This window comes from Ferrovibrio sp. (assembly GCF_046297895.1).
GTDB lineage: Bacteria > Pseudomonadota > Alphaproteobacteria > Ferrovibrionales > Ferrovibrionaceae > Ferrovibrio.
Genome location: NZ_JBKBHC010000004.1, coordinates 1 through 223,414, shown reverse-complemented (window position 1 = coordinate 223,414; position 223,414 = coordinate 1). Strand labels below are relative to the sequence as shown.

Genomic DNA, 223,414 nt, shown 5'->3' with positions numbered 1-223,414 from the left:
CCGGCTGCTTGTCGGCAAAGCCATCGGCCTTCACGCCGTGCGGCAGGAAGCTGGCCCGGCCATAGGTCCACAGATCGCCGTTGAGCTGCTGGATGCGCTCCTCCGAGCCGCCCTTCACGACGGCTTTCCAGCCGCGCTGCAGCGTTTTCTCCAGCAGCTCCGGCAGCACCTGTTCCAGGCGCCGCCGGGTCAGATGGTAGAACAGCAGCTCGGCCATCTGGCTTGGATTACTTGTCTTCGTAGTAATCCGCCACCAGGCGGTTCAGCACGCGCACGCCAAAGCCGGTCGCGCCCTTGGGCACAGTCGGCTTGTCCTTCTTGCTCCAGGCGGTGCCGGCGATGTCGAGATGCGCCCAGGGGGTCTTGTCCACCACGAAGCGCTGCAGGAACTGCGCCGCCGTGATCGAGCCGGCGCCGAAGCCGGGGCCGGCGATGTTCTGCATGTCGGCGATGGGCGATTTCAGGCCCTCGTCATAGGCCTCCGACAGCGGCATGCGCCAGAGCAGCTCGTCCTCGGCCTTGCCGGCATTGGTGAGCTGCTCGGAGAGCTTGTCGTTGTTCGAGAACAGGCCGGCATGCTCGTGGCCGAGCGAGATGATGATCGCGCCGGTCAGTGTGGCGAGATCGACCATCAGCTGCGGCTTGAAACGCTGCTGGGTGTACCACATGGCGTCGCACAGGATCAGACGGCCTTCGGCGTCGGTGTTCAGCACCTCGATGGTCTGGCCCGACATCGAGGTGACGATGTCGCCCGGCCGCTGCGCCTTGCCCGAGGGCATGTTTTCCACCAGCGCCACCACGCCGACTACGTTGGCCTTCGCCTTGCGGCCGGCGATGGCGGCCATGGCGCCGATCACCGCGCCGGCGCCGCCCATGTCCCATTTCATCTCTTCCATGCCGGCCGCGGGCTTGAGCGAGATGCCGCCGGTATCAAAACAGACACCCTTGCCCACGAAGGAGACCGGCTTGGCGCCCTTCTTGCCGCCATTCCACTGCATCACGACCAGCTGCGATTCGCGGTCAGAGCCCTGGCCCACGCCCAGCAGCGCGCCCATGCCCAGCTTCTTCATCTCGCGTTCGCCCAGCACCTCGACCTTCACGCCTAGGCGAGCCAATTTGCGGCATTCGGCGGCCAGGCTGGCGGGGTAGATTACATTGGCGGGCTCGGTGACCAGATTGCGGGTCAGGGTCACGCCATCGGCCAGCTTGTCGAGCGGCTGGTAGAGCTTCTTGGCCGCTGGAACCGCGCCGGTCAGCACGCTGACGGCCTTCAGCGACGGCTTCTCTCGATCCTTCATCTTGGTGCGGTATTTGTCGAACCGGTAGCCGCCCAGCCGGGCACCCAGGGCGGCGCGCGCCGCCGCCTCCGCGGCCGGCAGCACCGTGGCCTTCAGCACCTCGGCCGCAATGGCCAGATCGCTCTCGCCGGTGGTGGCCAGCCGGCGCACGGCCTCGCCACCGATGGCCTCGTAGGCGGCAGCCTTGACGTCCGGGGCCTTGCCCAGGCCGGCCAGCAGCACGCGGGACAGGCCACCCCCGGGCGACACGACCTCCAGCCACTGGCCCTTGCCGCCGGTGAACCGCGGCGCGGCCTTCATGGCCCGGGCGAGCGCCCCACCCAACTGCTTGTCGAGGCCAAGGCCGAATGTGCCCAGATGCCCGCCCTCGCCCACGACGATGACCAGGCTGCCGCGCTTGGGGGTTTTGGCTTCGACAATCTCGATTTTCATGGCGCTCCGATCCGGCTGAAAAAGGCTGAAAAAACCATCCCGGCACTATAGCGGCCGGCCCGACCGGGGATCAATCGGCGGCCGCGGCGAATCGCCGATTCTTCGTTGCCGCCCAAGCCTTTCTTTTCGTTTCGCAGCGGTGGCGACCGGGGGCGGAATCGGTATACTGCCCGCCATGCGCGGGGTCACCACCTATATCATGCGCCAGATCGCCTGGCCGCTGGTTTTCGCCACCCTCACCCTCACCGGGGTGATCTGGCTGACCCAGGCGCTTCGTTTCATCGACCGCATCGTCAACAACAATCTCGCCTTCCTTGATTTCCTCTATCTGACCCTGCTGGTGCTGCCGAGCGTGGTCGCGATCATCCTGCCGATCGCCGCCTTCTGCGCCGCGCTCTATGCCTTCAACAGGCTGGCGAGCGATTCCGAGATCGTCGTGCTGTCGTCCACGGGTTTCAGCAGGATCGCGCTGGCCCGCCCGGCCATCTACATTGCCATGATCATCATGGCGATCATGTATGCCATCACGCTCTATCTCATGCCGTTGGGTTCCCGCACGCTGCGAACTACGCAATACGAATTCCGCAATGACCTGGCCGGCATGGTTCTGCTGGAGGGTGTTTTCAACACCCCGACGGATAAACTGACCGTCTATATCCGGGAACGCGATGCCAATGGCGACATGCAGGGCGTTCTGGTGCATGACAACCGCAACGGCGTTCAACCGATCACCATGATGGCCGAGAAAGCCACTCTGCTGCGCACGCCTCAGGGGCCCCGGCTCTACATGGTGAACGGCAATCGCCAGCAAATCGACGCAGAACGCAAATCGTTGTCGCTGCTGTATTTCGACAATTACAGCCTGGACTTGGACTCCTATTCGCAGAAAGAGGGGCAGATCTGGCGCGAACCATCCGAACGCTTTCTGAGTGAGCTCTTCAATCCCGACATGCAGAATCCGGATGACGTCAGGAACTACAACAAGCTGATCGTCGAGGGACATCGTCGCCTGGTTACCCCGCTCTACGCCCCAGCCCTGATCCTGATTGCGATCGCCAGCGTGATCGGCGGAGAATTCAACCGGCGCGGCCAGGGGCAAAGGCTGATCGTTGGCGGCGCGATTGCCATCGTGCTGCAGATCCTCAGCCTGGGCGTTTCCCATCTGGCAGCCAAATCGATCATCCTCATCCCGCTGCTGTATCTGACTCCACTGGCATTCCTGGCCGCTGCGATCTTCATGCTGCGCGAGCCAGCCCTGCGCACCAGGATACAGGCGGCCTGATGCGGACATCCCTGACGCTATCCCTCTATTTCGGCCGTCAGTTTCTGTTCGGAATCCTGACGGTACTGATTGTCCTTGCCGTTCTGGCCTATAGCTTCGACACCGTGGAACTGCTGCGCCGCGCCAGCGGGCGCGCGGATGCCACGCTCGATCTGGTCCTGCAGTTGTCGCTGCTCAAGCTGCCGACGCTGATGACCAAGCTTTTCCCGTTTGCCGTCCTGTTCGGCAGCATGCTGGCGCTCAGCCGCCTGACCCGTTCCCAGGAACTGACGGTCAGTCGCGCGGCCGGCGTGTCGGTATGGCAGTTCCTGTTTCCCGGACTTGCGCTGGCCTTCCTGCTCGGCACCTTCCTGGTGACCGTCTACAACCCTTTGAGCGCGGCCATGCTGGCGCGCTACGAGGCCATCGAAGCGAAAGTCATGCGCGGCCGCAGCAGCATGCTGGCTGTTTCTCCGGGTGGATTGTGGCTGCGCGAAGCCGACGCAACCGGACAGATAGTGGTTCACGCCCTGCGGGTCGCCCAGCAGGGCATAGAACTGCGCGATGCGATCCTTTTCTACTATGAAGGCAAGGATGTTTTTGTAAAACGCATCGATGCTTCGTCTGCCCTGCTGCAGGACGGCCAGTGGCTTCTGGAGAATGCAATTATCAGTCATCCGGACAAACCCGCCGAACGCCACGAACGGCTTGCGGTGCCGACCTCCTTAACATTCGACCGGATTCAGGAAAGCTTTGCCTCACCCAGCACGGTCTCGTTCTGGGAATTGCCGCAGTTCATCGCCACCCTTGAAAACGCCGGCTTCTCCGCCGTCAAACACCGCCTGTATTATTACGGCCTGCTGGCCTCGCCCATCCTGCTCTGCGCGATGTTGCTGATCGCTGCCAGCTTCAGCCTGCGTCTGACCCGCCGTGGCGGAATCGGTCTGATGCTGGCAGGTGGGGTCGGCGCCGGATTTCTGCTTTACCTTAGCATCGAGTTGATTCAGCCATTCGGACTGAATGGCACGCTGCCCGCCTTTCTTGCCGCGTGGGCGCCCACCTCGGTTTTTGTCATGCTTGGCATTTCCCTGCTTTTCCATCTGGAGGATGGTTGACCGTGAAGTCCGGCCGCCTGTCCTATGCCATTATAGCTGGATTGCTGGTGTTTTCCGCTGCCGCTGCCCGCGCGCAAAACAACGATCCACCCGTTCTGGTTACCGCCGACACCCTGAAATACGATCAGTCCCTGGGCATCGTTACTGCCGAAGGCCAGGTCGAACTCGTTCAGGGTGGCCGCACTCTGCTGGCCGACAGCGTCAGCTACAGCGAAAAAGACGACAAGGTCACAGCAAGCGGGAATGTCTCGCTGATGGAGGCCAACGGCACGGTTCTGTTCGCCGATTACATGGAACTGTTTGCCGGCATGAGAAACGGCTTCATCCGCGATGCCGCCATGCTGTTGTCCGACAACTCGCGTGGCGCCGCCGTATCCGGCGAGCGTCGCGACGGCAATCGCACGATCCTGCGGAAAGCGGTTTACACAACCTGCAGCCTATGCGAGCAGGATCCAAGCCGGGCACCGCTCTGGCAACTGAAGGGACAGCGGGTTGAGCACAACGAGGCGGCCCAGGAAATCGTCTATCGCGATGCCGTGTTCGAAATGTTTGGCATTCCGATCTTCTACACACCGTATTTCAGCCACCCTGACCCGACGGTAAACCGTCGCAGCGGCTTTCTTCCGCCCAGCTATACGAATGGAGATTTCTTCGGCCACCTCGCCCGTTTGCCTTATTATTATGTCATCGATGACCAGAGCGACATGACGCTCACGCCCCAATACTCAAGCAAACAAGGGGCTCATATAGCTGGTGAGTATCGCCGCCGAATGACTACCGGCGAAATGGAGTTCGATGGCAGTATCACAGAAGAAGATGAAACTGGCGACCTGCGCGGTCATTTTCGGAGTAATCTTAACTTCCGAGCCAGCGACGATGTCGCCTGGGGTGCAAATATTCTGCGCTCATCTGACGACACCTACTTGAGTCGCTACAGCATACAGAACCAACCCAGCAGCAACACACTGACGAGCCGGGTCTACGCCGAAGCGATCAACAACCGTCACTTCGCATCACTGAACGCCTTCTCCTTCCAGAATCTTCGCAGCAATGTCCGCAATGGAACCGTTCCTACAGTGGCGCCGATCATGGATTATTCTGCCGTCTTCGAGCCTGGTGATTACGGCGGACGCTGGGCGCTGGATGCCAATATGGCTTCCCTGTTCCGCACTGATGGAACTGATACTCGACGTCTGTCTACCACCGCTTCATGGTCGCAGCCATATTTCGCTCCCAGCGGCGAGGTATTCACCGCCACAGCCATGCTGCGGGCTGATGGATACTGGGTGAATGACATAAGCGAATCGCTCGCAAGCGCAACCACCAGCGACGGCGCTGACGTAACCGGCCGCGTCATCCCGGCCATAGCCCTGGATTGGCGGTATCCCCTGGTTCGCGACATGCGCTTCATGCGGCAACTGGTTGAGCCTATCGTCATGGCCGTGGTGACGCCATATGGCGGCAACCCCAGTACCATCCCGAACGAAGATTCCCTTAGTTTCGAATTCGACGAGACCAACCTTTTCAGTCTGAACCGGTTTCCGGGTTACGATCGCTGGGATGGCGGACCGAAGGTCAATTACGGTCTCCGCAGTGCGATATACGCCAATAATAACAGTGGGTATACTGAACTGCTGGTTGGCCAGTCCTTACGGGCGAAGTCGGATGATACCTTCACTCCGGGCTCCGGTTTGTCCGAACGCCTGTCCGATTATGTCGCACGCCTGACCTTTTCTCCGGGCCGGTATATCTCGATTGTGGATCGGGTCCGTCTGGCACAGAACAGCGACTTGACGGTACAACGACATGAACTCACGACCACTCTAGGGACAAATACCAATTACTTTTCTGTATCTTACGCCAAACTTGCAGACACGGATTTCCTTCAGGATATCGGTGACCGCGAAGCCGTATCCGCCAGTTTGCGCGCTCAGATGACCAAATACTGGTCGACAGAAGTTCGTCACACTCGCGATCTGGGTGATGATGGGGGCGCTTTGCTCAACTTCGCTGCGCTGCGCTATACTGACGAGTGTTTTGATATTGTCCTGTTCGCACAGCGGAACTTTACCACCAACAGAGACATCCAGCCGGCAACAACCGTCGGTATCCGCTTCCGGATCGCAACCTTCAACTGAGCCGCCCATGCTTCGCCTGATTACGATCCTTTTCTTCATCACTATAGGCAGCGCGGCCACACTGGCGCAGGATCTGCAGCGCATCGTTGCACTGGTGAACGACGATGTGATTTCCCTGCGCGACATCAACGAGCGCGCCCGCGTGATCATGGCAACCACACGCCTTCCGGACACACCGGAAATCCGCCGTGCCGTACGCGATCAGGCCCTGCGGTCACTCGTCGACGAACGCCTGCAAATGCAGGAAGCCAAGCGCCGTGGTGTGTCCATTAGCCAGCAGGAAATTGATGGTGCCGTGGCGATTGTTGAGCGGCAAATGAACATTCCACCTGGGCGGTTTGAGGAATTCACCGAACGCATGGGCATTGACCCCGCTACCATCATCAACCAGATCCGCACCGAACTGACTTGGGCACGCATGGTTCGCGGCAGGCTGAATGCGACGACAACCATCACCGACCAGGAGATCGACGAAGCGATCGCCAAGCTCAAGAACAATGCCGGACAGACCGAGGATCTGATCGCGGAGATCCTGATCCCGGTTGATAGCCCCGATCAGGAAGAACCGCAGCGGCAGACCGCGATGCGGATTATCGAGCAAATTCGCAACGGCGCTCCCTTCCCGGCCCTGGCCAGGCAATTCAGCCGCGGCACCACTGCCGCCAATGGTGGCGAGGTCGGCTGGGTGCAGCGCGGCACCCTTCCCGAAGAGGTTGAAGCGGTCGTCTCCGGGATGAACAAAGGCGATATTTCCGAACCGATCCGCACCGTTGGCGGCTACCAGATCGTGTTGCTGCGTGACCGGCGCCGCATCGCCATGCCCGGGGCGGAAGATACCAGGGTGTCTCTGAAACAGGTTCTGGTGTCGCTGCCGCAGAATGCCGGTAATGCCGATATCCAGGCCGCCGTGGCCAAGGCCCAGGAGGTGCGCGCCAGCATCCGCACCTGCGAAGACGTGGAAACCGCGGCCGAACAAGCCAAGCTGCAGGGCGCCGGCAGCCTGGGTACGCTGCGCCTGGGCGATATGCCGGAAACCTTCCGCCGCGCCGTCGAACCGCTGGGCGTGAACGAAAGTTCGCAACCGGTAACGACCCCGCGCGCTGTCCATGTCTTCACGCTCTGCGCCCGGGAAGAGGCCAGCGGCATCAACCGCAATCAGGTCCGACAGAGCATCCTTCTGCGTCGCGCCGAGTTGATGGCGCAGCGCTACATCCGCGAACTGCGGCGCGATGCCACGATTGAATTCCGCTGACCATCGCACGCCCCTCGCCGTGACGATGGGCGAACCCGCCGGCATCGGCGGCGAGATTGCCCTTCAATCGTGGTTGCGCCGCAACGATGCCGCCTTGCCGCCTTTCCTGCTGATCGACGATCCGGCGCGATTGCGGGCAATTGCCGACCACCTCGGCTGGAATATCCCGCTACAGACCATTGACGCACCAGAGCAGGCGGCTGATGCATTTGCGCATGCCCTGCCGGTACTCCCCCTGCATCTGCCGGCGCAGACACAACCAGGCATCCCAGATCGGCGCAATGCTCCAGCCGTGCTGCACGCCATAGAACTGGCCACGGCGCTATGCCGCAAGGGCAGGCTCGGCGCAATCGTTACGAATCCGATCCACAAGGCCGCACTCTACGATGCCGGCTTCATCCATCCCGGGCATACCGAGTTTCTCGCCGCGCTGTGCGAAACGCCGCGGCCGGTGATGATGCTGGCTTCCGAACGGCTGCGCGTCGTGCCGGTCACCATCCATGTCTCGCTGCGGCAGGCGATCGAGCAGCTCACGCCCGATCTGGTCGTCGAAACCGGCCGGATCACCGCCGCCGACCTGCGTGAGAAGTTCGGCATCGCGCGTCCCCGCCTGGCCGTGGCCGGCCTCAACCCCCATGCCGGCGAGGCGCGCAGCATGGGCCTTGAGGATGCAGAGATCATCGCCCCTGCCGTGGAACGGCTGCGCAGCGAAGGCATCGATGCGCGCGGGCCGCTGCCGCCCGACACGATGTTCCACACCGAGGCACGCGCCAGCTACGATGCAGCGATCTGCATGTATCACGATCAGGCGCTGATCCCGATCAAGACGCTGGACTTCGACAGCGGCGTGAACGTGACGCTCGGCCTGCCCATCATTCGAACCTCGCCCGACCACGGCACCGCATTTGATATCGCGGGCAAGGGCCTCGCCAAGCCCGACAGCCTGATCGCCGCCCTGCGCATGGCCGGCGCGATGGCCGCCCATCGCCGAAATGTCTGAAGCGATCGACGCACTGCCGCCGCTGCGCGAAGTGATCGCACAGCATGATCTGGCCGCGCGCAAGGCGCTGGGGCAGAATTTCCTGCTCGACCTGAACCTGACACGCAAGATAGCCCGTGCCGCGATGCCCTGGACTGCCGGAACGGTCATCGAGATCGGCCCCGGCCCAGGCGGGCTGACGCGGGCATTGCTGCTTGAAGCCGCGCCGCGCGTGATCGCCGTAGAACGGGACGACCGCTGCATCGCCGCCTTACAGCCGCTGGTCGTCGCATCTGGCGGCCGCCTGGTCGTGCATTCCGGCGATGCGCTGGAAACCGATTTCTCGGCCCTGGCGCCGCCGCCCTGGCAGGTGGTGGCCAACCTGCCATACAATATTGCCACGCCGCTAATTCTGAACTGGGTGGCGCGGGCAGCGGATTTCAGTCGCATGACCGTGCTGGTGCAGAAGGAAGTGGCAGAGCGGCTGGCCGCCAGGCCGGGTAGCAAAAACTATGGCCGGCTCAGCGTCGCGGCCCAGTGGCGCTGCACGGTGCGCATGCTGTTCGATATCGGCCCGAAGGCCTTCGTGCCGCCGCCGAAAGTGACATCCACGCTGGTCGAACTGCAGCCACGCAGCCAGCCGCTGGCCGCAGCCGATCCGCAGAAACTGGAACGCGTAACCGCCGCCGCCTTCAACCAGCGCCGCAAGATGCTGCGAGCGGCGCTGAAGCCGTTATGGGCCGATGCCGATACGAAGCTGCAGGCTGCCGGGATCGACCCGACCCGTCGGGCAGAGACGTTGTCGATCGAGGAATTCTGTGCCCTGGCCAGGCTTCTGTAAGGGCGCCGGTCAGCGCCCTTCGCGAAGCTGCTTGACGAAATCAACCAGTCCAACGCCGCGATGGCGTTTCAGCCTCTCGGCCCGCAGGATGGCATGCACCTGGGCCAGGCAGCGCTCGACATCATCGTTGATCACGATGTAGTCGTATTCGGCCCAGTGGCTGATTTCGTCGGCCGCTTTCGACATGCGTTTGGCCACAACTTCGGCGGAATCCTGCGCGCGGGTCTTCAGGCGCTTTTCCAGATCGCGCGTCGAGGGCGGTAGGATGAACACGCTGACCAGATCATCGCGTGCCCGCTGGCGCAGCTGCTGTGTGCCCTGCCAGTCGATATCGAACAGAATATCCTGCCCCGAGGCCAGGCGCTTCTCAACCTGTTCCTTCGGCGTGCCGTAGTAATAGTCGAACACCTTGGCATGTTCGAGCAGCTCCTGGCGATTCACCATCAGCCCGAAGGTCTCGGTATCGATGAAATGGTAATGCACGCCATCCACCTCACCCGGCCGCCGCGTCCGGGTGGTGACGGAAACCGAAAGATGCAGCTCGGGGTCGGCTTCCAGAAGGCGGCGCGAAATCGTCGTTTTGCCGGCACCCGAAGGCGAAGACAGCACCAGCATCAGTCCGCGGCGCGCGATGGATATGGAAGCTGCAGCGTCAGTCATGGAAGCATCACTCGACATTCTGGGCCTGCTCGCGCAGCCGGTCGATCACCAGTTTCAAATCAAGCCCAATGGCGGTCAGACCGGCATCGAAGGCCTTGGAGCAGAGCGTGTTGGCTTCGCGGTTGAATTCCTGCGCCAGGAAGTCGAGCTTGCGGCCCACGCCGCGCCCGTCGCCGGAACGGATCAGGCCGCGTGTCGTCTCGATATGCGCTTTCAGGCGGTCCAGCTCCTCGCGGATATCCAGTCGCGTGATCTGCAGCGCCAGTTCCTGGGCCAGGCGCTCCTCGCTGACCGGCGGCTGCTGCTCCAACAGGTCGTCGAGCTGCTGGCGCAGGCGTCGGCGCAGGGCCTCGGGTCGCACGGCTTCTGTCTCGGCGGCACGTCCGGTCAGCCCGGCGATCTCGTCCAGCAGGCCGCCGAGCACGACGGCCAGCTTGCCGCCCTCGGCGGACCGGCTCTGCGCCAGACGATCCAGGGCGGTGGCGAAACTGTCGCGAATAGCCTTTTCCAGCTCGACCCGGCTGTCCTCGGTCTCGGCGCTGGCCAGCGGTTCGACCACACCGCGCACGGCCAGAAGGCCGTCCAGTCGCGGCGCGCCGATGCCGCGCGACTCCAGCTTGGCGCCCAGGGCCAGCAGCTGTTCCAGCAGCGCCTCGTTCAGGCGATAGGCTGGCGGCGACGCATCGGCGCTTTCGGTGAACTGCAGGTTCAGCGTGACGTTGCCGCGCACGAGTCTGGCCTGGGCCAGGCCACGCAATTCAGCCTCCAGCCCATCGAAGCCGGGCGGCAGGCGGAAACGCAGCTCCAGGCCGCGGCCGTTCACCGATTTGAGTTCCCATATCCAGCTTTTGCCCGCAGCGCGTCCATCGACACGCGCGAAGCCGGTCATGCTGACGAGCGACACGATTCCCCCGGAAATGCTACGCTGCGCGGCACTATAGTGGGAAACCGTCAGAGGGTCGAGGCTAAGCCATGGATCAGACACCGCTTTCCGGCATCGTCATCACCGGTGCCTCCAGCGGAATCGGTGCCGCCCTGGCCGAGCTTTATGCTGCGCCGGGCATCCTGCTCGCGCTGACAGGCCGCGATGCCGGCCGGCTGGATGAGGTGGCCGAGCGTTGCCGCGGGCGTGGTGCGATGGTGATCGCTGAAACCGTACCCGTCACCGATGCGGACGCGATGCGCGGCTTACTGACCCGCGTGGTCGCCGCAGCACGGCTGGATCTGGTGGTCGCCAATGCCGGCGTATCGGGCGGCTTCAAGAGCTGGGACGATTTCGACGCCTATGTGCGCAGCATCACCAGCGTGAACATCGACGGCGTGCTGAACACGGTGAACCCCGCCATCCCAATCATGGCGCGCCAGCATGCGGGCCAGATCGCCATTGTCGCCTCGATGGCCGGCTTCCTTGCCATGCCCGGAGCGGTGCCGTATTCCGCGACCAAGCATTTCGCCCGCGCCTATGCCGAGGAGCTGCGCGGCCGGCTGGCACCCGTGGGCATCCGCGTTTCGGCCATCTGTCCGGGCTTCGTGGTCTCGCGCATGACCGCGCGCAACAAATTCCCCATGCCTTTCCTGATGGACACCGAAAAGGCGGCCCGCATCATCCGCGATGGACTGGCCAAGGATCGCGGCCGCATCGCCTTTCCCTGGCCGATGGTGGCGATCATGCGCGTGCTGGGCCTGCTGCCTTATCCGCTGCTCGACTGGCTGCTGCGCCGTGCGCCCGGGAAGGACTAGCGCTCAGGCTCGTCGCTCGTACCAGCCTTTGCTGGCATTCACGATATGCACGACCGAGAGCATGACCGGAACCTCGATCAGCACGCCGACCACCGTGGCCAGCGCAGCGCCGGACTGGAAACCGAACAGGCTGATGGCGGCCGCCACGGCCAGTTCGAAGAAGTTGCTGGCGCCGATCAGGGCCGAGGGGCCGGCGACGCAATGGGCAACGCCGAAGCGGCGGTTCAGCCAATAGGCCAGCCCGGCATTGAAATAAACCTGGATCAGGATCGGCACCGCCAGCAGGGCGATCACCAGCGGCTGCGCGAGTATCTGTCCGCCCTGAAAGGCAAACAGCAGGACAAGCGTGCTGAGCAGGGCCACCAGCGACAGTGGTCCCAGGCGACGCAGCAGCCCCTGCAGCGCTGCAGCGCCACCCCTTGCCAGCACATGCCGGCGCCAGGCCTGGGCCAGCACCACCGGCACGACGATATACAATGCGACCGACAGCAGCAGGGTCTGCCACGGTACCACGATGGACGACAGGCCAAGCAGCAGCCCGACGATGGGGGCAAAGGCCACCACCATGATAGCGTCGTTCAGCGCCACCTGGCTTAAGGTGAAATGCGGCTCGCCGCGCGTGAGGTTGCTCCACACGAACACCATCGCCGTGCAGGGTGCGGCCGCCAGCAGGATCAGGCCTGCGATATAGGATTCGACCTGATCGCCGGGCAGCCAGGGCCGGAACAGCCAGCCGACGAACAGCCAGCCCAGCAGGGCCATGGAAAAGGGCTTGACCGCCCAGTTGATGAACAGCGTGACGCCGATGCCGCGCCAGTGCTCCATCACCTGGCCCAGTGCCGCAAAATCGATCTTCAGCAGCATCGGGATGATCATCAGCCAGACCAGCACGGCGACCGGCAGGTTGACCTGCGCGACTTCCATGGCGCCGACAGCCTGCACCGGCCCGGGCAGCCAGTGGCCGATGGCAATACCGACGACAATGCACAGCGCGACCCAGAGCGTCAGATAACGCTCGAAAGTGGTCATTGCTGGTTTCGCGGCAGCGTCCGCCACCTCAGAGACCGACGACATAGCACTCTTACGACGCTTCGGCCATCGAACGGCCGATATCGTCGATCCGCTTTTGCAGGGCCAGTTCGTCCAGCGCCCGGATCGGTAGGTTGACGAAAACGCCGATGCGATTGCGCAGCATGCGATAGGTATCGGCAAAGGCAAGTCGCTGCTCGATCTCGCCCGTCTCCACCGCTGCCGGATCGGGCAGACCCCAATGGGCCGTCATCGGCTGGCCCGGCCAGATCGGGCAGACCTCGTTCGCGGCGTTGTCGCAGACGGTGAAGATGAAATCCATCTTAGGGGCGTCCGGCCCGGCGAATTCGTCCCAGGACTTAGACCGCAGCCTCTCGATGGAATGTCCGGATTTCTGCAGCAGGTCCAGCGCCATGGGATGCACCTGCCCCTTCGGCATGCTGCCGGCGCTATAGGCGCGGAAGCGGCCACCACCCATCTCGTTCATGATGGCTTCACCCAGGATGCTGCGCGCCGAGTTGCCGGTGCACAGGAACAGCACGTTGTAGATGCGGTCGGACATCGTCTTTTCCTTCAGGATCAAACAGGGGGCAGACTTAACCGCGACGTTGACGCGCGGCCGTCTTGTCGGGTGACTCTTGGATGGCAGTCGCGGATGGCTGGCAGACCGGCGCGCAAACCGTGCTGCCGCCACAGCAGTTTTCGGTGAGGAAGGCGACAAGGCTGTTCATCGCTGTGAAATCGGCGGCATAGAACAACTGCCGCCCGACGCGGCGCTGGGTGATCAGTCCAGCATGCAGCAACTGCTGCAGATGGAAGGTGAGCGAGGACGGCACGATGCCGAGCTGTTCGGCCAGCATCCCGGCCGAAAGGCCGTCCGGTCCCTGCTTCACCAGCAGGCGATAGGCTGTCAGGCGGTTTTCATGGGCCAAGGCCCCTAGGGCGGTGGCGGCCGGCTTGGTGTCCATGCTTTCGTTCCGATATTACGAATAATATCGAAATATTAAACCGCGCAGCATCGCTGTCAACGATATTTTGAGGATGTTCGTACTATCGCCAGATCTCAGCGGCGCTGGCTGGCACGGTAGGCGGCCACGTTGCGCAGATGCTGCTCGTAGGTCTGGGCAAAAACATGCCCGCCCTTGCCGTCGGCCACGAAGAACAGGAAATCGTGGCTTTCCGGCTGCAGCGTGGCCGCCAGGCTGGCCCGGCCCGGATGATTGATCGGGGTGGGCGGCAGGCCGTCGCTGGTATAGGTGTTCCAGGGCGACGGCCGCGTCAGGTCGTCGCGGCTCAGCGGCCGATCCAGTTCCTTCTCGCCCCTGGTGATGCCATAGGCCACCGTGGGATCCGCCTGCAGCCGCATGCCGCGTTTCAGGCGATTCAGGTAGACGCCCGCCACCCGCGGCCGCTCGGCGGCCAGCGGCGTTTCCGCCTCGACAATCGAGGCCAGGATGACGGCCTGCGCCGGATCGGCCAGCGGCAGGCCGGACGCCCGCTTGCCCCACAACTCGGCCAGCAGTTCGTCGCGCGCCTTGCGCATACGCGCCACCAGATCGGCGCGGCTGTCGCCATAAACGTAGTGATAGGTCTCGGGCAGCAGGCTGCCCTCCGGGATTGCCTCGGCAGGCCAGGTGCCCGTCATCGCCTCGGCGGCCTCCACCAGCCGCCGGATCTCGGTACTGGTCTGGCCCTCGGGGATGGTCAGGCGGCGCACCAGCACCCGCCCGGCCGCAATCCGCTCCAGCACCGTGCGCGGGCTGTCGCCCGGGGCAAACTGGTATTCGCCCGCCTTCAGCGCGGCAGACAGGCCGCCCTGCCAGACGGCCAGTTCCAGCAGACGGGCATGATCCGCCACGCCGGCCTCGACCAGCCGCTGGGCAATCCCCGACACGCCGGTGCCCCGGGGAATCAGCACGACGGCCTCGCGCTGGCCCGGTCCGGGTGCCTCAAGCCAGGATTGGAACCAGACATAGCCGCCGGCGCAGGCCAGCGCCGCCGCCAGCAAAACTGCCAGCAGCGCGCGCGTGAGCCGCTTCATCGCCGGAATTTAGGAGTCGTAACGCTTCAGCACGAGCGAAGCGTTGGTGCCGCCGAACCCGAAGGAATTCGACAGCGCCGCCCGCACCTCGCGCTGCTTGGCCTTGTGCGGCACCAGATCGAGACCGACGGCGACATCGCTGGGATCGTCCAGGTTCAGCGTCGGCGGCACGATGCCGGTCTTGATGGCCAGCGTCGAGAAGATCGCCTCCACCGCACCGGCGGCGCCGAGCAGGTGGCCGATCGAAGATTTGGTGGACGACATGGAAAGGCTGCCCATGGCATTGCCAAACAGGCGCTTCACCGCGCCCAGCTCGATCTCGTCGCCCAGCGGGGTCGAAGTGCCATGCGCGTTTACGTAGTCGATATCGGTCGGCTGCAGGCCGGCGCGCTTCAGCGCCATCTGCATGCAGCGATACGCGCCATCGCCGCTCTCATGCGGCGCCGTAATGTGATAGGCATCGCCCGAGAGGCCGTAGCCGACCACTTCGGCATAAATCTTGGCACCGCGGCGCTTGGCATGCTCCAGTTCCTCAAGCACGACGACGCCGGCGCCCTCGCCCATCACGAAACCGTCGCGCCCCTTGTCCCAGGGACGCGAAGCCTTGGTCGGCTCGTCGTTGTAGCCGGTGGAGAGCGCACGGGCCGCGGCAAAACCGGCCACGCCAAGCGGACCGATGGTGGCTTCCGCGCCGCCGGCCACCATCACGTCGGCATCGTCCAGCATGATCAGCCGGGCGGCATCGCCGATGGCATGGGCGCCGGTCGAGCAGGCCGTCACCACCGCGTGGTTCGGGCCCTTGAAGCCGTATTCGATGGAAACATGGCCGGAGACCAGGTTGATCAGACGCCCGGGCACGAAAAACGGGCTAATGCGGCGGTGCCCCTTCTCTTTCAGGGTGATCGCTGCCTCTTCGATGCCATTCAGGCCACCAATGCCCGAACCGATCAGCACGCCGGTGCGGCAGCGCTGCTCTTCGTCGGCCGGTACCCAGCCGGAATCTTTGACGGCCTGCTTCGCCGCCGCCATGCCGAAGACGATGAAATCGTCGACGCGCTTGCGCTCCTTGGCTTCCATCCATTCGTCGGGATCGAAGGCATCGGCTCGATCCGGGAAATCCGCCTTGAGCGGCACCTGACCGGCGATACGAGCCGGCATGTCGGAGGCGTCGAAACGGGTGATCTTGCCGAGGCCTGATTCACCGTTGATCAACCGGGTCCAAGTCGCTTCCACGCCGCAGGCGAGCGGCGTGACCAGGCCGAGGCCGGTGACGACGACACGACGCATGGCTGAACCTTTCGAGACGAATAAACGGAAATGCGGAACGTGGCGGCGGCGTCAGCCAGGGCTTACGACGCCGAACGCTCCTTGATGAAGTCGATCGCGTCCTTGACGGTCAGGATCTTCTCGGCGGCATCGTCGGGGATCTCAACGCCGAACTCTTCTTCGAACGCCATCACCAGCTCGACCGTGTCCAAGCTGTCGGCGCCCAGGTCGTCGATGAAGCTCGCGTTCTCGGTGACCTTTTCCTCCTCGACGCCCAGATGCTCGACGACGATCTTCTTCACGCGCTCAGCAATGTCGCTCATTTCCTAAATCCTTGTGGTTGTGGCTGCCCGCGCCGCGCTTGATGCGGCGGCAGCCGGCAGATGGGGGCCTCCCTTAGCATAGAAACCCCGCGCTTCCAAGCTGTTCCAAGGCGGCGGAACAGCCTGATTCGGTGCCGGATTTCCTTAGGAAATCATGGCCATGCCGCCGTTAACATGCAAGGTCTGTCCGGTCACGTAGGCGGCTTCCTCCGAGGCCAGATAAACCACTGCGGCGGCGATTTCCGGGCTCTGGCCGAGTCGACCGGCCGGAATCTTCTGTGAAATCATTTCCTTCTGCTGATCGGTCAGCACGTCGGTCATCGCGGTCTGGATGAACCCGGGGGCAACGCAGTTCGCCGTGATGTTGCGGGAGGCCACTTCCTGGGCCAGGGATTTGGTCATGCCGGTCAGGCCGGCCTTGGCCGCGGCGTAGTTGAGCTGGCCCGGATTGCCCGTGGCCCCCACCACCGAAGTGATGCTGATGATGCGGCCCCAGCGGCGCTTCATCATGCCCTTCAGCGAGGCGCGGGCCAGCCGGAAGGCCGCGGTCAGGTTGACGTCCAGCACGGTCTGCCAGTCCTCGTCCTTCATGCGCATGGCCAAGCCATCGCGGGTGATGCCGGCATTGTTGACCAGGATATCCACCTGGCCCATCGCCGCCTCGGCCTGACCGATCAGGCCATTCACCGCATCGGCATCGGACAGGTTGCAGGGCAGCACATGCGCGCGGCTGCCCAGCTTGGCCGCCACCTCCTGCAGCACGGCTTCACGGGTGCCCGACAGGCCCACGGTGGCGCCTTGGGCATGCAGGGCGGCGGCGATGGCCCCGCCGATACCGCCGGTGGCGCCGGTGACGAGGGCGAATTTGCCGGTCAGGTCGAACATCGCTTCGGTCTCCTAATGAGGAACGTCTGTATCAGAGGGCCTTGGCCCAGGCTTCCAGCTCGGCCGGCGAGCCGACGCTGAGCGGTTCGATGTCCTTGTCGATGCGCTTCACCAGACCGGCCAGCACCTTGCCCGAGCCCAGCTCGACCACCTGCGCCACACCCTGGGATTTCAGCCACAACACACCTTCGCGCCAGCGCACCAGACCGGTCACCTGCTGCACCAGCAGCTTCTTGATGTCGTCGGGATTGGACTCACCCTTTGCCGTCACATTCGACACGATCGGCAGCCTCGGCGCCTTCAGCGCCACCTTGCCCAGGGCTTCCGCCATGGCATCGGCCGCTGGCTGCATCATGGCGCAATGAAATGGCGCGCTGACCGGCAGCAGCATGGCGCGCTTCACGCCCTTGGCCTTGGCCACCTCGATGGCGCGTTCCACCGCGCTTTTCTTGCCCGAGATCACCACCTGGCCACCGCCATTGTCATTGGCACAGCCGACCACCTCGCCCTGCTGCGCTTCCGCCACGATCTGCTGCGCCAGGTCAAGCTCGGCGCCGAGCAGGGCGGCCATCGCACCCTCGCCCACCGGCACCGCCTTCTGCATCGACTGGCCGCGCAGCTTGAGCAGGCGGGCCGTATCGGCCACCGACAATGCGCCCATGGCGCACAGCGCGGAATACTCGCCCAGCGAATGCCCGGCGGCGAAGGCGCCCTTGGCGGCAAGATCGACGCCGAAATCCTTTTCCGCCACGCGCACCACCGCGAGGCTCACGGCCATCAGTGCCGGCTGGGCATTCTCGGTCAGCGTCAGATCGGCTTCCGGGCCCTCGAACATCAGGGCAGAGAGCTTCTGCGACAGCGCATCGTCGACTTCCTGGAACAGGTGGCGGGCGGTGGCGAAAGCCTCGGCCAGCTCCTTGCCCATGCCAACGGCCTGGCTGCCCTGGCCCGGAAAGAGGAACGCACGGCTCATTCTTTGACTCCCGATAGCGATAGGCCGGCAAGCGGCGAAAAATGCCGCGCCAGTCATAAGCCCCGGCCCCGCCCTGTCAAGCGTCCGGGTCAGGCCGCCAGCATCAGAGCTTTACAATAAGCCTTTGAAATATAATCACTTGTCGGCTGATGCCAGCGGGCCGCCACATGCTGGTCCGGCCGCAGCAGATAAGCCGTACCCGGTTTCGCCGCATAGCGCTGTGCCGCCAGCCCTTCGGCTGGCAGGCCGACCACGTTCACCCGGCCCATCAAATCCTGCGACAGCGGCGCGGTTTCCGCACCAAAGGTCAACAAGGAGAAACCGCCGCCGGCACAGCGGCGCAGCAGCCAACTCTCGCCGGCATCATCCAGCGGGGCATCCACCGCCGGTGCGCCGGGCACCGGCCCGGCGGCGAAGGTATCGCGGTCGGGCGTGGAAAGCGGACTGTCGCGGTAGGTGGTGGGCAGCGACAGGCGGCCCGAATTCACCAGGCGGCGCGCGAAGGCATGATCGGCGGCAAGATCCAGTACGGCATCGCGCAGGGCTTTTGCGGTGGCGGATTTCGGCACGATGAAATCGGTGCTGCGCGTGGAGTTGAGAATGTTTTCGTCGGCCGCCGCCACGCGCTCGCTGTCATAGCTGTCGAGCAGCGCATCCGGCGCCGTGCCGTTGAGCACATGTGCCAGCTTCCACACCAGGTTGTCGGCATCCTGCACGCCGGAATTGGCGCCGCGCGCACCGAAGGGCGAGACCTGATGCGCGGAATCGCCGATGAAGATCACGCGACCATGGCGGAAACGATCCAGCCGCCGGCACTGAAAGGTATAGACGCTGACCCAGTCGAGATCGAATTGCACGTCCTTGCCCAGCATCGCCTTCAGGCGCGGAATCACGCGTTCCGGCTGGCGTTCGGCCTCTGGATCGGCCTGCCAGCCAAGCTGCAGGTCGATGCGCCAGACATCGTCGGGCTGCTTGTGCAGCAGCGCCGAACCACCGGCATGGAACGGCGGATCGAACCAGAACCAGCGTTCTGACGGGAAATTGGCCTTCATGTGCACGTCGGCGATCAGGAAGCGGTCCTCGAAAACCTGACCACGGAAATCGAGGCCCAGCTTGCGCCGCATCGTGGACCGCGCGCCATCGGCGGCCAGCACGTAATCTGCCACCAGCGTGTAATCGCCATCGGGCGTCTCCACGCTGAGCCGCACGCCATCGTTGCCGGGAACGGCGTCGGCGACGCGGTGTTTCCAGCGCAGATCGATCAGCGGCTGTTCGCGGGCCGCCTCCACCAAATAAAGCTCGGCATAATATTGCTGCAGGTTGATGAAGGCCGGGAACTTGTGGCCGCTCTCGGGCAGCAGATCGAAGCTGTAGCGCTGGTGCGGACCGTGGAACACCTTGCCGATCTGCCAGGTCACGCCCTTGTCCAGCATGCGCTGGCCCACGCCCAGGCGGTCCCAGATTTCCAGCGTGCGCTTGGCGTAGCATATGGCGCGGCTGCCGACCGAGACGCTGTCTTCCTCGTCCAGCAGGACGCAGCCGATGCCATGGGCGGCCAGGTCGAGGGCGGCGCTCAGGCCGACCGGGCCGCCGCCGACGATGGCAACCCGGCAATGTTCGGTGCTGCCCGGCGGTGCCTGCGGGGGCCGATAGCCGAATTGCGGATAGACGAAACCGGCCATCCGTCTCCTCCCGGTCATTTTTTGGTTACATATGAAACCAATTTAGCCGGGATTTTCACCGCAGCCAAGCATTTAGCTGGCCCAAAGCCAATTAAGGCTTTCGCTCTGCCGTCAGGCAGGGTAAATTCGGGTTAACTTTGCGAAGAGGCAACCATGGCCGAACTGTCCGGCATCAAGCAGGAGCTGTATTTCGTCGGGATGAAGGTCGCCCGCGACCAGCAGCTTGCCGTGCTCAGCGCTGTCTCGGCCAGCCTTGAGAATATCAAGCAGATCACCGCCGCCGCTTCGAGCCCCACCTCGGCTGGCACGGGCAAACAGGTCGACATCAAGGTCTGACCCCGATCACGGTCTGAGCCTGCCGCGAATACAAAAAAAGCCGACCCTTGGGTCGGCTTTTTTGTTGTCCGATGGACCGGGGCTTACTTGTCGAAAGCACCCGAACGGATGGTATCCGGCAGCTTTTCCAGGCCATGCGCGGTCACCGCCTTGCCGAACAGCGCAGTCAGTTCCGCCAGGGCCATGCTCATAGCAATGGCGGCCACGATCTCGCGGCTCACGCCGCCATTCACCAAAGCCTCCCACGTCGCCACGAAGGACTCCCGGGTCACCTTGCTCTGCTCTTCTTCCGTCATCGCCATGGGCTTGCCCCCTTCGTTTTGCGAATCGGTTTCTGTATCCGCCCCTTGTTTCGCATGGTTTGGTTTCGCGAAAGTAAACAGCGCGGATGAATAGAAAGTCCGGTTCAGAATACTAGCATGAAATCATGGCCGCGCGATGCCTTCAGCCCGCGCCCAGCCCGGACCGCATTGCCCGGAACATGCTCAGGGCACGCTCCATCATAGCCCTGACGCCTTCTCCGGGTTGTATCCGGCATATCCGCACCGATGGATACCAGGGCGTGGTTTCCCCTTCTGCCCCCCAGTACCAGAGTTGCCCCCGGGTACCCGGCAGCAGCAGCAGGGTCGGCACCCCGAGGGCGGCTGCCAGATGCGCCGCCGCCGTGCTGACGCTGACAACCATGTCGAGGGCGGCGATCTGCGCTGCCTGGGCATCGATATCCTGCAGCGGATCGACCTGATCATCATGCCGGAAAGCGATATCGCCGCGCTGCTCCAGCGTCGCGGCCTCGGTCGCGGCCGGCCCGTATTGCAGGGAAACGAAATTCGCGTTCGGCTCGCGCAGAAACGGCAGCATATCGGCCAGCGCAACGGATTTCCCCGCACCCGCGCGCCTGTTGTTGCTGTTCCATGAAATGCCAACCAGAAGCCGATCGCCCGATGCATATCGCTGTCGAAAAACAGTGCGGCGCTGCGGGTCCGCCTTCAGATACGCTCTTGGATGCGACGCGAAGCTCTGGACGTCCGGTCGCAGAACGGCGCCCAGATCGCCGAATGGACGCTGGCAGGCGAGGCGCAATGCCGAGACATCCAGGACAGAATCATTGGCCAGCACCTCGAGCCCCGGAAACGACCGGCCGAACAGCGGCACCAGCCGCCGGTCTGTCGCCACCACGACATCCGCGCCCTTTTCCTGCAACCCGGGCAGCAGACTTGAGAACAGGATTTCGTCGCCGATCCCCTGTTCCTGCCAGACCAGCAGGCGGCCTGGCGGCGGAAAGCTTCCATCCCAGGCCGGCAGGCCCCGTCCCGAATCCGGCGTGCTCCAGCCGCTGCTCCTGAAGCGCCAGGCGAAATGCGGCCATGCCTCGGCATAGCGCGCCTGATGCAAACGCATCATGCCCAGGTTGTTATGGGCATCGGCGTCGTCGGGGTATTTGTCCAGCAGACCAAGATATAACCGCTCGGCCTCGTCGAAGCGCTTTTGCAATTCCCGGATGTTGGCCAGGTTCCCGGTGGCGATCCGGCTGTTCGGATCGAGTTCCAGCGCCTTGCGGCAGACTGCTTCCGCCGCGTCGAGATTGCCACGCCGGATTTCAGCCCCGGCCAGATTGCCTTGGATCTGCGCCAGCATTGTCGCATCCGAGGCTAGCGGCAGTGCCTGCCGATAGGCGTCGCAGGCCTCCTCGACCCGATCCAGCCTGAACAGCAACTGGCCATATTCGATCCGCAGGGCGACATTGGTAGGATTCCGCGACAGGATTTTTTCCACCCATTCCACGGCCTGCGGAATCCGGCCCGCTTCCCGGTAGGCCCATGTCAGCAATATGGCTGCCTGCATGTCCTCGGGTTTCAGGGCCAAGGATCGCTCCAGCACCGCAATCGCCGCCGCGCCTTCGCCGCGATCGATGAGAATGCGGCCGATCTGCCGCAGGGCGTCGGTGCAATCGGGTTTCAGCGCCACCACCGCGCGATATTTGCGCTCGGCGGTTTCCAGATCGCCCTGCAAATCCGCCAGGCCGGCCTGCAGGAACTGCCGGTCGGCAATCGGCAGGTCCTTGTCGTCGAGAAAGGCGACCAGCCTTTGCGCGGCGGCCAGATTCTTCTGCTCCAGTTCGCTGCGGGCCAGAAGGAAAAGCTTGCGGCTGTGGCCTGGGCTTCGCGGAAGCAAATCGGCGAAAGCCGTGCAGGCCCGCTCGCGCTCGCCGGCATACCAGTCGGTGAGCGCGAGATTGAAGGCGGCATCGGTGAAACCGGGAGCCGCGGTCAGCGCCGCGGAGAAATGGCTGCGGGCAGCGTCCCAGTCTTTGCGCATATGGGCTAGCAGCCCCAGATTGTTGTGTGCCTCGTGATGACCGGGCTGGATCTGCAGGGCGTGGCGATAGGCTGCCGAGGCCTCGTCCTGCTGCTGCAGGGCCTTGTGAATATTGCCCAGGCTATTCCGGTAATCGGCGATGCCGGGGTTGAGCGCCACTGCCCGCTCGACGAAAGGCAGGCCTTCCTGCGGATGGCCCGATTGCTCCAGCGCAAAGCCCAGCAGATGCAGGGCATCGCCATTCTCTGGCTGCTGCTGCAGCACAAAGCGGTATAGCTGGATCGCTTCGGCGAGCCTTCCCGACTGATGCAGGTGGACGGCGGCGTGGAGGGCTTTTTGCCAATCCATTGCAATAGCCAGTGCCCGTCGCAGGCCGCCTGCCGCAATTCCGGCTTACTTGAGGCCGTCCATGATGTTGCGGTTGATCTCGATCAGGGGTTCGAGGTCCTGCGACTCGCCTGCCGTGATCTTATCGGTGTGCCGGTTGACGAAGATGCAGATGTTGATCAGCGACACCTTCAGATCGCGGCTCATCGGATTGGCATCATCCAGAACCTCGGGCATCAGATGGTTCCAAACATCCCGGTTCCAGCCGATCGCCGAGGCGATCTTGGCCACGTCGGCCGGGTTGCCGCTTTGCATCAGGGGGCGGACATCCATCAACGCCCGAGTGACCGCCGAGAACAGCCGGTATTCAAGCTGCCGGGGCGTCTCAAGGGTGTTTTGCGCCGTCAGGTACGGATTCTTTCCCGCCATCGAGCAGTCTCCTCTCAACTTCAATCAGGCGCCGGGCCAACTTCAGCAGGCGGAAATAGTCGCGCTGCGCCAAGGCGGCGCCAATACTGGCAATCAGGGCATTCGTACTCGGGGCAGCCTTAACGAACTCCAAACAGAGTTCGGCAATCTTGGGATAATATTCGTCAAATTTCTCATCCCAGAGATAGGTCAGCTGACAGAAATAGTAGATTTCCTTGCCAATCGTATCGATGTCTTCCGGCTTCATGATGTGTTTCTCGCGGAGAAACGAAGCCTTGTTCTCGATGATGATACTGGCCGATTTCGACAGGCTGAGGACGGCCCGGTTGAGGATGAATTTCTCGCCGGCCTTGAGTGTGATGATGAGCGGCACGCCTATCGCAGAAGGGGAATGCCCCTCCTCCCTGATTTGATTCGGATTGGAACAGGGCTAGACCTGTTGGGCCGCCGCGTCAAGGAATCTGCGCCCGCGTGTTTTGAAAAGGAATAAGCAAAAAAGAAAGGGGGCCTTGCGGCCCCCTTTCCGGATCGGATGTTCAGACTGCCGATTAACGGAACAGGCTGAGCAGGGTGTTCGGCTGCTGGTTGGCGATCGACAGCGCCTGGATGTTGAGCTGCTGACGGACCTGCAGGGACTGCAGGGTCGCGCTCTCCGCGGCGACGTCGGCGTCGACCAGGGCGCCGAGGCCCTTCTTGGTGGCATCGACCAGATCGTCCACGAAGCCCTTCTGCAGGCTGATCGAACGCGACTGGGCGGCGATCTGCGCGGACAGCGAGTTGACCAGGGACTCCAGGGCGGTCAGACCAACCATCGCCGAACTGTAGTTCGCAGCAGCGGTGTACTGGTTGACCACCGAGGTAAAGGTCACCGACACCTGCGAAGCCAGGCCGGTGTTGCTCTGCAGCGTCAAGGTCGTGCCGGACACGTCGGCCACGAAGGTCACCGTGGTGCCCGTCGCGTCGGTGTTCAGCAGGTTCTTGCCGTTGTAGGTCGCCTGGGTGATGTAGTTGGTGATCTGCGAGACCAGCTGCTTGGTGTCGTTGACATACACGTCGCGCTGGGCGGTGGTCAGCGAGCCGTCGGCCAGGTTGGCGAACTTGGCCTTGATGTCGCCGATCAGGTTCGAGATGCCGGTCAGAGCGGCAGCGGTCACCTGACCAAGGCCTTCACCGGCAGCCAGCGAGGACTGAACCGAGGCATAGGCCTTGATGTTGCCGCGGATGCCCTGGGCAACGGCGAATACGGCGGCGTCGTCCGAAGCGTCGGCCACCTTGAAACCGGTCTGAACTCGCTTGGAGGTCTTATCGAGTTCGCTGTTGATGCCGCGCAGAGACGACAGGGCAACGAGCGCACCAACGTTGGTATTAACGGAATTGGGCATTGGGTAACTCCTTTTCTAGGATTAAGGCATATGCCTGATCAGCCCTCTTTTGAGAACTGTGCGTGATTGATACAGGACTCATCGGCAGCCCGTCAATAGGGATTCTTTCGAATTTCGGGTTAACTAGTTGATAAGCTTAACAGATCGTTAAGGTATCGGAAATTCGCCCTATGCCATTGTCGCGGCAAGGTTTTCCAGCGCACCCAGCCAATCCCCCGGCCGCACCTGCCTGATGATCCGTACACTCTTGTACCAGGCGCAGGCCTCCCCTGCCGCCGGCCAGTACCAAAGCCGCCCCCGGCCGGACGCCAGCAGAAGCCGGGTTGGCACGCCAAGGGCTCCCGCGACATGCACCGTGGTGCTGCTGACCGATACGACCGCATCCAGCGCGGCCACCTGGGTTGCGAAACCGTCCATGTCCTGGAAGCCATCGATGGCGGGATCATGCTGGATAGCGATGCCGGCCTGTCGCAGGTGCGCGATCTCGGCCGTTACGTCGCCATATTGCAGATTGATCCAGAACACGTCCGGCCGGCGCAGCGCGGGCATCAGCATGTCGAGCGGAATGCTCTTGTACGATCCGATATCCGCATTGGCGCTGCGCCAGGCGATGCCGACCAGCCGGCGGCCGCCGGCCATTTCGCGATAGCGGTCGCGCAGATGCTGCCTGCGTTCGGGGTCCGCGAAAAGATACTGCCCGCTGCCGGCGAAATCTTCCGGTCTGCGCCGCAGGATCCGGCCCAGACTGCCGAACGGACACTGCGCAACGGCATCCACGGCCTCGCCGCGCGCAACGACTGTCGCCATGCCAGCGAGCGAGCGTTGGTAAAGACCGACTAGCCGGCGATCGACCGCAACCACGACACGGGCATGGCTGTGCCGCACGGCGTCATGCAGCATGGTGCCGTAGAGGATCTGGTCGCCAACCCCCTGCTCGCCCCACAGCAGCAGCCCCTTGCCGTCGAGCGCCGCGCCGTTCCAGCGCGGCAGGCCCAGGGACCAGTCCCGTTCCCTGAAATCGGGATTGCGCCAGCGCCACTCGTATTCGTCCCAGCCCTCGCCGTATGAGCCGCTGGCAAGCAGGAACAGCCCGCGATTCATATGCGCGACGGGCCAGTCGGGCGCCATCGCGAGCAGCCGGCTGAATTGATGCGCGGCGGCAGTCTCGTCGCCCATATCCTCCCACAGCAGCATCGCCAGGTTGTTGCGGCAAAGAACATGGTCCGGCTGCAGGCCAAGCGCGGCCTCGAAACTCTCTCTCGCGGCTGCAGCTTCACCCTTGCCGCGCAGCACGTTGCCGAGATTGTAGTGCCCTTCGACATAGGCTTGATCTAGCGCGATGGCCTGCCGATAGGCCTGCTCGGCTTCGTCCGGGCGTTTCAATGCCAGCAGCGCGTTGCCCAGATTGCCATGGAATTCGGCCGCGCGCGGCGACTGCACGATGGCACGCCGGATCAGGTCGACCGCAGCCTCGTGTTCACCGCGCTGATCGTGGATGACCCCGAGAAGGTGAAGGGCATCGGCCTGCTGTGGATCGTGGCTGAGAACGGCTTCATACAGTTCGCGCGCAGCGGCTATATCGCCCGCCCGGTGACGGGCGACGGCGCGGTTGAGCAGGGTTGCGATCTCAGGCGTCATGCCCGTCGCCTGCCAGCCATGCGGCAAAGGCTGTTGCCGTGTGCGCGATCACATCCTGCCAGTCATCGCCGCGGCTGCCCGGCTGCTGGCGGAAGAGCCGCGCCTTCGGATACCAGGGACTGTCGCCCCGATCATGAAACCAGTACCAAAGCAGGCCGCCGCTGCCCGGCAGCATCACCCAGGTTGGAAGACCGGTGGCCGCGGCGATATGGATGCCGGAATTGCTGACGCCGATCACCAGATCCATGGCGGCACATTGGGCAGCAAAGCCATCGAGATCGCTCATGGCGTCGATATCATCATCGTGCAGGATGTCGATTCCAAGCGTTTCGCGCACCGCTTTGCGGTCATCACTCGTGTCGCCGTACTGCATGTCCACGAACAGCACGTCAGGCTGCGCCAGGATCGGGGCCCAGGCCTGCAGCGGGATGCTTTTCAACGCCTCGCTGCGCATGCTGCGACTGCGCCAAGTCAGCCCGACGACGGCCCGGTGGCCATGGCCGTGGTATTTCCGGCGCAAGGCATCGGCTCGCCCCGCATCGGGACGAAGAAAGGCCTGTGCCGGCGGAAAATGATCCAGGTCTGGCCGCAACCAGGCACCCAGGCTCCCAAGTCCGATATGCATATCCGCCTGCCGGGCCAGGGCCGGCAATTCGCTTTCGACCGCGGATTCCACGCGGATGCCGGGAAAGGAGCGGCGGAACAGCGATACCAGGCGCGGATCGCATGCGAACAGGAACTCGGCGCCGCGGGCGGCCAGCTCGGGCAGCATCGAGGCGTAGATCACCTGGTCGCCCACGCCCTGCTCGCCCCAGACGAGGATGCGCTGCCCCGGCCGCACCCTGCCATCCCACTCCGGCAGCAGGCGCGAGATCGCGAGGCCGCGCGCATCGGCCTGCGGACCGGCCATGCGTGCCGCATATAGCGGCCAGCCTTCCGCCAGACGGCCACGGGACAGCAGCACCGTTCCCAGATACAGCCGGGCATCGGCCAGGGTTTCGGGCGTGCGGTTCTGCGAGGCCGCAGCAACGGCCCGGAAATCGACTGCCGCGCCATCGAGATCGCCGATGTTCATCCGCAACATGCCGCGCTGGCAGAGGATGGCGCCATCACCCGGCGCCAGCGCTACCGCGCGATCCGCGCAGGCTATCGCCTCTTCCCTGCGGCCGGCATAGGCCAGGGCCAAGCCGTAATTGACGAGTATGTCGGGCCTGGTGTCGTTCTGCTGCATGGCCTGTTGCAGGGGCTGCAGGGCCGCCAGCGGCTGCTGGCTGCGCAGCAGCGCCACGCCGAGGCCCAGCAGGGCGTTCAGCCGGTCGGGCTGGCGCGCCAGGATCGCCCGGTATTCGGCGATCGCATCGCGGTAGGCATCTTCATTCTGAATTCTGGCGAGCGTGGCGGCATAATGCTCCCGATAAGACAGGTCGTCGGGCGCCAGCGCCAATGCCTTGCGATGCTGGGCCAGCGCCTTGTGATATTCGCCCAGGCCCTGCAACGCCAGGGCGGCGAGGTCGCGCAGGTCGGCTGCCAGCGGCTGCTGCTGCAGCGCGATGCCTGCGGCCTGCGCCGCAGCGGCATGATCCTGCCGGGCCAGCAGCGCGGCGATCAGGCCGCGATGGGCGGCAGGATGCATCGGCGCCGCGGCCAAAGCCGCCCGGAAGCAATCAAGTGCGGCTCGATCGCCGCGGGCGGCAAGCAGGATACCCAGATTGGCATGACTGTCGGCATGGGCGGGGTCGAGTGCCAGGGCACGGCGATACGCGGCTTCGGCCCCGGCCATATCGCCCAGGGCATACAGTGCCGTGCCCAGATTCCCGTGGAAGGCCGGCTGGTCCGGCACGGCGGCGATTGCGCGGCGGATCAGGGCGGCGGCATCCTTGTGCCGACCCTGCTGGTCGGCAATGACACCAAGCAGGTGCAGGGCATCGGCCTGCTCGGGATGGTGGGCCAGAACCGCGCGATAGCGACGCTCGGCGCCCGCCAGATCGCCGGCCTGATGGGCAACGACGCCATCCTGCAGCGCCCGCTGCGCCTCGGGATGAAGGGGGTCAGCCTGCGGCATCCAGCGCCTCGCCCAACCGGCCCATTGCGCCGGCCCAGTCTGCCGGCTTGGCCTGATGGATAAGCCTGAGACTGTCATACCATGGCGTGCGCTCGTTCTCGCGCGGCCAGTACCACATGCGGCCGCGCCCGGCGGATAGCAGAACCCAGCAGGGCTTGCCCAGCGCACCGGCAAAGTGGACGGTGGAATTGCTGATGCTGACCACGCCATCCAGCGCCGAGATCTGCGCCGCCAGGCCGTCCAGGTCGTTGGTCGGGTCGATTTCCGGGTCCTGAAACACCTCGATGCCATGGCGCTTGGCGAAAGCGGCGATCTCGGGCGCGACCTGCCCGTATTGAAGCGACACCCAGGCGATGCCCGGCTTGCTCAGCACAGGCCGCAGCGTTTCCAGATCAAGGCTCTTGTAGTCCCCGACATGCCAGTTGGCGCTGCGCCAGGACAGGCCGATCAGCCGGCGCGCCGCCGGCCAGCGTTCGGCATAGCGCCGGCGGATGGCGCCGCTGCGTTCCGCATCGGCCCTCAGGTAGCGCCCGGGGCCGCATTGCTGCGGCGTGGCGCGCAGAAAACCGCCCAAGCCGCCAAACGGGCACTGCACATCTGCCTCGACCGGTTCGCCGCGGCCAATCACCGCGACGCCATGGCCGCCCAGCGAGCGCCGAAAGATCGGCACTAGACGCGCCTCGACCGCCAGGGTGACGTCGCCACCGGCGCGGCGCAGCGCATCCGGCAGCATGGTGCCGTAGAGTATGTGATCGCCGATCCCCTGCTCGCCCCAAAGCAGCAGGCGACGGCCGGCGAGCGACGTGCCATCCCAGCGCGGTAGTCCGCCGCCCCAATCGCGCTCGCTGAACCCCTGGAAGGACCAGCGATGCTCGTATTCCTGCCAGCCGCGCGGATATTCGCCAATCGACAGCAGGAACAATCCGAAATCCATCCGGGCCTCGTGAAAGCCGGGAAACAGGTCGACGATCCGCTCGAAAGCCGCGCGCGCACCCGCGATGTCGTTGGCGAGGCTTAAGGCATAGGCGAGATTCTTGTGCGCCTTGTGCAGCGAAGGACTGGCCTCCACAGCGCGACGGTAGAGTGTGGCCGCCTCGCCGAAATGCTCTTTCTCGAGGGCATCGTTGCCAAGACCGTTGAGAGCATGGCCATCCTTCGGATTCAGTTCCACCGCGGCCCGGAAGGCGACAAGCGCCGCCGCCCTGTCTCCGCTGCGACGCAGCGCCACGCCCAGCAGGCTGTGCGCGTCGGCATCGCCGGGATCGAGTTCGACCGATCGCCGCAACAGGGGTATCGCCGCGCCGACATCGCCCTGGTCGATACAACAGCGCGCCTTCTCCAGAAGCAGGCCGGCATCTTCAGGCAAGGGCGGCATCAGGCTGTCCAGCAATGCCAGGCCGCGCGACGGCTGGCCCGCCTCGCGCCATACCGCAACCAGCAGACGGATGGCGAAGATATTGTCCGGCTGCCTCGAGATCAGGTCCGACAGCAGCCGCTCGGCTTCCTGGGGTTGCCGCTGCTGTCGAGCGATCAGCGCGAGGCGGAGAATGGCGCCCGGGTGCTGCGGTTCGTGTTCCAGTACCAGGGCGCAGGCGCGACGCGCCTCATCGAGGTGTCCCCCGCGCTGAAGCTTCTTTGCCGCGGCCAAGGCCCTAGCGATTTTATCGGCGTACGAATCCGGCTGCATGTTAACCTAAGAGTGTTATGCCATGAGCATTAACGGAGTCGAAAGGCCCGGGGCGTGAACGGTCCCGCCCCTGGGCAACCGAGAAGCCGATCTGTGTCGCACATTCCCACTCAACCGCCGGCCGGCGCAGGTTCGGCCACCGCTCCGCATCGGTCCGCTCCCGCGCCAGAGCACCTGGCCGGAGTCAGGGATTTCAGCATCGCCCTGGGCCGGGATTTTTCAAGCTACCTGTTTTCGCTCGGCCTGCTGCAACTGGGCAGCCTGCTTGTCCTGCCCTTGATCACTGCCCATCTGGCGCCCGCCGAGATCGGTCTTTACAGCCTGGTCGAGACCGCGCTGCTGCAGGGCATAACCTTCAGCCTGCTCGGCCAGAAATTCGCCTATCTTTATTACTATGCCCAGATGCCGGCCGAGAAGCGGCCGCGCCTGCTGGGGACCAGCCTCTCGCTCGCCGCAGGCGGCAGCCTGATCGCCGGCCTGCTGCTGGCCGCCGTCTTCGCCTACCGGCCGGCAATGGCGCTGTTCGACACGGCTCCGCTGCAGCATTCATGGCTGCTGCTGCCGCTGCTGCTGACCGGGGCCGCGCAGACCGTGCTGCTGACCGAGCTGCGTGCGGCGCGGCATATCTGGCTGGCTGGCCTGATCGCCACCATCCAGATGACGCTGCATCTTCTGCTGGCCTGGATCCTGATCGCCCGCTACGACGCCGGATTGACCGGTCTGCTGTCGGCCCAGGCGGTGGCTCAACTCGCCTCCAGCCTGCTTGCGCTGATCCTGCTGCGGCGGCGCGTTGCCCTCGGCTTCGATCCGCCCCAGGGGCTGTTGCTGCTGCGCTACGGCGTGCCGATGATGCTGGGCCTGATGCTGCGTTACAGCCTGGATACGCTGTGCCGCTTCCTACTTGCAGCCCTCGTCTCGATCGAGGCGGCCGGTCATTTCATGATCATCAGCGCGATCTCCACGCTGTTCGAGGCGCTGCTCGCCAACCCATTCTACATGGCCTGGGGCGGGCTGGTGCATCATGCCCTGCGCCGGCCGGAAGCAGGCCGCATCCTCGGCCGCGTCACCAGCATCGCCCTAAGCACCGGCACGATGGTTTTCCTGCTGCTGCTGGCCGCCCAGCCGCTGCTATTCACCCTGCTGGCGCATGACGCGATGCCCGAAATCGCCGGCGCCTTCGCCCTGCTGCTGCTGTCGCGGGTGATCATGCTGGTGCGCTCGCCTCTGACCGGCGGCCTGCTGCGCACCGGACGCACGGGATGGGCGGTCAGCAACACGCTGCTGTCGCTGATCGCATTCGGCGTGCTGATCTATCCCGCTGCGACCTATGCGGGTCTGACCGGGATGGCCGGCGCGTTGCTCGCCGCCAACCTGATCGCGGCGATACCCCTGACGCTTGCGGCCTGGCACCATTGCCCGCAGCGACTCGATCCCGCCGCCCTGCTGGCCGGCCTGCTCGCCGTGGCTGCGACGATTTTAACCCTTGTCCATGGTGGAATCGCGCCTTGGCTCTGGGGCATCCTGCTGGCGGCCGCCCTTGTTCCGCTGGTTCGCATCGGCCGTCATATTCGCGTCAACGATCAGCTATAGTGCTGCAGCATGACCATCCGCAACCTCGACAAGCTTTTCGCGCCCCGCTCGGTTGCCGTGATCGGTGCCTCGGACCGTCCGTCCCGCGTCGGCACCGTGGTGCTGGACAACCTGATCAAGGGCGGCTTCGCCGGCGCGATCTGGCCGGTCAATCCGAAATACCGCCACCTGCATGGCCTGCATTGCTATGCCAGCGTGCGGTTGCTGCCGGCGATTCCCGACCTCGCCATCATCGCCGTGCCGCCCGAGGCCGTGCCGGAACAGATCGAACGGCTGGGCGAGATCGGTTGCCGCGCGGCCGTCGTGCTCACCGCCGGCCTGTCCAGCGAAAAGATGCCCGATGGCCGCACGCTGCAGCAGGCCATGCTCGATGCCGCCAAACCGCACCTGCTGCGCATCCTGGGGCCGAACTGCGTCGGCCTGCTGATCCCCGGCCTGCGGCTGAATGCCAGCTTCGCGCATACCAACGCACAGCCAGGACAACTCGCCTTCGTCAGCCAGTCGGGCGCACTCTGCACCATCGTACTCGACTGGGCCAGGCAGCATGGCATCGGCTTCAGCCATTTCCTGTCGGTGGGCGATTCCGCCGACGTCGATTTCGGCGACATTATCGACTATCTGGCCAGCGACCCACAGACCCGCGCCATCCTGCTCTATATCGAGTCCGTGAAGAACGCGCGGAAGTTCATGTCGGCCGCGCGCGCCGCCGCCCGCAACAAGCCGATCGTCGCCGTGAAATCCGGCCGCAACGCCCGCGCGGCCCAGGCTGCTGCGTCGCATACCGGTGCGCTGGCCGGCGGTGACGACGTCTATACCGCGGCGTTGCGCCGCGCCGGCATTCTGCGCGTGGATGGCGTAGAGGAATTGTTCGACACCGTCGAGACGCTGGCTCGCAGCCGTAAGATGCCGGGCGAGCGCCTGGCGATCGTGACCAATGGCGGCGGCCCGGGCGTGATGGCGGTCGATACGCTGATCGAGCATGGCGGCACGCTGGCCGACCTGAGCCCGCAGACCATGGCCGCGCTCGATGCCGCGCTGCCCGCGACCTGGTCGCATGGCAACCCGATCGACATCATCGGTGACGCGCCCAGCGGCCGCTATGCCGATGCGGTGAAGATCGCCCTGGCCGATCCCGGCGTCGACGCCGTGCTGGTTATGCATGCTCCGACAGCCATCGTGCCGTCGCTGGAACCGGCCAAGGCCGTGATCGAGGCCTGCCGCGGCACGGCCAAGAACGTGATCACCTGCTGGTCCGGTGGCGAGGCCGTACAGGCGGCACGCAAGGCCTTCGCCGAGGCGGGGCTGGCATCCTATGAAACGCCCGATGCCGCCGTGCGCGCCTTTGCGCATATGGTCGACTATCAGCGCAACATGAAGAACCTGATGGAAATCCCGGCCGAACTGCCCGAGGATTTCCAGCCCGACCTCGCGGTGGTGCGCAAGGTGATCGGCACCGCCCTTGCCGAGGGGCGCAGCATGCTGAACGAGATCGAGGGCAAGCGCATCCTCGCCGCCTACGGCATTCCTGCCGTGCCGACCGAAGCAGCGGCAACGCCGGACGAGGCCGCCGCCGCTGCCGCACGCATGGGTCTGCCGGTGGCCCTGAAGATCCTGTCGCCCGATATCACGCACAAATCGGATGTGGGCGGCGTGGCGCTGAACCTGAGCAGCGCTGTGGAAGTGCGCACCGCCGCCGAGGCCATGCTGGCCCGCGTGCGCCAGCATCGCCCGCAGGCCCGCATCGACGGCTTCACCGTGCAGCCGATGATCCGTCGCGTCCGTGCCCATGAACTGATCGTCGGCGCGCTGACCGATCCGATTTTCGGCCCGGCCATCATGTTCGGACAGGGCGGTGTTGGCGTCGAGGTGATCGGCGACCGCGCCATCGCCCTGCCGCCGCTGAACATGCATCTGGCCGACGACCTGATCGACCGCACCAAGGTCAGCCGCCTGCTTTCCGGCTATCGCGACTTTCCGCCGGTTGACCGTCCGGCTCTTGCGGCCCTGCTGATACGGGTTTCCCAACTGATCTCCGATCATGCCGAGATCGCCGAACTCGACATCAATCCGCTCTATGCCGATGATCAGGGCATGGTGGCTCTGGATGCACGTATCGTGGTGCGGCCGAGCACGGTCGTGGGCCACGACCGGCTGGCGATCCGCCCCTATCCCAGTGGCCTGGAGGAAATCGTTGAGTTGCGCGGCGGCGAGAAGGTTCTGCTGCGGCCGATCCGGCCCGAAGACGAACCGGCCCATGTGGATTTCGTCAACAATGTGTCTGCCGAAGATTACCGGCTGCGCTTCTTCTCGCCCATGCGCAGCCTGCCGCACAGCGAAATGGCCCGTTTCACCCAGATCGACTACGAACGCGAAATGGCCTTCATCGCCGTGCGGCTGGGCGAAAACGGCCATCACGAAACCCTGGGCGTGGTGCGTGCCATCACCGACCCCGACAACCAGCGGGCCGAATTCGCCGTGCTGGTGCGCAGCGACATGAAGGGCCAGGGCCTGGGGGAATTTCTGATGCGCAAGATCATCAGCTACTGCCGTCAGCGCGGCACCCGCGAGATCGTGGGCGACATCCTGCGCGAGAACCAGGCCATGCGCATGCTCGCCACCGAACTGGGCTTCCGGCCCAGCGGCCGCAGCGCCTCGGATGTGGTCGAGGTCGTGCTGCCCTTGCAGGGCTGATCAGGGCAGGGCTGATCCGGGCAGACCTGATCCGGATCAAGCCTCGGGCAGGATTTGCAGGCCTCGGCCGGGCCCGGGCTTGTCCGGGCAGCCCCCCCTCTCTATCTTAAGCGCCGGAGGGTGGGCCTTTTGCCCCGGTCGCATCCATGCTCGATCCATTCGGTCGCTCGGTTTCTTACCTGCGCGTTTCGGTCACCGACCGCTGCGACTTCCGCTGTGTCTACTGCATGGCGGAAGACATGACCTTTTTGCCCAAGGCCGACCTGCTCAGCCTGGAGGAACTTGACCGCCTCTGCTCGGCCTTCATCGGCATGGGCGTGCGCAAACTGCGCCTGACCGGCGGCGAGCCGCTGGTGCGCCGCGGCATCATGACCCTGATCGACAATCTGGGACGGCACCTGAAGACCGGCGCCCTCGACGAGCTGACGCTCACCACCAATGGCAGCCAGCTTGAAAAATACGCCGTCGACCTCTACCGGGCCGGCGTGCGGCGCATCAACGTCTCGCTGGATACCCTGGATGCCGCAAAGTTCGCCGAGCTGACGCGTTGGGGCCGGCTGGATCAGGTGATGGCCGGCCTGCAGGCCGCCAAGGCCGCCGGCCTGGCGGTGAAGATCAATGCCGTCGCCCTGCGTGGCGTGAACGACAGCGAATTCGACGACCTGATCGCCTGGTGCGGCCGCGAAGGTTTTGACCTGGTGCTGATCGAGGTGATGCCGATGGGCGAGATCGGCGAGGCCGCCCGGCTGGACCAGTATCTGCCGCTTTCCATGGCCCGCGCCAGCATCCAGCGCAAATGGACCCTGGACGAGACCGACTATCGCACCGGCGGTCCGGCCCGCTATTACACCGTGCGCGAAACCGGCCGCAGACTGGGCTTCATCACGCCGCTGACGCATAATTTCTGCGAGAGCTGCAACCGCGTGCGCCTCACCTGCACCGGCACGCTCTACATGTGCCTGGGCCAGAACGATGCCGCCGACCTGCGCGCGCCGCTGCGGGCCTCTGAAAGCAACGCTCTGCTGGAGGAAGCCATCCGCGAGGCGATTTCGCGCAAGCCCAAGGGCCACGATTTCGTCATCGACCGGCGCAAGGCCCCCACCGCCGTGCCGCGCCACATGAGCGTGACCGGCGGCTGAGGCCTGGCATTCCCATCACTCGGCGGCAACGCCGATGGCCAGCGTGTATTGATCGGCCCGCGCCCTGTAACTGAATCCCTTGCGCAGGGCCCAAGACGTAATCTCGAAATGCAGCGGTACGATGGCCTGGTCTTCCAGTGCCATCTGCGAGGCGCGCTGCAGCAGGGTCTGCCGCGCATCGTTGTTCACCGTGCGCAGGGCTTCCTCGATCAGGGCATCCAGCGTCGGGTTCGAGTAGCGGCTCTTGTTGGCCGTACCGTAGCCCTTTTCGCGATCCACGGTGGCCACCAGCGACCGCAGCGGATTTGACATCTCGCCGGTGCCGGCCGCCCAGCCCACCAGCGCGGCGGAATAGCTGAAGGCGTCGCGGTTCTTGAAGAACACCGTGCTGGGTACCGCTTCCACCTTCGATTTCACGCCCACGCGGGTCCATTGCGAGGCCACGGCCTGCGCCACGTCGGAATCGTTGATGTAGCGATTGTTGGGCGAGCCGATGGTGATGCTGAAGCCATTGGGATACCCCGCCTCGGCCAGCAGCTTCTTCGCCGCATCCGGGTTATAGGGATCGGGCTGCGCCTCGCGGCGGGTGCCGAACATCGGATAGGGCAGCAGGTCGCCGGCCGGCTTGGCCAGGCCCTCGACGATGCGGCTGGTGATCGCCTCGCGGTTGATCGCCAGCGACAACGCCTTGCGCACGCGCAGATCCTTCAGCGGGTTCTTGCCATCGGTATCGGGAATACCGGCCGTGGGTTCACCCACATCCAGCGCCAGATAGATCAGGCGGTTCGACAGCACCTCGCTGATCTTCACACTCGGATTGGCACGCAGTTTCTTGATATCGGCCGGCGGAGGGTTTTCGATCATGTCGACATCGCCGGCCAGCAGCGCGGCCACGCGGGCGGCGTCGTTCGACATCGGGCGATAGATCACCCGCTCCCATTTCGGCTTGCCGCCCCAGTAATCGGGATTGGCGGCCAGCACGAGGCGATTGCCGCGCGTCCATTCGACAAACTTGTACGGACCGGTGCCGATCAGCCCCTCGCCGCGATTCAGCGCTTCGGTGGTGATCCCCTCGGCTATATCGGTCTTGGCCGCTTTCGAAGACATGATCGCCACGCGGCTTATGTCATTGGGCAGCAGCGGTGTGGGCACCTTGGTGATGAAATGCACGGTATGATCGTCAATCACCTTCACCTCGCTGACCGAACGGGTGAACAGCGTAAACGGAGACGGACTGTTCGGCACCTTGGCCGGACGGGCCATCGAGAAAACCACGTCGGCGGCGGTGAACGGGCTGCCGTCATGGAACTTCACGCCCTTGCGCAGCCTGAATTCCCAGATGGTGTCATTCAGCGTCTTCCAGCTCTCGGCCAGGCTGGGGGTCAGCTTCTGGGTCTCGTCCTGCTGGATCAGGGTATTGAAGATAGAATAGGAGATCTGGTTGTTCGGTGTGATGTTGTGATAGTTCGGGTCCATCGAACTCGGCTCTGTCGACAGGCCGATCCTCAGTTCCTGCGCACCCGCCATCAGGGGCAACAGCCCCAGGGAAATCGCCAATACCGCGGCCCGCACCACCGACGCCATGATCATCACCTTTCATGCTGAACAGGTCGGGCAGATTGACGCCTCGGGCGGCGGCTGACAAGTGCGCCCGCCTCTTGTCGGCCGGGGCTGGCGCGTGTCATGGCCGTCGCTATACTGCGCGTATGAATGCCTTCACAAAGATCGCCTTCGTTGCAGCCCGCGGTGATGCCGCCGAAGCCGCGCGCGACCGCCTGGTCGCCCGCTATGGCGATGCCGCGCCCGAACGGGCCGATGTGGTGGTGGCGCTGGGCGGCGATGGCTTCATGCTGCAGACCCTGCATCAGCAGATGTCGACCCATGTGCCCATCTACGGCATGAACCAGGGCACAGTCGGCTTCCTGATGAACGAATACAGCGAGGATGACCTGCCGGCCCGCCTGGCCAGCGCCATCGCGACGGTGGTGCATCCGTTGCGCATGCGGGCAACGGCCGCCGACGGCTCGACCCATGAAGCACTGGCGATCAACGAAGTCGCCCTGCTGCGCCAGACCCGCCAGACCGCTAAGCTGCGCATCGCCATCGACGGCAAGGTGCGGGTGGAAGAACTGGTCTGCGACGGCGCCCTGGTGGCCACCCCGGCCGGCAGCACGGCCTACAACCTTTCCGCCCATGGCCCTGTCCTGCCGCTGGATGCCGGCGTACTGGCGCTGACGCCGATCAGCGCCTTCCGGCCACGGCGCTGGCGCGGCGCTTTGCTCAGCCGCAATGCGACGGTCAAGATCGACGTGCTGGAAAACGCCAAGCGGCCCGTCTCGGCCACGGCGGATTTCAACGAGGTGCGCGACGTGATCGCGGTCGAGATCCGCGAGGCCCCCGATATCAGCCTCAAGCTGCTGTTCGATGCCGGTCACGGCCTGGAAGAGCGCATCCTCAACGAACAATTCTTGAGCTGAAAAAGAAAACGCCGCGGAATTTCTCCCGCGGCGTTTCGCTTTGGCCTTGCGGCCGGTTAGTCGCGGCTGACACCGTTGGCGAAGGTGTACTGGTCGGCCCGCGCCTTGTAGCTGAGACCCTTGCGGGTCGCCCAGGGCGTCACTTCGATATGCAGCGGGATCAGGGCCTGATCGTCCAGCGCCATCTTGGAGGCCTGCTGCAGCAGCGCCTCGCGCTTCGGCGCATCGACGGTGCCCAGGGCCTGTTCCAACACCGCGTCCATCTGCGGATTGGAATACCGGCCCTTGTTGGTGCCGCCGAAACCCTTCTCCTTGATCGGAGTCGCGATCAGCGAACGCAGCGGATCCGACATCTCGCCCGTGCCCGCGCCCCAGCCGGCCAGATAGGCCGAATAGGTGAACGAGTCGCGGTTCTTGAAGAACACGGTGGCGGTCGAAGCCTCCACCTTGGTCTTCACGCCGATGCGGGTCCACTGGGACGCCACCGCCTGCGCCACTTCGGCATCATTGATGTAGCGGTTGTTGGGCGTGCCCAGCGTGATCGAGAAGCCGTTCGGGTAGCCGGCCTCGGCCAGCAGCTTCTTGGCCGCATCCGGGTTATAGGCTTCCGGCTTGGCGTCCTTGCGGGTGCCGAACATCGGATAGGGCAGCAGGTCGCCGGTGGGCTGACCCAGGCCCTCCATGATGCGGCTGGTGATGGCATCGCGGTTGATCGCCATGGAGAGCGCCTTGCGCACGCGCACATCCTTCAGCGGGTTCTTGCCGTCCGCATCGGGGATACCGACCGTGGTCGGCGTGCTGAAGCTGTCGAGATGGATGTAGATCAGACGGTTCGACACCGCCTGGCTGATCTTCACATTCGGATTCTCGCGCAGCTTCTTCAGGTCGGCCGGCGGCGGATTCTCGATCATGTCGACGTCGCCCGCCAGCAGCGCGGCCACGCGCGCGGCATCGTTCGACATCGGACGATAGATCACCCGCTCCCATTTCGGCTTGCCACCCCAGTAATCCGGATTGGCGGCCAGCACGATACGGTTGCCGCGCGTCCATTCCACGAACTTGTAGGGGCCGGTGCCGATCAGGCCCTCGCCCTTGCTCAGCGCCTCGGTGGTCATGCCTTCGGCGACGTCGGCCTTGGCGGCCTTCGACGACATGATCGCCACGCGGCTCACGTCGGTGGGCAGCAGCGGCGCCGGCGCCTTGGTGATGAACTGGATGGTGAAGTCGTCGATCACCTTCACTTCAGAGAAGGAGCGGGTGAACAGCGTGAACGGCGACGGGCTGTTCGGCACCTTGGCCGGGCGCGCCATCGAAAAGACCACGTCGGCCGCGGTGAAGGGCGAGCCGTCATGGAACTTCACGCCCTTGCGCAGCTTGAATTCCCAGGTGGTGTCGTTGAGGGCCTTCCAGCTCTCGGCCAGGCCCGGCACCAGCTTCTGGGTTTCGTCCTGCAGGATCAGGGTGTCGAAGATGGTGAAGGCCATCTGGTTGTTCGGGCCCAGATTGTGGTAGTGCGGATCGAGCGCGCTGGGCTCGGTCGACACCCCGATCTTGAGTTCCTGGGCCTGCACTGCCAGCGGCATGGCCGTCATGGCGCCAACCGACAGCAGCGCCGCCGCAGCCAGCATTTTCCATCGCATCGTCATCACTGTGATCTCCCCTCAGGTGGCGCCGGACAGCGCCGCATGGGGAGGCAGATTGCCGATTCAGGACGGGCCTGACAAGGCTTGCTTCCGGGCCCGCTAGATCACGAGTGCGAGTGCGAAGGCGATCAGCGCCGCGCCGGCGATGCGGTTGATCCAGCGCTTCGATTCGTCGCCGATGTGGTGGCGCAGAGCAGCGACCGCGCCACTGAGGATTGCCCACCAAAGCAGCGATCCGGCGAAAACCCCGGCAACCGCCGCGGCGGCCGCAGCCAGCCCCGGCTCTGCGGCAAGGCCCAGGCCGGCGAACAGCGCGGCGAAGGACAGCACGGTGGCGGGATTGGCGATGGTGAGCGCGAAGGTGATGGCGAAGAGTTTCAGCGGCCGGCCGCTGAGCGGGGCATCGGCGGCGGCGCTGGCGGGCGGGGCCATGACGGTGCGCCAGCCGAGCCAGGCGATGAAGGCCGCGCCGCCCAGCCGCAGGGCCGTTTCGGCAGCGCCAAGATGGCCGGCCAGCGCGGCGAAACCGGCAGCCGCCAGCGCGGCGTAGAGTGCATCCGCCGCCGCCGTGCCGACGCCGCCGCTGAAGCCGGCCCAGAAACCGCCCTGCAGCGACCGCTGGATACACAACACGCCGATCGGGCCGACGGGCGCGGCCACGGCAAGGCCGAGCAGCACGCCGCGCAGCAGCAGCTCGAGATGCCCGCTCATGGCGCCCGGCTCACGCGTCGTCGCCGGCGATGGGCAGCGCAGCGGTTTCCTTGGCGGTGGACAAGGCCACCACCGTCTGGCTGCGCGGGATGCCGGGCAGCGCCTTGATGCGGCGGGCGATCACATCCTCCAGGGCCGCCAGGCTGGCCGCGCGCAGCTTCAAGAGATACGACCAGTCGCCGGTGACGTGATGGCATTCCAGGATGGCAGGCTCGTCGCGCACCAGCGCCAGGAAGGCGGCCTCGTGCTCGGGCCGCTCGATCAGGACATGCACGAAGGCGAGCACCGGGCAGCCGGCCGCACCGGCATCGACCCGTGCGGACCAGCCGGCGATCACGCCCTGCTTCTCCAGCTTCTTCAGGCGCTCGTTGACGGCCGAGACCGACAGGCCGGCAGCAGCCCCGATCTCGGCATAGGAATCGCGCCCCTGCCGCTGGATATGTTGGAGTATTTTCCTGTCTATTGCGTCCATGGCCGCAATATATGCGGCCTTAACTCAGAAATACAGGAAATTATGTGGCGACTTCCAGCCCGACCGGGCACGACACCCCGGTGCCGCCCAGGCCGCAATAGCCATTGGGATTCTTGGCCAGATACTGCTGGTGATACTCCTCGGCGTAATAGAAGTCGGGCGCGGCGAGGATTTCGGTGGTGATTCTGCCCCGGCCGGCCTTTTTCAGCGCAGCCTGATAGGCATCGCGCGAGGCTTCGGCGGTTTTGCGCTGGGCGTCGGAACAGACATAGATGCCAGAGCGGTATTGCGTGCCGACATCGTTGCCCTGGCGCATGCCCTGGGTGGGGTCGTGGCTTTCCCAGAAGATTTTCAGCAGCGCGGCGTAACTGATCACCTTCGGATCGAACACCACCAGCACCACTTCGTTATGGCCGGTCAGACCGCTGCAGACCTCTTCATAGGTCGGATTGGGCGTGTAGCCGGCGGCATAGCCCACGGCGGTGGTGTATATGCCGGCGCCAGCCTGCCAGAATTTGCGTTCCGCGCCCCAGAAACAGCCGAGGCCGAACACGGCCTGCTCCATGCCATCGGGAAACGGCGGTTTCAGCGGATTGCCGTTGACGAAATGCTTCGCCGGCACCGGCATCGTGGCGGCGCGGCCGGGCAAGGCCTTGTCGCGCGGCGGCATTTCCACTTTGTGACGCGGCACGCTGAACCACATGACAGCAATCCTCCGGGGAGATCACACAAGGAAATGGGGCCGCCCTGCGCTGGCGTCAAGCCTGCCCTGCATGGGCCCGGGTTTGCGCCGGCCCGCAATCGGGCTAGTGTGCCGGGTCAAACAACCATAACACAGCGCTGATGTCTCCCCCCGCCTCGCTCGCCGCCCTGCCCGCCCCGCTTTATGCCCGTCTGTTCGGTTATGGAACGCGCCGCGGCGTGGCCTCGATGATTCTGGGCATGGCTGCCTTCATCATCAACGACACGCTGATCAAGCTGGCCAGCGCCTCGGTGCCGACCGGGCAGCTGATCACCATGCGCAACATCATGGCCGCCACTCTGATCGTCATGCTGGTCGTGATGACCGGCCAGGCCGCGCATCTGCGCCGCGCCGCCGACCGCGTGGTGGTGGCGCGCAGCCTGATCGATGTGATCGCCACGCTGTGCTATCTGCTGGCGCTGTTTCACATGCCGATCGGCAACGTCACGGCCATCAACATGGCCACGCCGCTGGCGATGACGGCAGCGGCGGCGGTTTTCATGGGCGTGCCGGTGGGCTGGCGGCGCTGGAGCGCCATCGTGGCCGGCTTCCTCGGCGTGCTGCTGATCGTGCAGCCCGAGGCCGAGGGCTTCAACGCCTATTCCCTGCTGGCGATTGCCGCCGTGGTGTTCATCGTGGCGCGCGACCTGACCACGCGGCGGATCGATACGGGTATTCCCTCGCTGGTGATCACGCTGACCAATGCGGTGTTCGTGCTGCTGGGCGCGCTGGCGCTGAGCGCCTGGGAAGGCTGGGTGGCGGTCAATCTGGTGCAGGTGCTGCTGCTGGCCGGCGCGGGGCTGTTCCTGATCGGTGGTTACCTGCTGATCGTGGATGCCTTCCGCCATGGCGACCTCGCCACGGTGGGGCCGTTCCGCTACACCGGCCTGATCTGGGCTCTGCTGTCGGGCTTCCTGGTCTGGGGCGACATCCCCAACCTGCTGGCCTTTGCCGGCATCGTGATCGTGGTGGCGAGCGGCCTGTATGTGCTGCACCGCGAGCGGGTGAAGGCGCGCGAGGAAGCGGCAGCTAACCCGGGCAACTAACCCTGGCGGGTGAACTCTTCCGCCGTCACGTCGGCGGCGCCGATATGGCGGATCATTGCCTGTTCGGCGGCCGGCGCATCGCCCTGCAGGATCGCCTTCACCACCGCATCGTGTTCGGCAAACGAGCTGGCGAGCCGGCCGACCAGGCGGAACTGCGCACGGCGGAACGGCGACAGGCGGCGCCGCACGGCGGCGGTGTTCTCGACCAGCGCCTGGTTATGCGTGCCCTCGTAGATCACGGTGTGGAAGTCCACGTTGAGCGCGGCATAGGCCTCGGCCTCGCCGTCGCGCACCATCTGGCGCGAGCGCTCGTGCAGGTCTTCCAGGGTCTTGCGTTCGGCCGCCGTCATGCGCTGGGCGGCATACCGCGCGCAGATCGATTCCAGCTCACGCATCACCTCGAACAGGTCGTGCAGGTGCCGGCGCGAGGGGATCGCCACCAGGGCGCCGCGATGGGGCCGGATATCCACCAGCCCGGTTTCCACCAAAGCCTTCAAAGCCTCGCGCACCGGCGTGCGGGAGACGCCGAAGCGGTCGGCCAGATCCTGTTCCTCCAGCCGCGTGCCGGGCGGCAGCGCGCCCGACAGGATCAGGTCGGCGATGCGCTGGCGCAGGGTGATGGCGCGGGTGGGACGCCCGGTTCCCTCGGCGCCGGCCTCGCCATCGGCATGGGGCTTGAGCTGGTTCATCGGCGGCAGTCTAGCAAGCCAATCCCCGCCCTTCCACCGCAGCCTTGCGGCCCGTCTTGCACGGGGCCGCGAAGCCGGGCAGGTTGCCGGCATGAGCGAGCCGCGCCTGAAGACCAAGCTGCTGGTGCAGGCCATCCTGCGCCGCTACGACCAGGAAACCATCCCGGCCTATATCCGCCGCAAGGGCGACCCCGATGCCGGCACGGTGCTGCTGAAGATCAGCACCGGCATCAACGAGGCGATCCTGCTGGGCCAGGCGCGCGACGCCGAGGGCCGGGCCGGCTGGCTGCGGATGGGCGGGGCGGAAAGACTGGAAGATGCCACAGCGGAAGCCCTGATCGAAAAGGCCGTGAAGCGCGACCCCGACCTCTATGTGATCGAGGTGGAGGATGCGAAGGGCCGCCTGCTGGTGGACGGGCTGCTGCTCTAGGTTTTCAGGAGGTTGGGCGGAAGTAGAATCAAACAGCCAGATGAAAGCCTAGATAAATGAATATATTCAATAACTTATGCGCAGCTTCGTCTTTTGTGCGAAACTACTTTTGACGAAATGACTTCGTAATGTGTGCAAAGCCAGTACGAATTGGTACCTGCCATATATTTGAACGAGCCGATTTAACTGCATCCTTTAAATTTTCAGCAGCATCCATAACCAAGTCATGACGCGTAGGATCGGCGGGTCTATCCAGTACTTGAAAATGGTCTCCGGTTGCAGCTTGCCTTAAGGCAACAATGAGTGAATTCCCGGCGAACCGATAAGTCGGATAGGCCTCGACAATTTGCGTATTCAACCGAGCAACGGTTCGTAGCTTTACGCTGAGCTTGGTGGATGATCGCACAAGCCCATCATCGCCAGGAGCCCTGCACCAGTAATCGTCACTCAATTCCACAACGCGATCAATCTCAGTAAGCAATTCTTTAATTGCTGCATCGCGTTCTGTACGGCGGGCGGTAATATGTCCTGCAATCGCGCCGCCCACGATACCGCTGGCAATTTTCAATATTTCGAGCCATGCGTCCGCCACGGTAATTTACTAGTGAGCGGCCCGCTGCTGCGCATCATCGATGTAAGACCAGATTTCATCGATAAGCGAAGGGTCCTCTTGACTTACAAGTTTGAGTTTTGCGCGAAGTTCGTCATTGGCAAAGCCTTCTTTGCGAACTAAGCCGCCGAATGCTTCTTCAAGAAAAGAAGAGCCATAACCTTCTGTCTCGTCCAATACCACAACAACTTCACCGGCCCGCAATGCCGGCACTAAATGTTTATTACGAAATAGCTCGCCGCTATACGGGCCGTCGGATAGATATCGGCCAGCAGGTGCGTCGTGAAAATCACGGGCTATAGATATCCTCATGTCGTCGTCCCAAGCGTCACTAGATGTCCATCTCCCACTGAATCAACGTTCCATCGAGAGGAACGGTCAAAACGCGGAGCTGTTCCGGACCATCACAAGTATATATGTACTCACCTTTACCGCTCAAGATACGTAGTGTCGCACCGGGCCTTTGGGAAGCTAATTTCAGCATATCAGGTAACCCTTTACCCTGATGTGGGTTCCCAGTTCGCGTCCGGCCCAAATTTAAGGCGGCCTTAATCATCTTCGCGTCATCGTCCGGAACTAGGTTGAAAAGATTTAAAACCTGGCGGACTTGTTCGATGCCATGCTCCCGGACAAGCGTTCGGGGAATACCCCAACCTTGGTCGTAAAATAGAATGCGAAGCCGACCCGATACATGCTCATACGACCCCGCCATCCACCAGCGATCTTTTAGAATTGGTGCCGGCCAGCGTGGAACGTGATTCGGATAGGCATGGTGGCGAACATTACTCATAGCCTCTGAAAGCGCTCTATACAAAACTCTCGTGTTTGGCAGACGCCCTGTCAACGCTTCAAGCGATAAGCGCAATTGTTTCGCCTCATCGCCAGCGGCGCCAACGTGTGACCGAAAGCGTATGAAACTGACAGATGGCTCTCCGGCCCCCAAATGCAAGGGCGGATTTGAAACCTGAAGCAAATCAAACAATCCCATTTCATAAAGCAGTCGGCTGATTTCTGCGTCCCACTTCTCGTAATCAAGAACTCGCGGACGGAACTGCCGAATCCGTCGCCAACGATCTAATTCCGCAGCTAGCACCAAAGATGCAGCAGGACTCACTTCCCGCAATGTCGTAAAATCGAGCCGCAATGGGCGGTTTCGGCGCAACGACTGTCGGATTGCAGCGACAATTCCCATTGTCTCGTCATAATTCCTCGCGAGACTGAGAACTGGTGGAAGTGAAACTTCAATCGGTACGCGACGCTTAGCGCGCCATAGATTCCGTGGACGCCTTGTGCGTGGCGCATTCAACCCCGCGACACGAGCCTGCTTTTTCTTGTGACGGCGCAGCACTCCTTTTCGAGCGCTAAAAACCAGCCTTTTCTTATGTCTCGCGCTGATCCGACGCATTTTTCTCACAATTATTTTTGTCAGAGCCGCAACGAGCGACTCCAAATGACTCGGTCAATCAAACTTTTTAATGTGCTTTGTTCTGCAAGGAAGAACCTTCGCAAACGTCGCGCCCGTTAGATACTCTGCAACGTTCAGGCTAAAAATACAAAAAGCTGACAAATTTCTGCTTTAGAAGCAGAGGGTGTGAGAGTGAAATCGCGTCAATAAAAAATCTATTATAATCAATAATATCAATGAGATAAGATGGTGGCTGGAGGCAGATTTGAACTGCCGACCCAGGGCTTATGAGTCCCTTGCTCTACCAACTGAGCTATCCAGCCATACCGTCTTCGGCGGCGCATGGAATACGAGGCATCGCCCGGGATGTCAAGCGCGCCGCAACACCTTGTTTCTACGCCGCGATTTCGGCTTTCGCGGGAGCGGAATCACCCGCCGCCGCCCCGGATGTGCGCGCGATCCAGCCGCCGCCCAGCAGGCGTTCGCCCGCATAGACCACGCCGGCCTGGCCGGGGGCGATGCCGTATTCGGGTTCGAACAGCTCCAGCCGCGCGGCATTGTTCTGATCGGCAAAGATCCTGGCCGCCACGGCAGGCTGGGCGGAGCGCAGCTTCGCGCTGACATCCAACCCCTCGGCGGGGATCGGCTCGCCCAGCCAGTTGAGCTCGCGCAAATACACCACGCTGCGCGCCAGCGATGCCTTGGGCCCCACCACCACCTGGCGTCTGGCGGCATCGAGGCGCAGCACATAGAGCGGCTCGGGCCCCGCGACGCCGATGCCCTTGCGCTGGCCGACGGTGAAATGGATCACGCCGTCATGTCTGCCAAGAACATTGCCTTGCAGATCGACGATCTCGCCCGGCTCGGCCGCCTCGGGCCGCAGCTTGGTCACAACGGACGCATAATCGCCATTGGGCACGAAGCAGATATCCTGAGAATCCGGCTTGTCGGCCACCGCGAGGCCGAATTCCTCGGCCAGTTTGCGCACCTCGGGCTTTTCCATATGGCCCAGCGGGAAGCGCAGGTAATCCAACTGCTCGGCCGTGGTGGCATAGAGGAAATAGCTCTGGTCGCGACGCGGATCGGCGCCGCGCAGAAGCTGCGACCGGCCCGTCGCCTCGTCCACCACACGCTGCACGTAATGCCCGGTGGCGAGGCAGTCGGCGCCCAGGTCGCGCGCGGTCTGCAGCAGGTCGCGGAACTTGACCCGCTGGTTGCAGCGGATGCAGGGGATCGGCGTTTCGCCGCGCACGTAACTATCGGCGAATTCGTCGATCACCGACTGGCGGAAGCGGCTTTCGTAATCCAGCACGTAATGCGGGATGCCGAGGCGCTCGGCCACATTGCGCGCATCGTGGATATCCTGCCCGGCGCAGCAGGCGCCCTTCCGCGAAATGGCCGCGCCGTGATCGTAAAGCTGCAGGGTGATGCCAATGACCTCATAGCCCTGCCGGGCCAGCAGGCCGGCGACCACCGAGGAATCCACGCCGCCCGACATGGCCACCACCACGCGCGTGGACGCGGGGGCCTTCGGGAAACCGAGAGAGTTAAGAGCGGGCGTGGTCATCGCATCTATATAGGTGTGGCCAGCCGGACTGTCTGGCCCAGCATAAACTAAGCGGGCGGACTATAGCCGCGCTTTGCCGCCGGACAAGGAAAGATGGCGGCGGGACTGCGCCCGGCCGCGGGGATTACGCGCCGGTTTGGCGGCGGCCTGAACGTGTTTTGCGTCGTTTTGCACATGTTTTGATGCCTTAACCCATTGATATTGCTGAAGCGGCCTGTTGCGACCAGTTCGCAGGGCTTGCCGGCTGGACAGGCCGGCCGATCCATGAGAACATAACACGAACTTACCATTCCGGCAAGGAGACAGCCATGGCCACCCCCATGCCGTGCCGCCATATCGGCGTGACCATCGACCGGCCCTTTGCCGAGGTCTACGCCTTCCTGGCCGATCCGGCGAACTGGCCATCATGGGCCAGCGGACTGGGTACGTTGCGCCGGCAGATCGACGGCACATGGGTCGCCGACCAGGCCGGCGGCCGGGCAACCATCGTCTTCAGCCCGCGCAACGATTTCGGCGTGCTCGACCATCGCGTGATCACGCCCGAGGGCCAAGTGATCGACGTGCCGCTGCGCGCCATGCCGAACGGACGCGGCTGCGACGTGGTGCTGACGCTCTATCGCCATCCGGCAATGGATGACGCGACATGGGCGCGCGATCAGGACTGGGTGAGAAAGGATTTGGAGAGGTTGGCGACTATCGTATCGCCGGCCTGACCATTCCCCCCGTCGTCATGCCCGGGCTTGATCCGGGCATCCACGCATTCCTGAAAAGCGAAGAATACGGTGTTAGTCAGAGCCTTCTTCTCAGTTATTTGCCTGACGTCAAACTCTCAATTCTTCTGGACCGACGCCCGCATCTAATGCTGCATTATTGAAATAAGTGCAGAAGCCAATGGGGGAGATGGTTATGGCGGTGCCAAAAAAGGTCAGTGAGCGAATTATTACTCAACTAAAGCGTTATCAGCCAATCCTTGCCGCCGCCAGATCGCGCGACATAAGCGAGTCAGATACAGTCGTTATAATTGCAGACATGCTTGCGGATGTTCTCGGGTATAAAAAATATATCGAGATCACTACTGAGTTCGCCATTCGCGGAACTTATGTCGATTTAGCCGTAAAAATCGATAACGACGTCCGCTTCCTTGTAGAAGCAAAAGCCATTGGGATCGAGCTTAAGGATGCGCACGTCAAACAGGCCATAGATTATGGCGCAAATAACGGCATCGAATGGATAATACTCTCAAACGGCATATGCTGGCGCTTCTATAAAATTCATTTTCGCCAGCCAATAGACAAAACATTGTTATTCGAAATCGACATGTTGAACGGGAATATCCGCAGCGAAGAGTGCATAGAATGCTTTGGAAATTTATCTCGCGAATGCTTCGCCCATGATGCGCTAAACGCTTTTTATCAGCAGCAGCAAATCCTGAGCCGATACTCAATAGCGAATTTAATCCTTTCGGATGGAGTACTCTCAGCAATTCGGCGAGAACTCAAAAAAATCGCGCCAAAAGTCAAAATTGAAGAAGAAAAATTGAAATATATTCTCCAGGACGAAGTACTCAAACGAGACGTCGTGGAGGGCGAACAAGCGCAAACAGCAAAAAGCACAATTAATAAGCTGGCGAAGAAAGCCGCGAGGGAAAAAGCCAAAAGCATCGAGGCAAAGGATGCGGCTCCTAGTAATACGGAAAATATGCAAAAAGTCTCACTGCAAAACCCCTCAACGGCGTGAGAGAACTGACAACAAGACGTGGACCCTCGGGCCAAGCCCGAGGGTGACGAATGGTTGGTAATGGCGAGGATTCTGGGGCCGTCAAATAATATTTCAAATATGCTTGCATACGGAAGCATATCGGTATATATCCGGCGACATGAGCAACGCCACCGCCCTCTCCGCCCTGCTGCGCCTGTTCCGCGCCCAGGCCTTCCTCGATGCCCGGCTGAACCCCGAACTCAATTCGGTGCATGGCCTGGGGCTGAATGAACTGCTGCTGCTGATGCAGCTGGCCCATGCGCCCCTGCATCGCCTGCGCCGCGTCGACCTGGCGCAGCGCCTGCACACCAGCCAGTCCACCATCACGCGCATGTGCCTGCCGCTGGAGAAATCCGGCTTCGTGAAGCGCGAGGCCGATCCGCGCGATGCCCGCGTGGGCTATGTGGTGCTGAGCAAAACCGGCCTCACCCGCGTGGAAGAAGCCGAGAAGACGCTGAAGCGCAAGGCGGCCGAAGTGTTCCGCGACCGCTGGGATTCCGACGAGATCGCCACGCTGGCCGAGCTGCTCGGCCGGTTCACGGCGGCGTTGCCGGGCGACATACCCTAAGGCGATGCCGGGCGGCACAGGCCCGGCGACGATGCGGATTGCATCCCTGCAATTCCGCGCTTGCGCCACCCGCCCGCCGCTTTAGTCTGCCGCCATGCTGAAGATTCTGGGCAAGGTTTCCTCGATCAACGTGCGCAAGGTGCTGTGGGCCTGTGCCGAGATGGGCGTGCCATACGCGCGCGAGGACTGGGGCGCGGGCTTCCGGAGCACCGACGATCTGGCCTTCGCCGCGCTCAATCCCAACCGCCTGGTGCCTGTCGTCATCGATGGCGATTTCGTGCTGTGGGAGTCGAACACCATCCTGCGCTGGCTGGCCGCGCGCGAAGAACGCTTCGACCTGCTGCCGCGCGCCGATGCCCAACATGCGCGCGCGCGGGCGCGCGTCGAGCAGTGGATCGACTGGCAGGCCACCGAGTTCAATGCCGCCTGGCGCTATGCCTTCCTGGCGTTGGTGCGGCGCGCGCCGGGTTTCGACGACGCCGGCCAGATCGCCGCCTCGCTGCAAAGCTGGGCCGGCATGCTGGCGATCGTCGAGGCGCAACTGCAGAAGACGGGCGGGCATATCGCGGCGCAGGCCTTCACGCTGGCCGACATCCCCGTCGGCCTCGGCGTGCATCGCTGGATGCTGACGCCCATCGAGCAATTCGGGGAAGCGGCCGGCTTTACGCGCCCCGCCTTCCCCCATGTGCAGGCCTATTACGACAGGCTGCGCGCGCGGCCGGCTTTCCAGTCGCATGGCAGCCTGGGCGTGGCCTAGGCCAGCAGCCAGCGCGCCACGATATAGAGGCCCAGCAGCAGCAGCCCGAGATAGAAGACGCGCTTGAATGCGGCTTCCGACAGGCGGTGCCGCAGGCGGCGGCCCAGCGCCATGCCGGCCAGCGCCGGCACGACGCAGCCGGCAGACATGGCCAGGGTTTCCGGGCCCAGCATGCTGCGGCCGCCTAGGCTGGCGCCGAGGCCAAGCGTGGAAGCCATGAACAGCAGGCCCATCGCCTGCACGAACTGGTCGCGGCTCAGGCCCAGCGCCTGCAGGTAGGGCACGCCGGGCACCACGAAGCTGCCGGTGAGCCCGGTGAGGATGCCGTTGACGATGCCGGTCAGCGGCCCGGCCCAGACTTCATGGCGCGCGGCGAGGCGCAGCGGCGGCCGCAGCAGGCCGAGCAGCGCATAGACCATCAGCAGCAGGCCGAGCAAGGCGGCCAGCGCCCTGCCGTCCACCGCGCCGAGCGCGGCGCTGCCCGGCCAGATGGCGATGGCGGCGCAGAGCAGGAAGGGCCACAGCCGGCGCAGCAGCGCGCGCAGATGCCCGCCATGCAGGGCCTGCCACAGGTTGGTGACCAGGTTGGGCGCCAGCAGCAGGATCATCGCCAGCGTGAGGTCGAGCGTGGCCGCCAGCAGGCCGAGCGAGATGCTGGGCAGGCCAAGGCCGATCACGCCCTTCACCATGCCGGCGAGCAGGAAGACGGCGACAATCCAGGCCAACGTCAGGGGATCAAAAGTCATGGACAGCTCCGGAACCGAATCTCCGGCGATCATGGCAGGACCACGGCGGCGGATGCTTCGGTGCGGGTCGAAGTATGGGCTGGAAACTCAGCCGGCGAACCAGTCGCCGACCGGCTTGAACAGGCCGAGCCCGGCGGCCTCGGCGAGGCGGATCTCGGCCCAGGTGAGGCCGAGCAGCACGCATTCCTGACGCGGGGCGCCATGCTGCCTGAGCAGGCGGCGCAGGCGTTGCGCCCGCTGCGCCTCGGTGTCCATCGGCCGGAAGGGCAGCGTCAGCAGCGCCTCGACCTTGCCGTCATGCGATGCGTTGATCCGCTGCAGCAGCGCGCGGCGCGTTGCCGCATCCAGCGGGCCGGTCATCGCCTCGTCGAGCAGCAGGAACAGCCGTCCATCGAGCCGCGCGATCTTGTCGGTGATCTCCGGTGCGGCAGCCAGATGCAATCCGCCGTCACGGTCGCGCGTCGCCGCGAAGGCATGATGCAGCGGCAGCAGCAGCGTCGAGAGATGGCAGCCGCGATCGAGTAGTGCGAGCGTGACATCGCGATAACTCAGGCCGAGCCGGGCGGCGCGGCGCAGGCGCATCTGCACGATCTCGCGCGGCGGCGCCTGCCAGGCTTTGGCATGGGCGCGGCGCCAGGCCACGGCAACGCCCGACATGTCGAGCGGTGGCCCGCCATTGTGGCCGATGCCGGCCAGGCGCGAGGGAATCAGGCCCGATACGGCCGGCGGGCGACGCAGCAGGGTTTCCAGATTCGGGTGGCGGCTGTGGAAAAATCGGTCGCCCATGGGTCCTCGTTACAATCCCGTAACAGGCTTCAGTCTTCCGCATATGCCGCAGGGCGTCAATCGCACCTGTAATACCCGCGCGGCGTGGCGTAACCGGATTTCTACTGCCCGGCGCAGCGCGGGATCGCTAGCGTCGCCCGGTGCCGCCCGTATGGCCGTCCCTGTATTTCCGTCCGACGAAGAGTCGCCGCATGTCTGTCCTGTCCGTCCAGCCGCCGACCATTCCCCGTTCACCGGCCAGCATCACCGCAGGCCATGGCTGGCCCGACATCCACGACCCGCACATGCACACCTTCCTGCGCTGCTGGGCCCAGTGGCGCCAGCCGGCGCCGCGCTTCGGCCCGGTGGACGCGCCGACCGGCAAGCTGCCGCCGCGGCGGCGCGACATCGATCCGATCGCACTGCGCCACTGCCTGCCGCATCTGTGGATCTTCCGCCTCGATCCCGACCTGCGCAACGCCCGCCTCACGCTCGCCGGCGAGGAGATCCTGTTCTACTGGGGTCGCGGCATCATCGGCCTCGACCTGAAGGAGCTGTGGGGCGATGAAGCCAAGGCCCGCGTCAGCCTCGAAAGCCTGGTGCGCTGTGCCGCGACGCCGGCGATCATCCACGGCCGGCCGCAGAACCATGCGCCGAAAGCCTATGGCCTGAGCATCGAGCGGCTGATGCTGCCGCTGATGAACGACGACGGATCGCCCTTCGGCGTGATCGGCTACAGCCTGTTCAGGCGCGATCCAGAATGGACCGAGTCGGTGCGGCCGCGCCCCAGCGATGCGATGCAGGCCTATCCCCTGGCCGAGCTGCCCGACCTGCCGCCGGACTGACAGCGCAAGGCAGGACTGCTAGGCTCGCGCGGCCATTCCGGAGGGCCGCACCATTCCTGATCTGCCCGGTTTCAATTCGCACGGTTTCGATCCGCTGGTCGTCGGGTTCGCCGCCGCGCTGGGCATCGGCCTGCTGATCGGCGCCGAGCGCGAGCGCCGCAAGGGCGAAGGGCCGCAGCGCGCCGCTGCCGGCATCCGCACCTTCACGCTGGCCGCGCTGGCCGGCGCCACCGCGATCACCATCGGCGGGGCCCTGCTGCTGGCCGTCGCAACCGCCGGCACCGCCCTGCTGACCGCCATCGCCTATCGCCGCCAGATGCAGAGCGAGGCCGGCCGCGACGATCCGGGCCTCACCTCGGAAATCGCCCTGCTGCTGACCCTGCTGCTCGGCGGATTGTGCATGGAACGGCCCGACCTGGCCGCCGGCGTCGGCGTGGCGGTGACGGCGCTGCTGGCGGCGCGCAACGCGATGCATGCCTTCGTGCGCCGGGTGCTGACCGAAGCCGAGGTGCGCGACGGGCTGATCTTCGCCGGCGCCACGCTGGTGATCCTGCCGCTGCTGCCCGATCGCGCGATGGGGCCCTATGCCGCGTTCAACCCGGCCAAGATCTGGATCGTGGTGATCCTGGTGATGGCCATCGGCGGCATCGGCCATATTGCCCGGCGCGCCCTGGGCAGCCGCCACGGCCTGCCGCTGGCCGGCTTTGCCGGCGGCTTCGTGTCCAGCACCGCCACCATCGGCGCGCTGGGCGGCCATGCCCGCAGGACGCCGCACGACCGCAGCGCTGCAGTGGCCGGCGCGGTGCTGTCGACGGTGGCCACCGTTCTGCAGATGGCGGCGGTGCTGGCGGCAGTGAGTCTGACGGTGCTGGCCGAACTTGCCCGGCCGCTCATCTGCGCCGGCCTGGCCGCCATGTTGTATGGCGCTGTTTTCACCCTCGCCGCCCTGCGGCAGGAGCATGGCCATAGCGGCGAGCCCGGCCGCGCCTTCCGGCTCGGCAGCGCGCTGCTTTTCGCCGCCCTGCTGGCGGCGATGCTGTTCGCCGCGGCGGCGCTGCAGGACATCTTCGGCGCGCAGGGCGTGCTGGTGGCGGCCGCTCTGGCCGGCTTCGCCGACACCCATGCGGCGGCGATCTCGGTGGCGGCGCTGGTTCAGGGCGGCAAGATCGATGCGGCGACCGCCGCAATCCCGGTGCTGGCCGCCTTCACCGCCAACACGGCCAGCAAGATGGCCTTCGCCTGGTTCGCCGGCGGCGGCGGCTATGCCCTGCGGGTGATTCCCGGCCTGCTGCTGGTGGCAGGCGCGGCCTGGGCCGGGCTGCTGCTGCTGAGCTGACCGTCAGTCCTCGTCGCGGACGTAGGGATTCTTGCCCTTGCGCAGATGCATGCGGATCGGCACGCCCTGCAGGTCGAAGGTCTCGCGCAGGCCGTTGATCAGATAGCGCAGGTAGGATTCAGGGATGAACTCGGCGCGCGGCGCGAACAGCGCAATCGTCGGCGGCCGCGCCTTCACCTGGGTGGCATAGCGGATGCGCACGCTGCGCCCGCCGGCCAGCGGCGGCGGATTGCGCGCGATCATCTCCTCCAGCCAGCGGTTGAGCTGCGAGGTGGGGATGCGGCGGTTCCAGCGTTCATACTGCTTCATCACCGCCGGCAGCAGGCGATCGAGATGGCGGCCGGTCAGCGCCGAGAAGGTGACGACCGGAATGCCGCGCGCCTGCGGCAGCGATTTCTCCAGCCGATCCTCGATCTCCTTCAGTGCCAGCGCACGGTCTTCCACCGCGTCCCACTTGTTCACCGCGATCACCAGGGCGCGGCCTTCCTGCATCACATGGTCGGCGATGGTGAGATCCTGCTTGTCCATGCCCAGCGCGCCATCCAGCACCAGCACCACAACCTGGGCCAGGCGCACGGTGCGCAGCGTGTCGGCGACCGACAGTTTCTCCAGCTTGTGCTCGACGCGGGCCTTGCGGCGCAGACCGGCCGTGTCGACCAGTTTCACCCGCCGGCCCTCGTATTCCCATTCGATGGCGATAGCATCGCGGGTCAGGCCCGGCTCGGGGCCGGTGAGCAGGCGGTCGCTGCCGATCAGCTTGTTGACCAGCGTCGACTTGCCCGCATTGGGGCGGCCGACCACGGCAAGCTGGATCGGACGGTTCGGATCTTCCGCCGGCGCCTCGGCATCGGGATCGATGTCGATATCGGCCTCGACCATGTCGAGTTCATCCGCATCGTCGCCCGGCACGCCCTCGGCATTGCCGGCGATATGCTCGATGAGGGCCAGCGACAGGTCGTACAGGCCCTCGCCATGTTCGGCCGAAACCGGGATCGGGTCGCCGAAGCCCAGGCCATGCGCCTCGGCCACGCCGAACCCGCCGGCACCGCCCTCGCATTTGTTAGCCAGCAGCAGCACCGGCCGCTTCTGCTTGCGCAGCCAGTTGGCGAAATGCCTGTCCATCGGCGTGACGCCGGCGCGGCCGTCAATGACGAACAGCACGGCGGCCGCCTCGCGCACGGCCGCCTCCGTCTGCTGCCGCATGCGGCCGGCCATGCTCTCGTCGTCGGCCTCTTCCAGGCCGGCAGTATCGACGGCGATGAATTCGAGATCGCCCAGCCGCGCCGCGCCCTCGCGCCGGTCGCGCGTGACGCCCGGCGTGTCGTCGACGATGGCCAGGCGCTTGCCGACCAGGCGATTGAACAGAGTCGACTTGCCGACATTGGGCCGGCCGACGATAGCGACTTTGGCGGGCATGGCGACTGTCTTAGCGATATGCGATCAGCTGCGCGTCGTCGGTGACGACATAGAGCGTGCCGTCGGCCACCACGGGCGCTACCGACGCCTTGTCGGGCAGCGAGACCTGGCCGATCAGGTCGCCGGTATAGGGCGACACGGCGAACAGGCGCTCGTCGGTGGAGGCCAGCAGCAGGCGGTCGCCCGCCAGCACCGGGCCATGCCAGGTGATGATGCCCTTGCGCGTCTTTGCCTTGGGGTCTTCATAGCGGCGCAACTGGCGGATCCATTTCACCTTGCCATCGCGGCGCGACAGGCAGAGCAGTTCGGCGTCGATGGTGACGGCATAGATGAAATCGCCGGCCGCCCATGGCGTCTGGATGCTGGGGATGACGCGCTCCCAGATGCGTTCGCCGCTGCGCATGTCGAGCGCAACGAACCGGCCCGACTGGCTGACGGCATAGACGCGGTCGCGGTCGATCACCGGACGGCCGTTGATGTCGTTCAGCGCGCCGGCCTGGCTGATGCGGCCCGAAGCGCGGATGAGCTGTTCGCTCCACACCACCACGCCGGTATCGGCGCGCAGGGCCAGCAGCTCGCCCGAGGAAAACGGCACCACCACCACATTGCCTTCGACCGCAGGATTGGCCGCGCCGAGGAAGCCGGCCGTTTCGGCCACGCCGGCATAGGTCCACAATTCGGTGCCGCGCTCGATATCCAGCGCATGCACCTGGTTGTCGTAGGTGACGGCGAAGACGCGGTTGCCCTCGGCCGCCGGCGCGCCGCGGATCGGCTGCTTCAGCGAGGTGACCCAATGGGCAAGGCCGGTGGAATCCTGCAGCGCGACCACATCGCCGTAGCCGGTGGTGACGATCACGCGGCCGGCATGCCAGGCGAGGCCGCCGCCGATGGCGCCGCCCTCTTCCCTGCGCGGGGTGAGTTCGACGCGCCACAGGCGCCGACCGGTATTCGCGTCGAAGGCGCTGACGCGGGCCTCGGCATCCATGGCAAAAACGCGGCCGCCCGCCACCACGGGCTGGGACAGGATCTTCTGCTCGTCGTCGGCCGAACTGCCGAGATCGGCGCTCCAGGCGCGGCGCAGGCCGTCGCCCAGGGCCAGGTGATACATCGCATGGCCGGGATAGCCGCCGCCCTGCGGCCATTCCGGATTGCGCCACGGTTTCGGCAGCGAGACCGGCGTTTCGGCCAGTTGCGGATCGGGATCGAGCTGGCTGTCGAAGGCGAGCACGGAAATGCGCTCGCCGGTCACCACCGGCTTGGTCTCGCTGGCGAACCAGTCCGACACCGTGTCGCAGCCAGCAAGACCGAGGGCAGCAACGGCGACGGCAGCGAGGCGGAACATCGGATGACGCATCAGCATGACGGCCTGCCGCTCAGTTCACAGGGCCGCCCAGGGCGGCGAGCAATTCGGCGGCGCGGCCACGCAAGCCGGCGGGCACCAGCGGATCATCGGCCAGCGCGGTGAGCTGCTGACGCGCGGCATCGCGGTTGCCCGCCTTCAGTTCGGCCAGGGCCTGCAGTTCGCGGGCATTGGCATGCCATGCGCTGTCGGCCGGGATCGCGGCGACATGCCGGCGCACGCCATCGGCGCCGAGCGTATCGAAGCCGTGAAAGGCCGCCAGGTAGTTGGCAAGATCGCGGAAGCGCCGGTCCAGGCCGCCATCGGAGGCGATGGCGGCATAGGCGGCCACGGCGCCGGCAACATCCTTGGCCTCGATCAGCATGGCGGCCTGCTGGAAGCGCGCCAGCAGGGCATAGCCGTCCTTGCCGGCGGCAGCCATGTCGGCGAAAGCCTTGGCGGCATCGGCGGGCTTGCCGGCCTGGGCCTGGTTGAGCGCCGCCGAGAACGCGACGCCGGCAGCGGCGGCCTTCTCGGCCTGCCAGTTCTTCCAGACCTGGTGACCGGCGACGCCGGCGAGCAGCAATACGATGAGGCCGATGGCATAGGGGCTCCAGCGCTTCCAGGCTTTTTCCAGCCTGTCGCGGCGCACTTCCTCGTCGACTTCCTCGATGAAATTGGCCACAGAAGACTCCCTGAACTGACGGCCGGTCCGGCGACCGGTTTTGAAGCGGCGCGTACCTTACCCGCATCCCCGCGCGATGGCAAAGCCCGGAAGACTCCCAAATTTTCAGATAACCATTTGATAACACATAGAGTCTTGGCACGACTCGGAAAATCGATTAACCTGCCCGCGCCCATGAAGTCAGGGATGTCGATGCCGGTGGTTCGCCGGCCGGCCCTTCAGAGGGGGGAAAGACGAATGATCGGTTTCCGGAATGCGACAATCGCCGTGGCGATTCTGGCCGCTGCCGCCGGCCTGGCCGCCTCTGGTGTCGTCGCGACCGGCGCCGCCCAGGCTCAGTCCAAGAAGGCCGCCAAGCCGACCGCGCTGGTCCCCTTCGAGGCCGAGCGCGCCAAGGAACGCGGCGACCGCAACCTGATTCGCCTGAACGACGACATCACCCGCATGTCGGCCTCCCGCGTGGTGGAACTGCCCGTGGTGGACGGCCGCATGGGCGATCATGCCCGGCTGGAGGATGTCGAGATATTCTTCCCCTTCGGCAGCATCGTGCTGGCGACCGCCGAATTCCACAAATACCGCCCCGCCCTGGTAGCCAGCGCGGCCGTGACGCCGGTGCCGGATGTGAGCGCCGATCCGCGCTATGACCGGGTGAAGAGCTTCGACCACCAGCTCGGCAAGGTCTGCGCCAGCGAGAAGCTGAACGAGCATCACCGCGTCGAGATGCGCATCAGCCCCGAGCGCGTGCTGTCGCTGGTGCATATCACCCCGGCCAAGCATCAGGGCCCGACCGCCTCCGACAATCCGTCCTACAAGGTGGTGAGTGCGCTGGAGATGCGGTTCCTGTCGTTCAAGGAACCCGATGCCGAGCGGCTGTACCGCCAGTGCCAGCGCCCGGCCGGCACCAAGCTGTCGCAGAAAGACTGACCCCTTCCCCGCATGATGCTGACCGGCCATGACGCAGACTGACTGGCTGCGTCTCGCGGCCCTGATTCTAGCCTTCATGCTGATCATGCCCGCCGTGCTGCGCCTGCCCGGCGCCATCGGCGGCAGGCGCATGCTGCTGTTCGTCGCCGCCTGGCTCGGCATCTTCCTGCTGGTCGGGCTGGCTTACAGCTTCTTTGGCAGCCCCGGCTGAAAAAGATTCGGCCGCGCCGCACTGGTCAGCCGCCGCGGCCGCTCCAGATAAACACTCGGTTTCCGGGGATTTTCCATCACGCGGAATTTATCACCGTGCGGTGTCGCGGCGGCCCACAATCCGTCGCCCATCGACCCCGATCCAGGATCGACCTGCTTCAACCGGAGGAAAAAAATGAACGCCGACCTGCTCAGCCTGATGCCGAAGGTGGATTTCAGCCGCCGCGGCTTCATGGCTACCAGCCTGATCACCGGCTTTACCGTGGCTGCGGGCCCGGTGATGGCCCAGACCGCCATCCGCACCGACGCCAGCGGCCTGAATGCCGGCGAGGTGGACATCCCGGTCCAGGGCGGCATGATGAAGGCCTACCGCGCCCAGCCGGCCGGTGCCGGCCCCTTCCCCACCATCCTGGTGGTGCAGGAGATCTTCGGCGTGCACGAATACATCAAGGATACCTGCCGCCGTTTTGCCAAGCTGGGCTATCAGGCGATCGCCTCTGATCTTTTCGCCCGCCAGGGCGACATGAGCAAGGTGACCGACATCCCCGCCGCGCAGGCGGTCGCCGCCAAGGTGCCCGATGCGCAGGTGATGGCCGATCTGGACGCGACGGCGGCCTGGGCGGCCAAGAATGGCGGCAACCCGAACAGGCTGGGCATCACCGGCTTCTGCTGGGGCGGCCGCATCACCTGGCTGTATTCGGCGCATAACCCGAAGGTGAAGGCCGGCGTGGCCTGGTATGGCCGCCTGATCGGCAATGCCAGCGAACTGACACCGAAGCATCCGGTCGATATCGCCAAGGACCTGAAGGCGCCGGTGCTGGGCCTGTATGGCGGCGCCGACCAGGGCATCCCGAACGCCACCGTCGACCAGATGAAGGCGGCGCTGGACGCGGCGAAGAAGTTCAACGTCTTCTACGTCTATCCCGACACGCCGCATGCCTTCCATGCCGACTACCGGCCGAGCTACCGCAAGGAGCAGGCCGAGGATGCCTGGGGCAAGGCCGTGGCCTTCTTCAAGCTGCATCTCGGGTAAGACAGGGCGCCCGCGCGAACCAGGGGAAGCATGCTAGGCTGACGCCGCCAAGAGACGGAGTCGCCTGCATGCTTCTGGTTCCCACCTATGCCGCCGCCAGCGCCATTCAGGGCGTCGGCCTGTTTGCCGCCGCCCCGATTGCAAAAGGCACGCTGATCTGGCGCTTCGAGCCGGATTTCGACCGCATCATCCCGGAAGCCGAATTCGCCCGCCTGCCCGAAGTGGCACGCGCCTTCGTCGAACGCTACGGCTATGTCACGCCGCAGATTCCCGGCGGCTGGGTGGTCAGCCTCGACAACACGCGTTTCATCAACCATTCCACCACACCGAATACCGACAACGCGACGCCGGCGACCTATGCCGCGCGCGACATCGCACAGGGTGAGGAGATCACCTGCGACTACGGCGAGTTCTGCGAGTTCACGCTGGACTGAAAATGAAAAGGCCCGCCCCGGAAGGCGGGCCCCTGCCCTGGCCCGGGCGAGCGGCTCAGAGGATATCCTTGAGCTGCTTGGATGCCTTGAAGCGCACCGACTTGGAGGCGGCGATCTTGATCGTCTCGCCGGTCTGCGGATTGCGGCCCTTGCGCGCGCCGCGCTTGGACACCTTGAAGGTGCCGAAGCCGACGATGGTGAAGCCACCCTCCTTCTTCAGCGACTTTGCCATCGCCTCGAACACCGCATCGACGGCATCGCCAGCCGAGGCCTTGGTGCAGCCCGCGGTCTCGCGGACGATTTCAATCAGATCAGCCTTGTTCATCACACCCTCCGGAATCCTGCGGATCATCCCCGCCATACAGAATCGGACGATCCGCAGCGGGTGAGTGCAGTTACCACATTCACCGCTTCAGACAAGGCCAACAAAACCGCCCAGGCCCCTTGTGCTGCGCCATGCGGTCCGCAACCGCGATTCGCCGCGGCGCGGAAAGAGCGAGTCGCTATCGGATCCCCTGTCGACCCGACTTGATCGAGATCAAAGCCGCGGCGGAACGCCGCTGGCTAGCCTCCGGTCCGCAAGAAACGTCCATTACCGAATCCGGGAGAGACACGTCATGCCGTTCGGCGAACAGCTCTATCTGATCGGCGCCTGCAGCGCCTTCGTGATCTTCGCGCTGGCGCTCATGGTCTGCCGCGCCACGTCGGCCGACCGGCCGAAGTAACTCAGCCCAGCAGCGGCTTGTGCAGCAGGGCGCGCAAGGCGCCGTCCTGCACCATGCGCTTGGCCGCGGCCAGATCCGGCGCCAGATAACGGTCCTCGGTCATCATCGGCACGGCATCGCGCAGCAATCCTTGCGCCTGCCGCAGATGCGCGCTGGTGCACAGCGGCGCGCGCAGATCCACGCCCTGCGCGGCGCACAGCCATTCCACCGCCACGATGCCGGCGGCGTTCTCGGCCATGGCCAGCAGGCGATAGCCGGCATGGGCGGCCATGGAGACATGGTCTTCCTGGTTCGCCGATGTCGGGATGGTGTCGATGCTGGCCGGATGGGCACGCTGCTTGTTTTCCGAGGCCAGCGCGGCGGCCGTCACCTGCGCGATCATGAAGCCCGAATTGATCCCGGGATTCGGCGCGAGGAAGGCCGGCAGGCCGGACAGCACCGGATCAACCAGCAGCGAGATGCGTCGTTCCGAGAGGTTGCCGATCTCGGCCAGCGCGATGGCGATGATGTCGGCGGCGAAGGCCACCGGTTCGGCATGGAAGTTGCCGCCGGAAAGAATCTCGTCCGGCCCAAACACCAGCGGGTTGTCGGAAACGCCATTGGCCTCAGCAGTCAGCGTGCCGGCCGCCTGGCGCAGCAGGTCAAGCGCCGCGCCCATCACCTGCGGCTGGCAGCGCAGGCAATAGGGATCCTGCACGCGCGGATCGTCGGTGCGATGGGAGGCGCGGATCTCCGAACCGTCGAGCAGTTCGAGCAGCAGGGCCGCCACCGCGATCTGCCCGGGCTGGCGGCGGGCAGCATGGATGCGCGGATCGAACGGCGTGTCGGAACCGGCCGCCGCATCCACGCTGAGCGCCCCGGTGATCAGGGCCGCCGCCGTCACGTCCTCGGCGGCGAACAGGCCGGCGAGCGCCAGCGCGGTGGAAACCTGCGTGCCGTTGAGCAGCGCGAGGCCCTCTTTCGCGCCAAGTTTCAATGACTGCAGACCCGCCTTCGCCAAACCCTCGCCGGCTGGGCATTCGCGGCCGGCGATGCGCACATTGCCCTCGCCCAGCAGTGGCAGCACCAGATGCGCCAGCGGCGCGAGATCGCCCGAGGCGCCGACCGAACCCTGGGCCGGCACGCAGGGCAGCACATCGGCATTCAGCAACGCCTGCAGCGCCGCGATGGTGGCCCATTGCACGCCCGACAGGCCCTGGGCCAGCGAATTGAGTTTCAGCAGCAGGATCAGCCGCACGACGGCATCGGGCAGCAGCGGCCCGGTGCCGACGGCGTGGCTGAGCACCAGGCGGCGCTGCAACTCGGCCACCTGATCGGGCGCGATGCGCACGCGGGCGAGTTTGCCGAAGCCGGTATTGACGCCATAGACCGCGGCATCGCCGGCGGCGGCGCGCGCCACCGCATCGGCCGCAGCCGCGATGCCGGCACGCGCGGCCGGATCGACCTCCACCCGGAACGGCCCGCCGCGATAGAGCCGGGCCAGATCGGTCAGCGTGAGCGTTCCCGGCGTCAGTCGATAGGCCACATGCATCCCCGTCTCCATGGCGGAACCGAGTATAGGCTAAGGCTGGGCCGGTCAGGTTGTCTATACATGATTATTTGACTTGCCGTCTTTCGCGCCACGGTCTTTAATTAGGCATCCGCGCCGAGGCCAATGGCGGCCGCGGCCGCAGCCTTCCGGGGGATCAACCACATGAAAAAGTTGTCGATTTTGGGGGCCGCCGCGGCCCTGACCCTGCTTGCCGGCACACCCGCCACGGCGCAGGACATGCCGAAGATCGTGCTGGGCATGAGCGGCTGGACCGGCTTCGCCCCGTTGACGCTGGCGGCCGAAACCGGCCTGTTCAAGAAGCATGGCGTGGATGTCGAGATCAAGTTCATCCCGCAGAAGGAACGCCACCTGACGGTCGCCGCCGGCGCCACCCAGGCGGTTGCCACCACGGTTGACACCTTCATCTCCTACTCCGCCGCCGGCATCCCGCTGGCCCAGGTGCTGCTGCTCGACAAGTCGAAGGGCGGCGACGGCCTGGCGGTGCGCGCCAACATCAACTCGATCAAGGACCTCAAGGGCAAGACCATCGCCGTCGACGGCGCCGGTACCACGCCGTATTTCACCCTGATGGCGATGCTCAAGCGCAACGGCATGAGCGTGAAGGATGTGCAGTATGCCGTGCTGGCGCCGAACCCCGCGGCCCAGGCCTTCGTCGCCGGTCAGTACGATGCCGCCGTGACCTACGAGCCGTATCTGTCGCAGATCCGCAACGCGCCGAATGCCGGCAAGATCCTGCTCACCACCCTGGACGTGCCGGTGGTGGTTGACATGGTCGCCTTCCAGCCCGACTTCATCAAGAAGAACCCCAAGGTGGTGCAGGGCGTGGTGAACGGCTTCTTCGACGCGCTGGAGATGATCAAGAAGGAACCCGACAAGTCCTACGAGATCATGGGTGCCAAGGTGAAGCAGACCGGCCCGGATTTCGCCAAGTCGGCCAGCTATATCGCCTGGCAGGACAAGGCGGCCAACCAGGCCTATTTCAAGGGCGAACTGCAGGCCTTCATGAAAGAGGCTGCCGACATCCAGCTCGAAGCCGGCGTGATCCGTTCGATCCCCGACCTGAAGGTCATGGTCGACGACAGCTTCATCAAGTAACCGCGCATCTCATCGCATAAGGGCGTTTCGTGTTTGAACCCTTGAAACCCGTTTCCCCGGGGCGCCGCGTCGCCCTGGGGATTCTCTTTTTCGTATTGTTCTTCGCACTGTGGGGCGCGGTGACATACGGCGGACTGGTGCCGCCGCTGTTCCTGGCCGACCCGCTGAAAGCCGCCCGTGCCGGCGTGAGCCTGTTCGTCGAATACGGCTTCATCGGCGATGTGGGCGTCACCATCTGGCGCGTGGTGGGTGGCTTCGTGATCGCAGCGATCTTCGCCGTGCCACTCGGCATCCTGATGGGCGCCTTCAAGGGCGTGGAAGCCTTCTTCGAACCCTTCATCTCCTTCGCCCGCTACCTGCCGGCCTCGGCCTTCATTCCGCTGCTGATCCTGTGGGCCGGCGTGGGCGAGGCACAGAAGCTGGCCGTGATCGTGATCGGCTCGTTCTTCCAGATCGTGCTGATGGTGGCAGTGATCGTGGGCGGCAGCCGCATGGATCTGGTGGAAGCTTCCAAGACCCTGGGCGCACGGCGCTGGGGCATCGTGATGCGGGTGCTGCTGCCGGGCGCCGCGCCGCAGATTGCCGAGACGTTGCGGCTGGTGCTGGGCTGGGCCTGGACCTACGTGATCGTCGCCGAACTGATCGGTGCGCAAAGCGGCATCGGCCACATGATCATGGACAGCCAGCGCCTGCTGGATACCGGGCAGATGATCTTCGGCATCTTCGTGATCGGCCTGATCGGCCTGATCTCCGACTTCCTGTTCAAGCAGGCCAACGCGCGCCTCTATCCCTGGTATTTCCTCAAGTGAGCAAGCTTCAGATCGATAACGTGAGCCGGGTGTTCCCCGGCATGCGCGGCGGCGAGCCGACCCGGGCACTGGAACCCACCAGCATCAGCGTCGCCGACAATGACTTCATCACCATCCTCGGTCCATCCGGCTGCGGCAAGAGCACGCTGCTGCGCATCGTAGCCGGGCTGGACCAGCCCACCACAGGCCAGGTTCTGCTGGATGGCCAGCCGGTGCGCGAGCCGGGGCCGGATCGCGGCATGGTATTCCAGTCCTACACGCTGTTCCCCTGGCTGACCGTGCGGGAGAATATCTGCTTCGGCCTGCGCGAGAAGGGTGTGGCCGAGAAGGAACAGGCCGACATCGCCGCCCGCTTCATCGACCAGGTGGGCCTGAAGGGTTTCGAGAACCACTACCCCAAGCAGCTTTCCGGCGGCATGCAGCAGCGCACGGCCCTGGCCCGCGCGCTGGCCAACGACCCGAAGATCCTGCTGCTCGACGAGCCCTTCGGCGCGCTGGACAACCAGACCCGCGCCCTGATGCAGGAGCTGCTGCTCGGCATCTGGGAGAAGGCGCGCAAGACCGTGCTGTTCGTCACCCACGACATCGACGAAGCCATCTTCATGGCCAATCGCGTGCTGGTGATGACCGCCCGCCCCGGCCGGGTGAAATGCGACATCGGCATCGACCTGCCGCATCCGCGCCATTACACGGTGAAGACCACGCCGGAATTCGCCAGCCTGAAAGCGCGGCTGACCGAGGAAATCCGCGTGGAGTCGATCCGTGCCGCCGAAGCTGAGCATTAGGCCGTTCAAATCCACCGACCGCCCCGCCGTGATCGCGCTGTGGCAGGCCTGCGGCCTGACGCGGCCATGGAACGACCCGGACAGCGATATCGCCTTCTGCATGTCGAAGCCGGAATCCACCATCCTGGTGGGCGAGCAGGATGGGAAGATCGTCGCCAGCGTGATGACCGGTCATGACGGCCATCGCGGCTGGCTGTATTACCTCGCCGTCGAGCCATCGATCCAGAAATCCGGTTTTGGCCGCGCCATGGTGAAGGCGGCCGAGGACTGGCTGCGGGCGCGCGGCGTGCCGAAGGTGATGCTGATGGTGCGGCCGGAAAACGAGCGAGTGCGCGCCTTCTACGATGCGCTGGGCTATACGGAAGAGCCGCGCGTGATCTTCAGCCGAAGACTGGACGGCAAGTAAGTCTGGATCAGGCGGCGGGGCAAAAATCCTGCTGCGCCCTGGTCCTTTGGCCGATGCGTTCGCCGATTTCGCCCAGCAGGTCAACCAAGCCGCGCAACCGCAGGCCTTCTTCGGTCAGGCTGTATTCCGTGCCAGGCGGAATGCCGGGCAGAACCCTGCGCTGCACCACTCCCGCCTCTTCCAGTCCGCGCAGATCGAGCGTGAGCATGCGCTGCGAGATATTGGGCATGGCACGGCGCAGATCGGAAAACCGCATCGGTCCATCCAGCAGGTAATAGACCAGCACGATGCGCCAGCGTCCACCCAGCACGCGCATGGCTTCCTCCAGCGGGCAACCCGACACGCTTTCCTTCATCGCAGCCTCCATTCAGGTATAAAAAATGTGCCTGGGCCACAAAATTGTGCCGTCTTCACAAGGCACGGGCCGTTCTCCATGTTCTGCAACGCTAACGCTCCGGCGTGAAAAGGAAAGGATGCAGATTATGGAACCCGTGCTTTTTTATGGCGTGCCGCAGGGCTGTTCGTTCGGCTCGATCGTCGCGCTGGAATGGCTTGGCCGCCCCTATCGGCTGTGCCGCATCAATATGCCCGACGACATGCAGGACGATCTCTATGCGCGCTTCAATCCGGTGCGCGAGACGCCGGTGCTGCTGCTGGAGAATGGCGCGAGCCTGTGCGAGAGCGCGGCGATCCTGCAGAACCTGGCCGCCCGCGCGCCCGAGCGGATCGGCTATCCCGCCGGCAGTCTGGAGCTTGAGCGGCTCAACCAGATGCTGGCCTTCCTCAACACCACCTTCTTCGCCGCCTTCAGTCCGCTCTGGACGGCCTATGAAATGGAATCCGATCCGCCGGTGCAGGCGGTGCTGCGCGACCTGGGCCGGCGTCAGGTGGCCAAAGCCCATGCGCAGCTTGAAACCTTGCTGGGCGGTCGTGACTGGCTGGTGGGGCCGCGACGCAGCATCGCCGATGCCTATCTGACCGGCATCGCGCGCTGGGCCGAATACCACAAGGCGACGGAGCAGTCGGCCTATCCGAGCCTGCATCGCCTGCTGCAGCGGCTGAACAACGATCCGGCCGTGACCTTCGCCCGTGCCATCGAGGCCGGCGAGGAGCCGCGGGGCAGCGGGGCCTTCCTTGGCCATGTGCGGCTGGCCGACCTGGCGCCGCGACTGGCGGCCTGACGGATCGAACACAGATGCGGCGGCGCGCTACTTCCTCAGCGCTGCCGCATACTGGTCGGGCTTGAAGCCAACCAGCAGCTTAGTCCCGCCCAGCTCCAGCACCGGACGCTTGATCATGGAGGGCTGCGCCAGCATCAGCGCGATGGCCTTCTTCTCGGTGATGCCGTTCCGCTCGGCTTCGGGCAGCTTGCGAAACGTTGTGCCGGCACGATTGAGCAGCGCCTCCCATCCCACGATCTTGCACCAGGCCTCCAGCTTTGCCTTCTCGATGCCGCTGGCCTTGTAGTCGTGGAAATCATGGGCCACGCCATGACTGTGAAGCCAGGCGAAGGCTTTTTTCATCGTGTCGCAGTTCTTGATGCCGTGGATGGTGATGGGCATGGCGGCCGGAGTCCCAGATAATTGTCGTGTCGTTGTCAGGACTGCCACAGGATGCCGCCCAGGGAAAGCCGCCGGCCGATTTTTGATACTTAGGTGTTGACCTAAGTATTTTCCTGCCATATGGTCACGGCCAGCACCAAGCCCGCTTGCCCTGGAGACGCCCTTGCAGACATCCGCCGCCGGCCCATCTGCCGCCACCAACGCCGTTATCGTCGATGGCGTGTTCCGCGCGCTGTCCGATCCCACCCGGCGCCATGTGCTGGAGCGGCTGAGCCGTTCCCCGGCCTCGGTGAGCGAACTGGCGGCACCCTTCGACATGGCCCTGCCCTCCTTCGTTGCACATATGAAGGTGCTGGAGCAGAGCGGCCTGGTGCAGTCGAAAAAAAGCGGCCGGGTGCGGACTTACCAGCTTGTGCCCAAACGCCTGAAGCTGGCGGAAGACTGGCTGGGCAAACAGCGCGCCCTGTGGGAGCGCCGCCTGGATCAGATGGATGCGTATCTTTTGAGCCTGAAGGAGACAGAAACGTGAGTACCTCCCCCGTATGGACCATCGACCCTAAACTCGATCTTGTGCTGGAGCGCGAGATCGACGTGCCGCCCGCCCTGGTGTGGAAGGTCTGGACCCAGCCCGAACACCTGAAGCACTGGTTCGTGCCCAAGCCCTGGAGCGTGACCGACTGCGAGATCGACCTGCGGCCGGGCGGCATCTTCCGCACCACCATGCGCTCGCCCGAGGGCCAGGAGTTTCCGAATGTCGGCTGCTATCTGGAAATCGTGCCGCAGCAGCGGCTGGTCTTCACCGATGCGCTGCTGCCGGGTTTCCGCCCGTCGGAAAAACCATTCTTCACCGCCATCCTCACGCTTGCACCAAACGGCAGCGGCACGCGCTACACGGCGATTGCCATCCACCGCGACGAGGCCGGCCGCAAGGAGCATGAAGACATGGGCTTCGAACATGGCTGGGGCACGGTGGTGACCCAGATGGTGGACTACATCAAGGCGATGTGAGGCCGATTGCCATAACACAACTTCGCCTGATCCGCGGATTTTCTGAAAGAGGAATTGCATGCCCAGTACAATCCGACTTCATCGCGTCATCGCTACCAGGCCAGAGAAGGTGTATCGCGCTTTTATTGAGAGTGATGCCGTGGCCAGTTGGCTGCCGCCATATGGCTTCGTCTGCACGGTGCACGAGCTGAATGCCAAGGAAGGCGGTCGCCAAAGAATGTCGTTCCGGAACTTCACGACAGGCGATAGTCATTCCTTTGGCGGCACCTTCATCGAACTCGTGCCAGGAGAGCGCCTTATCTATACGAACAGGTTTGATGACCCGAACCTGCCAGGCGAGATGCGCGTGACGGTGACCCTGAAGGCTGTTTCGATGGGCACCGAGATCAATATCGAACAGAACGGCGTGCCGGACCTGATCCCACCCGAGGCCTGCTACCTTGGCTGGCAGGAGTCCCTGTACAAACTGGCAAGGCTGGTCGAGCCCGAAATCAAACAATAGCTCAAGGCCTGGAATCGCGGGTCGGCATCGCCTGAATATCCAGAACAGAAATCCAGATATTCAGGCGATGGATTTCAATCCACCGGAAACAGCTCGCGCAGCAGCAGCCCGCGGAAGGCGGCGATGATCGCATCGCCCTGCCGCCGCTCCAGCGCAATGGCCATGCGCACCGTGGCGCAGAGCAGCTGCATGATCATGTAAGCGTGGTTGAGCAGCCGCTCGCGGTCCAGCGTCGGGCGCAGGCGATAAAGCACCGCGGCCAGCATCTCGCTGTGGATGCGGCCGTCTTCCGCGTCCATGGCCTGCAGGGCCTTGTCGGCCTGCGCGCCGGACCAGATGTCGCGCATCACCGGCTCAGACAGGAACATGCCGTAATAGCCATCCAGGATGCGCAGCATGGCAGCTCTCAGGCTGTCATCGTCGCGCACGGTGGCGAGTTCACCGCGCACGCAGGCGCGGCCCTCCTCGTTATAGCGCTCGGCAAGCAGGCGGATGATCGCACCTTTGTCGGGGAAATACTGATACAGCGACCCGATCGACACGGCAGCCGCCTGCGCCACCTCGCTCATGCGCAACGCGTCGCTGCCGCGTTCGGCGATCAGCGCCGAAGCGGCGGCCAGGATGCGCTCCACCCGCTCGCGGCTGCGGCGCTGACTGGGGGCGCGGCGCGGCTGGTGGTCGGCGACCGGCGGACTGGCGGAGGGTGTAACGGCGCTCACAGTTGCGACTGCCCCGGGCTGATTCTGCTTGCCGGTCATAATACGAGGGTTTATCACATTTTCAAATATGAGAAATACTCATATTTTAACCCAACAGGCGAGGACAAACCCATGCAAAACAACATGATGACCCTGATCACCGGCGGCACCGGCAAAACCGGGCGCCGCGTGGCCGAACGTCTGGCCCGCCGGGGCCTGCCGATCCGGATCGCTTCGCGCGCCGGCCAGTCGCCCTTCGACTGGAACCGGCCGGAAAGCTGGGCCTCCGCCCTGCAGGGCATCGACGCCGTCTACATCGCCTATTCGCCCGACCTGGCCACGCCCGGCGCGCAGGAGATAATCCAGGCCTTCACCGAACAGGCGGTGCGCCAGGGCGTGGGCAGATTCGTGCTGCTGTCGGGACGCGGCGAAGCGGCGGCCCAGCGCAGCGAGCAGATCGTGCTGGCGGCGCGCGCATCCTCGACCATCCTGCGCGCCGACTGGTTCAACCAGAATTTCAGCGAGGACTTCCTGGCGGACAGCGTGCGCCGGGGCCAGGTGATGCTGCCGGTGGGCGCGGTGCCCGAGCCCTTCATCGATGCCGATGACATCGCCGATGTGGCGCTGGCTGCCCTGACCGACGCGCGCCATGCCGGGCAGGTCTACGAACTCTCCGGTCCGCGCGCCCTGACCTTCGAGCAGGCGACGCTCGAAATCGCCCGCGCCGCGGGCCGCGATATCGGCTACCAGCAGATTCCGCTCGATACCTTCCTCTCGGCCGTGGCCGGCATGGGCGCGGGTCAGGCATATCTCGACCTGCTGCGCTTCCTGTTCACCGAGGTGCTGGACGGGCGCAATGCTTCACCGACCGATGGCGTGCAGCGCGCCTTGGGCCGTCCACCGCGCGACTTCGCCGATTTCGCGCGCGATGCGGCGGCCTCGGGTTGCTGGGCACCGCTGGCGGCATGATGCGACGGGGCTGACGTTCGTCGGCTCGCCTCAATCCAGCGCGGCGATGGCTTCCACTTCCAGCAGCAGGTCGGGATTCACCAGAGCGGTGACACCGACCAGCGTGCTGGCCGGATAGGGGCCATCGCCGAAGCATTTCGCCCGCGCCGCGCGGATCGGTGGCAGCATCTCGGGCGTGAGGTTCACCACATAGGTGACCAGCTTGAACACCTTGTAAAAATCCGCGCCGCCGGCTGCCAGCGCGATCTTGAGATTGGCAAAAACCTGTTCGGCCTGGGCGCCGATATCGCCCTTGCCCACCACGCTGCCCCCCGCATCCAGCGCCACCTGGCCGGAGATGTGCAATTGCCGGCCTGCCGGCACGATGGCGATATGCGAATAGCCGGTGGGCTTGGAAAGGCCCGGGGGATTCCTGCGTTCAATGGTCATTGGTCTGGCCTCACGTCTTGTAGCTGATCTTCACCTTCGCGGCCGCGGTGCGCGCGGCCGCGCGGGCCTGATCGACATCGCCCTGCTTCGCCAGCATCAATTGATCTGAACTTTAGCAGGCAAATTAGCGCCTAGCCGGCGCCCACCCGATGAATGAAAATAACCTAAACAGCCAATGAGGCTATAATTTGTTAGTTTACGACCTCACTCAACTTCTTAATGAAGAACAACCAAACATCCCTATCCATGTTCCCCTTTTTACTTTTAATAATCTGAATGGAAATGTTAAATCCAAACCACTCTGCAAGAATGTAAGGCATTACACTGGGACGCACGCCAAAAGGATCCATCTCGGATGCCCCCATCGGCCCATGCGCCTCAGTATGCTCAATAACAACACAGCCGCCGACGTGAACCTGATTCAGCCAAACCGCAAGAGCGGCCCGAGGGTTCCACGATTGATCTAAAGAATTCGAATAAACGAAATCGAACTTCCCCACCCAGTCTTCATTGACTTCATGGAAATCCCACTGAACAGAATTCTCGTAATCTGTTGCCGTGGGGGAGATATCTGTTCCAATCGCATAAAATCCTTCAACAGACGAAATAAATTTTTGTTCGAACCCATTTCTAGATCCGTGGCACAACCCTCGCAGCGGACTAGTCGATCCCATCTCTTTCTTCAAAGTCGAGCACATCAGCGAAAGAGTATCCTGATCGGCCCAGACCTTGCTGATTTTACGAATATTGTGCTGAATTTGTATCGCTTTGTATTCCTCGTACGATTTATACTTATGCAAGTAAAAATCGACCAATCGCTTGCTGTTAACAATACGGTATCCAAACCGATCAAGAAAACTATTCAATAGTTGTCCGATATTCTTAAAAAACATCATTTCCTCCATTCTGCAAAATTTACATGAAATTCGTGAAACAAACAATTCGCTGAGAGATAGTACACGGCGATACCTCACGTCTTGTAGCTGATCTTCACCTTCGCGGCCGCGGTGCGCGCGGCCGCGCGGGCCTGATCGACATCGCCCTGCTTCGCCAGCGCCAGCGCCACGCCCATGCGGCGATAGGGCCGCGTGGTGGGCTTGTTGAAAATGCGCAGGTCGAGATCGATGCCTTTTTCTGATGGCGTCAGCGCCTCGGCCAGACCCTCGACGGTGAAATCGGTGGCATCGCGGTCGGCCAGGATCACCGCCGAGGCGCTGGGGCCATGCTGGGTGATGCTGGGGATCGGCAGGCCGAGGATGGCGCGGGCATGCAGGTCGAATTCGGTGAGGTTCTGCGAGATCAGCGTCACCATGCCGGTATCGTGCGGGCGCGGCGACAGCTCGGAGAAGATCACCTCGTCGTTCTTGACGAAGAATTCCACGCCAAACAGGCCATAGCCGCCCAGATTGTCGACCACGGCCCTGGCCTGCCGCTGCGCTTCGGCCACCGCGCGATCCGACATCGGCGTCGGCTGCCAGCTTTCCTGGTAGTCGCCGCGTTCCTGCCGGTGACCGATGGGCGGACAGAAGATCACGCCCTGGCGCGTGCGGATGGTGAGCAGGGTGATCTCGTAGTCGAAGGCGATGAAGGCCTCGACGATCACGCGCTTGCGGTCGCCGCGCATGCCGGCAACGGCATAGTCCCAGGCCTTGTCGACATCGCCCGGCGCCTTCACCGTGCTCTGGCCCTTGCCCGAGGATGACATCACCGGCTTGACCACGCAGGGGATGCCCACCTTGGCCACCGCGTCGCGCATCTCCTCCAGGCTTTCGGCATAGAGGAATTTCGAGGTGGGCAGGCCCAGCTCGTTGGCCGCCACGTCGCGGATGCGGTCGCGGTTCATGGTCATCAGCGTGGCGCGCGCCGACGGCACCACGTTGAACCCGCGACCCTCGTAATCCTTCAGCACTTCGGTGCGGATGGCTTCCACTTCCGGCACGATGAAATCGGGCTTGTGCTTCTCGATGGCGGCGCCCAGGGCCGCGCCATCCAGCATGGAAAACACCTCATGCTGATCGGCCACCTGCATGGCCGGCGCACCGGCGTAAGCATCGCAGGCCACCACATGGGCGCCGAGCCGCTTGGCGGAAATGACGAATTCACGACCCAGCTCGCCCGAGCCGAGCAGGAGGATTTTCTTGGTTGCAGCCATGGTCCTGGAATCTCAGTTGCGTGTTTTGGCCATCATACAATGGCCGAAACTTGCCCGGCCAGCGTCGGGCCCGGCCGAATCCGCCCTGTCGCCCCGCAGGCGCCTTAGCCGCCCCGGCCCACCTCGCGCACCACATCCAGGAAGGCGCGCAGGGCGGGCGGCACGGCGCGGTGGCCGGGATAATAGACGGCCACGTCTTCCGCCGGCGCCATCCAGGCCGACAGCACCGGTCGCAGCCGCCCCGCCTTCAGGGCTGCTGCGGCGGCGATGTCCACCACATAGGCGATGCCCAGCCCTTTGATGGCGGCATCCACCATCAGTTCCTCGTCGTCGAGGATGAGAGCGGCGGGCGCATCGATGGTCATCCCCTGCCCGGCACGCTCGAATTCCCAGCGATAGAGCTTGCCGCCCGGCAGGCGATGGCCGATGCAGCGATGGCGGACCAGCTCGTCGGGCGTTCTCGGTGTGCCGGCGCGTTTGAGATAGGCCGGCGACGCGACGCAGACGAAGCCGACTGGTTGGCCGAATGGCACCGCGATCATGTCGCGTGGAATCGAGTCGACCAAACGCACGCCGGCATCGAAGCCGCCCGAGACGATATCCACCAGCCGGCCTTCCACCACGATATCCACGACGACATCGGGGAAACGCTGCGCCATCACGGGCAGCACATCGCGCACCAGCAGGGCCGCCGGCAGGCGCGGTGTGTTGATGCGCACTGTGCCAGCTATAGCGCCGCTGCCGCGAAAGGCCGCGACGCTGTCTAGCGCATCGTCCAGCGTGGCCAGCGCCGATTGCAGGCGGCCGAGCAGCGCCAGGCCGGCCTCGGTGGGCGCGACGCTGCGCGTGGTGCGGTTCAAGAGCCGCACGCCCAGCCGCTCCTCCAGCGCCCGCATGGCATGGCTGAGCGTGGAGGGCGCGGTGCCGAGTTCGTCGGCGGCGCGGCGGAAACTGCGATGGGTGGCGACCGCCACGAAGGCGGCGAGGTCGTTGAATGATGGGCGGCTGGTCATTACTGGGGATTTTGCAGCAACCCATACGGAATTCAACGGCTAATCCGAACAATCCGCATCGCCTATATCGGGACCAGAGCAACTGACCAGAGCAACCGAAAGGACCCGCCCATGCCCAAACGCGACGCCGTCTTCCCCGCCAACCGCCATGCGCTCTACGACCTGCATCAGTATTCGCCGGCGATCCGCTCCGGCGACCTGCTCTTCGTCTCGGGCCAGGTGGGCAGCCGCGACGACGGCTCACCCGAGCCGGATTTTGCCAGGCAGGTGAAACTTGCCTTCGCCAACCTGAAGGCCGTGCTGCATGCTGCGGGCGCCAGCTTCGACGACGTGATCGATGTCACCAGCTTCCATACCGATCCGGAAAAGCAGCTTGAGACGGTGATGGCCGTGCGCGCGCAGGAAATCGGCGCACCGCCCTACCCGACCTGGACCGCCGTGGGCGTGACCTGGCTCGCCGGCTTCGATTTCGAGATCAAGGTGATCGCGCAGGTGCCGGTGAAGACAAGCTGACGCAGGATGTCAGCCGCCCGGATGCAGCCCGGGCGCTTCCTGGCCGGTGCGCGCCACGTATTCGGTGTAGCCGCCGGTGAACTGGTGCACGCCCTCGGGCGTCAGTTCCAGCACGCGGTTGGAGAGTGCGGCCAGGAAGTGACGGTCATGCGAGACGAACAGCATGGTGCCCTCGAAATTCGCCAGCGCGGTCACCAGCATCTCCTTGGTCGCCATGTCGAGATGGTTGGTCGGTTCGTCGAGCACCAGGAAGTTCGGCGGATCGAACAGCATCATCGCCATCACCAGCCGCGCCTTCTCGCCGCCCGACAGCACGCGGCAGGTCTTTTCGATATCGTCGCCGGAGAAGCCGAAACAGCCGGCCAGCGTGCGGAGCGTGCCCTGCCCCGCCTGCGGGAAAGCCTTGTCGAGCGTTTCGAAAATCGTGTCGTCGCCGTCCAGCAGGTCCATCGAATGCTGGGCGAAATAGCCCATCTTGACGCTGCTGCCCAGCGAAACGGTGCCCTGGTCCGGTCTGGTATCGCCGGCCACCAGTTTCAGCAGCGTGGATTTGCCCGCGCCATTGGCGCCCAGCACGCACCAGCGCTCCATGCGGCGCACCTGGAAATCGAGCCCGGCATAGATGGTGTGATTGCCGTAGCTCTTGTGCACGTTTTTGAACAGCGCCACATCCTCGCCCGAGCGCGGCGGGCTGCGGAATTCGAACTGCACGGCCTGGCGCCGGCGCGGCGGCTCGATCTTTTCGATCTTGTCCAGCTTCTTCACCCGGCTCTGCACCTGGGCGGCGTGCGAGGCGCGCGCCTTGAAGCGTTCGATGAACTTGATCTCCTTGGCCAGCATCGCCTGCTGGCGCTCGAACTGCGCCTGGCGCTGCTTTTCGTTCAGCGCGCGCTGCTGGTCGTAGAAATCGTAATTGCCGGAATAGGTGGTGAGCGTACCGCCGTCGATCTCCACGATCTTGCCGACGATGCGGTTCATGAACTCGCGGTCATGCGAGGTCATCAGCAGCGCGCCGTCGTAGTTCTTCAGGAAACTTTCCAGCCAGATCAGGCTTTCGAGATCCAGATGGTTGCTCGGCTCATCGAGCAGCATGCCGTCCGGGCGCATTAAAAGAATACGGGCCAGCGCGACGCGCATCTTCCAGCCGCCCGAGAGCAGCCCCACATCGCCGTCCATGCGCTCCTGGCTGAAACTCAGGCCCGCCAGCACCTCGCGTGCCTTGGCCTCCAGCGCATAGCCGTCCAGTTCCTGAAACCGCGCCTGCACCTCGCCATAACGCTCGATCAGCGCTTCCATCTCGTCGGCCTGATCCGGGTCGACCATGGCGGCCTCGAGCTGCGCCATCTCGGCGGCCAGCGCGCTGACCGGCCCGACGCCATCCATCACGGCGGCGACAGCAGACTGGCCCGACATCTCGCCGACATCCTGGTTGAAATAGCCGATGGTCATGCCGGTATCGATCGACACCTGGCCATCGTCGGGCTTTTCCTCGCCGACAATCATGCGGAACAACGTGGACTTGCCGGCACCGTTCGGCCCGACCAGCCCCGCCTTCTCCCCCTTCTGGAGGCCCATCGACGCATCGATGAACAGAATCTGGTGGCCGTGCTGCTTACTGACGTTATCGAGACGAATCATGTGATTTGCACTGACTTAGAAAACTGAACACGCTTTACGCCCAAGCGCCCTCACTCCCACTCGATGGTGCCCGGCGGCTTGGAGGTGATATCGTAGACCACGCGGTTCACGCCCTTCACCTCGTTGATGATGCGGGTGGCGACGCGGCCGAGAAAGTCGTGCGGGAACGGGTAGTAATCCGCCGTCATGCCGTCGGTGGAGGTGACGGCGCGCAGGGCGCAGGCCTGATCGTAGGTGCGGCCATCGCCCATCACGCCCACGGTGCGCACCGGCAGCAGCACGGCGAAAGCCTGCCAGATCGCGTCATACAGCCCTGAGCGGCGGATTTCATCCAGATAGACCGCGTCGATCTCGCGCAGCAGGTCGAGCTTCTCCTTGGTGATGTCGCCCGGAATGCGGATGGCCAGGCCCGGGCCCGGGAAGGGATGCCGGCCGACCAGGCTTTCGGGCAGGCCGAGTTCGCGGCCCAGGTCGCGCACCTCGTCCTTGAACAGCTCGCGCAGCGGTTCGACCAGTTTCATGTTCATGCGCTCGGGCAGGCCGCCCACATTGTGGTGCGACTTGATCGTGACGCTGGGGCCGCCATGGAAGCTGATGCTTTCGATCACGTCGGGATAGAGAGTCCCTTGAGCCAGGAATTCGGCGCCGCCGATCTTCTTGGCTTCTTCCTCGAACACGTCGATGAACAGCGCGCCGATGGTCTTGCGCTTGGTTTCGGGGTCGGAAACGCCGGCCAGCTTGCTCAAGAATAGCTGCGAGGCATCCTTGTGGATCAGCGGGATGTTGTAATGCTCGCGGAAGAGCTGCACCACCTGCTCGCCCTCGCCCTTGCGCAGCAGGCCGTGATCGACGAAGACGCAGGTGAGCTGGTCGCCGATGGCCTCGTGGATCAGCACGGCCGCCACGGAGGAATCGACGCCGCCCGAGAGGCCGCAGATCACCCGGCCCTTGCCCACCTGGGCACGGATCTTGGCAATCGCCTCGGCGCGGTAGCCCTTCATGCTCCACTCGCCCGAGCAGCCAGCCACCTTGCGCACGAAGTTGCGCAGCAGCTTGGCGCCGTCCAGGGTATGCATCACCTCGGGGTGGAACTGCACGGCGTAGATCTTGCGCTTGTCGTCGGCGATGGCGGCATAGGGCGAGCCGTCGCTGACACCCACTACGCGGAAGCCATCGGGGATCTTGGTGATCTTGTCGCCGTGGCTCATCCACACCTGGTGCTTTTCGCCCTTGCCCCAGACGCCGTCGAACAGGCCGCAATCGTCCTTGATCTCAAGGAAGGCGCGGCCGAATTCGCGGTGATGGCCGGTTTCGACCTGACCGCCGAGCTGCATGCAGATGGTCTGCTCGCCGTAGCAGATGCCGAAGACCGGCAGGCCGCGTTCGAACACCGCCTGCGGCGCGCGGGGCGAGAATTCTTCCGTGGTGGAAGCCGGGCCGCCGGAGAGGATGATACCTTTCAGCTCGCCATGGGGACTGTCGGCCGTCAGCGCCTCGGCCGCCTTCTGGAACGGAACGATCTCGCAATACACGCCGGCCTCGCGCACGCGGCGGGCAATCAGCTGGGTGACCTGCGATCCGAAATCGACGATGAGAATACGCTCCGCCATCGGGGTACTTCCGCTCCTGTGTTGGGGCCGAAGCGAAGAGGCCCCCGGTCGGGGGCCCCTGCTGCAGCCTAGCCTGATTTAACTTGGTTTGGCCGCCCGGTAGGCGGCGATCTTGTTTTTCAGTTCCGTATACTCGGCGCAGCCGAAGGTGCAAAGGCTGCTAAGTGTCTTGAGATGCTCCTCGGCCTTTTCCGGCCGGTTGGTCTTCAGATACGCCTCGCCGATATATTCATGGGCGCCGCGATGCTTGGGGTCGAGTTCCAGCGCCTTGTTATAGGCGATGAAGGCTTTTTCGTAGTCGCCCTGGTTGCGCAGGGCATAGCCGAGCCAGTTGAAGGCATCGGCATTCTTGTCGTCCTTGGCCACCACCGCCTGGAACTTCGCGGCCGCCGTGGCGAAATCCTTGGCGTCAATGGCCTTGCGGCCCTCGGCGAAATTCGGGTCGGCCGGCCTGGCGGCCGTTGTCGCAGGGTCGCTGCCCATGGCGAAGACGGCAGCAGGCGCCAGGATCAGCAAGGTGGCCAGGAACAGACGCGGCATGATCGGCATGGCTTGCTCTCCCTCAGCTCGGCTTGCCGGCCTTGTAGGCGGCGATCTTGTTCTTCAGCTCGGTATATTCGGCACAACCGAACAGGCAGAGGCTGTCGAGGCGCTTGAGATGCTCCTCGGCCTTCTCAAGCTGGTTGGTCTTCAGATAGGCCTCGCCGATATATTCATGGGCGCCGCGATGGCGCGGATCGATCTGCAGGGCCTTGTTGTAGTTGGCGAAGGACTGCTCGTAATTGCCCAGGTTGCGATAGGCATAACCGAGCCAGTTATAGGCGTCGGCATTCTGGGCATCCTTGGCCACCACCGCCTGGAACAGCGGGATCGCCGCGTTGAAGTCCTTGGCATCGATGGCCTTGCGGCCTTCGGTGAAATTGGGATCGACCGGCTTGGCCGGGGCGGCCGGCTCGCTGCTGCCGGCGGCGTGGGCCGGCGGCAGGGAAAGACCGGGCAGCAGACTGAGAGAGATGGCCAGCAGGGCAACTGGCAGGATACGGGACACGGACATCGCGAAGCTCCTCGATGCGGATGGCACTATATCGGTCCCGGGGCTCATGCGGCCACCCCTCCGCCCGCCCGCCGGAAGGCGGCGGCGAAAAAGCCGTCGGTGCCGTGTCGGTAGGGGGTAAGCGACAGCCGGTTCCCGGAGCGCAGACGGGAATCGGTTACACCCTCTCCCCAGGCTTCGGCCAGCGGCAGGGCCGTAAACTCCCCGTGATGGTTGAGGAACCAGTCAGCCTGCTCGCCATTTTCGGCAGGCAGGATCGAACAGGTGGCATAGACAAGCCGGCCGCCCGGCCGCACCAGACGGGCGCCATCGGCCAGCAGGCCGCGCTGGCGCCGCACCACCTCGTCCAGGCTGGCGGGATCGTAGCGCCAGCGCGCCTCCGGGTTGCGCCGCCAGGTGCCGCTGCCGGAACAGGGCACGTCCAGCAGCACACGGTCGGCCTGGCCTTCCAGCCGGCGCAGCAGGTCGGGCATCGCATCGGCCGGATGCACCGTCACGTTCCGCACGCCGGCGCGCTCCAGCCGGGGGATCAGGCGGTCGATGCGGCGCTGGTCATTGTCGGCGGCATGCAGATCGCCCTGGTTGCGCATGCAGGCGGCCAGCAGCAGGGTCTTGCCGCCCGCGCCCGCGCACAGATCGACCACCACCTCGCCCGGCCGGGCATCCACCAGCAGGCCGGCCAGTTGCGCCGCCTCGTCCTGCGGTTCGATCAGGCCGTCGCGATAGAGGTCGTTCATCTCCAGCCGCACGCGCTCGGGGATGCGGATGCCCAGCGGCGAAAACGGCGTGATGGCCGCCGTGATGCCATCGGCCTGCAGCTGCTCCAGCACGACGGCGCGGTTGGTCTTCAGCGTGTTGACGCGCAGATCGAGCGGCGCGCGACCGTTCAGCGCGGCCAGTTCCATTTCGGCATCGGCGCCGAAAGCCTGCTGCACCATCGCAGCCACTTCCGGCGGCAGGTTGCCGCGCGCCCAGAGCGGCGCATCTTCATCCGATGGCAGGCGCGAGAGGGCAGCGGCCTCGTCCTCGCTGATCGGCGGCGGGGCGTAGCGGCTGCCGTCGCAGAGCTGGCGCCAGACATGCAGCGGCGTGGCGGCATCGGCGAAGACCAGCAGGCGCGGCGTGAGTTCCGCGCCGGCCTGCTGCACGCGCCAGCGCCGCATGCCCTGCTCGCGCAGAACGGCGTAAACCTGTTCCGCCACGGCACGGCGATCCTTCGCCCCGGCAAAGCGGCTGCGCCGCTGCCACTCCGCCACCACGCGGTCGGCCGCGGCGGCGCGCTGCATAATCTCGGCGACGATCTCGATGCTCGCGGCCAGGCGCGCGGCCGGCGTCATCGAGGCTCAGCTCTCCTGCCGGTAATTGGGCGCCTCGCGGGTGATCGCCACGTCATGCACATGGCTCTCGCGCAGGCCGGCCGAGGTGATGCGGATGAACCTGCAGTTCTTGCGCATCGCCTCCAGGGTCGGATTGCCGGTATAGCCCATGGCGGCGCGCAGGCCGCCGACCAGCTGGTGCAGGATGGTGCCGGCCGGGCCCTTGTAGGCGACGCGGCCCTCGATGCCCTCGGGCACCAGCTTCAGCTTGTCGCCCACTTCCTGCTGGAAGTAGCGGTCGGCCGAGCCGCGGCCCATGGCGCCGATCGAGCCCATGCCGCGATAGGATTTGTACGAGCGGCCCTGATACAGGAACACCTCGCCCGGCGCTTCATCCGTGCCGGCCAGCAACGAGCCGATCATGCAGGCGCTGGCGCCGGCGGCAATCGCCTTGGCCACGTCGCCCGAGAACTTGATGCCGCCATCGGCAATGATCGGGATGCCGGCCTTTTCGGCGATGGCCACCGCATCGGCGACTGCCGTGAGCTGCGGCACGCCGACGCCGGCGACAATACGCGTGGTGCAGATCGAGCCCGGACCGATGCCGACCTTCACGGCATCCACGCCAGCATCGATCAGCGCCTTGGTGCCCTCGCCCGTGGCCACGTTGCCGCCGATCACCTGGGTGCGGTTCGATACTTTCTTGATCGCGGCGATGGTTTCCAGCACGCGGCTGGAATGGCCATGGGCGGTATCGACGATCAGCACGTCGACGCCGACATTCATCAGCTCCTGCGCACGCTCCAGGCCATCGGTGCCGGTGGAGACGGCGGCGGCGCAGCGCAGACGGCCCTGCTCGTCCTTGCAGGCATTCGGATGCAGGCGGGCCTTCTCGATGTCCTTCACCGTGATCAGGCCGACGCAGCGATAGGCCTCGTCCACCACCAGCAGCTTCTCGATGCGATGCTGGTGCAGCAGCCGCTTGGCCTCGCCAATGGTTACGCCCTCGCGCACGGTGATCAGCGGATGTTTGGTCATCAGCTCGTGGACCGGCTGGCTCATGTCGGTGGCGAAGCGCACGTCGCGGTTGGTCAGCACGCCGACCAGCTTGCCGCCCTGCGTCTCGGTGACGGGAATGCCATGGATGCCATGGCGCTCCATCAGCGCCAGCGCATCGGCGAGCGTCGCATCGGGCCGGATGGTCAGCGGATTGACCACCATGCCGGATTCGAACTTCTTCACGGCAGCCACTTCGCGGGCCTGCTCCTCGATGGTCAGGTTCTTGTGGATCACGCCGATGCCGCCGGCCTGGGCCATGGCAATCGCCATGCGTGCCTCGGTGACGGTATCCATCGCGGCCGAGATCAGCGGGATGCCCAATTCGATGCTGCGGGTCAGGCGCGTGCGGGTATCCACTTCGGTCGGCAATACGCTGGACGCCGCCGGCTCCAGCAGGACGTCGTCGAAGGTGTAGGCTTCACGGAATTGCATGGGATACTCCTTGGTCACGCGGATCGGGTCTGGGGCGTCTTGTTGTTTTCGGCAGCCGCCTCGGCGGCAAAATCGCCACCGGAACGGTCTTCTTTCATCAGATCGGGGTAATGGGTCAGCATCGCGGCGCGCCACTCCTCGAACGGCAGGTCGGCGAAGCTGCCGCGGTCGGCGACGTATTCCATGTGGCGGCGGTTGTCGGCATCGAAGGGATGAAACACCGAGTCCGTCTCGCCGTCGAAGTCCAGCGGCAGCACGCGGAACTTTTCGCACAGGGCCAGATTGAAGGCCGGCGTGGCCTTCACCCATTTGCCCTCGATGAAGAGTTCGGCGTAGCCGTGATAGTAAAAGATATCGGTGCCCATCTGGGCGCGCAGGCGTTCGGTGGCCAGATGGTTCTTCACATCGGCCAGGCCGAGCCGCGACGGAATGCCCTCGGCGCGCGCCACGGCGGCCAGCAGCAGCGCTTTGTTGACACAGAAGCCCTTGCCGCGCTCGATCACGCCCGAGGCGCGCATGCCGTCATGACTGACTTCGACGCTGTAGGGATCGTAGAGGAAGCGGTCGCGCACCGCGTAGTAAAGCCGGATCGCCTTGGCCTTGGGATCGGTCTCGCCGCCAGCCGCTTCCCGGGCCAGCGCGCGCACGGCCGCATGATCGCTGTCGATGTAAGGGGTGGCGGCAAGGTATGCCGGGTCCACCGCGGGCTCGGAAAGGTCCGACGCGGCCATTGGCAAGGCGGCTCCTGGAGGGAGTGAAGGATGTCCTTGCCGCGGAGGATATAGCCCCTCTTCGCCGCCGGGTCCAGCGCCAAAAGCTGCCTGTTTTAGTGGGGGTTAGCCGCGGAAGCCGGTGGCGATGACGTAGGATTCGGCCGAATCCGCCCGGCTGGCCGGCGGTTTGACATGCCGCACGGTGCGGAAATCCCGCTTCATGGTGTTGAGCAGCTCGTTCTCGGTGCCGCCGCGCAGCACCTTGGCAACGAAGGCGCCGCCCGGATTCAGCACCCGCAGGGCGAAATCCAGCGCCGCCTCGCACAGCATCATGATGCGGATATGGTCGGTCTGGCGGTGGCCGGTGGCCGGCGCCGCCATGTCAGACAGCACAAGGTCGGCCTTGCCGCCCAGGGCTTCGATCACTTTGTGGTCGGCGCCCTCGGCGAGGAAGTCCTGCTGCAGCAGCGTGGCACCCACGATGGGATCGACCGGGTTGATGTCGACGCCCAGCACGAAGCCGCCGGCCTTGTCGCCCGCCTTCACGCGCTTCACCGCCACCTGGGTCCAGCCGCCGGGCGCCGCGCCCAGGTCGACCACGCGCATGCCCGGCTTGAGCAGTTTGTATTTCTCGTCCAGTTCAATCAGCTTATAGGCGGCGCGACTGCGCCAGCCCTCGCTCTTGGCGGCATGCACGTATGGATCGTTGAGCTGGCGCTGGAGCCAGCGCGCCTGTCCGACGGTGCGGCCGCGCGCCGTTTTCACCCGCACCTTCACCCCGGTCTTGCGCGGCGGCGCCGTCATCGCCGCCCCCGGCTATGCCGCGACTGCCGCATCAGTTCCACCAGAACGCCCTCGCGCACGCCGCGATCGGCCACGCGCAGGCGCGTGGCCGGCCAGAAGCGATACAGCGATTCCAGGATGGCGCAGCCGGCCACCACCAGATCGGCGCGCTCCTCGCCAATGCAGGGATGCTGGGCGCGCTCGGGCACACTCTGCTCCGCCAATTTATGCGACTGTTCGATCACGGTGGGGAAATCGAGCCAGCAGCCATCCACATGACGGCGCTCGTAGCGCGGCAGGCCGAGCAAAACGCCGGCCAGGGTGGTGACGGTGCCCGATGTGCCCAGCACCTGAACCGCACCGCTTTTCAGCTTTTCGCTCAAGCGATGTTTTTCCTCAAAGGGGCGCAGCACGGCCGAGACCTCGTCGATCATCCGTTCATAGCTGCCACTGTCGCGGTCGCCGGGACCAAAACGTTCCGTCAGGTTCACCACGCCGTAGGGCAGCGAAATCCAGTCGATCACCTCGGTGCGGCCACCGCCGGGCAGTCTGGCCCACAGGATTTCGGTGGAGCCGCCGCCGATATCGAACACGATGGCCTCGCGATGCGGCGGCTCGAGCAGAGGCGCGCAGCCGGTGAGCGCGAGCCGCGCCTCTTCCGCCGTCGAAATGATGTCGAGCTGAATCCCGGTTGCGACCTTGACCTCGTGCAGGAACTCGGCCCCGTTGCCGGCGCGCCGGCAGGCCTCGGTGGCGACCGCACGGGCCACAGCCACCCCGCGGCGGGCCATCTTCTCGGAACAGATCTTCAAGGCGTCGATGGTGCGGGCCATCGCCGCATCCGACAGCCTGCCCGAGGCGGACAGCCCCTCGCCCAAACGCACGATGCGGGAAAACGCCTCGATCACCCTGAAACCGTCGCGATGCGGCCGGGCAATCAGCAGGCGGCAGTTATTGGTGCCGAGGTCGAGCGCGGCAAAGACCGGCGCAATGCCTTGCGACGGCATCCCGGCAGCCATGCCCGGCCTCGCTTCAGGCGCATCAATTGTCACGCAGCCATCCTTCGACGCGCCCGATCCGGGGCGGTGCCGCCCGGCAGATCGTGGAAATTGGAGTCATGGCGCCAGTGTAGCCTGCCACGGGCCGGCGGTTAAGGCTGCCAGAGGGCCTGCAGTCCGTGCTTGCCGGGGCCCCGTTTGCGGCGCAGGCCTCAGTTCTGGGGCTTGGGGGCGGCCGGCGCGCCGGCGCCGTTCTTGGGCAGGGAGAATATCTGGCCCGGATAGATCAGGTCCGGATCGGTGATCTGGCCCTGATTGGCGCGATAAATCTCGGTGTAGCGCAGCCCCTCGCCATAGACCCGGCGGGCGATGCGCCACAGGCTGTTGCCGGGCTGTACCACCACTCCCGAGCCGTCCTCGCTGAACTTGATGTCTTCCGGCCGGGCCCGGCTGAAAGGCAGTTCCAGGCGCGAGGCGACCTTGCCACCGGCCTGTTCGACCTGATCGACGCGCAGCGAATAAATGCCCGGATCGACCGGCTTATCCGGCCTCATGGTCCAGCGGCCGTTCTTGTCAGCCGTGGCGACACCGATCGGCTCGTTATTCAGGTAGATCTGCACCGTGGCGCCCGGCTGGGCGCGGCCCGAGAGGATCAGGTTTCCGGCCTGGTCGTATTCGATGGCATCCAGCGCCAGCCCTTTGCGGGCGGGGTCGAGGGGCGTTTCGGTCGGACGCTGCAGCAGACGGCTGGCGCCCTTGAGCGGGGTCAGGACGGCGATGGCCTGCTCGCCCCCCTCGCCGGGCTGGCATTCGGGCACCACAGCCACCACGCTGGCCTCGGCCCGGATCGGTTCCTGGCCCTGCAGCTGCGATTCCAGAACGAATTCCTGGTTGCCCTTTTCCAGCGGCAGGTCGGGCACCAGCACCCATTCGCCGCGGCTGTCGGCCGTCACGCGGCCCAGTTCGCGCTGGCCGGTCTTGACGACCACCACCGAACCCGGCATGGCGCGGCCAGCGAAAACGGACGTGCAGTTGCGGCTGATACGCACAACATCAAAACTGGGCGGCACCTTGGCGACGCTGTCTGCCGGCGGCGGGGTCGGCGCGGCGGGCACCGGGGGCGGCGCAGGGATGTTGGCCTGCGGCGTCATTCCGCGCTTGTTGGTATCGGCTCCAAAGAAGATCACCGCCAGGATGCCCAGGACAGCGACGCCGAGAAGGATGAAGAAGAAACGACTGCCCCGCACCGTATTGTTTCCCGGCTAGCCAAATTGTGATCGAGGGGCGAGATTAAGTCCTCGCCAGAAGACCCGCAACACCTCTAACTTGTCCAAGGTTTGCAAATCCTTACCAGCCACGGTTATTCCGCCAGCCCAACATGACGCACGATACACGCACCACCGGCCGCGATCAGGCCGCGATCCGGGTCTGGGATTTGCCGACCCGTCTGTTCCACTGGGGCCTCGTTGCCCTGATCGTCGCCATGGTCGCCACGGCCTGGCGCGGCAAGCTGGACCTGCATATGACGCTGGGCCAGATCGTGCTGGCCCTGGTGCTGTTCCGGCTGGTCTGGGGCTTTGTCGGCAACCGCTACGCGCGCTTTGGCAGCTTCGTCGCCGGCCCGGTGGCCGCCCTGCGCTATCTTGCCAGCCTGTTTTCCGCCCAGAACGAGCGGCATGTCGGCCATAACCCGCTGGGGGGCTATGCGGTGCTGGCAATGCTGGCCCTGCTGCTGCTTCAGGCCGGTACCGGGCTGTTCACGAGTGACGATATCGTCACCGACGGGCCGCTCTATTCCAAGGTATCCGGCAGCACCAGCGCCCTGCTCAGCACCATCCACCGCACCAGCATCTGGGTCCTGCTGAGCGTGATCGCACTGCATGTCTGCGCCAGCCTGTTCTACCTGCTGGTCAAGAAGGACAATCTGATCGGCCCGATGCTGACCGGCCGCAAGCAGGCCGGGCCCGCCGATGACGCGGGCGGCGGCGGCCATCCCCTGCTGGCCGCGATCATTTTCGCGCTCTGCCTGGCCATCGTGTTTGGCGGCATCGCCATGGTGAAATGAAACCACTGACCGGAATGACATAAAAAAAGGGCGCAGCCTCGCGGCTGCGCCCGGTCTGTCAGCCGATGGACGGTCAGTCGTTGCGGAACTGCTTGTGACAGGTGCCGCAGGAACCACCCAGAGCGCCGAACCCGGCCTTCACGGCATCCATGTTGCCGGCCTTGGCGGCAGTGGCCAATGCGGTCGCTTTCGCCTCGGCATCCTTCATGAAGCCCTCGAACTGCGCCCAGTTGGCCCAGATTTCCGGCTTGGCCTTGGTTTCGCCCTTGTCGGAGCCGGCCGGGAAATGCGCGAGCTGCTTGGCGGCCTGAGCGGCGATCGCCTCGGCCGGAGCGACGGCGGCCGAGGCCGGGCCGTTGTCATCCACCACCTTCTTGATGGCACCCATCGAGGTGCGGAACACTTGGAATCCGTCCTTGCGCGCCTTGATCGCATCCGCCTGGGCGTATGCATATCCCCCCGCCGAGGCCACGGCCACGCCGAGGACCGCAGCCATAACCGCCTTATGCCACATTGCCATGTGAGTTTTTCCCTGCGTTAGAGACCCGTCTGCTGTACCGGGCGGAATCTTCTATACCCGGTCTGCGGCAAGGCTACGACAAGCCATTCAATCCTCACGAAGAATTCAACTGTCGTTACTTCGCAGTAACGGCGGCGATCGGGCTGGCGCTGGCGCGGAAGGGCAGAATCGGTTACCCATCGCCCCCCTGAACAAGCCCATCTCCCTGTTTGGACCCGCGATGACCGCCATCCGCTCCGTCTGCGTCTATTGCGGCTCGAGCCTCGGCGAGAGCCAGATCTATACCGCCCAGGCCCAGATCCTGGGACGCCGCCTGGCCGAGAACGGCATCCGCCTGATCTACGGCGGTGGCCGCATCGGACTGATGGGGGTGATCGCCGATGCCGCGATGAAGGCCGGCGGCGAGGTGGTGGGCATCATTCCCAATCACTTGCATGACTGGGAAGTCGGCCATACCGGCCTGACCGAACTGCATGTGGTGGACAGCATGCATACCCGCAAGCGCATGATGGTGGAGATGTCGGATGCCTTCATCGCCATGCCGGGCGGCGTGGGCACGCTGGACGAGTTCTTCGAGGTGGTGACCTGGCGACAGCTAAAGCTGCATGACAAGCCGATCATCGTGCTGAACACGGAAGACTACTGGCATCCGCTGCTGGCCCTGGTTGAGGCCGTGATCGAGCGCGGTTTCGCCCGCCGCACCGCCACGAACCTGTTCACCGTGGTGGACGATGCCGAGGCCGTGGTGGCCACTTTGCTGGCCGAGCCGGCGCCGGAACGGCCGGCCACCACCAGCCGGATCTGACCCACGCCCCGCCGCCGTCGGGAGCCGCCGGAAATGGCGGCACTTTGACCTTTTCTCGCCTAGACTAGAGTTTAAATCCACCCGACTTCCGGGGGCCAAGGCCTTTGCCCGGACGGCCCGCTTTGCTAGGGTCCGGCCACCTGACGAAACGCAACCGACACCGTGGAGGGATCTGTCTTATGGCGAAAATCAAGGTGAAGAATCCGGTCGTCGAGCTCGACGGCGACGAGATGACCCGGATCATCTGGAAGTTCATCAAGGAGAAGCTGATCCTCCCCTATCTCGACGTCGATCTGCTCTATTTCGATCTCGGCGTCGAATACCGCGACAAGACCAACGACCAGGTCACCATCGACTCCGCCCATGCCATCCTCAAGCATGGCGTTGGCGTGAAATGCGCCACCATCACGCCGGACGAAGCCCGCGTGAAGGAATTCAATCTGAAGGAAATGTGGAAGTCGCCGAACGGCACCATCCGCAACATCCTGGGCGGCACGATCTTCCGCGAGCCGATCATCTGCAAGAACGTGCCGCGCCTGGTGCCGCACTGGAACGATCCGATCGTGGTCGGCCGCCATGCCTTCGGCGACCAGTACCGCGCCACCGACTTCCGCTTCCCCGGCAAGGGCACGCTGACCATCAAGTTCGTCGGCGAGGACGGCAAGGTGATCGAGAAGGAGGTCTTCAAGGCCCCCGGCAGCGGCGTCGCCATGGCGATGTACAACCTCGACGACTCGATCCGCGACTTCGCGCGCGCCAGCATGAACTATTCGCTGGTGCGCGGCTGGCCGCTCTACATGTCGACCAAGAACACGATCCTCAAGGCCTATGACGGCCGCTTCAAGGACCTGTTCGAAGAGGTGTTCAACACCGAGTTCGCCGACAAGTTCAAGGCGGCCGGCATCACCTACGAACACCGCCTGATCGACGACATGGTGGCCTGCGCCATCAAGTGGTCGGGCAAGTTCGTCTGGGCCTGCAAGAACTACGACGGCGACGTGCAGTCCGACGTGGTGGCGCAGGGCTTCGGCTCGCTGGGCCTGATGACCAGCGTGCTGATGACGCCGGACGGCAAGACCGTGGAGGCCGAAGCCGCCCACGGCACGGTGACGCGCCACTATCGCGAACACCAGGCCGGCCGCGAGACCTCGACCAACCCGATCGCCTCGATCTTCGCCTGGACGCGCGGCCTGATGCATCGCGCCAAGCTGGACAACAACGCCGATCTGGACAAGTTCGCCAGGACGCTGGAGAAGGTCTGCATCGAGACGGTGGAAGCCGGCTTCATGACCAAGGACCTGGCCATCCTGATCTCGAAGGACCAGCCCTGGCTGACCACCCAGAAGTTCCTCGACAAGATCGACGAGAACCTGAAGAAGGCGCTGGCGTAAGCGATTACACCAGACACAGGCCGATCAGACGGCGGGGGGCAGATCGCCCTCCGCCGTTTTTCTTTGCGCCGTGCGCTGCTCGGCCAGACTGGCGATATGTTCGCGGATCGTGGGATGCACCTGCAGCAGGCGCTGGAAATCCGCCACCTCGAGCGCCAGCAGGCGGCAGGCCGATACCGCGCTGACCGTGGCGGTGCGATCGGTGCGGTTGAGCAGCGCGATTTCGCCGAAATGCTGGCCCGCCCCCAGCACCACGGGCTCGGGCAGGATTTCCACCTCCACCTCGCCGGCCATGATGAAGAACATCGCCTCGGCGCGATCGCCCTTGCGCACGATCACCGCGCCGGCCGGCACCACCTGGGGCTTGAGCAGGCTGGCGATTTCGGCAATCGAACTGGCGTCGAGCTGGCTGAACAGCGGCAACGATGCCACCGCGCGCCAAGTGACCATGAATTCGCGGCGCTTGAATTCCTCGGCGAAACCCGAGGCGAGCAGGCCGGCGGGTATCGCAAAGGTGGCCACGCCCAGCACGATGACGAAGCCATTGAACAGCTTGCCCAGCGGCGTGACCGGAATCATGTCGCCATAACCGACCGAGCCCACCGTCACGATGCCCCACCACAAGGCCTGCGGGATCGAGCCGAATACCTCGGGCTGGGCCTCGTTCTCCAGCACGTACATGATGCAGGAAGCGATCACCAGCAGCACGCCGACAGTCATGAGCGCCGCGCCAAGGGCCGACAATTCACGCCGCAGTACGCCGGCCACAAGCCCCAGGCCCGGCAGGTAACGCGCCAGCTTGAACAGCGTGAACATTTCCAGGGTCAGGAACAGGTCGCGCGGGAACGGCACCACCAGGTTGATCCAGAAGGGCAGGATCACCAGCAGATCGATGACGCCGAGGAATGACGTCATGTAACGCCGACGCATCGACGTCGCGCCGACCCGGCCGGCATGGATGTAGTCCGGCGCGATCCAGATGCGCAGCAGGTATTCGACCGTGAAGAGGATGTCGGTGGCCTCGCGCACGCGGTCGAGCCAGAAACCGCTGCGCGCATCCAGTCCCGGTACGGTGACCAGCACGATGGCGAGCGCGCAGGCCACGATGCCGAGCAGGATCAGGCCCGAGACCAGCCTGTGGCCAAGACCGGCATCGGCCTGGTCATCGGCCAGCAGATCGAAGCAGAAGCGCCGCCAGCCCCCGTCGGCCGTGGCGGCGGCGTGGCGCTTGTAGCGCCCCGAGGTCACGCCGCCTTGCCGATCTCGGCAGCGATGGCATCCAGCGCCTTCTCGGCGCCTGCCGGGTCGGCACCACCGCCCTGGGCGAAATCGGGCCGGCCGCCGCCGCCCTGGCCACCGATCAGCGGCGTGGCGATCTTGACCAGATCGGCGGCATTCAGCTTCGCGGTCAGGTCGGCACTGACACCAACCACCACTGCCACCTTGCCATCTGCCACCGAGGTGAGCGCGACGACGCCGGAGCCGATCTCCTTTTTCAGCGCGTCGACCATGCCGCGCAGGTCCTTTGCCGGCACGCCGTCCAGCCGGCGGGCGGCGTATTTCACGCCGTTGAGATCCTTCACCTGCGGACCGCCGGCACCACCGCCGGTGGCCAGTTGCTTGCGCAGCTCCGACAGCTCGCGTTCCAGCTTGCGGCGCTCCTCGATCAGGGCGGTGATACGCTGCGGCACCTCACGCGGCTGCGCCTTCAGCGCATCGGCCGCGGCCTTCAGCGTCTCTTCCTGCTCCGCGAAATAGGCCCGTGCCGCCTCGCCGGTCAGCGCCTCGATGCGGCGCACGCCGGCCGCCACGGCACCCTCGTTGACGATCTTGAACAGGCCGATATCGCCGGTGCGGCGCACATGGGTGCCGCCGCAGAGTTCGACCGAATAATCCCTGTCGCCAAGCTTGCCCATGGCCAGCACACGCACCTCGTCGCCGTATTTCTCGCCGAACAGGGCCATGGCGCCGGCGGCGATGGCTTCGTCAGGCGTCATCAGACGGGTGGTGACGGCATCATTCTGCCGCACGATCTCGTTCACCTCGGCCTCGACGGCCAGGGTTTCCTCCGTGCTCAGCGGCTTGGGATGGCTGATATCGAAGCGGAAACGGTCGGGCGAAACCAGCGAGCCTTTCTGGGTGACGTGATCGCCCAGCTTGCGGCGCAGCGCGGCATGCAGCAGATGGGTGGCCGAGTGGTTGGCGCGGATTGCGCTGCGGCGCGCATGATCGACGGTCAGCGTCGCCATGTCGCCGATCTTGAGCGTGCCTTCCACAACCTTGCCGACATGCACATGCAGCAGGCCGAGCTTCTTCTGCGTATCCGATACCTGTACCTTCGCGCCCCCGGCGGTGACGATCACGCCGCTGTCGCCGACCTGGCCGCCTGATTCCGCATAGAATGGCGTCTGGTTCAGCACGACCGAGACCTCGGCACCGGCTGCGGCCTCCTGCACCGGCTGTCCCTTCACCACGATGGCATCGATGCGGCCCTCGGCGGCCTCGGTGTCGTAGCCGAGGAATTCGCTGGCGCCCTTCTCTTCCTTGATGTCGAACCACACCTTTTCGGTGGCCGCCTCGCCCGAACCGGCCCAGGCCTTGCGCGCCTCGGCCCGCTGGGCCTCCATCGCCGCCTGGAAGCCGTCGAGATTGACGTTGATACCCCGCGGACGCAGGGCATCCTGCGTCAGGTCGAGCGGGAAGCCGTAGGTATCATAGAGCTTGAAGGCGACGTCGCCCGGCAGCATGTCGCCCTTCGACATGCCGGCGGTGGCCTCGTCGAGCAATTTGAGGCCGCGATCCAGCGTCTGCTTGAAGCGGGTCTCTTCCAGCTTCAGCGTTTCGGCGATCAGACTCTCGGCGCGGCCGAGTTCCGGATAGGCGCGCCCCATGGCCGAGACCAGCGCCGGCACCAGCCGGTACATCAGCGGTTCCTTGCAGCCCATGAGCTGGGCATGGCGCATGGCGCGGCGCATGATGCGGCGCAGGACATAGCCGCGGCCCTCGTTGGAGGGCAGCACGCCATCGGCGATCAGGAAGCAGGATGAGCGCAGATGGTCGGCGATCACGCGATGGCTGACCTTGTGCTCGCCATCGGCGGCGACATGGGCGATGTCGGCCGAGGCTTCGATCAGCGAGCGCATGAGGTCGATATCGTAATTGTCGTGCTTGCCCTGCATCACCGCAGTGATGCGCTCCAGGCCCATGCCGGTGTCGATCGATGGCTTGGGCAGCGAGATGCGCTGCTCCTTCGTCACCTGCTCGAACTGCATGAACACGAGATTCCAGATCTCGATATAGCGGTCGCCGTCGGCTTCCGGGCTGCCCGGCGGACCGCCCCAGATCTTGTCGCCGTGGTCGTAGAAGATTTCCGAGCAGGGGCCGCAGGGGCCGGTATCGCCCATGGCCCAGAAATTGTCGGAGGTGGCTATGCGCACGATGCGCTCGTCGGGCAGGCCGGCCACCTTTTTCCAGATGTTAAAGGCCTGGTCGTCGTCGTGATAGACGGTGACCCACAGCCGGTCCTTGGGCAGGCCGTATTCCTTGGTGATCAGGTTCCAGGCGAGCGGAATCGCCTCTTCCTTGAAGTAATCGCCGAAGGAGAAGTTGCCGAGCATCTCGAAGAAGGTGTGATGCCGGGCGGTGTAGCCCACGTTATCCAGGTCGTTGTGCTTGCCGCCGGCGCGCACGCATTTCTGCGAGGTGGCCGCGCGGGTATAGGGGCGCTTTTCCTGGCCGGTGAAGACGTTCTTGAACTGCACCATACCGGCATTGGTGAACATCAGGGTGGGGTCGTTGCGCGGCACCAGCGGCGACGAATCCACCACCTGGTGCCCGGCTTTGGCGAAATAGTCGAGAAAGGCCTGCCGGATATCGCTGGCGGAGGACATGGACTTCACACCCCTGATCTGGCCGGCGGCGGGGAAGCCGACCGGCGGAATTTCTGCTGTCTGGGCCAGGCCCGGGCCGGAGGATTGCGCCCCCGGGCCACCCGGCAAGAGGACTTAATTAACGCCCCGGGAAACCCCTGTCCAGCCAGCGGAAAGGCGGGTGGAATGCTGTTAACCGCCCGACTTCAGGGCAAAAAAAAACCCGGTACCGAGCTCCGGTACCGGGGTTCCCATGGAGGAGAGAACTCATACGCCGCCAGATAGCGGCGCGAGGGGAAAAATCAATCCGCGTCCTCGGTCTCGGCGGCATCCGCGCCCGCATCGATGGCGGCGGCCACGATGCCCGAATTGGCCTTGACGGCGGCTTCAATCTTTTCGGCAACCTCCGGATTTTCCTTGAGGAATTGCTTGGCGGCCTCACGGCCCTGGCCAATGCGCTGGCTGTCGAAGGAGAACCAGGCGCCCGACTTGTCGACCACATTGGCCTTCACGCCCAAGTCGATCAGCTCGCCGGTCTTGGAGATGCCCTCGCCGTACATGATATCGAAATCGACCACCTTGAACGGCGGGGCCACCTTGTTCTTCACCACTTTCACGCGGGTCTGGTTGCCGACCACCTCGTCGCGCACCTTGATCGAGCCGATGCGGCGCACGTCGAGGCGGACCGAGGCGTAGAATTTCAGCGCGTTGCCGCCGGTGGTGGTTTCCGGGTTGCCGAACATCACGCCGATCTTCATGCGGATCTGGTTGATGAAGATCACCATGGTGTTGGACTTGGCGATCGAGGCGGTGAGCTTGCGCAGGGCCTGACTCATCAGGCGCGCCTGCAGGCCCACATGGGTGTCGCCCATCTCGCCTTCCAGTTCGGCCTGCGGCACCAGGGCGGCGACGGAGTCGACCACCAGCACGTCGACGGCGCCCGAGCGCACCAGCGTGTCGGCGATTTCCAGCGCCTGCTCACCGGTATCCGGCTGGGAAATCAGCAATTCACCGATATTGACGCCCAGCTTGCGGGCATAGGAGGGATCGAGGGCATGCTCGGCATCCACGAAGGCGCAGGTGCCGCCCTTCTTCTGGGCCTCGGCGACCACGTGCAGGGCGATGGTGGTCTTGCCCGAACTTTCCGGACCGTAGATCTCGACGATGCGGCCGCGCGGCAGGCCACCGATGCCCAGGGCGATGTCGAGGCCGAGCGAGCCGGTCGAGACCGATTCGATCTCGATATTCTGGCGCGCCCCCAGCTTCATCACGGAGCCTTTGCCGAAGGTGCGCTCGATCTGCGAGAGCGCGGCTTCCAGCGCCTTACCCTTGTCCATGTTCTCTTTTTCCACGACGCGAAGATTGGGGGACGACATTGCGGGGCATCCTTTCATGGGGCCGGTGGATTTGCAACGATACGCGCTAATGACCCTATATGTTCTCATATCGTTGCCGTTGTCCAGTAAAATCCACAACCCCCTGCCCCGACAGGGATTTTCCATTTTATTCGCAGGATGTTCTGGCTGTATTTTGGTCTGGTTCGCGGGCGTTCAGCCTGCCGGGCGATTCCCGCCGGGCGGCTCCGCATCCATCACTTCCTTCACTTTTCCGGCCAGTTGGCTGAGGGAAAATGGCTTGGGAAGGAAGTTTACATGGGGCGATTTCGCCATATTCGAGCGTAAACTGTCTTCAGCATAACCAGAGATAAACAGAATTTTCAGGTCCGGCCGGCTCTGGCGCAGGGCGGCCGCCAGGCTGGGGCCGTCCAGATTGGGCATCACCACGTCCGAGATCAGCAGTTCCACCCGGTTGAGCTGCTCGGTCGGCAGGGCAAGCGCCTGCTCGCCCGAAGCAGCCTCGATCACGGTGTAGCCCTTGTTGCGCAACGCCCGGGCGGCGAAGGCGCGCACGGCATCCTCGTCTTCCACCAGCAGCACCAGGCCGCGGCCGGTGAGGTCGCGGGCATCGGCGCGCGCCTCGTTGCGGCTGGCGGCAACCTCTTCCGGCCTGGGCCGATAGCGCGGCAGGTAAATGCGGAAGCAGGCCCCCTCGCCCGGCGCGCTCTCGACATGGATGAAGCCGCCGGTCTGCTTGATGATGCCGTAAACGGTGGACAGCCCCAGGCCGGTGCCGGCGCCGACCGCCTTGGTGGTGAAGAAGGGATCGAATATCTTGGCCATGTGCTCGGGTGCGATGCCGTGGCCGGTATCCCAGACCTCGATCAGCACATAGTCGCCGGGCGGAACCGTTTCGGCGCCGAGCTCGGTGGCGCGGTCGACATGATGGTTGCGGGTGCGGATCGTGAGTTCGCCGCCTTCGCTCATGGCGTCGCGCGCGTTGACCGCGAGGTTGATGATCACCTGCTCCAGTTGGCCCTGGTCCACCTTCACCAGGCCGAGATCGCGGCCATGCGTCATGGTCAGCGTGATGGTCTCGCCGATCAGGCGGCCGATCAGGTTGCGCAGGTCCGCCAGAACATCGGTGACATCCAGCACCTTGGGCACCAGGGTCTGCTGGCGCGAGAAGGCCAGCAGCTGGCGTACCAGGTTGGCGGCACGGCTGGCATTCTGCTTGATCTGCATGACATCGGCGAAGGATTGATCGCCCGGTTGCAGGCGCTGCAGCAGCAGATCGCAGAAACCGATCATCGCCGTGAGCAGGTTGTTGAAATCGTGCGCGATGCCGCCGGCGAGCTGACCGACGGCCTGCATCTTCTGGCTCTGATGAAACTGGGTCTGCAGGTTACGCTGTTCGGTGGTGTCGACCAGATAGACCAGTTGCGCGGACTGGCCGTCGTCGCGCTCGGCGGAAGAGGCTGCGAAGACCTCCACCACGCGCTCGCGCGGGCCGGCCAGGCGCACCTCCAGCGGGCGCCCGAAAATCTCTCCGCGCCGCAGTGCAATCAGATGCCTAGTAAGGGCCAGCGCATCCTCCTCGCGCACCAGGGCAGCCAGACGCTGGCCCAGCCAGTCGTCGCGGCCGCACAGCATGGCGAAGGCGGCATTGGCCTCGCGTATCGTGCCGGCGGCATCCAACACCAGGATGCCGATCGGCGCCTGGTCGAAGAAGCGCCGGAACTCGGCCTCGACCGGGCGCAGCGTGCCGCGCTGGCGCAACTCCAGGCCCAGATCATGCACCACGGCGCTGTAGCGCAGCGGATGCCCTTCAGGATCGGCAATCGCACTCTGGCTGACGCTGACCAGGCGCAGGCCGCTGCGGTCGGCACCGACCGGTTTCAATTTGGCCTCGCCGCCGTCCCAATCGGGCGTCATGGCCTCGCCTTCGCGGCCCTCGCCATGCTGCAGCACGTCGGACAGGCCGAGATCGCCACCGACCAGCTGTTCGGGCTGCAGGCCCAGCCAGGCGGCGAAGGTGCGGTTGGCGAACAGGAAACGGCCGTCGGGCGCCACGGAATACAGGCCGACCGGGGCATTGTCGATGAAAGCCGCGAGTTCATCGCGCTGCTGTCGCACCGCCACCAGGGCGGCGGCATTGTCGGGCACTTCCTGGATGTCCCAGATCACCCAGTCACGCCGGCCGGGCGCCAGCATGCCGGTGACGCGCAGCAACAAGGTATCCGCGTCCAGATGGAACGGAAAATCCTCCTGCACGGCGCGGCCCAGCGGCAGCAGGGCACGCAAGCGCGACAGGATTTCAGCATTGCCTATCTCGTCTGCCAGCAACTGCTCCGGCGCCAGGCCGCCTTCCCGGCCCAGACGACCGGCCAGCACGCGATAGGCGGTATTGGCGGCAAGCAGGCTGCCCCCGCGGGTGACGGCGCGGGCAAACGGGCTAGCCTCGGCCAGCAGCCAGGCGGCGCGGCGCGGCGATCCGATCAGCGAGAGGAAAGACAATGGCATTGCGCTACTCGACCGTCTCGACCTTGGGCTCGTAGCGTGCGTCGTGGCCATCCTTCAGGCGCATGATGTAGGAAATCACCTCGGCCACGGCGCGGTAATGATCTATGGGGATCGGCTGGTCCAGCTCGACCTTGTAGAGCGCACGGGCCAGCGGCGGGTTTTCCACGATCGGCACCTTGTGTTCGGTGGCGATCTCGCGAATGCGCCGCGCCAACACATCGACGCCCTTGGCCACGACGATCGGCGCCTCGGATTGTCCGGATTCGTATTTCAGGGCGACGGCATAATGCGTCGGGTTAGTGATCACCACGCTCGCCTCGGGCACGGCAGCCATCATGCGCTTGCGCACGCGCTGCATGCGCAACTGCCGCAGGCGCGCCTTCACGACCGGATCGCCCTCGGTTTCCTTGTGCTCGTCCTTGACCTCCTGCTTGGTCATGCGGAGCTGTTTCATGAAATTGTAGCGCTGGTACAGGTAATCGGCGACCGACACCACGGCCATGATGCCGATCAGCGACCCCAGCAGCTTGAGCACGATGGTGATGCAGAAAGGAAGGATGACCGACAGGTCAAGCTCGATCAGCGCCTCCAGCTTGTCGAGTTCGGGAACCAGGATGGCGAACAGAATGGCGCCTATGATACAAACCTTGATCAGGTTCTTGACGAATTCGACGGCGCCCTGAACCGAGAAGATGCGCTTGAGGCCGGCAATCGGCGAAAGCTTGGCGATGTCCGGCTTGATCTTCTCCGGCGTGAACATCGGCGGATTCTGGATGATGCTCGCCGCCAGGCTGAAGACGATGAACACGCCCAGCACCGGACTGACCACCAGACCAAGATCCAGCATCATGTCGACAGCCAGCCGGGTCAGGTGACTGGCATCGATGGGAATGCGGTGCGGCTGCTCGAAAAACACCAGCGTCGAACCGATCACGCGGCGCGACATCAGATCGCCCATCAGCCACAACAACAGGGCTGCCGCCATGAAGACGAACAGATGACTGATTTCCTGCGACTTGGCGATGTTGCCCTGTTTGGCGGCGTCGGCAAGCCGTTTACTGGAAGGGTCTTCCGTTTTGGATTCTGGATCGGCATCTTCCGACATTGCCGCCTCCTAGCGCCGCACGAGGAACTGGGCGATCAGCTCCTCGTAGCGCGTGGTGAACATCACTCCGATCGCCGCCAGCGAAAACCCGAGCACGAACAGCGATGTGGCGATCTGCGGCGCCTGCATGATGAAGAAAATCTGCAAGGTCGGCATCAGGCGGTTGAGCAGGCCGAGCGCAACGTTGAAGATGATGCCATAGACGATGAATGGCGCCGACATCTTGACGCCAACGGCAAAGCTCGACCCCACAAGGTCGGTCGCCACATTGGCGAAATCGCCAAAGGCGGGAACCTTCATGGGCGGGAAAAGCACATAGCTGTCATAGGCCGCCTGCAGGGCGAGCAGATGGAGGTCGGTGGCAAAGACCAGCGCAATGCCAAGGAACACCATCGCGCTGCTGATCAGGACGCTCTGCGAACCCTGGTTCGGATCGAAGAACATGGCCGCCGACAGACCGGCCTGCATGGCGATGATGGTGCCCGCCACATGCATGGCCGACATGATCATGCGGGATATCAGGCCAAGAGCCAGACCAAAGCCGATTTCGGTGACGACCAGGAACGCGAGATGGAACGGCTGGGCCGGCATCGGCGGCAGCGTCGGCCCCAGGATCGGCGTGGACAGAGCGGCCGTGAGCACGGCGATGCTGAGGCGGACACGGGCCGGCACGGAACTCTCGCCGACGCCCGGCAGCGTCATCATGGCGGCGCCGAGGCGGCAGAAAATCAGGATGAATGCATAGACATTGCCGGCGACGAAATCCTGCAGCACGGCCGCCCCGCTACTGCAAACCCGCGATGCGGCCGGCGATCTGCTCCATGAAGGTCACCATGGCGCCGATCATGAAGGGCATGGTGATCACCAAGGTGCCAAAGATCGCCAGGATTTTCGGCACGAAGGTCAGCGTCGGCTCCTGCAGCTGGGTCAGGGCCTGGAACAGCGATATCACGATGCCGATCACCAGGCTTACGATCATCGATGGGCCAGCCACCTTGATCAGCACCCAGATGCCTTCGCGCATGATGTCCACTACTTCGACGGCCGTCATCGATTCGTCCTCTGCCGCCGACCATAGCGCATTGTCTGCCACAACCCCAGCCGGGGATGCGGATCAGATCGGCATACGAATGATTTCCTGATAGGCCGAAATGACGCGGTCGCGAACCGCCACAACCGTATCCAGGGCCACTTCCGCGTTGGTCACGGCCGTCACCACGTCGGTAACATCGGCTTTGCCGGCCACGGCCCTGGCCGAGACGGCTTCGGATTGCTTGGATGCGTTGACGGCCTGCTGCAATGCCTCGCCGAGCATGTCACCAAAGCCGCCGCCGGCCTTGACCTTGCCAGCATCTTCGGTCGCCAGCGTGGCCGATAGGCCGGGAAGCGCGCCGCCTATGCGAAGATCCGCCATGGTTCAGCCTCCTCTCGTCCGGTCAGTTCCGCAGCAGATCAACCGTGCGGGTGATCATCTGCTTCGCCGAATCGACCACGTTCAGGTTGGCCTCGTAGGTGCGCTGGGCCTCGCGCATGTCGGCCATCTCGATCACGGTCTTGACATTGGGCATCTTGACATAGCCATCGGCATTCGCGGCCGGATGACCGGGGTCGTATTTGAGGTCGAAATCCGACCTGTCGGTCTTCGGCGGCTGGGCCTTGACCAGGTTGGCACCGGTGGCGCGGTCAAGCTCGCTCTTGAAGCTGATCACCTTGCGCCGATAGGGATCGCCGCCCGGCGTCTTGGCCAGGGAGTCGGCATTGGCGATGTTTTCCGCCAGGGTCTTGAGGCGCTCACCCTGCGCCCGCATGCCCGAGGCGGATATCTTCATGGCGTTTTTCAGATCCATCGATCGCCTCCGTTAAACACCGCCGCAATCAGCGCTGGCCACCGCCGCCGATCGCCTTGCGGAGCATGGTGACCTGCTTGCGGTATAGGTTGGTCATCAGGGAGTGGTCGGCCTGGTTTTCCGCCACAGTCATCATCTGCTGTTCGAGGTTGACCTCGTTGCCGTTGGGCGCGGTCTCGTAGGTTCTGGTCCGGTCGGCCTTCCAGGCATCGCCGCCGCGGCCGCCCAGGCCGCGGAAATGGCCTGCCTGGGTCGCACTGGCACTCATGCCGACCTGGCTGTTTCGGACCAGTTCGCTGAAGCTTACCTGCTTGAGATCCTTGGGTTTATAGCCGGGGGTATCGGCATTGGCGACGTTCTCCGCCAGCACGCGCTGACGCTCGCCCAGCCAGTCCATGCGCCGGGTGATCGCCTTCAGCAGGCTGATGCGGTCAAGATCCATACCAATTCCCTCGTCGGGCCGGCCGGACGGGTTCCGTCAGCCTTTGCCGCTGACTGGCAGACTGGCCCCCAGCCGTAAAGATTCGGTTAACCGGTGGGCGTGGTAGGATGCCCCAGCATCCGCATCCCCCTGCCCGCCATGGCCACAGATCCCCCTCCGTCCTCCGGCAAACCGCCGCCCCGCAGCAAAGCTGTTGCCCTGGGTTATGATCCCAAACGCGACGAGGCGCCCCGCGTGGTGGCTTCGGGTCAGGGCCATATCGCCGAACAGATCGTCCGCATCGCGCTGGACCATGGCATCACCGTTCGGCAAGACGCCGATCTGGTGGAAATCCTGGCCAAGCTGGACATCGACTCCCTGATCCCGGTGGAAGCCTTTGCCGCCGTGGCAGAAATCCTCAGTTACATCTATCGCACCCAGGGCAAGCCTCTGCCGGAATGACGGGCGGGAATGACAGGCCGTATCGGCTTGACCCGACTCGGGAGCGGCCACCAAAGTAACGCGCAATCAGGAACCCGGCATGGACAGCATCGACTTCCCTCAACTGGCAATCGCCTTCGGCGGGCTGCTCATCCTGCTGGCCCTGTTCTATTATGGCGCCCGCGCCTTTTCCGGCGGGGCGCGTTTCGGCAAGTGGCGGCCGGGCCAGCGGATCGGCGTGGTCGACAGCGTGCCAGTCGATGGCGCAAGGCGGCTGGTGCTGATCCGCCGCGACGATACCGAACACCTGGTCCTGCTGAGCAATCACGGCGACGTGGTGATCGAGGCCGGCATTCCGGTAACCGGAACCGGCACGGGACCATCGGCAGGCGGAGACATGGCCGACGATGCCGGAGGCTGGCCTACGCTGCGCGCACCGGGCCGTCAGGGACGCAGCCGCAATGCTTAAGCGCCGGATCACAACCTGCATCACCCTGAGCCTGGCCATCGTCCTGGCGGGATTCTTCCTGCTGACTCCGTCATCGCTGATGGCCCAGTCGGTGTCGATCGACCTCGGCCAGGGCGGCACCCTGACCGGGCGGGTCATCCAGCTGCTGGCCCTCACCACGGTTCTGGCCCTGGCGCCATCCATCCTGGTGGTCATCACCAGTTTCGTGCGTATCGTGGTGGTGCTGTCGCTGCTGCGCAGCGCGCTGGGCACGCAGGGAACGCCGCCCAATACGGTAATGGTCAGTCTGGCGCTGTTCCTCACCTTCTTCATCATGCAGCCGACGCTGGAACGCGCCTACGCGGAAGGCATACAGCCGCTGATGGAGGAGCAGATCGACGAGCGCACGGCTTTTGATCGCGCCATTGCGCCGTTTCACCAATTCATGCGCAGCCAGGTCCGCGAAAAGGACCTTGCGCTGTTCAGCGGCTTTGCCCGCCTGCCGCCGCCGGAGAACCCGGAGGCGATTTCGCTGCGCGTGCTGATCCCCGCCTTCATGATCAGCGAACTGAAGCGGGCCTTCGAAATAGGGTTCCTGCTGTTCATACCATTCATCGTGGTCGACATGGTCGTCGCGTCGGTGCTGATGTCGATGGGCATGATGATGCTGCCACCAGTGATGATCTCACTGCCGTTCAAGCTGATTTTCTTCGTGCTGGTCGACGGCTGGAACCTGGTTTGCGCCGCGCTGGTGGAAAGCTTCCTGGGAGCCAGCTAGGCCGGCGAAAGCCGCCCGTCAGTTAAGCCCAGCGTCAGTTGATGGCGCTCAGGCCGCCCTTGGCGACCCGGTCGCGATAGCGGCTCATGAACGCCTCGTACTGGCCGATCTGGGCGATCGTGGCAGCCAGCTCCCGCGGATCACCGGTCGCGCGCGTTACAGTGCTGGCCACGGCGACAAAAGCCGGCGCATCCGGCGTGTCGCGGAATTTCGCCTCGTATTTGCCGCGCAGGTCGTTCAGGGCCGGAATGTCGTTACTAAGCGAATAGGCCACGCCAAGCTGCAAGACCTGCTTGCGTTCGTCGGGACTGAGCGGTGCGGGATCGGCATGGCGATTACCCAATGCCTGGCTGACGACCCGTGCGAAGGCGAGCCAGTCCTTGGCGCGCCAATGCAGATCGGCCCGCAGGCTGCGCGCCTCGGGACTCTGATCCTGTCCCAAAAGGTTCAGCGCCTCGGGGAACCGGTCCAGGTCACCCAGCGCACGCGCTTCCAGCAGACGGCGCTCCTGCACGACTGCGGGCGACAGGTTGGGCGCATTGGTCGCCTGCAGCGACTTGAGTGCGGCATCGGGGTTGCGGTCAAGCAGATAGACCACCGCCAGACGGGCGCCGGCCTTGGAGCGGTCCTCGCCCCGCAGCCGATAGGTGATCTGATGTTCGAGCAGCTCTGCGGCGCGGTTCAGCAGATCGACCGAGACCAGCCGGTCGGCCAGCTTGCCAATGATCTCGTCGCCTTCAGGTCCCGGCGGGGTCAGTTCGCGGTAGTCGTAATACAGTGCCAGAGCCGTCAGCGGCGGCAGCGCCTGCGCACCGCCATCCAGGAACAGCTTGGCGAATTCGTCGCTCATCTGCTTGGTTAACAGCGGCACTTCCGGCGATTTCGGGAAATACTTCACGATCTGGCGGAAAGTGGTGATGCCGCCGCGCAGGTCGCCGGTGGAGAATTGCAGTTCACCAAGGCGCCGCAGCAGATTGAATTCATACGGCCCGCCGCGCCACGCGAAGCGCAGCTGATCCATGCGCTCGATCGCTTGCGGCACATCGATCAGTTTGCGGGTCAACATCATGTCGGTCTTGGCGAATTCCGCCAGGGCGCGGGCGCGACGGTCGCCGCTGCCGGAGGCAAGGTCGAAGTAGCGGATCGCCTCTTCCGGCTTGTTGGTGGCGTTGGCAAGCAGGCCGCGCACATAATTGCCCTCGGCGGCCTGGCCTTGGGTCAGAATATCCCAATCCAGCGCCTGCAGTTCTGCGGTCGCCGCCGCGATATCGCCACCTGCCAGCCACGCCCGCGCCATGGTAAGGCGCAGATCGGCGCGCAGATCGGGCGGGAATTTCGCCACCGCGGCACCCGACAACGAGAAGGCCCGCCGCGCCGCCGGCCAGTCGTCGCGCTCGGCAGCCAGCATGCCGCGATAGGCCAGAACATCCGGATCGTCGTCGAAGACCTTTGAGTCGAGATCGTTGGCCGCATCGGTCAGGCGGCCGAGCCGCAGATATGCAATTCCGCGCAGCGCGCGATAGAGCTTGTCGCGCTCCAGGTCCGGTTGTTCGGCCCGCGCCTTGGCCAACACGCCGAGGGCCTCGGGCTGCATGTCATTGGCAGCATAGAACTGCGCCAGGGCCATGCGGTTCTGCTGACGCTGCCCCGGCGGGCTCAAGCCGATGCGGCGCAGCAGGTTTTCCTCCTGCTCGGCATAGGTCTTGCCGTCCACCTTGCGCCATTCGGCGAACTGCAGGATGTCGAGCGTGCCGCTCTTGGGATCTGCGCCGCGCGGGGCCGACAATGCCAGCCCGCCAGGCGATGCGATCTCGATGCCCCGCGGATAGCGACGGATGTCGAGGTTGTCCGCATGCGTTTCTATGGCAAACCCCTGGAAACTGGGCAAAACGCTGAGTTCGATGAAATCGCGCCGGTTCAGGATGCCGCCATTGGCGCCGGCATAGGGCACCACAGTGATTAAGTCGCCGGTATCGGGATCGGGAATGACCAGATGTGGGGACGGATCGTTGGCAGCAAAGAACAGGCGCGCGCCGCCATCGGCATCAAGCTGACGCCGTACGTCAATCTCCTGCGGCCGGTTGCGCGGCGAAGCCGCGTCGTCGGTCAGCGCCCCTGGCGCGGCATCCCTGGGAACAAGCTGTTCCGGCTGGATCGTGTTGATGCCGATCTGCCAGCCCGTGTTCCGGCGGGTGAAGTTGGCCGTCGTGCCGCTGGGCGCGGCCAGCCGCAGCACGGTGATGCCGGGAACAGGAATCTGTTCCACGCCATTGATCGCGCCGCCCCAGTCGCGCGTGGTGATCGGCCGCAGGTCCACATTGGCCGCACGGTCGAAAACCAGCCAAAGATTGCCGTTGCGCATAAACGCCGCCGCCGCGACAGGCCTGGTCCATGGAAAATTCAGCAACGGGCCGGTGCGGCTGGAGTCGACGCCCGGCACAAGCGGTTCGCCCGTAATTGGACCAACGGGCGGTGCGGGCATGAAGGCACCAAGAGGCGCCGCCTGCACGGTGGCTAGCGGGGCAGCCGCCGGCACCCCGGCAGCCGGTGCGGCGCCGGGCTGGGTGGTGTTGGGCTGGGTGGCGCTGGGCTGGGTGGCCGTTGGCGGGGCGGCAGGAATTTGACTGGTCGGCAGAGATGCCGATGCCGGCGCCTGCACGGATGCGGTGGCGGGTGGTGCGGCAGCAGCCGGCGGCCTTGCCGGCGCAGTCGATGATGCCCCGGCTGTTGCCGCTCCAGGCATTGCCGGTCCGGGCGTTGCCGCTCCAGGCGTTGCCGGTGCGGGCGTTGCCGGTGCGGGCGTTGCCGGTGCGGGCGGTGCTGGGGGCTTTGTCTCGGCAACTTTCTGTTCCGGTTTGGCGGCGGCGGGCTTGGCCTCCGTTGCCTTGGTTTCCGGCGCGGGCGTGATATCCAGCACGATCTTGGCCCCGTCGCGCCAGGATTTGACGTTTGCGCCCTCCGGAATGGCGAAGCTGACGATGCCGCCATCGCCCTGGGCCTGCCAGGACAGTTCCTTGACGTTGCGCGGCGGGAATTGGGGCAGCCGACCGAGATCGACCGGCATCGGGCTGGCAAACCGGATCGTTGCCTTCTCGCCCTCGGTGGCGACATCGAAGTCAACGCGCTGCGGCCAATCAAAAACCAGACGTGTATAAGTCGGATGTTCCCCGGCGCGCAGGCGGACAGGCGCTGCGGCCGTCTGCGCGGGCGTCGGCCGGCCCTGCGCCGGAGCAGCCGATGGCGCCGCGGCAGGCGGCGACGGCGTGGCGGCAGGACGGCCGATCGGCGGCGTATTCACCTGCGGGTCGGCCTGGGCCAGCAGCGCGGGCGAGAAAAGACCGAGGGCGCCGACCATTGCCAGGCCGGCAACACCACTGCGGACCGGTTTTCCCCGGGTCGCCAGAGGCCGCCTGTCGTGCCTTTTCGCCATGCTCCCTGTCTGTGTCGATCCGGTTGAAACGGGGAATCGCTCCCGCGTTTCGCAATTATAGAAGCGTGGCAGAATAAGGCGATACCGTTAACAGATTGTTCTTTCGGCCAGATTGCCGGTCAAAACGGACCCAGCACGCTGGCGAGCCGGGCCTTGAGCAGCGCCGCGTCGAATGGCTTGAGGATGAAGCCGTCCACCTTGAGGCGACGGGCCTCGACCACGGCCTCGGTGCGGTTTTCCGCCGTGATCAGGATGAACGGAATATCAGCCAGCTTCGGATCCTGCCGCAGGGCCCGCAAAAACGCCAAGCCATCCATCGGCGCCATGTTCCAGTCCGAGAGGATGGCACCATAGCGGCGACGCCCGAGCATGGTCAGGGCGGTGACAGGGTCGCCGACGGTATCGACATCCCGGAAGCCGATATCGTGCAACTGCCGGGCAATGATCGCCAGCATCGTCCGATGGTCGTCGACGACCAGAATGGGAAGGGAGAAATCCGCCGCCATGCCACAGGCATAGCGCAAAGCAGCCGCCGGGCCTAGCCGAACAGATTCAGCAGATAGCTCTGTCCGCCACTGCTTTCCGCGCCCTTGAAGGTCAGGTAACGCGTGATCATTTTCTCGATCTCGTTCCGGTCATTCTTCAGGGCCGTAACGTCGACGCGCTTCTCGAGCGCCGTGACCTGGCTTTCCACTTCCTGATAGGCCAGTTCCTTGGGAATGTTGTTGGCAACGGTGATCACTTCGCGCAGCACCGAATCGCCAAGCAACTGCACCGTCATGTCGACGTCCTTGATACGGCGCGTGAACTCGATGGCGGCGCGCACGCCGGGCGCTTGCTCGTCGAGGTATTGTTCGTATTTGACGCGTTCAAACTTACGGCCAAGCTCTATCGCCGTGGAGCCGAGTTTCAGCTTGACATCCTTGAACAGAAAAATGCCGAGATCCTCGGTCATCTTCTTGAAGCGCGGATCCTGGAAGCGGTTGGCGAGAGAATCGACGTCGGTCAGGTCGCTCTCCAGTATCTTGCGTATCTTGCCGGGATACTGGGCCTCGCTTTCCAGGTCATAAGCGGACAGCACGAACCTCAGCAGGCGGCTGTTGTTGAAGAAGTCATCGACCGATTTGATCTGCGCGATGTTCTCGGTGAAATAGTCTATTTCCGACTTTATGTCCCTGCGCTCCCGGAATCGCTGGAAATCCGGACTATCGAATTCGTAGCTGGTTGAGGAGATGGAGGTGGAGGGCTTCTCCTCCTGCAGAATGCTTCGCGACAGCTTAGCAGAATAGAGACTGGCATCGCGGCCGGCGAGGCTGGAGCCGAAGATCAGCTTGCCGTCATTGGCCGGAATGGGCGAATCGGTGACCATCGCCCGACCGTTGTTATCGATCAGAAGATTGCGAATGCGGGCAAGGCCGGGATCAAGCGGCGCGACATGCGATCCGTCATTGACGATCTTGCCGTCGGCATTCAGCCCGACGGTATTGCCGTCGGCATCGAGCAGGGTCCCGGTCGTGCCGAAGCCATACTTGTTGGAAAGCTCGATATCGCGCAGGCTGCCCTGGCGAGCAACCGACCCGGGGTCGTTCGGGTCGCTGAGCAGGATGTCGCGCAGTTTCTGTGGATCGTTCCGGTACAGGTCCTCATAGCCATTGGCGTATGCCAGAACGCGGAGGAAACGATTGTCGTTGACCAGTTCGCTTACCGTCGTGGCGGTTGCCGCGCGATTCTGGAAGTAAATGACATCGTTCTGTACCTGAGCGTTGTTTTCCTTGGCCTGCGCATTGCGCAGCCTGATCGCGGCGTTGTTGAATTCGCGCGTGATGGCCTTCGCCTTCTCGGCAGCGGTATCCGACGAGCTCTTGGCGGCGTTATCCTCGGCCAACTTTTGCAGCTTGCGATACATCGCAGTCGGCGACATCGTCGCCGAGCTGGTGCCCGCTCCGCTGTATAGGATGCTTAAATCGATAGACATCCTTGCACGCCTCCTGCGGCAGTGATGGCCTGCATCGATCCTTCTGGATCAATGCTGAATTCCTGATCGCTAATACTACCACGGCACACGGGGGCGGCAAGACAGGGTTTTCCCTGTCTTTTCAGTGCATTAACCCATAATTAACCGTGTTTTTCAGCCGCCGGCCCCAGGGGCGCGCGGCTGCGGTGCCGCTGGAGCGGGCGCTTGCGCCGCAGGAGCCTGTCCGGCGGGGCGCGCCGCGGGCGGGGCGGCGGTGGGCGGGGCGGCGGCGGGCTGGATCTGGCTTTCGGCGCCGGCCCGCAGGCTCGGCGGGATCTGTTTACGGGTTGCCAGGCGAACCGTGAGATCCTGAGCCGTGGCCGGACTCATGTCGGCGAGCACGGCAGCCAGCTTGGCCTCTTTCATCCGTTCGACCACACCCAGCAGGACATTGGCATCGAGTTGCTCGAAGATGCGGGCGGCATCCTTTGGCTTCATGTTTTCATAGACCTTCACCAGGCCCTGCAGGTTCTGTTCTTCCTGCTTGTCGTATTGCTGGACGATCTGCTTGATGCTGCCCTCAAGCTTCTTCAGCTCGGCGATCCGCTCGTCGATGCGTTTCTCAGCGGCCGCCAGCAGGCTTTCGCGCAGATCGATCTCGCGCGCACGCTGTTCGAGTTGGTCGCGCCGCTGCGCCAGATTGGCCAGCAACTCGATCTCGGCGCGCGTGAATGTGGTCGGATCGCGATCGGCGAGCGACTTCACGCTGGATGACGGCGTCGCATTGCCGCCGCCTGGCTGCCCCGGGGCCTGTGCCGCGGCCGGGGTCTGAGTAGCGGCAGACTGGGGAGCAGCAGACTGGGGAGCAGCAGGCTGGGGCGTGGAAGCCTGGGCCGGCGGCTGAGCTTGAGCCTGGGCCTGCGCGGCAGGACGGGGCGTCAACTGGGTCGGCTGCCCGGCCCCCTGCCCTGCACCCTGTTGCTGCGCTCCGGCCGGCGTCACGAACAGTTCCGCCCTGCCCTGCCATAGCGCGCCGATTTTCAGTCCCAGCAGCAGAGCCACGGCCAAAATGGTCAGCGGCAGAACCCGCACGCGCGACGCGAGGCGAGGTTTCCCGGCCTGCATCGCCTGCGCCTGCCGACCGTTCGTCATTATCGGGCCTGCCGTAATGCCATGAGCAATTCGCGCTCCGCCTCGGATCGCGGCTCAATCTTGAAATCGCGGCCGCCGGCCGGCGCCGCACGCTTGGCCGGGAACGGGGTCACCGGCTGCGGCCGTTCCGCCGCCGCGGGACGCTCCGGGCCGCGATCCGTACCACGCTGCCCCATCGCATCTTGTCGAACCGCGCGGTTGCCGCTGGCCTCACCGGCCAGTCGGTCAGCCAGCCGGTCGGCCGTTTCGATCATGAAGCCGAGTTCATCGCGCAGTATTTTGGCCTGCTTCATGCGCTCGTCATGCGCAGCATCGGCCCCCGCCGACGCCGCCTTCAGTTCCGTCATGCCCTGACGCGCTTTTGTCAACGCCTTGTCGAATTCTCCGATCAGACGGCGCATTTCGTCCTGGTTGGCGCGCAGATTACCAAGCCGCCGGTTCAGCACCAGGGAAATGCCGAAGGTAATGACCAGCAGGACGGCAACGACGATTTCGACGACCAATGTCACCGTCATCATACACCCCCCAGATTCTTCAATGTCCGATCGATCCTGACCGCGATGTTGTTGCCCATGCGCCCCATGCGACCTTCCACCATGGATATGCCGCCACACCGCATCATGATCACCGATTCCGGCGTGGCGTTGAACATGATGGTCTTGCCGACCTCGAGATTCATCACCTGGCCGAGCGTCATGACCTGCTCATCCAGCACGGCTTCGATTTCCACATCTGTGGACCACAGCTCGGTGGCAAGGTGGTTTTCCCAGATCGAGTCACGGCCGAATTTTTCGCCCATGAACATCTGGAGCAGCAACTCGCGCACCGGCTCCAGCGTCGCATAGGGCAGCATCAGCTCCAGACGGCCGCCGCGATCCTCCATGTCGACGCGCAGACGGGCAAGAATTGCCGCATTGGCCGGGCGGGCGATGGTGGCGAAGCGCGGATTGGTCTCGATGCGGTCGTAGGAGAAATTGACCGGCGCCAGCGGCTCGAAGGCGGCGCGCATGTCGTCGAGCACGACGTTGACCATGCGCTCGACCAGATTGCGCTCGATGGTCGTATAGGGACGCCCTTCGATGCGCATCGCAGCCGTGCCGCGACGACCACCAAGCAGAACGTCGACGATCGAGTAGATCAGCGAGCTGTCGACCGTGAGCAAGCCGTAGTTATCCCACTCCACGGCGCGGAATACGCTGAGGATGGCCGGTAGCGGGATCGAATTGAGATAATCGCCGAAGCGGATCGAGGTGATGTTGTCGAGCGAAACTTCAACGTTATCGGACGTGAAGTTACGCAGGCTGGTCGTCATCAGACGCACGAGGCGGTCGAACACCACCTCAAGCATCGGCAGGCGTTCATAGGAAACCAGCGCGCTGTTGATGATCGCGCGTATGCCAGCTTTGTCCGCATCCTCCTCTACGCTGGCATCGAAGCCAAGTAGGCTGTCGATTTCATCCTGATTCAGGATGCGGGTAGACCCGCCGGCGTCGTCGCCGCCACCAGCCCAGGCTGCGCCGTCTTCAGGATTATCCGCCATGACTGCCTCGCTTGGTCACTGGATCAACATCTCCTTGAACAGGACATCATTGATCTTGATCGGTGCCACCGCCTGGTTGACGCGGATCAGCAATTCTTCCTTCAGCCGGTACAGGCCGGCCGAACCAACCAGATCGTCGGGCCGCAATTCGCGCAGATAGATCTGGAAGTTATCGGTCACACGCGGCAGCAATTCGTTCAGCTTGGGCGTTGCCAGCGGATCGTTGTGTTCCAGCGCCACCTTGAGCTTGAGATAGGACGCCTGGCGGCCGGTGGAATTCAGATTCACCAGAATGTCCGGCAGGTCATAGAAGACCGTCACTTTCGGCGGCTCGGGCTTGACCTCTGCCTCCTCGCTGCTGCCGGCGAAAAGGAAGAAATAGGCCGCGCCGCCGCCGCCCAGAACCAGCAGCAGCAGAACGGCAGCCGCGATGATGACAATCGCGCGCTTGCCCTTCTTCTTCTTGCCTTCGAGCTCTTCGCCGCCCTCTTGGCCTTCGGTCTCGTCACTCATGCCGGCGAATCCCTGGCCTCTGCCTGTTCAGTCTAGGCTGCCATTGGTAAGGCCGCAGAGTTAACACTTTATCACCGCCCGGCAGAATTTGCCGGGTCATCGGCTCCACGCCCGGCCAAAATGCCCCCCTGCGGCAAATTAACCAAATTTATTCCCCGTTTTCCGGCATAAAATCAATTGGCACGAGCTCTGCAAATGAAAGCCCGACAACGGCTAAACGCGAGTTTGGAGCCATGGAGAATACGACCTATATCGGCCTGTCCCGCCTCTCGAGCATGCGGCGCGAGATGGATGTTCTGGCCAACAACCTGGCGAACATGAACTCGAACGCCTACAAGGGCGAGCGGGTGATGTTCGAGGAGTACCTGAAAGGCCCGAACGACGCCAAGAAGGTCAGTTTTGTCAATGACTTCGCCGTTCTGCGCGATACGCGTATCGGCAAACTCGAGCAGACCGGCAACACCTTCGACCTCGCCATCACCGGCAACGGCTACCTCACCGTCGACACCCCGCAAGGCCGCCGCTACACCCGAGACGGCCACCTGCGCCTGGACGCCGACCGTCGCCTCGTGACCACGGGCGGTCACCCCGTTCTGGATAACCGTGGCCGCGATATCGTCCTGCCACAGGATGCCCAGGATGTCCCGACCGTCGCCGCCGACGGCACCATCACGGTCGGCCAGCAGCAAGTCGCCAAGATCGACCTGGTCACTTTCGAAAGCGACCAGGAACTGCGCAAAACCGCTCAGGGCCTTTATGCCACCAGCCAGGAGCCGCAGGCCGCGCCGGCCAGCAGCACGCTGGTACAGGGCATGCTGGAGGCTTCCAACGTCGAGCCGATCGTCGAGATGACGGCGATGATGGAACTGCTCCGGCAGTACCAGGGCACGCAAAGCCTGATGGACTCAGAACATGAACGCATGCGCACCGCAATCCAGCGGCTTGGGCGCACGGCGTAAGACTTAAAGAGCAGGAGAACCGACCATGCGTTCGCTCAGCACCGGCGCCACCGGCATGATGGCCCAGCAGCTCAATGTCGAGGTGATCTCGAACAATATCGCCAACATGAGCACGACGGCGTTCAAGCGCCAGCGTGCCGAATTCCAGGACCTGCTGTATCAGAACATGCGCCGTCCGGGCGCCTCTTCGTCGGATGCCAATACCATCGTGCCGTCGGGCATCCAGATCGGCGTCGGCGTGCGCACCGCCGGCGTCTACCGCATCCACGAACAGGGCAACCTGACCCTGACGGGCAACACCTATGACCTGGCCATCAGCGGCAAAGGCTATTTCCAGGTCACCCTGCCCTCGGGCGAAACCGCCTATACCCGCGCCGGATCGTTCCAGATCAACGCACAGGGCCAGATGGTCACCACCGATGGCTATCTGCTTAATCCCGCGATCACCGTGCCGCAGGGCGCCCTGTCGGTCAGCATCGATGCCACCGGCATCGTCGAGGCCCGCATCGCTGGTCAGGCAAATGCCCAGCAGCTGGGCCAGATCCAGCTGGCGACCTTCATCAACGATGCCGGCCTGGAGGCGACGGGCGACAATCTGTTCCTGGAAACCGCAGCTTCGGGCCAGCCCACCGTGGGCAATCCGAATGCCGTGGGCTTCGGTACCCTGCGCCAGGGTTATGTGGAAACCTCGAACGTGAATCCGGTGCAGGAAATCACCAACCTGATCACGGCGCAGCGCGCCTATGAAATGAATTCCAAGACCATCACGGCATCAGACGAGATGCTGCAGACCGCAACCCGTCTGCGCTGATGCCCTGATACGCCAAACGGAGATCCGCCATGGCCTCGCTTCGCACTCTGCTTCTCGCCGGTTTCGCAACCGCAGCCATGGTATTGCCCATGGCCAATATCCCGCCGGCCGCGGCACAGACCCAGGTCGCCTCGGTGGGCGGCGGCGCTGGCCGCGTCATCGGCGAGCGTGAAGTGGCCCGCCGGATCGCCGAGCTTGTGCAGCAGCGCAATGGCGGCCAGCCGGTGGATATCTATTTCCACGGAATGGACAACTATATCGAGGTCCCGGCGACGGCCCAGGCCGTGTTGCAGGTCGAGAGTTTCTCCTTCGACTCGCGCAGCGGTCGCTTCATGGCTTCGCTGACCACACCTGGCCGCAATGAGGCCGTAAGGTTCAGCGGCCGGGCGCAGAACGTGGAATCCCTGCCCGTGCTGAAAAACCGCGTGGCTGCCGGGGAAACCATCACCAAGTCCGATATCGAATGGATCAGGGTTCCGGCTGGCCGCTATGGCGGCGGCTATATCGACCGCGTCGAGGATCTGATTGGCCACAGCCCACGCCGGCCGCTGGCCGCCGGCCGGCCGCTGCGCACCAGCGACATCGGCAAGCCGGAAGTGATCACCAAGAACGGACTCGTCACGATGGTGGCGCAGGGCCCGGGACTGACCATCACCACCACCGGCCGCGCCATGGAGGCCGGTAGCATGGGCGATGTGATTCAGGTGATGAATGTACAGAGCAAAAAGACCGTGCAGGCGACCGTGATCGGCTTGAACCAGGTTCAGGTCATCACCGCCCCCAATATGATCGTCTCGAACTGACCTATGCCGAGCAAAAAGGAAACAGCCATGCTCCGCTCGATCCCCACCGCCCACACCGGCACGACTTTCGCCCACGCATTCCGCTTTGCCGGCATAGCCGCGATTGCCCTCGCACTTGGCGCCTGCGGCAACATCAGCCGGCTGGCCGATGTCGGTTCCGCGCCGCCGCTGAGCAAGATCGACAATCCGTCGGAACAGCGCGACTACCGCGCCGTCAGCCTGCCGATGCCGGCCCCGGAAGTAACGCCGCGCCACGCCAATTCGCTGTGGCGCCCTGGCGCGCGTCAATTCTTCAAGGATCCACGCGCCACCAAGGTCGGCGACATCCTGACGGTCAACATCAATATCCAGGAACGCGCGCAGTTGCAGAACAACACCACGACCTCGCGTGACAACAGCGAGTCGGCCGGTCTGCCGAACTTCCTCGGCCTCGAGGCCGGTGCGCTCACCCGCATCTTCAATGGCGCCGATGCCGATAACCTCGTCGGCATGAACTCGTCGTCAGGCGTGCAGGGCCAGGGGCAGATCAACCGCCAGGAACAGATCACGTTGAGCGTCGCCGCTCTGGTCACCCAGATACTGCCCAATGGCAATATGGTCGTGCAGGGTCGTCAGGAGATCCGGGTCAACAATGAAATCCGCGAATTGCTGATCAAGGGCATCGTGCGGCCGGAAGACATCACTGCCACCAATACGGTTGCCCATACGCAGATGGCGGAAGCCCGCATCTCCTATGGCGGCCGCGGCCAGCTCACTGACGTGCAGCAGGGTCGCTGGGGTCAGCAGATCTTCGACATCATCTCTCCGTTCTGAGCGGAGGTACCCCACCCCGCCCGCAATGCGGGCGCGCCAGAACGTGCGTCAGGATCGCAGGATGCGGTCCGCGGCAAAACGCCAGGGGTGTAAAACGCAAAAGGCCGGTCAGAAGACCGGCCTTTTCGTCATTTCAGGGCTGCGATGCCTCAGATGTCATCGCGATGAGTCCGCTCTCGGCGTTCGTGGCGCTCCTGCGCCTCGATCGACAGCGTGGCGATCGGGCGGGCCTCGAGGCGCTTGAGCGAGATCGGTTCGCCGGTCTCCTCGCAATAGCCATACGACCCGTCGTCGATCCGCTTCAACGCCGCATCGATCTTGGAGATCAGCTTGCGCTGGCGGTCACGCGTCCGGAGTTCGAGCGCACGATCCGTCTCGGTCGAGGCGCGATCGGCGATATCCGGCTCCTGGGTCGTATCCTCCTGCAGATGTTGCAGGGTTTGATTGGATTCCCGCAGAATTTCTTCCTTCCAGGCCAGCAGCTTGCGGCGGAAGTATTCCTTCATGCGCGGGTTCATGAAGGCCTCACTCTCAGTCGGCCTATAATTCGCCTTCAATTGGATACCCATGTAAGAGACCCTCCAGGCGCCGCGGCGACTCCGGACCCCCGGCCGCGGCGCGCGGGAGTATATGAATCGGCCCGGTCCGGGGCAAGGCCATCGAACCCACTGGAAGCCTTTGATTTTTTGAAAAAATTGTGAACAATCCGCTTACGGACTATTTCATTCAGAGGCCTAGCTTGGCCAATTCCACTTCACAGCGCAGTTCGATCTCGGCCATCAGTTCCGCCAGTTGGGGATCCTCAACCGCCATTTTTTCACTCCGCAGGGCCTGGGCCAGCGACTGAAGCCGGGCTGCCGGGATGCGGCCCTCCAGAAGGCCATGGCGGATTTCGTCCAGTTTCTCGAGCAGGGTAGAACCACGCCGGAAGGCGCGCTGGCGGTTCTGCCGGCCGCCGGTCTGCTCGTCGACTGCCTGGATGGTCAGCATGGCGTCCAGTGCCGCCATGGGCGCAACCTGCGGCGCCTGACCCGTCGGTTTATCGGCGCCCTTCAGCAGGCTAGCAAAACTGGCCCCGCCGGCGCCGCCGGCGCCGGTCGTGCGTTTGGGCGCCCCCGGGGCAATGCTGCCTGGACCTTTGACTTTGTCGATGCTCATGGGATTTGCGATCCGTTACGTCCTGCATGGTGCCCGATAAGACTGGCCGGGTAAAGCCGGCATTTTTTGCCGCATGACACCCCGCATTGCAATCAAATCCATTATAATTCAATCAATTAACCATTGGCATGAGCTTCGCATTACCTGTTGCGAGAGGCGGCTGCGATAGCCGCGAGCGTAAAGGAAGATGCGATATGTTCCGCTTCGCCCATAACCGGTTCAAGCCCCTGCTGCAGCGCCTGGCCATGGCGGCCTTGAGTGGCTGCCTGTTGCTGAGCGCACTTGCCGCCATGCCGGCCCAGGCCGGCTCCCGCATCAAGGATATCGCCGATTTCGAGGGCATCCGCGACAACATGCTGGTCGGCTATGGCCTCGTGGTCGGCCTGGATGGCACCGGCGACAGCCTGACCAACGCCCCCTTCACCCGGCAGAGCCTGCAGGCGATGCTGGAGCGTTTCGGCGTCAACATTCGCGATGCCGGCACGTTCCGGACCCAAAACCTTGCCGCCGTGATGGTCACGGCTTCGCTCCCCCCCTTCGCCCGTCACGGCAGCCGCATCGATGTCAATGTCTCGACCATGGGCGATGCCAAGAGCCTGCAGGGCGGAACCCTGCTGGTGACTCCCCTGCTCGGCGCCGACGGCGAGGTCTATGGCGTGGCGCAGGGCGCCATCGCGATCAGCGGTTTCCGCGCCCAGGGCGCCGCGGCTCAGGTCACGCGCGGCGTGCCGACGTCGGGCCGCATCGCCAATGGCGCCATCGTCGAACGCGAAGTCGGTTTCGAACTGGCCTCGCTGCCGGTGCTGCGCCTGGCGCTGAAGAATCCGGACCTGACCACCGCGCGCCGCATTAGCCAGGCCGTATCCACCCTTGCCGGCGTGCCGACCGCGCGTGCGCTGGATCCCAGCACCGTGCATATCGACATCCCGGAGCGCTACCGCCGCGACGTCATCGGCTTCATGACCGAAGTCGAGCAGTTGCAGGTCGAACCCGACCAAATGGCGCGCGTCGTGATCGACGAGCGTTCGGGCACCATCGTGATGGGCACCAATGTGCGTATCGACACGGTCGCCATCGCCCAGGGCTCGCTCACCATCCGCATCACCGAGACGCCGCAGGTCTCGCAGCCTAATCCCTTCGCGCCGGGCCCGGCCAGCGTGGCCGGCATCGCCGGCACGTCGGCAACGACCGGCACCGTGCAGGTTCCGCGCATCGGCCCCGATGGCCAGCCGGTGAAGGATGCATCGGGCAATTTCGTCTTCGACACCATCACCCAGGCTGTTCCCGGCACCGGCACGGCAACCGTGCCCGGCCAGATCGGCGGTGGCGCCCAGACCGTGGTGGTGCCGCGCACCGACATTCAGGTCGACGAACAGGCCGACCGCCGCCTCGGCATCATCCCGCGCGGCGTGTCACTGAAGGAACTGGTCGACGGCCTCAACGCCCTTGGCGTGGGTCCCCGCGACATGATCACGATCCTGCAGGCGATCAAGGCCGCCGGCGCCCTGCAGGCCGAAATCCAGGTGATGTGATGTCGACCCTCAGCTCTAGCGCCACACTGAACGCCTACGCCGTCGACCAGGCGCGGACCGACCGCATGGCCGGCGAGGCCAGCCTGCGCAAGGGCGGCAGCGCCCGCAAGGCGGCAGAGGATTTCGAGGCCTTCTTCCTGTCGCAATTCTTCGAATTCATGTCGAAGGACATCAAGACCGATGGACCGATGGGCGGCGGGCAGGCGGAAGCGACCTGGCGGTCTTTCCTGAACGAGCAGTATGGCCGGGAAATGGCCCGGGGCCGCGGCGTCGGCATCGCCAATATGGTCTACGATCAGATCCTGAAAATGCAGGAGGCGCAGTCATGAACCATCGCCCGCAAAGCCCTGCCCCTCGATCGCAGCCGGTGAACCCGCGCGTTGCCCAGCGGCTGGGGATCGATACCGGACCACGCCCGGCCGACAATTGCGGTGCAGGTGCCGTGCCGCCGACGGTGCCCGAACTCAGCGACCTGGTGATCCAGCTAAAGGACATCATGCAGCAGGAAACTGCGATGCTGGAGCGCCACGATTACGACAACCTGCCGCGCACCACAGAGCAGAAGCGCATCATTGCCGGCCTGCTGCGCGACAAGCAGAAGGTGCTGAAACAGCATCCGGATGCGCTGCATGGCGCGCCTGAAGCGGAGCGCGAGAAGCTGAAGCAGCTGTTGGGCGAGATGCAGCAAGTCGGCAAGCGCAACGAGATCGTGGTGCGTACCGCGCGCGACGCCAACAAGATGCTGCTGGATGCCGTGATACGAGGTGCGACCAAACAAAGTCAGCTCGGCACCGGCTATGGCCGCACCGGCAGCATGACCGCCCTAACCGCCAATTACGGCGCGCGCCAGCCGGTATCGCTGTTCAACAACGAGGTCTGCTGAGACCACGCTCAAACGGCCCGGGCCCCGTCCGATCCGCGTGCAGTGCCAAGCGGGGATGCCGTATCAGTCCCGATCTTGCTCGTGACTGCGGTTGATCGCCCAGAAATCGTAGAAGACCGCGAAAGCCGCCAGGGCCAGGCCAAAGGCCTGCATGCCTCCATCCCGCGCTCCGGCCGCCAGAACGATGCCAAGCAGCCCCAGTACTGTCACCAGCGCGGCCATTACCCAATAGCCCATCACGGCCATGGCCTTCTCATTCATTGTTTGCTCCTTTCGCGCAATTCAGCGTCAGCATCATCGAACAGCACGCGCCGTCCGGCGCCTTCCAGGTCATCCATCTGACCGGATTTCAGCGCCCACAGGAAAGCGAACATGCCAAGCAGGCCCAGGCCGATCGCGGCCGGGATCATGAAAAGAAGGATCGTCATGCGGCCTCCCTGCGCCGGCCAAGATCAAGCCGCAGCGCATTGCCGACCACCAGGATAGATGAACTCGACATGGCGATCGCCGCGATCAGCGGCGTGACCATGCCGGCGATCGCCAGCGGCACGGCAAACAGATTATACACCAGGGCCAGAACCAGATTCTGAAATGCAAGGCTGCGGCTGCGCCGCGCCACAGAGAGGAATTCGGGCACCGCAACCAGTTTCTCGCCCTGGAAAACGGCGTCAGCCGCGTTCTGCGCGATATCCAGGCCGGACGAAGGCGACAGCGAGGCGTCAGCCTGGGCCAGCGCGACGGCATCATTCAAGCCATCGCCCACCATCAGCACATGGCGGCCCTGCTGCTTGAGGGCGGCGATCGCTGCGGCCTTGTCGCGCGGATCCATGCCCGCCTGCCAGTCGGCAATTCCGATCTGCTCTGCCACGGCCGATACCGCCGCGGGATGGTCGCCCGAAAGAATCGCCACGCGGAAGCCAGCGCGGCGCAGGCCGTCAACAACGGTGGCTGCATCGCTGCGCAGCGTGTCCGTGAAACGGAAGCGGCGCGCAACATGGCCTGGGCGCGTCAACCAGAGTTCCGAGTAGCCGTCGGCCGGACGGACATCGACGCCGGCAAACCTGGCATGCCCAAGGCGGATATCGCCGGCGGCCGTCTGCAGCCGCAGCCCCTGCCCCGGCAATTCCTGGACCCCATCGGCCTGGGCAACGTCGCCACAGGCTGCCAGCAGCGCCTTGCAGAGCGGATGACGGCTGCGCACAGCCAGGCTGGCCGCCAGATGCAGGCTTTCCGCATCGCCCGCATCCTCGTTCAGCAGACGTGGCTGACCCAGCGTGAGCGTGCCGGTCTTGTCGAATACGATGGTATCGATCGGGGCAGCACGCTCCAGTGCGGTGGCTGACTTGAGCAGGATGCCGCGCCGCATCAGGCGACTGCTGGCCACCACCTGCACCACTGGAACGGCCAGCGCCAAGGCACAGGGACAGGTGATGATCAATACAGCGGCGGCAATCAGCATCGCGCTGCGCCAATCGGCATCGCCGATGAGCATCCAGCCCGCAAAGCTTAACACTGCCGTGACATGGACCACCGGGGCATACCAGCGCGCGACCCGTTCGGCCAGGCGCACATACTGGTCGCGGCCATGCTCAGCCGCCTCCATCAGGCGCGCGATCTCTCCCAACAACGTGGCGCTGCCGACTGCCGTGACACGCAGAGTAAGCGGCGCCTCGAGATTGATTGCTCCGGCGAAGACATGGGTGCCGATTTCCGCGGCCTGCGGCAGGGTTTCGCCATTGATCAGACTGGAATCCAGTGCAGAACGGCCCTCTATCACCATGCCATCCACAGGCACGCGCTCGCCGGTGGCAACCAGCACCCGGTCGCCGACCGCAACCATATGGGCTGGCCGCTGCAGAATCCCGGACTCGCCGACGACCGAAACCGGCTTGGCGGTCCATGCCACTAACCGCTGCGCGGTACGGCGCGCAAATCCGCGCGCCCGCAGATCCAGATACCGACCGACCAGCAGGAAGAACAGCAGCGTGACAGCCGCATCGAAATAGGCATGTGGCCCGGAGCGCAGCATCTCGGCCAGACTGACGACCACTGCGAGCGTGACGCCAATGGTGATCGGCACGTCCATGTTGGTGCGGCCCTGGCGCAGAACCGCATAGGCCGAACGGTAGAAAGGCCGGCCGGCATAAGCGATTGCAGGGATTGCTATCAGTGCCGATATGCCATGAAACAGATCGCGAGTGGCCATGCCCATTTCGCCGACATGGCCGGACCAGACCGAAACCGACAGAAGCATGATATTGGCGGCGGCAAAGCCGGCCACTGCCATCGCACGCAGCAGGTCGCGTTCTTCGGCGCTGCCGATTTTTTCAGCGGCTTCCGAGGTCAGGGCCAGACAGCGATAGCCCAGGCGCGTGACAATGCCGGCCAGTTCGTTGACCCGATCCGTTGCCCCCCTCCAGTTCAAGGTCAAACGGCGGGTGGTGGCGGAAAGCCGCGCCTGCTGCACGCCAGGCTGGGCGCGCAGAGCCTGCTCGATAAGCCACAGACAGGCGGCACAATGCATGCCCTCGACCAGGAATTCGACCTGACAGGTCTCATCCTTTCCGCTCTGAACGAATTCTCGCCAGTCTGCGGCATCGGCATCTGCCGGCGTCGGCGCTGCGGCGTCGCGCAGGCTGTAATACCGTTCCAGTCCCAATCCCTTGATCATGGAATACGCACCGGCGCAGCCGCTGCAGCAGAATGACGGCCGGCCTTCATCGACCTGGCCTGCAACCGGCGCACCACAATGGGCGCAGGCGGCAGTAGCGCCGGCCTGCAGGCGGGTTGCATCGGTCGACAGAGCAGCCAGCGCCATGGTCCGCTCACCGGATCATCAGTCGCTCGGCGCCGGCGAACTCGTCGCTACCGCGCCGGGCGGAGAAATGCAGGTCCCAGGCCCCGCGCTTGGGTAGCGCGATCAGGCTGCGGTACCGGCCGCCGCCCACCGGCTCGAAAGCGATTTGCAGGGGGGGCAGGTTTTCCACTGGCCGCTGCAAACTCCCTTCCAGCGCCAGGCCGTCAAGCGCGGCTTGCGTCGCATCGATCCAGCGCAGTTCGATCGCGATATGGTCGCCCATGGGCGTGACTGCGACGTCATAGCGCCATCCCAGCCTCGCCTGCGCGTCGAGTTGCGCCTTGGTCTGATTATAGGCCAGCCCCTTCTTGTAGGGATGCTCAACCACCAGGCCGCTGTATGTATCGGTGGCATAGACGATCAGCGTGGCATTGACCGCGATAACGATCACAAAACCTGCCACAAACAGCCAGGGGATCCAGTGCCCCCGCAATGAAGTCGTTCCTCGTGCCATAGCGACGGTCATTATAGCGGCTCCAGAGACCTTGAAAGCATCAATTTGGGGCGTTGAAGGTGGACTGGTAGCTGACCAGGCGACGCCCCTCGGCATCCGTTACGTGAAAGCGCAGGCCGGTGGAGGCTTGCCGAATGGCCTGGCGCGGCGCCTTAACGAACACCCGGTATTCGCCGACATCATCGGGTGGCGCCACCACCGGCAGGCGCGCGGCCGGCTCGTCGCCCTCGCCAGCCAGGAACATGGTGGCCTGGGGGATGCCTTCTATGGTCAGGAACAGCCTGCGTTCGTCACGGGTCTTGTTGAGCAGCTTGACGGTATAGCCGTTGCGCAGCGAGCCATCCGACAGGGTGATATAAAGCGGCGCCCGGTCATGCAGCACGTTCATCTCCCAGCTCGAACGCGTCAGCAGCGCGCCAGCCATGATCGCCACGACCAAAGCCAGCAGGGCTGCGTAGACAACGGTGCGGGTGCGAAGGAGCTTGAGTATGGTTTGCTGCTTGTTGGCACGCCGCTCGAGATTCGCGATAGAGACGAAATCGATCAACCGCTGTGGCCGGCCCACCTTGGCCATGATCTCGTCGCAGGCATCAATACACAGGCCGCAGCCGATGCATTCGAGCTGCATGCCATCGCGAATGTCGATGCCGGTAGGACAAACATTCACGCAGGCGCGGCAATCGACGCAGTCGCCACGGCCTTCCCAGCTTTCCCCGGCCTTGTGTTTGCCGCGCGTCTCGCCACGCCAGCCCTGATATGTCACGGCCAGCGTGTGTTCGTCCTGCATCGCAGCCTGGAAGCGCGGCCAGGGGCACATATAGGTGCAAACCTGCTCACGGGCCCAGCCGGCCAACAGGTAGGTGGTGCCGGTAAACAATCCGAAGAAGAAATATGTGCCGCTGCCGGCTTCGCCGGTGAAGATCTCGCGCGTCACCGTTGGCGCATCCTGGAAATACATGATCCAGGCACCGCCGGTGGCCGCGGCGATCAGCAGCCATACGACATGCTTGGCGGTCTTGCGCCAGGCCTTGTTGAAACTGAACGGCTGCTGGTCCAGTCGCATGCGGGCATTGCGATCGCCCTCGATCCAGCGCTCCACCAGCATGAAAAGGTCGGTCCAGACCGTCTGCGGGCAGGCATAGCCGCACCAGACTCGACCGAACAAAGCAGTGGCCAGGAACAGGGCGACTGCGCCTAGGATGAGCAGTCCGGTGAGATAATAGACTTCCTGCGGCCAGATCTCGATCCAGAAGAAATAGCCGCGGCGCCCCTCCATATCGAGGAGCAGGGCCTGATCGGGAGCATCCGGTCCGCGATCCCAGCGTATCCATGGCGCGATATAGTAGGCCGCGAGGCAGGCGATCAGGATCGCCCATTTGATATTGCGGAAGCGGCCGGAAACGGCCCGGGGATAAACCTTGACGTGGTCGGAATAGAGCGAGGGCGCGAACAGCCCCAGCATCGCGTCGGCGCGATTCTTAGTTTCAGGGGCCATCTGGTTCATATCAGTCACTCGCACCCTCATGCGCTGCTGGTCGTAAATCCCGGAATCTCCCCCGATCCTTTTTCCGGAATTTAGTGCGCCGCCTACTGACTCAATCTGTGGCGTTTGGGCGCAGCGGCAATCTGCCGCTGCGCCACGCCATCTCGTTTAAGACTTACGCCTGCCGGTTACTCGCCGCCGCCCAGGGCATGAACATAAAGTGTCAGCATCTTGATCGTGGCGTCGTCCAGACGCCCGGCCCAGGCTGGCATCACGCCGGCACGGGAATAGGCTATCGACTGGACGACAGAGGCCCTGTCGCCGCCATACAGCCAGATCTTGTCGGTCAGATTGGGGGCGCCAAGTTCGCGCAGGCCCTTGCCCTGTTCGCCATGACAGGAGGCGCATTGCTCGGCGAACAGCTTGGCGCCCTCGGCATGCGGTTTGTCGAGGCCCGACAGCGACAACACATGCTGGGCGACCGCCTGGATCTGCGGCATGGTCAGCAGGCCATCGGCCAGGAACCGCGGCATCTGCGACACACGGGTATCGTTGTCGTTGGCCCAGCGTATGCCGTGCTGCAGGGTCTGCTGGATTTCCTCCAGCTTGCCGCCCCATAGCCAGTCGTCATCGGCCAGGCTGGGATAACCCTTGGCGCCAGTGCCGCCCGACTGATGGCAGGGCGCGCAATTCTCGGCGAACAGCACGCGGCCGCCGGCCAGCGCGAAACGGTTCAATTCGGGATCGGCCTTCACGGCAGCAATATCGAGCTTGGCGATCTGGTCGCGATACTGGGCCTGCGCCGTGCTGGCTTCCTGCAGCCGCTTGGAAACGTCCTCGCGCTGGGTATAGCCAAGGATGCCGCCGAAATGGCTGTTCAGAAAAGGCACCGAGGGATACAGCACCATCCATACAACCGAAAACAGCACAGTGGCGTAAAACACATACAGCCACCACCGCGGCAGCGGCGTGTTCAATTCCTTGAGACCGTCCCACTCATGGCCAGTGGTTTCAGTGCCGGTGATGGCGTCTTTTTCGATCTTGGTGGGCATCAGATCACTCCTTCTCGATGCCGTTATGCAAAGCGCCGTCGCGCAGCGGAATCTGTCCGCGCGATTCCCAGTCCTTGCGTCTGGACGGCCACATCACCCAAATAACGGTGCCGGCGAACAGCACAAAGAACCACAGCGTCCACAAGGATTTCAGATGTGGGTATATGGCCTGCAACATGACAGCCTCCTTACTGGCGAAGGCTGCCTGGCTGCACCTTGTCGAATTCGACAAGGGTGCCCAGCATCTGCAGATAGGCGACCAGGGCATCCATCTCGGTGATCTGAGCTGGATTGCCATCGAAATCGCCCATGCGCGCCTTGGGATAGCGAGCGGCGACCGCATCGGTATCGGCATCCGCCGTGGTCTGCGCCTCAAGATCCTGCTTAGCGTTCTGGATCATGTCATCGGTATAGGGCACGCCGGTGACCCGCAGCGCCTTCAGGTGATCGGCGATGTCAGCGTATTGCAGGGGACGGTTCGCCAGGAAGGCATAGGGCGGCATGATGGACTCCGACACCACAGCACGCGGATCCTTGAGGTGTTCGACATGCCACTCGTTGGAATATTTGCCGCCAACGCGGGCGAGATCGGGGCCGGTGCGCTTGGAGCCCCACTGGAACGGATGATCGTACATGCTCTCCGCTGCCAGGCTGTAATGGCCGTAACGCTCGACCTCGTCGCGCAGCGGGCGGATCTGCTGGCTGTGGCAGACATAGCAGCCCTCGCGGATGTATATGTTGCGCCCGGCCAGTTCGAGCGGGGAGTAGGGCCTCATGCCCTGCACCCGTTCGATGGTGGTCTCGATGGTGAAGAGAGGGACGATCTCGACCAGGCCGCCGATGGCAACCGTGATCAGGCTCAGCACGAGCAGCAGGACCGAGTTCTTCTCGATGACTTCGTGACGATAGGCCATGTCGGGCTCTCCTTACTCTGCCGCCGCCGACTGAGCGGGGGCGCGGACGATCGGCGTTTCATTGCGGACATCGCCCCGCGCCGTGCGCCACAGGTTGTAGACCATGATCAGCGCACCGGTCAGGAACAGCAGACCACCCAGCGCACGGATCACATAGAAGGGATGCATCGCCTGCACGGTCTCGACGAAGGAATACTGCAGGAAGCCGAGGTTGTCGTAGGCGCGCCACATCAGGCCCTGCATGATGCCGGACACCCACATCGCGCTGATGTAAAGCAGAATGCCGATGGTGGCGATCCAGAAGTGGTAGGACACCAGGCGGACCGAATACAGGCCCGACCGCTTCCACAGTACCGGCACGAGATAGTACAGCGCGCCGAAAGTGATGAAGGCATTCCAGCCGAGCGCGCCGGAATGCACGTGACCAATGGTCCAGTCGGTATAGTGGCTGAGGCCGTTCACCTGACGGATCGACATGACCGGACCTTCAAAGGTGGACATGCCGTAGAAAGCCACGGCGGTCACCGAGAAACGCAGGGCCGGATCTGTGCGCAGCTTGTCCCAGGCACCCGACAACGTCATCAGGCCGTTGATCATGCCGCCCCATGACGGCATCCACAGCATCACCGAGAAGACCATGCCGAGCGTCGAGGCCCAGTCAGGCAGCGCGGTATAATGCAGATGGTGCGGGCCGGCCCAGATGTAGAGGAAGATCAGCGACCAGAAGTGCACGATCGACAGGCGATAGGAATAGACCGGACGGTTCGCCTGCTTGGGGATGAAATAGTACATCATCGCCAGGAAACCGGCAGTGAGGAAGAAGCCCACCGCGTTGTGGCCATACCACCACTGGATCAGCGCATCCTGCACGCCAGAGAAGAGTTGATAGCTCTTGGTGCCAAAGAACGACACCGGGATCGCCAGATTGTTGACGATGTGCAACATGGCAATGGTGACGATAAAGGCGACGAAGAACCAGTTCGCCACATAGATATGCGGCTCCTCGCGCTTCATCAGCGTGCCCATGAAGGCCACGAGGTAAACCACCCAGACCAGCGTAAGCCAGAGGTCGACGAACCATTCCGGCTCGGCGTATTCCTTGCTCTGGGTAATGCCGAACACATAACCCAGCGCCGCCAGTACGATGAACAGCTGATAGCCGAAGAACAGGAACCAGGCCACCGCCGGACCGCCGAACAGGCGGGCACGACAGGTGCGCTGGACGATGTAGAGCGAGGTACCCAGCAGGGCGTTGCCGCCGAACGCGAAGATCGCCGCAGAGGTGTGCAGCGGCCGGAGACGGCCGAAAGTGGTCCATTCCAGTCCCAGATTCAGCACCGGGTAGGCCAGCTGGAGAGCAATGTAGACGCCGGCGGCAAAGGCCGCGACGCCCCAGAAGATCGTGGCGATTACAAAAGCCCGTACGGCATCCTCTACATAGGCCTCGGAGCGTGCTCCTGCGACCGAAGTGGCGCCCGGTTGGGCTGCAGCTATGGCTGTCATGGATTCCTCGCATTTACGGCCGGCGATTCGGGGTCCCCCCGCCAGCGTCGAGATAGTCGGACGGACCGACGGAAGCGGCATTGACTCATGTCAATAAGACCCCCTCCCCCTCAAACAGAATCAAGGCTATACTGCGGCGCAGTGACGCAGGAGGCAATCTAACAATAAGCCTTCAGGAGGATGCCCATGATCAGTGCAACCGAACCGATGCCCCTCAATCCGCCCGGGCTTGTCCGGCAGGTTCCGCATGACCGGCCCTGGTACTGGCTGATCCTGGGCTGGCGCGACATGACCCGCTCGCCGCAGGTCAGCCTGGCCTATGGCGCCGGCCTCGTCGTCATCAGCTACCTGCTTGTTCTCGGCCTCTGGCAGGCCGATCTGGGCTATCTGGTTCTGCCTATGGCCGGCGGATTTTTCCTGATCGCGCCACTGATCGCGGTGGGCCTATACGACACCAGCCGCCGACTGCAACTGGGAGAAGCCGTCAGCCTGCCCGCCGCGTTGCTGAGCTGGCGCCGCCCCCTGCAGATTGCCAGTTTCGGCGTTGTCCTTCTGCTGCTGCATTTTGCCTGGACACGAGTCGCCCTGCTGTGGTTCGCGCTGTATTTCCACAGCGGCACCCCGCCGCTGGACGCCGTGCCCTTTTATCTGATTGAAGCGCAGAATCTGCCTTTCCTGGTGATTGGTGCGCTGATCGGCGGCGCCTTCGCCGTGGTCGTGTTCGCGGTCTCGGTGGTTTCCCTGCCGATGCTGCTCGACCGCGATGTCGACGTCATAACCGCGATGGTGGTGAGCGTGCGCGCGGTACTGCGCAATCCCAAGGCAATGGCGCTGTGGGCCGGCCTGATCGTGCTGTTCACAGCGGTCGGCCTGGCCACGTTCTTCATCGGCCTGGGCTTGTTTTTCCCGCTGGTCGCGCATGCCACTTGGCATGCCTATCGTGATCTGGTGGTCTAGGCTGCAAACCACCGCCAGGCCATCAGGCCGGCCAGCACGGCATTGAACAGCAGGATGGGGATCAGCCAGAAGCGCAGCTTCTGCCGCAGCTTGTGGCCGGCGGCGACCCCAAGCATGCCGACGACCAGCAGCGCGGGGACCGTGCCGGCCGCAAAGGCCGCCATGCCGGCCGCTCCCATGCGCCAGTCGCCGCTGGCCCCTGCCATCAGCAATGCGGCATAAACCAGACCGCAGGGCAGGAAGCCGAGACCAAGGCCGAGCGCGTAACCTGTCAGGCCTACCGGCCGACTGAACAGAGGCGAGAAAAGCCGTTGCCAGCCGGCGGATAATCCACCGCCGGCAAATGCCATCCTTGGCGTCCACTGGAACACCGCCATCCCAAGGAACAGAAGCGCCATGATGGATAGAGCAAAGCCCGGCAGGCGACTGAGCGCCGATACTCCCTGCAGGCCTCCGCTGAGGCCGCCGGCAAGCCCCCCCAATGCCGCGTAGGTCGTCGCACGGCCGAGATGATAGGGCACCAGCGTCATGCCCTGCAGGCGGGTAAGCCGCGTAGCGGCGGAGAGGTCCGTGGCGGCCAGGCGGCTGCCGACCTGAGCCAGCACGAAGGGGCCGCACATGCCGGCGCAATGCGTGAATCCGCCGATAAATCCAAGCATCAGCAGGCCAAGTGGCAGGCCATAGGAGAATACGCCGGGCGCGGCATCGCCATGCACGATGGCGCTGCAAGCCGAGAGAAAAGCGGACCAGTCAAACATGCGCGGACTATAGCCTCGGAAGGCCGGTTGGGGTTGATCCGGATCAATGCAACTGGCGCCTGCCCTACTTACCGTCGCGACATGGACGCCAATCGCAATATCCAGCAACTCCGCCCGGCGCCATCGCCTGCGATGCTGCAGATACTAATCGCGTTGCAGCATGATAGCGAGACGATATCGCCTCTGGAAATGCTGGCCGGAATGCGCCTGAACCTGACCGCCTTCTGCGCAGTGCTGAATGCCCTGCCGAATGTCTCGGCTGCAATGATGCGCGGGCTGGCGCCCGGAATCGCCGCTTTTCTGCGCCAGGATTATCCTGCCATGCTGGCCGAGGAAGAAAACGGCCTGTTGCCGGCCCTGCGCCGCCGCCTGCTGCTGGGCGACGATCTCGACCAGGTGATCGACCAGCTGATCGATGAACATCAAAGAGATCGGCTGCAGGCCGCCAACCTGGCCAATCGTTGCGATGAAATCGCGGGCGGCATAGACGAAGACGATCTGTTTACACTATGCGCGGCCCTGCGCTCATTCGCCGAGCACCAACGCCGGCACCTGGCCTGGGAAGATGCGACAATTTTGCCTCTGGCGCAGATCCGTCTGACGGCGGATGATCTGGCCCGGTGGCACAGGGCAATGCGCCGCCGCAACTAGGTGAATATCCGTATACCTGCCGGTATGCGCGGCGTCGTAAAGTCGATGCCAGTGTGAGGGTGCATCCATGGGCAATGTCCACAGCCTGCCTCTGCCGTCGGGCCGACAGGTTCCGAGCGCGAAACCCACCGACCCCTGCGTGAACTGCACGGCACGCAGCCTGACGATCTGCGCCCCGCTGACACTCCAAGAGCAGTGTGAGGTGGCGGCTCTGTCCACCGGCATGACACTGAAACCGCATCAGGTCATCTTCCATGAGGGAGATGAGGCGACCCATGTATTCAACATCACCAGCGGCAGTGTCGCATTGTCCAAATCCATGGCCGACGGGCGCCGCCAGATCACCGGATTTCTCGGCGCCGGCGATTTCCTGGGTTTTGGCGCCAGTCCAGAATACTCGCTGAGTGCGGAAACGCTGACCGAGGTGCATGCCTGCCGCTTTACCAAGCGCAATTTCCAGCAGTTGCTGGAACGCATCCCAAACCTGGAACATCGCCTGCTCTCGCTTGCCGAAAACGAACTGGAAATGGCGCAGAACCAGATTCTGCTGCTGGGTCGCAAGACTGCGATGGAGCGGATCGCCTCGTTCCTGCTGCAGCAAATGGAACGGGCGGAAAATCGCGGCATGACCACAACTCCGCTGCTGCTGCCGATGACCCGGGCTGAAGTCGGCGATTATCTGGGCCTGACCATCGAGACGGTCAGCCGCTGCTTCACCAAGCTGCGCAAGGCCAATATCATCAGCCTGCTCAGCGCTGACCGCGTCTGCATCAATCTGCCCGACAAGCTGGCCGAGCTGGCTTCTCCCAGCAGCTGATTGTCTGGCGCTGCCGCACCAGCGCCGCGGAACCGCCGCTATTCCAGTCCCAGATAGGCCTTGCGGATTTCGGGCCGCTGCATGAGGTCGTGGGCAGGCCCCTGCATCACGATACGACCCTCTTCCAGCACATAGGCCCGACGGGCGACGTCCATGGCCATGCTGACATTCTGCTCGACCAGCAGCACCGAGAGGCCATCGGCATTGATACGCCGGATCGCCTCGAACATGTCCATAACGATGGCGGGAGCCAGGCCCAGCGACGGCTCATCGAGCAGCAGCAGCTTCGGCCGCGCCATCAGGGCGCGCCCGATCGCCACCATCTGCTGCTGGCCGCCCGACAGCGAGCCAGCCGGCATCGACAGCTTCTGCCGCACAGCGGGAAACAGCTCGCAGACCTGCTCAAGCGTTTCGCGTCGGCGGGCCTTGGCGGCGGCCAGATAGCTGCCCAGCTCCAGATTCTCCAGCACCGTCATCTCGGTGAACAGGCGGCGGCTTTCCGGCACGATGGCGATCCCGACATCGCAGAATTTATGCGGCGCAAGATGCGTCACATCGATGCCGTGAAAATCGATACTGCCGCCAGTGGCACGGCGCAGTCCTGCGATGGCGTTGATCAGCGTGGTCTTGCCCGCGCCATTGGGGCCAACGACGCAGACGAGCTCGCCGGTATCGACCCGGATGCTGACATCCCACAGCGCTGGAGCCGCACCATAGGCAACCTGAAGATTGCGCACCTCAAGCATGGGCTTTACCCAGATAGGCGGCCCTGACCGCCTCTTCGTTCATTACGACCGTCGCATCGCCCTGAGCGATCAGCGCACCGTGATTCAGCACGATGATCCGGTCGGTCAACGCCATCACGGCCCGCATCACATGCTCGACGAACACGATGGTGGTGCCCCGGTCGCGGATACGCTGGATCATCTCGATGGCTTCGTTGATTTCGCTTGGCGTCAGGCCAGACAATACCTCATCCAACAGCAGCAGCTTCGGCCGCGCCGCCAGTGCCCTCGCCAGTTCGAGAAACTTGCGTTGATGCAGGTTGAGGTCGTCTGGCAGCGCATGGGCACGATGCGACAGGCCGGCGAAAGCGATGAAGGCCTCGGCTTCTCGCGTCGCTTCGGCCCGACTCATGCCCTGGCCGCCGAACATGCCCACCATGGCGACATTCTCCAGTACCGTCATGTGGCCGAACGGCCTCGGAATCTGGTAGGTGCGGGCAATACCGGCCTGAGCGAAGCGGTGCGCGTCCAGCCCAGCGAGACTCTGGCCTTCAAACAGGATTTCGCCAGCCGAGGGCTTATAGTGGCCGCTTACCACGTTGATGAAAGTGGACTTGCCGGAGCCGTTCGGCCCGATCAGGCCCAGGATCTCGCCCTTGTAGACATCGAAGGTCACGTCATTTAGCGCCTTGACGCCACTGAAAGCCTTCGACAGACCTCGAACCTGCAGCAGCGGCTCGCGCTCGATCTGGCGTCTGGTGGGGAGCCGCGTCACCGGCGCAGTCTCGGGATGGATAGATCCGACTTTTGCCGCCGCTTCGGCTGCCTCGCGCTGGCGCCGATTATGCCGCCAACCAGATATCAGGCCCAGTACGCCAGCAGGCATGAACAGGATAACGACCACCAGGATGAAACCGACGGCGGCGCGGCCGAGCACGGCTGTTTCGCCTGAAGTGAAGAAATACAGCAGGCAGGTAATCATTACCGCGCCGACGGCAGGCCCTATCCAGTGACGGCTGCCGCCCAGGATGCTCATCAGCACCACACTGAGCGGTACGTTGATCGAGAAGGTCTCGGACACCGTGACATAGGAAACGAAGACGGCATGAATGCCGCCGGCCAGGCCGGCCAGGCCACAGGATATGGCCAGCGCGTAGAGTTTGAAGCGATAGGTCGGCACACCCATCACCTCGGCGACATCTTCATCGTCATGGATTGCAAACAGCCCGGTGCCAAACTTGGAGGCATAGATCCAGTAGGAAACAAACACGGCAAGAATCGTGGCAGCGAGTCCCATCATGTAGATGGAGGCCGATTGCGACGGCCCCAGTCTGGGTATGTCGACGCCCATAAGGTAGATGCCCGGGCCGCCATCGACCGGCGTGTTGAGGATGATCGTGGCGAGCACGAAAGTGATGGCCAGGGTCAGCAGCGCGAATAGTTCGCCGCGGACGCGAGCCACGCGGAACACCACCGCGCCAAGCGCGACGCCCAAAGCGGCGGCTATCAATACCGCCGCCGGAAGGGTGGCCAGGAATGGCCAGCCGATGGTGCCGGCCAGATAGGCCGTGGCATAAATGCCCGCCCCGAAGAATGCGCCGTGGCCGAAAGAGAAATAGCCGGTATAGCCCGACAGGATGTTCCACGACACCGCCAGCACGATCCAGTGGAACAGCAGATAGAAAAAGGATTCGTAGAATGCTGGTACGCCAAGCCAGGGCAGGCTGGCCAGGGCGACCCCGGTTCCCAGGATTGCGAAAGCAACGGTGCGGTTCACGGTCTTATGCCTTGCCAGGACGGAATAGCAGCATGAGTATCAGGAGGGAGAAGGAAACGATGGGCGCCCAGGAAGGCGAGAACAGCACCATCGCAACCGCTTCGCTGACACCGATGATGATGCCGGCGACCAGCGGGCCAAGCGGGCTGCCCAGGCCGCCCAGCATGACGGCAGCGAACACGACCCCCACCCAGGAGAATATCTGCGTCGGAGTCAGGGTGAAGGTCAGCGCGAAACATACGCCGGCCACGGAGGCTAGCGCCACGCAGGCACCTGCGAGCAGCAGCGACAGCAGACGCTGATTGATGCCGAAGGCGGCCGCAATCGGTCCATCCTCCGCCATTGCCCGCATCGCCTTTCCCAGATCGGTAAACCGCATGGCGGCCCAGAAAGTGACGGCGAAGAATACCGCCAGCAGCAGGGTGATCAGCTCAGGTACCGGCACGAACAGGCCGCCGATGGTGAACTTCTCTTCGCCGTAGCTGGATTGCAGTTTCCGGAAATCAGCCGTCCAGATGTACTGAATCAGGCTTTCGATCATCACCGTCAGGCCAAACGTGACCAGCAGGGAATTGAACGGCGATATATGGAATCGCGACAATATCCACTGCATGGCCATCCCGATGCCGAAGAAGGCAGGCGGCAGCACAAGCAGCATCAACAGCGGGTCGACGCCCCAGACGGTCGCCAAGTGATAGCTGATATAGGCCGAAAGAAAGACGAAACCGAAATGCGCCAGGTTGATCTGCCGCAACAACCCCCATGACAGCCCCAAGCCCAAACCTATCAGCCCATACATACCGCCAATGAAGAAACCCGACAGGATGGATTGCGACAGCAGGTTCAGGCTTGGGAGAGTCATGCCTACGCTCTTGTCTTACTGCAGCTTCAAGGTTGCGCCGGGAGCGGCCCAGTCCTTGGGCCACACCGTGACCCAGTTGCCGTTTTGCACCTGCTTGATGCGCATCAGGTCGTCTCCGAAATTGTTGCCGCGGTCGAAACGCAGCACGCCCTGTATGGTCTGCACCTGGTTGGCCTTGAGCCAATCGGCCAACTTGCGGTCGTCCAGGCTTTTGGTTGCGGTTACCGCGGCCTCCAGCAGTTGCCAGGCGGTAAACGACGCGGCGGCCTGGACTTCGACCTTGGTGTAGGGGAAGCCTGCTGCCTTGGCACGCTCGTTGTAAGTGGCGACAAACTTTGCAGCCACCGGATTGTTTGTGTAAGGCGCATGCTCTTCAAAAATGGTGACGGACAGAGCATTCTTGCCCTCTGGAGCCGTCGCCATCGGACCGGGAGCCGGATAGAGATGGAAGTGAACCGGCGGTTCGTAATCGATCTTCTTCATCGCCTCGAGCAGCATGTTGCCCTCCAGGCCGATATCGCCGATGAACACCATATCAGGCTTGGCATCCTTCACACGCGCGGCAATCGGACCGAAATCGCGGTTGCCGAATTCCCATTCCAGGAAAAGAACCTCCTGCAGGCCGCGCTTTTTCGCTACCTCGCGTGCCCCCAGCGACATGAAATGCACTGACGGGAATTTCGAGGTAACGACGGCGATGGTCTTGGGTGGTTTGGGTGAAGCGGCCAAGGCATCGAACAGCGTATTCGGCACCGTGGTACCAGGCTCGGGACCAAGCGACCAGGCCGGGAAATGCATGTCGTATTTCGCCAGCGACGGAATGCCGAAAGTGTGGTGAATCAGCATTTTATTGTAACGCTGCGCCACGCCCATGGCCGAAAGGATGGCGCCGGTGGCGTAGGGCCCCATCAGCAGATCGACCTTGTCCGCGGTGACGAGCTGTTCGTAGAGGGTACGGGCTACTTCCGGCTTTGACTGGTCGTCCTTGACGATCCACTCCACCTGCCGGCCAAGCAGACCGCCGCGCTTGTTGAGGTCTTCGACGTAAATGTCGCCGACCAGCTTGTGCACCAGGGCCGTGGCAGAGAGCGGACCGGTGAGGGCCAGCGTGCTGCCTATGCGGATGGGGCCGGATTGCTGCGACAGCGCCGGGCTCGAGATCAGACCGAGGCCGGCAGCCGCCATCGCCGCCAGGACGGCGATGCGCTTTATGCTTTTCATATGTTTCCTCCCTAGGCTGTTTCCAGTGAACGCGTCACTCGTTCTTGACGGTGTTGCGCAGAACGCCCACCTTTTCGACCTCCACTTCAACCACGTCGCCGTCTTTCATGAACACGGGCGGCTTGCGGGCGAAACCTACGCCGGCCGGGGTACCCGAAATGATCACGTCGCCCGGCTGCAGGGCGAAGATTTCCGAGCAGGTGCTAACCAGGGTCGGCACATCGAAGATCATGTCCCGCGTGTTGGCATCCTGCATCACCTGGCCATTCAGCCTGGCCTTGATCTGCAGGCCGACGGCGCCAGCCGGCAGTTCGTCGGCCGTCACCAGTTCAGGCCCGAAGGATGCCGAGGCGTCGAAATTCTTGCCGATCATCCACTGGTGCGACTTGAACTGGTAATCGCGGATCGAGCCGTCATTGAACAGTGAATAGCCGACGACATGATCGAGCGCCCTGTCCTTCGGAATGTAGCGGCCGGCCTTGCCGATGATGACCGCCAGTTCGGCCTCGTAGTCGAACTGGTCCGAGACCTTCGGCTTGATCAGCGGCTGGTTATGCGCGACCCATGAGGATGGGAAACGGTGGAACAGGACGGGATATTTCGGCGCGTCCTTGTAGGGACTCTCGGCAGCATGGTCGATGTAGTTCAGACCGACCGCGATCGCCTTCGAGGGGTTGAGCACCGGCGGCAGAAGCGTTGCCTGCGCAAACGGCATGGTTCCGGCGCCTTTCGCAGCCACGTCTTTGGCCTTGCGCAGGCCATCCGCCCCCATTGCCAGCAAGGCGTCAATGCTGTCGGGCAGTCCGGCCGATGTCAGGTCGATGATGACATCGTCGCGACGTACACCGAGAGAACGGTGGCCACCCTTCATGTAGTTCAACAAGCGCATGGAGAAACGGTCCTTTTACGGTTTGGGCGATCTCAGCCCGCCCTGCGGGCGGCGGTTTCATGGTTGGTGACGAAGTCTTCTGGCGCGGTCGGGCCCCACAGATAGAAGGAATCCTCCGGCGGATGGTCCTGGGCCGGCCAGTCGGTATCAACGCCGACAAAATCAATGTCGTAGGAATACTCGGTGAAGCTGCCCCAGGGATCGCGCTGGTAATAGAAATAGTTCGATCCCAGCACATGGCGGCCGACGCCCCAGCCGTATTTGTAGCCCTTGTTCAGCATCTGCTCCATGCCGAGGCCGACCTCGTCGATGCCGCGAACCACCCAACTGGTGTGATGCAGGCCCGGTCCGTCCGATTTGGCGAAGGCAAGGAGATGATGGTCGCTGGAATGCACGCCATGCATGAAGGCAATGCCATCTCCAGACTGATCCGACAGCCGCATCCCGAGGGCTTCCTTGTAGAATCTCAACGAGCGCGGCACATCCGAGCAGAACAGCAAGGCATGGGTGAGACGAACCGGCCTCACCGGCTGCATTGCACGGCGGTTGATGCCGATGTCGATACCGATGGGATTTTTCATGTTGAGCGGACCGAATACCTCGCCCTTTTCGTTGGGCGATGATTTTTCGGCTACAACGATCTGCAGCGTGATGCCATCGGGATCGCGCAACCAGAAGCCCTGCTCGTCCACCAGCGGATGCGGGTCGATGGCCTTGACGCCGAGCTTGTCGAGATGGCGGCGCAGCGGTTCATAATCCTCGGCATAAACGCCGAGGGCCAGGTATTCGAGCTGCTTGGGCTTGCCGCTCTCGTAGATCGACCCCCAGCGATGCGGATGCCCGAAGGTGTACAGATCCAGGCGCTGGCCAACCTGCCGGACATCCAAGCCGAAATCGGTGAAATAGGTTTTGGCGACGCCCAGGTCAGGCACACTGAACACGAATCGGTCGAGGGAATGGATCGCGGTCACGCCGGACCGCTTCGGGTCGGTCATCTCAGGTTTCCTCCGCATTGGCCCCGATCCGGCCAATGGCCTTGTCAGGGTCCGATCTTTTTTGTATTTTTGTCTTACACATAGATTTAACCTCTAGCAATATATTTTTCGCATGAAAATAATCCACAGCCCCGCTCCCCCCGCCCCGGAGCCGGTTCCGCCGGAAACCAGCGGCGTCACCAAGTCCCACCGCGCTTACGCCCAGATCCGCGCCGACATCCTGGCCTGCCGCCTGATGCCAGGCACGAAACTGAACATCGCCGCCCTGGCCGGCGAACTTGACGTCAGCCTCGGCGCGGTGCGCGAGGCGCTGTCGATGCTGCAATCCGAGGCCCTGGTGGTGTCGGAACCCCAGCGCGGCTACACGGTCAGCCCGGTTTCGCCCAAGGAGCTGGCCGATATCACCGAGGCGCGCATCGCCATCGAAAGTCTGTGCCTGCGCACTTCGATCGAACGCGGCGATCTGGCCTGGGAAAGCCGGCTGGTGGCGGCTTGGCACCGGCTGTCGCGGCTGAGCCAGTCGGAAGCCGGCAAGGAAGAACATCTGAGCGAGGTGTGGTCGAAGGCGCATGCCGAATTCCATGCCGAACTGGTCGGCGCCTGCGGCAACGACTGGTTGCTGCGCATGCGGGCGATGCTGTACGAGCAGAGCGAGCGCTACCGCCGCATGTCGGTGCCGCTGCAGACCGAAACACGCGACGTGCCTGCCGAGCACAAGGCCATCTTCGACGCGGTGATGGACCGCGACATCGAGCGCGCGGTAACCGCGCTGGAAAGCCACTTGCGCAAAACTGCCACCATTGTGCGCGCCTCCGTAGCTCTCTGATTCGAACCGAGCGACAGACCATGACCCGCATCGCACACGACGCCCTAAAGCAGCTTTTCCTTGATGCCCGCACCCAGAATGGCTGGCTCGACAAACCGGTTTCCGACGACCTGCTTCGTGAAGTCTACGACATCCTGAAAATGGGGCCGACTTCGATGAACACCCAGCCGATGCGGCTGCTGTTCCTGCGCAGCAAGCAGGCCAAGCAGCGCCTGGCCCCCGCCCTGTCGCCGGCCAATCTGGACAAGACCATGGCCGCCCCGGTTACGGCGATCGTGGCGCGTGACATCCAATTCTACGAATACATGCCTGATATTTGGCACAAGCCTGAAGCCCGCGAGATGTTTGCCGGCAATGCACCAATGGCGCAGGCCACGGCCCAGCGCAATGCCACGCTGCAAGGCGCCTATCTGATCATCGCGGCACGCGCGGTCGGGCTGGATTGTGGCCCGATGAGCGGCTTCGATGCTGCCAAGGTGAATGCAGAATTCTTTCCCGATGGTCGCTGCCAGGTCGATTTCCTGTGCAATCTTGGCTATGGCGATCCGTCAAAGCTCTTCGGCCGCCAGCCGCGCCATCCCTTCGAGCGCGTCTGCCAGCTTTTATAATATCGCTCAGCTATTCCTGCGCTGCCCGCGCAGGGTAGGCAGACCAATGCCGGTCGAGTCGAACCCGCCATCTACGCACAGCACCTGCCCCGTGATGTAGCCAGCCTGCTCGCTGCACAGGAAATGAACTGCGTTGGCCAACTCGGATTCCAGTCCGTAGCGGTTGAGGGGAATATGGTCGTGATAGTCGGCACGGATTTCCGGCGTATGCACAGCCTTGGCCATGGCGGTATCGACCGGGCCGGGCGCCACGGCATTGACTCGGATACCATACTCACCCAGCTCGGCTGCCTGCTGCTTGGTCAGGTGAGCCAGCCCCGCCTTGCTGGTGCCGTAGGCGACGCGCAGCGTCGAGGCGCGTAACCCCGAGATCGAGGTTATGTTGACGATAGCGCCACCACCCTGGTCGCGCATCAGCGGTGCCACGGCCTGTGTCATCAGGAAGGGACCGGTCAGGTTCACCGCCATCACGCGCTGCCAGTCCTCCAGCGTCACCTCAAGGATCGGCTTGAAGACGGCGATGCCGGCATTGTTGACCAGCGCATCAATCCGGCCGAAGCGGGCCTGTGTCTTGCGCACTGCCGCCGCCACTTGCACTGCGTCGGAAACGTCGGCCGTCAGTGGCAGGACGCGCTCGGGCTGACTCAAGGCCTCGGCGGCGGCATGCACCGTATCGCCAAGGATATCGAGCATGGCGACATTCCAGCCCTGATCGAGGAATTTGGCCGCCGCCGCCAGACCCAGCCCCCGCGCTGCACCGGTTATCAGAACCGCGCTATCCCTGCTGCCATTCATTGTATGTTTCGCTCCCGTCGCCGCCGATTCTTGTTATGGCGGCAAGACTAGCCTGTCTGACAGGCAGCGGACCAGAGCCGGGCGGGAGCCAACGGAACTGGCATAGTCAGGCCGCAATAGTTTCGTTCTGCAGGCAGCGCATCCAATGATCTGCGGATATGTCCTGCACAGCCGGCAGCGACTGCAGACAGGCGGGAACCGCATGGCGGCAGCGCGGCGCGAAAGCGCAGCCTAGCTGCAGATCGGCAAGATCCGGCGGGGCTCCGGGAATGGCGTCCAGCCGGGCGGCCGTCATGGCACCATGGGCGCGCGAGGCCAGCAGGCCCTGGGTATAGGGGTGGCGCGGATTGCGGATGATTTCGCGAACCGGCCCCGTCTCCACGATGCGACCGGCATACATTACGGCCACGCGGTCGGCCACTTCCACTGCCACGCCGATATCATGGGTGACCAGGATTACGGTAAGGCCCAGTTCGCGCTGCAATTCGCGCAGCAGCAGCAGTATCTGGATCTGCACGGTAGCATCCAGCGCCGTGGTCGGCTCGTCGGCCAGCAGGATCTGCGGATTACAGGCCAGCGCCAGTGCGATCATCGCGCGCTGGCGCATGCCACCCGACATCTCATGCGGAAAGGCCTGCAAGCGACGTTCGGGCGACGGTATCCGGACTCTCTGCAGCAGGGCGAGAGCCCGCGCCTGCGCCTGGGTGGGGGAAACCTTCTCATGCCGTCGGATCGTCTCAACGATCTGCGCCCCCACGGTATAGACCGGGTCGAGCGCTAGCAGCGGCTCCTGGAAAATCATCGATACGGACTTGCCGCGGAAATCTGCCAGTGCCCGGCCAGACAATGCCATCACATCCTGGCCAGCAGCCATGATGCGACCTTCTATTCTGGTACGCTTTTCCGGGTGCAGACGCAGCAGGGACCGCAGCGTGACACTCTTGCCCGACCCTGACTCGCCGAGCAGCGCCAGAACCTCACCCCGCTGTACCGACAGTGAGACGCCATTGACGGCATGCACTGGTTTTCGTCCACCGGTGAAGGTAACCGTCAGGTCGCGCAATTCGATCATCGGCGCGGAATCCTGCATCAGGCCACCTCCAACGCCGGCATGGCAGACGGATGACCGGAGCCGGCCTGGCGCATGAGGCAGGCCACTCTCTGCCCAGCATCGGTATCGGCCAAGGCCGGTTCAAGCCGACCGCATAGTGGCGCGGCATGGGCGCAGCGCGTGTGGAAGCGGCAACCAGACGGCGGATCGATCGGGTTGGGCGGGTCGCCGTATAGCGGCGCCGTCTCCGTGCGCGCATCCGGATCCATCGCCGGCATGGAATTGAGCAATGCCGCAGTATACGGGTGACCCGGATTGTCGAAGACCTGATCGGCAGAGCCGATCTCAGCCACCCTGCCGAGATACATTACCATGACGCGATCAGAGATGAACCGCACCACATTGAGGTCGTGGGAGATGAATATATAGGTGAGCCCGAAGGCCTCTTTGAGATCAAGCAACAGGTTGAGCACCTGCGCCTCGACCGATTTGTCAAGCGCGGACACGGCCTCGTCCAGGATCACCAGGCGCGGTTCAAGCGCCAGTGCGCGGGCGATGTTGATCCGCTGGCGCTGGCCACCGGAGAGTTCATGCGGATAGCGCCCCGCAAAGCGATGTGGCTCCAGACCGACGCGAGCGAGCAGATCATGGGCCCGGCCAAGCGCCTCGCGTTTCGGCACGCCATGCACGCGCGGCGCAAAGGCGATCGATTCCTCTATGGTAAGGCGCGGGTTGAGCGAGGCATAACTATCCTGGAAGACCATTTGCACCTGGCGGCGGTAATCGCCCAGCGCAAGGTCGCGTCCAACGCTTTCGCCGTCGAAAACAATTCCGCCATGATCGGGTGGAATCAGATGCATCAACAGCCGCGCGGTGGTGGATTTGCCACAGCCCGACTCCCCGACGATCCCCAGGGTTTCGCCTTTCAACAGGTCGAAATCCACGCCATCGACGGCGCGCACTACGCTCTTGCCGCGACCGAGCAGACCCTTGCTGACAGGGAAATGCTTGACCAGTCCATTCACCGACAGCAACGGTTGACGCGGTCCACCGCGGTCGCGTGGATCATGCAAGGCATCATGCAGCGAAGCGTTCATGCCCCCTCTCAGGTCCGCACATCCATGGCCGTACGCAGGCCATCGGAGAACAGGTTGAAGGAAATCGAGGTGATGAAGATCATCATGCCTGGCAATGCCGCAACCAGAGGATTGACATAGATCGCCGTGCGCAGGGTGTTCAGCATAAGGCCCCATTCCGGCTCAGGCGGGCGCACGCCGAGACCCAGAAAACTGAGACCGGACGCCAGGATCATCGAAACCGAGATCAGGCTGGTGGAATATACGAAGATAGGGCTGAGTACATTGCCCAGCACATGCACCCGCACGATCGTGAAGCCACCGGCGCCGCTGGCGCGTGCCGCCTCGACATAATCGCGGTTGCGTATCTGCGTGGTCACGCTTTCCGCAACGCGGGTGATCGGCGGGATGAACACGATGGTCAGGGAGACCAGCGCATTGGTCAGACCCGCGCCCAGGGCACCCGACAACGCTACCGCCAACAGAACAGAGGGGAAGGCGTAAAACACATCAATCGTGCGCATAATCGCCGTATTGAGTGCACCACCGACATACCCGGCGAATATGCCCAGCGCAGAACCTATAGCGAATGCCATCAAAACAGGCGTGACGCCCATGAACAGGGAGAGCCGCGCGCCGAAAATCAGGCGTGACAGCATATCGCGCCCCAGTTCGTCGGCCCCCAACGGAAAACCCGGCGTGCCAACCGGGCGCAGACGACGCAACATCGAGCCCTTGATTGGATCGGCCGGCGCCAGATACGGCGCAAATATTGCCATCAAAACGAGTCCAACGATGATAGCCAATGCCACCATGGCAACGGGGTCGCGGCCAAGGCGACGCGCCACACCACGCCAGTAGCCCTCCGAAACCTGGATCGGCACCACCGTTGCTGCCTTGCTGTCCATGATTCCCACTGCCATGGATCAGCTCCGCTGAATGCGTGGATCGAGCGCCGTCTGAAGCACATCGACCATAAGATTGAGCATCACGAAGAACATGGCCAGCACAAGAATGGTTCCCTGCAGCAGCGGCAGGTCGCGCTGGAAAATCGCGGCATTCAGCAGGAAGCCCGTCCCCGGCCATGCAAACACCGTCTCGATCAGGATCGAACCGCCAAGCAGATAGCCAAGCTGCAGGCCCATTACCGCCAGGGCCGTAGGCGCGGTATTTTTCACCACATGGGCGAAAATGCCGCGATCGGTCATGCCCTTTGCGGCCAAGGCCTGAACGAAGTCCTGCGAAAGTATCTCAGCCACCAGGGCCCGGATCGTGCGCGCGATCACTCCCATTGGAATCACCGACATGGTGATGGCGGGCAGGATCAGATGGCGGATATGCGCCCAGTCCCAGGCCCAGTCGGCCGACCCACCCGGACCGGCTCCTGTTGACGGCAACCAGTTAAACTGCACGGAAAAAATGATTACCAACACCATGCCGAGCCAGTAGTGAGGCACGCTCACGCCCAGAACCGACAGGGCCGATGCAATACGGTCTATCGCGGAACCCCGATAATAGCCGGCTATGAAGCCGAACAGGCAGCCGAAAAAGAAGCCGATCATCGTGGCCATGGCGGCCAGGATCAGCGTATTGCCGACCGCACGGGAAACTTCGGTCAGCACGGCACGGCCGCTGGCGATCGACGTACCCAGATCGCCGGTCAGTACTTTGCCGAGCCAGATCACGTACTGCACCGGCAACGGCTTGTCGAAGCCGTAGATCGCCCGCATCTGGGCCTGCAATTCAGCCGAAGCATCGACCGGCAATACCGCTGTCAGAGGATCGCCGGGGGTCAGATGCACCAGCAGGAAACAAACGATGCTGACGCCGAAGGCGACAGGCAGCACATAGAGCAGGCGCTTGAGAGCGTAGAGCAGCATGATGGGCCTGACTGATAAAATGGCCGACCCTGCTCACCAGGGTCGGCCGGCTTCACGCTTACTTGGCCATCGTGATCGGCGAGAAATCCTGGAACCAGTTCTGCGCCTGGACAAAGCCTTTCACCTTGGCCGTCATCGCACGCGGATTGACGTCATGCGTGATCATCAGGAACAAGGCATCGTCGACATACTTTTCGTGGATCTTCTGCATCACCTTGGTCTGAGCCGATGCATCAAAAGTGGTGCGCACCTCGTCGAACAGCTTGTCCATCTCCGGGTCGCAGTAATGCCCCCAATTTGTACCGGCCGGCGGCGCCAGATTGCACTGCAGATGGCGAACCACCCCGGTGAATGGGTCCTGGATGAAGTAGCTGTAGTTCATCGCCGTACCGCCACGCGAACTTTCATGCTTGGAGCCGGCACGCCAGATATTGATCAGGGTATTCCATTCCACGACTTCGAAGTCGACCTGCAGGCCGATTTCCGCCAGGCTCTGCTGGACGAACTCGTTCATCGGCAAAGGCAGCATCTGGCCAGAACCCGACGGCGAGATCAGCACTTTCGTCTTCAGCGGCTTGTCAGGACCGTAACCAGCTTCCTTCATCAGTTTTTTGGCTTCGGCCGGATCGTATTTCACCTTGAAACCGGGGTTGCCGAACCACTGGTGACCGGGCGGGAAAAAGCCGGTTGCCGGAATCATCATGCCGCTCAGCAACTCCTTCATGCCTTCACGGTCAACCGCCAGATTCGCCGCTTTCCGCACCCGGATGTCGTTCCAGGGCGAACCCTCGGCACGCGAGAGATGCCAAGTCCAGTTATGCGGATAGGCATTGGTGACTATGGTGAAGCCGCTATTTTTGAGGGAGGAAATGGTGTCGGGCGCCGGGGCCTCAATCCAATCCACCTGCCCCGAACGCAGCGCGGCGACGCGGGCATTGGGTTCAGGCAACGGCATCAGAACCATCTTGTCCAGCTTTGGTACCCGAGCCTTGTCCCAGTAGTCGGGATTCGGCACCAGCTCCGCCCGTTCGCGTGGCACGAAGGCCGCCAGCTTCCAAGGGCCCGTCCCCGAGGGCGTCTTGGCGAATTCATCCCAACTCTTCAACTTTTCCCACTGTGCCTTGGAGGAAAACATGATCCAGGCCAACTGATAAGGCAGCGTAGCGTCGGGCGATTTGGTGATGATCTCCAGCGTGTATTTGTCCACCGCCTTATAGCTGGCAACGGCGGGTATGCGCGAGCGGCCCTGAGCCGACTGACGCGGATCGAATTGTGGTGCGTCCTTGTTCAGCAGCTTCTCGAAATTCCATACTGCCACCTCGGCAGTCCATTCGCTGCCGTCATGGAATTTGACCCCTTCGCGCAGATTGAATGTCCACTTGGTCTTGTCGGCCGCATCCACGCCCCAGCTTTTCGCCAGGCCAGGCGTCAGGTCGGATGGCTTGTCGGCTTTGCTGAGGTCCCAGTTGATCAGGGAATCGTAGACCGTATAACCCATGAAGCGCATGCCCTCGCCGCCATTGTCGGTCTGGCCGGTGGTCAAGGGGATGTCAGATGCCGTCATGCCGATGCGCAAGGTGCCCTGGGCCAGCGCAGTTCCGGCACTGACGCTGAAGGCGGCGGCAGTCAACAGCGAAAGCAATTTCGGAGATATCGTCTTGGAGGCCATGGCTTCACCCTGTTTTTGACGTTGCGGCAGACAACGCAAGGTCCATGCCAGATGCTAAGTGCGTGGATTCAATGTGAACGAATGATCTGTTTGCGGCATCTGCCTGCTGTGAGGCAGTTCTGCCTGAGTTTTATGCACTCCCTTCGCGATGCTGCGAATCGACTGTCTGCCGGTGCCCGGATTGCATATGACGGCGGAATCGATCAGTAAGATGGGAAGTCAATCGGGGGGTCGGATGCATCTTCTGCTGCTCAACGCCAATACCAGCGTCGCAATGACCGAGCGTTTGGTGACCGCTGCGCGCGGCATTGCACGCCCCGGCACCCGGATCAGCGGCGCGACCGGGCGCTTCGGTGCCGAGGTGATCGCCAGCCGCAGCGCCTATGCCATTGCCGGTCACGCCGCGCTTGATGCCTATGCCGAGCATGGCGGCGCTGCGGATGCCGTGGTGCTGGCGTGTTTTGGCGATCCGGGCCTGCAGGCCCTGCAGGAGGTGGCTGACGTGCCAGTGATCGGCATGGCCGAGGCCGGCTGCCGCCGTGCCGCACAGATGGCGCTGCGGTTTTCCATCGTTACCGGTGGCGCGGCCTGGAAACCGATGCTGCGCGAATATGCGGACATGATCGGGATCGGCCCACAGCTTGCCAGCGTGCGCACGCTGGCAAGCAATGGCGGCCAGATCGCAGCCGACCCGGCTGGCGCCGAAGCCGGCATCCTTGCCGCCTGTCAGGCCGCAATCAAGGAAGACGGCGCCGAACTGGTGGTCCTCGGCGGGGCTGGCATGGTCGGCATGGTGGAACGTGTTGCCAGTCGCCTGCCCGTACCGGTGATCGACGGTCTGACGCCGGCCATCCAGTCTGCGGAAGCCGCCTTCGATGCGCGTGGGGGCATCAAGACCAATGCCAGACCATTGGCGATGACGACCGCCGGCCTGTCGCCTGCCCTCACCGATCTACTGGCTCGTGAGCTTTAGTCCGGCCTGCGTTCGTACAGCCGCGTGGCCGCTTCGTAAGCACCCGCCAGACGATACAGCATTTCTTCGTCGAAGGGCTTTCCGATCAGTTGGAAGCCGACCGGCAGCCCCCCGCGCACGAAGCCGGCCGGCACGGTCAATCCCGGCAGGCCGAGATAATTGATCGGCCGGGTCAGCCGGGTAAGCGTGGCGATCACTTTGGCGGCTTCCGGTTTGCCCGCAACGTCGGTTTCATCAATAGTGGGCGCCGGCCGGTCGGCCACAGGCGCGAAGACCGCATCGGCACCATTCATCGCCGCGAGGAAGCCCGCAACCGCTTCGCTGCGCCAGCGCTGGGCGTCGATGTAATCCACGGCGCTGAGGGCCAGCCCGTTTTCAAGCCTCGCCCGCACCTGGTCGCTATAGAGATTGGGCCGTGTGCGCAACCAGTTGCCGTGCAGCGCCGCTGCTTCGGCCGAGACCAGCACATTGGCTGCCGCTGTCACCGCGTCCATGTCCGGTGGCGTCATCTCCACGATCTTTACGCCAAGTCTGGCAAAAACCTTTAAGGCCTGCTCCAGGCATTCTCCGCTGGGCTTATTCAGCCGGTCCCAGAAATAGCGGCGCGGCACCGCCAGCTTGAGACCGCGCACCGCCCCCGAACGTGCGGCGGCAACATAGCGTCCCACTGGCCGGCTGCTGGCAGTGGGATCGCGCGGGTCCGCACCTGCCAGCAGCTCCAGCAGAAGCGCATTGTCCTCGACCCGCGTGGTCATCGGCCCAACGGTATCGAGCGAATAGCTGAGCGGCATGGCGGCCGCCCTGCTGACGCGGCCCCAGGTCGGCTTCATGCCGACCAGGCCACAGTAATGCGACGGCTGGCGGATGGAACCGCCAGTATCCGACCCCAATGCGCCAAACACCATGCGCGCCGCCACCGCTGCCGCCGAACCGCTGGACGATCCGCCAGTGATGCGATCGGTGTTCCAAGGGTTGCGGGCGTGGCCGTAGTGATAATTGTGGCCAGTAGGCCCGAAAGCGAACTCGGCCATGTTGAGACGACCAAGGTCAACAGCACCGGCTTCATCCAGCCGTTGCAGTGCGGTGGCCGTTTCCTCGGCCTTCCAATGCCGCCGGATCGCCGATCCGCAACTCGTTTCGCGTCCAGCGCGATAATACATGTCCTTGTGTGCCAGCGGCACGCCGGCCAGTCGCCCCAGCCTTGCACCGCGCTTGCGCGCGCGGTCTATCGCCTTTGCTGCCTTCAATGCTGCCTCGGCCTCCAGGACGATGAAGGCATTCACACGCGGCTGCCATTCGGCAATGCGGACAAGGCAGGCCTCGGTCAGTGACTGCGACGTCGCTCGGCCCGACGCAATCGCGCGCGCCGCGTCGGCCAGGCCCAGCGTGGTCGGATCCATTACCTTGCTCATCGCCGCATCGCTTTCTTCTTTGCCGTTTCCGCAGCCGGAAAGAGGCCCGGTTCGCGTTCAAAAGCGAGCTTGCGGGCCACGGCGCGAAAAGCGGCCACGCCCGGCCCGAGGGTCGAACTGACCGTTTCAGGACGGCCGGGGCGCAGGACGACGCCGGCCTCGGCAAACATGGCCGCGACCAACGGCGGCGGCAGGGCGGTTTTCGGCGGTTTCATGGCGGCGGCTCGGCTCCCTTGCGCTCGACGATCAGGCCATAATGCTGCGGCATGCGATGGACCGCAAAGTTGAAAGTTGTGTTTTTGTAGCTGGCACAGGCATCGAGGTCGCAGCAGGCCACGGCCAGTTCATCGCCGTCGCCGCGCGTCGCCGCCACGGTGACGCCTGACGGGGCAATGATCTGGCTGCCGCCGATCATCGGTACGCCTTCCTCGCTGCCAGCCTTGGCGACACCCACCACCCAGCAGCCATTCTGGTAGGCACCGGCCTGCATCACCAGCTGGTTATGGAACAGGGACAGGTCGTCGTGATCTGGGGCCGGTGGATTGTGCACCGGCGTGTTGTAGCCCAGCATAATCATTTCAACACCCTGCAGGCCCATGACGCGATAGGTCTCGGACCAGCGGCGATCGTTGCAGATTGCCATGCCGAGGATGCCGTTGAATGCGCGCCAAACCCTGAAACCCGTGTCGCTGGGGTCGAAATAGCGCTTTTCAAGATGTTGGAAGCGCCGGCTGGGTTCGTGTTCGCGATGCCCCGGGAGATGCACCTTGCGATACTTTCCGACGATCAGCCCATCCCCATCGACCAGAATCGAGGTATTGAAATGCCTTCCCTCGGGCGTCAGTTCGGCATAGCCGAGATAGAATCCAAGACCAAGCCGTCGAGCTTCGTCGAATAGCGGCTGCGTTTCCGGCCCAGGCATGCTGCGCTCGAAGAAACTGTCGATTTCCGCCTGATCGGTCATGTACCAGCGCGGAAAGAACGTGGTGAGCGCCAGCTCGGGAAACACTACCAGATCGCAACCCATACGCTTCGATTCGCGCAGATGCGCAATCAACCGCTCGACCACGCGGGAACGGCTGTCGTTGCGGGCGATTGGGCCAAGCTGGGCCGCGGCAACGGTGATCAATCTGGCCATCGCGATTTCCTCAGGCAGCCTGCGCCACCGTCGCCGCCGGGCGGCCGACGATGCGCTCGTATAGCTCGGGATCCGTGGCGCCTTCGGTACCGAACACCAGCAGGCGGGACTGCCCGTTCAGGCCAAGTTTTGCCGCCATTGCCGGATCGGCCAGGGCAGCCAACGCGCCGGCCAGGCCTGCAACGGCGGATTCCCCGGCCACCACCGGCGGATCGCCGCGGCGCGGCGTCGCCAGTTGCCGCATCATCGCCATGGCAAGATCGTCGCTGATGGCCATGAAGGCATTGGCACCGTGCTGCAGGATCGGCCAGGCGATTTCAGATACTTCTCCGCAGGCGAGACCGGCCATCATGGTATCCAGATCGCCTTGCACCGTAACGCGATGCCCGGCTTCGGCGCTGCGGCGCAGGCAATCGGCTCGATCGGGTTCGACCACAACGAAGACGGGGCGGTCTCTACCCAGCATCTCCCAGTAATAGGCCAGCACCGCCGCGGCCAGACCGCCAACACCGCCCTGCACGAAAACATGGGTCGGGGGCTGTGCCATCTGCGACAGAGTCTCGGCCACCATCACGGAATAGCCCTGCATCACGTCGCGCGGCACATCTAGGTATCCCGCGTAGGAGGTATCGGAAACCACGAAGCGGCCCAGCCGCTCCGCGTCGGCCTGGGCCTGACGGACGGAGTCGTCGTAGTTGCCCGGCAGACGCACCACATCGGCGCCATAGGCGGCAATAGCGGCCCGCCGCCCCTCCGAAACCAGGGCATGGATGTAGATGACACAGCTGCAGCCGAACAGCGACGCGCCCCAGGCCACCGAACGGCCATGATTGCCATCGGTGGCACAGGTTACCGTGATGTCGCGCACAAGGGTGGCATAACGGCCCGAAAGCAGGTCGGCGCTGGTGATCTGGCCGGAGGGCCGCCCTGTCTTTGCGGCGATCTGCCTTTGCAGGAGACGAAACACGGCATAGGCGCCGCCGAGCGCCTTGAAGCTGCCAAGGCCAAACCGGCTGCCCTCGTCCTTGTAATGGATACCTGCCAGGCCATGGGCGGCGGCCAGCGCCGGCAAAGCACGTAGCGGCGTGACCGCATAACCCGGCCAGTTCGTTATCTCGGCTGTCGCCTGCCGTTGTGCCGCGTGAGACTGGATAGGTTTCAGATCGTCGGGATAAGCGACGGCATGGGCGGCAAAGCGGTTCAGGGTCAACAGCACGGACATGACTCTCTCGACTGATTTACGTGACAGCCAAGCAAAATGCTTGCCAAAGATAAGGCCCGCCCCGATTGGCAGCCGGAGCAGTGCTGCTTAATCGCCATGCAAATCGTGACCGACAACCGTCAATCTCTCAGGCGTTTCCAACGGCACCAGATACTCGTCGCTGTCATCACCCATCGCCCACATGATAATGGCAAACCGTCCTTGCCGGTCCAACGCTACCATAGGGTGGTGCCAGGTGCCTGCAGCGTAAACCACCGCCTGATCCGGGCCCGCGATGAAGCTGACGGCCTGCATGACATCTGGCCGCCCCGAACCATCGTCGGGACAGACGGTGACGAGATAGCGGGAAACATCCAGCGGCACGAAGGCCTGAGCGGAATAGGCATGGCGTTCGAACAGCCGCAACCGCAATGGCATGACGCCAAAATCTACGCCAGTGAACGAGAGATCGAGCCGCGCCGCCGGCCGACGGTTCTCGATCAGGTCGCCATAATACCATCGTCCGGCACAATCGGGCACGGCCAGCACATGGCCAAAAGGCGCAAAGGCTTCGGCCGCCAGGCGGCGTGCAACGATACGATGATCAGCCAATGCCTGCGTCACGCTGCCTGCTTCAGCATGGCGCGCAGCAATACATTGCAACCGGCGGCGAGGTCTTCCGGCAGCGCGGATTCCACCTCGTTGTGACTGACACCATCGGCGCAGGGTACGAAGACCATGGCCGCCGGCGCCACCCGGTTGATATAACCGGCATCGTGACCAGCGCCCGAAACAATGTCCCGATAGGCATAGCCGGACTCTTCGGCCGACTGCCGCACGGCAGCGATACAGTCCTTGTCATAGTGGATCGCCGGAGAATTCCAGATCTCCTTGCATTCATAGGCCAGTCCTAGCGCACCGCAGATTTCCGCACAGGCCTCGTGCAATGCCGAGGCCATCTTCGTAAGCTCATCATCCTGTGGATGCCGCAGGTCGACCGTGAAGAAAACCGTGCCCGGAATCGTATTGCGAGAATTGGGACTCACCTGCACCAGGCCAACAGTGGAAACGCCGGGCTTATGATCCATCGCAATCTGGTATATGCGCTCGACGATACGCGCGCAGCCCAGCATGGCATCCTTGCGACGCGGCATCGGCGTTGTGCCGGCATGACTTTCCATGCCGGTGACGGTGACCTCGAACCAGCGCATGCCCTGGATTCCCTGCACAACGCCAATGGTCTTTTTCTCTGCCTCCAGGATCGGCCCCTGTTCGATATGGGCCTCGAAGAAGGCTTTGAACCTGCGCCCCCCCACCGGCTGATCGCCGAAATAGCCGATGCGCTTCAACTCCTCGCCGATGGTCTTGCCATCGAGATCGCTGCGGCTGTGGCCGTATTCCTCAGTGAACACACCGGCAAACACCCCCGAAGCCACCATCGCCGGAGCAAAGCGCGAGCCCTCCTCGTTGGTCCAAACCGAAACCTCGATGGGCGCCTCGGTTTCGAAGTTGTAATCGTTTAAGGTCCGTATCACTTCCAGGCCGGCCAGCACGCCATATACGCCATCGAATTTGCCGCCGGTTGGCTGTGTGTCCAGATGGCTGCCCGTCACAACGGGCGGCAGGCTGTTATTGCGCCCCGGGCGCCGGGCGAAGATGTTCCCCATGCGATCGACGCTGATACTGCAGCCGGCCTCCCGGCACCAGCGCACGAACAGATCCCGGCCCTGCTTGTCGAGATCGGTGAGAGCCAGACGGGCGCAGCCCCCCTTGGGGGTAGCGCCGATCCTGGCCATTTCCATCAGGCTTTCCCAGAGGCGGTCCTGATTGATCCTGATGTTATGCTCGTTCGCCATTGGCATGCTCCTGCAATCCATCCGGTCTGGGATTCCGGGGTGACTGCCGAGCCTAGGATTGTCGCTATCGTCCGGTCAAGCTGGCGGCCGGCGACATATCTGCATCAACGTTATGCACATGCCTGCACACTAGGCAGGCATTAAGGTCATGACGAGGCGACCGGCATGGCTACGCTGAGATCGTTCCATACCATTTGATCGACCAGCAGGCCGCCACGCACCGTGAACCGGTCGATGAAGCGGATGCCTGAGAAAGGCGCTCCATCCGGCCATTCACCCTTCAGCGTGCCATGACAATAGACCACTGCATGATCCATTCCGGGCACGGTATCGAAACGTTCATAGTCCTTGCCGATCCAGCGATAGCGCGGCTTCGCCCATTCGACCAGGTCTTCCAGCTGCGTGAATCGCGCGCCGCCCGGAAAAACCATGGTAAAGCCGGCCGCCAGCATCGCCTTGGCGGCGGCGATATCGCGGCGCTCCATCGCTGCGAGGTAATCGCGTACGATATGCTCCGGAGCCGGCGGCGGGGCTTTGGGTGATTTGCGCTGGTTGCCGCGCCGATAATTGCTGGCCTTCACTTCGTCAACCACAGCAGTGATGCCATCCGGCACCGCGTCCAGAACCGTTCGCGTCACTGCGCTGTAGCCTTCGAGCAGGCGGTCGCGCACCGCTTCGTCATAGCCTTCGATCAGGGTTACGCGGATCACCGGCATGGTCAGACTCCCTGTTTGACGAGCGCTGCTGCCGTGCGGCCGGCCTTGGCGCCAAGCACCGTCGCCGCCAGCAGCCCATTTCCCGACAGATAACCATCGCGTCCTCGCCCGGAAATGCCGCAGGCGGCGCCACCGCCGGCCAGCAGGTTGGGCAAAGGCTGGCCATCGCCGCGCAGAACGCGCGCATCGGTGTCGATGCCCAGGCCGCCCTGGGTGTGAAACAGCGCGCCGGTGACCTTCACGGCATAGAATGGCGCAGCCAGTGCGGGCTTGCCGGTGAAGTCGCGACCGAAACGATCCAGCCCCTGCCCTGCCGCCAGCGCCTGCGTCTCGGCCAATGTCGCGGCCAGTCGTTCCGACGGCAGGCCACAAATCTCGGCCAGTTCCTTTATGGTACCGGCTGTCCTGACCGCACCGCCCTTGAGGGCATCGCGATAATCCTCGAAATCCAGGCCCAGCCTGTGCAGGCGCTCATCAAAAATATTCCAGGCGACGCCGCCGGGCTGGGCAATCACCCGCATGGCCTGCTCGGAATAGCCGTCATGTTCGCAGGAGAAGCGTTCGCCACTGGCGTTGACCTGGAACCCGCCCTCCATCATCAATGCCCAGGTGATCAGGATGGCATGGGGCATCGCCAGCGAACCATGCCCCTGATAGGCGCCCAGATGCTTCACGGCGGCGCCCAGTTGCTCGCCCCACAGAAGGGCATCGCCGCGGTTGCCGGTATGACCGTAATACTGGGCCCCTTTCAGTTCCGGGATGTGGCGTGCCACCAGGTCGGCATTGCCGCCGAATCCCGAACAGGCCAGGATCAGCGCATCGCAGCCGATGCGCTCGATCGCGCCATCAGGGCGCTGCAGTTCAACGCCCCGCACGCGGCCATCGGCATCGGCGAACAGCGTGGTGACCGTGGCATCGCAGACGATATCGATGCCGGCCGCATTGGCCGCGGCAAGCAGGCCGGCAACCAGATCGGCGCCGCTGCGCGAGGCCGGCGCATGCATGCGCGGCTTGCTGTGGCCGGGATAGAGAAAACCCTCCACCAGGGTCAGCGGCACATGATGGGTCTGAACCAGCCAGTCCACCGTGGGGCCGGACGCGGCGCAGATCGCCGCAACCATGACCGGATCATTTTCTCCATGGGCCTTGGCCTGGATGTCGGCGGCCATGATCTCGGGTGCATCGTCGATGCCGCGCGCCTTCTGCAGGATCGTGCCAGCCGCCGGGATCATGCCCGACGACATGGCCGTCGAGCCGCTGGGCGAGGGATCGCGCTCAAGCACCAGCACGCCGGCACCGGCATCATGGGCCGCCAGAGCCGCCGTCAGGCCGCAGGCACCACCGCCGATCACCAGTACCGGAATATCAAGCGGGAATTCAATGCCCGCGGCCGGCAGGACCCTGCTCATGCCGCGTTGATCAGCGCCACGGCTTCAGCGCAGGTCAGTTTCGGCGCGATAGTGCCGAGTGACGCGATGCTGGCCTCATGCGCCTCCTTCGAGAAGGCCGCGCAGCCATCGGTCAGCAGTATGGCGTGAAAATCGCGCACATGGGCATCGCGCAACGTGCTGGCGACACCGCCGTTGGTGACGATGCCGCCGACCAGCAATGTATCGATCCCGGCCTTGCGCAACACGAATTCAAGCCGCGTCATGTAGAAAGCCGAATAGGCCACCTTTTCAATAATGAAATCGGCCGGCGCGAGTTCATCGATCAGGTTATGGCCCCAGGCGCCGGGCTGGAAATCGCCCTTGCGCAGAAAGGGGCGCAGCTGCTTCAGGTGCGGACTGATCAGAGGCTCGCCGCCCCGGCCTGGCACCAGGGTGAACTGGGTGGAAACGATCCAGCCGCCCGCCGCCCGCATCGCATCGGCCACCGCCTTCATGTTGGCAATCAGCGCCGCCGCGCCGGGCAGGTTGGCACCGCCACGGGCATAGGCGCCATCGGCATGCAGGAAATCGTTCTGCAGATCAACGATCAGCAAAGCGGTTCGCTTCATATCCAGCCTGGCGCTCATTCCGCTTTCCGCTTCACGATCAGGTTGCCAAAGCTGTCCACCTCGCCCACCAGATCGGGTTCGATCAGGATCGTGGTGTCAGGCTGCTCCAGGATTGCCGGACCGGGAATCACGGCCCCCAGCGGCAGTTCCAGCCGGCGGTAGATGCCGGCCTCGTGCCAGGCACCATCGAGCCAGACCTGGCGCGTGGTGCGCTTGGCAGCTTCGACCGAGCCTTCCTTCGGCGGAGCCAGCAGGCCGAGGTCGAATTTCTTCCGCCTGCCGATGGCTGCGACGCGCAGGTTCAGCACGCGGATGCCGATTTTCTCGAGCACGCGGCCGAAGGCTGCGGCATAGGCGGCCTCGAAAGCAGACTTGATGCCATCGCGGGTCAGTTTTGCCGGCTTGGCGAAATCGCCGGGCAGCGGCACCGCCACGGTATGGGTTTGACCCAGATACGACATGTCGAGTTCGACGGTGATGGCGCGACCCTCGAAGGCGATGCCGGCCTGATCGAGCAACCGCGTGCCTTCTGCCGCTGCCTCACCGATGGCTGCGTCAAGAATGGCGGGATCGGTATCGTCCAGGGTCTTGTTCACGGTGCGCACAAAATCGTGACGCATGTCGGCGATGACGCAGCCCAGAGCCGATGTAACGCCGGGGAAGCGCGGCACCAATGCCGAAGCCAGGCCAACTTCCTTGATCAGCGCACCGACATGCAGCGATCCGCCGCCGCCAAACGGCATGGCGGCGAAATCACGCGGGTTGTGACCACGTTCGATGGAAACCAGCCGGATGGCACCGGCCATGCGCGAGTTCGCCACCTTGATGATGGCTTCGGCCGCCGCCATCACATCAAGGCCCAGCGGCTCGGCGATGTGTTTACGGATGGCATCCTTCGCCGCCTCGACATCCAGCCGCTTGAGCTTGCCACCGATGGGGCGTTCGGCGTCGATGCGGCCCATGACCACATTGGCGTCGGTGACGGTCGGGCGGTCGTTGCCCAGACCGTAGGCTACCGGGCCCGGATCGGAACCGGCGCTTTCAGGGCCGATCTGCAGGATACCGCCGCGGTCGATCCAGGCGATCGATCCGCCGCCAGCACCGATGGTGGTGATCTCGATCATCGGTGCGCGCACCACCATGCCGAAATCGATGGCGGTCTGCGCGCTCATGGCCGGTTCGCCGCCGGCGATCAGCGAAACGTCGAAGCTGGTGCCACCCATGTCGCAGGTGACGACATTGGGAAAACCGGCCGCAACGGCAATATGCTGGCAGGCGATCACACCGGCAGCCGGACCGGACAGGGCCGTGCGCACCGGGCGGCTGGCGGCGCTGTCGACGCTCATCACGCCGCCATTCGATTGCACGATCAGCAGTTGCCCACCGAATCCATCATCGTGGAGACGGTTCTCCAGCTTGCGCAGATAACTGCCCACCGGCGGCTGCAGATAGGCGTTCAGGGCAGCTGTGGACGTGCGTTCGAATTCGCGGATCTCGGGCAGGATGTCGGAAGATGCCGTGACATAGGCATTGGGCCACACCTCTTTCAGCGCCGCCAGTGCAATCCGCTCATTCTCCGGATTGGCATAGGCATTCACGAACACGATGGCTACGGCTTCGGCGCCGCGGGCCAGCAGGTCCTGCGCCACACGCTTCACCTCGGCCGGGTCGACCGCCTGCCGGATGCTGCCATCGGCCAGAACGCGCTCGCCCACCTCCAGGCGCAGGTCGCGCGCCACCACCGGCACGAACTGCCCCCATAGACCCCAGGTGCTGGGCCGGTCGCGCCGGCGCATCTCCAGAACGTCGCGGAAGCCACGCGTGGTGATGATGCCCGTGCGCGCACCCTTGCGCTCCAGAAGGGCATTTGTGCCTACAGTCGTACCGTGCACGACCGTGGCGATCTGCTTCGGCTCGGCCCTGGACCGCAGGCCTTCGATGAAACCGGTGGCCTGGTCGCCGCGGGTGGATGGCACCTTGGCGATATCGATGCGACCCCTGGCCTCGTCGAGGAAAAAGACGTCGGTGAAGGTGCCGCCGACATCGACGCCGACGGCAAAACGCGGGATGGTGGTCTGGTCGGTCATTCCGCGGCCTCCTTGGCATTGCGACCATAATCGCGGGCAACGCCCTCTTCGGTGACGTAACCGAGCCGCAGATCTTCCGCGATGCGCTCAGGCTTGCGCTCCGATGGCGGGCCGTAGCCGCCGCCGCCCGGCGTCTCGAGGCGGATGCGCTCGCCCTTCTTCAGCTTGGCGTCATGCAGCTTCGACACCATGGCGGGTTCTGCAGCCTTGCCATCCTTGGGGTAAAAGAAGCGGTTGCGCTGCGCGGCATGGCCGCCCAGAACGCCGGCGGGCGCATATTTGCCGCGTTCGCCGAACAGGAACAGATCGGCCTCCTCTTCCAGCAGCTCGATCTCGTAGACCGCGCCCAGCCCGCCGCGGTTGCGGCCGGCGCCGCCGCTATCGGCCCGCAGACTCCATTCGGTGAACATCACCGGATAGGCCGCCTCCAAGATTTCCAGCGGCGGAATCGTCGCCATCGAGATCGGCGCATTGCCGTGATTGAGGCCATCGCCCTGCGGATGGCCGCCATGGCCGCCGCCGAAGAAGCTGAACATCACCCAGCGGCGGCCATCCCTGCGATGCCCGGCCAGCGACAGCGCGTTGATGGTGCCATAGGCGCAGCCATTGACGCGTTCGGGGGCGATCTGTGCAAAGGCCTGGAAGATCACGTCAATGACGCGCAGGATCGTCTCGGTATAGCCGCCGACCGGCTTGGGCGCCTTCACGCTGATCAGGCTGGTTTCAGGAATGACGAATTTCACCGGCTCGAGCACGCCGGAATTGGCCGGCACGTCCGGGAAGATGTGCTTGATCGCCACGTAACAGGCGGCAATGGCGGTGGAGCGCGCGATATTGAGCGGCCCGGCACAGGCCGGCGAGGTGCGCGAGAAATCGAGCGTCAACGTCTCGCCTTCAATCACCACCTCCAGGCCGATGCGCAGGGCCTCGTCGCGGATGCCGTCATTGTCGAGGAAATCCTCGGCGGCATAGCGGCCATCGGGCAGTTCACGCAGCAGGCTGCGGAACTGGATGGCGACGCGCTTTTTCAGTTCGGCCAGCGCCTCGGCCACGGTGGCATCGCCATATTCATCCAGCAGGGCATGCAGGCGCTTGGCGCCAAGATCGAGGGCATTCACCTGGCCGTTCATGTCGCCATAGAGGCTGTCCGGCAGGCGGGTATTGGCGCGCAGGATGTCCACCACGTCCTGCCGCAATTGGCCAGCGGCATAGAGCTTCACCGGCGGGATCACCATGCCCTCCTGGAAGGCTTCGGTGGCGACCGGGTTGTAGTTGCCCGGCACGTTGCCGCCGACATCATGCCAGTGACCCACCGAGGCCAGGTAGCAGAACACCCTGCCATCGCGGAAAAACGGCCGCACCAGCTTGAAATCGCTCAGGTGCGTGCCCCCGTCGTAAGGATCGTTGAAGATATAGACGTCGCCATCCTGCAGGTTGCCGTCCTTGGCCGCCTTGTCGATCACGGCCTTCACGGCGAAGGCCATGGCGCCAACGAAGATCGGCAGGCCGGACTTGCCCTGCACCAGAGTTTCTCCTGTGGCCGCGTGATACAGGCCATGGCTGGCGTCATGCGCCTCAGCGATGATGGGATTGAAGGCCGAGCGGAACAGGGTGGCGTCCATCTCGTCGGCAACCTGCTCCAGCCGGCCTTTCAGCACGGCAAGGGTGATGGGATCGATCATGGCCGGTCCTCGTAACGGGAAGGATCATACTGGCGACCCTGGGCCAGAAGCTCAGGCGTGCCGATCAGGGCATTGAGAGCGGCAAAGTCCAGCATCTGGTCGCGGAAGGGTGCTGTGGTGCCATTCTGCTTCAGCGATGCGAAATAAGCGGTCATGCAATGGGCCAGTGCACGGGTCAGCCCCCCCGGGAAAATCACCAGGCGGTAGCCGATCTCGGCCAGTTCGGCAGCCGAGAGCAGCGGTGTCTTGCCGCCTTCCACCATATTCGCCAGCAGCGGCACGCGGTTGCCGAAACGGCTGGTGATCAGGCGCATCTCGTCCACGCTTTGCGGCGCCTCGACGAACAGCACGTCGCAGCCGGCTTCCATGTAGCGCGTGGCGCGTTCCATGGCGGCATCAAAACCCTCCACCGCGATGGCATCGGTGCGGGCAACGATCAGCGTCTGGTCGGATTTCCGGGCATCCAGTGCGGCCTTGATCTTGCCTACCATTTCGGCCGGCGACACCAGCGTCTTGCCGTCGAGATGGCCACAGCGTTTCGGGCTGGCCTGATCCTCGAGCTGGATGCCCGCGGCACCGTTGCGTTCAAACAGTCGCACCGTACGCTGCACGTTGAGTGCATTGCCAAATCCGGTATCGGCATCGACGATGATATCGACATCAACCCGCTCGCGGATGGCGCCCAGCGTATCGGCCACTTCCGTCATCGACACCAGGCCGATATCCGAGCGGCCGAAACGGGTATAGGCGATGCTGGCACCGGAGAGATAGAGCGCATCAAAGCCGGTCTGGGCGGCAACCAGTGCGCTCAGGCCATCATAGACACCTGGGGCGACGACGATGCCGCCGCCCCTGAGACGTTCGCGCAGCTTACTCATGCCTGCGCCTCCTTTGACCGTTGAACTTTCAGTTTCTTTTCCAGATGTGGCAGCAGGCCGCCATCGGCAATCATCTGCAGCAGATGGGCGGGCAGCGGTTCGCAGGCATAGGCTCTGCCGGTTTCGATGTCACGCAGTTCGGCACGACTGGCATCCACCGTCAGGACACAATCGGCGCGGATCTTGCCAGCTTCCGGGCAGACCAGCGCCAACAGGCCAAGATTGAGCGCGTTGCGATAAAAAATGCCGGCAAAGCTTGGTGCCACCACGGCGCCAATGCCCAGCTCGCGCAAGGCCATCACCGCCTGTTCGCGCGATGACCCCATGCCGAAATTGCGCCCGCCCACAACGATATCACCCGGCTTCGCCTCTTTGGCGAAGCGCGGCTCCACCGCCTCCAGGCAGTGCTTCGCCAGCTCGGCCAGCGGGCTTTTCATGTACAGGCCGGGCGCCAGCACGTCGGTGTCGATATTGTCGCCGAATTTCCAGACCCGCCCGGTGTGATTTGCCGCCGTCATGACAGGAACTCGCGCGGATCGGCGATGCGGCCGGCCACGGCCGAAGCCGCCACAGTATAGGGCGAGCCGAGATAGACCTTTGACGAGCCGGCCCCCATGCGCCCCTTGAAATTGCGTGCCGTGGAGGCGATGCAGGTTTCATTTTCGGCCAGCACGCCGGCGCCATAGCCGGCACAGGCGCCACAGCCGGACGACAGCAGGATGGCGCCTGCCTCGGTCAGCGTCGCCAACGTGCCATCGGCGGCAGCTTCCGCCGTCGTGCGCGCGGAGGCCGGCGCGATCAGCAGTCGCGTGCCGCTGGCCACCCTGCGGCCCTTCAACACGCTGGCTGCCATGCGCAGGTCGTTGATCTTGGCGCCCGTGCAGGCACCGATATAAGCTTGGTCGACGCTCACGCCCTTATGCTCAGCCACGGCCGCGCTGTTGGCCGGGCTGTGCGGTGCCGCCACCATGGGCGAGAGGCTGGCGGCGTCGAAATCGTGCCGCTCGGCGACAACGGCGCCCTCGCCCGCCTGCCACGCAGCGAGGTCGATTTCAGACCCGGGCACGCCGACGCCCAGCAGGTAGTCCTTCGTCACGGCATCAGGAGCGATCAGGCCCACCTGCGCGCCCAGTTCGGCCGCCATGTTGGACAATGTCATGCGCTCCTGCATCGCCAGTCCGGCTATGGTCTCGCCGGCATACTGAATGGCCTGGTAACGACCGCCATCCATGCCAAGCTTCGCGCACATGGCCAGGATCATGTCCTTGGCCGCCACGCCGGGTCCAAGCCGGCCGGACCAGTGCAGCAGGATCGTCTCGGGTACCCGCAGCCAGATTTCGCCGGTCACTAGCACGCCGCACATCTCGGTGGCGCCGACGCCGAACATATAGGCCCCGAAGGCGCCCCCGGTGGGGGAGTGGCTGTCGCCGCCAACCACGAACATGCCCGGCCGCAGATGGCCGCGTTCGGGCAGCACCACATGGCAGATGCCCTGCATGTCGTGGAACTTGCTCACGCCGGTCGCCTTCACCCACTTGCGGGTCAGGTCGAGAATGCCGGCGCTTTCGGCATCCACCGCCGGCACGTAATGATCGGAAATGACGACCACCCGGTCAGGATCCCAAAGTTTCGCCTGCAGGCGCTCCAGCATCGGCGCCACACGGCGCGGCCCGCCGGAATCATGCATCATGGCGAGATCGACTTTGGCCGTGACCACCTCGCCCGGCCGCACGGCCTGCAATCCGGCCGCACGGGCGACCAGCTTCTCGGCGAGTGTCATGGGGGGCGAGCCGGTCATGTCACATTCCCAGATACGAGGCCTTGAGCCCCGGATCGTTCATAAGAACCGAGGCCGGACCAGATAACGCGATCACGCCATGCTCCAGCACGAAGGCGCGATGCGCGATGGCCAGGGACTGAACCACATTCTGCTCCACCAGCAGGATGGAGAGACCATCGCGGTTGAGTTGCTGGATCAGACCGAACATCTCCTCGACCAGCAGCGGCGACAAACCGAGCGATGGCTCATCGAGGATCAGCAGTTCCGGCTCAGCCATCAGCCCGCGGCCGATGGCGAGCATCTGCTGCTCGCCGCCCGAGAGCGTGCCTGCGAGTTGAGCCATGCGTTCCTTCAGGCGCGGGAATACACCATAGACGCGCTCGATATTGGCCGCACGATTGGCACGGCCGCGGCGATAGCTTCCGAGCTCCAGGTTCTCCTGCACGCTCAGATTCGGGAATATCCGTCGGCCCTCCGGCACCTGGATCAGGCCGGCGCTGACGATACGGTCCGCACTGGCGCCGGTGATATCCGTTCCCATGAAGCGGATTGATCCTGCCATCGGGCGGTAAAGGCCCGAAAGGTTGTTGTTTAAGGTCGACTTTCCGACTCCGTTGGCACCCAGTAGCGCGACGATCTCGCCTTTGGTCAGATCGAGGTCTATGCCACGCAATACCGCGACCTCGCCGTAACCAGCCTGCAGTCCCCTCACCTCAAGCATGGCGCGCCTCCGACGGCTGGGCCTGCATGCGGGCGGCGGCGCCGTGACCGAGATAGGCCTCGATCACCTGGGGGTCGGCTGCGATCTGCGCCGGGGTGCCACTGGCGATCAGGCTGCCGTTGTTCAGCACCCAGGCATGATCGGACAGATTCATAACGGCACGCATGACATGTTCGATCAGCAGGATGGTAACACCTGACTGGCGGATGCCCCGGATCACCGGGATGATCTCGTCGATCTCGGCCGGATTCAGGCCGGCCATCACCTCGTCGAGCAGGATAAGCTTGGGATCGGTTGCCAGCGCCTTGGCCAGTTCCAGCCGCTTGCGCCCGGCTACGGTGAGCGCAGCGGCCGGCTTGTCGAGTTGCGACCCCAGGCCAACGCGATGGGCAATCGCCTCGGCATGCTCAAGGGCCGCACGACGGCCGGCCCGATGCAGATGGGCGCCGACAGCTATATTCTCGCGCACGTTCAGGCCGGCAAAGGGCTGCACGATCTGAAAGGTGCGGGTCACACCCAGCAGACAGATCTTTTCCGGCGTCAGGCCAAGCAGCGAGCGCCCCTCAAACCGGATGTCGCCAGCATCGGGTTTATGAAAACCGGAAATCTGCGCAAAGATCGTGGTCTTGCCGGCGCCGTTCGGTCCGATCAGGGCCGAAATGCTGCCGGCCTGAATGGTGAAACTGACATTGTTGGTCGCGACCAGGCCGCCGAAGCGTTTGGCCAGATTCTTGATCTCAAGCATGGGCGCCCCGCTTGAACAGGCGGCGCAGGGCGCCGGTGCCGAAGCTCGTTTTGCCCAGCCCGAACAGTCCGTTGGGCAGGAACAGCACCATCAGCACCAGTAGAAGGCCATAGAGCACGAGGTTGAGACCTGGCGCCTCGCCAAAAACCAGCCGTCCGATCTCGGCAATGGCGTGGAGGGCGAAGGCACCCAGTACAGGGCCAAAGATGGTACCCAGCCCCCCGATGATCGGCACCAGCAGCGCCTCCACCGACATGGCCGGACCATAGGCGATGTTGGGATCGATATAGAGGAAGAGTTGCACATAGACGGCGCCGCCCGTGCCGGCGATGGCGCCCGACGCAATGATCGCCAGCAACTTGGTATTGAAAGGATCGACGCCGAGCGCGCGGGCGGCATCCTCGTTCTCCCGCACCGCCATCAGGCGTGCACCGAAGCGGGCATTCTGCAGCCACCAGGTAAATAGCAGGCCGGCAGAAACCAGCAGCAGCAGCAGCCAGAAGAACCCCGCCTTGGATTCGAACTGCATCTGGGCGACACCGGGCTGCAGCGGCACCAACAGGCCGACACCCGCGCCGGTGAAGGCGAAGGTGTTGGCAAGAATGCGGAAGACCTCGGCGAAGGCCAGCGTCACCAGCGCAAAATACGACCCGCGCAGACCGTAACGGAAAACCAGCCAGCCGGTGCCTGCGCCGACAATGCCGGCGGCCACCGCGGCCAGCACAAAGCCGGCCCAGGCATTGATGCCGAACTGGATCTGCAGGATGGCCGTGCAATAGGCCCCGGTGCCAAAAAACAGCGCGTGACCGAAGGAAAACTGGCCGCCATAACCACCCAGCAGGTTCCAGGCCTGGCCAAGATAGGCATAGAACAGCGCCAGAGTGAGCCAGGTGAGCCAGAAATCCGACTGCACCACGAATGGCAGGGGCAGCAGCGCGATGAAGAAAAGCACGATGGCCGTCAGGCTGCGCATGGTCAGGCCCTCTGCCCCAGCAATCCGGTGGGCCGGAACAGCAGGACGATAATGAAGATCAGGAAGATGCCGAGCTGTCCCAGGCTTTCGCCGAGGAACAGACCACCCAGGCTTTCGGTCACGCCGATGATCAGTCCACCCAGCAGGGCGCCGACGAAACTACCCATGCCGCCCAGCACGACCACGGTGAAAGCAACCAGGACGAAGGCATGGCCGACCTGCGGGCTGACATAGAAGCTGGGCAGAAGCAGGCAGGCGGCAATACCCAGGCAGGCGCAGCCAATGCCAAACGACATGGCGAAGATGTGATCGACATTGATGCCGACCAGTCTGGCGCCCTGGCGCTCCTTGGCCAGTGCGCGGATGGCACGGCCAAGGTCGGTGCGCGCCATGAGCAGCCAGAGAAGGCCGGCAACCAACAGCGCGCCGACGAAGGCGATGGCCTTGGGCACGGGGATGAAAGCCACACCGAAATCGAAGACATCAAAGGAATACGGCGTCTCGATGGTGCGGGTATCCGAGCGCCAGAGATAGAGAGCGAGATTCTCGATGATCACTGACAACCCAAGCGTGACCAGAAGGATATTCTCGTCTTTCCCATGACTGGCACGGCCGATGATGAACCGCTGCAGTCCGTAGCCAATGCCGAACAGGGCCACGGCAGCCGCCGGCAGCGCCAGATAAGGATCGACTCCAAACAGGCTGTGCAGAAAGAACACGCCATAGAGCGCCAGCATCAGCAGGCTGCCATGGGCGAAATTGATGATGTGCAGCACCCCGTAGATCAGCGTGAGGCCCAGTGCGATCAGGGCATAGATCGCACCGGTGGTCAGTCCGTTCAGGATCGCCGGCAGTAGGATGGAAAATTCGAGCATACCGTCACACGGGAAATGGCGGCGGAACGGACCAGCCGCTCCGCCGCCCTGACATCAGGCCTTGGGCGCCGGGAAAACCGGCTTGGCGTTGGCGAAATCCTTCGGGAAGATCACCTTGATATCCTTGCCCAGAACCTGCGTGTTCACAGGTGCCGCGCCGACATTCTGGCCGTTGACGAACCTGGTCGGACCATAGGGCATGAAATGGTTGCCCCAGCCCGAGGCCGCCAGCGCCTGGGTGAGCGCACCCCGGTCCGCGGAAGCCGCACGTTCCAGGGCATCGGCCAGCAGACGCACGCATTCGTGATTGAGGAAGACCTCATAGGAGAAGAACGCCTTCTCGGCCTCGACCTTCTTCTTCAGCTCCAGCGCCACCGGATTGCGCGGATCGAACCAGTGATTGCAATCCATGATGTATTCCGCCGCATCGGGGAATTCCTGCACGAAGCGGTATTGCGAGGCAGCACCGCCCAGCACGGCATAGATCGCCTTTGGGCGGATTTTCTGCTGCCGCAGGGTACGCGCCAGCAGCACGAATTCATTGTAATAGTTCGAGGGGATCAGCAGGTCTGGATTTCGCCCCTTGATCTTGAGCGCGATGTTGTTGAAGTCACGCGTCGGATTGGCATGGGGGATGGTTTCCAGCACCTCGAAGCCCATCGCTGGCAGCTTCTCGTTCAGCGTCTTGGCCATGCCGGCGCCGAAGGCCGATTCCTCATGCACGATCATCACGGTCTTGGCCGGCTTGCCGGCCTGGTTGTTCAATGCAACGAGGTTTTCAATGGCTGTATCGACGATCTTGCTGAGGCCAGGACCAAAGCGGAACGTATTGGTCAGGCCGCGCGTGACGACCTGATCGACCACGCCGACATCGACGATATGGGGAATGCCGTGCTTGGCCGCCGCCTGAGTGGTGGCCAGCGCGATGCCCGAGGCAAAGGGGCCGACGATGGCGGCGGCACCGGCTTCGTTCAGCTTCTCGACCTCGGCAGCACCGACATCCGGCTTGGACTGCGCATCGGCATAGATCGGTTCCAGCTTGGCGCCGCCCATGGAGGCGATGCCGCCATTGGCGTTGATGGTGTCGATCGCCAGCTTGGCGCCCAGGCGGCATTGCTGGCCCGAGGGGGCCAGCGGGCCGGTCACCGGATGCAGGATGCCGACCTTGATGGTCCTGGGCTGGGCCTTCAGGATGGCGGGAAAGCCGCCGATACCTGCGGCGGCGGTAACGGCGGTGCCTGCCAGAAAGCGGCGGCGGGATACGCGGAATCCAGTCTTTCCAATCGTCATTTTCTTTTCTCCCTGCGGATGGAACGTGGCGACCTCTTTCCCCCTGCCGCCGGCGCCACGCGGGCCGACCAGGTGTTTTGCTCCTCGCCGCGTACGCGATCGAGGCTCATGCGGAACTGGTAGCGGTCGGGCCGATACAGGCCGACGATGTATTCCACCGGGCGCCCGGCACTGTCCTGCACGACGCGACTGATGCGCAGCAGCGGCGCACCGATCGCGGTCTTCAACAATGGCGCCACGCGCGCATCCGCCAGCGACGCCGAGATGGTCTGTTCGGCGCCGCCGATGGTGACGCCGGATTGCTCGAGCAACGCGAGCAGGGGCTGATGCGCCAATTCCTTACGCGAGAATTTGCGGCCGATATCGGCGGGCACGTAGGTTGTCAGATAAGAGAACGGGCCGATTTCCAAGGAGCGCACGCGTACCGCGCGCTGCACTTCCTCGCCCGCCTTCACATGCAAAGCAGCCGCCACATCGGGCGGGGCCGGTTCATAACTGAACTCGATCAGATTGACCTGCGTCTTCAGGCCCATGGCCAGCAGGTTTTCCAGCAACCCTTCAACACCGGCCCGGATCGGCGGCGGTTCGGTACGAGCCGTGACATGGGTCCCACGGCCTCGCCCGCGGGTTACCAGGCCTTCGGCCGCCAGTTCCGCCAGAGCCCGACGGGCGGTAATGCGGGAAACACCGAATTGCCGGGCCAGTTCTTCCTCGCCCGGCAGCAGGGCACCGGTTTCGAGATGGCCATCGCGTATCTGACTCTGCAGAATCAGGAATATCTGGTGATACAGCGGGGTCGGAAGACGTTCGTCAACCGTATTTGAGTATGCCGTCCCAGCCATTTCAGCCATCCTTAGTTCTATTGTTATACTGATATGACATTTATGGCGGAGTCAATAACCCCCAGCCGGCCGGACTGACCTTGCCATCAAGAAAAAGCGCATTCGTCAGAACAAGGGATCGGCCCGTTCACGCAGGGCTGGACGAAAGTATCAGGCCTTGGACCGCACTCCCGGTAGAGCGCCATGGGCAAGGCTGCCCTGCCGCGGAAGGAAATACTCAGCCGGCCGAGACAAGCCCCGGCAGGTGAAGCGGCACTAAGTATATTGTCAGGTTGGGAGAAAATGGCGCGCTCGAAGAGATTCGAACTCCTGACCCCCAGATTCGTAGTCTGGTGCTCTATCCAGCTGAGCTACGAGCGCGCAGGCGGTGGGTACCGCAACGGGGGCGGAACCTACTCAATTCGCCGAGGCAGCGCAAGGGTCAATCCCGGATTGCTTTGATCCGGCGCAACCCTCGGATTCTACAGGCAGAAGATGCTTGCGGGCTGTTTCGCACGCCCCTACAATGCCAAGGTTCGCAAAAGGCTTGCGCGGGGTACCTTCATGCTGCCGCCGGGTCGGATGCAACGGGGGGCCCACCAGGCCAGCAGACCAGTGACGACAAACTTCAACGCGAGATGGCGCGGCATGGCAAATCCTGTTCGTAATTTGGCGTTCGGCCGCCGTATGCTGCTGACCAGCACGGCCACCCTGGCCCTGCTGCTTTCCGGCTGTTCCTATGTGAGCGACGAACTCTGGCCCTCGCTGACCGGAGAGGATCCGGCCGGTGGCCCCGCCCCTGTGCTGAGCCAGCAGATCCCGGCCTCGGCTGCCGAGGCCAACCCCAATCCGGTTCTCGGCCAGTCCGGCCCTATTCCCGCCCAGCCTGCCCTGGGAACCACGAATTTCATCGTCCCTGGCGTCACCCCCGGCCAGGCGACCGGCACCTATGTCGGCCAGAAGGTCCAGCAGATGCGCGGCGAGCTGGCACAGTTGCAGCAGCAGGTGACCCAGCGGAACCAGCAGCTGCAGGCCGTGCGTACTAGCGCCACCCAGAACTCCCAGCGGTACCACGGCATCGTGGCCGCGGTTTCGACCCGCCTGCAGATGGGCACCACGCCGGGCAATCCGATCCTGGTCAGCCAGTGGACCCAGGCCCAGACCGATCTGGACCGCATGGCGGCCGACGTGGGCAACATGAGCAACCTGGCCAACCAGGTGGCCGCCGACTCGGCGATGTCGACCTACCTGCTGCAGTCGATCAAGTCGACCTACAGCCTCTCGGGTGCCATCGACGAAGACCACCGCCAGTTGGCCGTGCTGGAAGACGAAACCGCCAAGACCGTCGTGCTGATCGACCGCCTGCTGGGCGAACTGAGCCAGGACGTGGCGCGCCAGACCAATTACATCGGCGCCGAGCGTACCAACCTCACCACGCTTTCGGCTGCGATCAAGCAGGGCGAACTGCTTGGCCCGGGCCTGGGCAACCGCGCCAACTTCTATGCCGGCGCCCAGCAGTTTGCCGCCATCGACCAAGGGGCGGCTCCGGCCAATACGGCGGGTCGCACGCCGCTGGTCGTAATCCGCTTCGACCGTGCCGACGTGCCGTACCAGCAGGCGCTGTACAATGCCGTGTCGCAGGCCATCGCGCGCAAGCCCAACGCCGTGTTCGATGTGGTGGCGGTGGCCGCCGGCGGCACTCAGGCCCAAACGGCCAGCAACCAGAACCAGGCCCGCCGCAATGCCGACCGCGTGATCCGCTCGCTGGCCGATATGGGCCTGCCCGCCAGCCGCGTGAATGTCTCGGCCGGCAGCAATGTCCAGGCCGCCACCAACGAGGTGCACGTCTTCGTGCGCTGACCCAGCCTGAGCAAGAGACAAAGAAAAAAGCCCGCCGCAAGGCGGGCTTTTTTGTGGCCGGGCTTACCCTCTACTGCCAGGCGACCGCAGTCAGGTCGTTGACGAAGATTGGGGCGTTGACCCAGAAACCGGTCAGCCCCTGCTTGTAAACGCCCAGGCGCGGCAGATTGTACAGGTAGACATTCACCGCATCCTCGGCCAGCAGGCGCTGCAGATCCTGCAGGGTCTTGGTACGCTCGGCCTTGTCGAGGGTTGAATAGGCCTTGGCGATCAGATCGCGGGCCTTCTGGCTGTCGTACTGATAATAATAGTCGGGCTCGGCATATTTGACGATGTCGTTCGGCTCGACATGGCTGACCACCGTCAGGTCGAAATTCTTGTTCTTGAATGTGCCATCCAGCCACTGCGCCCATTCGACATTCTCGATCTTGGCGTTGATGCCGACCTGACTCAGCATGGCCTGCACCACCTCGCCAATCGGCTTGGCATAAGGCGGGGGCGGCAGCCGCAGCGTCACCTCCAAGTTGTTCACGCCGGCTTCCTTCAACAGCGCCTTTGCCTTGGCCGGATCGTAAGGATACATCTTGGTGAGATCGATATAGGCTGGATCGTGCGGCGCGAAGTGACTGCCGATCGGCTTGCCATAGCCAGCCGAGGCGGCCTCGATCACCGCGGCGCGGTCGATGGTATAGGTCAACGCCCGACGCACGCGCACATCGTCGAACGGCTTGCGCTTGTTGTTGATGATCACCATGGTCTCGCCCTCGGTCGAGCCCGCAGTGACCTTGAAACGCTTGTCCTTCTCGAATTCGCGCACATTCTCGCCCAGGATGCCGATCGGCACGGCGTCGATATCGCCGGCGCGCATGGCAGCCACCAGCGCGCCCTGATCGCCGATGAAGCGCATCTTCACCGTTTTCAGCTTGATGGCGGCGGGATTGCGATAAGCCTCGTTGGCCGCCAGAGTCACGGAATCGCCTTTCACCCATTCCACCAGCTTGTAGGGCCCGGTGCCAACCGGCTTGATGGCATTATTGGCCGCGCTTTCCGGCGCAGTTATAACGGCCGTATTCTCGCCAAGACTGAACAGGAAGGTTGGATCGGCCTTCTTGAGCGTGATCACGACAGTGAGCGGATCGGGCGTCGCGATCGACTCGATATTGGCGAATACCGCCTTGCGTTTGTTGGTGCTCTTTTCGCCGCCATAGGCTTCAAACGAAAACTTCACGTCAGCGGCATCGAAGGCTGTGCCATCGCTGAACTTCACGCCGGATTTCAGCTTGAAGGTAAACACCTTCATATCAGGCGAGACAACCCAGCTATCGGCTAGCAACGGGCCAACCTCGCCGTTCTCCAGGATCTTGGTCAGGCCTTCGAAGATGTTGTAATGCACAACCTCGCCAATGGCGGCCGCCGGCGCGATGGTGGGATCAAGCCCAGGCGGCTCCAGCGTCATCGCCAGCACAAGCGTATCCTTCTTGCCCTGCGCCAGGGCTGCGGTCGGCATACTGGCAAGGGTCGTCGCCAACCCAAGCCCCAGTATGGCGGATAGATAAGTCCAGCGTCGCGTCATCGTTTTCCCTCCTCCTGGCGCCGCAGCAGATCTGCGGCGCAATCCTCGCCTGCCAGCGGCACGGCCAACCATACGCCCCGCGCCACGGCACGGGCCATGCAATCGGCGGCGATGCTGCCTACCCTGGCGATCAGCCAGTCACGGCCCGCTGCATCACTTTGATCCTGCCATGCGGCGGTGGCCAGCGCAAAGATGGTATCGCCATCCATCGGGGTATGGACCGGACGCACCGCCCGCGCCAGGCCATCATGGGTCATAGCCGCCACCTGCCGCAATCCGGCCTTGTCGAGCGCCGCGTTCGTTACGATCGCGCCGATGCAGGTATGGCCGCCGGCAACCGGCCGGGCGATGCGGGACTCCGCGGCAATCCCAAGGTCGATATCGCGGGCAAAGGCGCCATCCAGGCCGCCGAACTCATTGCCCTGTTCCCAGGGTTGCGCCCAGAATCCGCGGTTGCCGGGGGTGAGCACGCTGCCGACGCTGTTGACGGCCACCAAGGCGGCCACCATCAAGCCATCCGCTTCCTGCCAGGACGCGCTGCCCAATCCACCTTTCAGCTTGCCTGCCATCGCGCCAAAGCCGGCACCAGTATTGCCGAGCGGAAAGGCACCATCCGACGCCGCGTCGCAGGCGGCATGGCCCAACCGGCGATAAGGCGGTTCGGCGCCCCAGTCCTTGTCGCCACCATTGGCCAGATCGAACAGGATCGCCGCCGGCACGATGGGCACGACATGTCCCCGCACGGCAAAACCGCGGCCGCGTTCGGCCAGCCATTGCATGACGCCGGAAGCCGCATCCAGACCGAAGGCGGAACCACCGGAGAGGCAGATGGCATCCACGCCGGGCATGGACGCCTCTGGCCGCAACAGGTCGGTTTCGCGCGTGCCGGAGCCACCGCCCCTCACATCGACCGAACAGGCAGCGCGATGCTCTGGCAGGATGACCGTCACGCCGGTGCGGATTCGGAGATCGATGGCATGACCGACCCGCAGGCCGGCCACGTCGGTGATCAGGTTCAGCGGCCCCGGCTTGCCCATCCGGCCTCCTCCCATCGGCTAAACGCAGACGATGCTAGCCAAGGCGGATGGGCGGAACCAGTGCTAGAGGTTCTCGGCCTTCGGTCCCTGGCTGAGCGGATAGCCGTAGACCTTGTCCAGCGGCATCGCGGCCGGATCGATGGCATGCACGGCCAGCTTGCCGCCCATGCAGGCACCCTCGAAGCTGCCGACATTGAGGCCGGTGTAGATCCAGTCGCCCGCCAATACGAGGTTGGGGAAACCGGACTCCCAGGCCTTGAGCCGATATTTGGTGCTGCCCGGCGGAGACGTGACGTAACGTTCGCTGGGATCAATGTTGGGTTTCCAGAATTGCTGCTCCAGCCGCGCCACGCCCAGGGTAGCGCCATCATTCCGGAGGCAGACAAGCTGGCTGAAATCGAAACCGATCTGGTCGCCTGGCGGGTTGACCGCATTGGTCACCGATTTCGGCAGCAGCGCCCCCATGCAGGCCTGGAGATACTGCTGGGCCTGATACTTCACGCGGGCATATTCGCGTTTCGGATAGTCATGGTCGCTGAAGGCCGGCTGGGCGCCGTATTGCGGCGTGGCACCCGAGAAATACAGCAGCGATTGCGGCGCGTTGTCGGCCGGCCATGTTTCCATCGGTATCAAGTCTGAGAAATCGGCGACGCCGTCTATCGGATTGACGAAGGTGGCGCCGATCAGGCGGTCGTAATTCTTGAAATCGAATGGCAGCCCCATCTGCTTCAGCGTGGGTTTCATCCACACCTGCAGCGTCTGGGTCTGCACCGTCTTTATTGCATCCACCATCTGCGGCCATTTTGGGTTGGCCTGCATCAGTTGCGGCGCCAGGATCGGCAGGGTGGCAATCGACATCGCCGCGATCACGGTGTCGAAATCCTCTCCCGCCTTGATGCGCTTTTCCGCTACCGGCTTCCATGCCGTCCAATAGGATTCGATGTCCACACCGGCGGCCTTCATCGCTTCGCCTTCGATCAACTGGTCGTAGAGCGGGCGATCGGGCCAGACCGGAAGCGTCCTGCCGCCGAACTGTGCCAGCGGCAGTTCGATCAGCGGGTCATAGCCTTTTGCTTTGTCCTTCGGCGTCGCCTGTATATCGAATACGATCTCGCCCACACCATTCGGCCCGCTGGTGATTTCGCGCACCTTGTGGAACAGTTCGAACTTCACGCCGAGCCGCTTGAGCAGCAGATAAAGCGGCGCTACCACCGTGTCGCCCGTGCCGGCCGCGAACAACCAGCCGAATGAACCCAGATAGGCGAATTCCCGCAAAGTCCAGTGCAGGTAGGCCCCGGCCGCCATTGCCGGCGGCCGCGTCGTATCGCCATCGGGATACTGGTAGGACAGGTTCGGCGTATTCATGCTGAGCGGCGAAGAGATGGTCAGCATGGACCCGCCGTGACGGGCGAACCACTCCGAGAAATTCTCGTCGTCGAGCTGGTCGAAGCCCTTGTTCAGCACGTCATCCTTGATGACGCCTCGCAGCATGGTGAGGAAATAATCCAGCGTGATGTAGAGGTGGCGCAGGGCGTCATTGCCCTCGACAAGCTTTTCCACCTGCCGCTTGAACCAGAGCCAGAAATCGTCCACCGCCTTGAGCAGCGTGCTCCCCTGCCCCTGGGCTATCGCTTCGGCTTCTTCCGAGAGCCGCTTCATCAATCCACGCGCAACGCTCAGCTCGAGTGCTGCCGATGGAATATGGGCAGCGTGGCTGTCAAACATCCGGGCCAGGAATTCCACCAGCGCCTTGATCCAGTGCCGCAATGTCGGCAGGGAATCCGGCTCCCACGGCTTCAGGTCGTTCCGCGGCACCGTGATCTTCCAGTTCACCCAACGGTAATCCCTGAATTCCCAGCACAGGATTGAGTCGATCGGATAGAAGGCCTCCTCAAAGGTGGCGAGCGGCGACCCTGCCGGCCGATCCAGCAGCCGATAGGTTTCGGTCATCATCGATAGGGTGTTGTAATAGGAGCCGAGGAAGCCATGAATGCCATGTTCCTCGATGCGGTTGCCGAATTCGGAGTTGCGTCCGGTGGCGCATTTGCCACCCAGCCGCCAACCGATGCAATAAACCGTGATGTCGTATTTGTCCTGCGCACCTGGCTGGCTGGCCAGATAGAACGCGCTCGTTAATGCCGATACGCCACCACCAAGAATGGCGATCTTCCGTTTCTTGCCGTCCGACATGATCCCCCGCTTATGGCGCTTTTTGAATGGGGGACTCGGGATCCCCTCAGCGCCTTATATACACAAAGTAGCGATCGGGAGGAATTGGCACCGGTAGAGGTTGCGGCAGAAGGTCGGGGCTGCTGACATTCTGATCACTGAGCAGCAATCCGCCCGGAGCAAGCAGCGAGGGCAATAGCTGCCCCATCATGATCACCTGACGGGCATTGGCATCAGGGTCGCCCAAGCCGACATCACTGTGGACCAGAACGGCACCATCGGGATGCGCTTTGGCAAAAGCGGACAGCGTGACCGAAAACTCACCAAGCACCAACCGCTCGGCGGGCGGTTGCGAACGAGGATTGGCATTATTGGCGCGATCAAAGGCATAGATGCGTTCACGGTCGAACCGACTGCAGAGATGGTCATAGGTTCGGCCGTTGCCAAGACCGATCTCCAGCACGGTTCCGGCCTGTCCGGCAACGGCTTCAGCGGCCCAGTTCAGGATGTCCCGCTGCGCCTGAAGGCGGCGGATGAAGCTATCGAGGCGACTCATCCGGGATCAGGATTGCAGCTTGGACGACAGAGACCGCAAATCGGCCGTTGTGCGCTCCAGGCGCTGCGCCAGCACCCGCATGATCTCGATTGCGATCTGCGGGAAATCGGTGATCAGTCGGAAAAACAGGTCCTTCTCGATGCGCAGGGTGGTCACCTCGGTTGCGGCGATCACAGTGGCCGTGCGCGGCACATCGCACAGGATGGCGATCTCGCCGACGAAATCATTCTGTTTGAGATGCGCCACCTTTAATTGCCCCGCCGGAGCATCCACCATCACATCGGCCTCGCCGCCGATGATGACGAACGCAGCATCGCCCGGATCGCCCTGCCGGAACAGCACGTCGCCGGGCTTGTAGGTCAGGCGCTGACTGGTAAAGGCCAGCAGTTTCAGCTTCGAGGCCTCGATCTTGGCGAAAAGCGGAATCCGCCGAAGCAGTTCAACTTCTTCGTTCAGGCTCATAACCCAATCTCCATCGGCTCGGCGCCGCTCAGAAAATTCAAGCGGGAGCCAACATCTGCTTGAAGCGACCATGCTTCTCGCAGAGTTCAGCATAAGGGCCGCATTGCGCGATCCGTCCATGCTCAATCACGACCACGATATCGAAAAGCTCGCAATCGGTTGCACGCTGCAACGACCAGATCAGGCCGGCATCCTTGCGCGCCTCGATCACCGCCTTCAGCACCTGGGCATGGCTGCGCGGATCGAGCGTCGCGGTCGCCTCCGATAGCATAAGCCAATCGGGACGCTTCACCAGCGCGCGCGCAATCGCGAGCTTCTGGCGCTGGGCGGCACTCAGCCGCGCGCCTGCAATGCCCACGTCGAACTGCATGCCAACCTCTATGATCGGCACGCGCAGTTGCATCTGCTCCACCACATCGGCCATGACGTGGCCAATCTTCTCCTGGGCCTGGGCCTGGCCATAGGCAACCCGGCCAAACAGAATGTTGTCGACGATACTCGACGAGACGGTGAACTTGTCTGGATCGAAGAAAGCGATCGCATCCCGCCGGCCTGCCGGCAAGGTATCGGCAAATATCTTGCGCGCCTTGAGAATTGCATCGCGCTCGGCTTCGTTGAAATGCCCCAGGCGGTGACGCGCCAGAACGAGCCTGAATGGCAGCGACATCAGCCTGACCCGATCCGCCTCGGCCAGTTGCTCCAGTGCGTCGGGCTTGGTCCGCTGTAGAAGCTCCTTGTAATCGGGCAGGTCGTCGGAGGAAATGAAACTGAACTGCTGGAAGAACTCGTGCTCCGGCGGCAGGTCGGCGAACAGTTCGACCATCGTGCCGGCCACTTCGTAGCCGATCTGCAGGAAGCGTTGGCGCAGGCCGACCGCATCCAGAACGCTCAGCACATGCGGATCGCGCGCTAGGTTGTCTTCCTGATACGTGGCGTCGCGTGCGGTGCCGAACATCAGATTTTCGGCCACGGTCGCGTTGCTGTTGTAGCGCGCGGGATCCCAGTTCTCGACCAGATCGGCCAGCGCGCCGCTGCTCAGCTTTTCGCGGAAAGCCATGCGGGCGGCTAGCACGCGCTCGGCCACATCCGGGCGACGGCGCGGATCGACCGTGCCCCGCATACCGATCTGATAGACATCTTCATCGAAGCCCGCGGCACGCAGAGCTGCAATCGCCACCTCAACGATATCCTCCGGTCCCGTCGCGCCGGCCGCGGCATAATCGGTCCAGTCTGAATCGGGGTCGTAGGGCGAATTGCCGGATGCCAGTGCCTCACCAAGCTCGCGTTCGAAGCGCGCACGCTCGGCGCCTTGCAGTTGGCGCTGGATCATCGGCCGGTGGCGCAGGCCAAGGAACAGGTTGTTGCCCAGTGTCGTATTGAAGATGTAGCTGGACGGACCGACATAGGCGAGCCGCCGGCCGGCGACGGTTTCCGGCAAATCGGCCAGATTCCGCTCGTTAATAAGCACCTTGCCGCGGTCTGGCGCCTGCATGCGCGCCAGCAACTGCAGCATTTCGTCGCGGCCATGGTCGCCCACCACGGCCACTCGCGATGGCCAGGGCAGACTGAGTGTCAGATTCTCCAGAATCGGCTGGTCCTGATCGTCGTGGAACGATACGCCGGAGATCGCGACCGGCCCGGCCAGCGAAACCGGCTCGGCCGGCTCCGCGTCCTGGTCCGCCGCATCGCGCAGCCCTTCCGGCTCGAACTGGCTCACGACCTGCTCGTACTTCTGCTTCACGTCTTCGCGGGTCTGGTAATGGTTGAGCAGTTCCTTCCATGGCGCCCCCATTTCCTTGTGGGCATTCACCGCCGCCACCACGGTACCAACATCCATATGTCCCTGGATGGTGAGATACCCGCCGATGGCGTAGAAGAAGAAAGGACCAAGTTGCTGAATGAAGTTGTTCAGAAACTTGATCATGAATTTACGCTGGAATATCTCGACCCGGATCCAGTAGCTGATGCTCAGGCGGCGGGTGAATTCCGCCAGCATCGGATGGGCCGCGTCATGGGTATGCAGCTCCGGTATGCCGCTGATGGTTTCGCCGATCCGGTCTGACAGGCGGCGCTGGTTCTTGATGCGCTCGCGCCCCAATGCACGCACCTTGGCTTGCATTTTCGGAACGAAGTAGAACTGGATCGGATACAGCGCCACGGCCGCCATGGCCATCAGCGGATTCTGGAGCAGCAGGAAAGCAAAGATCACCAGCAGCATGCCGCCCTGAAAGATCGGCAATGCGAAGCTTTCCCCGATGAAACCACCAATCGGCTCGACCTCGGCGATCACCATGGGGATGATCTCGCCCTGGCTGGTGCGCCGGAAGGTCGGCAGGGGAAAGCGCAGGATGCGCGCGTATAATTCATAACGCAGGCGCCGCAGCATGCGCTCGCCCGCCACACCCTGGAAATAATTGATGACGTATTTGAAAGCCTGCTGGACGATCACAAGGGCGAGGAACCCGCAGCAGAGCAGCAGCAGATAATGCGTATGATCGAGGTTCAGCAACCCCAGGCCGAAGACGTCGATCGGAAAGCTGACATCCTTGCCCTGGATGCCCTGGTTGACGATCGTCTTGGGCATGCTGAGATAGTAATAATACGGAACGAATGAAATCACCGACAGGACGGTGATGATAACCTGCTGCTTGAGGCTGTATTTTAGGATGAAACTATAGAGGTTCTTGTCCACGGAACTTTTCCCCTAGCCCGGCCAGACCTTAGCCGATCGCCTGCCGCCCGCCAATCGCCGAGACGGAACGGGAACGGTCTAAGAATGACTATCATCTCAGGGCCTTGGCCTGCCCTGCGGGCCTATGCCATAGTCCCGGCATCTGAGCTCCCATTGGGGGAGGGGGATACCTGAATGGTTTCGCGCAGCGACGGCACCCGTGTGCTGATCTACAGCCACGACACCTTCGGCCTTGGCCATTTGCGCCGATGCCGAACCATTGCCCATGCGCTGGTCGAGCGCCACAAGGACATGTCGGTGCTGATCCTTTCAGGCTCGCCGATCATCGGCAGCTTTGACTTCCGCAGCCGGGTCGATTTCGTCCGGATTCCTGGCGTGATTAAACTGCGCGATGGACAGTACACCTCGTTGAACCTGCCCATGGATATCGAGGAAACGCTGAAGATCCGCGCCGAGATCATCCAGCACACCGCCAAGATCTTCGATCCCGATATCTTCATCGTCGACAAGGAACCCCTGGGCCTGCGCGGCGAGGCCCTGGAAACCATGAAGATGCTCAAGACCGGCGGCACCCGTCTGGTGCTTGGCCTGCGCGACGTGATGGACGAACCCAGCGCGCTGGCCCCGGAATGGGAGCGCAAGAATGTCATGCCGGCGCTGAAAAGCCTGTTCGACCAGATCTGGGTCTATGGCCTGCCGCAATTCTGCGATCCCTTGGAAGGCATTGCTCTGCCCGAACGCGTGCGACGCAAGGTCGTCTATACCGGATACCTGCCGCGATTCTCGCCCGAAGCTCTGCCGGAACACCAACTGCCTGAAATCACACAGCGGCCCTTCCTGCTTGTTACACCGGGCGGCGGCGGCGATGGCGAAGGCCTGATCGAATGGGTATTGCGGGCCTATGAAAGCAACGAGATGCTGCCCTACCCGGCCCTGATCGTGCTGGGGCCGTTCATGCAGCGCGAGCGCCGCGCCGACTTCCTGGCCCGGGTGGCCAAACTGCCGCGCGTAGAGGCCATAACCTTCGATGCGCATATGGAACACCTGGTACAGAACGCCGTCGGCGTACTGGCCATGGGAGGCTACAACACCTTTTGCGAAATCCTCACCTTGGACAAGCGCGCCATCATCGTTCCCCGCAAGCGGCCGCGCATGGAGCAGTTCATCCGCGCCAACCGCGCGCAGCAGCTCGGCCTTGTCCGCATGCTGGAGGATGACGGCATCTACGATCCTGCCGTGATGGCCAATGCGCTGCGCAACCTGCCGCGCCAGCCGCTGCCGTCCGAAATCGTCATTCCCGGTTTGCTTGAGGGACTGGATAACGTCGACCGTCTGGTGCAGCCATGGCTGCGTCCTGCCTCGGCGCCGGCGTCCAACGTGGTCGGCTTGCGCGGCTGATCCGCGCCTTATTGCGTTTTCCAGAAGTCATGTCCGCGTCCCCGTCCCCTTCGGTCGCCTTCATCCTGAAAGGCTATCCCCGCCTGTCGGAGACCTTCATTGCCCAGGAGATTGCCGCGCTGGAAGCGCGCGGCCTGGACATCCTGATTGTATCCCTGCGCCATCCTACCGACACCAAACGACACGCCCTGCACGGCCTGATCAAGGCACCCCTGCTATATCTGCCGGAGTACCTGTACCAGGAGCCTATGCGTGTGCTGCGCGGCTGGTGGCATAGCCGCCGCCTGCCCGGCTACCGAGTCGCCCTGAAACAATGGCGTCAGGACCTCAAACGCGACCGCACACCCAACCGCATCCGTCGCTTCGGTCAGGCCCTCGTGCTGGCCGCCGAATTGCCTCCGCAATATCGCCATCTGCACGCCCATTTCATCCACACCCCGGGTTCGGTGGCGCGATATGCTGCGATGATGCTGGAACTGCCCTGGTCGGCCTCTGCCCATGCGCGCGACATCTGGATCACTCCGGAATGGGAGAAACGCGAAAAACTCGGTGATTGCCGCTGGATGGTGACCTGCACCGCTCATAACGTGACCCACCTCACCGCACTGAGCGATCCGGGAAAGGTGTCGCTGGTGTATCACGGGCTTGACTTCGGCCGCTTCCCCGAACCGCCTGGCTGGCGGCCGCCGCGGGATGGCCGGGACCCGGCCGACCCCGTGCATCTGGTCTCGATAGGCCGTGCCGTGGAGAAAAAGGGCTTTGACATCCTGCTCGCGGCCCTCGCCCGTCTGCCACGAGGCCTGCATTGGCGCTTTACCCATATCGGCGGCGGGCCGCTGCTGCCGGCCTTGAAGGCGCAGGCGGCCCAGCTTGGGATCGCCGAGCGCGTCGCGTGGCGCGGGGCCCAGGCGCAGGAGGAGGTGATCTCTGCCTATCGCGAGGCCGATATCTTCGCTCTGGCCAGCCGCCGCGACCGTGACGGCGACATGGACGGGCTGCCGAATGTGCTGATGGAGGCGCAGAGCCAGGCACTGCCCTGCGCTGCGACCGCCATCTCCGCCATTCCGGAACTGATCGTCGACGGCGAAACGGGATTGCTGGTGCCGCCAGAAGATGCCGATGCCATGGCCGTTGCCCTCAATCACCTGATCGTCGATCCGTCCTTGCGGGCACGCCTGGGCAATGCCGGTGCGCAGCGGGTACGGCGCCTTTTCGGCATGACCGCCGGCATCGATTTTCTGGCCAACCGCTTCGGCCTGGCATCCTAGGCCGCAAGAGCCATGCGGATCGGTTTTTATGCCCCGCTCAAGCCGCCAGATCATCCGGCGCCATCAGGCGATCGACGCATGGCGCGGCTGTTCATGCAGGTATTGGCCGATCTTGGTCACCGGGTCGATATTGTATCGACCCTGCGCAGTTACAACCGCAAAGGCGACTCCGGGCACGAGTCGGAGACCGTCGCGGCAGCCGCGATCGAGGTCGAACGGCTCAGCGCAGCCTGGCAAGCCGATCCGGCAACGCGGCCTGACCTGCTGTTCACCTATCACGTCTATCACAAGGCCGCCGATTACCTGTGCCCTGCCCTGAAGCGCCGCTTCAATCTGCCCTACGTGATCGCCGAACCATCGGTGGCGCCCAAGCGCGAGCATGGCCCCTGGGCAGCCGGCTATAGGCAGGCCGCCCTCGCCATCCGCGCGGCGGACATCCTGCTGCCGATCACCGAACTCGATCGGGTTTGCCTGTCTGCATTTGCAGGTGCGGACAAGGTGCAGGTTTTCCCGCCCTTTCTGGACCACGAACCCTTTGCCGCGGCGGCCGATGCGCGCGGCAGGCATCGCGATGCCGTCAAACGGCTCCATGGCCTGGAACCGGAAAAACCATGGCTGCTGGCCGTCGGCATGATGCGCGCCGGCGACAAGATCGCCTCCTTCCTGCGGCTGGCGGAAATGCTGAAGCTTGGCATGGACGCAGAATGGCAGATTCTGCTGGTGGGCGATGGCCCAGAGCGCAAGACGGCTGAGCAGGCTTTCGCCTTTGCCGGCAACCGCGCACGATTTACCGGCCAGCTTGATTCCCAGGACCTGCCGGGCCTATACGCGGCCTGCGATCTTTACGTCTGGCCCGCGATCAATGAGGCCTATGGCATGGCGCTGCTGGAGGCGCAGGCCGCGGGCCTGCCCGTGCTGTCCGTGCGTACGCGCGGCGTGCCTGATGTCGTGCGTCATGGCGAAACCGGGTGGCTGGCGATGGATGACCGGCCTGAGACCCTGGCGGCGGCACTCCGCGGCATCCTCGGCGATAAAGAGCTGAGACGCAGCATGGCGGCCACCTCAATCCGCCATGTCGCCGCGCATCTGTCGATGACAGCCGCCCGGCAGCGGCTGAGCGCCGCGTTCGCCCCACTGGGGCTGCCGGCATGACTAGGCTGATCCTGATGCGTCACGGCGTGACCGACTGGAATCAATCCGGCCGCCTGCAGGGGCGCGCCGACATTCCTCTGTCCGATGCCGGACGCGGGCAGCTTGCGGCCCAAATCCTTCCGCAGGCCTACCGCCAACGCATCTGGTACAGCAGTCCGTTGCTGCGCGCGCGGCAGACGGCCGAGGCGCTCGGCATCCAGCCGCTGGTCGAACCGGCGCTGATCGAAATGGATTGGGGAAGCTATGAAGGCCATACGATCGCTGATTTGCGTATCGAGCATGGCGCCGGTTTCATAGAAAACGAAGATCGCGGCCTCGATCTGCAGCCGCCAGGTGGCGAAAGTCCGCGCCAGGTGCAAGCCCGCCTGTTGCCCTGGCTGCAGCGCCTGACCGTTGCCGGGCAGGATGCCGGCGCGATCACCCATAAAGGCGTGATCCGGGCCATGCTTGGCCTGGCCTTCGACTGGCCGATGCTGGGCAAGTCGCCGATCAAGCTGGATTGGCGCTGCCTGCAGGAATTTCGTATCACTGACACCGGTCGGCCCGAATTGCTGGCGGCCAATATTCCGCTGGAGCAGAAGGCATGACCGCATCGCGCGTGATGATTTATGTGCAGCACCTGCTTGGAGTAGGCCACCTGCACCGCGTGGCGGCCATTGCACGCGCCTTTGCACGCCATGGCTGGGACACGCTGCTGGTTTCCGGCGGCATGCCCGATCCGACCCTGCACGGCCTGGAAGGCGTACGGTTAGAGCAGCTGCCACCGGCCCGCGCCCAGGATTCCAGCTTCAAGATCCTGCTGGACGAAACCGGGGCGCAGATTACCGATGACTGGCGCGCCATGCGCCTACAGCGCCTGCAGAGCATCTTCGACCGCTTCATGCCCGATGCCCTGCTGACGGAACTGTTCCCCTTTGGCCGCCGGCCGATGAGATTCGAGCTGCTGCCGCTGCTGGCGCATGCCAAGGAGCTGGCAAAACGACCAGCAGTGTTCTGCTCGGTGCGTGACATCCTGGTGGACCGCACCAAACCGCAGCGCGACCTGGACAGCATCGCCTGGCTGCAGGATTACTACGACGCCGCCCTGATCCATGGCGATCCCGCCTTCGTGCCGTTCCAGACGACCTTCCCGCTGGCCGAACGGATCGCCGGCCAGTTGCACTACACCGGTTACATCGTCGAGAACCATGCCATCCCGCAGACATCGGCCGGCCGGGATGAGGTGCTGGTATCGGCGGGCGGCGGCGCCGTCGGCATGCCGCTGTTCCACGCCGCGGTGGCTGCGCGCCCGCTCTCTTTGGCACGCGACAAACCATGGCGCATCCTGGTCAGTCCGCACGAGAAGCCCGATGCGGTGGACGAATTGCGGCGTGTCGCGGGCAGCGGCGTGACCATCGAGACCGTGCGCCCGGATTTCCCCGGCATGCTGCGCCAATGCCTGCTCTCGATCAGCAAGGCCGGATACAATACCGTGATGGAGACCCTTGCCAGTAACGCAAAGGCCGTGGTGGTGCCCTTTGCGGGCGGCGAAGAGACCGAACAGGCCCTGCGGGCCAACCTGCTGGCCGAGCGCGGCCTGCTGCAGGTATTGCGCGAGACCGATTTGGCTCCGATCACGCTGGCCGCCGCCATCGACCGTGCCCTGACGGCACCGCGACCTCCCGGCCCGGGTATCCGCCTGGATGGTGCCGACGAAACCGTCCGCCTGGTGCGCCAGTTCGTGGATCGGCGGACATGACGGTCGGGCCTGCTGCCTGGGCGGCCCTGACGGCCGAGCTTGACCTCTGGGCTGCAGAAGGCCGCCAGGCCGTTTTCTGGTGGCGCGACGATGATGCCGTAAAGGTAACCCCGTCCCTTGAGAGGCTGGCAAACCTGCAATCCACCAGCGCTATACCCCTCGCCCTGGCGGTGATCCCGGCCCAGGCCGAAGATGATCTCGCCGGCTTTCTGGCCACCCGGCCCAATATTGCTGCGCTGCAGCATGGATATGCGCATCGCAATCATGCTGCAGCCGGTGCCAAGAAGTCGGAGTTTCCGGCCGGGCGACCACTCGCCCTGCAGCTAGAGGATGTCCGCCTGGGTCAGAGCCTGCTGGCGCCCAAATTTGGCGGCGCGCTGCTGCCGGTTTTCGTGCCGCCATGGAACCGCGCCGCCCCCGACATTCTGCCTGGCCTAGCCGACCTTGGCTTCCGGGCGATTTCCGGGTTCACCCCCCGCCCCGGCTATTGGGCCGGGCCGGGCCTGGCCTGGCTGAACACCCAGATCGATCCCATCGACTGGCATGGACAGCAGAATCACATTGCCGCCGCCGCCGGTCTGCAAGCCGCGGCCGAGCTGTTGCACGCGATGCGCGCGGGAGGCCAACCGCTGCAGCCGATAGGATTTCTGACCCACCACCTGCGGCACGATGCCTTCCTGTGGGATTTTACGGCGGAATTCCTGGCGACCGTGGCCCAGCACCCGGGCAGCCGCTGGGTGGGCACGAACGAGGCCCTAGCCGTCGGCCGCCCCCCCACCCCTGTCATGCAGGCGTCATGACGCGGCTGTATTACCCCCTCGCCCGGCTCTGGCCGGACTATCTTCGGGCCGGGATCGGGCTCGCCATCTGCCTGGGACTGCTGTTGTTTGCCACGCCCCAATCTGTCATTTTCGTATTGTTGGTCGGATTGAGTTTGCTACTGGCCTGGCTTGGCGCCATCACGCTATGGCGCCAACAGATCGAGATCGTACTCGACGCGTCCGGAGTGGCACGGTCCAGCCGATGGGGTTTGGGGCGGCAGTTGGTCATGCCGTGGTCGAGCCTTCGCAGCGTGACCCTGCGGTATTATTCCACCCGCCGGGACCGCAGTGAGGGCTGGCTGCAGCTGGCAATCGAAGGGGAACGCGGGATCTTGCGGGCTGACAGCGATCTGATCGGATTTCCGATGCTGGTCGAGCATGCCATGGCTGCCGCCCGGCAGCATGGTATTGTCCTGAGCGATGCGACACGCCTGAATGCCGACCGTCTGGCCGGTCGGGGGACAGACCGATGAATGACGTCCGGGCCGACAGCAACGTCCTCGAGGTCAGCGACCTGCAGGTTCATTTCAACCTGCCAGAAGGCCTGATCAAGGCCGTCGACGGCATCAGCTTCCAGATCCCCAAGGGCCGCACGGTCGCTCTGGTCGGGGAGTCAGGTTCGGGCAAATCAGTGGTCAGCCAGGCCATCATGGGCATCCTGCCTCGCCTGGCCCGCATAGCCGGCGGCGAAATCCTCTTCCGCGACCCGCAGAAGCCGCAGCAACCCGCCATCAATATCGCTGCCCTGCCGCAGGGCTCGCCGCAGATGCGCCAGCTTCAGGGCGGCCGCATTTCGATCATCTTCCAGGAGCCGATGACCTCGCTCAGTCCGCTCCATACCATCGGCAACCAGATCACCGAGTCCCTGCAACTGCATCGCCATGTCAGCGACGCGGAAGGCAACGAACTGGCCACTGATATGCTGCGACTGGTGGGGTTTCCCGATCCGCAGCGCGCCATGCGCACTTTTGCCTTCGAGTTGTCGGGCGGCCTCCGACAGCGCGCCATGATTGCCATGGCTCTGGTTTGCCGGCCGGCCCTGTTGATCGCGGACGAGCCGACCACCGCGCTGGACGTCACGATCCAGGCACAGATACTGAAGCTGCTGAAGGACCTGCAATCCGAACTCGGCATGGCGATCCTGATGATCACCCACGACCTGGGCGTGGTTGCCAACATGGCTGACGAGATCGTGGTGATGTATCACGGCAAGGTTATGGAGCGCGGCGGCCTGCATGACATTTTCGAGCAGCCTCAGCATCCATACCTGAAAGCCCTGCTGAAGGCGGTGCCGCGCTTTGATATGGAGCCCGGTGAACGGCTGGTGCCGATCCGCGAGATCAAGGGCGAGGTCGGCACGCTGCTGCGCAGCGGCCGGAATACGCAGGCCAGCGCCATGGCGGGCGAACCGCTGCTGGAAGTCGATCATGTCAGCAAGTCCTTCACCCTGCGCAAGGGCGGGCTGTTCGGCGGCGGCAAGCTCAGCCAGGCAATTGCCGTCGACGATGTCAGCTTCACGGTCCTGCGCGGCGAATGCCTGGGCCTGGTGGGAGAGTCTGGCTGCGGCAAGACCACCACCAGCAAACTGGTGATGCGGGCCATGACGCCCGACAGCGGCAGCATCCGCTTCCATGACGGCGACAAGCTGGTTGACGTGCATCGCCTGGAAGACGACGCCTTGTTCCGTTACCGGCGCAAGGTGCAGTTCATTTTCCAGGACCCGTTTTCCTCGCTTAATCCGCGCATGACGGTGTTCGACATCGTATCCGAGCCTCTGGTGATCCATGGCATCGGCGATGAGGATGAACGCTTTGAACGGGTCAAGGAATTGATGACCCTGGTTGGACTCGACCCGCGATTCCTGCGCCGCTACCCGCATTCCTTTTCTGGCGGCCAACGCCAGCGTATCGGTATTGCCCGCGCGCTGGCGCTGCAACCCGATCTCCTGATCTGCGACGAACCCGTCTCGGCGCTCGACGTTTCGATCCAGGCGCAGATCCTGAATCTGTTGAAGGATCTCAAATCCGAACTGGGGCTGACATATCTGTTCATCTCGCACAACCTTGCGGTGGTGGACTACATCGCCGATCGCATCGCCGTGATGTGCGCCGGTCGGCTGGTCGAGATCGCGCCGCGCGATCAGCTTTTTTCCAATCCGGTACATCCCTACACGAAGGCCCTGCTGGCTGCGGTGCCCAAGCCTGATCCATCGAGCCGGCTGGACCTGCGCCTGCTGATGGAAGGCAAGGCCTCAAATCCGCAATCATGGCCACGCCCCTTCACTATCGATGGCGGCAGCAGGCCGCACATGATCGAGGTGGGGCGCGGTCATCTCGTGCGTGCCGCCGATACTGCAGATTTTCGGGATCTTGTTGCATGAAGGCCATTCTCCGCCTCATCCTGTTCACCGCCATTCTGAGCATGCCTTTTGGCAGCGGCCATGCCCAGGTGCCGGAAATGGTGGAAACGCCGATGCTGGCCGGAGAGGTTGCTGCCGGCAAACTGCCTCCGGTAGCCGAGCGGATTCCGGCCTCGCCGCTCATCCTTGCCCTCAAGCCGCCGAAAGAGGCTGGTCAGCATGGCGGCGAACTGCGCACCCTGATCGGACGGGCGCGCGATGTCCGCCTTCTTAATGTGATCGGTTATACGCGGCTGGTCGTGTATGACGAAAAGTATGGCTTTGTGCCCGACTTGGCCGAAAAGCTGGAAGTCGAGGATGACCGCGTCTTCACCTTTCATCTGCGCAAGGGCCATCGCTGGTCTGATGGCCATCCCTTTACCGCGGAGGATTTCCGCTATTACTGGGAAGACGTTGCCAACAACCGCGAACTCAATCCTGCCGGTCCGCCCGCCAGCCTGCTGGTCGATGGCGAGAAGCCCAAGGTGGAATTTCTGAACGACACCACGATCCGCTATAGCTGGTCGAAGCGTAACCCCGCCTTCCTGCCGCGCATCGCCGGCACCTCGGCGTTCAACCTTTATCGCCCGGGTCATTATCTCAAGCAGTTCCATGCAAAATATGCCGATCCGCAGAAGCTGGCGGCCATGGCCGCCGCTGAAAAGCGCGTCAACTGGGCGGCGCTGCACAATCGCATGGACAACATGGTGGAAGGCGACAATCCCGATCTGCCGGGCCTGGATGCATGGGTGATGTCTACCCGGCCGCCGGCCGTGCGTTTCGTGGCCGTGCGCAATCCCTATTTCCACCGCATCGATTCCAACGGCCGCCAGCTGCCCTATATCGACCGCATCATATTCAGCCAGGCCGATGCCAAGTTGATTCCGGCCAAGGCCGGCGCCGGCGAAGCGGATCTGCAATTCCGCAACGTCACCTTCAACAATTTCACTTTCCTGAAGGAGAACGAGAAGCGCGCCGGGTACAAGACACTGCTGTGGCGCACGGCAAAGGGCTCGCACTTCACGTTATACCCCAATCTTAACGTGAACGACCCGGCCTGGCGCTCCCTGCTGCGCGACGCGCGTTTCCGCCATGCGCTTTCCCTGGCCATCGACCGCCAGGCAATCAACGAGTCGCTCTATTTCGGTCTGGCCATCGAGTCCAACAACACGGTGCTGCCCGACAGTCCTTTGTTCAGGCCAGAATATCAATCCACCAACGCCACGCTCGACGTCGCCACGGCCAACCGGCTGCTCGACGATCTTGGCCTGACCAAGCGCGATGGCAACGGCATCCGCCTGATGGCGAATGGCCGGCCACTGGAGATCGTGGTGGAGACTGCAGGCGAGGATACCGAACAGACCGATGTGCTGGAACTGATCGGCGAGAACTGGGCCAAGATTGGCGTGAAGCTGTTTGCCAAGCCGAGCCAGCGCGACGTCGTACGCAACCGCATCTTCTCTGGCGAGGCCGTCATGTCGGTCTGGGCGGGCCTGGAGAACGGCCTGCCCACAGCCAATACCAATCCGGCGGAGCTCGCACCCACCTCCCAATACGGTCTGCAATGGCCTAAATGGGGCCAATGGCACGAGACCAGCGGTCAGTCCGGCGACCCCATCGACATGCCGGCGGCGCGGGAACTCTACGACCTGTACGAGGCCTGGATGGCGACCGGCGACATGGCCCAGCGCGAACGCATCTGGCACCGCATGCTTACCATCCATGCCGAACAGACCTTCAGCATCGGCGTGATCAGTGGCATCTTCCAGCCGATCGTAGCCAGCAGGAAACTGGTCAACATCCCGAAGGAAGGGGTTTTCAACTGGGATCCCGGCGCCTTTGTGGGTCTCTACCGCACCGAAACCTTCTGGCTGCGGCCCTGAGCGACGGCTGGATCAATGCTTCTGTATCTCGCGCGCCGCCTGCTGCTGATGATCCCCACTCTGCTGGTGATCAGTCTGTTCATTTTCATCATCATAAAACTGCCGCCCGGCGACTACCTGACCAACCAGATCGCCGAATTGCGCGCCCAGGGCGAAACCAGCGCGCTGGAGCGCGCCGAATTCCTGCGCAGCCAGTATGCCCTGGACCGGCCCATGGTGGAACAGTACGCGATCTGGATGGGCTTCTGGCCGGGACCGAATGGCTTTTCCGGCCTGCTGCAGGGCGACTGGGGCTGGTCGTTTGAATACAACCGCCCCGTCGGAGAGTTGATCGGCGACCGTCTTGTGATGACGGCGATCATCAATTTCTTCACCATCCTGTTCATTTACGTTGTCGCCTTCCCAATCGGCGTGTACTCCGCCACGCGGCAGTATTCCTGGGGTGACTACGGATTCACCCTGCTGGGTTATATTGGCCTTGCCACGCCGAATTTCCTGCTGGCCCTGGTGCTGCTGTATTATTCGAACCGCTGGTTCGGGGTATCGATGGGCGGCCTCGTTGATCCGGAGCTGATCGATCAGCCGTGGAACGCGGAGAAGATCGGCTCCCTGATGGCGCACATGGTGGTGCCGGTGATCGTGATCGGCACATCGGGCACCGCCGCGATGATCCGCCGGCTGCGGGCGAATCTGCTGGACGAGCTGCAGAAGCAGTATGTCACGACGGCGCGCGCCAAAGGCCTGCCGCCGCTGCGCCTGCTGGTGAAATACCCGATCCGCATGGCGCTGAACCCTTTCATTTCCGATATCGGCAACCTGCTGCCGTCCGTCGTGTCGGGTTCGGTGATCGTGTCTGTTGTGATGAGCCTGCCAACCGCAGGGCCGATGCTGCTTGGCGCCCTGCAGTCGCTGGACCAGTATCTGGCGGGATCGTTCCTGATGTTCCTCGCCCTGCTCACCGTGGTCGGCATGCTGATTTCCGACATCCTGCTGGCTCTGCTTGATCCGCGCATTCGCCTCACCGGCGGCGTGGCGAAATAGGCTGGCCATGAGCGAAACATCCCGCAAGCCCGAACACTGGGTCAATCCCGCGCCATTCGATCCCTATTCGATCGAGGGCATGACGCCGGAACAGGAGCGTTATTATCGCGCATCGCAATGGCAGATGATGTGGTGGAAATTCCGCCGGCACCGCTTGGGCCTGTGGAGCGGCGTGATCCTGCTGCTGATCTATGCCTCCACCCTGTTTTCCGAATTCATTGCGCCCTACAACCTGCAGACCCGAAATCCGCGCGCGATCTATGCCCCCCCGCATGAGATCCACCTGTTCCATGACGGGAAATTCGTCGGGCCATTCGTCTATGGCCTGCGCTTCAAGATGAATACCGAGACTCTGCGGCGCGAATATTCACCCGACACCAGCCGGGTGCAGCCGCTGCGCTTCTTCTGCCAGGGGGATCCATACGAGTTCTGGGGCATGATCCCCATGCGCTTCCATTTCGTCTGCCCCAGCGAAGGCGGACAATTCTACCTGCTCGGCACCGACCGGCTCGGGCGCGACATATTCTCGCGCATCGTCTATGGTACCCGCATTTCGCTCACCGTGGGCCTGATCGGCATCGCCATCAGCTTCCTGATCGGCATCGTTCTGGGCGGTATCTCGGGCTATTACGGCGGCTGGATCGACAGTTCGATCCAGCGCCTGATCGAACTGATCCGCAGTCTGCCGGAGCTGCCGCTGTGGATGGCTCTATCGGCCGCCCTGCCGGTCACCTGGTCGCCAATCCTGGTCTATTTCGGCATCACCATCATTCTCGGCCTGCTCGACTGGCCCGGCCTGGCGCGCGCCGTCAGATCGAAGCTGCTGGCGCTGCGCGAGGAGGATTTCGCCACTGCGGCGCGATTGATGGGAGCCTCTCCCGGTCGCATCATCGGCCGCCATCTCCTGCCCAGCTTCATGAGCCACCTGATCGCCTCGGCCACGCTGTCGATCCCCTCGATGATCCTGGGCGAAACGGCGCTGTCATTCCTGGGCCTCGGCCTGCGGCCGCCGATCACGTCATGGGGCGTGCTGCTCAACGAGGCGCAGAATATCAATGTGGTCGCCCTGTATCCCTGGCTGATGGCGCCCGCGATACCCGTGATCGTCGTGGTATTGGCCTTCAACTTCTTCGGCGACGGTTTGCGCGACGCCGCCGATCCATACCGCTAGCGCTTCTGCAGCCACAGGCTGGCGGGCACGGCTTCTGCCGCATGCGGCAGCCGGCCGACAATGCCGGCCTGCACATGGCTGGCCATGCGGGTGGCGGCATAATGGCTGGCGAAAAGCGGACGGAACCCGCCGATCATTAGCGGCGCCACCGCCTGCTGTTCGTTATAGCCGCGCCACAGCCAGTTTTGCGGATAATCGTCTGGCAGGAAGATGTCGTGGATATGCACGACTACGCCGGGAACCAGGCGTGGCAGCACCCGACTGAACAGCCAATCCACATCGGTGCCCGGCATCAGGATATGGCTTGAATCGATGAAGAGGATGTCGCCCGGCTCCAGCGCGGCAAACAGCGTCGGATCGGCGGTCTGTACCACGGCCGGCACAAAGCGGATCGGCAGGCCCGTTAGGGTCGCGCGCGGCTGCGGGTCGATGGCTGTGATCGCCGTATCGAGCCGTGCATCGGCCACGGCACGCGCCAGAAAGCGGGTGGAATGGCCAGAGCCAACCTCGACAATTCGCCTGGGCCGCAGCCGCCGCACCAGCGTATAGGCCACGACGGCATCCAGCGTCGGGAACCAGCTCTGGTCGAACCGCGGACCGGTTCCGCCCGCCTCGCGCTCCGCCGCGATCCGGCCAAGGGCGTCGGCATGGCCATCGGCGTCATCCAGAACCACATGAAAAGCGGCTTCCTGGGCGGCAAAAATCTCGGCTATGGCATCATAGGCCGGCTGCCGTGGCGATACGCTGTCGGCATAGCGGTAGGGAATGAAAAAGCCCTGTCGGCGCAGGCCAAATCTCGGCGCGATCAGGGTCTGCAGCCCCATGCGAAGCCGGCGCCAGGATTTGCTCATCGGCAGTCCGTCGGTTCAGGGGCGGAGAATCAGGCCCTCGCGGGCCACGACCGAACCAGGCCGCGCGACTTCAAGCTCGGCGGCAACGCGATCCATGAAGGCATCATCATGCTCGGGATCGTGATGGAACACGACGAACGTTTTCACGTCGGCCGCATCGCAGAGCTTTGCGCCGGCCTGCCAGGTGGAATGGCCCCAACCCTTGCGGCAGGCATATTCCTCGTCAGTATACATCGAATCATAGATCACCATATCGGCGCCGCGAATGAGGTTCAGGATATTCTGGTCCAGCCCATCGGCGGGATGCTCTGTATCCGTCAGGTAGCAGATCGACTTGCCGCCATATTCGACACGATAGCCGGTGGCAAGATCGGGGTGGCTCAAGGGTCCCGTGCGGATGGTGACGCCGGGCCTCGGATTCAGCACTTCGCCCTGCCGGAAATCATGGAAGCTCAGATTGGCCTGGAAGATTTCCAGCGGCACCGGAAACAACGGCGAGCACATCATCTGCTTCAACACGTTTTTGATGCCCTCGGCCTCGGTGACATGCCCGGCATGGATGCGGAAGGTATTGCGCGGATCGAAGGCCGGGCAGAAATGCGGCAGACCGCAGACATGGTCGTAATGGGTGTGGGTGAAGAAGATGTCCGCATCGACGGGGGCCTGTGCCTGCTGCAGAGCGATGCCGAGCGCACGAATACCCGTGCCCGCATCGAAAAGAAAAAGATGCGAACCGCAGCGAATCTCCAGCGCCGACGTGTTGCCGCCGTAGCGCATCACTTCCGGCGAGCCGACCGCGATGCTGCCGCGGACGCCCCAGAAGCGCACGTAGAACTCTTCAACCCCCACTATGGCCTCCTTTTTTATCCCGTCAGCGTCGTGGGATGGAGTGCCGTCAACTGTGACCGACCCTTGCCGGTCGGCGGGGTCTGTGCGGAAATGTGACATAGGAAAGATTAAGGGCGGATAGTGCGATGTCTCAAGCTTTTATTGCAGAAATCCAAGATTTGCTGGCGACCATCACATTCTGCCGCCCTGAAAAGCACAATGCCCTTGAAATTGCTGACCTCGAGGCGCTTGACGCAGCGTTAGTCGATCTGGCCGCACGGGGCGATATCCGCACACTGATTCTGCGCGCCGAAGGGAAAAGCTTTTGCGCCGGCGTCGATTTCGGTTCGGTGGCAGGCCATGACTGGCGCGACAATCCGCTCGAACGCGTGGCGGATCGTCTGGAAGCCATGCCTTTCCCGACGCTCTGCCTGCTGCAGGGCGGCGTCTATGGCGGCGGCACGGACCTGGCGCTGGCCTGCGATTTCCGCATGGGCGTGCCGGGCATCAAATGCTTCATTCCACCGGCGAAACTGGGCATCCAGTATCATCCGCACGGGCTGAAGCGTGCGGTGACGCGGCTGGGCCTCGGCGCCGCCAAGCGACTGTTTCTGGCCACCCAGACCTTCGACGATGCCGATATGCTGCACTGCAATTTCGTTGATTGGTTGGTGCCTGCGGAAGAATTGCTCGCTCGAGGCGAAGCCCTGTCCCGTACGCTCTGCGGACTAGCGCCGCAGGCCGTGCGCGGCATGAAGCTGAGCCTGAACGAGATCGCCAGCGGCCTGTTCGACGAGCAGGCGGCCCGCGACCGCGCCGCGGCCAGCTTCCGCAGCGAGGATTTTCAGGAAGGCCGCAAGGCAATGGCCGAGAAGCGGCCGCCTGCTTTCACCGGACGCTGACACCGCTCAGGGCTGCAGCCGATACCCACCCGGATCGGTGATCAGCAACTGCGCCGCGCCTGGATCGCGCTCGATCTTCTGGCGCAGGCGATAGATATGGGTCTCCAGCGTGTGGGTGGAGACCCCCGCATTGTAGCCCCAGACCTCGGCCAAGAGGGTTTCCCGCGGCACCGGCTTCATGCCGGCACGCAATAGGTACTTCAGGATTGCGGTTTCCTTCTCGGTCAGCCGGACCTTCTTGCCGGCCTTTTCGTTGTCGAGCAGCAGTTTGCTGGCCGGCCGGAAGGTGTAGGGGCCAATGCCGAAAACTGCGTCCTCGCTCTGTTCGAACTGACGCAACTGCGCCCGGATGCGCGCCAGCAACACGCCCATCTTGAATGGCTTGGTAACGTAATCGTTGGCCCCCGATTCCAGGCCCAGGATCGTATCGGCTTCGCCATCGGCAGCCGTGAGCATGATGATCGGCGCACGCACGCCCTTCTCGCGCAGCTTGCGGCAGAGGTCGCGGCCATCCATGTCGGGCAGGCCGACATCGAGCAGCAGCAGGTCAAAATGCTCGCCCGGAGCCAACGCCAGCGCGGCGGCGGCATCGTTCACGCAAGTGGTGGAGAATTCCTTGATGGTTTCGAGCTGCTCGGCCAACAGGGATTGCAGGGTGCGATCGTCATCGACCAGCAGAACGCGCTTCTGTCCGCTCATCCCCCCTCCTCCTCAGCGCAGCAATACGGCCATGGCCGTCTGCAGGTCCCCGCCGGGCTGCGCCATGCCGTACAGGATATCGAAATGATGCCGGCCCTGCGCTGTGACCGCGGTCACCTTGCCGCCACGTTGTCCATAGGCCGTCACAAAATCGTGTTGCTGCTCCAGAAACGCCGGCGTCTCGGCGCCTCCCACGGCGCAGACCATCGGCGGCAGCGGCCGTGCCCAGCCGGCCACCAGAGGCAGCGGCGAATTGCGCAGGGCCACCACATCGTCCATGCCCAGCCGGTCATTCAGATAACAATGCCGGATCGGCAGAAGGTCATAGAGGCCGGAAATGCTCAGCCCTCCCTTCACCAGGTCGGCAGGCGCGGCACCGTCCAGCTTCTCCCATTCGGTCAGCGCCGCCATTGCGGTGAGATGACCGCCAGCGGAATGGCCGCTGACGAAAATCCGGTTGCGATCCAGGTCCAACGGCGCGGCCTCGCGCCATAGCCACAACAAGGCGCGGCGGACCGAAGCCACGATCCTGTCCATGTCGGCCTCGGGCGCCAGCGGATAGCTCAGGACCGCGACATTCGCCAAAGGAGAATCTCCTGGGCCGACAAAACCGCGGGCAACAAAACTGAACGACGACTTGTCCAGCGCCTGCCAGTAGCCGCCATGGATGAAGACCACCAGCGGCCTGCCGGGCTCGGATGCGGTAAAGAGATCCAGCGTCTCGCGCGGATGCGCGCCATATGGAATATCCAGCCGGCACGGCAGGGCCTGTCGCGTCGCCGCGCTTTCGGCCGCCCAACGGTCGATATCCTGCTGGTGCGCCGGCACCGCGGCCCGGTTGTTGTAGAGCCGGTCGAGAGTCGCGCGATCCATCGGGACTCCCATCGCCGCGCCTCGCGCCTTACTTGTACTCGACCGAGACGATCTCGTAGGCCTTGGCGCCACCCGGAGTCGTGACCTCGACGGTGTCGCCCTCGGCCTTGCCGACCAGCGCGCGCGCCAGCGGCGCAGTGATCGAGAGCAGGCCCGACTTGATGTCGGCCTCGTCGGCGCCGACGATCTGGTAGGTGCTTTCCTCGCCGCTATCTTCATCGGCCAGTACTACGGTGGCGCCGAATTTCACCTTGTCGCCCGACAGCTTGGAAACGTCGATCACTTCGGCGCGGCGCAGCTTGTCCTCCAGCTCGAGAATGCGGCTCTCGATCCAGCCCTGACGCTCTTTCGCGGCATGGTATTCGGCGTTCTCCGACAGGTCGCCATGCTCGCGCGCTTCCGAAATCGCCCGGATCACCGCCGGCCGTTCCACTGTCTTCAGATTCTTCAGCTCGGCCTCCAGACGCTGGTAGCCGGTCGCGGTCATCGGAATCTTCTGCATAATTCCCCTTCCTGTCTGACCGTCAAAAAATCAAAAATAAGCCTGCAGCGGCACCACGGCAAGACTTCCCGACCGCAGCGCCTCGATGGCGCGAACTGCCGCCTTGGCGCCGGCAACCGTGGTGAAATACGGAATCTTGTTCATCAGCGCGGTGCGACGAAGGTCGAAACTGTCGCGGATCGAGGCCACGCCCTCGGAGGTATTGAACACCAGCTGGATCTCACCGTTCTTCATGGCGTCCACCACATGCGGGCGGCCTTCCATCACCTTGTTCACGCGGCGGACTGCAATGCCGTGCTCCTCGAAGAAGCGCGCAGTGCCGGCGGTGGCCACCACCTCGAAGCCCATTTCGAGCAGGCGGCGGGCGGCGTCCACCAGTGCCGGCTTGTCACCGTCGCGGACCGATATGAACACGCTGCCCACCAGAGGCAGAACGGTGCCGGCGGCAATCTGGGCCTTGGCAAAAGCCGTGCCGAAATCGCGGTCGATGCCCATGACCTCGCCGGTCGATTTCATCTCGGGGCCGAGGATGATGTCGACGCCGGGGAACCGCGCGAAGGGGAATACGGCTTCCTTCACCGCAATATGATCGTTCCGGGTTTCGTGCAGGTTGAAACTGGCCAGCTTCTCGCCCGCCATCACGCGCGAGGCGATCTTGGCCAGCGGCTGGCCGATGGCCTTGGCGACGAAAGGCACCGTGCGCGATGCACGCGGGTTGACCTCTAGGATGTAGACCACCCCATCCTTCACCGCATACTGCACGTTCATCAGGCCCACGACCTTCAATGCACGCGCCAGCGCCTCGGTCTGCGTCTTGATCTCGTCGATGATGGCCGGCGGCAGGCTGTAGGGCGGCAGGGTGCAGGCGCTGTCGCCGGAATGGATGCCGGCTTCTTCGATATGCTCCATCACGCCGGCGACGAACTGTGTCTCGCCATCGGCCAGGCAGTCGACATCCACCTCGATGGCGTCCGACAGGTAACTGTCGATCAGCACCGGCGAGGAACCGGAGACCCTGACGGCTTCGGTCATATAGCGTTCGAGCTGTGCGCTGTTGCGCACGATCTCCATGGCGCGGCCGCCCAGGACGTAGGACGGACGGATCACCACCGGATAGCCGATCTTGGCCACCACGGCGCGCGCCTCATCCTCCGAACGGGCGATGCCATTGGCCGGCTGCTTGAGATCGAGTTTCTGCAGCAGTTGCTGGAAGCGCTCACGGTCTTCGGCCAGGTCAATGGCGTCCGGCGAGGTGCCGAGGATCGGCACATTGGCCGCCTCCAGTCCGGCGGCGAGCTTCAGCGGGGTCTGTCCGCCGAACTGCACGATCACGCCCAGCAGCTTGCCCTTCGACTGTTCGACGCGCACGATCTCAAGCACGTCTTCCACCGTCAGCGGCTCGAAATAAAGGCGGTCGGAAGTGTCGTAGTCGGTCGAGACGGTTTCCGGGTTGCAGTTGACCATGATGGTCTCGTACCCGGCTTCCTTCAGCGCATAGGCCGCATGCACGCAGCAATAGTCGAATTCGATGCCCTGGCCGATGCGGTTCGGTCCACCGCCCAGGATCATCACCTTGGTGCGGTCCTGCGGCTGCGCCTCGCATTCGGCCTGCGCGCCGAACTCGTAGGTCGAATACATATAGGGCGTGCGGCTCTCGAATTCCGCCGCGCAGGTATCCACCCGCTTGAACACCGGCACGACGCCCAGCTTGCGACGCTGCGCCGTTACCTCGGCTTCCTTGCGGACCGCCAGCTCTGCCAGCCGCGCGTCGGAAAAGCCCATGCGTTTCAGCGCCAGCAGGCTGTTGGCATCTTGCGGCAGCCCTTCCCTGCGAACCCGCTCCTCCGTGCGCACGATCTCGGCGATCTGCTCGAGGAACCAGGGGTCGTATTTGCAGGCGGCATGAACCTCGGCAATGCTCAAGCCGTGGCGGAAGGCCTGGGCGATCACCAGCAGGCGGTCGGGCGTCGGCCGCGCCAGCGCCGCCACGATGGCTTCCTTGCCATCCGGCTCATCGGCATCGGGAATCGTCACTTCGTTCAGGCCGGTCAGGCCGGTTTCCATCGAGCGCAGGGCCTTCTGCAGGCTTTCCTGGAAGCTGCGGCCCATCGACATCGCCTCGCCGACCGACTTCATCGAGGTGTTCAGCAGCCGGTCGGTGCCGGGGAACTTCTCGAAGGTGAAGCGCGGCATCTTGGTGACGATGTAATCGATGGTCGGCTCGAACGAGGCCGGCGTCACGCCAGTGATGTCGTTCATCAGTTCGTCCAGCGTGTAGCCCACCGCCAGCTTGGCCGCCACCTTGGCGATGGGGAAACCGGTCGCCTTGGACGCCAGCGCGGATGAACGCGACACACGCGGGTTCATCTCGATAACCACCATGCGGCCATCGGCCGGGTTGACCGCGAACTGCACGTTCGAGCCGCCAGTCTCGACGCCGATCTCGCGCAATACCGCCATCGAGGCGTCGCGCATGATCTGGTATTCCTTGTCGGTCAGCGTCAATGCCGGCGCGACGGTCACACTGTCGCCGGTATGCACGCCCATCGGATCGATATTCTCGATCGAGCAGACGATGATGCAGTTGTCCTTCTTGTCGCGGACAACCTCCATCTCGTATTCCTTCCAGCCCAGCACCGATTCATCGATCAGCACTTCGGTGGTGGGCGAGGCATCGAGGCCGCGCAGCACGATCTCGTCGAATTCCTCGCGCGTATAGGCGATGCCGCCGCCGGTGCCGGCCAGCGTAAACGACGGCCGGATCACCGCCGGCAGGCCGACGGTGGCCAGCAGCGCGCGCGCCTCGTCCAGCGTATGCGCCGTGCCCGAGCGCGGCATGTCGAGCTTCAGGCGGTTCATCGCCTGACGGAACAGTTCGCGGTCTTCGGCCATGGCGATGGCCTCGCGGCTGGCGCCGATCAGATTCACGCCCAGTTTTTCCAGCGTGCCGTTCTCGGCCAGCTTCATCGCGGTGTTCAGCGCGGTCTGGCCGCCCATCGTGGGCAGCAGCGCATCGGGCCGTTCCTTCTCGATCACCTTGGCGACGATCTCGGGCGTGATCGGCTCGACATAGGTGGCATCCGCCAGGCCCGGATCGGTCATGATCGTGGCCGGGTTGGAGTTGATCAGGATGACGCGATAGCCCTCCTCCTTCAGCGCCTTGCAGGCCTGCGTGCCGGAATAGTCGAATTCGCAGGCCTGGCCGATCACGATGGGACCGGCGCCGATGATGAGGATGCTCTTGATGTCAGTGCGTTTGGGCATGATCCACCTGGAAGCGGCGCCGGCATTCAGCCGCGCTGCCGCTCCATCAGTTTGACGAAACGATCGAACAGGTAATGGCTGTCCTGCGGACCTGGCGAAGCCTCGGGGTGATACTGCACCGAGAAGACCGGCTTGTCGGTCAGCTTCAGGCCCTCGTTGGAGCCGTCGAACAGCGAGACATGGCTGCGCACCACGTTCTTCGGCAGGCTTTCCTCCACCACGCAGAAGCCGTGATTCTGGCTGGTGATCTCCACCTTGCCGGTTTCCAGGTCCTTCACCGGATGGTTGGCGCCGCGATGGCCGCGCTCCATCTTCGCCGTCCTGCCGCCCAGCGCCAGCGCCAGCATCTGGTGGCCGAGGCAGATGCCGAAGACCGGCTTGCCGCTGTCGACCAGCGCCTTGATGGTGGGCACGGCATAAACGCCGGTGGCGGCCGGGTCGCCCGGGCCATTGGAGAGGAACACACCGTCGGGCTTGTGCCGCAGCACGTCTTCCGCCGTGCTGTTGCCCGGCAGGACGGTGACCTTGCAGCCGGCGGTGGCGAGCGAACGCAGGATGTTGCGCTTGATGCCGAAATCGAGTGCGACGACATGGTATTTCGGCGCGGTCTGCTTGCCGTAGCCCCGGCCAAGCGCCCAGCGCGTCTCGTCCCAGCTATAGCTCTGGCGGCAGCTTACCTCGGCGGCGAGGTCCATGCCTTCCAGGCCGGGCCAGTCCTTCGCCTTGGCATGCAGCGCGGCGAGGTCGAACTTGCCGTCTTTTGCATGGGCGACAACGCCGTTGGGCGCGCCCAGGTCGCGGATGCGCCGGGTCATGGCGCGGGTGTCGATGCCCGACACGCCGACCAGGTTGCGCAGCTTCAGCCAGTCGTTCAGGTGGCTGTCGGCGCGGAAATTGGACGGCGCGGTGATCGGCGCCCGCAGGATCAGGCCGCGGGCGGCGACGCCCTGGGTTTCGATATCCTCGGGATTGGTGCCGACATTGCCGATATGCGGAAAGGTGAAGGTGATGATCTGGCCGGCATAGGAGGGGTCGGTGAGGATTTCCTGATAGCCGGTCATCGAGGTGTTGAAGCAGACCTCGCCAACCGCATCGCCTTCGGCGCCCAGTCCATGGCCCCAGAACACGCTGCCATCCGCCAGCACCACGACGCCGGTATAGCCCGGGCCCGGGGGTGCAGCGTATTTCGGTGTCTCGGCCATTGGGGGCTCCATCAAACTCTAATCGGGCAGGCTGCAGGCCGCAAAAAACCACCGGAGGGCGATACGGGGAACCCGGCTCCGGCGGTACGGCACAGCTATTCTACGGTGATTTCGGCGGCGGCGGGCGCCGCGTCAACCGAGGCCGGACCATACCAAAACCCCCGCCAGCGTCAAGACCGGGGTTGCGCCTAAAAGTATAGAAAAATCAAATATTTATTCCTTTTGCGAGTCGCCCTTGCTTGGGCTATGCTGCGCGCCTTTCAAAAACCGCTCCGATTCCATCACCGCTGGGGGACATACGATGCTGCGCGAGACGCTCAACCAGGCGCTCAAGGATGCCATGAAGGCAAAGGATGCCCAGCGCATTGCCACCCTGCGCCTGATTCTCGCCGCCCTGAAGGACCGCGACATCGCCGCCCGTACCTCGGGCGACGACCGTACCGGCATCCCCGACGACGCCATTCTCTCGCTGCTGCAGACCATGGTGAAGCAGCGCCGCGAGTCGATCACGATGTACGAACAGGGCGATCGCCAGGACCTCGCCGACAAGGAAAAGGCCGAGATCGCGGTGATCGAGAGCTTCCTGCCCAAGCAGTTGTCGGAAGCCGAGGTCGAGGCCGCTGCCCGCGCCGCCATCGCCGAAGTCGGCGCCCAGGGCATCAAGGACATGGGCAAGGCCATGGGCGTGCTGAAGGCCAAATATGCCGGCCAGATGGACTTCGCCAAGGCCGCGGCTATTCTTAAAAGTCAGCTGAGTTGACCCCGCCCGAGTCGTCCGAGTCGGATCACCGGGCGGCCGGAAACAGGCAGAATCGGCGCAGGGAGAAGCATGGCGTTTCCCGATTCCTTTCTTGAGGAACTGCGCAACCGGCTGCCGCTGTCGGGCGTGGTCGGCCGTTCGGTCCGCCTGATCAAGCGCGGCCGTGAATTCACTGGCCTCTGCCCCTTCCACAATGAAAAATCGCCCTCCTTCACGGTCAACGACGACAAGGGCTTTTTCCACTGCTTCGGCTGCGGCGCCCATGGCGACGTGATCGGCTTCGTCATGCGCAACAGCGGCCTGGCTTTTCCCGAGGCCGTCGAGCAACTGGCCCAGGAAGCCGGCCTGGCCGTGCCACAGGTGCGGCCGGAAGACCGCCAGAAGGCCGACCAGGTCGCCACCCTGGGCAAGGCGATGGAAGAGGCCGCCAAGTGGTTCCAGGCCCAGTTCCAGGCCGGCGTTGGCGCCGAGGCGCGGGCATATATTCAGAAACGCGGCCTGAAACCCGAAACCATCGAGCGTTTTCGCATCGGCTATGCCCCGCAGAGCCGAACCGCCCTGAAAGAGGCGCTGCTGGCGCGCGGCCTGCCCGAACCACTGCTGATCGAGGCCGGACTGCTGATCAAGCCGGACGACGGCGGCCCGAGCTATGACCGCTTCCGCCACCGCGTGATGTTTCCCATCGGCGACCGGCGCGGCCGGGTGATCGCCTTCGGCGGCCGCGCGCTGGATGCCGACGCCCCGGCGAAATACCTCAATTCGCCCGAGACGCTGCTGTTCCACAAGGGCCGCAATCTCTACAACCACGCCCTGGCCCGCGAGGCGGCGCGCGAAAGCGGCACCGTCGTGGTGGTGGAGGGCTACATGGACGTGATCGCCCTGGCCCAGGCCGGCATCGAGCACGCCGTGGCGCCGCTGGGCACGGCGCTGACCGAGGAGCAGATCGCCTTGCTCTGGCGCCTCTGTGCCGAACCGATCCTGTGCTTCGACGGCGACAATGCCGGCATCCGGGCCGCCATGCGCGCCGCCGACCGCGCCCTGCCCCTGCTGGAACCCGGCCATTCCTTCCGCTTCGCCATTCTGCCGGCCGGCCAGGATCCGGACGATCTGGTGCGCAGCCAGGGCCGCCAGGCCATGGAAGAGGTGCTGGCCGCTGCCCTGCCCATGGCCGACATCCTCTGGCGCAAGGAAACCGAGGGCCGGCCGCTGGACACCCCGGAGCGCCGGGCCGCCCTGGAAGCCGCCCTGTTCGGCCTGGCCAACCAGATCAGGAATCCGGCTGTCCAGAACCACTACCGCGACCATTTCCGCAGCCGCCTGAGAACCCTGTTCGCCCCCCCGCCCCGGACCTGGTCGCCGCGAAGCCGCCCGGGCTTCCCCAACGGCAGGCCCCAGCAGCAGGAGGGTTTCCGCGGCCCCGTGGCCTCCAGCCAGGGGCGTACCGAGAAGGCCCTGCTGGCCGCCGTGCTGGCCCATCCCTGGCTGCTGGAGGAGCATGGCGAGGCCTTTGCCGCCCTGGCCTTTCCCCCTGGGCCGCTTGACAGCCTTAAGAGCCGGATTCTAGAAGAAGCCTCCCGCCATCCGGGTCTTGACGGCGAGGCCTTCGCAACCCATCTCAGGCAGCGAGGACTCGGCGCTCAACTCGACCTTGTGACTGGCGAGGCCGGGCGGATTCTGGAGCCGTTTGCGCGCAGCGAGACCCCACCGGACAAGGTAGAGCGAGGGTGGTGGCAGGCCGTGCAGCGTTACCGGTTGGCAGAACTGGAACAGGAGCTGGCGGCAGCGGAAGCCGAGCTGGCGAATAATACCAACCCCGAGGCATGGCAGCGTTTCGTGGCCCTGAAGGCAGAGGTCGGTTCGGCGCGCAGCCAGGTTTCGGCATCGGATACGGAATGAGCCGTTCCCTCGACGGGGCGGCTTTGTGTTTTTTAGAGACAGGACGAGTTAGGAACCGGCATGGCGAAACAAGCAGCGGCCCCTGACAACGCGGAAGCCCCGGAAAAGGAAGAGACCGTCGACACCCCGTTGATCGACGCCTCCACGGCCGCCATCAAGCGCATGCTGGCGAAAGCCAAGGAGCGCGGCTACGTCACCTACGACGAGATCAATGCCGTGCTGCCGCCGGAGCAGGTTTCCTCCGAGCAGATCGAAGACACGATGGCGATCCTGTCCGAGATGGGCATCACCATCGTGGAATCCGAGGAGCAGGAAGAAGCGCCGGCCGAAAAGGAAGAAGCCGAGCTGGATACCGAGGCCGCCGATGGCGAGACCGCTCCGGCCAAGGCCGAGGTGGACCGCACCGATGATCCGGTGCGCATGTATCTGCGCGAAATGGGTTCGGTCGAGCTGCTGTCGCGCGAGGGCGAGATCGCCATCGCCAAGCGCATCGAGGCCGGCCGCGAGAAGATGATCGGCGCGATCTGCGAAAGCCCGCTGACCATCCAGGCCATCGTGAAATGGCGCGACGACCTGGTGGACGGCAAGATCCTGCTGCGCGACGTGGTTGACCTGGAAGCAACGCTGGGCGGCGGCGGCGGCCCGGATGGCGCCGCGCTCGAAGGCGTCGAGGAAGAAGAAGCCGCAGCCGCCGCGCAGCCGCCCAAGGTTGAGGCCAAGCCGGCCAAGGCCGAGGCCCCTGCACCGGTGAAGGCGGAAAAGAAGAAAGCCAAGGATGCCGGCGAGCCGGAGGCCGAGGCCGCGCCCGCGCCGGAGGAACTGGACGAGGAGGACGAGGCCAACCTGTCGCTGGCGGCCATGGAGGCCCAGCTCAAGCCGCAGGTGCTGGAAGCCTTCGATGCGATCGCCAAGCACTACAAGAAGCTGCAGAAAACCCATGAAGAGCGCCTGCAGGCCGCTCTGGTGCATGCCGATATCGACGCCAAGAAGGACAAGTCCTATCTCAAGCTGAAGCACGAGATGGTGCGCCTGATGGAATCGGTGCACCTGAACAACACCCGCATCGAGATGCTGGTGGAGAACCTCTACAGCCTGAACAAGCGGCTGATGATGCTGGAAGGCCGCCTGCTGCGCAGCGCCGAAAGCTTCAAGATTCCGCGCGACGAGTTCCTCAAGCAGTATGAGGGCCAGGAACTCGATCCGAACTGGCTGTCCAAGGTGGGCAAGCTCAAGACCCACAAGGGCTGGGTCCGCTTCGGCGAGGCCGGCGCGAAGGAAGTCAATCCGATCCGCGAGCAGATCGCCGCGATCGCCACCGAATTCGGCCTGCCGATCTCGGAATTCAAGCGCATCTACAAGCTGGTGCGCGAGGGCGAACGCGAGGCCAGCGTGGCCAAGAAGGAAATGGTGGAGGCCAACCTGCGCCTCGTCATTTCCATTGCCAAGAAATACACCAACCGCGGCCTGCAGTTCCTTGATCTGATCCAGGAAGGCAATATCGGCCTGATGAAGGCGGTTGATAAGTTCGAATACCGTCGCGGCTATAAATTCTCGACCTACGCCACCTGGTGGATCCGGCAGGCGATCACCCGTTCGATCGCCGATCAGGCCCGCACCATCCGCATTCCGGTGCACATGATCGAGACGATCAACAAGCTGGTGCGCACAAGCCGCCAGATGCTGCACGAGATCGGCCGCGAGCCGACCCCGGAAGAGCTGGCCGCCAAGCTGGGCATGCCGCTGGAGAAGGTGCGCAAGGTGCTCAAGATCGCCAAGGAGCCGATCAGCCTCGAGACGCCGATCGGCGACGAGGAGGATTCACATCTGGGCGATTTCATCGAGGACAAGAACGCCGTCCTGCCGGTGGATGCCGCCATCAACTCCAACCTGCGCGAAACCACCACGCGGGTTCTGGCCACGCTTACCCCGCGCGAGGAGCGCGTGCTGCGCATGCGCTTCGGCATCGGCATGAACACCGATCACACGCTGGAGGAGGTCGGTCAGCAGTTCTCGGTGACGCGCGAACGTATCCGCCAGATCGAGGCCAAGGCCCTGCGGAAGTTGAAGCACCCGAGCCGCTCGCGTAAATTGCGCTCGTTCCTGGATACGTAAGACCGGCGCCCCGACACCCGGGGCGTCCGTTTTCCGGAATGCTTTTCGGGCTGCACCGCCCGGAACAGGTGGGGCCTGTAGCTCAACTGGTTAGAGCCGGCCGCTCATAACGGTCTGGTTGCAGGTTCAAGTCCTGCCGGGCCCACCATTCCCCCCTTCGCCATCATCCCGCTCCGGCATGAGGCCCTTTGTTGATCCAGCGCAAAGCCGGGTCGCGGGGAAGGAATAGGCTGGCCTCCAACGATTTCACGAGGAGGACCCGGCCATGGACACCCTGTGCAATGCCATCGACCGCCGCGCCGGCCTGATGCAGAGGATGATGGATCGCCTGAACGTGGATCTGGAGGCCTCGGCCCTGGTCGCGCTGGGCACAAAGCTGGGCGGCGCGGCGCGCGCCTGCTTCTTCTGTCGCAACGCCGATGAATGCCAGCGCTGGTTCGAGGCCGGGGCGACCGATGACGGCTACCGCCGTTTCTGCCCGAATGCCGACCGGTTCGAGGCCCTGCCTCATCATGCGCCGGGCCAAACCCCGCCGGCGATGCCGGGCAAGTGGTCGGATCAGTAAGCGGCCTTAATCATCGAACCATCCCTGACTGGCGCCTGCATGGCAGGCCGGGCAGTTCGATTTGGTGACCACCTTCGGATTACGCCAAACACGGTCAGGAAAATCATGCTCGCGCAGGAAAGCCGAATTCTCCGTGATCCTGCGCGGCACTCCCGTCGGCGCCACCCAGCGCATGAAGTCACGCAACCCGCGGCCGGCGGCGGCATCGCCAGCCTGGCTGACCAGATAAGCCTCGATTTGCGTGGCCTGTGCTGCGGGCAGGACGATCTCATCGCCGAAATGGTCGGACAGGTCCCGCATCAGCGCCGACCAAGAACGACCCGGCAGCAGGCCCGGTGGAAATGCCATATGGCATTCGCCGCAGACTTTCTTGATCAGGGGATCATCAACGGGCGCGACATGCTTTCCACCCGCATGGGAGATCGTAGGCATGGCTGCCAACAGGCTTGCCGCGACGATCAGGGCCGGAAACCAGGGCACCCCTATTGCCCCATCATGAAGGTGATGTAGTCGCCGCGCTCCGGCCATGTGCAGTCCCGGCCAAGTACGCTTTTGCAGTCGCGTGTGAAATGCTTGTCGACTTGGGTCGCGTCGGTATAGCGCCGCGGATCGACGGAAACCGCTACGGGGTCGATCGGCCGGCCGGTCTTGGCATTGCGGCCGGGCTGACGCGGATCGGCGGTATGACAGGACACGCAGGATGGCGTGCGCGCATCGCCGCCGGTGAAACTGCCGCGGAACAGCGCCGCGCCACGTTGCGCCGAGAACCCGGCGAAGCCCGGATCGGCGGCGCGCGCCTTGGCCGCATAATCGGCCAGAATCGCGGCGCGTTCCGTGTTGCCGGCCGCCAATGCGGCCAGAGGCAGGATGATGACCGCGCCGGCCAATGCAAGCCCGTATCGCCATTTCATCGCACGACTTCCCTGCCATTGCGCGACAAACCGCCACCGGACAGGCCGCCACCGGACAGGCGCTGCGAAAGCCAGCCAGCGATGCGGCGGCCGTTGTAGATGGCGATCACAAAGGCGATATGGCCGAAGATCACCCACAGCGCGGTTTCCGCCACGCCCTCATGCAGGTCTTCCATCCAGGTGACGAAATCGGCAATGGCGCCGGTGGCCGCCGCCAGCCCGACAAACCCGAGCAGCGCCACGGCGAACCAGGCGAAAAACGGGTTGCGTCCGCGCCTGCGGCCGAACCAGGCCAGCGTGCCAGTTATGCTGGGACGTGGCAGGCGCCACAGATTGCCCGGCGGCGCGAAGACACCGACCAGCAGGCGGACAGCAATGGCCGCCAGCACGACGTAGCCCGCGAAGAGATGCAGGGCATAGGTGTCCTCATCCGCCGTCAGGTAGGCGACCAGAAAGCCGCCCGCCAGAGCGGCATGCCACAGGCGGAGTAATGGCAACGAGAGTTTTGCAATGCTGAATTTCGCCATGACCCTGCCCTCAATCGTCGTCATGGTCGCGATGACGGCGATCCGAATGATGCGCGCGGTCTTTCTTGCGACCGTCTCTGGCGTCCCGGTCATGATCATCGCCATGTTTGCCTGCGTGGCGCGTCTGGGGCTGCAGATAGCCGGTATCGGTTCGAACCGCCGCCGGAGTCGCATGGGGAGTGGCCTGGGTCTTGCCGGATTCCGGGATCGGTGGATCACCGGCCGTGCCGGCATAAACCGCGGCCGCACCGGCGATAATGGCCGCTGCAATCAGGCCCTGAAGAAGCATCTTGCGTAACATGGGTTTCGCTCCATTGTTCAACCAGACTGGATTATGCCCCTGAGCCGCTGAACCCAGTCTGACCGGCTCATTCATCTGCCGTTCAGCTTCACGCAGTTAAACTGGCGTTATGAAAATCCTCTACTTCCTGCTCATCACCGGACTGATCCTGCTGCCCGCCGTATATCCGGCAGCGGCTGGCGAGACCGATCACGACCGCGCCCGTCGCGCCGTGGAATCCGGTGAAATCAAGCCTTTGCGGGATATTCTGGCCGAGGCTGAAAAGACCCATGGTGGGCAGTTGATCGAGGCCGAACTGGAGCATGAGCACGGCCGGATGGTGTATGAACTCAAGCTGCTGACCGTCGAAGGTCGGGTTGTGAAGCTTTATTATGATGCACGGAGCGGCATGCCGCTGCAGCGGGATGGCCACGACCGTCGCAAATGAGAATTCTTGTCATTGAGGATGAACCTGCCCTGGCCCTGCGCCTGCAGCAGACACTGCAGGCCGCCGGCTTTGCTGTCGATGTCGCCTATGACGGGGAGGAAGGCTGGCATCTGGGCGATACGGAATCCTACGATGCCGCCGTACTCGATCTCGGCCTGCCCAAGATTGATGGCGTCACCATCCTGCGACGCTGGCGCGAAGCCGGCCGGACCTTCCCCGTGTTGATTCTCACGGCGCGCAGCCGCTGGAGCGAAAAGATGGCCGGCTTTCAGGCCGGCGCCGACGACTATGTGACCAAGCCGTTCGAGATGGACGAAGTGGTCTACCGCCTGCATGCCCTGATCCGCCGCGCCGCCGGCCATGCCCAGCCGGAACTGGCCTGCGGCAAACTGCGGCTCGACACATTGTCCGGCCGCTTCAGCTTCGACGGCGTGCCGCTGCAACTGACGGCGCAGGAATTCCGCATCCTGTCTTACCTGATCCATCATACCGGCAAGCTGGTCAGTCGCAGCGAACTGATCGAGCATGTCTATGACCGGCATTTCGACAACGACTCCAATGTTCTGGAAGTGCTGATCGGCCGCATCCGACGTAAGCTCGGGGCCGAGCTGATCCACACTGTACGCGGACAGGGCTATCGCATGGCCGAGGATGCGGCGCCATGACGGACCTCGGGCAAGCGCCTGGACGCGGACCATCGCTCACGCTGCGGCTGGTCGGCGCCGGGCTGATCTGGATGCTTGTCCTGCTCTCGACCGGCGGCATCATCCTGACGACAGCATTCCGCGAGTCTGTGTTGCAGGAATTCGGCCAGCGCCTCGACGCCCTGCTGCGCGGCATGAGCGCGGTGACGGATATCGGCCCGGACGGCAACCTCGTCATCACACGGCCGCTGGGCGATCCACGGTTCGAGCAGATTTTCTCGGGCTGGTACTGGCAGGTGGCCGAGCCCTCCGGACGCCTGATCCGCTCGCGCTCGTTATGGGACAGCACTCTTCCCGTCCATGAGGATGGCACCGAGATGCGCCGACATGAAATTGCCGGTCCACGCGGCGAGATGCTGCTGGTGGCCGAGCGCGACCTGCAATTTCCCGGCATTGCCGGACCTGTTCACATTCTGGTCGCCAGCGACCGGCGCGAACTGGATGAGCGAATCCGCAGTTTCAATTTACTGCTGCTGACGGCATTGGGCCTGTTTGTCGTCGGCATGGCTTTTGCCGTCGTTCTGCAGGTCCGCTACGGTCTCAGCCCGCTGCGGATCATGACCGCCGATCTCGCAGCAATCCGGCGCGGCGACACTCTGCGTCTGGCCGGAAAATACCCGCAAGAAATCGCCCCGGTGGCCGAGGCGATGAATGCCGTTCTGGACCATGATGCAGACCTGATTGAACGCGCCCGCACGCATGTCGGCAATCTGGCCCATAGCCTGAAGACGCCGCTTTCTGTCTTGCGCAGCGAACTGCATACCGCATCCGACAAGGCGATCATGGACGAGCAGGTCCGCATCATGGCCCGCCTGATCGAACACCATCTGGCACGCGCCTCGGCAACGGCGGGTTCCGGTCGTGCGCTGGGGATCGAGATCCCGATCAGGCCTGTCGTCGAGGAAATCGCTGCCGTGCTCGGGCGCATCCATGCCAGCCGCCGCATCGGGATCGATATTCAGGTGCCCGCCGACATCCAGTTCCGTGGCGGGCGCGAAGATCTGGAGGAAATGCTCGGCAATCTTATGGAAAACGCCTGCAAATGGGCTCGCCGCCGGGTCCGCGTGACGGCTGCGGCAACCGGCAATCTGACAATCTGCGTGGAAGACGATGGCCCGGGGCTTTCGCCGGATCAGGCGGCCAGGGTTACCCGCCGTGGCGTTCGGCTCGACGAGGCGATGCCCGGCTGGGGCCTGGGGCTTGGGATCGTCAGCGATCTTGCCAGTATCAATGGTGGAAGCCTGACCCTCGACCGCTCTGAACTCGGGGGCTTACGCGCCACAGTTACGCTGCCTGCTCCTGCTAGTCTGCTCACCTGAGCCCGAATTTCACGCCGCCGATCCAGAGCACCAGCGCCAGCAGCCAGAACACGACCGCGATGACCGTGGCATAGAGAGTGCACCGCAGATACAGGTCGCGCAGCGTGACCGTTATGATGCGCTGCGCCACTTCCGGCGTCAGCTCGATCTGCCGGCCCAGCAGGATCCAGACCTCGGTCTTCTTGTACGACCTGCGCGTGACCTGCCCTGCCTTCAGCAACAGCACGCAGGCTGTCAGCATCGTGAGGATCGCCCCGGCCTTCAGGGCCTGCATCGGTTCGGCGATCAGCCCGATCATCACGCACCAGATCGCCAGGGCGGCAAAAAAACAACCACGCCCCACCGAGTGTATCGCCAATGTCCGCACCCGCTGTTCGATGGGCTCGGCCATGGCGACTGGGTTCAGAGCAACCCGGGCAGGGTGAGCAGGATCGCGGCGCCCAGCCAGACCAGCATCGAGGTCATGTCGGTCTGTTGCCGGCCGGTAAGCCGCTCGAAAATCCCGGCCGGCACGGCCGAGATCAGCAGCGTGGAAACCGAGACGATCAGCGAGGTGCCATAAAGCAGCGCGATCCGCGTCGGCGGCACGAATTCCGGCAGCCAGACCGGGGACATGACAAAGACCAGCGGCACCATGGGGGATACGAACCCATTCAGCAGGGTCACGCCGAGGATGGCGATGAAAACGGTCTGCGGGTTCATGATGCGGCCTGCACCAGGCTGGGGGCCATGCCATTGGCGGCGAAGATGAAATGCGCCACGTAGCGCAGGGCGAAGGCCCAGAAGGCCGTCACCAGCGGCAAGAAGCGCAGGTTGACGAAGCGCGGCGTGATGAAATCGGTGAGCCATACCGCCCAGTTGGTCAGCAACTTGAACCAGCGGAAAATGTAGTTCGGATGGTCCGGCGGCAAGAAGGCGGTCATCAGAAACCGCCCGACGCAGGTCCAGGCGATCAGGGCCAGCGCGTAGCTGACCGCCCAGTAGGGCAGAAAGCTCCAGAAGAAGTCGGGCTGCGATGTCATTGATAATCCGGAAAAGAAACCCAAAAAGAAAACGGCGGGGGCCAGTATAAGGCCCCCGCCGCCACCGACAAGAAGCGGTGTGCTTTAGTGAATGACCGCGTCCTCGGCCCGGGCGAGCTTAACGTCGCCCTTGGGAACGCGGATGCTGTCGATGAAATCCTGCATTTCCTTCGACGGCGCCGCGGTCATCAAGCTCACCACGTAGGTGACGATGAAGGCCGCAGGAATGCCGAAGAGGCCGCAGGAGATGTTGCGCACCCCGAACCACAGCGGCATGCCATAGAACTGGGTCATGATCAGGTAGTACAGGCAGACGCCGTAACCCGCGATCATGCCGGCAACGGCGCCGACATTGCTCGTGCGTTTCCACCAGATGCCCATCACCAGCGCCGGGAACAGGCCCGAAGCGGCGATCGAGAAGGCCCAGGCCACCATCGCGAGGATGGTCGAGGGCTTCTGCGCCGCCGTATACGCCGCGGCAATCGCCACGATGATCAGCAGCACGCGGCTGATGATCAGGCGACGCTTGGTCGGCGCATTCGGGTCGATCATGCGGTAGTAGATGTCATGGCTGAGAGCGTTTGCGATGGCGAGCAGCAGGCCGTCGGCCGTGCTGAGCGCCGCCGCCAGACCGCCGGCCGCGACCAGGCCCGCGATGACGTAGGGCAGACCCGCGATCTCCGGAGTCGCCAGAACGATGGCGTCCGTATGGATGCGGAACTCGCTGAGCTGCAGGATGCCGTCAGCGTTACCCTTCACACCGGCGCAAAGCGCGAACTTCTGCGCGGCATCGGCTGCGTCGCAGGCGCCGACCAGACCGATCGAACCCCATGACTGCACCCAGCCTGGCAGGGCCGAGATCTGCTGGCCGATCACGTTCTGGTAAACTTCCAGCTTCGCGAAGGCGGCATAGGACGGCGCGGTGAAGTACAGCAGGAAGATGAAGAACAGGCTCCATGCCACCGACTGACGAGCCTCACGCACGCTCGGCGTGGTGAAGTAACGCATCAGAATGTGCGGCAGGGCAGCCGTACCCACCATCAAGCAGAGGATCAGCGCGAAGAAGTTCAGACCGTCGGTGAAGTTCATCTCGCCCTTGGCATTCGAGAAGGTGGCCGTGTGGGTCTTCACGACGCCCAGGGCCGGTTCGAGTGCCGCGATCTTCTCCAGCGCCTGACCATACATCAGCTGCGGGATCGGAACGCCGGTAAGCTGGGTCGACAGGATGACCACCGGGATCAGGTAGGCGATGATCAGGATGATGTACTGCGCCACCTGGGTCCAGGTCACCGCGCGCATGCCACCCAGCATCGAGCAGACCAGGATGCCGGCCAGACCGACGAACACCGCGACCTCGAACGAGATGCCGAGGAAGCGGGAGGCGATGATGCCCACGCCGAAGATCTGCGCCGTCACGTAGGTGAACGAGGCCGAGATCAGCACGATCACGCCGACGAAGCGCGCCAGGTTGCCGCCGTAACGGGCGCCGAGGAAGTCGGGCACCGTGTACTGGCCGAACTTGCGCAGATACGGCGCCAGCAGGATCGACACCAGCAGGTAGCCGCCGGTCCAGCCGAGCACGAAGGCGAGGCCGTCATAGCCGAGCAGGTAGAGCGAACCGGCCATGCCGATGAACGATGCCGCGGACATCCAGTCCGAGCCCGTCGCCATGCCGTTGTAGAAGGCTGGCACCTTGCGGCCGGCGACGTAGTATTCGCCCATTTCCGCCGTGCGTGAGATCACGCCGATCAACGCGTAGACGCCGATCGTCATGAACACGAACAGATAGCCGATCACCTGATTGGAGACGCCCATCTGTTCGAGGATTGCGAGGATGATCACGAAAACGGCGAAGCCGCCCGTGTACAACCCGTAAATCTTGCCGAGGTTGGCGATAAAACCGCCGCCCTTGTCGTTTGCGTTTGCCATAGTGGCGTTCCCCCCTGGGTTATTCGTCTTCGGCGACGCCGAATTCCTCGTCGATCGAATTCTGCTTCGAGGCGAACCAGAACAGCGACACGACGAAGGCGATCAGCGAGCCCTGCGCAGCCATGTAGAAGCCGAGCGGGAAGCCGATGATGCGGATATTGTTCAGCTGCGGCGCGAAGAAGTGCACCACGAAGCCGAAGAAGAACCAGATCGCCAGCATCGTCCACATGAGGCCGGACGTTCTGGCCCAATAGGCCTTGGCCTTTTCCGGAGTTAGGTCTGACATGAAGCGCTCCTGCCCCTTGTTGTTTATGCTTCGGTTATGCGCCTGACGGCGGATTCGACCCGCACGCCAGCTTCGTGCAGTATAGGAGTCGGCACTTGCCGCAGCCCATTAGACCAAAGTTTAAGCGAGGTTTGACAGGCATTTATGCCAGCGTACCACAGGGGAGAAACGCATTTTGCTGCGCCGCACACTCGAGTTCTTTTTTCCACCGTCGGTTTCGACGCCAGACGAGCTGAAAGCCTTTGCCGCTGGCGAAGCCGCCTATCTGGCCCAGAAGACGGTGATCGGCTATTGCCGCGTCAAGACCATGTACGACTACGAGAAGTTGCTGACCGAGCCCGCCTTCCGGGACCAGCAGGAACTCTGCCGCTGGGAGGCCTTTGCCGGCACCCTGGCCGACATGCTGATCCTGATCGAGGGCTGGCTGCGCCCAGGGGATGCCGAGGCCCGGCGCCGGCTGGGCGATTCGCTGGCGGCCCTTTATCGGGCCATCCTGAATGAAGAGGTACCTGCGCACCGCCGGGACTGGGCCGATGCCATCGCTGCCTTCGACAGCCGCTTTGCCCTGGCCCGCCAGTCGGAGCCGGCCTCGCCGGAGCAGGTGGTGACCGAAACGGCGAAGCTGATCCATCAACTGGTGCCGATCGCCGACCGGCTGAAGCGCAACGACCGCGAGGTGATCAACGGCGACCTGCGCCTGCATGCGCTGGCCGCCCATGCCTCGATGCTCAAGCGCTTCCGCCGCGATGCGCTGGTCGCGGCGCTGACGGCATAGGCCATGCGGCGGCGGCTGATCGGCGGGATGCAGCGCCTGCTGGGCGCGGTCCGCTCGGCACCCGTCGCCGCCCGCTTCACCCTGCCGGCCGACGAACCGCTGTCCACCCTGCCCGCCCTGCTGTTCGACACCGAGACGACGGGACTGAACGTGCGCCGCGACCGGCTGGTCTCGATTGGCGGCCTGCCCTGCCGCGGCGCCGAGCTGCAGGACATGCCGCCGGTCGATTTCCTGGTGCATCCCGGGGTGAAGATTCCGCCGGCCTCGACGGCGATCCACGGCATCGGCGACGAGATGGTGGCCACTGCGCCCTCCCTGCCGCTGGTCTGGCCCAGCCTGCAGCTTGGCTGGCAGGGCCGCGTGATGATCGGCCACAACATCGCCTACGACCTGGCGCTGCTGCGGCACGAGGCGGAACGCCACCGCCTGCCCTATCATCCGCCGGCCGCCGCGCTGGATCTGGGCCTGCTCTATGCCGGGCTGAAGCCGCGCGCGGCCACCATCACGCTGGAGCATGTGGCCGCCGAGTTCGGCATCGCCATCGGCGGCCGCCACACGGCCCTGGGCGACGCCGAGGCCTGCCTGGGCATCTGGGCCCGCATGCTGCCGGCGCTGACGCGCATCGGCGTCGCCACGCTGGGCGGCGCGCAGGCGTTGATGCAGAAGCAGCGCGACATCCTGCATGGCCAGGGCAATGCGGGATGGGCCATCGAGATGCTGCTGCCGCACGGCCTGGCCCATGCCGGGAGATCGGGCCATGGCTGACATACCCGCGCATGTGCCCGACCTGGAACCCTATCGCCGGCGCGTGGCCGAGATCATGCGCAGCCCGGCGCAGACCATCGCCGAGGACGCGCTGCTGCCCGCCATCGCCAGGCGCATGGCCGAGGATGCGCGCGGCGCGCTGCTGGTGACCAACCGCTTCGACCAGGTGGTGGGCATCCTGACCGAACGCGACATCACCCGCGCGCTGGGCAAACATGCCGCGGCGGCGCTGGGTTTGAGCGCGGGCGACATCATGACCCGCGAGGTGGTGGCGATCAACGAAAGCGCCTTCATGTTCCGCGCCATCGGCCGCATGCGCCGCATGAACCTGCGCTACCTGCCGGTGACCGACGATGCCGGACGTTATACCGGCATGGTCTCGGCCCGCGCCCTGCTGGCGCTGCGCGCGCTGGACGGCCAGGTGATCGCTGATGAGCTGGACGTGGCGCAGACGGCGGAAGAACTGGGCCATGCCCGTGCCGCATTGCCGCAACTGGCGACGCATCTGCTGCAGGATGGCAGCGGCGCGCGCGAGGTGGCGGCCGTGATCTCGGGCATCTACTGCGACATCACCGCGCGCGCCAGCGCCATCGTCGAGGCGCAGATGCAGGCCGAGGGCCAGCCGGCACCGGCGCCCTGGTGCATGCTGGTGCTGGGCTCGGGCGGGCGCGGCGAAAGCCTGCTGAAGCCCGACCAGGACAACGCCATCGTACATGCCGGCAGCAGCGAGGACGATGGCTGGTATGCCCGCGCCGGCGAACGCGTGGCCGACCTGCTGGACGCCGCCGGCATCCCCTATTGCAAGGGCGGCGTGATGGCCAAGAACCCGGGCTGGCGCGGTGCCCAGGGCCAGTGGCGCAGCCGCGTGACCGACTGGATCAAGCGCCACTCGCCCGAGGCGCTGCTGAACGTCGACATCTTCTACGACCTCAAGCCCGTCTACGGCGCGCTGCGCCTGGGCGAGGGCCTGCGCAACGAGGCGCTGGCGGCGGCGCGCTCCTCGCCGGTCTTCCTGCGCCTGCTGGCCGAGCAGACGGCGCAGCTGCATCCCGCCATCGGCTTCTTCGGCCGCCTGCGCGCCGGCGAGGGCGGCAGGGTGGACCTCAAGCTCGGCGGCCTGCTGCCGCTGGTGAGCGCGGCGCGGCTGATGGCGCTGAAGCTGGGCAGCAACGCCACCGCCACCGACGAGCGCCTGCGCGCCGTGGGCCGGGTGGGCCTGATCGGCCCGGAGGACCTGAACGGCCTGATCGAGGCCCAGGGCCTGCTGCTGCGCCTGATCCTGGAACAGCAGATCGCCGACCTGGCCGCCGGCCGCGAACCCGGCAGCAAGATCGACCCGGACGCGCTGAACCGCCGCGACCGCGACCGCCTGAAGGCGGCCCTGAAACACCTCGATCTGCTGCCTGACATGATCCAGGGCGTGCTGACCAGCCAGGCCAGCCTGACGCAGCCCGACGGGCCCACGTGACTCGCAGCCCCTTCCCAGAGGCCGGCCTGACCCAGAGGCCGGCCTGATTGGCGCTTAAAGCCGGCTGGCGCCGGCGCCTTTGCGCCCGAGGCGACCGGTTTTGCGTCGCCGGCAGCGGCTTTTGCGTCGTTTTGAGTCGGTTTTGCGTCGTTATCCCCTTGAAATCATTTGCCCTGACAAAAAAGAACATATCATAAACAAGAACAAACGGCCAGCCTGAATTTTTGGCGCCCCGATCCGGCCCATCGCGCATACCATCGCATGCCGGACGCCGCTTGATCTTCATCAAGGCCACCCCGGGCCCGGGCCGCCATTCTGCAGCGGCAAAGGGGAAGCCCATGACCAGCGCCTATGAACTCGTGCACCGCCATGTGGAAGCAGCCCTCGCCGAGGCCGCGCAGCACGCCATCCCGCCCGAGACGGTGGCCAGCGACCTGATCGCCGATGCCGTGCGCGTGCTGAAGACCCGGCGCAGCATCGCGGATATCAGGTCGGAACTGATGTTCGTGATCGAGAACCTGGAAGACCGCGATTATGAGTTCATGCGGCCCTAGATTACGACCTCAGTAAAAGGGCTCGTCCTCGTCGGGATCGCGGAACAGCACATCGTTCTGGAACATCACGGCCGCGCCCATCTGCACGCTGCCGAAGGTGAGCCCGGTGAAGAACCACAGCAGCAGTACCGGCATGGGATGCAGGGCGGTGTCGAGCAGCAGGCGGCCAAGCCCAAAGGCATTGCTCCAGATCACCGCCGCCACGAATACCGAGGCCAGAGCAAAACCGACCAGCGCATGCAGGCCCAGGAAGCGCACATGCGGCGGCATCCAGGCGATCAGGCGGCGCGGGCCATATCTGCGGCGGGCGGTCATGATTTAAAATTATAGCGCGTAAATACCGTGCCGACGCAGGCGATAGTGTCGCAGGCCCGGCTCGGAAACCGCCCTAGAACAATCGCCCCTGCCGCGCATCCTTTTCCGGCGGCACGAACAGGTCCTTGCGCAGGCTCAGCCGCCGCTCGTTGAAGCCGATGCGTTTGATGGCCAGGGCGAAGCGCTGCGCGATCAGGTCGGCATAGGCGCCCTCGCCACGCATGCGGCCGCCGAAATCGGCCACGTAATCCTTCCCCCCGCGTGCCTCCTGCACCAGCTTCATCACCTTGGCGGCGCGATCGGGGAAATGCTCGGCCAGCCATTCGCGCCACAGCTCCTTCAGCTCGAACGGCAGGCGCAGCAGCACCCAGCCGGCCTCGCGCGCGCCGGCCTCCCAGGCCACTTCCAGCAGGCGTTCCAGTTCCATGTCGTTGACGGCGGGAATCATCGGCGCCGTCATCACCCCGGCCGGAATGCCGGCGTCGTTGAGCATGCGGATGGCTTCCAGCCGCTTGGGCGGCGTGGAGGCGCGCGGCTCCATGGCACGGGCCAGTTTGCGATCCAGCGTGGTGAGCGAGACGAACACCTTCACCAGCCCGAGTTTTGCCATCTCGGAGAGGATGTCGATGTCGCGCGTGACCAGATGGTTCTTGGTGACGATGCCGAGCGGATGGCGCGTCTCCAGCAGCACTTCGAGGATCGCGCGCGTGATCTTCAGCTCGCGCTCCACCGGCTGGTAGGGATCGGTGTTGGTGCCCATGGAGAGCGTGGCCGGACGATAGCCGCGCGCCGACAGCTCCTGCCGCAGCAGCATCGCCGCGTTGGGCTTGAACACGATCTGGGTTTCGAAATCCAGCCCGGGCGAAAAACCCAGATAGGCATGGCTGGGGCGCGCGAAACAGTAGATGCAGCCATGCTCGCAGCCGCGATAGGGATTGATCGAGCGGTCGAAGGGAATGTCGGGCGAGTCGTTCCAGGCGATGATTTTGCGCGTGCTGTCTTCATGCAGCACGGTTCGGATCGGCTCGCCGGTTTCCAGATTGTCCCAGCCATCGTCCTCGCGCTGGCGCGTTTCCGAGTCATAGCGGCTGCGCACCGCGCTCAGCGCGCCCCGGCCGCGCCGCGCATCGGGATGTGCATGGTCGGCGGGGGTGGAAATGGCGCGCGGAACGATTTTTGACATGGCGGGAGACTAGACCGGCAATGAGAACATTTCAAGAAATAATCAGATTATATGAATATAGTCCTTTGATCCGGAATTGGGGCCGCTTCGCCATGGATAGGCCCATCATCACGCTGAAATCAGAGAAGGCATAAGTCGAACCAGAAAGGCCGTCATGGCCGGGCTTGGCCCGGCCATCCATGTGTTTTTTCACGTGTCGAGACGTGGATGCCCGGCACACGGCCGGGCATGACGATTTCCCTTAGCCGGTTGAACCTTCACAGTTCGATATTGTAGCGCACGAAGGGCGCGCGTTTGGCCACGCGCTCATACAGCCGCCGTGCCGTGCCGTTGAATTCCTCGGTCTGCCAGTACAGCACGCCGGCGCCCTTGGCCTTCGATATCTCGGTGACGGCCGCGATCAGCCGGCGGCCGATGCGTTTGCCGCGCGCTTCGGGCACCACGAACAGGTCCTGCAGATAGACGTTGCCGCCCCGGTTCCAGGTGGAGGGATGCAGCAGATACTGCACAAGGCCCAGCGCGGCCTCGCCCTCCCAGGCCATCAGGCCTTCGATCGCGTTCGTCGGATCGAGCAGCCGCTGCCAGGTGAAATCGGTGACGGCCTCGGGCACGGATTTTTCGTAAAAGGCCAGATAGCCGCGCCACAGCGGCTCCCAATGCGCGCGTTCATTCGCGGCCACCGGGCGGATGACGATATCGGACATGGATAGGGGGTTCCTTCAAGCGGGACCCGATCCGATTAGCGCGAGGACGGCAGCGGCATAAGCGCCAGTTTCGGCAAAACAGATGGAGCCAGTAGGCCCCGCTTGTCCTATTTGCTGCCGCCGCGTCGTTCATGCTCGCGCAGGCGCGGAAACAGTTCGACGAAATTGCAGGGCTTGTGGCGGTAGTCGAGCTGGTCCTTCAGGATCATGTCCCAGGCATCGCGGCAGGCGCCGGGCGAGCCGGGCAGCGCGAACAGGTAGGTGCCGCGCGTGACGCCGGCGGTGCAGCGCGACTGGATCGTGGAGGTGCCGATCTTCTGGTAGCTGAGCATGCGGAACAGCTCGCCGAAACCCGGAATGCTTTTCTCGAAGATGCCCTCGAAGGCCTCGGGCGTGACATCGCGGCCGGTGACGCCGGTGCCGCCGGTGGACAGCACAACATCAATGGCCGGATCGTCGATCCAGGCCTTCACCTGGGTGCGGATGGCGTCGATCTCGTCCTTCACGATGGCGCGCGCCGCCAGCAGATGTCCGGCCTCGGTCAGCCGCTCGACCAGCGTGTTGCCCGATCTGTCGTCGTCGACGCTGCGGGTATCCGACACGGTCAGCACGGCGATGCGCACCGGCACAAACAGGCGCTTGCCATCGGCATCGACGAAAGATTGGGGTTGCAGTTCGGTCATGGCGCGGACTCCCGGAAACGACGGCCAGTAATCTAGGGCGGATCAGCGGCCTTGGGCAGTCTGCTGCGCGCCGTCGAAAGCCTTGTAGAGCGGCAGGCCACCGGTCATGGCGTCCTTCAGGCTGGGATCGGGCTGGCCGATGCGGGTGCGGTAGATCCAGTAGTTGGTCAGCACGCGCTGCACGAAATTGCGCGTCTCGGCCAGCGGGATGGTCTCGATGAACAGCAGCGGGTCGGATGCGGCCTCGGGGTTGGCGCGCAGCCATTTCTGCAGATTGCCGGGGCCGCCGTTATAGGCGGCGGCGAGGTAGAACAGGTTGCCCCGGATCATCGGCATCTCCAGCAGGTGCTGCAGATAACGCTGCCCCAGTTCGATATTGTATTCCGGCGCGAACAGCTTATGGCGGCCGCTCTTGTGATGCAGGCTGCGGTCGCCGGCCACGGCGCCGGCCGTGCGCGGCATGAGCTGCATCAGGCCGGTGGCGCCGGCCGGGCTCATGGCGCGGGCGTTGAAGGCGCTTTCCTGGCGCATGAAGGCGAAGACCAGGGCGCGGTCGACGCTGAAGCCGCTTTCCGGTTCCCAGGGCGGCAGCGGATAGAGCGCGTGGTCGAAGCCCTCGCCCTTCACCGTGTACCAGGCGATGCCGATGCGCATGGAGGATGCCGGCGCCTGCATACGGCTGGCGAAACCGAGCAGCGCGCCGGCCAGCTGATCGGGCGCCTGCGAGAAGAGCCGGGTGATCTCGCGGTCGGCGCGCACCGCCTCGCCGACCTCGCTCAAGGCCATGGCGCGGCGCAGGGCCGGCATGTCGGAGAGTTTGCGGATTTCGTCGTCGCTCAGCGGCGGCGGCGACCAGCGCAGGGGCTGGTCCATGCCGAGCTGGGCCAGGCTGAGCTGGCCGTAGAAGGTGCGCTCCTGCTGCGCGCCCACTTCCAGCAGGCGGATCGCTTCCGAAGGCTGGCGCAGGCGCAGCATCACCCGCGCGCCCCACCAGGCGCCGGCGGCGCGGTTCCAGCCGGCGGCGGTCTTTGAAAAGGCCAGGTTCTCGAAATGATGGGCCGCGTTGTCGTAACGCCCCAGGCGCCAGGCGGCCAGACCGGCCACCCAGTCGGCTTCCGGCACGCGGGCGCGCGAGCGCTGGGCCGCCGGCGCGGCATGGCGCAATGCTTTTTCGTCGTCGCCTTCCAGCATGTAGTTCCAGGCCAGGCGGCGGCGCCAGTCGTCGTATTCGGATGCGCTCAGCTTGGCGCGGATGTCGGGTTTGGCCAGGAAGGCTTCCGCTTCGGCGAAGCGGTCGCGCTTCAGCATGGCGTTGAACTGCACCTCGGCCTGGGCGATGGCCTTGCGATGCTCGGGGTCGCGATCCCTGGGCACCGGGCGGCGACGCGCGGTGGCCACCTCGCCCGGCTGTTCGCCGGCATACTCGCCCAGATCGGTGCCCAGCGGCCCCGGCGGCGCCCTGTCCTTGCGCGGCTTCTTGCGCAGGGCCAGGCGATAGATCTCCTCGGCACCGGGATGGTCGCGGTATTTCACCATCCAGTCCTGCAACTCGGCATAGGAGGAATTGTAAGCGTTGGGATGGGTGTAGCGCTGATGCAGCACATGGCCCAGCAGCAGCTTGTTCTTCAGCCGCGCGATCTCGCGGTCGGCCTTGGCCCATTCGGTGTCGGCCTGGAATTCGAAGATGCGCTGGTAGCGTTCGACATCGGCGGCCTCCAGCATGGCGGGCAGGCTGGTTTCGGTATCGCCTGCCGTCGCCAGCGATGCGAGCTGTTCGGGCGTCGCGGACGGAGCCTGCGCTCCAGCCTGTTGCGCAAAGGCTGGCGCCTGCCCCCCGATGGCCAGGAACAGGGCCAAAGCGGCGCTGCATCCCAGGCGTCTGATCCCCACCCCGTTTTTCATCGCTGCCCCGGATAGCCCAAGATGGGTTAACGGACAAGTAAACTCGGTGCGGCCAAAAACAGAAATCGCGCTATTCCGCCAAATGCTGTGGCAGTTTCAATATGATACCGGCAGCCAGGACACAGCCCAGGGCGCAGATCGCAATCGGCCAGGTGTAGCTGCCGGTCACGTCGAAGACCCAGCCGGCCAGCGTCGGACCCAGCAGCGTGCCGGCCGCCACCGAGGTATAGAGCACGCCCAGCACCGCCGACATGGCGCGCAGGCCAAACAGATCCGCCGTGAAGGCCGGGATGAGCGCGACGAAGCCGCCATAGAAGAGCCCGAAGGCCAGCGCGAAGACGGCGAGTGCGAGGAAGCCCTGCGCCACGATCCAGTAGAACAGCGCCACGCCGCTGAGCAGCATCACCAGGCTTAAACTGCGGCCGCGGCCGATACGGTCGGCCACGCCGCCGAGCACGAAGCGGCCCAGCGTGCTGCCCACGCCGATCAGGCCGACCAGCCACACGCCTTCCGAACGGCTCAGGTCCTGGTCCATGGCAAACGGCGCCAGATGCACGAAGGGCACGAAGGTGCCCACGCAGTTCAGCGCGCCGGCGGCATAGAGCAGCCAGAAGGCGCGATGGCGCAGCACGGCGCGCAGCTCCATGCCTGCCGGTGGGCCGGCGGCGGCGGCAGCCGGCGTGGCTGCACCGTCGGGCTGCAGGCCCATGGCAGCCGGCGAGGCGCGCAGCAGCATCGTCGCCAGCGCACCCAGTACCAGCACCACGATGCCGAACAGCACATAGGTGCCGCGCCAGCCCAGATGTTCGATGGCGAAGGCTGCGGCCGGCGGCGCCGCCATGGTGCCGATGCCGATGCCGGCCACCGCCCAGCCCGAGGCCTGGCCGCGTTTGGCCAGGAACCAGCGCTGCACCGTGCCGATCGCGGGCACATAGGAAAAGCCGACGCCGATGCCGATCCCTAAGCCATAGAAGATCACGATGGAAGCCAGGCTGTCGGCGAAGCTGGCGGCGATCAGTCCCAGGCCGATGCAGGCCATGCCGAAACCCACCACCGGGCGCGGCCCGAGGCGGTCGGCCAGACGGCCGCTGAGCGCGCCGAGCGCGAAATACAGGAAGCCGGCGGCCGAGAATACCAGCGACACGGTGCCGCGCGAGGCGCCGAATTCGCGGCTCAGGGGTTCGAAAAAGGCGGGAAACGTATAGGCCGCGCCAAAGCCGGTGAACATCACCAGGAAGGCGGCGGCAACGACGATCCAGCCGTAGAAGACGGAGCCGGTCACAGGCCGAGTTGTTCCAGCTTGGCCGCAAGTTCCAGCATGTCGTGCCAGGCCTCGCGCTTCACGCCGGGCTGGCGCAGCAGATAGGCGGGATGCAAGAGCGGCATGGCCGGAATGCCGATGCCCTCGCGCTGGTATTCATGCCAGCGACCGCGCGTGCGGGTGATGCCCTGCGTGGTGCCCAGCAGGGTGGCGGCGGCATGCTTGCCGGCGCAGGCGATCACCTTCGGCTGGACCAGTTCGATCAGGCGCTCGATGAAGGGCTTGCAGGCAAGGATCTCTTCGGTTGAAGGATCGCGGTTGCCCGGCGGCCGCCAGAAGATGATGTTGGAGATGTAGGTATTCTGCTCGTCGCGGCCGATGGCCTTCAGCATGCGGTCGAGCAGCTGGCCGCTCTCGCCCACGAAAGGCAGGCCCTGGGCGTCCTCGTCGCGGCCGGGCGCCTCGCCGATGATCATCAGCGGCGCCTGCGGGTTGCCGCGGGCGATCACGGTGTTGGTGGCGGTGGCCTTCAGGCCGCAGCCCTCGAAGCTTTTGATCGCCGCTTCCAGTTCCGGGATGGTCTGGCAGGCCCGGGCGGCGCGGCGGGCGGCGCTTTCCACGTCGGAGGCCGAGAGCAGCGCCGGGGCGGAAGCGGCCGGTGCACGCGGCGGCGGGTTGGCGGATGGATTGCCACCCGGAATCGGAGCGGCGGCCTGGCCCGGAACCGCAGCCGGGCGCGCCGCCTCGCGTGCCGGGGGCGCCTGGGTACGGTCCACCGGCTGATCGCCAATCGCCTCGTCTACGCCGGCTTCGGCGTAGAACAGGGCGATCTCGAGCAGAGAAGGCGGAAAATCAGTGGCTTCCGTTACGTTCATGACCGTGCGGACGGGGCTCGCGCCGTTGGCTTGCCCCCCATAGTCTGGTAAGCAAACGGGGGACGTCAACCCAAGGCGTCCGATTAAAAAACCAGCCAAACGACCAGCCGCCAGCGGCCCGACCAGCCGGCCGGCCAAAAGTTAAGGGGTGCCCCGCGATGGAACGCGAAGCGATGGAATACGACGTGGTGATCGTGGGCGCCGGCCCGGCCGGGCTGTCGGCTGCGATCCGCCTGAAGCAGCTCGCTGCCGAACAGGACCATGACGTATCGGTTTGCGTGATCGAAAAGGGCTCGGAAGTCGGCGCCCATATCCTGTCGGGCGCGGTGATTGATCCCATCGCGCTGAACGAACTGATCCCCGACTGGAAGGACAAGGGCGCGCCGCTCAACACGCCGGTCACTGACGACCGCTTCATGATCCTGACCGAAGCGAACCACATCCCGATCCCGAACATCGCCCTGCCGCCGCTGATGAACAATCACGGCAACTACATCGTCTCGCTCGGCAATGTCTGCCGCTGGCTGGCGAGTCAGGCCGAGGAGCTGGGCGTCGAGATCTTCCCGGGCTTTGCCGCCGCCGAGGTTCTGTATGGCGACAAGGGCGAGGTGGTGGGCGTGGCCACCGGCGACATGGGCATCGGCCGCGACGGCGAAAAGAAATCGGGCTATACCCCGGGCGTCGAACTGCGCGGCAAATACACCCTGATCGCCGAAGGCGTGCGCGGCTCGCTGGCCAAGGAGATCCAGCAGAAGTTCAACCTGCGCGACGGCGTCGATCCGCAGAAGTTCGGCATCGGCATCAAGGAGCTGTGGCAGATCGATCCGGCCAAGCACAAACCGGGCCTGGTGATCCATACCCAGGGCTGGCCGCTGGACAGCGCCACCGGCGGCGGTAGCTTCATGTACCACCTGGAAGACAACCAGGTGGCCGTGGGCTTTGTGGTGCACCTGAACTACCAGAATCCGCATCTGTCGCCCTTCGACGAGTTTCAGCGGTTCAAGACGCATCCGAGCGTGCGCGAGTATTTCGAGGGCGGCAAGCGCATCGCCTATGGCGCGCGCGCCATCAACGAAGGCGGCCTGCAGTCGATCCCGAAGCTGACCTTCCCGGGCGGCGCGCTGATCGGCTGCTCCGCCGGCTTCGTGAACCTGCCGCGCATCAAGGGCAGCCACAATGCGATGAAGACCGGCATGCTGGCGGCCGAGGCCGCTTTCGAGGCGCTGAAGGGCGGCTCGGCCGGCGGCGACGAACTGGCCGCCTACCCGGAAGCCTTCAAGGCCTCGTGGTCGTACAAGGACCTGTGGAAGGTGCGCAACGTGAAGCCGGCCCTGGGCTACGGCATGTGGCTCGGCACGCTGGTCGGCGGCATGCATATGTGGCTGAACGACCTGGGCCTGGGCTTTCTGGTCGGCTGGACCTCGCGCCATGCCAAGGCCGATCACGAGAGTTTGAAGCCGGCCGCGCAATGCAAGCCGATTGCCTATCCCAAGCCCGATGGCAAGATCAGCTTCGATAAGCTGTCTTCGGTGTTCCTGTCGAACACCAACCACGAGGAGGATCAGCCGATCCATCTGCGGCTCAAGGACCCGTCGATCCCGATCGCCAGGAACCTGCCCATGTATGACGAGCCGGCGCAGCGCTACTGCCCGGCCGGTGTCTATGAGGTGCTGCGCGACGACGACGGCAAGAACCCGCGCTTCCAGATCAATGCGCAGAACTGCGTCCACTGCAAAACCTGCGACATCAAAGACCCGGCGCAGAACATCAACTGGACCGTCCCGGAGGGGGGCGGCGGTCCGAATTATCCCAACATGTGAGACGATGACAGACCCAGCCTCCCGCAAGCGTCACCCCACCCTTCTCTCCTTCCGGCCGCAACCGCGGCTGCGGGCCGGCCTGCTGGCTGCTGCCGCGCTGATGGCCCTGCCGCTGGCGGCCTGCGGCGGCGGCACCATGTCGGGCAGCCAGCCGCGCGGCACCTATCGTCTCGACAGCCCGTACGGCAACTTCCTGGCCGCGCGCCATGCGCGCGAGACCAACGACACCAGGGCCGCCGCCGATTACTACCTGCGGGCCCTGCGCGAGGATCCCAGCAGCGCGCTGCTCAACCAGGGCGCCTTCGTCGCCCTGCTCGCCGACGGCCGGGTTGCCGAAGCCGTGCCGTTGATCCCGGCCCTGCGCCAGCTCAATCCCGGCGAATACCTGCCGCGCATGACCCAGGCCTCGGCGATGATGCTGGCCCGGGATTACGACGGCGTGCTGCGCCTGGTGAGCGACGGTCCCAATAACGGGATTCACGCCGCCTTCAATCCCCTGCTGGCCGCTTTTGCCCATGCCGGCAAGGGCGAGGCGGATCAGGCCGTCGCCAGCCTGCAGAAGCTGGAACGTCACCCGCTGCTTGGCGGCGTGCATGCGCATCTACGCCCGCTGCTGCTCGATCTGCTCAATCAGGCCGAACCGACCGAGGCCGCCTATCGCGAGGCGATCGAAGGCCGCGAGCGGCCGGGCACGCGGCTGGTGGATGGCTATGCCCGCTTCCTGGAGCGCAACGGCCGTAGCGCCGAGGCGCGCCGGCTGCTGGACCAGCAGCTTGTACTCAACCCGGACAACCCGGTCCTGCTGCATGGCCTGCGCCGGCTGGACACCAAACGCAGCGCCCCGACCGAGCCGCTGGTCGGCAATGCCGTGGACGGCCTGGCCGAAGCACTGTTCGCCTCTGCCTCGGCTTTCGGCCGCTCCGACGGCGGCGAACTGGCCGAACTGCACCTGCAGCTTGCCCTGTTCCTGCGGCCCGACCTGGACGATGCCCGCATGCTGCTGGGCGACATCTACGAAACCCGCGAGCGCTGGGAACAGGCGCTCGCGATGTATGGGCGGGTGTCGCCGGCATCGGCCTATGTCGAAAGCGCGCAGCTCCGCCAGGCCTGGTGCATCAACGAGCTGGGCCGGGGCGAGGACGCGGTGCGCATGCTGCGCCGCATGGCCAATACGGCGCCAGACAGCTCGCGCGCCATCCTCACGCTGGCCGACCTGCACCGGCAGATGGAACGCTGGAGCGAGGCGGCCGAGGAATACACCGAAGGGCTGAAGCGCATCAAACAGATCGAGCCGCGCCACTGGGCCATCTTCTTCGGCCGCGGCGTGGCCTACGAGCGCTCGAAGCAGTGGAACAAGGCCGAGCCCGACATGCTGAAGGCGCTGGAACTGCAGCCCGACAACCCGCTGGTGCTGAACTACCTCGGCTATTCCTGGGTGGACATGAACGTTCATGTCGAACGCGCCACCAAGATGATCGAGCGCGCCGTGGCGCTCAGGCCCAATGATGGCGCCATCGTGGATTCCCTTGGCTGGGCGCTGTATCGCCAGGGCCGTTTCGAGGAAGCCGTGGTGCAGCTTGAGCGCGCCGTCGAACTCAAGGGCGGCGACCCGGTGATCACCGATCATCTCGGCGACGCCTACTGGCGGGTCGGTCGCCGCGAGGAAGCGCGTTTCCAGTGGCGGCGCGCGCTGGGCCTGAAGCCCGAGCAGGATCTGGCCGTGCAGGTGCAGCGCAAGATCGAGCAGGGCCTCGATCCGGTTGCGGCCAAGTGAAGCCTGGCTGACGCCATGGCCGATGGCCTCAGCCGGCTGGCGCCGGCCAAGATCAACCTGTTCCTGCACGTTACCGGCCGGCGCGCGGATGGCTATCACGACCTGGAAAGCCTGGTCGTTTTCGCCCAGGCACCGGATGCCTGCGACCGGATTTCTGTGGCGCCGGCCGAGGCCTTGAGCCTGCGCATCGAGGGCCCGCGGGCCGAGGGCCTGGCCGCGGACGAGGACAA

At 64.0% G+C, this 223,414-nt stretch carries 225 protein-coding genes, 3 tRNA genes and 1 pseudogene (1 of these 229 cut by a window edge); 82 read left to right on the top strand and 147 right to left on the bottom strand.

Annotated elements, in window-relative coordinates; translation table 11 throughout:
• On the bottom strand, nt 1-217 hold the start of the coding sequence (locus ACK4FK_RS08210) for a DNA polymerase III subunit chi (RefSeq protein WP_409743724.1). It extends 239 nt beyond the left edge of the window; the window shows 217 of its 456 coding nt (coding positions 1-217); it begins with the start codon at nt 215-217; the stop codon falls past the left edge of the window.
• Between the two features lie 10 nt (nt 218-227).
• Nucleotides 228-1,730 (bottom strand): leucyl aminopeptidase, encoded by a 1,503-nt coding sequence (locus tag ACK4FK_RS08205; protein WP_409743721.1) that lies wholly within the window; start codon nt 1,728-1,730, stop codon nt 228-230.
• Between the two features lie 175 nt (nt 1,731-1,905).
• Here ACK4FK_RS08205 and lptF point away from each other — a divergent pair, with 175 nt between their 5' ends.
• The 6 genes from lptF to rsmA are packed head-to-tail and all read left to right on the top strand — an operon-like array spanning nt 1,906 to nt 9,316.
• Entirely contained in the window at nt 1,906-3,012 is a 1,107-nt protein-coding gene (gene lptF / locus ACK4FK_RS08200; protein ID WP_409743718.1) for an LPS export ABC transporter permease LptF, read from the top strand.
• Nucleotides 3,012-4,106 (top strand): LPS export ABC transporter permease LptG, encoded by a 1,095-nt coding sequence (gene lptG / locus ACK4FK_RS08195; RefSeq protein WP_409743715.1) that lies wholly within the window; start codon nt 3,012-3,014, stop codon nt 4,104-4,106. Before lptF ends, lptG begins: the two co-directional genes overlap by 1 nt.
• A gap of 2 nt (nt 4,107-4,108) precedes the next feature.
• Entirely contained in the window at nt 4,109-6,244 is a 2,136-nt protein-coding gene (locus ACK4FK_RS08190) for an LPS-assembly protein LptD (protein ID WP_409743712.1), read from the top strand.
• 7 nt (nt 6,245-6,251) lie between these two features.
• Nucleotides 6,252-7,496 (top strand): peptidylprolyl isomerase, encoded by a 1,245-nt coding sequence (locus ACK4FK_RS08185; RefSeq protein ID WP_409743709.1) that lies wholly within the window; start codon nt 6,252-6,254, stop codon nt 7,494-7,496.
• Nucleotides 7,474-8,496 carry a 4-hydroxythreonine-4-phosphate dehydrogenase PdxA gene (gene pdxA / locus ACK4FK_RS08180; protein WP_409743707.1) on the top strand — a complete coding sequence of 341 codons (1,023 nt, stop codon included), beginning with the start codon at nt 7,474-7,476 and terminating at the stop codon, nt 8,494-8,496. Before ACK4FK_RS08185 ends, pdxA begins: the two co-directional genes overlap by 23 nt.
• Entirely contained in the window at nt 8,489-9,316 is an 828-nt protein-coding gene (rsmA, locus tag ACK4FK_RS08175) for a 16S rRNA (adenine(1518)-N(6)/adenine(1519)-N(6))-dimethyltransferase RsmA (RefSeq protein ID WP_409743704.1), read from the top strand. Before pdxA ends, rsmA begins: the two co-directional genes overlap by 8 nt.
• Before the next feature lie 9 nt (nt 9,317-9,325).
• Here the strand turns inward: rsmA and gmk are convergent, their stop codons facing one another.
• Both gmk and ACK4FK_RS08165 read right to left on the bottom strand, forming a co-directional pair.
• Nucleotides 9,326-9,976, bottom strand: coding sequence for a guanylate kinase (gene gmk / locus ACK4FK_RS08170; RefSeq protein ID WP_409743701.1), 651 nt, complete (start codon nt 9,974-9,976; stop codon nt 9,326-9,328).
• A 7-nt stretch (nt 9,977-9,983) separates the two neighbouring features.
• Nucleotides 9,984-10,880: a YicC/YloC family endoribonuclease gene (locus tag ACK4FK_RS08165; RefSeq protein WP_409743698.1), complete on the bottom strand. Its 897-nt coding sequence runs from the start codon at nt 10,878-10,880 to the stop codon at nt 9,984-9,986.
• A gap of 68 nt (nt 10,881-10,948) precedes the next feature.
• Between ACK4FK_RS08165 and ACK4FK_RS08160 the strand changes: the two genes are divergently transcribed.
• Entirely contained in the window at nt 10,949-11,716 is a 768-nt protein-coding gene (locus ACK4FK_RS08160) for an SDR family NAD(P)-dependent oxidoreductase (RefSeq protein ID WP_409743695.1), read from the top strand.
• 3 nt (nt 11,717-11,719) lie between these two features.
• Here ACK4FK_RS08160 and arsB read toward each other — a convergent pair whose 3' ends face one another.
• The 9 genes from arsB to ACK4FK_RS08115 form a co-directional block, all read right to left on the bottom strand.
• Nucleotides 11,720-12,745: an ACR3 family arsenite efflux transporter gene (gene arsB / locus ACK4FK_RS08155; protein WP_409743693.1), complete on the bottom strand. Its 1,026-nt coding sequence runs from the start codon at nt 12,743-12,745 to the stop codon at nt 11,720-11,722.
• A gap of 52 nt (nt 12,746-12,797) precedes the next feature.
• On the bottom strand, nt 12,798-13,307 hold the full coding sequence (locus ACK4FK_RS08150) for an arsenate reductase ArsC (protein WP_409743690.1): 510 nt from the start codon (nt 13,305-13,307) through the stop codon (nt 12,798-12,800).
• Nucleotides 13,308-13,341: 34 nt separating this feature from the next.
• Nucleotides 13,342-13,713, bottom strand: coding sequence for an ArsR/SmtB family transcription factor (locus tag ACK4FK_RS08145; protein WP_409743687.1), 372 nt, complete (start codon nt 13,711-13,713; stop codon nt 13,342-13,344).
• A gap of 95 nt (nt 13,714-13,808) precedes the next feature.
• Entirely contained in the window at nt 13,809-14,786 is a 978-nt protein-coding gene (gene mltG / locus ACK4FK_RS08140; protein WP_409743684.1) for an endolytic transglycosylase MltG, read from the bottom strand.
• Between the two features lie 9 nt (nt 14,787-14,795).
• Nucleotides 14,796-16,073 (bottom strand): beta-ketoacyl-ACP synthase II, encoded by a 1,278-nt coding sequence (gene fabF, locus ACK4FK_RS08135; RefSeq protein ID WP_409743681.1) that lies wholly within the window; start codon nt 16,071-16,073, stop codon nt 14,796-14,798.
• Between the two features lie 62 nt (nt 16,074-16,135).
• Nucleotides 16,136-16,375: an acyl carrier protein gene (locus ACK4FK_RS08130; RefSeq protein WP_374304445.1), complete on the bottom strand. Its 240-nt coding sequence runs from the start codon at nt 16,373-16,375 to the stop codon at nt 16,136-16,138.
• A 144-nt stretch (nt 16,376-16,519) separates the two neighbouring features.
• A complete protein-coding gene (fabG, locus tag ACK4FK_RS08125) occupies nt 16,520-17,260 on the bottom strand; it encodes a 3-oxoacyl-[acyl-carrier-protein] reductase (RefSeq protein ID WP_409743678.1) in 741 nt (246 codons plus the stop codon).
• Between the two features lie 31 nt (nt 17,261-17,291).
• Nucleotides 17,292-18,233 (bottom strand): ACP S-malonyltransferase, encoded by a 942-nt coding sequence (gene fabD, locus ACK4FK_RS08120; protein ID WP_409743677.1) that lies wholly within the window; start codon nt 18,231-18,233, stop codon nt 17,292-17,294.
• A gap of 89 nt (nt 18,234-18,322) precedes the next feature.
• Nucleotides 18,323-19,915 (bottom strand): FAD-dependent oxidoreductase, encoded by a 1,593-nt coding sequence (locus ACK4FK_RS08115; protein WP_409743674.1) that lies wholly within the window; start codon nt 19,913-19,915, stop codon nt 18,323-18,325.
• A gap of 153 nt (nt 19,916-20,068) precedes the next feature.
• On the opposite strand from ACK4FK_RS08115, the gene ACK4FK_RS08110 reads away from it, so the two are divergent.
• Complete coding sequence (locus ACK4FK_RS08110) at nt 20,069-20,251, top strand: hypothetical protein (protein ID WP_409743672.1); 183 nt, start codon at nt 20,069-20,071, stop codon at nt 20,249-20,251.
• An 83-nt stretch (nt 20,252-20,334) separates the two neighbouring features.
• On the opposite strand, the gene ACK4FK_RS08105 is transcribed toward ACK4FK_RS08110, so the two are convergent.
• The 8 genes from ACK4FK_RS08105 to ACK4FK_RS08070 form a co-directional block, all read right to left on the bottom strand.
• Nucleotides 20,335-20,553: a hypothetical protein gene (locus tag ACK4FK_RS08105; protein ID WP_409743669.1), complete on the bottom strand. Its 219-nt coding sequence runs from the start codon at nt 20,551-20,553 to the stop codon at nt 20,335-20,337.
• 142 nt (nt 20,554-20,695) lie between these two features.
• Complete coding sequence (locus tag ACK4FK_RS08100) at nt 20,696-22,915, bottom strand: tetratricopeptide repeat protein (protein ID WP_409743666.1); 2,220 nt, start codon at nt 22,913-22,915, stop codon at nt 20,696-20,698.
• Between the two features lie 45 nt (nt 22,916-22,960).
• A complete protein-coding gene (gene flaF / locus ACK4FK_RS08095; protein WP_409743663.1) occupies nt 22,961-23,323 on the bottom strand; it encodes a flagellar biosynthesis regulator FlaF in 363 nt (120 codons plus the stop codon).
• On the bottom strand, nt 23,280-23,696 hold the full coding sequence (locus tag ACK4FK_RS08090) for a flagellar biosynthesis repressor FlbT (protein ID WP_409743660.1): 417 nt from the start codon (nt 23,694-23,696) through the stop codon (nt 23,280-23,282). Before ACK4FK_RS08090 ends, flaF begins: the two co-directional genes overlap by 44 nt.
• Before the next feature lie 175 nt (nt 23,697-23,871).
• Nucleotides 23,872-24,705: a flagellin gene (locus ACK4FK_RS08085; protein WP_409743657.1), complete on the bottom strand. Its 834-nt coding sequence runs from the start codon at nt 24,703-24,705 to the stop codon at nt 23,872-23,874.
• Nucleotides 24,706-24,873: 168 nt separating this feature from the next.
• Nucleotides 24,874-26,343 (bottom strand): tetratricopeptide repeat protein, encoded by a 1,470-nt coding sequence (locus ACK4FK_RS08080; RefSeq protein ID WP_409743654.1) that lies wholly within the window; start codon nt 26,341-26,343, stop codon nt 24,874-24,876.
• The gene (locus ACK4FK_RS08075) at nt 26,333-28,405 is read right to left on the bottom strand and encodes a tetratricopeptide repeat protein (protein ID WP_409743650.1); all 2,073 of its coding nucleotides are present in this window, start codon (nt 28,403-28,405) and stop codon (nt 26,333-26,335) included. Before ACK4FK_RS08075 ends, ACK4FK_RS08080 begins: the two co-directional genes overlap by 11 nt.
• On the bottom strand, nt 28,392-30,053 hold the full coding sequence (locus ACK4FK_RS08070) for a tetratricopeptide repeat protein (protein ID WP_409743647.1): 1,662 nt from the start codon (nt 30,051-30,053) through the stop codon (nt 28,392-28,394). The genes ACK4FK_RS08075 and ACK4FK_RS08070 overlap by 14 nt, the downstream gene beginning before the upstream one ends.
• Before the next feature lie 132 nt (nt 30,054-30,185).
• Here ACK4FK_RS08070 and ACK4FK_RS08065 point away from each other — a divergent pair, with 132 nt between their 5' ends.
• From ACK4FK_RS08065 to moaA, 3 genes are all read left to right on the top strand, one after another.
• Nucleotides 30,186-31,682: a lipopolysaccharide biosynthesis protein gene (locus ACK4FK_RS08065; RefSeq protein ID WP_409743645.1), complete on the top strand. Its 1,497-nt coding sequence runs from the start codon at nt 30,186-30,188 to the stop codon at nt 31,680-31,682.
• A gap of 9 nt (nt 31,683-31,691) precedes the next feature.
• Entirely contained in the window at nt 31,692-34,373 is a 2,682-nt protein-coding gene (locus ACK4FK_RS08060; RefSeq protein ID WP_409743642.1) for a GNAT family N-acetyltransferase, read from the top strand.
• A gap of 146 nt (nt 34,374-34,519) precedes the next feature.
• Nucleotides 34,520-35,512, top strand: a complete 993-nt coding sequence (moaA, locus tag ACK4FK_RS08055) for a GTP 3',8-cyclase MoaA (protein WP_409743640.1) — start codon at nt 34,520-34,522, stop codon at nt 35,510-35,512.
• A 15-nt stretch (nt 35,513-35,527) separates the two neighbouring features.
• On the opposite strand, the gene ACK4FK_RS08050 is transcribed toward moaA, so the two are convergent.
• Nucleotides 35,528-37,102, bottom strand: coding sequence for an ABC transporter substrate-binding protein (locus tag ACK4FK_RS08050; protein ID WP_409743637.1), 1,575 nt, complete (start codon nt 37,100-37,102; stop codon nt 35,528-35,530).
• 116 nt (nt 37,103-37,218) lie between these two features.
• On the opposite strand from ACK4FK_RS08050, the gene ACK4FK_RS08045 reads away from it, so the two are divergent.
• Nucleotides 37,219-37,989: an NAD kinase gene (locus tag ACK4FK_RS08045; protein WP_409743634.1), complete on the top strand. Its 771-nt coding sequence runs from the start codon at nt 37,219-37,221 to the stop codon at nt 37,987-37,989.
• Between the two features lie 56 nt (nt 37,990-38,045).
• On the opposite strand, the gene ACK4FK_RS08040 is transcribed toward ACK4FK_RS08045, so the two are convergent.
• The 4 genes from ACK4FK_RS08040 to msrA form a co-directional block, all read right to left on the bottom strand.
• Entirely contained in the window at nt 38,046-39,635 is a 1,590-nt protein-coding gene (locus tag ACK4FK_RS08040) for an ABC transporter substrate-binding protein (protein ID WP_409743631.1), read from the bottom strand.
• A 96-nt stretch (nt 39,636-39,731) separates the two neighbouring features.
• Nucleotides 39,732-40,343, bottom strand: a complete 612-nt coding sequence (locus tag ACK4FK_RS08035) for a LysE family translocator (protein ID WP_409743628.1) — start codon at nt 40,341-40,343, stop codon at nt 39,732-39,734.
• Between the two features lie 10 nt (nt 40,344-40,353).
• Entirely contained in the window at nt 40,354-40,815 is a 462-nt protein-coding gene (locus tag ACK4FK_RS08030) for an Lrp/AsnC family transcriptional regulator (RefSeq protein ID WP_409743625.1), read from the bottom strand.
• A 40-nt stretch (nt 40,816-40,855) separates the two neighbouring features.
• Nucleotides 40,856-41,518, bottom strand: coding sequence for a peptide-methionine (S)-S-oxide reductase MsrA (gene msrA / locus ACK4FK_RS08025; RefSeq protein ID WP_409743623.1), 663 nt, complete (start codon nt 41,516-41,518; stop codon nt 40,856-40,858).
• A 140-nt stretch (nt 41,519-41,658) separates the two neighbouring features.
• On the opposite strand from msrA, the gene ACK4FK_RS08020 reads away from it, so the two are divergent.
• Nucleotides 41,659-42,603 carry a DMT family transporter gene (locus ACK4FK_RS08020; protein ID WP_409743621.1) on the top strand — a complete coding sequence of 315 codons (945 nt, stop codon included), beginning with the start codon at nt 41,659-41,661 and terminating at the stop codon, nt 42,601-42,603.
• On the opposite strand, the gene ACK4FK_RS08015 is transcribed toward ACK4FK_RS08020, so the two are convergent.
• Complete coding sequence (locus ACK4FK_RS08015; protein ID WP_409743618.1) at nt 42,600-43,292, bottom strand: GntR family transcriptional regulator; 693 nt, start codon at nt 43,290-43,292, stop codon at nt 42,600-42,602. The two genes, ACK4FK_RS08020 and ACK4FK_RS08015, sit on opposite strands and share 4 nt — an antisense overlap.
• Nucleotides 43,293-43,383: 91 nt before the next feature.
• Between ACK4FK_RS08015 and ACK4FK_RS08010 the strand changes: the two genes are divergently transcribed.
• A complete protein-coding gene (locus ACK4FK_RS08010) occupies nt 43,384-43,722 on the top strand; it encodes a DUF1491 family protein (RefSeq protein ID WP_409743615.1) in 339 nt (112 codons plus the stop codon).
• Between the two features lie 103 nt (nt 43,723-43,825).
• Here ACK4FK_RS08010 and ACK4FK_RS08005 read toward each other — a convergent pair whose 3' ends face one another.
• The 5 genes from ACK4FK_RS08005 to mnmA form a co-directional block, all read right to left on the bottom strand.
• Nucleotides 43,826-44,314 carry a hypothetical protein gene (locus ACK4FK_RS08005; RefSeq protein WP_409743612.1) on the bottom strand — a complete coding sequence of 163 codons (489 nt, stop codon included), beginning with the start codon at nt 44,312-44,314 and terminating at the stop codon, nt 43,826-43,828.
• 9 nt (nt 44,315-44,323) lie between these two features.
• Complete coding sequence (locus tag ACK4FK_RS08000) at nt 44,324-44,644, bottom strand: STAS-like domain-containing protein (RefSeq protein WP_409743608.1); 321 nt, start codon at nt 44,642-44,644, stop codon at nt 44,324-44,326.
• A 19-nt stretch (nt 44,645-44,663) separates the two neighbouring features.
• The gene (locus ACK4FK_RS07995; RefSeq protein WP_409743606.1) at nt 44,664-45,524 is read right to left on the bottom strand and encodes a hypothetical protein; all 861 of its coding nucleotides are present in this window, start codon (nt 45,522-45,524) and stop codon (nt 44,664-44,666) included.
• A 460-nt stretch (nt 45,525-45,984) separates the two neighbouring features.
• Nucleotides 45,985-46,060: transfer RNA gene (locus ACK4FK_RS07990), tRNA-Met, on the bottom strand.
• Nucleotides 46,061-46,131: 71 nt separating this feature from the next.
• On the bottom strand, nt 46,132-47,304 hold the full coding sequence (gene mnmA, locus ACK4FK_RS07985; protein WP_409743604.1) for a tRNA 2-thiouridine(34) synthase MnmA: 1,173 nt from the start codon (nt 47,302-47,304) through the stop codon (nt 46,132-46,134).
• Between the two features lie 308 nt (nt 47,305-47,612).
• Here mnmA and ACK4FK_RS07980 point away from each other — a divergent pair, with 308 nt between their 5' ends.
• From ACK4FK_RS07980 to ACK4FK_RS07965, 4 genes are all read left to right on the top strand, one after another.
• Complete coding sequence (locus tag ACK4FK_RS07980) at nt 47,613-48,017, top strand: polyketide cyclase (protein WP_409743601.1); 405 nt, start codon at nt 47,613-47,615, stop codon at nt 48,015-48,017.
• A 193-nt stretch (nt 48,018-48,210) separates the two neighbouring features.
• Nucleotides 48,211-49,041, top strand: coding sequence for a type I restriction enzyme HsdR N-terminal domain-containing protein (locus ACK4FK_RS07975; RefSeq protein ID WP_409743598.1), 831 nt, complete (start codon nt 48,211-48,213; stop codon nt 49,039-49,041).
• 139 nt (nt 49,042-49,180) lie between these two features.
• Nucleotides 49,181-49,630, top strand: coding sequence for a MarR family winged helix-turn-helix transcriptional regulator (locus ACK4FK_RS07970; RefSeq protein ID WP_409743595.1), 450 nt, complete (start codon nt 49,181-49,183; stop codon nt 49,628-49,630).
• Nucleotides 49,631-49,724: 94 nt separating this feature from the next.
• Nucleotides 49,725-50,387, top strand: coding sequence for a glutathione S-transferase family protein (locus tag ACK4FK_RS07965; protein WP_409743593.1), 663 nt, complete (start codon nt 49,725-49,727; stop codon nt 50,385-50,387).
• Here the strand turns inward: ACK4FK_RS07965 and ACK4FK_RS07960 are convergent.
• Nucleotides 50,384-51,133 carry a sulfite exporter TauE/SafE family protein gene (locus tag ACK4FK_RS07960; protein WP_409743590.1) on the bottom strand — a complete coding sequence of 250 codons (750 nt, stop codon included), beginning with the start codon at nt 51,131-51,133 and terminating at the stop codon, nt 50,384-50,386. The genes ACK4FK_RS07965 and ACK4FK_RS07960 overlap by 4 nt on opposite strands.
• A gap of 87 nt (nt 51,134-51,220) precedes the next feature.
• On the bottom strand, nt 51,221-51,919 hold the full coding sequence (locus tag ACK4FK_RS07955) for a hypothetical protein (RefSeq protein WP_409743588.1): 699 nt from the start codon (nt 51,917-51,919) through the stop codon (nt 51,221-51,223).
• A gap of 191 nt (nt 51,920-52,110) precedes the next feature.
• Here ACK4FK_RS07955 and ACK4FK_RS07950 point away from each other — a divergent pair, with 191 nt between their 5' ends.
• Both ACK4FK_RS07950 and ACK4FK_RS07945 read left to right on the top strand, forming a co-directional pair.
• Nucleotides 52,111-52,743, top strand: coding sequence for a PAS domain-containing protein (locus tag ACK4FK_RS07950; RefSeq protein WP_409743585.1), 633 nt, complete (start codon nt 52,111-52,113; stop codon nt 52,741-52,743).
• A 34-nt stretch (nt 52,744-52,777) separates the two neighbouring features.
• Entirely contained in the window at nt 52,778-54,079 is a 1,302-nt protein-coding gene (locus ACK4FK_RS07945; protein WP_409744180.1) for an MgtC/SapB family protein, read from the top strand.
• A 3-nt stretch (nt 54,080-54,082) separates the two neighbouring features.
• Here the strand turns inward: ACK4FK_RS07945 and der are convergent, their stop codons facing one another.
• Genes der through ACK4FK_RS07930 form a run of 3 tightly spaced genes read right to left on the bottom strand, consistent with a single transcriptional unit; the run spans nt 54,083 to nt 57,519 of the window.
• Nucleotides 54,083-55,495, bottom strand: a complete 1,413-nt coding sequence (gene der / locus ACK4FK_RS07940) for a ribosome biogenesis GTPase Der (RefSeq protein ID WP_409743582.1) — start codon at nt 55,493-55,495, stop codon at nt 54,083-54,085.
• Nucleotides 55,496-55,505: 10 nt separating this feature from the next.
• Nucleotides 55,506-56,855: a PQQ-binding-like beta-propeller repeat protein gene (locus ACK4FK_RS07935; RefSeq protein WP_409743579.1), complete on the bottom strand. Its 1,350-nt coding sequence runs from the start codon at nt 56,853-56,855 to the stop codon at nt 55,506-55,508.
• A 13-nt stretch (nt 56,856-56,868) separates the two neighbouring features.
• A complete protein-coding gene (locus ACK4FK_RS07930; protein ID WP_409743576.1) occupies nt 56,869-57,519 on the bottom strand; it encodes a tetratricopeptide repeat protein in 651 nt (216 codons plus the stop codon).
• Between the two features lie 237 nt (nt 57,520-57,756).
• On the opposite strand from ACK4FK_RS07930, the gene ACK4FK_RS07925 reads away from it, so the two are divergent.
• The 4 genes from ACK4FK_RS07925 to ACK4FK_RS07910 all read left to right on the top strand — a co-directional run bounded on the left by ACK4FK_RS07925 (nt 57,757) and on the right by ACK4FK_RS07910 (nt 60,120).
• Nucleotides 57,757-58,443 carry a hypothetical protein gene (locus tag ACK4FK_RS07925; RefSeq protein WP_409743573.1) on the top strand — a complete coding sequence of 229 codons (687 nt, stop codon included), beginning with the start codon at nt 57,757-57,759 and terminating at the stop codon, nt 58,441-58,443.
• A gap of 28 nt (nt 58,444-58,471) precedes the next feature.
• Nucleotides 58,472-58,654: a hypothetical protein gene (locus ACK4FK_RS07920; protein ID WP_409743570.1), complete on the top strand. Its 183-nt coding sequence runs from the start codon at nt 58,472-58,474 to the stop codon at nt 58,652-58,654.
• Nucleotides 58,655-58,828: 174 nt separating this feature from the next.
• A complete protein-coding gene (locus tag ACK4FK_RS07915; protein WP_409743567.1) occupies nt 58,829-59,686 on the top strand; it encodes a dienelactone hydrolase family protein in 858 nt (285 codons plus the stop codon).
• A gap of 68 nt (nt 59,687-59,754) precedes the next feature.
• A complete protein-coding gene (locus tag ACK4FK_RS07910) occupies nt 59,755-60,120 on the top strand; it encodes an SET domain-containing protein (RefSeq protein ID WP_409743564.1) in 366 nt (121 codons plus the stop codon).
• A gap of 55 nt (nt 60,121-60,175) precedes the next feature.
• Here the strand turns inward: ACK4FK_RS07910 and ACK4FK_RS07905 are convergent, their stop codons facing one another.
• Nucleotides 60,176-60,445: an HU family DNA-binding protein gene (locus ACK4FK_RS07905; protein WP_409743561.1), complete on the bottom strand. Its 270-nt coding sequence runs from the start codon at nt 60,443-60,445 to the stop codon at nt 60,176-60,178.
• 401 nt (nt 60,446-60,846) lie between these two features.
• Nucleotides 60,847-62,376 (bottom strand): histidine ammonia-lyase, encoded by a 1,530-nt coding sequence (gene hutH / locus ACK4FK_RS07900; protein ID WP_409743558.1) that lies wholly within the window; start codon nt 62,374-62,376, stop codon nt 60,847-60,849.
• Nucleotides 62,377-62,538: 162 nt separating this feature from the next.
• Here hutH and ACK4FK_RS07895 point away from each other — a divergent pair, with 162 nt between their 5' ends.
• Genes ACK4FK_RS07895 through ACK4FK_RS07880 form a run of 4 tightly spaced genes read left to right on the top strand, consistent with a single transcriptional unit; the run spans nt 62,539 to nt 65,492 of the window.
• A complete protein-coding gene (locus ACK4FK_RS07895; protein ID WP_409743555.1) occupies nt 62,539-63,492 on the top strand; it encodes an ABC transporter substrate-binding protein in 954 nt (317 codons plus the stop codon).
• Between the two features lie 29 nt (nt 63,493-63,521).
• Entirely contained in the window at nt 63,522-64,301 is a 780-nt protein-coding gene (locus tag ACK4FK_RS07890) for an ABC transporter permease (RefSeq protein WP_409743553.1), read from the top strand.
• Complete coding sequence (locus ACK4FK_RS07885; RefSeq protein WP_409743551.1) at nt 64,298-65,086, top strand: ABC transporter ATP-binding protein; 789 nt, start codon at nt 64,298-64,300, stop codon at nt 65,084-65,086. Before ACK4FK_RS07890 ends, ACK4FK_RS07885 begins: the two co-directional genes overlap by 4 nt.
• On the top strand, nt 65,064-65,492 hold the full coding sequence (locus ACK4FK_RS07880) for a GNAT family acetyltransferase (RefSeq protein WP_409743548.1): 429 nt from the start codon (nt 65,064-65,066) through the stop codon (nt 65,490-65,492). Before ACK4FK_RS07885 ends, ACK4FK_RS07880 begins: the two co-directional genes overlap by 23 nt.
• Nucleotides 65,493-65,499: 7 nt before the next feature.
• On the opposite strand, the gene ACK4FK_RS07875 is transcribed toward ACK4FK_RS07880, so the two are convergent.
• The gene (locus tag ACK4FK_RS07875) at nt 65,500-65,847 is read right to left on the bottom strand and encodes a winged helix-turn-helix transcriptional regulator (protein WP_409743545.1); all 348 of its coding nucleotides are present in this window, start codon (nt 65,845-65,847) and stop codon (nt 65,500-65,502) included.
• Between the two features lie 127 nt (nt 65,848-65,974).
• Between ACK4FK_RS07875 and ACK4FK_RS07870 the strand changes: the two genes are divergently transcribed.
• Nucleotides 65,975-66,673, top strand: coding sequence for a glutathione S-transferase family protein (locus tag ACK4FK_RS07870; protein ID WP_409743542.1), 699 nt, complete (start codon nt 65,975-65,977; stop codon nt 66,671-66,673).
• A gap of 27 nt (nt 66,674-66,700) precedes the next feature.
• Here the strand turns inward: ACK4FK_RS07870 and ACK4FK_RS07865 are convergent, their stop codons facing one another.
• Entirely contained in the window at nt 66,701-67,054 is a 354-nt protein-coding gene (locus ACK4FK_RS07865) for an ArsC family reductase (protein WP_409743539.1), read from the bottom strand.
• A 163-nt stretch (nt 67,055-67,217) separates the two neighbouring features.
• Here ACK4FK_RS07865 and ACK4FK_RS07860 point away from each other — a divergent pair, with 163 nt between their 5' ends.
• The 3 genes from ACK4FK_RS07860 to ACK4FK_RS07850 are packed head-to-tail and all read left to right on the top strand — an operon-like array spanning nt 67,218 to nt 68,564.
• Nucleotides 67,218-67,583 (top strand): ArsR/SmtB family transcription factor, encoded by a 366-nt coding sequence (locus ACK4FK_RS07860; protein ID WP_409743536.1) that lies wholly within the window; start codon nt 67,218-67,220, stop codon nt 67,581-67,583.
• Complete coding sequence (locus ACK4FK_RS07855) at nt 67,580-68,062, top strand: SRPBCC family protein (protein ID WP_409743533.1); 483 nt, start codon at nt 67,580-67,582, stop codon at nt 68,060-68,062. Before ACK4FK_RS07860 ends, ACK4FK_RS07855 begins: the two co-directional genes overlap by 4 nt.
• Nucleotides 68,063-68,120: 58 nt before the next feature.
• Nucleotides 68,121-68,564, top strand: coding sequence for an SRPBCC family protein (locus tag ACK4FK_RS07850; protein WP_409743530.1), 444 nt, complete (start codon nt 68,121-68,123; stop codon nt 68,562-68,564).
• Between the two features lie 74 nt (nt 68,565-68,638).
• Here ACK4FK_RS07850 and ACK4FK_RS07845 read toward each other — a convergent pair whose 3' ends face one another.
• A complete protein-coding gene (locus ACK4FK_RS07845; RefSeq protein WP_409743527.1) occupies nt 68,639-69,283 on the bottom strand; it encodes a TetR family transcriptional regulator in 645 nt (214 codons plus the stop codon).
• A gap of 111 nt (nt 69,284-69,394) precedes the next feature.
• On the opposite strand from ACK4FK_RS07845, the gene ACK4FK_RS07840 reads away from it, so the two are divergent.
• Nucleotides 69,395-70,231 carry an NAD(P)H-binding protein gene (locus ACK4FK_RS07840; protein ID WP_409743524.1) on the top strand — a complete coding sequence of 279 codons (837 nt, stop codon included), beginning with the start codon at nt 69,395-69,397 and terminating at the stop codon, nt 70,229-70,231.
• Nucleotides 70,232-70,261: 30 nt separating this feature from the next.
• Here ACK4FK_RS07840 and ACK4FK_RS07835 read toward each other — a convergent pair whose 3' ends face one another.
• The 4 genes from ACK4FK_RS07835 to ACK4FK_RS07820 form a co-directional block, all read right to left on the bottom strand.
• Nucleotides 70,262-70,660 (bottom strand): RidA family protein, encoded by a 399-nt coding sequence (locus ACK4FK_RS07835; protein ID WP_409743521.1) that lies wholly within the window; start codon nt 70,658-70,660, stop codon nt 70,262-70,264.
• A gap of 191 nt (nt 70,661-70,851) precedes the next feature.
• Nucleotides 70,852-71,556, bottom strand: a complete 705-nt coding sequence (locus ACK4FK_RS07830; RefSeq protein ID WP_409743518.1) for a hypothetical protein — start codon at nt 71,554-71,556, stop codon at nt 70,852-70,854.
• 74 nt (nt 71,557-71,630) lie between these two features.
• Entirely contained in the window at nt 71,631-72,812 is a 1,182-nt protein-coding gene (purT, locus tag ACK4FK_RS07825) for a formate-dependent phosphoribosylglycinamide formyltransferase (protein ID WP_409743515.1), read from the bottom strand.
• Nucleotides 72,813-72,916: 104 nt separating this feature from the next.
• On the bottom strand, nt 72,917-73,825 hold the full coding sequence (locus tag ACK4FK_RS07820; RefSeq protein ID WP_409743512.1) for a LysR family transcriptional regulator: 909 nt from the start codon (nt 73,823-73,825) through the stop codon (nt 72,917-72,919).
• Nucleotides 73,826-73,936: 111 nt separating this feature from the next.
• On the opposite strand from ACK4FK_RS07820, the gene ACK4FK_RS07815 reads away from it, so the two are divergent.
• Nucleotides 73,937-74,338 carry a RidA family protein gene (locus tag ACK4FK_RS07815; RefSeq protein WP_409743509.1) on the top strand — a complete coding sequence of 134 codons (402 nt, stop codon included), beginning with the start codon at nt 73,937-73,939 and terminating at the stop codon, nt 74,336-74,338.
• A gap of 9 nt (nt 74,339-74,347) precedes the next feature.
• Here the strand turns inward: ACK4FK_RS07815 and ACK4FK_RS07810 are convergent, their stop codons facing one another.
• The 10 genes from ACK4FK_RS07810 to ACK4FK_RS07765 form a co-directional block, all read right to left on the bottom strand.
• Nucleotides 74,348-75,976 carry an ABC-F family ATP-binding cassette domain-containing protein gene (locus ACK4FK_RS07810; RefSeq protein WP_409743506.1) on the bottom strand — a complete coding sequence of 543 codons (1,629 nt, stop codon included), beginning with the start codon at nt 75,974-75,976 and terminating at the stop codon, nt 74,348-74,350.
• A gap of 50 nt (nt 75,977-76,026) precedes the next feature.
• Nucleotides 76,027-77,586 (bottom strand): glutamine-hydrolyzing GMP synthase, encoded by a 1,560-nt coding sequence (guaA, locus tag ACK4FK_RS07805; RefSeq protein ID WP_409743503.1) that lies wholly within the window; start codon nt 77,584-77,586, stop codon nt 76,027-76,029.
• 78 nt (nt 77,587-77,664) lie between these two features.
• Nucleotides 77,665-78,135 carry a tetratricopeptide repeat protein gene (locus ACK4FK_RS07800; RefSeq protein WP_409743502.1) on the bottom strand — a complete coding sequence of 157 codons (471 nt, stop codon included), beginning with the start codon at nt 78,133-78,135 and terminating at the stop codon, nt 77,665-77,667.
• Nucleotides 78,136-78,148: 13 nt separating this feature from the next.
• A complete protein-coding gene (locus ACK4FK_RS07795; RefSeq protein WP_409743499.1) occupies nt 78,149-78,640 on the bottom strand; it encodes a tetratricopeptide repeat protein in 492 nt (163 codons plus the stop codon).
• A gap of 44 nt (nt 78,641-78,684) precedes the next feature.
• Nucleotides 78,685-79,977 carry an RsmB/NOP family class I SAM-dependent RNA methyltransferase gene (locus ACK4FK_RS07790; RefSeq protein ID WP_409743496.1) on the bottom strand — a complete coding sequence of 431 codons (1,293 nt, stop codon included), beginning with the start codon at nt 79,975-79,977 and terminating at the stop codon, nt 78,685-78,687.
• 6 nt (nt 79,978-79,983) lie between these two features.
• Nucleotides 79,984-81,447, bottom strand: coding sequence for an IMP dehydrogenase (guaB, locus tag ACK4FK_RS07785; protein WP_409743493.1), 1,464 nt, complete (start codon nt 81,445-81,447; stop codon nt 79,984-79,986).
• A gap of 14 nt (nt 81,448-81,461) precedes the next feature.
• Nucleotides 81,462-82,178 (bottom strand): transglutaminase-like domain-containing protein, encoded by a 717-nt coding sequence (locus tag ACK4FK_RS07780; RefSeq protein WP_409743490.1) that lies wholly within the window; start codon nt 82,176-82,178, stop codon nt 81,462-81,464.
• A 105-nt stretch (nt 82,179-82,283) separates the two neighbouring features.
• Entirely contained in the window at nt 82,284-82,964 is a 681-nt protein-coding gene (locus ACK4FK_RS07775) for an RlmE family RNA methyltransferase (protein ID WP_409743487.1), read from the bottom strand.
• Nucleotides 82,961-83,962, bottom strand: a complete 1,002-nt coding sequence (locus ACK4FK_RS07770; RefSeq protein WP_409743484.1) for a Ppx/GppA phosphatase family protein — start codon at nt 83,960-83,962, stop codon at nt 82,961-82,963. Before ACK4FK_RS07770 ends, ACK4FK_RS07775 begins: the two co-directional genes overlap by 4 nt.
• Nucleotides 83,963-84,153: 191 nt before the next feature.
• Nucleotides 84,154-85,188, bottom strand: a complete 1,035-nt coding sequence (locus ACK4FK_RS07765; protein WP_409743481.1) for a LysM peptidoglycan-binding domain-containing protein — start codon at nt 85,186-85,188, stop codon at nt 84,154-84,156.
• Nucleotides 85,189-85,319: 131 nt separating this feature from the next.
• Here ACK4FK_RS07765 and ACK4FK_RS07760 point away from each other — a divergent pair, with 131 nt between their 5' ends.
• Nucleotides 85,320-86,006, top strand: coding sequence for a cytochrome b/b6 domain-containing protein (locus ACK4FK_RS07760; RefSeq protein ID WP_409743478.1), 687 nt, complete (start codon nt 85,320-85,322; stop codon nt 86,004-86,006).
• A gap of 73 nt (nt 86,007-86,079) precedes the next feature.
• Here the strand turns inward: ACK4FK_RS07760 and ACK4FK_RS07755 are convergent, their stop codons facing one another.
• A complete protein-coding gene (locus ACK4FK_RS07755) occupies nt 86,080-86,526 on the bottom strand; it encodes a c-type cytochrome (RefSeq protein WP_409743475.1) in 447 nt (148 codons plus the stop codon).
• A gap of 220 nt (nt 86,527-86,746) precedes the next feature.
• Here ACK4FK_RS07755 and ACK4FK_RS07750 point away from each other — a divergent pair, with 220 nt between their 5' ends.
• The gene (locus tag ACK4FK_RS07750; protein WP_409743472.1) at nt 86,747-87,331 is read left to right on the top strand and encodes a TIGR00730 family Rossman fold protein; all 585 of its coding nucleotides are present in this window, start codon (nt 86,747-86,749) and stop codon (nt 87,329-87,331) included.
• Nucleotides 87,332-87,510: 179 nt separating this feature from the next.
• The gene (locus tag ACK4FK_RS07745) at nt 87,511-88,722 is read left to right on the top strand and encodes an NADP-dependent isocitrate dehydrogenase (RefSeq protein ID WP_409743469.1); all 1,212 of its coding nucleotides are present in this window, start codon (nt 87,511-87,513) and stop codon (nt 88,720-88,722) included.
• A 24-nt stretch (nt 88,723-88,746) separates the two neighbouring features.
• On the opposite strand, the gene ACK4FK_RS07740 is transcribed toward ACK4FK_RS07745, so the two are convergent.
• The 10 genes from ACK4FK_RS07740 to flgB form a co-directional block, all read right to left on the bottom strand.
• Entirely contained in the window at nt 88,747-89,970 is a 1,224-nt protein-coding gene (locus ACK4FK_RS07740) for a cyclic nucleotide-gated ion channel (protein WP_409743466.1), read from the bottom strand.
• Nucleotides 89,967-92,612 carry an alanine--tRNA ligase gene (gene alaS, locus ACK4FK_RS07735; protein WP_409743464.1) on the bottom strand — a complete coding sequence of 882 codons (2,646 nt, stop codon included), beginning with the start codon at nt 92,610-92,612 and terminating at the stop codon, nt 89,967-89,969. The genes ACK4FK_RS07740 and alaS overlap by 4 nt, the downstream gene beginning before the upstream one ends.
• A gap of 281 nt (nt 92,613-92,893) precedes the next feature.
• On the bottom strand, nt 92,894-93,967 hold the full coding sequence (gene recA / locus ACK4FK_RS07730; RefSeq protein WP_409743462.1) for a recombinase RecA: 1,074 nt from the start codon (nt 93,965-93,967) through the stop codon (nt 92,894-92,896).
• A gap of 174 nt (nt 93,968-94,141) precedes the next feature.
• Entirely contained in the window at nt 94,142-96,451 is a 2,310-nt protein-coding gene (locus ACK4FK_RS07725; protein WP_409743459.1) for an ATP-binding protein, read from the bottom strand.
• A gap of 4 nt (nt 96,452-96,455) precedes the next feature.
• Nucleotides 96,456-97,556, bottom strand: coding sequence for a flagellar biosynthesis protein FlhB (flhB, locus tag ACK4FK_RS07720; protein ID WP_409743456.1), 1,101 nt, complete (start codon nt 97,554-97,556; stop codon nt 96,456-96,458).
• Between the two features lie 9 nt (nt 97,557-97,565).
• Complete coding sequence (locus tag ACK4FK_RS07715; protein WP_409743454.1) at nt 97,566-98,330, bottom strand: flagellar biosynthetic protein FliR; 765 nt, start codon at nt 98,328-98,330, stop codon at nt 97,566-97,568.
• 10 nt (nt 98,331-98,340) lie between these two features.
• Nucleotides 98,341-98,607, bottom strand: coding sequence for a flagellar biosynthesis protein FliQ (gene fliQ / locus ACK4FK_RS07710; protein ID WP_409743451.1), 267 nt, complete (start codon nt 98,605-98,607; stop codon nt 98,341-98,343).
• 63 nt (nt 98,608-98,670) lie between these two features.
• Nucleotides 98,671-98,970, bottom strand: a complete 300-nt coding sequence (gene fliE, locus ACK4FK_RS07705; RefSeq protein ID WP_409743448.1) for a flagellar hook-basal body complex protein FliE — start codon at nt 98,968-98,970, stop codon at nt 98,671-98,673.
• Nucleotides 98,971-98,992: 22 nt separating this feature from the next.
• Entirely contained in the window at nt 98,993-99,403 is a 411-nt protein-coding gene (gene flgC / locus ACK4FK_RS07700; protein WP_409743445.1) for a flagellar basal body rod protein FlgC, read from the bottom strand.
• A 28-nt stretch (nt 99,404-99,431) separates the two neighbouring features.
• Nucleotides 99,432-99,845 (bottom strand): flagellar basal body rod protein FlgB, encoded by a 414-nt coding sequence (flgB, locus tag ACK4FK_RS07695; protein WP_409743442.1) that lies wholly within the window; start codon nt 99,843-99,845, stop codon nt 99,432-99,434.
• Between the two features lie 138 nt (nt 99,846-99,983).
• Between flgB and ACK4FK_RS07690 the strand changes: the two genes are divergently transcribed.
• The 3 genes from ACK4FK_RS07690 to fliP all read left to right on the top strand — a co-directional run bounded on the left by ACK4FK_RS07690 (nt 99,984) and on the right by fliP (nt 101,491).
• Entirely contained in the window at nt 99,984-100,286 is a 303-nt protein-coding gene (locus tag ACK4FK_RS07690) for an EscU/YscU/HrcU family type III secretion system export apparatus switch protein (protein ID WP_409743439.1), read from the top strand.
• Nucleotides 100,287-100,365: 79 nt separating this feature from the next.
• Nucleotides 100,366-100,734, top strand: a complete 369-nt coding sequence (locus tag ACK4FK_RS07685) for a hypothetical protein (RefSeq protein ID WP_409743436.1) — start codon at nt 100,366-100,368, stop codon at nt 100,732-100,734.
• Complete coding sequence (fliP, locus tag ACK4FK_RS07680; RefSeq protein ID WP_409743433.1) at nt 100,727-101,491, top strand: flagellar type III secretion system pore protein FliP; 765 nt, start codon at nt 100,727-100,729, stop codon at nt 101,489-101,491. Before ACK4FK_RS07685 ends, fliP begins: the two co-directional genes overlap by 8 nt.
• 34 nt (nt 101,492-101,525) lie before the next feature.
• Here fliP and ACK4FK_RS07675 read toward each other — a convergent pair whose 3' ends face one another.
• From ACK4FK_RS07675 to ACK4FK_RS07645, 7 genes are all read right to left on the bottom strand, one after another.
• Nucleotides 101,526-104,846 (bottom strand): tetratricopeptide repeat protein, encoded by a 3,321-nt coding sequence (locus ACK4FK_RS07675; protein WP_409743430.1) that lies wholly within the window; start codon nt 104,844-104,846, stop codon nt 101,526-101,528.
• A gap of 194 nt (nt 104,847-105,040) precedes the next feature.
• Complete coding sequence (locus tag ACK4FK_RS07670) at nt 105,041-105,427, bottom strand: response regulator (protein ID WP_409743427.1); 387 nt, start codon at nt 105,425-105,427, stop codon at nt 105,041-105,043.
• A gap of 32 nt (nt 105,428-105,459) precedes the next feature.
• Nucleotides 105,460-106,896, bottom strand: a complete 1,437-nt coding sequence (locus ACK4FK_RS07665; RefSeq protein ID WP_409743424.1) for a DUF1217 domain-containing protein — start codon at nt 106,894-106,896, stop codon at nt 105,460-105,462.
• A 153-nt stretch (nt 106,897-107,049) separates the two neighbouring features.
• Entirely contained in the window at nt 107,050-108,027 is a 978-nt protein-coding gene (locus ACK4FK_RS07660; protein WP_409743422.1) for a MotE family protein, read from the bottom strand.
• A complete protein-coding gene (locus ACK4FK_RS07655; protein WP_409743419.1) occupies nt 108,027-108,530 on the bottom strand; it encodes a DUF6468 domain-containing protein in 504 nt (167 codons plus the stop codon). The genes ACK4FK_RS07660 and ACK4FK_RS07655 overlap by 1 nt, the downstream gene beginning before the upstream one ends.
• A gap of 11 nt (nt 108,531-108,541) precedes the next feature.
• A complete protein-coding gene (fliM, locus tag ACK4FK_RS07650) occupies nt 108,542-109,567 on the bottom strand; it encodes a flagellar motor switch protein FliM (protein WP_409743416.1) in 1,026 nt (341 codons plus the stop codon).
• Nucleotides 109,568-109,582: 15 nt separating this feature from the next.
• Complete coding sequence (locus ACK4FK_RS07645; RefSeq protein WP_409743413.1) at nt 109,583-110,080, bottom strand: flagellar basal body-associated FliL family protein; 498 nt, start codon at nt 110,078-110,080, stop codon at nt 109,583-109,585.
• A gap of 233 nt (nt 110,081-110,313) precedes the next feature.
• Between ACK4FK_RS07645 and flgF the strand changes: the two genes are divergently transcribed.
• The 4 genes from flgF to flgH are packed head-to-tail and all read left to right on the top strand — an operon-like array spanning nt 110,314 to nt 113,466.
• Nucleotides 110,314-111,039: a flagellar basal-body rod protein FlgF gene (gene flgF / locus ACK4FK_RS07640; protein WP_409743410.1), complete on the top strand. Its 726-nt coding sequence runs from the start codon at nt 110,314-110,316 to the stop codon at nt 111,037-111,039.
• A 25-nt stretch (nt 111,040-111,064) separates the two neighbouring features.
• Entirely contained in the window at nt 111,065-111,850 is a 786-nt protein-coding gene (gene flgG / locus ACK4FK_RS07635) for a flagellar basal-body rod protein FlgG (protein ID WP_409743406.1), read from the top strand.
• A 29-nt stretch (nt 111,851-111,879) separates the two neighbouring features.
• Nucleotides 111,880-112,653 (top strand): flagellar basal body P-ring formation chaperone FlgA, encoded by a 774-nt coding sequence (gene flgA / locus ACK4FK_RS07630; protein ID WP_409743403.1) that lies wholly within the window; start codon nt 111,880-111,882, stop codon nt 112,651-112,653.
• A gap of 27 nt (nt 112,654-112,680) precedes the next feature.
• Complete coding sequence (flgH, locus tag ACK4FK_RS07625; protein WP_409743401.1) at nt 112,681-113,466, top strand: flagellar basal body L-ring protein FlgH; 786 nt, start codon at nt 112,681-112,683, stop codon at nt 113,464-113,466.
• A gap of 149 nt (nt 113,467-113,615) precedes the next feature.
• Here flgH and dksA read toward each other — a convergent pair whose 3' ends face one another.
• Together dksA and ACK4FK_RS07615 are read right to left on the bottom strand one after the other, a co-directional pair.
• Nucleotides 113,616-114,035, bottom strand: coding sequence for an RNA polymerase-binding protein DksA (dksA, locus tag ACK4FK_RS07620; protein WP_409743398.1), 420 nt, complete (start codon nt 114,033-114,035; stop codon nt 113,616-113,618).
• A 157-nt stretch (nt 114,036-114,192) separates the two neighbouring features.
• A complete protein-coding gene (locus tag ACK4FK_RS07615) occupies nt 114,193-114,624 on the bottom strand; it encodes a flagellar assembly protein FliX (protein WP_409743396.1) in 432 nt (143 codons plus the stop codon).
• 194 nt (nt 114,625-114,818) lie between these two features.
• Between ACK4FK_RS07615 and ACK4FK_RS07610 the strand changes: the two genes are divergently transcribed.
• From ACK4FK_RS07610 to ACK4FK_RS07600, 3 genes are read left to right on the top strand one after another with little or no spacing between them, the layout of a single operon-like run.
• A complete protein-coding gene (locus ACK4FK_RS07610) occupies nt 114,819-116,156 on the top strand; it encodes a flagellar basal body P-ring protein FlgI (protein ID WP_409743393.1) in 1,338 nt (445 codons plus the stop codon).
• Complete coding sequence (locus ACK4FK_RS07605) at nt 116,156-116,485, top strand: rod-binding protein (protein WP_409743391.1); 330 nt, start codon at nt 116,156-116,158, stop codon at nt 116,483-116,485. Before ACK4FK_RS07610 ends, ACK4FK_RS07605 begins: the two co-directional genes overlap by 1 nt.
• Nucleotides 116,482-117,039, top strand: a complete 558-nt coding sequence (locus ACK4FK_RS07600) for a hypothetical protein (protein ID WP_409743388.1) — start codon at nt 116,482-116,484, stop codon at nt 117,037-117,039. The genes ACK4FK_RS07605 and ACK4FK_RS07600 overlap by 4 nt, the downstream gene beginning before the upstream one ends.
• Before the next feature lie 63 nt (nt 117,040-117,102).
• Here ACK4FK_RS07600 and ACK4FK_RS07595 read toward each other — a convergent pair whose 3' ends face one another.
• The 9 genes from ACK4FK_RS07595 to ccoN all read right to left on the bottom strand — a co-directional run bounded on the left by ACK4FK_RS07595 (nt 117,103) and on the right by ccoN (nt 125,302).
• The gene (locus ACK4FK_RS07595) at nt 117,103-117,300 is read right to left on the bottom strand and encodes a hypothetical protein (protein WP_409743385.1); all 198 of its coding nucleotides are present in this window, start codon (nt 117,298-117,300) and stop codon (nt 117,103-117,105) included.
• Nucleotides 117,297-117,467 (bottom strand): cbb3-type cytochrome oxidase assembly protein CcoS, encoded by a 171-nt coding sequence (ccoS, locus tag ACK4FK_RS07590; RefSeq protein WP_409743382.1) that lies wholly within the window; start codon nt 117,465-117,467, stop codon nt 117,297-117,299. The genes ACK4FK_RS07595 and ccoS overlap by 4 nt, the downstream gene beginning before the upstream one ends.
• Nucleotides 117,464-119,857 (bottom strand): heavy metal translocating P-type ATPase, encoded by a 2,394-nt coding sequence (locus ACK4FK_RS07585; RefSeq protein ID WP_409743379.1) that lies wholly within the window; start codon nt 119,855-119,857, stop codon nt 117,464-117,466. Before ACK4FK_RS07585 ends, ccoS begins: the two co-directional genes overlap by 4 nt.
• Nucleotides 119,858-119,864: 7 nt before the next feature.
• On the bottom strand, nt 119,865-120,362 hold the full coding sequence (locus ACK4FK_RS07580) for a FixH family protein (protein ID WP_409743377.1): 498 nt from the start codon (nt 120,360-120,362) through the stop codon (nt 119,865-119,867).
• Between the two features lie 28 nt (nt 120,363-120,390).
• Complete coding sequence (ccoG, locus tag ACK4FK_RS07575; RefSeq protein ID WP_409743374.1) at nt 120,391-121,845, bottom strand: cytochrome c oxidase accessory protein CcoG; 1,455 nt, start codon at nt 121,843-121,845, stop codon at nt 120,391-120,393.
• A 176-nt stretch (nt 121,846-122,021) separates the two neighbouring features.
• The gene (gene ccoP, locus ACK4FK_RS07570) at nt 122,022-122,885 is read right to left on the bottom strand and encodes a cytochrome-c oxidase, cbb3-type subunit III (protein ID WP_409743371.1); all 864 of its coding nucleotides are present in this window, start codon (nt 122,883-122,885) and stop codon (nt 122,022-122,024) included.
• Between the two features lie 4 nt (nt 122,886-122,889).
• Entirely contained in the window at nt 122,890-123,063 is a 174-nt protein-coding gene (locus tag ACK4FK_RS07565; RefSeq protein WP_409743368.1) for a cbb3-type cytochrome oxidase subunit 3, read from the bottom strand.
• Nucleotides 123,064-123,073: 10 nt separating this feature from the next.
• Nucleotides 123,074-123,799: a cytochrome-c oxidase, cbb3-type subunit II gene (gene ccoO / locus ACK4FK_RS07560; protein ID WP_409743364.1), complete on the bottom strand. Its 726-nt coding sequence runs from the start codon at nt 123,797-123,799 to the stop codon at nt 123,074-123,076.
• Between the two features lie 12 nt (nt 123,800-123,811).
• The gene (gene ccoN / locus ACK4FK_RS07555) at nt 123,812-125,302 is read right to left on the bottom strand and encodes a cytochrome-c oxidase, cbb3-type subunit I (protein WP_409743361.1); all 1,491 of its coding nucleotides are present in this window, start codon (nt 125,300-125,302) and stop codon (nt 123,812-123,814) included.
• Between the two features lie 186 nt (nt 125,303-125,488).
• Between ccoN and ACK4FK_RS07550 the strand changes: the two genes are divergently transcribed.
• Nucleotides 125,489-126,259 carry a DUF2189 domain-containing protein gene (locus ACK4FK_RS07550; protein ID WP_409743359.1) on the top strand — a complete coding sequence of 257 codons (771 nt, stop codon included), beginning with the start codon at nt 125,489-125,491 and terminating at the stop codon, nt 126,257-126,259.
• Here ACK4FK_RS07550 and ACK4FK_RS07545 read toward each other — a convergent pair.
• Nucleotides 126,256-127,017: a sulfite exporter TauE/SafE family protein gene (locus ACK4FK_RS07545; RefSeq protein WP_409743357.1), complete on the bottom strand. Its 762-nt coding sequence runs from the start codon at nt 127,015-127,017 to the stop codon at nt 126,256-126,258. The two genes, ACK4FK_RS07550 and ACK4FK_RS07545, sit on opposite strands and share 4 nt — an antisense overlap.
• Between ACK4FK_RS07545 and ACK4FK_RS07540 the strand changes: the two genes are divergently transcribed.
• Nucleotides 126,970-127,668, top strand: coding sequence for a hemerythrin domain-containing protein (locus ACK4FK_RS07540; protein ID WP_409743354.1), 699 nt, complete (start codon nt 126,970-126,972; stop codon nt 127,666-127,668). The two genes, ACK4FK_RS07545 and ACK4FK_RS07540, sit on opposite strands and share 48 nt — an antisense overlap.
• Before the next feature lie 67 nt (nt 127,669-127,735).
• A complete protein-coding gene (locus ACK4FK_RS07535; protein ID WP_409743351.1) occupies nt 127,736-128,485 on the top strand; it encodes a Crp/Fnr family transcriptional regulator in 750 nt (249 codons plus the stop codon).
• A 38-nt stretch (nt 128,486-128,523) separates the two neighbouring features.
• Here the strand turns inward: ACK4FK_RS07535 and ACK4FK_RS07530 are convergent, their stop codons facing one another.
• Genes ACK4FK_RS07530 through ACK4FK_RS07505 form a run of 6 tightly spaced genes read right to left on the bottom strand, consistent with a single transcriptional unit; the run spans nt 128,524 to nt 134,954 of the window.
• The gene (locus ACK4FK_RS07530; RefSeq protein ID WP_409743348.1) at nt 128,524-129,231 is read right to left on the bottom strand and encodes an ABC transporter ATP-binding protein; all 708 of its coding nucleotides are present in this window, start codon (nt 129,229-129,231) and stop codon (nt 128,524-128,526) included.
• Complete coding sequence (locus tag ACK4FK_RS07525) at nt 129,224-130,987, bottom strand: branched-chain amino acid ABC transporter ATP-binding protein/permease (RefSeq protein ID WP_409743345.1); 1,764 nt, start codon at nt 130,985-130,987, stop codon at nt 129,224-129,226. Before ACK4FK_RS07525 ends, ACK4FK_RS07530 begins: the two co-directional genes overlap by 8 nt.
• A 4-nt stretch (nt 130,988-130,991) precedes the next feature.
• The gene (locus ACK4FK_RS07520) at nt 130,992-131,849 is read right to left on the bottom strand and encodes a branched-chain amino acid ABC transporter permease (protein WP_409743342.1); all 858 of its coding nucleotides are present in this window, start codon (nt 131,847-131,849) and stop codon (nt 130,992-130,994) included.
• Between the two features lie 15 nt (nt 131,850-131,864).
• Nucleotides 131,865-133,070 (bottom strand): amino acid ABC transporter substrate-binding protein, encoded by a 1,206-nt coding sequence (locus ACK4FK_RS07515; RefSeq protein WP_409743338.1) that lies wholly within the window; start codon nt 133,068-133,070, stop codon nt 131,865-131,867.
• Between the two features lie 34 nt (nt 133,071-133,104).
• Nucleotides 133,105-133,959: a fumarylacetoacetate hydrolase family protein gene (locus tag ACK4FK_RS07510; protein ID WP_409743335.1), complete on the bottom strand. Its 855-nt coding sequence runs from the start codon at nt 133,957-133,959 to the stop codon at nt 133,105-133,107.
• A 32-nt stretch (nt 133,960-133,991) separates the two neighbouring features.
• The gene (locus ACK4FK_RS07505; RefSeq protein ID WP_409743332.1) at nt 133,992-134,954 is read right to left on the bottom strand and encodes a VOC family protein; all 963 of its coding nucleotides are present in this window, start codon (nt 134,952-134,954) and stop codon (nt 133,992-133,994) included.
• Nucleotides 134,955-135,066: 112 nt separating this feature from the next.
• On the opposite strand from ACK4FK_RS07505, the gene ACK4FK_RS07500 reads away from it, so the two are divergent.
• Both ACK4FK_RS07500 and ACK4FK_RS07495 read left to right on the top strand, forming a co-directional pair.
• A complete protein-coding gene (locus ACK4FK_RS07500) occupies nt 135,067-135,780 on the top strand; it encodes a GntR family transcriptional regulator (protein ID WP_409743329.1) in 714 nt (237 codons plus the stop codon).
• 20 nt (nt 135,781-135,800) lie between these two features.
• Nucleotides 135,801-136,388 (top strand): malonic semialdehyde reductase, encoded by a 588-nt coding sequence (locus ACK4FK_RS07495; RefSeq protein ID WP_409743326.1) that lies wholly within the window; start codon nt 135,801-135,803, stop codon nt 136,386-136,388.
• A gap of 6 nt (nt 136,389-136,394) precedes the next feature.
• On the opposite strand, the gene ACK4FK_RS07490 is transcribed toward ACK4FK_RS07495, so the two are convergent.
• The 6 genes from ACK4FK_RS07490 to ACK4FK_RS07465 all read right to left on the bottom strand — a co-directional run bounded on the left by ACK4FK_RS07490 (nt 136,395) and on the right by ACK4FK_RS07465 (nt 142,859).
• Nucleotides 136,395-137,183, bottom strand: a complete 789-nt coding sequence (locus tag ACK4FK_RS07490) for an SDR family NAD(P)-dependent oxidoreductase (protein ID WP_409743323.1) — start codon at nt 137,181-137,183, stop codon at nt 136,395-136,397.
• Between the two features lie 106 nt (nt 137,184-137,289).
• Complete coding sequence (locus tag ACK4FK_RS07485; protein ID WP_409743320.1) at nt 137,290-138,273, bottom strand: ABC transporter ATP-binding protein; 984 nt, start codon at nt 138,271-138,273, stop codon at nt 137,290-137,292.
• The gene (locus ACK4FK_RS07480; RefSeq protein ID WP_409743317.1) at nt 138,273-139,331 is read right to left on the bottom strand and encodes an ABC transporter ATP-binding protein; all 1,059 of its coding nucleotides are present in this window, start codon (nt 139,329-139,331) and stop codon (nt 138,273-138,275) included. Before ACK4FK_RS07480 ends, ACK4FK_RS07485 begins: the two co-directional genes overlap by 1 nt.
• 8 nt (nt 139,332-139,339) lie before the next feature.
• Nucleotides 139,340-140,233, bottom strand: a complete 894-nt coding sequence (locus tag ACK4FK_RS07475) for an ABC transporter permease (protein WP_409743315.1) — start codon at nt 140,231-140,233, stop codon at nt 139,340-139,342.
• Between the two features lie 3 nt (nt 140,234-140,236).
• The gene (locus ACK4FK_RS07470) at nt 140,237-141,190 is read right to left on the bottom strand and encodes an ABC transporter permease (protein WP_409743312.1); all 954 of its coding nucleotides are present in this window, start codon (nt 141,188-141,190) and stop codon (nt 140,237-140,239) included.
• Between the two features lie 58 nt (nt 141,191-141,248).
• On the bottom strand, nt 141,249-142,859 hold the full coding sequence (locus ACK4FK_RS07465; RefSeq protein ID WP_409743309.1) for an ABC transporter substrate-binding protein: 1,611 nt from the start codon (nt 142,857-142,859) through the stop codon (nt 141,249-141,251).
• 235 nt (nt 142,860-143,094) lie between these two features.
• Here ACK4FK_RS07465 and ACK4FK_RS07460 point away from each other — a divergent pair, with 235 nt between their 5' ends.
• Nucleotides 143,095-143,832: an aspartate/glutamate racemase family protein gene (locus ACK4FK_RS07460; protein WP_409743307.1), complete on the top strand. Its 738-nt coding sequence runs from the start codon at nt 143,095-143,097 to the stop codon at nt 143,830-143,832.
• Here the strand turns inward: ACK4FK_RS07460 and ACK4FK_RS07455 are convergent.
• From ACK4FK_RS07455 to ACK4FK_RS07355, 21 genes are all read right to left on the bottom strand, one after another.
• Nucleotides 143,829-145,244, bottom strand: a complete 1,416-nt coding sequence (locus ACK4FK_RS07455) for an amidase (RefSeq protein ID WP_409743304.1) — start codon at nt 145,242-145,244, stop codon at nt 143,829-143,831. The genes ACK4FK_RS07460 and ACK4FK_RS07455 overlap by 4 nt on opposite strands.
• Entirely contained in the window at nt 145,241-145,414 is a 174-nt protein-coding gene (locus tag ACK4FK_RS07450) for a hypothetical protein (protein WP_409743302.1), read from the bottom strand. Before ACK4FK_RS07450 ends, ACK4FK_RS07455 begins: the two co-directional genes overlap by 4 nt.
• Nucleotides 145,415-145,455: 41 nt before the next feature.
• The gene (locus ACK4FK_RS07445) at nt 145,456-146,382 is read right to left on the bottom strand and encodes an N-carbamoyl-D-amino-acid hydrolase (protein ID WP_409743300.1); all 927 of its coding nucleotides are present in this window, start codon (nt 146,380-146,382) and stop codon (nt 145,456-145,458) included.
• A 10-nt stretch (nt 146,383-146,392) separates the two neighbouring features.
• Nucleotides 146,393-147,604: a diaminopropionate ammonia-lyase gene (locus tag ACK4FK_RS07440; RefSeq protein ID WP_409743297.1), complete on the bottom strand. Its 1,212-nt coding sequence runs from the start codon at nt 147,602-147,604 to the stop codon at nt 146,393-146,395.
• A gap of 87 nt (nt 147,605-147,691) precedes the next feature.
• Nucleotides 147,692-148,207 (bottom strand): ureidoglycolate lyase, encoded by a 516-nt coding sequence (locus ACK4FK_RS07435; protein ID WP_409743295.1) that lies wholly within the window; start codon nt 148,205-148,207, stop codon nt 147,692-147,694.
• Entirely contained in the window at nt 148,204-149,439 is a 1,236-nt protein-coding gene (locus ACK4FK_RS07430; protein ID WP_409743293.1) for a Zn-dependent hydrolase, read from the bottom strand. Before ACK4FK_RS07430 ends, ACK4FK_RS07435 begins: the two co-directional genes overlap by 4 nt.
• 146 nt (nt 149,440-149,585) lie before the next feature.
• Complete coding sequence (locus tag ACK4FK_RS07425) at nt 149,586-150,155, bottom strand: DUF4440 domain-containing protein (RefSeq protein WP_409743290.1); 570 nt, start codon at nt 150,153-150,155, stop codon at nt 149,586-149,588.
• Nucleotides 150,156-150,157: 2 nt separating this feature from the next.
• A complete protein-coding gene (locus tag ACK4FK_RS07420; protein ID WP_409743287.1) occupies nt 150,158-151,564 on the bottom strand; it encodes an FAD-dependent oxidoreductase in 1,407 nt (468 codons plus the stop codon).
• A complete protein-coding gene (locus ACK4FK_RS07415; protein ID WP_409743285.1) occupies nt 151,561-152,172 on the bottom strand; it encodes a cysteine hydrolase family protein in 612 nt (203 codons plus the stop codon). Before ACK4FK_RS07415 ends, ACK4FK_RS07420 begins: the two co-directional genes overlap by 4 nt.
• The gene (locus tag ACK4FK_RS07410; RefSeq protein ID WP_409743282.1) at nt 152,169-154,241 is read right to left on the bottom strand and encodes a hydantoinase/oxoprolinase family protein; all 2,073 of its coding nucleotides are present in this window, start codon (nt 154,239-154,241) and stop codon (nt 152,169-152,171) included. Before ACK4FK_RS07410 ends, ACK4FK_RS07415 begins: the two co-directional genes overlap by 4 nt.
• Nucleotides 154,238-155,923 (bottom strand): hydantoinase B/oxoprolinase family protein, encoded by a 1,686-nt coding sequence (locus ACK4FK_RS07405; RefSeq protein WP_409743280.1) that lies wholly within the window; start codon nt 155,921-155,923, stop codon nt 154,238-154,240. Before ACK4FK_RS07405 ends, ACK4FK_RS07410 begins: the two co-directional genes overlap by 4 nt.
• Nucleotides 155,920-156,801, bottom strand: a complete 882-nt coding sequence (locus tag ACK4FK_RS07400) for an oxaloacetate decarboxylase (RefSeq protein ID WP_409743277.1) — start codon at nt 156,799-156,801, stop codon at nt 155,920-155,922. Before ACK4FK_RS07400 ends, ACK4FK_RS07405 begins: the two co-directional genes overlap by 4 nt.
• Nucleotides 156,798-157,319 carry a 3-isopropylmalate dehydratase gene (locus ACK4FK_RS07395; protein WP_409743274.1) on the bottom strand — a complete coding sequence of 174 codons (522 nt, stop codon included), beginning with the start codon at nt 157,317-157,319 and terminating at the stop codon, nt 156,798-156,800. Before ACK4FK_RS07395 ends, ACK4FK_RS07400 begins: the two co-directional genes overlap by 4 nt.
• The gene (locus ACK4FK_RS07390) at nt 157,316-158,599 is read right to left on the bottom strand and encodes a 3-isopropylmalate dehydratase large subunit (protein ID WP_409743271.1); all 1,284 of its coding nucleotides are present in this window, start codon (nt 158,597-158,599) and stop codon (nt 157,316-157,318) included. Before ACK4FK_RS07390 ends, ACK4FK_RS07395 begins: the two co-directional genes overlap by 4 nt.
• A 1-nt stretch (nt 158,600) precedes the next feature.
• The gene (locus tag ACK4FK_RS07385; protein ID WP_409743268.1) at nt 158,601-159,302 is read right to left on the bottom strand and encodes an ABC transporter ATP-binding protein; all 702 of its coding nucleotides are present in this window, start codon (nt 159,300-159,302) and stop codon (nt 158,601-158,603) included.
• Nucleotides 159,295-160,047, bottom strand: coding sequence for an ABC transporter ATP-binding protein (locus ACK4FK_RS07380; protein WP_409743266.1), 753 nt, complete (start codon nt 160,045-160,047; stop codon nt 159,295-159,297). Before ACK4FK_RS07380 ends, ACK4FK_RS07385 begins: the two co-directional genes overlap by 8 nt.
• Nucleotides 160,040-161,020: a branched-chain amino acid ABC transporter permease gene (locus ACK4FK_RS07375; protein WP_409743262.1), complete on the bottom strand. Its 981-nt coding sequence runs from the start codon at nt 161,018-161,020 to the stop codon at nt 160,040-160,042. Before ACK4FK_RS07375 ends, ACK4FK_RS07380 begins: the two co-directional genes overlap by 8 nt.
• A gap of 2 nt (nt 161,021-161,022) precedes the next feature.
• Entirely contained in the window at nt 161,023-161,895 is an 873-nt protein-coding gene (locus ACK4FK_RS07370) for a branched-chain amino acid ABC transporter permease (RefSeq protein ID WP_409743259.1), read from the bottom strand.
• Nucleotides 161,896-161,949: 54 nt separating this feature from the next.
• Entirely contained in the window at nt 161,950-163,185 is a 1,236-nt protein-coding gene (locus ACK4FK_RS07365; protein ID WP_409743256.1) for an ABC transporter substrate-binding protein, read from the bottom strand.
• Nucleotides 163,182-164,027, bottom strand: a complete 846-nt coding sequence (locus tag ACK4FK_RS07360) for a GntR family transcriptional regulator (protein WP_409743253.1) — start codon at nt 164,025-164,027, stop codon at nt 163,182-163,184. The genes ACK4FK_RS07365 and ACK4FK_RS07360 overlap by 4 nt, the downstream gene beginning before the upstream one ends.
• Nucleotides 164,028-164,310: 283 nt before the next feature.
• A tRNA-Arg gene (locus tag ACK4FK_RS07355) sits at nt 164,311-164,387 on the bottom strand.
• A 306-nt stretch (nt 164,388-164,693) separates the two neighbouring features.
• Between ACK4FK_RS07355 and ACK4FK_RS07350 the strand changes: the two genes are divergently transcribed.
• Nucleotides 164,694-165,866, top strand: a complete 1,173-nt coding sequence (locus ACK4FK_RS07350; RefSeq protein ID WP_409743250.1) for a hypothetical protein — start codon at nt 164,694-164,696, stop codon at nt 165,864-165,866.
• Between the two features lie 70 nt (nt 165,867-165,936).
• On the opposite strand, the gene ACK4FK_RS07345 is transcribed toward ACK4FK_RS07350, so the two are convergent.
• From ACK4FK_RS07345 to ACK4FK_RS07320, 6 genes are all read right to left on the bottom strand, one after another.
• Nucleotides 165,937-167,439 carry an ABC transporter substrate-binding protein gene (locus ACK4FK_RS07345; protein ID WP_409743247.1) on the bottom strand — a complete coding sequence of 501 codons (1,503 nt, stop codon included), beginning with the start codon at nt 167,437-167,439 and terminating at the stop codon, nt 165,937-165,939.
• The gene (locus ACK4FK_RS07340) at nt 167,436-168,476 is read right to left on the bottom strand and encodes a P1 family peptidase (RefSeq protein ID WP_409743245.1); all 1,041 of its coding nucleotides are present in this window, start codon (nt 168,474-168,476) and stop codon (nt 167,436-167,438) included. The genes ACK4FK_RS07345 and ACK4FK_RS07340 overlap by 4 nt, the downstream gene beginning before the upstream one ends.
• Before the next feature lie 63 nt (nt 168,477-168,539).
• Nucleotides 168,540-170,666: an NAD(P)-binding protein gene (locus tag ACK4FK_RS07335; RefSeq protein ID WP_409743242.1), complete on the bottom strand. Its 2,127-nt coding sequence runs from the start codon at nt 170,664-170,666 to the stop codon at nt 168,540-168,542.
• Between the two features lie 46 nt (nt 170,667-170,712).
• Nucleotides 170,713-171,201 carry a class I SAM-dependent methyltransferase gene (locus ACK4FK_RS07330; protein WP_409743239.1) on the bottom strand — a complete coding sequence of 163 codons (489 nt, stop codon included), beginning with the start codon at nt 171,199-171,201 and terminating at the stop codon, nt 170,713-170,715.
• 6 nt (nt 171,202-171,207) lie between these two features.
• Nucleotides 171,208-171,663 carry a cyclic nucleotide-binding domain-containing protein gene (locus ACK4FK_RS07325; protein ID WP_409743237.1) on the bottom strand — a complete coding sequence of 152 codons (456 nt, stop codon included), beginning with the start codon at nt 171,661-171,663 and terminating at the stop codon, nt 171,208-171,210.
• A gap of 37 nt (nt 171,664-171,700) precedes the next feature.
• Entirely contained in the window at nt 171,701-174,355 is a 2,655-nt protein-coding gene (locus tag ACK4FK_RS07320) for an ABC transporter transmembrane domain-containing protein (protein ID WP_409743234.1), read from the bottom strand.
• 174 nt (nt 174,356-174,529) lie between these two features.
• On the opposite strand from ACK4FK_RS07320, the gene ACK4FK_RS07315 reads away from it, so the two are divergent.
• The 11 genes from ACK4FK_RS07315 (at nt 174,530) to ACK4FK_RS07265 (ending at nt 187,225) form a co-directional block, all read left to right on the top strand.
• The gene (locus tag ACK4FK_RS07315; RefSeq protein ID WP_409743231.1) at nt 174,530-175,753 is read left to right on the top strand and encodes a glycosyltransferase family protein; all 1,224 of its coding nucleotides are present in this window, start codon (nt 174,530-174,532) and stop codon (nt 175,751-175,753) included.
• A 29-nt stretch (nt 175,754-175,782) separates the two neighbouring features.
• Nucleotides 175,783-177,021: a glycosyltransferase family 4 protein gene (locus tag ACK4FK_RS07310; RefSeq protein WP_409743228.1), complete on the top strand. Its 1,239-nt coding sequence runs from the start codon at nt 175,783-175,785 to the stop codon at nt 177,019-177,021.
• Nucleotides 177,022-177,099: 78 nt separating this feature from the next.
• Nucleotides 177,100-178,173, top strand: coding sequence for a glycosyltransferase family 4 protein (locus ACK4FK_RS07305; RefSeq protein ID WP_409743224.1), 1,074 nt, complete (start codon nt 177,100-177,102; stop codon nt 178,171-178,173).
• Nucleotides 178,170-178,760 (top strand): histidine phosphatase family protein, encoded by a 591-nt coding sequence (locus tag ACK4FK_RS07300; RefSeq protein WP_409743221.1) that lies wholly within the window; start codon nt 178,170-178,172, stop codon nt 178,758-178,760. Before ACK4FK_RS07305 ends, ACK4FK_RS07300 begins: the two co-directional genes overlap by 4 nt.
• Complete coding sequence (locus ACK4FK_RS07295) at nt 178,757-179,911, top strand: glycosyltransferase family protein (RefSeq protein ID WP_409743218.1); 1,155 nt, start codon at nt 178,757-178,759, stop codon at nt 179,909-179,911. Before ACK4FK_RS07300 ends, ACK4FK_RS07295 begins: the two co-directional genes overlap by 4 nt.
• Nucleotides 179,908-180,711 (top strand): polysaccharide deacetylase family protein, encoded by an 804-nt coding sequence (locus ACK4FK_RS07290; protein ID WP_409743215.1) that lies wholly within the window; start codon nt 179,908-179,910, stop codon nt 180,709-180,711. The genes ACK4FK_RS07295 and ACK4FK_RS07290 overlap by 4 nt, the downstream gene beginning before the upstream one ends.
• Nucleotides 180,708-181,205, top strand: coding sequence for a hypothetical protein (locus ACK4FK_RS07285; RefSeq protein WP_409743212.1), 498 nt, complete (start codon nt 180,708-180,710; stop codon nt 181,203-181,205). The genes ACK4FK_RS07290 and ACK4FK_RS07285 overlap by 4 nt, the downstream gene beginning before the upstream one ends.
• The gene (locus ACK4FK_RS07280) at nt 181,202-183,112 is read left to right on the top strand and encodes a dipeptide ABC transporter ATP-binding protein (RefSeq protein ID WP_409743210.1); all 1,911 of its coding nucleotides are present in this window, start codon (nt 181,202-181,204) and stop codon (nt 183,110-183,112) included. Before ACK4FK_RS07285 ends, ACK4FK_RS07280 begins: the two co-directional genes overlap by 4 nt.
• Entirely contained in the window at nt 183,109-185,013 is a 1,905-nt protein-coding gene (locus tag ACK4FK_RS07275) for an ABC transporter substrate-binding protein (protein WP_409743207.1), read from the top strand. Before ACK4FK_RS07280 ends, ACK4FK_RS07275 begins: the two co-directional genes overlap by 4 nt.
• A 15-nt stretch (nt 185,014-185,028) precedes the next feature.
• Nucleotides 185,029-186,054, top strand: a complete 1,026-nt coding sequence (locus tag ACK4FK_RS07270) for an ABC transporter permease (protein ID WP_409743204.1) — start codon at nt 185,029-185,031, stop codon at nt 186,052-186,054.
• A gap of 7 nt (nt 186,055-186,061) precedes the next feature.
• Nucleotides 186,062-187,225 (top strand): ABC transporter permease, encoded by a 1,164-nt coding sequence (locus ACK4FK_RS07265; protein WP_409743201.1) that lies wholly within the window; start codon nt 186,062-186,064, stop codon nt 187,223-187,225.
• Here ACK4FK_RS07265 and ACK4FK_RS07260 read toward each other — a convergent pair.
• Both ACK4FK_RS07260 and ACK4FK_RS07255 read right to left on the bottom strand, forming a co-directional pair.
• Nucleotides 187,222-188,076: a class I SAM-dependent methyltransferase gene (locus ACK4FK_RS07260; protein WP_409743198.1), complete on the bottom strand. Its 855-nt coding sequence runs from the start codon at nt 188,074-188,076 to the stop codon at nt 187,222-187,224. The genes ACK4FK_RS07265 and ACK4FK_RS07260 overlap by 4 nt on opposite strands.
• 15 nt (nt 188,077-188,091) lie before the next feature.
• A complete protein-coding gene (locus tag ACK4FK_RS07255; RefSeq protein ID WP_409743195.1) occupies nt 188,092-188,925 on the bottom strand; it encodes an MBL fold metallo-hydrolase in 834 nt (277 codons plus the stop codon).
• 125 nt (nt 188,926-189,050) lie between these two features.
• On the opposite strand from ACK4FK_RS07255, the gene ACK4FK_RS07250 reads away from it, so the two are divergent.
• On the top strand, nt 189,051-189,806 hold the full coding sequence (locus ACK4FK_RS07250) for an enoyl-CoA hydratase/isomerase family protein (RefSeq protein ID WP_409743192.1): 756 nt from the start codon (nt 189,051-189,053) through the stop codon (nt 189,804-189,806).
• A gap of 6 nt (nt 189,807-189,812) precedes the next feature.
• On the opposite strand, the gene ACK4FK_RS07245 is transcribed toward ACK4FK_RS07250, so the two are convergent.
• The 5 genes from ACK4FK_RS07245 to carA are packed head-to-tail and all read right to left on the bottom strand — an operon-like array spanning nt 189,813 to nt 196,346.
• The gene (locus ACK4FK_RS07245) at nt 189,813-190,505 is read right to left on the bottom strand and encodes a response regulator transcription factor (protein WP_409743188.1); all 693 of its coding nucleotides are present in this window, start codon (nt 190,503-190,505) and stop codon (nt 189,813-189,815) included.
• A gap of 12 nt (nt 190,506-190,517) precedes the next feature.
• The gene (locus tag ACK4FK_RS07240) at nt 190,518-191,378 is read right to left on the bottom strand and encodes an alpha/beta hydrolase (protein ID WP_409743186.1); all 861 of its coding nucleotides are present in this window, start codon (nt 191,376-191,378) and stop codon (nt 190,518-190,520) included.
• A 28-nt stretch (nt 191,379-191,406) separates the two neighbouring features.
• Nucleotides 191,407-191,880: a transcription elongation factor GreA gene (gene greA, locus ACK4FK_RS07235; RefSeq protein WP_409743183.1), complete on the bottom strand. Its 474-nt coding sequence runs from the start codon at nt 191,878-191,880 to the stop codon at nt 191,407-191,409.
• Nucleotides 191,881-191,910: 30 nt separating this feature from the next.
• Nucleotides 191,911-195,144, bottom strand: coding sequence for a carbamoyl-phosphate synthase large subunit (gene carB, locus ACK4FK_RS07230; protein WP_409743180.1), 3,234 nt, complete (start codon nt 195,142-195,144; stop codon nt 191,911-191,913).
• A 26-nt stretch (nt 195,145-195,170) separates the two neighbouring features.
• Nucleotides 195,171-196,346, bottom strand: coding sequence for a glutamine-hydrolyzing carbamoyl-phosphate synthase small subunit (gene carA, locus ACK4FK_RS07225; RefSeq protein ID WP_409743177.1), 1,176 nt, complete (start codon nt 196,344-196,346; stop codon nt 195,171-195,173).
• A gap of 301 nt (nt 196,347-196,647) precedes the next feature.
• Between carA and ACK4FK_RS07220 the strand changes: the two genes are divergently transcribed.
• The 5 genes from ACK4FK_RS07220 (at nt 196,648) to ACK4FK_RS07200 (ending at nt 201,679) form a co-directional block, all read left to right on the top strand.
• Nucleotides 196,648-197,106 (top strand): GatB/YqeY domain-containing protein, encoded by a 459-nt coding sequence (locus ACK4FK_RS07220; protein ID WP_409743174.1) that lies wholly within the window; start codon nt 196,648-196,650, stop codon nt 197,104-197,106.
• A gap of 69 nt (nt 197,107-197,175) precedes the next feature.
• Nucleotides 197,176-199,002 carry a DNA primase gene (gene dnaG, locus ACK4FK_RS07215; RefSeq protein ID WP_409743171.1) on the top strand — a complete coding sequence of 609 codons (1,827 nt, stop codon included), beginning with the start codon at nt 197,176-197,178 and terminating at the stop codon, nt 199,000-199,002.
• Between the two features lie 60 nt (nt 199,003-199,062).
• Nucleotides 199,063-201,114, top strand: coding sequence for an RNA polymerase sigma factor RpoD (rpoD, locus tag ACK4FK_RS07210; protein ID WP_409743168.1), 2,052 nt, complete (start codon nt 199,063-199,065; stop codon nt 201,112-201,114).
• Between the two features lie 71 nt (nt 201,115-201,185).
• Nucleotides 201,186-201,262 (top strand) — tRNA-Ile (locus ACK4FK_RS07205).
• A gap of 117 nt (nt 201,263-201,379) precedes the next feature.
• On the top strand, nt 201,380-201,679 hold the full coding sequence (locus ACK4FK_RS07200) for a DUF6455 family protein (protein WP_409743166.1): 300 nt from the start codon (nt 201,380-201,382) through the stop codon (nt 201,677-201,679).
• A gap of 6 nt (nt 201,680-201,685) precedes the next feature.
• Here the strand turns inward: ACK4FK_RS07200 and ACK4FK_RS07195 are convergent, their stop codons facing one another.
• Genes ACK4FK_RS07195 through ACK4FK_RS07185 form a run of 3 tightly spaced genes read right to left on the bottom strand, consistent with a single transcriptional unit; the run spans nt 201,686 to nt 203,117 of the window.
• Nucleotides 201,686-202,207, bottom strand: coding sequence for a cytochrome C (locus tag ACK4FK_RS07195; RefSeq protein WP_409743164.1), 522 nt, complete (start codon nt 202,205-202,207; stop codon nt 201,686-201,688).
• Nucleotides 202,162-202,590, bottom strand: coding sequence for a DUF1924 domain-containing protein (locus ACK4FK_RS07190; protein WP_409743162.1), 429 nt, complete (start codon nt 202,588-202,590; stop codon nt 202,162-202,164). The genes ACK4FK_RS07195 and ACK4FK_RS07190 overlap by 46 nt, the downstream gene beginning before the upstream one ends.
• Nucleotides 202,587-203,117, bottom strand: coding sequence for a hypothetical protein (locus tag ACK4FK_RS07185; protein WP_409743159.1), 531 nt, complete (start codon nt 203,115-203,117; stop codon nt 202,587-202,589). Before ACK4FK_RS07185 ends, ACK4FK_RS07190 begins: the two co-directional genes overlap by 4 nt.
• On the opposite strand from ACK4FK_RS07185, the gene ACK4FK_RS07180 reads away from it, so the two are divergent.
• The 4 genes from ACK4FK_RS07180 to ACK4FK_RS07165 all read left to right on the top strand — a co-directional run bounded on the left by ACK4FK_RS07180 (nt 203,101) and on the right by ACK4FK_RS07165 (nt 205,868).
• Entirely contained in the window at nt 203,101-203,415 is a 315-nt protein-coding gene (locus ACK4FK_RS07180) for a hypothetical protein (RefSeq protein ID WP_409743156.1), read from the top strand. The two genes, ACK4FK_RS07185 and ACK4FK_RS07180, sit on opposite strands and share 17 nt — an antisense overlap.
• A gap of 112 nt (nt 203,416-203,527) precedes the next feature.
• Nucleotides 203,528-203,845: a PepSY domain-containing protein gene (locus tag ACK4FK_RS07175; RefSeq protein WP_409743153.1), complete on the top strand. Its 318-nt coding sequence runs from the start codon at nt 203,528-203,530 to the stop codon at nt 203,843-203,845.
• Nucleotides 203,842-204,510, top strand: coding sequence for a response regulator transcription factor (locus ACK4FK_RS07170; protein WP_409743151.1), 669 nt, complete (start codon nt 203,842-203,844; stop codon nt 204,508-204,510). The genes ACK4FK_RS07175 and ACK4FK_RS07170 overlap by 4 nt, the downstream gene beginning before the upstream one ends.
• A complete protein-coding gene (locus tag ACK4FK_RS07165) occupies nt 204,507-205,868 on the top strand; it encodes a sensor histidine kinase (protein ID WP_409743148.1) in 1,362 nt (453 codons plus the stop codon). Before ACK4FK_RS07170 ends, ACK4FK_RS07165 begins: the two co-directional genes overlap by 4 nt.
• On the opposite strand, the gene ACK4FK_RS07160 is transcribed toward ACK4FK_RS07165, so the two are convergent.
• From ACK4FK_RS07160 to ACK4FK_RS07140, 5 genes are all read right to left on the bottom strand, one after another.
• Entirely contained in the window at nt 205,861-206,259 is a 399-nt protein-coding gene (locus ACK4FK_RS07160; protein WP_409743145.1) for a hypothetical protein, read from the bottom strand. The genes ACK4FK_RS07165 and ACK4FK_RS07160 overlap by 8 nt on opposite strands.
• An 11-nt stretch (nt 206,260-206,270) precedes the next feature.
• The gene (locus tag ACK4FK_RS07155) at nt 206,271-206,570 is read right to left on the bottom strand and encodes a hypothetical protein (RefSeq protein WP_409743142.1); all 300 of its coding nucleotides are present in this window, start codon (nt 206,568-206,570) and stop codon (nt 206,271-206,273) included.
• Nucleotides 206,567-206,890: a hypothetical protein gene (locus tag ACK4FK_RS07150; RefSeq protein ID WP_409743139.1), complete on the bottom strand. Its 324-nt coding sequence runs from the start codon at nt 206,888-206,890 to the stop codon at nt 206,567-206,569. Before ACK4FK_RS07150 ends, ACK4FK_RS07155 begins: the two co-directional genes overlap by 4 nt.
• Nucleotides 206,891-206,974: 84 nt before the next feature.
• Entirely contained in the window at nt 206,975-208,819 is a 1,845-nt protein-coding gene (locus tag ACK4FK_RS07145) for a sodium:solute symporter family protein (protein WP_409743136.1), read from the bottom strand.
• A gap of 19 nt (nt 208,820-208,838) precedes the next feature.
• The gene (locus ACK4FK_RS07140; RefSeq protein ID WP_409743134.1) at nt 208,839-209,105 is read right to left on the bottom strand and encodes a DUF4212 domain-containing protein; all 267 of its coding nucleotides are present in this window, start codon (nt 209,103-209,105) and stop codon (nt 208,839-208,841) included.
• A 175-nt stretch (nt 209,106-209,280) separates the two neighbouring features.
• On the opposite strand from ACK4FK_RS07140, the gene ACK4FK_RS07135 reads away from it, so the two are divergent.
• The 4 genes from ACK4FK_RS07135 to ACK4FK_RS07120 all read left to right on the top strand — a co-directional run bounded on the left by ACK4FK_RS07135 (nt 209,281) and on the right by ACK4FK_RS07120 (nt 212,667).
• Entirely contained in the window at nt 209,281-209,880 is a 600-nt protein-coding gene (locus ACK4FK_RS07135) for a hypothetical protein (protein ID WP_409743130.1), read from the top strand.
• Between the two features lie 3 nt (nt 209,881-209,883).
• Complete coding sequence (locus ACK4FK_RS07130; RefSeq protein ID WP_409743127.1) at nt 209,884-210,645, top strand: PolC-type DNA polymerase III; 762 nt, start codon at nt 209,884-209,886, stop codon at nt 210,643-210,645.
• Nucleotides 210,638-212,113, top strand: a complete 1,476-nt coding sequence (locus tag ACK4FK_RS07125; RefSeq protein WP_409743124.1) for a DUF294 nucleotidyltransferase-like domain-containing protein — start codon at nt 210,638-210,640, stop codon at nt 212,111-212,113. Before ACK4FK_RS07130 ends, ACK4FK_RS07125 begins: the two co-directional genes overlap by 8 nt.
• 338 nt (nt 212,114-212,451) lie before the next feature.
• Nucleotides 212,452-212,667: a hypothetical protein gene (locus ACK4FK_RS07120; RefSeq protein ID WP_409743121.1), complete on the top strand. Its 216-nt coding sequence runs from the start codon at nt 212,452-212,454 to the stop codon at nt 212,665-212,667.
• A 9-nt stretch (nt 212,668-212,676) separates the two neighbouring features.
• Here the strand turns inward: ACK4FK_RS07120 and ACK4FK_RS07115 are convergent, their stop codons facing one another.
• The 7 genes from ACK4FK_RS07115 to ACK4FK_RS07085 all read right to left on the bottom strand — a co-directional run bounded on the left by ACK4FK_RS07115 (nt 212,677) and on the right by ACK4FK_RS07085 (nt 219,590).
• Nucleotides 212,677-212,982, bottom strand: a complete 306-nt coding sequence (locus ACK4FK_RS07115) for a hypothetical protein (protein WP_409743118.1) — start codon at nt 212,980-212,982, stop codon at nt 212,677-212,679.
• Nucleotides 212,983-213,055: 73 nt separating this feature from the next.
• Nucleotides 213,056-214,165 carry a PA0069 family radical SAM protein gene (locus ACK4FK_RS07110; RefSeq protein WP_409743115.1) on the bottom strand — a complete coding sequence of 370 codons (1,110 nt, stop codon included), beginning with the start codon at nt 214,163-214,165 and terminating at the stop codon, nt 213,056-213,058.
• 257 nt (nt 214,166-214,422) lie between these two features.
• Nucleotides 214,423-214,869 carry a GNAT family N-acetyltransferase gene (locus ACK4FK_RS07105; protein ID WP_409743112.1) on the bottom strand — a complete coding sequence of 149 codons (447 nt, stop codon included), beginning with the start codon at nt 214,867-214,869 and terminating at the stop codon, nt 214,423-214,425.
• Nucleotides 214,870-214,976: 107 nt separating this feature from the next.
• Nucleotides 214,977-215,552, bottom strand: a complete 576-nt coding sequence (moaB, locus tag ACK4FK_RS07100) for a molybdenum cofactor biosynthesis protein B (protein ID WP_409743109.1) — start codon at nt 215,550-215,552, stop codon at nt 214,977-214,979.
• Nucleotides 215,553-215,594: 42 nt separating this feature from the next.
• Complete coding sequence (locus ACK4FK_RS07095) at nt 215,595-217,442, bottom strand: lytic transglycosylase domain-containing protein (RefSeq protein ID WP_409743107.1); 1,848 nt, start codon at nt 217,440-217,442, stop codon at nt 215,595-215,597.
• An 82-nt stretch (nt 217,443-217,524) separates the two neighbouring features.
• Nucleotides 217,525-218,736 (bottom strand): MFS transporter, encoded by a 1,212-nt coding sequence (locus ACK4FK_RS07090; RefSeq protein WP_409743104.1) that lies wholly within the window; start codon nt 218,734-218,736, stop codon nt 217,525-217,527.
• Nucleotides 218,733-219,590, bottom strand: a complete 858-nt coding sequence (locus ACK4FK_RS07085) for a uracil-DNA glycosylase (protein WP_409743101.1) — start codon at nt 219,588-219,590, stop codon at nt 218,733-218,735. Before ACK4FK_RS07085 ends, ACK4FK_RS07090 begins: the two co-directional genes overlap by 4 nt.
• 158 nt (nt 219,591-219,748) lie before the next feature.
• Here ACK4FK_RS07085 and ACK4FK_RS07080 point away from each other — a divergent pair, with 158 nt between their 5' ends.
• The 3 genes and pseudogenes from ACK4FK_RS07080 to ACK4FK_RS07070 all read left to right on the top strand — a co-directional run.
• Entirely contained in the window at nt 219,749-221,410 is a 1,662-nt protein-coding gene (locus ACK4FK_RS07080) for an electron transfer flavoprotein-ubiquinone oxidoreductase (RefSeq protein WP_409743098.1), read from the top strand.
• Between the two features lie 4 nt (nt 221,411-221,414).
• Entirely contained in the window at nt 221,415-223,184 is a 1,770-nt protein-coding gene (locus ACK4FK_RS07075) for a tetratricopeptide repeat protein (protein WP_409743094.1), read from the top strand.
• A gap of 15 nt (nt 223,185-223,199) precedes the next feature.
• A pseudogene (locus ACK4FK_RS07070) lies at nt 223,200-223,414 on the top strand (4-(cytidine 5'-diphospho)-2-C-methyl-D-erythritol kinase); the annotation flags it as partial.

Bases quoted from the DNA above. Each gene is read 5' to 3' on its own strand.
- ACK4FK_RS08205 (WP_409743721.1), bottom strand. From the start codon at position 1,730: ATGAAAATCGAGATTGTCGAAGCCAAAACCCCCAAGCGCGGCAGCCTG.
- lptF (WP_409743718.1), top strand. From the start codon at position 1,906: ATGCGCGGGGTCACCACCTATATCATGCGCCAGATCGCCTGGCCGCTG.
- lptG (WP_409743715.1), top strand. From the start codon at position 3,012: ATGCGGACATCCCTGACGCTATCCCTCTATTTCGGCCGTCAGTTTCTG.
- ACK4FK_RS08185 (WP_409743709.1), top strand. From the start codon at position 6,252: ATGCTTCGCCTGATTACGATCCTTTTCTTCATCACTATAGGCAGCGCG.
- pdxA (WP_409743707.1), top strand. From the start codon at position 7,474: ATGCCACGATTGAATTCCGCTGACCATCGCACGCCCCTCGCCGTGACG.
- rsmA (WP_409743704.1), top strand. From the start codon at position 8,489: ATGTCTGAAGCGATCGACGCACTGCCGCCGCTGCGCGAAGTGATCGCA.
- gmk (WP_409743701.1), bottom strand. From the start codon at position 9,976: ATGACTGACGCTGCAGCTTCCATATCCATCGCGCGCCGCGGACTGATG.
- ACK4FK_RS08160 (WP_409743695.1), top strand. From the start codon at position 10,949: ATGGATCAGACACCGCTTTCCGGCATCGTCATCACCGGTGCCTCCAGC.
- arsB (WP_409743693.1), bottom strand. From the start codon at position 12,745: ATGACCACTTTCGAGCGTTATCTGACGCTCTGGGTCGCGCTGTGCATT.
- ACK4FK_RS08150 (WP_409743690.1), bottom strand. From the start codon at position 13,307: ATGTCCGACCGCATCTACAACGTGCTGTTCCTGTGCACCGGCAACTCG.
- ACK4FK_RS08145 (WP_409743687.1), bottom strand. From the start codon at position 13,713: ATGGACACCAAGCCGGCCGCCACCGCCCTAGGGGCCTTGGCCCATGAA.
- mltG (WP_409743684.1), bottom strand. From the start codon at position 14,786: ATGAAGCGGCTCACGCGCGCGCTGCTGGCAGTTTTGCTGGCGGCGGCG.
- fabF (WP_409743681.1), bottom strand. From the start codon at position 16,073: ATGCGTCGTGTCGTCGTCACCGGCCTCGGCCTGGTCACGCCGCTCGCC.
- ACK4FK_RS08130 (WP_374304445.1), bottom strand. From the start codon at position 16,375: ATGAGCGACATTGCTGAGCGCGTGAAGAAGATCGTCGTCGAGCATCTG.
- fabG (WP_409743678.1), bottom strand. From the start codon at position 17,260: ATGTTCGACCTGACCGGCAAATTCGCCCTCGTCACCGGCGCCACCGGC.
- fabD (WP_409743677.1), bottom strand. From the start codon at position 18,233: ATGAGCCGTGCGTTCCTCTTTCCGGGCCAGGGCAGCCAGGCCGTTGGC.
- ACK4FK_RS08115 (WP_409743674.1), bottom strand. From the start codon at position 19,915: ATGGCCGGTTTCGTCTATCCGCAATTCGGCTATCGGCCCCCGCAGGCA.
- ACK4FK_RS08110 (WP_409743672.1), top strand. From the start codon at position 20,069: ATGGCCGAACTGTCCGGCATCAAGCAGGAGCTGTATTTCGTCGGGATG.
- ACK4FK_RS08105 (WP_409743669.1), bottom strand. From the start codon at position 20,553: ATGGCGATGACGGAAGAAGAGCAGAGCAAGGTGACCCGGGAGTCCTTC.
- ACK4FK_RS08100 (WP_409743666.1), bottom strand. From the start codon at position 22,915: ATGGATTGGCAAAAAGCCCTCCACGCCGCCGTCCACCTGCATCAGTCG.
- flaF (WP_409743663.1), bottom strand. From the start codon at position 23,323: ATGGCGGGAAAGAATCCGTACCTGACGGCGCAAAACACCCTTGAGACG.
- ACK4FK_RS08085 (WP_409743657.1), bottom strand. From the start codon at position 24,705: ATGCCCAATTCCGTTAATACCAACGTTGGTGCGCTCGTTGCCCTGTCG.
- ACK4FK_RS08080 (WP_409743654.1), bottom strand. From the start codon at position 26,343: ATGACGCCTGAGATCGCAACCCTGCTCAACCGCGCCGTCGCCCGTCAC.
- ACK4FK_RS08075 (WP_409743650.1), bottom strand. From the start codon at position 28,405: ATGCCGCAGGCTGACCCCCTTCATCCCGAGGCGCAGCGGGCGCTGCAG.
- ACK4FK_RS08060 (WP_409743642.1), top strand. From the start codon at position 31,692: ATGACCATCCGCAACCTCGACAAGCTTTTCGCGCCCCGCTCGGTTGCC.
- moaA (WP_409743640.1), top strand. From the start codon at position 34,520: ATGCTCGATCCATTCGGTCGCTCGGTTTCTTACCTGCGCGTTTCGGTC.
- ACK4FK_RS08050 (WP_409743637.1), bottom strand. From the start codon at position 37,102: ATGATCATGGCGTCGGTGGTGCGGGCCGCGGTATTGGCGATTTCCCTG.
- ACK4FK_RS08045 (WP_409743634.1), top strand. From the start codon at position 37,219: ATGAATGCCTTCACAAAGATCGCCTTCGTTGCAGCCCGCGGTGATGCC.
- ACK4FK_RS08040 (WP_409743631.1), bottom strand. From the start codon at position 39,635: ATGACGATGCGATGGAAAATGCTGGCTGCGGCGGCGCTGCTGTCGGTT.
- ACK4FK_RS08035 (WP_409743628.1), bottom strand. From the start codon at position 40,343: ATGAGCGGGCATCTCGAGCTGCTGCTGCGCGGCGTGCTGCTCGGCCTT.
- ACK4FK_RS08030 (WP_409743625.1), bottom strand. From the start codon at position 40,815: ATGGACGCAATAGACAGGAAAATACTCCAACATATCCAGCGGCAGGGG.
- msrA (WP_409743623.1), bottom strand. From the start codon at position 41,518: ATGTGGTTCAGCGTGCCGCGTCACAAAGTGGAAATGCCGCCGCGCGAC.
- ACK4FK_RS08020 (WP_409743621.1), top strand. From the start codon at position 41,659: ATGTCTCCCCCCGCCTCGCTCGCCGCCCTGCCCGCCCCGCTTTATGCC.
- ACK4FK_RS08015 (WP_409743618.1), bottom strand. From the start codon at position 43,292: ATGAACCAGCTCAAGCCCCATGCCGATGGCGAGGCCGGCGCCGAGGGA.
- ACK4FK_RS08010 (WP_409743615.1), top strand. From the start codon at position 43,384: ATGAGCGAGCCGCGCCTGAAGACCAAGCTGCTGGTGCAGGCCATCCTG.
- ACK4FK_RS08000 (WP_409743608.1), bottom strand. From the start codon at position 44,644: ATGAGGATATCTATAGCCCGTGATTTTCACGACGCACCTGCTGGCCGA.
- ACK4FK_RS07995 (WP_409743606.1), bottom strand. From the start codon at position 45,524: ATGGGAATTGTCGCTGCAATCCGACAGTCGTTGCGCCGAAACCGCCCA.
- mnmA (WP_409743604.1), bottom strand. From the start codon at position 47,304: ATGACCACGCCCGCTCTTAACTCTCTCGGTTTCCCGAAGGCCCCCGCG.
- ACK4FK_RS07980 (WP_409743601.1), top strand. From the start codon at position 47,613: ATGGCCACCCCCATGCCGTGCCGCCATATCGGCGTGACCATCGACCGG.
- ACK4FK_RS07975 (WP_409743598.1), top strand. From the start codon at position 48,211: ATGGCGGTGCCAAAAAAGGTCAGTGAGCGAATTATTACTCAACTAAAG.
- ACK4FK_RS07970 (WP_409743595.1), top strand. From the start codon at position 49,181: ATGAGCAACGCCACCGCCCTCTCCGCCCTGCTGCGCCTGTTCCGCGCC.
- ACK4FK_RS07965 (WP_409743593.1), top strand. From the start codon at position 49,725: ATGCTGAAGATTCTGGGCAAGGTTTCCTCGATCAACGTGCGCAAGGTG.
- ACK4FK_RS07960 (WP_409743590.1), bottom strand. From the start codon at position 51,133: ATGACTTTTGATCCCCTGACGTTGGCCTGGATTGTCGCCGTCTTCCTG.
- ACK4FK_RS07955 (WP_409743588.1), bottom strand. From the start codon at position 51,919: ATGGGCGACCGATTTTTCCACAGCCGCCACCCGAATCTGGAAACCCTG.
- ACK4FK_RS07950 (WP_409743585.1), top strand. From the start codon at position 52,111: ATGTCTGTCCTGTCCGTCCAGCCGCCGACCATTCCCCGTTCACCGGCC.
- der (WP_409743582.1), bottom strand. From the start codon at position 55,495: ATGCCCGCCAAAGTCGCTATCGTCGGCCGGCCCAATGTCGGCAAGTCG.
- ACK4FK_RS07935 (WP_409743579.1), bottom strand. From the start codon at position 56,855: ATGCTGATGCGTCATCCGATGTTCCGCCTCGCTGCCGTCGCCGTTGCT.
- ACK4FK_RS07925 (WP_409743573.1), top strand. From the start codon at position 57,757: ATGATCGGTTTCCGGAATGCGACAATCGCCGTGGCGATTCTGGCCGCT.
- ACK4FK_RS07920 (WP_409743570.1), top strand. From the start codon at position 58,472: ATGACGCAGACTGACTGGCTGCGTCTCGCGGCCCTGATTCTAGCCTTC.
- ACK4FK_RS07915 (WP_409743567.1), top strand. From the start codon at position 58,829: ATGAACGCCGACCTGCTCAGCCTGATGCCGAAGGTGGATTTCAGCCGC.
- ACK4FK_RS07910 (WP_409743564.1), top strand. From the start codon at position 59,755: ATGCTTCTGGTTCCCACCTATGCCGCCGCCAGCGCCATTCAGGGCGTC.
- ACK4FK_RS07905 (WP_409743561.1), bottom strand. From the start codon at position 60,445: ATGAACAAGGCTGATCTGATTGAAATCGTCCGCGAGACCGCGGGCTGC.
- hutH (WP_409743558.1), bottom strand. From the start codon at position 62,376: ATGCATGTGGCCTATCGACTGACGCCGGGAACGCTCACGCTGACCGAT.
- ACK4FK_RS07895 (WP_409743555.1), top strand. From the start codon at position 62,539: ATGAAAAAGTTGTCGATTTTGGGGGCCGCCGCGGCCCTGACCCTGCTT.
- ACK4FK_RS07875 (WP_409743545.1), bottom strand. From the start codon at position 65,847: ATGAAGGAAAGCGTGTCGGGTTGCCCGCTGGAGGAAGCCATGCGCGTG.
- ACK4FK_RS07870 (WP_409743542.1), top strand. From the start codon at position 65,975: ATGGAACCCGTGCTTTTTTATGGCGTGCCGCAGGGCTGTTCGTTCGGC.
- ACK4FK_RS07865 (WP_409743539.1), bottom strand. From the start codon at position 67,054: ATGCCCATCACCATCCACGGCATCAAGAACTGCGACACGATGAAAAAA.
- ACK4FK_RS07850 (WP_409743530.1), top strand. From the start codon at position 68,121: ATGCCCAGTACAATCCGACTTCATCGCGTCATCGCTACCAGGCCAGAG.
- ACK4FK_RS07840 (WP_409743524.1), top strand. From the start codon at position 69,395: ATGCAAAACAACATGATGACCCTGATCACCGGCGGCACCGGCAAAACC.
- ACK4FK_RS07835 (WP_409743521.1), bottom strand. From the start codon at position 70,660: ATGACCATTGAACGCAGGAATCCCCCGGGCCTTTCCAAGCCCACCGGC.
- ACK4FK_RS07830 (WP_409743518.1), bottom strand. From the start codon at position 71,556: ATGATGTTTTTTAAGAATATCGGACAACTATTGAATAGTTTTCTTGAT.
- purT (WP_409743515.1), bottom strand. From the start codon at position 72,812: ATGGCTGCAACCAAGAAAATCCTCCTGCTCGGCTCGGGCGAGCTGGGT.
- ACK4FK_RS07820 (WP_409743512.1), bottom strand. From the start codon at position 73,825: ATGACCAGCCGCCCATCATTCAACGACCTCGCCGCCTTCGTGGCGGTC.
- ACK4FK_RS07815 (WP_409743509.1), top strand. From the start codon at position 73,937: ATGCCCAAACGCGACGCCGTCTTCCCCGCCAACCGCCATGCGCTCTAC.
- ACK4FK_RS07810 (WP_409743506.1), bottom strand. From the start codon at position 75,976: ATGATTCGTCTCGATAACGTCAGTAAGCAGCACGGCCACCAGATTCTG.
- guaA (WP_409743503.1), bottom strand. From the start codon at position 77,586: ATGGCGGAGCGTATTCTCATCGTCGATTTCGGATCGCAGGTCACCCAG.
- ACK4FK_RS07800 (WP_409743502.1), bottom strand. From the start codon at position 78,135: ATGCCGATCATGCCGCGTCTGTTCCTGGCCACCTTGCTGATCCTGGCG.
- ACK4FK_RS07795 (WP_409743499.1), bottom strand. From the start codon at position 78,640: ATGTCCGTGTCCCGTATCCTGCCAGTTGCCCTGCTGGCCATCTCTCTC.
- ACK4FK_RS07790 (WP_409743496.1), bottom strand. From the start codon at position 79,977: ATGACGCCGGCCGCGCGCCTGGCCGCGAGCATCGAGATCGTCGCCGAG.
- guaB (WP_409743493.1), bottom strand. From the start codon at position 81,447: ATGCAATTCCGTGAAGCCTACACCTTCGACGACGTCCTGCTGGAGCCG.
- ACK4FK_RS07780 (WP_409743490.1), bottom strand. From the start codon at position 82,178: ATGGCCGCGTCGGACCTTTCCGAGCCCGCGGTGGACCCGGCATACCTT.
- ACK4FK_RS07775 (WP_409743487.1), bottom strand. From the start codon at position 82,964: ATGACGGCGCCGCCGCGCAAGACCGGGGTGAAGGTGCGGGTGAAAACG.
- ACK4FK_RS07770 (WP_409743484.1), bottom strand. From the start codon at position 83,962: ATGGCTGCCGGGATGCCGTCGCAAGGCATTGCGCCGGTCTTTGCCGCG.
- ACK4FK_RS07760 (WP_409743478.1), top strand. From the start codon at position 85,320: ATGACGCACGATACACGCACCACCGGCCGCGATCAGGCCGCGATCCGG.
- ACK4FK_RS07755 (WP_409743475.1), bottom strand. From the start codon at position 86,526: ATGGCAATGTGGCATAAGGCGGTTATGGCTGCGGTCCTCGGCGTGGCC.
- ACK4FK_RS07750 (WP_409743472.1), top strand. From the start codon at position 86,747: ATGACCGCCATCCGCTCCGTCTGCGTCTATTGCGGCTCGAGCCTCGGC.
- ACK4FK_RS07745 (WP_409743469.1), top strand. From the start codon at position 87,511: ATGGCGAAAATCAAGGTGAAGAATCCGGTCGTCGAGCTCGACGGCGAC.
- alaS (WP_409743464.1), bottom strand. From the start codon at position 92,612: ATGTCCTCCGCCAGCGATATCCGGCAGGCCTTTCTCGACTATTTCGCC.
- recA (WP_409743462.1), bottom strand. From the start codon at position 93,967: ATGTCGTCCCCCAATCTTCGCGTCGTGGAAAAAGAGAACATGGACAAG.
- ACK4FK_RS07725 (WP_409743459.1), bottom strand. From the start codon at position 96,451: ATGCCATTGTCTTTCCTCTCGCTGATCGGATCGCCGCGCCGCGCCGCC.
- flhB (WP_409743456.1), bottom strand. From the start codon at position 97,556: ATGTCGGAAGATGCCGATCCAGAATCCAAAACGGAAGACCCTTCCAGT.
- fliQ (WP_409743451.1), bottom strand. From the start codon at position 98,607: ATGACGGCCGTCGAAGTAGTGGACATCATGCGCGAAGGCATCTGGGTG.
- fliE (WP_409743448.1), bottom strand. From the start codon at position 98,970: ATGGCGGATCTTCGCATAGGCGGCGCGCTTCCCGGCCTATCGGCCACG.
- flgC (WP_409743445.1), bottom strand. From the start codon at position 99,403: ATGGATCTGAAAAACGCCATGAAGATATCCGCCTCGGGCATGCGGGCG.
- flgB (WP_409743442.1), bottom strand. From the start codon at position 99,845: ATGGATCTTGACCGCATCAGCCTGCTGAAGGCGATCACCCGGCGCATG.
- ACK4FK_RS07690 (WP_409743439.1), top strand. From the start codon at position 99,984: ATGGCCACAGATCCCCCTCCGTCCTCCGGCAAACCGCCGCCCCGCAGC.
- ACK4FK_RS07685 (WP_409743436.1), top strand. From the start codon at position 100,366: ATGGACAGCATCGACTTCCCTCAACTGGCAATCGCCTTCGGCGGGCTG.
- fliP (WP_409743433.1), top strand. From the start codon at position 100,727: ATGCTTAAGCGCCGGATCACAACCTGCATCACCCTGAGCCTGGCCATC.
- ACK4FK_RS07675 (WP_409743430.1), bottom strand. From the start codon at position 104,846: ATGGTCGGCGCCCTCGGTCTTTTCTCGCCCGCGCTGCTGGCCCAGGCC.
- ACK4FK_RS07670 (WP_409743427.1), bottom strand. From the start codon at position 105,427: ATGGCGGCGGATTTCTCCCTTCCCATTCTGGTCGTCGACGACCATCGG.
- ACK4FK_RS07665 (WP_409743424.1), bottom strand. From the start codon at position 106,896: ATGTCTATCGATTTAAGCATCCTATACAGCGGAGCGGGCACCAGCTCG.
- ACK4FK_RS07660 (WP_409743422.1), bottom strand. From the start codon at position 108,027: ATGACGAACGGTCGGCAGGCGCAGGCGATGCAGGCCGGGAAACCTCGC.
- fliM (WP_409743416.1), bottom strand. From the start codon at position 109,567: ATGGCGGATAATCCTGAAGACGGCGCAGCCTGGGCTGGTGGCGGCGAC.
- ACK4FK_RS07645 (WP_409743413.1), bottom strand. From the start codon at position 110,080: ATGAGTGACGAGACCGAAGGCCAAGAGGGCGGCGAAGAGCTCGAAGGC.
- flgF (WP_409743410.1), top strand. From the start codon at position 110,314: ATGGAGAATACGACCTATATCGGCCTGTCCCGCCTCTCGAGCATGCGG.
- flgG (WP_409743406.1), top strand. From the start codon at position 111,065: ATGCGTTCGCTCAGCACCGGCGCCACCGGCATGATGGCCCAGCAGCTC.
- flgA (WP_409743403.1), top strand. From the start codon at position 111,880: ATGGCCTCGCTTCGCACTCTGCTTCTCGCCGGTTTCGCAACCGCAGCC.
- flgH (WP_409743401.1), top strand. From the start codon at position 112,681: ATGCTCCGCTCGATCCCCACCGCCCACACCGGCACGACTTTCGCCCAC.
- dksA (WP_409743398.1), bottom strand. From the start codon at position 114,035: ATGGGTATCCAATTGAAGGCGAATTATAGGCCGACTGAGAGTGAGGCC.
- ACK4FK_RS07615 (WP_409743396.1), bottom strand. From the start codon at position 114,624: ATGAGCATCGACAAAGTCAAAGGTCCAGGCAGCATTGCCCCGGGGGCG.
- ACK4FK_RS07610 (WP_409743393.1), top strand. From the start codon at position 114,819: ATGTTCCGCTTCGCCCATAACCGGTTCAAGCCCCTGCTGCAGCGCCTG.
- ACK4FK_RS07605 (WP_409743391.1), top strand. From the start codon at position 116,156: ATGTCGACCCTCAGCTCTAGCGCCACACTGAACGCCTACGCCGTCGAC.
- ACK4FK_RS07600 (WP_409743388.1), top strand. From the start codon at position 116,482: ATGAACCATCGCCCGCAAAGCCCTGCCCCTCGATCGCAGCCGGTGAAC.
- ACK4FK_RS07595 (WP_409743385.1), bottom strand. From the start codon at position 117,300: ATGAATGAGAAGGCCATGGCCGTGATGGGCTATTGGGTAATGGCCGCG.
- ccoS (WP_409743382.1), bottom strand. From the start codon at position 117,467: ATGACGATCCTTCTTTTCATGATCCCGGCCGCGATCGGCCTGGGCCTG.
- ACK4FK_RS07585 (WP_409743379.1), bottom strand. From the start codon at position 119,857: ATGGCGCTGGCTGCTCTGTCGACCGATGCAACCCGCCTGCAGGCCGGC.
- ACK4FK_RS07580 (WP_409743377.1), bottom strand. From the start codon at position 120,362: ATGACCGTCGCTATGGCACGAGGAACGACTTCATTGCGGGGGCACTGG.
- ccoG (WP_409743374.1), bottom strand. From the start codon at position 121,845: ATGGCCCCTGAAACTAAGAATCGCGCCGACGCGATGCTGGGGCTGTTC.
- ccoP (WP_409743371.1), bottom strand. From the start codon at position 122,885: ATGCCCACCAAGATCGAAAAAGACGCCATCACCGGCACTGAAACCACT.
- ACK4FK_RS07565 (WP_409743368.1), bottom strand. From the start codon at position 123,063: ATGTTGCAGGCCATATACCCACATCTGAAATCCTTGTGGACGCTGTGG.
- ccoO (WP_409743364.1), bottom strand. From the start codon at position 123,799: ATGGCCTATCGTCACGAAGTCATCGAGAAGAACTCGGTCCTGCTGCTC.
- ccoN (WP_409743361.1), bottom strand. From the start codon at position 125,302: ATGACAGCCATAGCTGCAGCCCAACCGGGCGCCACTTCGGTCGCAGGA.
- ACK4FK_RS07550 (WP_409743359.1), top strand. From the start codon at position 125,489: ATGATCAGTGCAACCGAACCGATGCCCCTCAATCCGCCCGGGCTTGTC.
- ACK4FK_RS07540 (WP_409743354.1), top strand. From the start codon at position 126,970: ATGCACGATGGCGCTGCAAGCCGAGAGAAAAGCGGACCAGTCAAACAT.
- ACK4FK_RS07545 (WP_409743357.1), bottom strand. From the start codon at position 127,017: ATGTTTGACTGGTCCGCTTTTCTCTCGGCTTGCAGCGCCATCGTGCAT.
- ACK4FK_RS07535 (WP_409743351.1), top strand. From the start codon at position 127,736: ATGGGCAATGTCCACAGCCTGCCTCTGCCGTCGGGCCGACAGGTTCCG.
- ACK4FK_RS07530 (WP_409743348.1), bottom strand. From the start codon at position 129,231: ATGCTTGAGGTGCGCAATCTTCAGGTTGCCTATGGTGCGGCTCCAGCG.
- ACK4FK_RS07520 (WP_409743342.1), bottom strand. From the start codon at position 131,849: ATGACTCTCCCAAGCCTGAACCTGCTGTCGCAATCCATCCTGTCGGGT.
- ACK4FK_RS07515 (WP_409743338.1), bottom strand. From the start codon at position 133,070: ATGAAAAGCATAAAGCGCATCGCCGTCCTGGCGGCGATGGCGGCTGCC.
- ACK4FK_RS07510 (WP_409743335.1), bottom strand. From the start codon at position 133,959: ATGCGCTTGTTGAACTACATGAAGGGTGGCCACCGTTCTCTCGGTGTA.
- ACK4FK_RS07505 (WP_409743332.1), bottom strand. From the start codon at position 134,954: ATGACCGACCCGAAGCGGTCCGGCGTGACCGCGATCCATTCCCTCGAC.
- ACK4FK_RS07500 (WP_409743329.1), top strand. From the start codon at position 135,067: ATGAAAATAATCCACAGCCCCGCTCCCCCCGCCCCGGAGCCGGTTCCG.
- ACK4FK_RS07495 (WP_409743326.1), top strand. From the start codon at position 135,801: ATGACCCGCATCGCACACGACGCCCTAAAGCAGCTTTTCCTTGATGCC.
- ACK4FK_RS07490 (WP_409743323.1), bottom strand. From the start codon at position 137,183: ATGAATGGCAGCAGGGATAGCGCGGTTCTGATAACCGGTGCAGCGCGG.
- ACK4FK_RS07485 (WP_409743320.1), bottom strand. From the start codon at position 138,273: ATGCAGGATTCCGCGCCGATGATCGAATTGCGCGACCTGACGGTTACC.
- ACK4FK_RS07480 (WP_409743317.1), bottom strand. From the start codon at position 139,331: ATGAACGCTTCGCTGCATGATGCCTTGCATGATCCACGCGACCGCGGT.
- ACK4FK_RS07475 (WP_409743315.1), bottom strand. From the start codon at position 140,233: ATGGCAGTGGGAATCATGGACAGCAAGGCAGCAACGGTGGTGCCGATC.
- ACK4FK_RS07470 (WP_409743312.1), bottom strand. From the start codon at position 141,190: ATGCTGCTCTACGCTCTCAAGCGCCTGCTCTATGTGCTGCCTGTCGCC.
- ACK4FK_RS07465 (WP_409743309.1), bottom strand. From the start codon at position 142,859: ATGGCCTCCAAGACGATATCTCCGAAATTGCTTTCGCTGTTGACTGCC.
- ACK4FK_RS07460 (WP_409743307.1), top strand. From the start codon at position 143,095: ATGCATCTTCTGCTGCTCAACGCCAATACCAGCGTCGCAATGACCGAG.
- ACK4FK_RS07455 (WP_409743304.1), bottom strand. From the start codon at position 145,244: ATGAGCAAGGTAATGGATCCGACCACGCTGGGCCTGGCCGACGCGGCG.
- ACK4FK_RS07450 (WP_409743302.1), bottom strand. From the start codon at position 145,414: ATGTTTGCCGAGGCCGGCGTCGTCCTGCGCCCCGGCCGTCCTGAAACG.
- ACK4FK_RS07445 (WP_409743300.1), bottom strand. From the start codon at position 146,382: ATGGCCAGATTGATCACCGTTGCCGCGGCCCAGCTTGGCCCAATCGCC.
- ACK4FK_RS07440 (WP_409743297.1), bottom strand. From the start codon at position 147,604: ATGTCCGTGCTGTTGACCCTGAACCGCTTTGCCGCCCATGCCGTCGCT.
- ACK4FK_RS07430 (WP_409743293.1), bottom strand. From the start codon at position 149,439: ATGGCGAACGAGCATAACATCAGGATCAATCAGGACCGCCTCTGGGAA.
- ACK4FK_RS07425 (WP_409743290.1), bottom strand. From the start codon at position 150,155: ATGCCGGTGATCCGCGTAACCCTGATCGAAGGCTATGACGAAGCGGTG.
- ACK4FK_RS07420 (WP_409743287.1), bottom strand. From the start codon at position 151,564: ATGAGCAGGGTCCTGCCGGCCGCGGGCATTGAATTCCCGCTTGATATT.
- ACK4FK_RS07415 (WP_409743285.1), bottom strand. From the start codon at position 152,172: ATGAGCGCCAGGCTGGATATGAAGCGAACCGCTTTGCTGATCGTTGAT.
- ACK4FK_RS07410 (WP_409743282.1), bottom strand. From the start codon at position 154,241: ATGACCGACCAGACCACCATCCCGCGTTTTGCCGTCGGCGTCGATGTC.
- ACK4FK_RS07405 (WP_409743280.1), bottom strand. From the start codon at position 155,923: ATGATCGATCCCATCACCCTTGCCGTGCTGAAAGGCCGGCTGGAGCAG.
- ACK4FK_RS07400 (WP_409743277.1), bottom strand. From the start codon at position 156,801: ATGAGTAAGCTGCGCGAACGTCTCAGGGGCGGCGGCATCGTCGTCGCC.
- ACK4FK_RS07395 (WP_409743274.1), bottom strand. From the start codon at position 157,319: ATGACGGCGGCAAATCACACCGGGCGGGTCTGGAAATTCGGCGACAAT.
- ACK4FK_RS07390 (WP_409743271.1), bottom strand. From the start codon at position 158,599: ATGACCGGCTCGCCCCCCATGACACTCGCCGAGAAGCTGGTCGCCCGT.
- ACK4FK_RS07385 (WP_409743268.1), bottom strand. From the start codon at position 159,302: ATGCTTGAGGTGAGGGGACTGCAGGCTGGTTACGGCGAGGTCGCGGTA.
- ACK4FK_RS07380 (WP_409743266.1), bottom strand. From the start codon at position 160,047: ATGCTTGAGATCAAGAATCTGGCCAAACGCTTCGGCGGCCTGGTCGCG.
- ACK4FK_RS07375 (WP_409743262.1), bottom strand. From the start codon at position 161,020: ATGCGCAGCCTGACGGCCATCGTGCTTTTCTTCATCGCGCTGCTGCCC.
- ACK4FK_RS07370 (WP_409743259.1), bottom strand. From the start codon at position 161,895: ATGCTCGAATTTTCCATCCTACTGCCGGCGATCCTGAACGGACTGACC.
- ACK4FK_RS07365 (WP_409743256.1), bottom strand. From the start codon at position 163,185: ATGACGATTGGAAAGACTGGATTCCGCGTATCCCGCCGCCGCTTTCTG.
- ACK4FK_RS07360 (WP_409743253.1), bottom strand. From the start codon at position 164,027: ATGGCTGGGACGGCATACTCAAATACGGTTGACGAACGTCTTCCGACC.
- ACK4FK_RS07350 (WP_409743250.1), top strand. From the start codon at position 164,694: ATGCTGCTGACCAGCACGGCCACCCTGGCCCTGCTGCTTTCCGGCTGT.
- ACK4FK_RS07345 (WP_409743247.1), bottom strand. From the start codon at position 167,439: ATGACGCGACGCTGGACTTATCTATCCGCCATACTGGGGCTTGGGTTG.
- ACK4FK_RS07340 (WP_409743245.1), bottom strand. From the start codon at position 168,476: ATGGGCAAGCCGGGGCCGCTGAACCTGATCACCGACGTGGCCGGCCTG.
- ACK4FK_RS07335 (WP_409743242.1), bottom strand. From the start codon at position 170,666: ATGTCGGACGGCAAGAAACGGAAGATCGCCATTCTTGGTGGTGGCGTA.
- ACK4FK_RS07330 (WP_409743239.1), bottom strand. From the start codon at position 171,201: ATGAGTCGCCTCGATAGCTTCATCCGCCGCCTTCAGGCGCAGCGGGAC.
- ACK4FK_RS07325 (WP_409743237.1), bottom strand. From the start codon at position 171,663: ATGAGCCTGAACGAAGAAGTTGAACTGCTTCGGCGGATTCCGCTTTTC.
- ACK4FK_RS07315 (WP_409743231.1), top strand. From the start codon at position 174,530: ATGGTTTCGCGCAGCGACGGCACCCGTGTGCTGATCTACAGCCACGAC.
- ACK4FK_RS07310 (WP_409743228.1), top strand. From the start codon at position 175,783: ATGTCCGCGTCCCCGTCCCCTTCGGTCGCCTTCATCCTGAAAGGCTAT.
- ACK4FK_RS07305 (WP_409743224.1), top strand. From the start codon at position 177,100: ATGGCGCGGCTGTTCATGCAGGTATTGGCCGATCTTGGTCACCGGGTC.
- ACK4FK_RS07300 (WP_409743221.1), top strand. From the start codon at position 178,170: ATGACTAGGCTGATCCTGATGCGTCACGGCGTGACCGACTGGAATCAA.
- ACK4FK_RS07295 (WP_409743218.1), top strand. From the start codon at position 178,757: ATGACCGCATCGCGCGTGATGATTTATGTGCAGCACCTGCTTGGAGTA.
- ACK4FK_RS07290 (WP_409743215.1), top strand. From the start codon at position 179,908: ATGACGGTCGGGCCTGCTGCCTGGGCGGCCCTGACGGCCGAGCTTGAC.
- ACK4FK_RS07285 (WP_409743212.1), top strand. From the start codon at position 180,708: ATGACGCGGCTGTATTACCCCCTCGCCCGGCTCTGGCCGGACTATCTT.
- ACK4FK_RS07280 (WP_409743210.1), top strand. From the start codon at position 181,202: ATGAATGACGTCCGGGCCGACAGCAACGTCCTCGAGGTCAGCGACCTG.
- ACK4FK_RS07275 (WP_409743207.1), top strand. From the start codon at position 183,109: ATGAAGGCCATTCTCCGCCTCATCCTGTTCACCGCCATTCTGAGCATG.
- ACK4FK_RS07270 (WP_409743204.1), top strand. From the start codon at position 185,029: ATGCTTCTGTATCTCGCGCGCCGCCTGCTGCTGATGATCCCCACTCTG.
- ACK4FK_RS07265 (WP_409743201.1), top strand. From the start codon at position 186,062: ATGAGCGAAACATCCCGCAAGCCCGAACACTGGGTCAATCCCGCGCCA.
- ACK4FK_RS07260 (WP_409743198.1), bottom strand. From the start codon at position 188,076: ATGAGCAAATCCTGGCGCCGGCTTCGCATGGGGCTGCAGACCCTGATC.
- ACK4FK_RS07250 (WP_409743192.1), top strand. From the start codon at position 189,051: ATGTCTCAAGCTTTTATTGCAGAAATCCAAGATTTGCTGGCGACCATC.
- ACK4FK_RS07245 (WP_409743188.1), bottom strand. From the start codon at position 190,505: ATGAGCGGACAGAAGCGCGTTCTGCTGGTCGATGACGATCGCACCCTG.
- ACK4FK_RS07240 (WP_409743186.1), bottom strand. From the start codon at position 191,378: ATGGATCGCGCGACTCTCGACCGGCTCTACAACAACCGGGCCGCGGTG.
- greA (WP_409743183.1), bottom strand. From the start codon at position 191,880: ATGCAGAAGATTCCGATGACCGCGACCGGCTACCAGCGTCTGGAGGCC.
- carB (WP_409743180.1), bottom strand. From the start codon at position 195,144: ATGCCCAAACGCACTGACATCAAGAGCATCCTCATCATCGGCGCCGGT.
- carA (WP_409743177.1), bottom strand. From the start codon at position 196,346: ATGGCCGAGACACCGAAATACGCTGCACCCCCGGGCCCGGGCTATACC.
- ACK4FK_RS07220 (WP_409743174.1), top strand. From the start codon at position 196,648: ATGCTGCGCGAGACGCTCAACCAGGCGCTCAAGGATGCCATGAAGGCA.
- dnaG (WP_409743171.1), top strand. From the start codon at position 197,176: ATGGCGTTTCCCGATTCCTTTCTTGAGGAACTGCGCAACCGGCTGCCG.
- rpoD (WP_409743168.1), top strand. From the start codon at position 199,063: ATGGCGAAACAAGCAGCGGCCCCTGACAACGCGGAAGCCCCGGAAAAG.
- ACK4FK_RS07200 (WP_409743166.1), top strand. From the start codon at position 201,380: ATGGACACCCTGTGCAATGCCATCGACCGCCGCGCCGGCCTGATGCAG.
- ACK4FK_RS07195 (WP_409743164.1), bottom strand. From the start codon at position 202,207: ATGGCCGGAGCGCGGCGACTACATCACCTTCATGATGGGGCAATAGGG.
- ACK4FK_RS07190 (WP_409743162.1), bottom strand. From the start codon at position 202,590: ATGAAATGGCGATACGGGCTTGCATTGGCCGGCGCGGTCATCATCCTG.
- ACK4FK_RS07180 (WP_409743156.1), top strand. From the start codon at position 203,101: ATGCTGAATTTCGCCATGACCCTGCCCTCAATCGTCGTCATGGTCGCG.
- ACK4FK_RS07185 (WP_409743159.1), bottom strand. From the start codon at position 203,117: ATGGCGAAATTCAGCATTGCAAAACTCTCGTTGCCATTACTCCGCCTG.
- ACK4FK_RS07175 (WP_409743153.1), top strand. From the start codon at position 203,528: ATGAAAATCCTCTACTTCCTGCTCATCACCGGACTGATCCTGCTGCCC.
- ACK4FK_RS07170 (WP_409743151.1), top strand. From the start codon at position 203,842: ATGAGAATTCTTGTCATTGAGGATGAACCTGCCCTGGCCCTGCGCCTG.
- ACK4FK_RS07165 (WP_409743148.1), top strand. From the start codon at position 204,507: ATGACGGACCTCGGGCAAGCGCCTGGACGCGGACCATCGCTCACGCTG.
- ACK4FK_RS07160 (WP_409743145.1), bottom strand. From the start codon at position 206,259: ATGGCCGAGCCCATCGAACAGCGGGTGCGGACATTGGCGATACACTCG.
- ACK4FK_RS07155 (WP_409743142.1), bottom strand. From the start codon at position 206,570: ATGAACCCGCAGACCGTTTTCATCGCCATCCTCGGCGTGACCCTGCTG.
- ACK4FK_RS07150 (WP_409743139.1), bottom strand. From the start codon at position 206,890: ATGACATCGCAGCCCGACTTCTTCTGGAGCTTTCTGCCCTACTGGGCG.
- ACK4FK_RS07145 (WP_409743136.1), bottom strand. From the start codon at position 208,819: ATGGCAAACGCAAACGACAAGGGCGGCGGTTTTATCGCCAACCTCGGC.
- ACK4FK_RS07140 (WP_409743134.1), bottom strand. From the start codon at position 209,105: ATGTCAGACCTAACTCCGGAAAAGGCCAAGGCCTATTGGGCCAGAACG.
- ACK4FK_RS07130 (WP_409743127.1), top strand. From the start codon at position 209,884: ATGCGGCGGCGGCTGATCGGCGGGATGCAGCGCCTGCTGGGCGCGGTC.
- ACK4FK_RS07125 (WP_409743124.1), top strand. From the start codon at position 210,638: ATGGCTGACATACCCGCGCATGTGCCCGACCTGGAACCCTATCGCCGG.
- ACK4FK_RS07120 (WP_409743121.1), top strand. From the start codon at position 212,452: ATGACCAGCGCCTATGAACTCGTGCACCGCCATGTGGAAGCAGCCCTC.
- ACK4FK_RS07115 (WP_409743118.1), bottom strand. From the start codon at position 212,982: ATGACCGCCCGCCGCAGATATGGCCCGCGCCGCCTGATCGCCTGGATG.
- ACK4FK_RS07110 (WP_409743115.1), bottom strand. From the start codon at position 214,165: ATGTCAAAAATCGTTCCGCGCGCCATTTCCACCCCCGCCGACCATGCA.
- ACK4FK_RS07105 (WP_409743112.1), bottom strand. From the start codon at position 214,869: ATGTCCGATATCGTCATCCGCCCGGTGGCCGCGAATGAACGCGCGCAT.
- moaB (WP_409743109.1), bottom strand. From the start codon at position 215,552: ATGACCGAACTGCAACCCCAATCTTTCGTCGATGCCGATGGCAAGCGC.
- ACK4FK_RS07085 (WP_409743101.1), bottom strand. From the start codon at position 219,590: ATGAACGTAACGGAAGCCACTGATTTTCCGCCTTCTCTGCTCGAGATC.
- ACK4FK_RS07080 (WP_409743098.1), top strand. From the start codon at position 219,749: ATGGAACGCGAAGCGATGGAATACGACGTGGTGATCGTGGGCGCCGGC.
- ACK4FK_RS07075 (WP_409743094.1), top strand. From the start codon at position 221,415: ATGACAGACCCAGCCTCCCGCAAGCGTCACCCCACCCTTCTCTCCTTC.